The sequence below is a fragment of the Streptomyces sp. NBC_00775 genome, assembly GCF_036347135.1.
In the GTDB taxonomy this organism is placed as follows: Bacteria; Actinomycetota; Actinomycetes; order Streptomycetales; family Streptomycetaceae; genus Streptomyces; species Streptomyces lutosisoli.
The window spans coordinates 2916373-3147058 of the sequence record NZ_CP108938.1 but is presented as its reverse complement, the minus strand read 5'-3'; the positions used below and the strand labels follow the sequence as shown (position 1 = coordinate 3147058).

The following is a 230686-nucleotide window of genomic DNA, read 5'->3' as shown; positions in this document are numbered from 1 at the left end:
GTGGTGGTGATCGGGATGGGCTGGACGCGGGTGTCCACGCGGCCCGGGTCGGTACGCGAGAGCTGGTCGACCAGCATCGGCAGACGCTGCTCGGCGACGTTGAAGGCCGCGTTGCGCAGCTGGCGCATCGAGCGGCTCATCTGGCGGGCCACCATGCCGGCCAGGATGAACGCGGCGAGCAGGGCGACCACGACGGCGGCACCGGTGATGAAGGCGTCGGTCTTGGCGCTGTCGGAGATGGACGCGGCCTCGGCCACGGCCTTGTCGGCGAGATCCGACTCGATCTGGCGGTAGGCGTTGTACTTGGCGGTGTTGACCGCCCACCAGTTCTGCGCGGTGGTGCCCTTCGCGGCGAGAGCGGCGCGCTCGGACGGGAGCGTGGACTGGAGCGTCGCGATGGCCGAGACCATCGCGGTGTCCCCCGTCGGCGGCGGCACATACGTCGGGTCGGCGGCGACGGCCGCCTTGGCCTGCGCCGTCAGATCCGTCTTGATCTTCGTCTTGGCGGCGTCGAGCTTGTCGGAGTCGGCCTGGGTGCCACCACCGAGGTACTCCTCGATGGCGATGGCCTCAAGGTAGGCGTACGAGGAGAGGGCGACCCGCTGGCTGGCGAGGCTGCCGGCGCCCGGACCGGGCTTGACCAGCATGTGCATGCCGATGGACCGCTCCAGCGACAGCGAGCCCTTGGCGAGCGAGATCGCGTAGACGGTACGGCCGTAGCTGGTGATGTTTCCGGTGCCCAGACCGAGCTCGTTGGCGAACTCCATCAGCGGGTGCTGGATCTGGGTGTAGCCCTCTTCGGTCTTCACGCCGGTGAGCTTGGGGGTGTACGCGATCTTGCGCAGGGAGTCCAGACCGGGCTCGACCTTGCGGAAGATGGCGAGGCGGCGCTCCAGGCCCTCCGTCTTCGGCATGTTCTGGGCGGCCTCGTCGAAGGCGTCGGCCGCCGCGTCCGTGTCCTTGCGGGCCGCGGTGACGGTGGCCTTGTCCTTGGCGGTCTGCGCGCTTCCCTTCAGCAGGGGAGCGGCGGTGACGTCTCGCTCGACGTACAGCTTGTCGCCGTACGTGAGCGCGGCCTGCACCAGACGTGCCGTCTTCTCGGCGTCCTGGGCTTCCTGCCAGGTGTCGATCGAGCCCTTCACCTGGAAGCCGCCCATCACAAGGCCGACCACCACGGGTATGAGCAGGATCGCGTTCAGCCTGGTCGGCACGCGCCAGTTGCGCGGGGAGAAACGACCGCCGCTCGGCGCTGGCGCCGCCGTCGGCTCAGGGCCGGACACTTGTGCGGGCGCCGCTCCGCGCGGCGGCGGGGTGAAGTTGCCCCGTGCCGACGGCTCGGGACCGTTCTTGCTTCGCCTCACTCGACCAACAACCTCTCGGCGTCGGCACCTACGTTGTGCCGCGGTGTCTCCAGCGCCCTTGACTACTGGGCAGTTCAGCGCATTCCAGCACGTCAGGTGGCGCCCTTCCAAACACTCGGAACCGATGATTCCGAGTGAGGTAAGCCCCAGATAAAACGGTCATAAAGAGCGAGCCCCGCCAAAAGGCGGGGCTTTTGTGAGCACAGCGGTACCGGGTGACCGCGATGCGTGGCGATGGCAGTGAAATTCTCTGTCGAAACGTTATGAACACTGTGGCCGACCGTGTCAAACGACACAGCCGGCTCCAATGCGTCTACGACAACTGCCTTATGGAACTGTCGACTTGGCTACTACCGCAGCCGTGCCATGAGAGCGTGCTCGACCAGCGTGATCAACGCGCTCTTCGCATCCGCACGGTGTCGGGCGTCCGTCGTGATGATCGGGGCGTCCGGACCGATCTGCAGTGCCTCGCGGACCTCTTCGGGGTTGTACGGCTGGTGCCCGTCGAAGCCGTTGAGGGCGATGACGAACGGCAGACCGCTGTTCTCGAAGTAGTCGACCGCAGGGAAGCAGTCGGCGAGACGGCGGGTGTCCACCAGGACCACGGCGCCGATGGCACCGCGGACCAGGTCGTCCCACATGAACCAGAAACGGTCCTGACCCGGCGTACCGAAGAGGTACAGGATCAGGTCCTGGTCGAGGGTGATGCGGCCGAAGTCCATGGCCACCGTGGTGGTGGTCTTGTCCCCGGTGTGGGTGAGGTCGTCGATGCCCGCGGAAGCGGACGTCATGACGGCCTCGGTGCGCAGCGGGTTGATCTCGGAGACGGCACCCACGAATGTGGTCTTGCCGACGCCGAAACCACCCGCCACGACGATCTTCGCGGAGGTGGTCGCCCGGCCTCCGTCAGAGCTTGCGAAGTCCACTGAGCACCCTTTCGAGCAAAGTCACGTCCGGCGCGCCGCCGTTGTTCTCATCGCCGCCAGGCTGGTGAATGGCGACGAGTCCGGCCTCCGCGAGGTCCGCGACGAGGATCCTGGCCACACCGAGCGGCATGGACAGGAGGGCCGACACCTCAGCCACCGACTTGACCTCACGGCAGAGGTGGCAGATCCGCTGGTGCTCGGGGAGCAGCCCCATCAGCTGCGCCGGGTCGGCCGTGGTGCTGATCAGTGCCTCTATGGCGAGCTGGTAGCGCGGCCGGGTCCGGCCGCCGGTCATCGCGTACGGACGTACCAGCGGCTGGTCGCCCTCATCCTCGTACGTATGTGCGTACGGATCATGAGAGGCGGTAGGCGGGGTCATGAATCCTCCGGGCGGGACAGCAAGTCGGTCATTCGTGCCGTCTGTTGGGGCCGGTGGGGGGATTGTGACGGCCGGACGGTGGTTTCGTGCAGTCGGTGGAACCAGGGCCGTCAGTGGAGCAGACTGCCTTGGAGCTCGGCGCGCAGGTCCGGCGTGAGGACGGCGCCCGCACGGTCGACGAGCAGCGCCATCTCGTAGCCGACAAGGCCGATGTCGCACTCCGGGTGGGAGAGGACCGCCAGGGACGATCCGTCCGAGACGGACATCAGGAAGAGGAAGCCGCGCTCCATCTCGACGACGGTCTGGGCCACCGTGCCGCCCTCGAAGATCCGGGAGGCCCCGGCGGTCAGCGAGGTCAGCCCGGAGGCGACGGCCGCGAGTTGGTCGGCGCGGTCGCGCGGGAATCCTTCGGACATCGCCAGAAGGAGCCCGTCGGCGGACACGACGACGGTGTGGGACACCCCGGGGGTGTTGTCCACGAAGTTGGTGATCAACCAGTTGAGGTTCTGTGCCGCCTGGCTCATCGGGCTCAACTAACGCTCCTGCTGGTGAGTGGGGCTGGGGAAGCTGCCGGTCTGGCCGTTGCCGGCCTGTCGACCCTGCTGAATGCCCCTACGGAGATTGGTCAGCCGGCCGCGTACGTCATCAGGCGCACGCGAGACCTGCGGACCGGTTTGGTGCTGTTGCTGCTGTGCCGTGCCCGCGACGAGGTTGGCTCGCGGGACGCGGCGCGGCAGGCCTGAGGTGGTGACCCCGCCCGCCGACGGTTGACGGACGCGTTCTGCCTGTCGGACGAGATCGTCGTTGGGCGTGCTGCGCCAGGAGGCAGGGGCCGGTGCGGCAGCCGGCCGCTGCTGCGGAGCTGAGGGAGCCTGCGGCTGCTGCTGCGCGGCCTGCGGGGCACCCTGGGAGCCGTTGTTCTGAGCGCCGCCCGCGGCGCCGTTCGCCTGACCGTGGAACCAGTTGGTCTCCAGCGTGTCGTACAGCGGTGTACGTCCGTCGCCGGGGCCCGCGGGCGGCAGCGCCTCGGGCTCCTGCGGACGTACCGGCCGCTGCTGCGGCGGCTGCGGGCGCTGCGGGGCGGGCTGGCGGGGAGCGCCGAAGTCGGCGTTGTCCCGCCCGGCGCCCGGCTGCGGCCGCTCGAACTGGCCGGTGGACGACGGGTCCTGGCGGTTGCCGTACCCGGGCGTCGCGAACTGGCCGGTGGACGAGGGGTCCTGGCCGTAGCCCGGCCGGGCGAACTGGCCCGTGGACGAGGGGTCCTGGGAGGCGCCGTAGCCGGGGGCGGCGAACTGGCCCGTGGTGGACGGGCTCTGGCCGGCCGGGGCCGGGTTCCCGGGACCGAACACGTCCGGGCGGACGTACTGCCCGGTGTTCTGGCCGTTGTTCTGCGGCGCACCCGCACCGGGGCGCGGGGCGTCGAAGTCGGGACGGGCGAACTCGGACGTCGCGCCCGGGCCCTGACGGTCGTCGATCCGCGGCATGCGCGAGGTGGCGTCCGGCTCCTCGTGGCCACGCGGGGTGTCGAGGGACGAGCGCGGCACGGGCGGGAGCGCGTTGTCGTCGCTCCAACTCGGCCTGCTCTGCTGCGGGTTGCCACCGGGCAGCTCGGCACGCGCACCACCACGGCCGGGCAGCTGCGGCCTGCGACGGCTGCCCTTGCCCTTGCCGCCGGACGGCGGCTGGGCGGGCGGGGCCGCGGGGGCGCTGTCACCGAAGCCGCCCTGGCCCTGACGCGCCGCGGGTCCGTCGCCGAACCCGCCCTGGCGTGCGCCGGGTCCGTCACCGAAGCCCTGCGGCGCACCGGTTCCGGCGACCTGGAGGCCCTGCGGGGCACCCGGCGCGCTCTGCCCGAAGGCACCGGCACCGGCACCGGCCGGAGCCGGCCTGCCCTGCGGCGGATTGCCCTGACCCTGCGGCCCACGCGCGCCGCCCGGCGCACCCGGGCGACCGCCCTGGTTGCCGCCCGACAGTCCGGGACCACCCGGGTTGCTCCCGGGCAGCGCTGCCCGCGGACCCTGGCCGGCGCCGACCTGGCCGCGCTGCGGCGGGGCGCTGATACGTCCGGCACCACCGGCGGGGGCACCGGCACCGAGCGAGGGACCGCTCTGCGAGCCGTTGCCACGGCGGGCGGCGGCGGCACCGGCGGAGGCCTGCGAGGCGGCCGGACCGCTGAGGCCCGGGGCACCCTGGCCCGGCTTGCCCGGAACCTTCTTGCCGCCCTGGGCGACATCGACGGGAAGCATGACGAGCGCGGTCGTACCACCGGAGTCGGACGGCCGGAGCTGAATGCGGATGCCGTGGCGCTGCGACAGACGACCGACCACGAAGAGGCCCATGCGGCGGGAGACGGAGACGTCCACGGTGGGCGGCGAGGCGAGCCGCTCGTTGATCGCCGCGAGGTCCTCGGGGGAGAGGCCGATACCCGTGTCGTGGATCTCGATCAGCACACGGCCGTCGGGCAGCGCGTGACCGGTGACCTTGACCTTGGTCTGCGGGGAGGAGAACGAGGTGGCGTTCTCGAGCAGCTCGGCGAGCAGGTGCACGAGGTCGTTGACGACCCGGCCGGCGACCTCGGTGGTCGGGACCGAGGCCAGCTCGATGCGCTCGTACTGCTCCACCTCGGAGGCGGCGGCGCGGAGCACGTCGACGAGCGGGACCGGTCGGGTCCAGCGGCGGCCGGGCTCTTCACCGGCGAGAACCAGAAGGTTTTCACCGTTACGGCGCATGCGGGTCGCGAGGTGGTCGAGCTTGAACAGGGACGACAGCTGGTCCGGGTCGGCCTCGCGGGACTCCAGCTCGGAGATGAGCGAGAGCTGACGCTGGATAAGACCCTGGGAGCGGCGCGAGAGGTTGGTGAACATCGCGTTGACGTTGCCTCGCAGGAGGGCCTGCTCGGCGGCCAGTCGTACGGCCTCGCGGTGCACGTCGTCGAAGGCCGCGGCCACCTGGCCGATCTCGTCCCGGGAGTGCACACCGACCGACTCGACGGAGGTGTCCACGTCCTGCGGGTCCGACTCCGACAGCTGCTTGACCAGCTCGGGCAGCCGGTCCTGGGCGACCTTGGTCGCGGTGTCCTGGAGGCGGCGCAGCGAGCGGATCATGGAGCGGGCCACGACGAAGGCGCCGACGAGCGAGACACCGAGGACGAGCAGGATCAGCGCACCCGAGATGATCGCTTCGCTCTCGGACTCGTTGCGCAGCTGACGGGCCTTCTGCTCCATCTGGCCGAGCAGCGTGGTCTCGATGGTCCCCATCTTCTGGATCTTGGTGCTGTCGTCGTCGACCCAGTCCTTGTACGAGCGCTTGGTCTGCGTCTTGAGACCGTCCGAGTCGGCCAGTACGCGCCTGGCGTACTCGTCGGCCGACTTGATGGTCGGGCTGCTGCCCTTGTCGATGGGCTTCAGCAGCTCGGTGGCGGCGGCGGCGCCGTAAATGCTCTTGAAGCTGCTGATCTCCGACTCCTGGCTGTCCAGGGCGGAGAGCGCGTACTGCCGGTCGTTCTCCGACAGCGAGCCGAAGTCGTCCTTGGTCTCCGGCAGCGCGGCGGCGAGGACGGCCTGCTGGACGGAGGCGTACTCCTTGGCGGAGGAGAAGGCGGACAGCGCGCGGGTGCGCTGGATCATCTCCGGGTTGCTGGTGGCCTCGGCCATGTCCTGCGAGAGCTGGAGCAGGTTGGTGACGAGCCGGTGGTAGGCGTCGACCGTCTGCGTCGAGTTCTTGGGGTCGCTGTACGCGTCGCTGCGGATGGCGCCGAGCTTGTACAGGTCGGACGCGATACCGACCAGGCTCTCGCGGACACCGGAGAGCTGTCCGTTCGCGTTGGCGTCCTCGATCTCCTGGGTGCCCTTGAGGAAGTTCCTCTTGGCGACGTCCGTCTGGTCGCGGACTCCCTTGACCGTGTAGTCGCCGGCCTTGGCGCCGTTCGCGAGCGGACCCGCCGACAGGTCGCGTTCCTTCTGGAGCGCGGCGGCGAGCTCGGTCGCCTGCTTGGTCATGTCGGTCAGCAGCTTCATGTTGTCGAGCTGCTGAATGCTGTCCATGTTGTCGTTGATGCGCAGCGCACCGAGCGAGGTCGCGGCGACCACGGGGAGCGCGAGCAGCGAGACCAGGCGCGTCGAAATGCGCCAGTTGCGCAGCGCTATTCGCGAGCCGGGGCCCGTGGGGCCGGTCGGCTTCGCGGCCGATGTGGCGGGAGCCTTGGCCTTCGCGCCGGAGCGTGCGGAGTGTTCACCGCTGCCGCCGACCTCTGCCGGTCCCGGGTTCTGGGCGTGCTGGGGCGAGGAGCCGGCTGCCATCGGGCCAGTCCCGCCGTGCGGCTCCGGCTCCGCCGAAGCGCTGCCATCCCTCTTGAAACGTCCCTGCACTAGCGTCGCAACCTCTGGACCAGGCGCCCCTCCGCGAAACGGATGGGACGGTGTCGGCGTCGTACAGGGGCGCAGATGCGCCCCCTGGTGGTCGTGAGTGACCGGCGCAGGCCCCCCTTCCCGCCGCCACTCGGCGCTGCGTTGCGCCCTGCGCGCCGGTTTCGATCCCGCGGCGGTCCGTGGAATTCCAGCACAGTGCCGGATCTCCAACAAGGGCCGAGTACCAGGCTGTGACCTCCGTGACAGCTTGTGAGTGGTGCGTTACGAGACGTAGAAAGTGAACTCGTACATAACGGGCGTATGCCTACGAGGTGTTGGGGTGTGCAGGGTGTCCCAGTCGACATGATCAGGAGCGGAATGTTTGCTTCAGTGGAGCAATGTCCGTTTCGCCGGGCGGAGTTGGGGGCCTGAATTGACCGGTTTGCCTGCTAGTAAGTGAGGAAACTCACATGGCGATCATGGCCTCTTCACGTCTTCGCCAGGGAATCGCATGTTTAGCCTGACGCTTTACAGGGATGGCGAATCCGACAACCCGCGCCGACGCGGGGGCCTTTGAGCCCGCCCGGCGCCGACGACGACAAGGTCGAGAACAACAGTGAAGACGACGATGATGTTCCGCAACATAGCCAACCCGCGACGCACCACGCTGGCGCACCTCGAGGACGCCGAAGCCCTGCAGACGCCGGAGCAGCCGGAGCACTCGCTCGACCTCCCCGCCCAGACCGCCAACCCCCGCCGGACCATCCTGATGGAAGCCCCGGTCGCCGCCTTCGTCGCCGAGTAGTACGCGGACCGGCCGCCGCGCACTCACCGTGCCGGTCGATATAACGCGAGGCGCGCCCCCCTTGCCGCGTTAGCCTGGAGCGTCAGACTCCAGCCAGCTCAGTGAGGGGCGCAAGGATCCCGTGCGCATCGCCAGGTTCTCCATCGACGGCAACGTCGCTTTCGGCGCGGTCGAGGGCGACAAGCCGGACGAGCTCGTCCTCGACATCATCAAGGGCATCCCGTTCGCGGACTTCGAGCTCTCCGGCACGAAAGTCCCGCTGAACAAGGTCCGGCTGCTGCCGCCGGTGCTCCCCAACAAGGTCGTGGCCTTCGGCCGCAACTACGCGGAGCACGCCAAGGAGCTCGGCAACGAGGTGCCCGACGCCCCGTTCGCCTTCTTCAAGCCGTCGACCTCCGTGATCGGCCCCGGCGACGAGATCCAGTACCCGTCCTTCTCGAACGAGCTGCACCACGAGGCCGAGCTCGCCGTGGTGATCGGCCGTATGTGCCGTGAGGTCCCGCGCGAGCGCGTCAAGGACGTCATCCTCGGCTACACCTGCGCCAACGACGTCACCGCGCGCGACGTCCAGAAGCGTGAGAAGCAGTGGGCCCGGGCCAAGGGCTTCGACAGCTCCTGCCCGCTCGGCCCCTGGGTGGAGACGGACCTCGACCCGAGCGACCTCACCATCCAGTGCACGGTCAACGGCCAGCAGCGCCAGCTCGGCCGCACCAGCGAGATGATCCACTCCATCGAGGATCTGATCGTCAACATCACCGAGGCCATGACGCTGCTCCCCGGCGACGTGATCCTCACCGGCACCCCGGCTGGGGTCGGCCCCCTGAACGTCGGCGACGAGGTCGCCGTCACCATCGAAGGCATCGGCACTCTCACCAACAAGGTGATCAAGCGTGGCTAACGCGAACGTCCGCGTACGTTTCTGTCCGTCCCCGACCGGCAACCCCCATGTGGGCCTGGTCCGCACGGCCCTGTTCAACTGGGCGTACGCCCGCCACACCGGCGGCACGTTCGTCTTCCGCATCGAGGACACCGACGCGGCCCGCGACTCCGAGGAGTCGTACGAGCAGCTCCTGGACTCGCTGCGCTGGCTGGGCTTCGACTGGGACGAGGGCCCCGAGATCGGCGGCCCGCACGCGCCGTACCGCCAGTCGCAGCGCATGGACCTCTACAAGGACGTCGCGCGGAAGCTCCAGGACGCCGGTCACGCGTACCACTGCTACTGCTCGACGGAGGAGCTGGACGCCCGCCGCGACGCCGCCCGCGCCGCCGGCAAGCCGTCCGGCTACGACGGCCACTGCCGCGAGCTGAGCGCCGAGCAGAAGACCGCGTACGAGGCCGAGGGCCGCACCCCCATCGTCCGCTTCCGGATGCCCGACGAGGCGATCACCTTCACGGACCTGGTCCGCGGCGAGATCACGTACCTCCCGGAGAACGTGCCGGACTACGGCATCGTCCGTGCGAACGGCGCACCGCTCTACACCCTGGTGAACCCGGTCGACGACGCCCTGATGGAGATCACCCACGTCCTGCGCGGCGAGGACCTGCTCTCCTCCACCCCGCGCCAGATCGCCCTCTACAAGGCGCTGACCGAGCTGGGCATCGCCAAGGAGACCCCGGCCTTCGGCCACCTCCCGTACGTCATGGGCGAGGGCAACAAGAAGCTCTCCAAGCGCGACCCGGAGTCCTCGCTCAACCTCTACAGGGAGCGCGGGTTCCTTCCCGAGGGCCTGCTCAACTACCTGTCCCTCCTCGGCTGGTCGCTGTCGGCGGACCGTGACATCTTCGCCGTCGACGAGATGGTCGCCGCCTTCGACGTCGCGGACGTGAACCCCAACCCGGCCCGTTTCGACCTCAAGAAGGCCGAGTCGATCAACGGCGACCACATCCGCCTGCTCGACGTGAAGGACTTCACCGAGCGCTGCGCCCCCTGGCTGCGGGCCCCGTTCGCCCCCTGGGCGCCGGAGGACTTCGACGAGACCAAGTGGCAGGCGATCGCCCCGCACGCGCAGTCCCGTATGAAGGTCCTCTCCGAGATCACGGACAACGTCGACTTCCTGTTCCTGCCGGAGCCGGCCGTCGACGAGGCGTCCTGGACGAAGGCCATGAAGGAGGGCTCGGACGCCCTGCTCCGCACGGCCCGCGAGAAGCTGGACACGGCCGACTGGTCCTCGCCCGAGTCCCTCAAGGAGGCCGTCCTGGCCGCCGGCGAGGAGCACGGCCTCAAGCTCGGCAAGGCCCAGGCCCCGGTCCGCGTCGCCGTCACCGGCCGCACGGTCGGCCTGCCGCTCTTCGAGTCCCTGGAGATCCTGGGCAAGGAGAAGACGCTGGCCCGTATCGACGCGGCGCTGGCGAAGCTGAGCGCATAACGCACACACGCGTGAGGGGCGGCAGCCGCGACGGCTGCCGCCCCTCTGGCATTGTCCCGGCGGTGTCAGTGCCGCGGGCTAGGGTTCTGGACGACTGAAGATCATTCCGGAAAGGCGCCCTCTCATGCCGATGACCGCTCGTGACCACACCTGGCTGTTCACGCCCGGAAGCACGTTCACGTACGAGTCGGGGGAGACCGGCGTGATCCACATCGCGGACGGCGGCGAGCTGTGGCTGCCCACCGGCCGCGTCGTGGCCTGCGACCCGTTCGTCTACCTGGGCCAGGGGGACATCGAGCCCTTCACGGTCGCCGTCGAGCCCGGCCGCTACCGAGTCGAGGCGGCGGTGGCGACCCTCACCCGGCCCGGTGAGGTCCTGGCCGGAGCGGACGGCGATCCCCACCGGCGCGTGGCCGCCGCCCGTCTCGTCGTACGCGACGGGCCCACCGCCACCTGGGAGCTCGCCGTCCGGCCCGGCCAGGACCTCGCCGAGCTCGGCGACGACGAGTTCTACGGCTACGGAGTCGACGCCGGCACCGGCGCCTTCTACGACGCGGCGGCCGACGCCTCCTTCCCCGACTGCGAGGGCGACGAAGGGCCGCTGTGGGACGCCTTCGAGAACAGCACGTGGGCGCCCGGCCCTCATCTCGTCACCGCCCCGGACACCGGGCACAACCTCGTCGCCTTCTCGTCGGGCTGGGGTGACGGGGTCTATCCCACCTGGATCGGCCGCACGGCGACCGGCGAGGTCACCTGCTTCGTCACGGACTTCTTCGTTGCCCTGGACCCGTCCGACGCCCCCGAGTGACAACCGCCAACGGGCAGACGCGCCCCCGGGTCCCGCGTTACCGTCGGATCATGAGCATTCGGGCCGTGGTCTGGGACGTCGACGACACCTTGTTCGACTACACCGGTGCGGACCGTGCGGCCATGTGTGAGCACTTGGCGGCCGAGGGACTGCTCGACGGGTATGCGAGCGTGGCGGAGGCCCTGGAGCGCTGGCGGGTGGCCACCGAGTTCCACTGGGCGCGGTTCTCGGCCGGGGAGGTCTCGTTCGAGGGGCAGCGGCTGGACCGTGTCCGGCTGTTCCTGGGCCGGGAGCTGACCGACGCCGAAGCCGAGGAGTGGTTCCGGCGCTACAAGGCCCACTACGAGACCGCCTGGGCTCTCTTCCCGGACGTCCTGCCCGTCCTCGACGCCCTCGCGGCCACCCACCGGCACGCCGTCCTCTCCAACTCCAGCCTCACCGTCCAGGACCGCAAGCTGCGTGTCCTCGGCGTGCACGACCGCTTCGAGGTCATCCTGTGCGCGGCCGAACTGGGCGTCTCCAAGCCCGAGGCCGCGGCCTTCCTCGCGGCCTGCGACGCCCTGGAATTGTCCCCGCACGAAGTGGCGTACGTCGGCGACCATCCGGAGATCGACGGGCGCGGCGCCGCCGAAGCCGGTCTGCTCTCCGTCTGGATCGACCGTGGCGGCGCCCGTACCGGCACCGACGGCGGACCGGCCGCCCCACGGCGGATCGCCTCGCTGGCCGAACTCCCCGCGATCCTCGGCGCGGATACCCGTTTTGGAGCGCCGTCCACCTTCGGGTAATGTTCTTCCTGCGCCGCCGGAGAGCGGGCCGAAAGGTCCGGAAACCCGGAGGCGCAAGCTAAAACAAGATCCCCGCAAGGGATTGTGTTTCAGTGGCCTATGGTGTAATTGGCAGCACGACGGTTTCTGGTTCCGTTAGTCTAGGTTCGAGTCCTGGTAGGCCAGCTCGCAGAGCTTATCTGCATCGCAGAGAACCAACTCTGCAAGGCCCCCGTTGTGTAGCGGCCTAGCACGCCGCCCTCTCAAGGCGGTAGCGCCGGTTCGAATCCGGTCGGGGGTACAGATCCTTCCCAGGGGGACAGTCCGGGTCGCACCCGCTGACTCTCATGCAGGATCGCTAGGGCCCCCGTTGTGTAGCGGCCTAGCACGCCGCCCTCTCAAGGCGGTAGCGCCGGTTCGAATCCGGTCGGGGGTACTCGGTGGTCTAGACCATCATTGGGCTATGGTGTAATTGGCAACACGACGGTTTCTGGTTCCGTTGTTCTAGGTTCGAGTCCTGGTAGCCCAGCTGGATCAGTGATGATCCTTGCCCCCGTTGTGTAGCGGCCTAGCACGCCGCCCTCTCAAGGCGGTAGCGCCGGTTCGAATCCGGTCGGGGGTACGTACGGTGAAGGCCCTCCACCTCGGTGGGGGGCCTTCGTCATGCCCGGCGCCGGCTACTCGAAGCCGTACCGCCGCGCCGTCTCCTCCTCCTGGGCCAGCCGGTGCAGCGACTGCAGGATCGGCTCGTTGATGATCGCCCCCAGGATCGCGAACTCGATCCGCTCCTCCTCCGACGGGTGCGTCTCCATGTTGTCCAGGTCGAGGACGGCCGTCCGGTGCATCAACTCGGCGTACGGCGCCATCAGTTCGGCACCCCAGCCGTAGCCGATCCGGCGGAACGCGGCCACCGAGACCACCAGTGAGCGGTACGCGGGGGAGACGGTCGAGAGCCGCTTGGCGTTCTCCCAGCCGAGCCGGTCCAGGAGCGTGTTGACCTCCTGGTGTGCGGCCTGGACGTACGCGTCGTCCTCGTCCGGCTCCGGCACCTGCGGCAGCGCCCACATCGCCGCGCCCAGGCGGATCGTGCGGCCCAGGGAGTCGTCGTCCACATGCCCGAGCACTTCGCGGACCGTCGCCACCGGCACCCGGCCGACCTGGATCATCGCGCGCACCAGCCGCAGCCGGCGCAGATGCTCCTCGTCGTACTCGGCCGTGGTCGCGTTCACCTGGTGGCCCGGCGCCAACAGCCCTTCGCGCAGGTAGTACTTGATCGTCGCGATGGACACACCGCTGCGCTCGCTCAACTCGGCCAGCCGCATCTCTCGCGCCTCTCTTCGGGGGTCTTGCGCCCCCACTTGGGAAGTGCCACTATCCAAGCATTGTCCAGAAGGATAGTGCCGCTATCCGATCGGAGATCCGGGGGATCGTCATGTTCGCGAAACCGATACGGGGCCGCACCACCGCCGCAGCCGAAGGTGATGTGGTCGTGCTGCTGATCGGTATGCGGGTCAACCACTTCTGGGCTGTGCACCACTGGTTGCCGGTGTTCGTCGCGATGCCGCGCATGCTGCGCGAACTGCAGAAGGACAAGAGCCGCGGACTGCTCGCCCATGTGCTGATGACGGCGTCCCCGCGGACGTACTACGTCGTCCAGTACTGGGAGTCCAAGGAGAAGCTCTACGCGTACGCGAGTTCGCCCGACATGCTCCACCACAAGGCGTGGGCGATCATCAACCGCAAGGAGCGGGCCGGAAAAGCGCGCGGACACGTCGGGCTGTGGCACGAGAGCTACATCGTGCCGGAGGGGGCGTACGAGTCGATCTACGCCGACATGCCGGCCTTCGGGCTCGCCGCGGCGCACGGTCAGGTGCCGCTGGAGAAGCGGGGCCGACGGGCCAAGGACCGGTTCGCGTACCGGTCGGCGAAGGTGGCCGAAGAGGCGAAGTGACCGGGGGATCGGGGGAACGAAGGGGCCTGCCGCGGCGTTGAGGCAGGCCCCTTCGTGGATGTCCCTGAACGGTCAGCCGGTGCGGCGCAGGGCCTCGGAGAGGCGGGCGGCGGCGTCGATGACCGCCTGGGCGTGCATCCGGCCAGGGTGGCGCGTCAGGCGCTCGATCGGCCCGGAGACGGAGACGGCGGCCACCACGCGGTTCGAGGGGCCGCGTACGGGCGCGGAGACGGACGCGACGCCCGGCTCGCGCTCGCCGATCGACTGGGCCCAGCCCCGGCGCCGTACGCCCGAGAGCGCGGTCGCCGTGAAGCGGGCCCCCTGGAGGCCCCGGTGCAGCCGCTCGGGCTCCTCCCAGGCCATCAGGATCTGGGCCGAGGAGCCGGCCTTCATGGTGAGCGTGGAGCCGACCGGGACCGTGTCCCGCAGGCCCGACAGGCGCTCGGCCGCGGCGACGCAGATGCGCATGTCGCCCTGGCGGCGGTAGAGCTGCGCGCTCTCGCCCGTGATGTCACGCAGGTGTGTGAGCACCGGGCCCGCCGTCGCGAGGAGGCGGTCCTCGCCGGCGGCCGCGGCCAGCTCGGCGAGACGGGGGCCGAGAATGAACCGGCCCTGCATGTCACGCGCCACCATGCGGTGGTGTTCAAGTGCCACGGCGAGGCGATGTGCCGTGGGTCGTGCCAGTCCAGTCGCCGCGACCAGTCCCGCGAGGGTGGCCGGACCGGACTCCAGAGCGCTCAGGACAAGGGCTGCCTTGTCCAGAACGCCGACGCCGCTACTGTTGTCCATGCAACGATACTCGCGTCTCACTCTGTGAAACGCAAGTTCAATTTTCCGTGAAACGCGCAACCCTTGGATGCATAGGGGCCCGCGGACCAACGGGCCCGGCGGACGACGTCCGGTACTAGGGGTAACGAACGTTTGCCGCACCGGAAATCTCTAGTTGGGCCGGCGCCACACAGGCCGGCCGGAGGGAAAGCGATGGGTAGGACACTCGCGGAGAAGGTCTGGGACGACCATGTCGTCCGGCGCGCCGAGGGCGAGCCCGACCTCCTCTTCATCGATCTGCACCTGCTGCACGAGGTGACCAGCCCGCAGGCCTTCGACGGTCTGCGTCAGGCGGGGCGCCCGGTGCGCCGCCTCGACCTCACCATCGCCACCGAGGATCACAACACCCCGACCCTCGACATCGACAAGCCCATCGCGGACCCGGTCTCCCGGGTCCAGCTGGAGACGCTGCGCAAGAACGCCGCCGAGTTCGGTGTGCGCCTGCACTCGCTGGGCGACGTCGAGCAGGGCGTCGTCCACGTGGTGGGACCGCAGCTGGGCCTGACCCAGCCGGGCACCACCGTGGTCTGCGGTGACTCCCACACCTCCACGCACGGTGCCTTCGGCGCGCTGGCGTTCGGCATCGGCACCTCGCAGGTCGAGCATGTGCTGGCCACCCAGACGCTGCCGCTGGCCCGCCCGAAGACCATGGCCATCACGGTCGACGGTGATCTGCCCGACGGCGTCACCGCCAAGGACCTGATCCTGGCGATCATCGCCAAGATCGGTACGGGTGGCGGTCAGGGCTACATCCTGGAATACCGCGGCTCCGCCATCGAGAACCTCTCGATGGAGGCCCGGATGACCATCTGCAACATGTCGATCGAGGCCGGCGCCCGCGCCGGCATGATCGCCCCCGACGAGACCACCTTCGCGTACCTGAAGGGCCGCGCCCACGCCCCCGAGGGCGAGGACTGGGACGCCGCCGTCGCGTACTGGAAGACCCTGAAGTCGGACGACGACGCGGAATTCGACGAGGAGGTCGTCATCGACGCCGCCTCCCTGTCGCCGTTCGTCACCTGGGGCACCAACCCCGGCCAGGGTGCGCCGCTTTCGGCGGCCGTCCCCGATCCGGCTTCGTACGAAGACGCTTCGGAGCGCCTGGCCGCCGAAAAGGCCCTGGAATACATGGGGTTGAGCGCCGGACAGCCGCTGCGCGACATCAAGGTCGACACCGTCTTCGTAGGTTCCTGCACCAACGGCCGTATCGAGGACCTGCGCGCCGCCGCCGCGATCGTCGGGGGCCGCAAAGTCGCCGACGGCGTACGGATGCTGGTGGTCCCCGGCTCCGCGCGGGTCGGTCTGCAGGCCGTCTCCGAGGGCCTGGACGTGGTCTTCAAGGAGGCCGGCGCCGAATGGCGGCACGCGGGCTGCTCGATGTGTCTGGGCATGAACCCCGACCAGCTGGCCCCCGGTGAGCGCTCCGCGTCCACCTCCAACCGCAACTTCGAGGGCAGGCAGGGCAAGGGCGGCCGTACGCACCTGGTCTCGCCGCAGGTCGCCGCCGCCACCGCCGTGCTGGGCCATCTGGCTTCGCCGGCCGACCTGTCCGACGCCGACGTCCGTACGCCCGCTGGAGTCTGATCAGCCATGGAAGCATTCACCACGCACACCGGCCGGGCCGTCCCGCTGCGCCGCAGCAACGTCGACACCGACCAGATCATCCCCGCCCACTGGCTCAAGAAGGTGACCAGGGACGGCTTCGAGGACGGGCTGTTCGAGGCCTGGCGCAAGGACGAGAACTTCATCCTCAACCGGCCCGAGCGCAAGGGCGCCACGGTTCTGGTCGCCGGTCCCGACTTCGGTACGGGCTCCTCGCGCGAGCACGCCGTCTGGGCGCTGCAGAACTACGGCTTCAAGGCCGTCATCTCCTCCCGCTTCGCGGACATCTTCCGGGGCAACTCGCTCAAGAACGGCCTGCTCACGGTGGTTCTGGAGCAGAAGATCGTGGACGCCCTCCAGGAGCTCACGGAGCAGGACCCCGAGGCCGAGATCACGGTCGACCTGGAGGCCCGCGAGGTGCGCGCCGAGGGCATCACCGCGGCCTTCGAGCTCGACGAGAACGCCCGCTGGCGGCTGCTGAACGGCCTGGACGACATCTCCATCACCCTCCAGAACGAGGGCGACATCGCCGCCTACGAGGCCAAGCGGCCGTCGTACAAGCCGAAGACGCTGCACGTCTGACGCAAGGCTGATTTCGGCCACGGCAACACCCCTCTGTACCCCCAATCGTGGACGGTTGGGGGTACAGCTGTGTCTGCCCTCGGACGGCTCTGAAGCACCCCTTTGGAAGGCCCCAACTCCCCTATTTACAAAGGCGATTGTCTGGGTAGGCGCCTCGTGGTCCCGCGTCCTGCCGAGGTGCTCAGAACCCTCTCCAGGGACGGTAGTTAGACCCTGCGCAGGCGACAACTCGCCCCAGATGGCACAATCTGTGCATGGAACACGACGGCCAACTCGAGCTCTACGTGGCAGTCGCGGCCCAACTCAAGGAAGCGCACACAAGAGTGCGCGCACTGCAAGTCCCGGAGGGCGTACGGATGGCGCTGACCCGGAAGCTGCTGGTCATTACGGCCGTGGCCAAGCACGATCTCGCCGATGCGACAAGGCGTCTGGAGCGCTTCACCACTGACCTCGACGAGGGTCGATTCCTCGAAGAGGAACGCTGAGGAACTCCACGACAGTCCGAGTTCGTTGCGGCACAAGGGTGATTAGCCCGTTTCGTGTTTGATTTGCGGTATATATCTGCCTAACGTGCGAAAAAGCTTGAACGCATTCGTTCGGGCAATGTCTCCGAAGGGGAAGACGTGAACAAGGCGCAGCTCGTAGAAGCGATTGCCGACAAGGTCGGCGGGCGTCAGCAGGCCGCCGACGCGGTCGACGCCGTACTGGACGCCATCGTCCGTGCAGTTGTCAGCGGGGATCGGGTCTCGGTCACCGGCTTCGGTTCCTTCGAGAAGGTCGACCGTCCGGCTCGCTACGCCCGCAACCCGCAGACCGGTGAGCGCGTTCGGGTCAAGAAGACCTCTGTGCCGCGCTTCCGTGCGGGCCAGGGCTTCAAGGACCTGGTGAGCGGCTCGAAGAAGCTTCCGCGGGGTGGCGAGGTCGCCGTCAAGAAGGCGCCCAAGGGCAGCCTGACCGGTGGCGCCGCGGCGACGGTCAAGAAGGCCGCGGCCAAGAAGGCCACCACCGCCAAGAAGGCCGTGGCCAAGAAGACGGTCGCGAAGAAGACGGTCGCGAAGAAGACCACCGCCGCAGTGAAGAAGACGACGGCGACCGCCAAGAAGACGACCGCCAAGAAGACCACGGCGACCGCCAAGAAGGCCGCGGCGAAGAAGACCACCGCCAAGAAGGCGACCGCCAAGAAGGCCCCGGCGAAGAAGGCGACGGCCAAGAAGGCCCCCGCCAAGAAGTCGACGGCTCGCAAGACCACCGCCAAGAAGGCCACCGCCCGCAAGTAGCAGGGGCGCAGGGGCAACTCACGCGCCGGGCCGGGCTCCCACTGGGAGCCCGGCCCGCGGCGTGTTCGTGGCCTCCGGAGGGCCTTTCGTAGCCCTTAGAGGGTCTGCAGGGTGATCAAGGTGATCCGGAGCGCCTCGCCCTCACCCTCGGTCTCGATACGCACCCGCTGCCCGGGCCGCAGCAGCCGCAGCCCGCCGGCATCGAACGCCGCCCCGTCGAACGGCACCGGCGTACCGTCGTCGAGCAGCACTTGTCCGCTACGGGTCTCGGGGTCGTACGTGTACGAGGTCGCCTGCATGGGGCCACCCTACTGACCCGGGGCTGTATGGCGCCCCCCGTCAGGGGCGCGAGGAACTGCGCGACCAGCCACAACGGACCCGCAGCCGAAGAACCCACCCACCTACTGCCCGGGAATCAGCAACCGAGCCGCCGCAGCCGCCGTCCGAGGCCCCACGCCCAACGCCAACGCCGCCCGCAGATCATCCCCGGTGTCCACGTCCTGCCGTACGGAATCCACGGCGTCGAGCCGGAGTTCCACGGCACCCGAAGCCCGATGCCGCACCCTGGAATCCGTACCGAAAGACGGCAGCAATTCCCGCCCAGCCCCCGCGGCCAGCAGCGTCGTACCGATTGCGGCGGCATCGGGAAGAAAAGCCCGCGGGAATTCACCGGCGGCATCAAGCACCCGGCCCAATTCCGCGGAGCGCAACGCGGGCAGATCGGCGTTCAGGGCGGCCACGGCGATTTCGGGAGTTCGGGAGCGTACGGCCCCCACTCCGTGCGCCAGCGCCGCGTTCAGGCCCCCTCCCGGCTCGTCCGCGACGATCCGTGCCCCCAGTGCGGCCAGCTCCCGGCCGGCCAGGGCGTCGGCCGTGACGACCGCCACATCCAGGACCGCGGCGCAGGCCAGCGCGGCCGCCACGGTGTCCTGCGCGAAGGCGAGGGCGAGCCCGGGGCGCAGTCCGTCGGCGGCCGTGTCCGCCAGCCTGCTCTTGGCGCGCGCCAGAGGTTTGAGGGGTATGACCAAAGTCCACCGCACCGTCGTTCCGCCCTCCCTTGTCGCGCCCCATTGTGACCCGGCGGCCCTGGCGGTCCGGAAGCCGGGGCGTACGGTGTTCTCGACAGACAGGCGGCCTGGGGCGACACTTGTGCGGCCCCCCAGGCCCTAGAGGAAGGTGTCCGCGTGCCCCGCCGCAGAATCGGCTTCTGGTACCGCTTCGCAGCGGTCCTCTGCAAACCACCACTGGTGGTTCTGATCAAGCGGGACTGGCGCGGAATGGAGAACATTCCGGTCGAGGGCGGATTTATCACCGCGGTGAACCACAATTCGCATGTGGACCCGTTCGCATACGCGCACTATCAGTACAACACCGGGCGTGTTCCGCGATTCCTGGCGAAGGCGGGCCTTTTCCGGAAGGGATTCGTGGGGGCCGCGATGCGCGGCACCGGACAGATCCCCGTCTACCGCGAGAGCACCGACGCGCTGAGCGCCTTCCGGGCCGCGATCGACGCCGTGGAACGCGGCGAGTGCGTCGCGTTCTACCCCGAAGGCACCCTCACCCGCGATCCCGACGGCTGGCCGATGACCGGCAAGACCGGTGCCGCCCGCGTCGCGCTGCAGACCAAGTGCCCGGTGATTCCGGTCGCCCAGTGGGGCGCCAACGAACTGCTGCCGCCGTACGCCAAGAAGCCCAACCTCCTTCCGCGCAAGACCCACCACGTGCTCGCGGGCCCGCCGGTGGACCTCTCGCGCTTCTACGACAAGGAGATGAGCCCGGACCTCCTGAAGGAGGCCACCGAGGTCATCATGGCCGCCATCACCGCGCAGCTGGAGCGGATCCGCGGCGAGCGGGCGCCCGAGAAGCCGTACGACCCGCGTGAGGTGCGCATCGCGCAGCGCCGCAGGGCCGCGGCCAAGGAAAAAGCACAGGCACAGCAGGAAGAGGGGCAGGGCACGTGAGCAAGCCGGTCAAGGCGGCCGTCTTCGGGACCGGATCGTGGGGCACGGCGTTCGGCATGGTGCTCGCCGACGCGGGGTGCGACGTCACGCTGTGGGGGCGTCGCGCCGAACTCGCCGCGGCGGTCAACTCCACCCGGACGAACCCGGACTACCTGCCGGGCGTCGAACTCCCCGAGAACCTGCGGGCCACGACCGACCCCGCCGAGGCCGCCGCGGACGCCGACTTCACCGTCCTCGCGGTGCCGTCGCAGACGCTGCGCGGGAACCTCGCGGAATGGGTACCGCTGCTCGCTCCCGACACCGTCCTGGTCTCCCTGATGAAGGGCGTCGAACTCGGCTCCACCATGCGGATGAGCGAGGTCATCGAGGACGTCGCCAAGGTCGGCGCGGACCGGGTCGCCGTGGTCACCGGGCCCAACCTGGCGCGTGAGATCGCCGCGCGGATGCCGGCCGCCGCCGTGGTCGCCTGCCGCTCCGAAGCGGTCGCCCAGCGCCTCCAGTCCGCCTGCCACACGCCGTACTTCCGCCCGTACACCGTCACCGACGTGGTGGGCGCCGAACTCGGCGGCGCCGTCAAGAACGTGATCGGTCTCGCCGTCGGCATCGCGGACGGCATGGGCCTCGGCGACAACGCCAAGGGCTCGCTCATCACGCGCGGTCTCGCGGAGACCACCCGGCTCGGACTCGCCATGGGCGCCGACCCGATGACCTTCTCCGGACTCGCGGGCCTCGGCGACCTGGTGGCCACCTGCTCCTCGCCGCTGTCGCGCAACCACACCTTCGGCACCAACCTCGGCAAGGGCATGACCCTCCAGGAGACCATCGCGGTCACCAAGCAGACCGCCGAGGGCGTCAAGTCCTGTGAGTCCGTGCTGGATCTGGCCCGCAGGCACGGCGTCGACATGCCCATCACGGAGACGGTCGTCGCCATCGTGCACGACGGCAAGCCTCCGGTGGTCGCCGTCAAGGAACTGATGTCGCGCAGCGCGAAGCCCGAGCGCCGCTGAGCACGGGCGTGGTGCGAAGGCTCGTACGCCGCCCCGCAATCAACGCTGTGCGACCGCTCGTGCGACGCTGAGCAACGGCCGCGGTGGGGCGCTGACTCCCCGCCGTACCACCGGGTACTCTCAACGCGATATGAGCACCGAGAACCTCCCCCAGAGCCCCGAGCAGCCGCCTCGCAAGCCGCGTGTGGCCCTCGTCTTCGGCGGCCGCAGCTCCGAACACGGGATCTCCGTGGTCACGGCCGGCGCCGTGCTGAGCGCCATCGACCGGACCAAGTACGACGTCCTGCCGATCGGTATCACCCAGGACGGCCGTTGGGCGCTCACCGCCGACGCGCCGGAACGGATGGCCATCATCGACCGGCAGCAGCCGAGCGTCGAGCAGCTCGCCGAGTCGAGCGAGGGCGGCGTGGTGCTTCCCGTCGACCCCGCCAACCGCGAAGTCGTCTACAGCGAGCCGGGTTCCGTGCCCAAGGCCCTCGGCGAGGTGGACGTCGTCTTCCCCATGCTGCACGGCCCGTACGGCGAGGACGGCACCCTCCAGGGCCTCCTGGAGCTCTCCGGAGTCCCCTACGTCGGCTCGGGCGTGCTCGCCTCGGCCGTCGGCCAGGACAAGGACTACATGAAGCGGGTGTTCACCTCGTTCGGCCTGAAGGTGGGCCCGTACGTGGTGATCCGGCCGCGCGAGTGGCAGCAGGACGAGTCCGCCGCCCGCAAGAAGATCATCGACTTCGCGGGCGAGCACGGCTGGCCGCTGTTCGTGAAGCCCGCGCGCGCGGGGTCCTCGTTCGGCATCACCAAGGTCGACGACCTCTCGGGCCTCGACGAGGCGATCGCGGAGGCCCAGCGCCACGACCCGAAGATCATCGTGGAGGCGCTGCTGCGCGGCCGCGAGATCGAGTGCGGGGTCCTGGAGTTCGAGGACGGCCCGCGCGCCTCCGTCCCCGCGGAGATCCCGCCCGTGCAGTCCCACGCCTTCTACGACTTCGAGGCCAAGTACATCGACTCGGCCGACGGGATCGTGCCCGCGCCGCTCACGCCGGAGCAGACCGCCGAGGTGCGGCGACTGGCCGTCGAAGCCTTCGAGGCGGCCTCGTGCGAGGGCCTCGTCCGCGCGGACTTCTTCCTCACCGAGGACGGCGAGTTCGTGATCAACGAGATCAACACGATGCCGGGCTTCACGCCGATCTCCATGTACCCGCGGATGTGGCAGGAGACCGGCGTCAGCTACCCGGAGCTGGTGGACCGCCTGGTGCAGGCGGCGCTGCGGCGCTCGACGGGGCTGCGCTGAGCACCTCGTACGACGGTCGTGTCAGTTGGCGATCCCCTTGGGGATCGCCTTCTTGATGGAGGCGGCCAGGTCGACGAGCACGCCGGAGTTGTCAGTGCCCTTCGGTACCGTGACCTGGACATACGCGCTGCGGTTCGCGGTGGTGAGGCGGGTCGACCCGTCGTCCTGCGTCTCCATCAGCCAGTCGACGCCGTTCACGTTGCCGCCGGCCGCCTTGGGGTCGTTGCCGAGGGCCACCTTGGGGTCAATCATCTTCGGGGGTCGTTCGACACCGCAGCGCAGTATGATCGCCGGGCTTCCCCAGCCCGCGGTCAGCGCGGACCGGGGCTCGGGGTCCTCGCGGCTCAGACCGTCGACCTTCCGCGGCAGCACCTTGTCCAGGTTCTGGCACAGCTTGGTGACCTTCGCGTTCGGGCTCGGAACCGAGACCGAGGCGTTGTCGTCTGCTGAGGAGCAGCCCGCAATCGTGATCAGCAGTGCGACGGCGGGCAGCCCGAGCAGAACGGGGTGCCGGTGACGGAAGAAGTTCACCGGCCAAGGGTAGACGGGGGCTAGAGGTGCACGACCGGGCAGGTCAGGGTGCGGGTGATGCCGTCCACTTGCTGGACCTTCGCGACCACCATGCGGCCGAGTTCATCGACCGTATCGGCCTGGGCTCGCACGATCACGTCGTACGGTCCTGTCACGTCCTCGGCCTGGATCACCCCCGGGATCTTGCTGATCGTTTCGGCGACGGTCGACGCCTTGCCGACCTCCGTCTGGATCAGGATGTACGCCTGTACCACGGAACCTCCAGGGCGGCCACGAGGATCATGTGGGGAAAAGGAACGCCACGGTATCGCGTTGCCGCTCGCCGCGGGGAGACCCGCGGTGGCTGGGGCTTGCGCGCCGGGGTGCACGGACTGCACAAGTTGACGGTCAACTCGACCGTACCGAGTACGGAGACGGCTCGCGACCGGGCACGGGTAGCGACAGAGGGAGCACTACGATCATGAAGGGCACCGTGGGCGAGTTGGGGGAGTTCGGGCTCATCCGAGAGCTCACCTCACGTCTCACCACCACGCCGGCCGTCCGGGTCGGCCCCGGCGACGACGCCGCGGTGGTGGCCGCGCCGGACCGAAGGGTCGTGGCGAGCACCGACATCCTCCTGGAGGGACGGCACTTCCGCCGCGACTGGTCCACCGCGTACGACGTCGGACGCAAGGCGGCCGCGCAGAACCTCGCGGACATCGCCGCCATGGGCGCCGTACCGACCGCGCTGCTGCTCGGCCTGGTCGTGCCGGCCGAACTCCCGGCCACCTGGCCGTCCGAGCTGATGGACGGGCTGCGTGACGAATGCCAGGTCGCGGGCGCGGCCGTGGTCGGCGGCGATGTCGTACGCGGCGACACCATCATGGTCTCGATCACCGCGCTCGGCGATCTGCGCAACCACGAGCCGGTCACCCGGGGCGGCGCCCAGCCCGGTGACGTCGTCGCCGTGACGGGCTGGCTGGGCTGGTCGGCGGCCGGGTATGCGGTCCTCTCGCGGGGCTTCCGCTCGCCGCGCGCCTTCGTCGAGGCCCACCGGCGGCCCGAACCGCCGTACCACGCGGGTCCGGCGGCCGCCGGGCTCGGCGCGACCTCGATGACGGACGTCAGCGACGGGCTGATCGCCGACCTCGGGCACATCGCCGAGGCGAGCAAGGTGCGCATCGACGTCCGCTCCGGAGACATCGACATCCCCTCTCAGATGAACGACATCGGACAGGCCGTCGGCGTCGACCCGATCCAGTGGGTGCTCAGCGGCGGCGAGGACCACGCGATCGTGGCGACCTTCCCGCCGGACGTGAAGCTGCCCGCCCGCTGGAAGGTGATCGGCGAGGTGCTCAACCCGTCGGCGCTGCCCCAGGTCACGGTGGACGGGGCGCCCTGGACGAGCAAGGGCGGCTGGGACCACTTCGGGGACATCGAGTCGTGAGTACGCCGCCCACGGTTCTGACGGTCGCGGGCTCCGACTCCGGTGGCGGAGCCGGGATCCAGGCCGACCTGAAGACGATGCTCGCGCTCGGTGTGCACGGCATGAGCGTGATCACCGCCGTCACCGCACAGAACTCCCTGGGCGTCCAAGGCGCTTGGGAACTGCCGGTGGACGCGGTGCGCGCCCAGTACCGCAGCGTCGTCGACGACATCGGCGTCCAGGCCGTGAAGACCGGCATGCTGGCCTCGGCGGAACTCGTCGAGGCGGTCGCCGAGTTGATCGGGGGTACGGACGCCCCGGCCGTCGTCGACCCGGTCGGCATCTCCAAGCACGGGGACGCGCTGCTCGCCGCGTCCGCGCTGGACTCCGTACGGACGAAACTGCTGCCGGTGGCGACCGTGGCGACACCCAACCTCGACGAGGTGGCCCAACTCACAGGTGTACGCGTCGATGCGGAGGACGACCTCAGGCGGGCCGCGGCGGCCGTGCTGTCGTACGGGCCGAGGTGGGTGCTGATCAAGGGCGGTCATCTGCCCGGTGACGCTGTAGACCTGCTCACGGACGGCTCCGAGGAGCACTGGCTGCGGGCCCCGCGCCACGACAACCGGCACACGCACGGCACGGGCTGCACCCTGGCGTCGGCGATCGCTTCCGGGCTGGCGAAGGGGCAGTCCGTGCCGGAGGCGGTGGCGGCGGCCAAGGAGTACGTCACCGGGGCGATCGCGGCCGGGTTCGCGCTGGGGGGCGGGATCGGTCCGGTGGACCATGGCTGGCGGTTCAGGGCGGGCGCGTAAAGCGTTTACGTGAGCGCGTGAGGGCAGCAAAAAACCGGCCCACCGTGAGGTGGACCGGTTCAGTGCAAGCGAACCAGCAGTGGCCGCGCGCTAGCGGTTGTCAGCGCGTGACCTTGCCGGCCTTGATGCACGAGGTGCAAGCGTTCACGCGCTTCGGCGTCCCGCTCACCACGGTACGAACGCGCTGGATGTTGGGGTTCCAGCGACGGGGCGTACGGCGGTGCGAGTGCGAGATGTTGTTGCCGAAGCCCGGCCCCTTGCCGCAGACGTCGCAGTTGGCAGCCACGGGTCACTCCAAAGACTTCAGATGCTCTTACGGTTGATCCCGGCATGCCGGAATCAAGATCTAGGATCTGAGTGGCGGTGCCAGGGGGAAGACCCGATCGAATCGGGCAACTGGAGCAGCATACAACGACTGCGTCCGGAGAACGAAACTACCATGGCTGCCCCGGGCTCCGTCCCTGACCTCCTCAGGGCCCCCTACCGTCAGTAACCCATCCTGGGTCTACGCTGCGTCCCACGTCCAGCAGCTCAAGGAGGCGCAGGTGCCGCAGGTGCCGCAGACATTGGATGCTCTCGCGGTGCGCACCTGGTGCGGACTGGCGCTGGAGGCGCTGGGACGGGCGCGCGAAGAGATCGACGCGATCAATGTCTACCCGGTGGCCGACGGAGACACCGGGACGAATCTGTATCTGACGGTGGAGTCGGCCGCCGCAGCGGTCGAGGCCGTTTTCGCGGGCTACGAGACGACCGCCACGGCGGGCTACGAGACCGCGGCCGCCGCCGGTCAGGTGAACGCGGCGACCGCGGACCACTTCGGTACGGCCATCGCGGCCACTGAGGGGCGGGACAACGCGTCCACGGAGGCAGGCCGGCCCACCCTCGCCGACGCGGTGCGGGCGATGGCGCACGGGGCGCTGATCGGGGCCCGCGGCAACTCCGGGACCATCCTCGCGCAGCTGCTGCGCGGCATGGCGCAGGTGCTGGCCGACGGCAGTGAGGCGGCTCACACCGATGGTCAGGGCCTGCGGCTCGCTCTGAGGCATGCCGCGGACTCCGCGCGCCAGGCCGTGGCCCACCCCGTCGAGGGCACGGTCCTCACGGTCGCCTCGGCCGCCGCCGACGCGGCCACCGGCGCCGAGGGCGACTGCGGCACGGTCGCGCGCGCGGCGTACGAGGGGGCACGAGCGGCCCTCGCGGCGACCCCCGGCCAGCTGGCCGTCCTGGAGCGCGCCGGTGTGGTCGACGCGGGCGGACGGGGACTGGTGGCCGTGCTGGCCGCGCTGGTGGAGACGTTCACGGGGGAGGCGCCCGGGGTGCTCTCGGCCCCCGTGGAGGTCCACGCGCGCGTGGAGAAGACCATGAGCATGAGCGACGTCATCGGCGCGGGCATCGGCGGAGTCCACGCCGACGTGTGCGTGGAAGGGCCGCCGGAGCAGGACGGCCCCGCCTTCGAGGTCATCTACCTCCTGGAAGCGGAGGACGCGGCCGTGGCCCGGTTGCGGCACCGGCTCGACAGCCTGGGGGACTCGCTCGTCGTGGTCGGCGGGGACGGGCTGTGGAACGTCCATGTGCACGCGGACGACGCGGGCGCCGCCGTGGAGGCGGGCGTGGAGGCCGGGCGGCCGTACCGGATCAGGATCACGCACTTCGGGCTCGGGGACGTACACACCGGCGGCGCGGCCGGGCGTCCGCCCCGGGAGCGGGCGCAGCGCGCCGTCGTGGCCGTGGTGCCCGGCGAGGGCCTGGCCGGGCTGTACACGGAGGCCGGGGCGACCACCGTGCTCGCGCGGCCCGGGGAGCCGCCCGCCAGCGGGGAGCTCGTCGAGGCCGTACGGCGGGCCCACGCGCGCGAGGTGGTGCTCCTGCCCAACGACGCCGAACTGCGCCACACCGCCGCCGCCGCTGCCGAGCAGGCCCGTACGGAGGGCGTGCGGGTCGCGCTGATCCCGACCCGGTCCGCCGTGCAGGGCATCGCCGCGCTCGCCGTCCACGAGCCGGAGCGCCGCTTCGACGAGGACGTCGTCGCCATGACGTCCGCGGCCGGCGCCACCCGCTACGCCGAGGTCGCCCTCGCCGAGCGGCAGTCCTGGACCATGGCCGGCATCTGCCAGGCCGGCGACGTCCTCGGCCTCATCGACGGCGATGTCGCCGTGATCGGCTCCGACATCACCCTCACCGCCGAAACCGTCCTCGACCGCATGCTCTCCGCCGGCGGCGAAATGGTCACCCTCGTCCTCGGCGACGAGGCCCCCGACGGCATCGCCGAACGCCTGGAAGCCCGGGTACGGGAGTCCTGGCTCGCCGTCGACACCATGGTCTACCGGGGTGGCCGCCAGGGCGCGCTGCTGCTGATCGGCGTGGAGTAGTCAGCGCCTCAACTGGCCGACCGCAAGGCTCCTTAGAAGAACTCTCCCTGAACAAGCCGGAGTTGCCGCAGTCATATCCCTGCAAATGGCTTGATCGCGACGCACCCCGCGTGAGAGTCTGCGTGAACACGTCATCTGCGGCGAAATGCGCTGATTCGGGTGAGTGGTGTGTAGCCGCCCTTGATTTCCTCCAGATCGGAGAATTTCCGAAATGACAGCAAAGTCCAGGAGTCGTCTCTTGGTTGTCGCTGCTGCTGCTGCGTGCTTGCTCCTGGGGACCGCCACGTCCGCCAGCGCAGGCACGGACTCGCCCGGTTCGGACGCGAGCAACGGTGACGGTTATGCGTACTTCGTGTCCAACGGCGACGATTTCCGCATCCATGACAGCCAGTGCGACAACGGCACTGTCTGGGCTCAGCTGACGTGGTACAAGTCCGGGGACGGATGGCACTTCCGGACGATTCACAATACGTCCGGTTGTGGCACCACGGACACGAAGCACCCTTGGTCGGACATCCCCGAGGGTGCGGACGTGTGGGTGAGAGCCTGCGGCAGTGTGGACAGCGCCTATTCCAACAGCGGCGACGGCTACCTCGGCGCCGGTCACGACTGCGGCTCCACCGAGACGGGCGTCGCCTGAGCCTGGCGTTTCCTGACGTCGCAGGTCGCTTGAGTCGATGTGCCGAATACGGGGTCTGGGGGCGCAGCCCCAGGGACGGGCACGGGAAGGGGCGGCGGGGGCGAAAACCGCACCCTGCCGCCCCACCCGCCTCACTCCTCCCGGAGCCTCAGCAACTGGTTCGCCTCGGCCCGCCGGGCCTGCACCGTCTCGTCCGGCCCGGCGGCCTCCTCGTAGCCCTCGTACGCCGCCAGAACCGCTCGGGCCCGCGCCGCCGCCGAGGCAGGACGCCCCAGGTCGGCCTCCAGCCACCCCGCCGCCAGCTCCGCACCGGTCCTGGAGTGCAGCGCCTCCGGCCCGAGGGAGGCGAACACCGTGACCGCCTCGGTGATCTGGGCCAGCGCCGATTCGAACGCCGCCCGGATCGAGCCGTCCTCCGCGTCCTCGGCGACAGAGCGGGCCACGAGATCCCCGAACTGGCGATAGGTGTGGCCGAGTTCGGCGACGAGGCGATGACGCGCGTCGGAGTCCTCCGGCGAGCCCGAGCCGAGGGACGCCTCCGCGATCGCCGACTCGCACTCCCGCACCGCCGCCCCCATCAACTCCCGCGCCCCGTCGAGCCCCCCGTCCGTACGAGCCGCCGCCCACGCCCGCGCTCGCAGCGCTCGGACCAGCCCATGGACGTTGCCGAGGCCACGCCAGAGATCGCCGGCACGGGCGTACGCCTGGTCGGCCTGGGCGGTCAGTCCGGCGTGCCCGAGGGCCTCGGCGGCGAGATGCGCGAGCATCGCGTGGTCGCGCTGCTCGGGCCAGTGCTGGGCGATGTCGGCGGCCCGCAGCCAGTGTTCGGCGGCCTCGCGGTGCTCACCGAGCTCGGTGAGACAGTCGCCGAGCCACCACCGCGTCTGCACGATCGCACCGTCACCGTGCATGTCGGCGGTCAGATCGGGCAGTGCCGACTCCAGCACCTCGGCGGCCTCCGCCCACCGCCCCTGACGGAGCAGGAAACCGCCGAGCTGGTGCCGGGCCCAGGCGCCGAGCGTGCCGGCCTGGCCCGCCTCGTCGGCCCAGTGCGCGGCCTCCAGGGCGTGCTCCGAAGCGGTCCGCAACTGCCCACTGGTGCCGAGGATTTCGGCGAGCTGCAGGTGCAACTGGGCCTGGCCCATGGGTTCCAGGTACGCCCCTGAGTGGTCCAGCGCCGCGCGCGCCGCCCGTTCCGCCCTGTCCGTGTCGCCGAGGCGCAGGGCGATCCCGGCGAGCCGGGAGTCGTACTCGACGGCGAACCACGGCAGTCCGGCCGCCACGAACGTCTCCACGGCCAGCGAGAGCCGATCCGTGGCCTCCTCGGCGTCCCCGGAACGCGCCGCGAGCTCCCCGAGCATCGCCTGCGCCTCCGCCGCCCGCGAGGCCAACGGGACGTCCGCCACATGCGGCTCGGCAAGCGCCAGCAACTCCCGCGAGGCCTCCTCGGCGGCGGCCACGACATCGCCCCCGGCCTCCGCGGAGCCCGCCGCCGCGGCACCGGCGCCTTCCTCCGCCTCATCCACCCGGTGCATCAAGATCCGCGCCCGCCCCACCAGCACGGACGCCGTCTGGGACACCCCCGTCCCGCCTTCCTCGAAGAGGGCGAGCACCTTCTCGTACAGCTCCGAGGCGGCCGTCAGGGCCTCCTCCGTCGCGCCGCTGAGGGAGTGGATGTACGCGGCGCGGGAGCGGGCCGCCAGTGCCTCGCCGGGGTCGCCCGCCTCGGCGTACAGCTCGGCCGCGCGGTGGAAGAGCTCGATGCCCTCCGGGCCGCGCTCCATCGCCGCGTGGTCGGCGATCTCCGCGCGGTCACGGAGATCCAGCTCATGGCCCTCGGCGGCGCGCGAGACCGCAGCCCACGCCGCTACGGCCTCCGGACTGCGCAGGGCCGAGAGCCGCCGGGCCTCGGTGAGCAGCGCGGACAGGTCGGGCTCGCTGGAGGCCACCGCGGCGGCTTCCGTGACGGAGCGCGGCAGAGGCACGGGCGCCGTAGGGCGCTGCCCGGCGCGCGCCGGGCGTGTGGAGCGCACGCCCAGCGGGAGCCGGTCCACGAGCGCCGGCTGATCCATGCGCGCGCGGGCGCGCTCGCTGACGTACGACGTGCCGTTGCGCGCGTCGAAACGCGCGGCCAGCGAAAGCGCCTCCCCGCGCGCGTGGACGGCGAGCTCCCCCGACGTCCACGCGCGCCCGGCGGGACCGGGCACCGCCTGGTCGCCGAGTCCGAGCCCGGTCAGCCGGTCCATGAGCAGCGCCGTGACGGCCATGAAGTCCAGCTTGCTGCGCGGGTCCCCGGAGTCCGTGAAGTAGGAGGGCCGCTCGGCGAGCAGCTCCAGGGCGCGCGCCTCGTTGCCGGAGAGCGCGCAGAACTCCACGTGGTCCGCGTACGCGCCGCGCATGCTCTCCATGGGGCGCACCAGCCGGAAGCCCCGCAGGTGATGGGCGCGCGCCTCGTCCACGCGCCCCAGGCGCAGCAGGGGCAGCAGGGAGGAGGCGAGGACGGTGTGCGGCTCGTGGGCGCAGGTGTACTCGCCCTCCAGGACCGGTCCCCACAGCTCCAGCGCCTCGGCGTCCGCGCCGCGCACCGCCCGCCACCATCCCTGGCTGTGCAGCTCGCAGGCGTGGCAGTCGGCCATGGTGTCCCGGTCGGCGGCCAGCCAGGCGGTGTACGCCCGCTCGGCGCGCTCCAGGTCGCCCAGGTGGGCGGCGACGCTGAACTCGGCGCCGCGCACGGCCCGTTCGGAGTGCCCGGCCAGCCGGTAGCGGTGCTCCATCTCGCCGAGCCACTTCTCTATGGAGGCGAGCGGAATGTGCGGCTGGTCGAGCATGCCGGCGGACATCCACTTGAAGACCCAGTGCAGCGAATGGATCTCGTACTCGTCGAAGTCCTCGGGGCGCTCGTCCCACATGCGCAGCAGACGCGCGAAGGGGACGAACATCTTGTCCTTCTCGGAGCTGTAGTTGTAGACCTTCAGCTGGTGTCCGAGCGCTTCGATGACGGCGAGCGGGATGTTCAGCTTCTCGGCCTCGACGAGCAGCTGCTCCGCGCGCGCGTTGCGGGCGGGCCCCTCCGGCTGCTCGTAGTTGTCCGCCATCGCCTGGCGCAGCGTGTCGAAGTCCATGGCCTGGCTCATCGGCGGTCGTCCTTCCCGGGGTCGGTGTGGGTGGCCCACTCCAGGAGGCCGATGAACGCGCGGTTGAGGAGCGCGGAGTCGGCCGGCCGCAGGGGGCGCTGCGCCATGAGGAGGGCTTGCCCGTAGAGGGACTCGGTGGCGGTGCCTATCAGCTCCGGGTCATTGAGTGAACTGATCCTTCGGATCAGCGGGTTGAGGTGGTTGAGGACCAGACGCGCGCGTGGAGCGCTGCCCCGCAGCGAGCCGAGAATGCCCGCCCACAGGTCGTCGGCCTGCTCCTCCGCCTCCGCGCGGGCCTGCTCGTGGCGGGCCGCCCGGTCGTCCAGGTGCAGCGCCGGGACCGACAGCGGGTGGAAGGCGCGCAGGACCACATCGCAGCCCAGCGGGTCGAGTTTGGCCCGCGCGGCTGCCAGGAAGGCCGACAGAGCCAGTTCCTCGGCCGGGTCGACCGCGTCCAGGTGCGCCGTCACGGTGTCGGCGTCCAGCTCCGACACGACCGTGCCCGGACGCACCGACGGCAGCGCCTCGATCAGCTCGCTGTCGTACGTGTAGCCGCCGTTGATCACCCCGACGCCCTGCGCGGAGGCGATCGGCGCGACCTGCCGGTACTCCTCCACGGTCCGCGTGAAGTGCACCACCGGGTGCCGCTGCGCGAACTCCTCCAGGGACAGCCGCCCGTCGGTCGTCTCGAAGGGCAGCCACGGCAGCATCGTGCGCAGCATTTCCCTGTCGTGCCGCGCCAGGGACTTCACGCCCAGGTAGTGGACGGAGAGGAAGGCCTCCAGGCGCTCCGGGTCACCCGCCGCGAGCCCGGTCAGCCAGGAGCGAATCCTTTCGCCCAGCGCTTCCCGTACGGCCGCGAGCGTCTCGTCCTCGTACAGCGACTCCCGCGACGCGGTGGGCCGCAGGCTGTCCGTGTCGAGGACGCAGCGCACGAAGAACGCCCAGTCGGGCAGCAGCTGTTCGGCCCGCTCGGTGAGCAGCATGCCCTTCAGGTGCACGCGGTGGCCCGCCCGCTGGGCCGGGCTGACCGCGGACGGCAGGACGTACGCCACGCCCCGGATCCCGGCGAGCGGCACGTCCAGGTCGATCGAGTCCAGCGGCGTGAAACCGAACAGGTCGTGGCAGTGCCGTGCCAGCGCCACCCTTCGGGTGGCAGGGCTCGCATAAGGACGATCCCAGGGCGCCGGAAGGTCCGCGATCACCTCGTCGCCGACGCGCACGTCGTACGGCAGCAGCGACCCGAAGTCCCGCGCCAGCGACCGGACCCGCTCCTCGCTCAGCCACTCGCCGGCCCCGGCGCGCGCCACCAGGTGCACGGTGGTGCCCGGTTCGGTGCGCGCCTCGTGCGGCAGCGTGCGCACGGTGTACGAGCCGTCGTCGGCCGCCGTCCACTCCACGGGCGCTGCGTCGGGCGTCCGCGCGCTGCGGCTGACGACGCGGATGCGTTCGGCGACGACGAAACACGCCAGCAACCCGATGCCGAACTGCCCCAGGAAGTCGGACCGGGCCGACTCCAGACCGTCGTTCCGCTTGGAGCTGCGCCCGATCGTCGCGAGGAGGTTGTGCACGTCGGACTCGGTGAGCCCCACACCGGAGTCCTCCACCCGCAGGGCGCCGCCCTCGGCGTACAGGCGCACGGTGGCCGGGGCATGGGGCTGCTCGGCGCGGCGCGCGGTGATCGCGTCCACGGCGTTCTGCAGCAGTTCGCGCAGATAGACCTTGGGACTGGAGTAGAGATGATGGGAGAGCAGGTCCACCAAACCGCGCAGGTCGACCTGGAACGTATGAGGTGACTGGGGTGCCTGTGATGGCTGTGAAGTCTGGGAGTCCATCGTCGCTGCGCCGGTGGGTGGGGGGACGGGCGACGGCGCGGGGTCGGGCGGTCCCGGCGGACGGTGACCGCGAAGAGGGCCGGAGCGGGTCATCCTAGGCCCGGAACGACCCGCCTGACCAGCGGATTTCCAGGACGTATACGGCATTGTCAGTGCTGTGGTGTGCAATGGATCTCGTGCCCGTGCTCGAAGAACCACTGAAGAAGGCGCTCGGTCCCGCCACCGCGAAGGTGATGGCCGAGCACCTCGGCCTGCACACCGTCGGCGATCTGCTGCACCACTATCCGCGCAGATACGAGGAGCGCGGGCAGCTCACCCACCTCGCCGACCTCCCCATGGACGAGCATGTGACGGTAGTCGCCCAGGTCGCCGACGCGCGCCTGCACACCTTCGCCTCGTCCAGGGCACCCCGCGGCAAGGGCCAGCGCCTCGAAGTCACCATCACGGACGGCAGCGGCCGCCTCCAACTGGTCTTCTTCGGCAACGGCGTGCACAAGCCCCACAAGGACCTCCTGCCCGGCACGCGCGCGATGTTCTCCGGCAAGGTCTCCGTCTTCAACCACCGCCTCCAGCTGGCCCATCCGGCGTACGAGCTGCTGCGCGGCGACAGCGACGAAGCCGCCGAGAGCGTCGACTCCTGGGCGGGCGCCCTCATCCCGATCTACCCGGCCACCGCCAAGCTGGAGTCCTGGAAGATCGCCAAGTCCGTGCAGACGGTGCTGCCGAGCGCCCAGGAAGCCGTCGACCCCCTCCCGGACTCCCTCCGGGACGGCCGCGGCCTGGTCGCCCTCCCCGAAGCCCTCCTCAAGATCCACCGCCCGCACACCAAGGCCGACATCCACGACGCCCGCGCCCGCCTCAAGTGGGACGAGGCCTTCGTCCTCCAAGTCGCCCTGGCCCGCCGCCGCCACGCCGACGCCCAACTCCCGGCCGTGGCCCGCACCCCCAAGCCGGACGGCCTGCTCACCGCCTTCGACGCCAAGCTGCCCTTCACCCTCACCGAGGGCCAGCAGAAGGTCTCCAAGGAGATCTTCGACGACCTCGCCACCGAGCATCCGATGCACCGGCTGCTCCAGGGAGAGGTCGGATCGGGCAAGACGATGGTGGCCCTGCGCGCCATGCTCGCCGTCGTCGACGCGGGCGGGCAGGCCGCGATGCTCGCGCCCACCGAGGTGCTCGCCCAGCAGCACCACCGGTCGATCACCGAGATGATGGGGGAGCTGGCCGAGGGCGGCATGCTCGGCGGGGCCGAGCACTCCACCAAGGTCGTGCTGCTCACCGGGTCCATGGGCGCGGCGGCGCGGCGGCAGGCGCTGCTCGATCTGATCACCGGTGAGTCCGGGATCGTCATCGGCACGCATGCGCTGATCGAGGACAAGGTCCAGTTCCACGACCTGGGCCTGGTCGTGGTCGACGAGCAGCACCGCTTCGGCGTCGAGCAGCGCGACGCCCTGCGCGGCAAGGGCAAGCAGCCCCCGCACCTCCTGGTCATGACCGCCACGCCCATTCCGCGCACCGTCGCCATGACGGTCTTCGGCGACCTGGAGACCTCGGTCCTCGACCAGCTCCCCGCCGGACGTTCGCCCATCGCCAGCCATGTCGTCCCGGCCGCCGACAAACCGCACTTCCTCACGCGCGCGTGGGAGCGCGTACGCGAGGAGGTGGAGAACGGCCATCAGGCGTACGTCGTCTGCCCCCGCATCGGAGACGAGGAGGACGACCCGAAGAAGACCAAGAAGAAGTCCCCCGAGGACGAGGCCGAGAAGCGCCCTCCCCTCGCCGTCCTCGACGTCGCCGACCAGCTCGCCAAGGGCCCCCTCCAAGGCCTCAAGGTCGAGGTCCTGCACGGCCGTATGCAACCCGACGACAAGGACGCCGTGATGCGCCGCTTCGCCGCGGGCGAGACGGACGTCCTGGTCGCGACGACCGTGATCGAGGTCGGGGTGAACGTGCCGAACGCCACGGCGATGGTGATCATGGACGCCGACCGGTTCGGCGTCTCCCAGCTCCACCAGCTGCGCGGCCGCGTCGGCCGAGGCTCCGCCGCCGGACTCTGCCTCCTGGTCAGCGAGATGGCGGAGGCGAGCCCGGCCCGCCAGCGGCTGACCGCGGTGGCGTCCACGCTCGACGGCTTCGAGCTCTCCCGCATCGACCTCGAGCAGCGCCGCGAGGGCGACGTCCTCGGCCAGGCGCAGTCCGGCGTCCGCTCCTCGCTGCGGATGCTCGCCGTCATCGAGGACGAGGAGATCATCGCCGAGGCCCGTGAGGAGGCCGCCGCGGTCGTCGCCGCCGACCCGGAGCTGGAGCGCCTGCCCGGCCTGCGGACGGCGCTGGACGCGTTGCTGGACGAGGAGAGAGAGCAGTACTTGGACAAGGGCTGAGTGCACAGCCCCCCGTAAGAGGCGCGGGGCTGTGTCCATGTCCACAGCGGGGCGGTGTCGATGTGGACAGGGGCGGTGTCGATGTGGATATACGGCTCCGCCGCGTGGACGCGAGCAGCCACGACGAAGCCCGTAGCCGCCCACGACGCAGAACACCCCCCACCTCCGCCTGCCAAACTGGACCCGTAGCCACCCCCACGGACAAGGACTCCAGATGACCCGCGTGATCGCCGGCGCAGCCGGCGGACGCCGCCTAGCCGTCCCGCCGGGCACCGGCACCCGGCCCACCTCCGACCGGGCGCGCGAGGGCCTCTTCTCCACCTGGCAGTCCCTGCTCGGCGGCCCGTTGCACGGGGAGCGCGTGCTCGACCTGTACGCCGGTTCCGGTGCCGTCGGCCTGGAGGCGCTCAGCCGCGGCGCCGGACACACCCTGCTCGTCGAGGCCGACGCCCGCGCGGCCAAGGTCATCCGCGAGAACGTCAAGTCGCTGGGTCTCCCCGGCGCCGAGGTCAGATCGGGCAAAGCGGAACAGATCATCCAGGCGCCGGCGCCGGCAGACCCGTACGACCTGGTCTTCCTCGACCCCCCGTACGCCGTCTCGGACGACGATCTTCGGGAGATTCTGCTCACACTCCGCACGCAGGGCTGGCTCGCGGCCGAAGCCCTCGTCACCGTGGAGCGCAGCACCAGAGGCGGCGAATTCGGCTGGCCCGACGGCTTCGAAGCGATCAGGGCCCGTCGTTACGGCGAGGGGACGTTTTGGTACGGTCGCGCCGCCTCTACGTGCGAAGACGCACGATGACCGGACCGGAGAGCGAGGGACCACAGTTGCGCCGCGCCGTCTGTCCGGGGTCATTCGACCCCATCACCAATGGACACCTCGACATCATCGCCCGCGCTTCCAGGCTGTACGACGTCGTGCACGTCGTGGTGATGATCAATCAGTCGAAGCAGGGCCTGTTCACCGTCGACGAGCGGATCGAGCTGATCCGCGAGGTCACCGCCGAGTACGGCAATATCCAGGTCGAGGCCTACCACGGCCTGCTCGTCGACTTCTGCAAGCAGCGCGACATCCCCGCCATCGTCAAGGGTCTGCGCGCGGTCAGCGACTTCGACTACGAACTCCAGATGGCCCAGATGAACAACGGCCTCTCGGGCGTCGAAACGCTGTTCATCCCGACCAGCCCCACCTACAGCTTCCTCTCCTCCTCGCTGGTCAAGGAGGTCGCCCAGTGGGGCGGCGACATCTCCCACCTGGTGCCACCGGTGGTCCTCGACGCGCTGAAGGAACGACTCGGCAAGGGCTGAACCCCTGACAGTCCGTCACCCGGTGTCGGGCGGGGCAGGAGTGGTCGTACAGTCGACCCGTCCGTCTCCATCACAGCTGTAGAGAGTGGCGAGCACACGGTGGACGTGCAGAAGAAGCTCGATGAGATCGTCGGGGCGGTCGGCAGCGCCCGCTCCATGCCCATGTCGGCCTCGTGCGTGGTCAACCGCGCCGAGCTGCTCTCGATGCTCGAAGAGGTGCGCCAGGCGCTGCCCGGCTCCCTCGCCCAGGCCCAGGAGCTGATCGGCGGCCGCGAGGAAATGGTCGAGCAGGCCCGTCAGGAGGCCGAGCGGATCATCCAGACCGCGCACGCCGAGCGCGGCTCCCTGATCTCCGACACCGAGGTCGCCCGCCGCTCCCAGAACGAGGCCGACCGCATCCTCGCCGAGGCCCGCAAGGAGGCCGAGGAGGTCCGCGCGGAGGCCGACGACTACGTCGACTCCAAGCTCGCCAACTTCGAGGTCGTCCTCACCAAGACCCTCGGCTCCGTCGGCCGCGGCCGCGAGAAGCTCCTCGGCACCGGTCCCGGCATTGATGAGCAGGGGTACGAGGACGAGGACGCCCCCGAGCGCAGCCACGACCCGGAGACCCTGCGCCGCAACGCCGACGAATACGTCGACGTGAAGCTCGGCGCCTTCGAGGCCGTGCTCGCCAAGACCCTGGAGGCCGTCGGCCGCGGCCGGCAGAAGCTGCACGGCCGGATCGCCAGCGACGACCTGGGCGATCTGAGCGCCTTCGGCGAGGACGGGACGCCCGGCCTGCACACCAGCGACTCCGACTACCTGGCCGGCCTCGCGGAGCTCTCGGACGCCCCCGAGCAGCCCGCCCAGACCCCCGAGGTGCCCGCCCAGCCGTCGTACGGGCAGCAGGACGCCTACGCGTACCAGCAGCAGGCCGATCCATACGGGTATCAGCAGCAGTACGCCCAGCAGGACGCGTACGGCTACCAGCAGGCCGACCCGTACGCCGCCTACCCGCAGCAGCAGGGGTACGACCAGCAGCCGGCGTACGACCAGAGCGGGCAGCAGGCCTACGCCCAGCCGCAGGCGCACGCCATGGACCAGCAGGCGCACAGCCTCGACGAGACCAGCCTCTTCGACACCAGCATGATCAGCGCGGAGCAGCTGCGGGCGTACGAGCAAGGGCGCGGCGGCCACTGATTCCGGTGGTCGCGGCCCCCGAGGCGGGGGCGCACGCCGGTGCGCGGGATGGGCAGCGCACACCGGATTGGGCCGAGAGCGAAAGGTCCAGTATCCTGGCTCTTCGGTCGCGCGTACGTCCGCGATCAACGCTGCCCACGGAACACCAAGGGGTGGCAACCCCTTGAGCTTCGAAGATCGAAAGCAGGAATGGCTCTGAACACCCGCCTCGACCACCGCAACCCTCTCGTGTTCGACACACACGAGCTGGGGCGGCGTCCTGGCGCGCTGCAGCGCTTGACCCGCACGATCGACGCACCCAAGGATCTCGGGATCCAGGGAGTCATCGGAGTGCCGGAAGGCGCCCCGGTGGAGCTCGAACTCCGCCTTGAGTCGGTCATGGAAGGGGTGCTCGTCACAGGCACCGCCCGTGCACAGGCCAAGGGGGAGTGCGTAAGGTGTCTGGAGCCGCTTGAGCTGGAGCTCGAAGCGGACTTCCAGGAGATGTTCTCGTACCCTGACGCCGACGACCGGGGCCGCGTGAAAGCGGAGCCGGTCGACGACGCCGAGGAAGACGAGGACAGGCTCTTCATCGAGGACGGTTTGTTCGACCTCGAATCCGTGCTGCGTGATGCGGTGGTGCTCGCACTGCCGATGCAGCCGGTGTGCCAGGACGACTGCCCCGGCTTGTGCTCCGAATGCGGAGTGCGGCTCGCGGACGACCCGGACCACCACCACGACGCCGTCGACATCCGTTGGGCGGCACTGCAGGGACTCGCTGGTTCATCCGGAGACGGCGAGAAGGACGAGTTGAGCGGCGGCGCGCTTCCATCAGCGCACGTCGACGAGAAGCAGGAGAAGTAGCCGTGGCTGTTCCGAAGCGGAAGATGTCGCGCAGCAACACGCGCCACCGCCGGTCGCAGTGGAAGGCTGCGGTCCCCACCCTGGTTGCGTGCGAGCGCTGCCACGAGCCCAAGCTGCAGCACATCGCGTGCCCCGCTTGCGGCACCTACAACAAGCGCCAGGTCCTCGAGGTCTGAGCGGCTGGTGAGAGGTCTGATGTCTGACGCCAAGGCGGACTCAAACGCCAAGAAAAAGGCGGACAACACAGCCTCGTCCCACACGCTTCTGGAAGGGCGGCTCGGGTACAAGCTCGAGTCCGCCCTTCTGGTGCGTGCGCTGACCCACCGTTCCTACGCGTACGAGAACGGCGGTCTGCCGACCAACGAGCGTCTGGAGTTCCTCGGGGACTCCGTGCTCGGCCTCGTGGTCACGGACACGCTGTACCGCACCCACCCCGACCTGCCCGAAGGCCAGCTGGCCAAGTTGCGGGCCGCGGTGGTCAATTCTCGTGCGCTGGCCGAGGTGGGCCGCGGGCTCGAACTCGGCTCCTTCATCCGGCTCGGCCGGGGCGAGGAAGGCACGGGAGGCCGGGACAAGGCATCCATCCTCGCCGACACCCTTGAAGCGGTGATCGGCGCGGTCTATCTCGACCAGGGTCTGGACGCGGCGGGCGAGCTCGTCCACCGGCTCTTCGACCCGCTGATCGAGAAGTCCTCGAATCTGGGAGCGGGCCTGGACTGGAAGACCAGTCTCCAGGAGCTCACCGCGACCGAGGGGCTCGGCGTGCCCGAGTACCTGGTCTCGGAGACCGGCCCGGACCACGAGAAGACCTTTACTGCTGCCGCCCGCGTCGGAGGCGTCTCGTACGGCACCGGCACCGGCCGCAGCAAGAAGGAGGCGGAGCAGCAGGCCGCGGAGTCCGCGTGGCGTGCGATCCGTTCCGCCGCGGACGAACGCGCGAAGTCGGCCAAGGCCGCCGAGCAGGCGGCTCAGGCCGCCGAACAGGCGGCCGAGGCCACCGAGGGGACCGCCGACACCCCCTCGGCCCCGACGAGCGACACGGCCACGGCCTGATTCCTTCACCACCACACGAACCCCGTCGCAGCGCCCGCGCCGCGACGGGGTTCGTGTGTTGAGGGGCTCGTACCGCAGAGCGGACGCGGGCCGGCCGTGAACGACGGTTCGGTCCCCGCTACGCCTGCGGTCGACGCGTGCGGCAACTGGGGGAGCCGTACCGGAGGATGGGCGATGGGGCCACGGCGGTACGCTGCGGGCAAAGCCCTGTACCCCCGCCCCTCCGGAGGAGTCCCGTGCCCGAGTTGCCCGAGGTCGAAGTCGTGCGGCGGGGCCTGGAGCGCTGGGTCAGCGGGCGGGTCGTGAAGACGGTCGAGGTACGGCATCCGCGGGCCGTGCGGCGGCATCTGGCGGGGCCCGAGGGCTTCGCGAAGGCCCTGGCCGGGCAGCGCGTGGGAGAGGCCATGCGACGCGGCAAGTATCTGTGGCTGCCGCTCGACGACTCCCCGTACTCCGTGCTCGCGCACCTCGGCATGAGCGGCCAGCTCCTGGTACAGCCGGAGGACGCCCCGGACGAGAAGCACCTGCGCATCCGCGTCCGCTTCGACGACGCCCTCGGCACCGAACTCCGCTTCGTCGACCAGCGCACCTTCGGCGGGCTCTCCCTGCACGAGAACACCCCCGACGGACTCCCGGACGTCATCGCACACATCGCACGCGACCCGCTCGACCCCCTCTTCGACGACGCCGCGTTCCCCACGGCCCTGCGCGCCCGCCGTACGACGATCAAGCGCGCCCTGCTCGACCAGTCACTGATCAGCGGGGTCGGCAATATCTACGCGGACGAGGCGCTCTGGCGCTCCAAGCTGCACTACGAACGCCCCACGGGCACCATGACCCGGCCGCGCACCACCGAACTCCTCGGCCACATCCGCGACGTCATGAACGACGCCCTCGCCGCCGGCGGCACGAGCTTCGACAGCCTGTACGTCAACGTCAACGGGGAGTCGGGCTACTTCGACCGCTCGCTCGACGCGTACGGGCGCGAGGGCGAGCCCTGCCGGCGGTGCGGGACGCCGATGCGGCGGCGCGCCTGGATGAACCGGTCCAGCTACTTCTGCCCGAAGTGCCAGAGGGCGCCGCGCGTCACGCCGTAGTCCTGAGGAGTCGTCCTGAGGAGTCAGTCCTCGCGCGTCTTGTCGTAGCGCTCGCGGGCCTCCAGGACGTTGTCCATGTGGCCCTCGACGAAGGTGATGAGCGTCAGCAGACGCTCGGAGACCTCGCGGCCCAGCGGCGTGAGCCGGTAGTCGACGCGCGGCGGATTCGTGGGCTGCGCGTCGCGGTGCACCAGACCGTCGCGCTCCAGCGCGTGCAGCGTCTGGGAGAGCATCTTCTCGCTGACGCCGTCGACCCGGCGGCGCAGCTCGTTGAAGCGGAACGTGCCCTCGTGCAGCGCTCCGAGCGTCAGCGCGCCCCAGCGCCCGGTGACGTGCTCCAGCGTGCCCCGGGACGGGCAGCTGCGCGCGAACACGTTGTACGCGAGGTCCTGACACTCACCGCTCTCGGCGGTCTGCACGGTGGTCTCCATACAGGGAGCATACTCGGGCGCAGCGCTAACCAATAGGTTGCACTAACTAGAAGTTAGTGCTTTCCTTTGGTTTGTCGTCCCCACCTTGAGGAGTTCCCAGCGTGAGCACCCCCGTCATCTCCATCGCCTACCACTCCGGCTACGGTCACACCGCCGTCCTCGCCGAAGCCGTCCGCTCCGGTGCCGTCGAGGCCGGCGCCCAGGTCCACCTGGTCAACGTCGACGAGATCACCGACGCGCAGTGGGAGCTGCTCGACGCCTCGGACGCGATCGTCTTCGGCTCCCCGACCTACATGGGCACCGCTTCGGGTGCCTTCCACGTCTTCGCCGAGGCGTCCTCGAAGCGCTGGTTCGGGCAGGACTGGAAGGACAAGCTCGCCGCCGGGTTCACCAACTCCGGCTCCAAGAGCGGCGACAAGCTGCACACCCTGCAGTTCTTCCAGATCCTGGCCGCGCAGCACGGCATGAACTGGATCAACCTCGGTCTGCACCCCGGCTGGAACAGCAGCACCGCCTCCGAGCACGACCTCAACCGCCTCGGCGTCTTCGCCGGCGCCGCCGCCCAGACCAACGTCGACGAGGGCCCCGAGACCGTGCACAAGGCCGACATCGCCACCGCCGAGCACCTCGGCCGCCGGATCGCGGAGACGGCACGGGTGTTCGCGCTGGGGCGGGCGGCTGTGGCCGAGGTGGCCGCGTAAGCGTTTACGTAAACGTTTGCGTAAACGCTTACGCAAGCGTTTACGTGCTTGCGAATGAGCCGCCCACGAAAAGGGCCGCTCACGAAAAGGCCGCGCTCGCCCTTTCCGGGTGGGCGCGGCCTTCGCGTGTTGAGCCGTGTTGAACCCTGTCGAGGCGCTGCGCGGCCCTCGGCCTAGTAGCCGAAGAAGTGAGGGGCCGATTCTCTGACCTGCGCCCCTGCAATCGACCAACGCTGCGACCTGCGACTTAGCTGTCGAAGGTTGTCAGCGTCGGTCGTCGTTGAGCACCCTCGGACGGCCCGGAGACGGCCCCGGCTGTCATGAGTCATGGCGCCGGGTGTCCAGCCCGTATGCCGCTACAGACCGCGTAGTGCCTCGTACAGATCGTCGTAGGCTGTCCAACAGTCGATGCTGCCGTCGTCGTACAGGCTTCCCATGTACCAGTCGTCGTCTTGAACAGGCTTCACGAGGCACAGACTGTGGAACCCGAGAATGATCTCTGGGCGCAGCCTTTCCGGGGCTCCGGCGCCGGCCACCCACTGCACTGCCCGGTTTGGATCCAGCGCGATAGCCTCCCGGTCTCCGGATACGTCGCGGATCCGCTGGAGGGTCCAGCCTGGGGGAAGTTGCGCGTCTGCCATCCTCGGATGATCTCACCCGCCAGGTGCGGACCACCGCTTTAGGAGCGAGGTTGGGCGATCACGGACGTGACCAGCGGATACCTACCTTGGGCGGACGCCAGCCGAATTGGCCCCGGCGAACCCCGAGTCCCCGTGAGTCCCCGTCTGTTCTGGCACGAGAGTGGCACGGCCTGGGGTCGTGCCATAGCTCCTCGATGCGAATAAAGCAGTCCTTCAGCAGCCGGGGCAGTCCGCCACAGGCGGATTTGGGAAGGTGCGGTTGCCCTCCAGCCAGTCCGCCAGCCACTGCGCCAGGGTGAACCGCTCGATGAAGAAGCAATGGCGCTCGCAGCGCGTGTTCGGGTCCCAACCCCACATGCGGCCCTCTGGTGTGCTGAAGTCGACGTGCCACCAGATCGCGCAGCCCAATGTCATCAGGGGCGGCACATGGAGCGGCTGCGGAATCTCTGGCTCGGAGGTCGGAGACCAGTCGCGCGCGAGTTGGAGCAGCGACTCCTCACCGCTGTACCCCTTGCCCGTGTCGGTCAGGGACAGGATGCTCCCGTCGGGGCCGAAGCCGCCGTTGGCGACCTCCAGATACAAGCGTCGCAGCAAAGGCGGTATGGGGTACCCCACGATGGCCTCGAGCTCGGCGGCCGCCTGCGGAGGCGCGGGCGGCGGCAGCTCATGGGCTCGCGCGTAGGCCCGGACCCGTTCCACAATCTCGTCCTCGATCACCGGTCGATGATCGAGGCCAGCGCTGCGGCTGTCCAGCACTGTGTTCCGGACCCCGCACCCCCGAAGAAGCGTCTTGTAAGGACGATGCTCCCGCTGTCCGCAGACCTTGCGGTCTGGCCTCATCCTTATCAGGTCGATCACGGGAGCTCTGGGACCACTCTTAACCCGCTCCGGACCCCTGATGGCTAACCGCTGAGCTTCGGCGTTGACCGTTGCGGTTCGCACTTGTTGGTGTCAGACGCTGATGTCAGGAGAAGCATCCGGCTTGACACCCCGCGGCATGAACGGTCCGGGGATTCGCCGGTCGTGACGCTGGTGTCCACACGTCAACGGTTTGCCAGCCGCATCGATCACCTGGGATTCCGAAACGACCCTGTAGGGGTCGCCGTCCTCATAGAGCCACACGCTGACCAGCTCGGCCGCAAGGGTTACCGCGAACTGGACGTTGATGCCGTCGTCGACCGCCGAGACGGTGACGGCATCACCCGGTTCAAGCCAGAAGTCCTCACCGTACGGCTCAATGAAGAGGCACAGCGGGGCACTCCCCGCATTCTCAACCGGCAGACTTTCGTGCACTCGATCACCCCACTCCGCACCCTAGCGGCCATGCTGAATGGCGAAGCCACACGGTCGGCGGGGTCCACGGCCACCACTCGCGCCCCCTCGATGCGAACTATGGGCACAGCGGTCGCTGAGGTCTGCTGGGCTGTTTAGTCGGTCACCGTGAGCCAGTAATGGTCTCCTGCGGTCGTGCCGGTTGCTGTACTTCACTGCTGTACAGCACACAGGTTGGTCGGTGCGCGATCGGCGGAGTGCCGCTGACGTGCTCCGGCATCATCGCGTGTATGACGCAGAGCGAACACGTACTGAGGATGGCCGATCTCCGGCGAGCCTGTTCCGTACTCCTGGACGAGGCGGAACGCCGGTTCGGTAATGAGGTGAACCTCTCCGAGTTGCCCGTGGACTACTACTGGAGCCTCGACCTTGCAGCCGTGTTCGATATGAGCAAAACGCCGACGCAGCTTGACTGCGGACAGGTCAGCGACGATGTCGCTGAGATCGGGGCGCTTGTGCGGCGCGCCCCAGAGGACGTCATCGCCCTGTGGCACGATCTCGATCACCTCGCCGGTGTGCTGCGCCTGCTCGCGCACCTCGATCTGCCGCGGTGAGACCAGGGGGCAGTCTTGAAGACCGTCGTGGCAGCGATGTCACCGTGGGTTCAAATCCCACGCCCACCGCAGGTGAACGTCCCCTGACCAGGTAAATCAGTCAGGGGTCGTTCTCGTACCCGGTGACCACTGGCGACCGCTGTTCCCTCTGATTCCCCGCCTGATCGGGTGTCCCGTCGCACTCCAGCTGGCAGATTCTCAATGCTCTGCAGACCGACCTTGCGGATTCTCATTCGCTGCGGAGGCGGACCAGACGCCGAGGTCGCCTCCTGGCAGGGACACGAACCGCCATCCTCCAGGTCCTGTGATCTGCCAGGCCTCGAACGCCGCATCGGTTGGACAGGTCAGATGCGTGCCATCCTCGAACACCATCCGAAGCGTGCCGGACTTGAAGGCGACCGCAGAGACGACCTTCGTCCCGAAGAGCGGGAGGGCTGCGGCCACGTCCTGAGTCTCCGGCACCAGAAGCACGCCGGGATTGGTGTGGGCCGGCCCGGATGAGAGCCGAGCAGGCGTTTCGAGTACGACTTCCCAACCTTCGTCGAGGGCCAGCGTGAGGCGGTAGTCGACAGTGATCCCAGCAACGCCCCGCCCTCGGAGATTCAAGATCCACCGGTCATCGTGTTCGACCGGTTCTGCTTCGGTGCTCATCACCCCGCCATGGTGCACGACCCAGCCGAGGGCGACGGACGGTCATCAGGGATTCCGCCGAAGCCACGCCTGTTGAGAATCCGGCGAGGTGTGTTCTCGATCCACTTGGCGAACCAGCAGCTCAGGCCAAGATCCAGAGATGGCTCCGATGCGACGGGACATCGGGCGCGAGTGGGGCACGGCGGAGGGCTCGAGTTCGCTAGAAGAGACATTTCACGTGCGTCAGTTCGACCCCCCGCCCGATACGTTCCCGTCGTAACCGACAAGGTCATGCCAGCTGACGAGGTAGCCGCGGACAGCGTCGTCGTCATCATGGTCAAGCGCGAGCCATTCCCGCGCGGCGGTCACCATGTGCCCTACGGCGAGAGCTTTCTCGTGCGGCTTGACTTCAACCCAGTCGGTCAGGGCGCCCCACAGGCAGTACACGTCGCCTGCGTGCTCGTATGCGGGAAAGAAGTCCAATGTGGCCCCCATGACGTGAAGGGCACTGTCGTAGGGATCGTCTCCGTGTATGACGTTGTGGACGAGGTGACGAGTGTGCTCCAGGTACGCCGACACGATCGGGTCGTCATTCATTGGGTGGGATCCTGAGGCGGGAGATCGGCTGCCACGTGGATGCGATGATCCCGAGCTGGGTTGGTGTCCACGGACGCACGGTACGCGAGGTCGGTCGAGTCACAACGACCCAGTCAAGGCGCTGGCCTGCGGTTGACGACGGCGAGAGGTTGGCTTCGAGACTTTGGGCGGGAGCTGCCATGGGGCGAGTGATCATGGCCCCTTAAGCTTCCGGCGAGTCGGGCAGTCTGTGGACCTGCCCGTTAAAGCACGACGTTGGGGCCATGATCTTCGAGGCTCGCCCCATGGTGGCTGCCTAATCCCTTGTTAAGGGCGTTCCGAAGGAGCGGTAGTTCCTGGGGGCGTTCGAGCGCCGGGAAAGCGACACCTCGTGGCTGCCGGGTGGGCAATGCCTTGCTTTAGACAGCGTGCGCGGTCCTGGTGCTCATGGTGGTGGCGGTCGCGTGGGCGCCGCACGGATGCCCTAAGAGGCCCTGGCGTGTGATGCCTCAAGGCAGAGCGGCAACGTGCGGTGCAGCGGGGGCGGCCACCACCGTCGACGGGTGTTGGTGCCCGTCGGCCTGGGCCTCGATGCCTTCAGCCAGAGCGGCGACGTCCAGGGCCGTCGAGCGTCAACACCCGCCACTTGATCACTCGTTGCTGTTGGTGGTGCGAGCCTGCCGCACGGTGACCACGGCCTGGGACGTTCACGCGGCGGGCTGACTACCAAGTTGCACCTGACGGTCGAGCAGGGACAGAAGCCGCTCTCGCTTATCGTCACCGCCGGTCACCGGCATGACAGCCCACAGTTCGAGCCGGTGCTTGAGGCCATCCGGGTGCCCCGGATTGGTCTGGGCCGGCCGCGCACCCGGCCGAACAAGGTGCGGGCCGATAAGGCATACGGCTCCCGCGCGAACCGCGCCTACCTGCGCAGACGTGGCATCGGCTGCACGATCCCGGAGAAGGCCGACCAGGTCCGCAATCGCAAGAACCTCGGCTCCCGTGGCGGCCGACCGCCGAAGTTCGACAAGGTCGACTACCGCGAGCGACACGCGGTGGAGTGCGGGATCAACCGGCTGAAGAGGCACCGCGCGGTGGCGACGAGATACGACAAACTCGCTGTCCGCTACGAAGCGACCGTACTGGTCGCCGCCATCAACGAGTGGCTGTGACAAGCAGAGCGGGGGCGGGAGGTTACAGGGAAAACCCTTCGAGGACATCACCACTGACCTGCCACCCTGGTGAGATGCTACTCAAACTGACCGGCTCCAGCTGTTCGGGCAAGACCACGCTCGCCTACTCCGTGGGCGAGCGGCTGGGGCGGATCGCCGTGCACGACTTCGACGAGCTCGGCGTACCGCAAGGCGCCGATCGCCAGTGGCGAAACCGCATGACCGAGATGTGGGTGCGTCGCGCGCTGGAATACCAGGACCGCGGAGTCGACCTCCTGCTGACCGGGCAGTCCCCGCTGGGAGAGGTCCTGGCCAGCCCCTCCGCCCCGTTGCTGGATGGCATCGCGGTCTGTCTGGTCGACGTGTCCGACGAGGCCCGGCGCTGCAGGCTCACCAAGCGCGACTCGGACCGATGGGACGCTCCGGCGGTCGACGCCTTCCTCGGCTGGGCCGCCTGGCACCGCAAGCACGCCGAGAATCCCGGATACCGACCCGACGTCATCATCGACGACAGCTGGCCCAGTATGGCCTGGTACCGCTGGACCGGATGGACTGCCAACGATCGGCGATGGTGCACCCACCTGCTCGACACCACGGACCAGCCCGCCGCGGAATCCGTAGATCAGGTTGAGCAATGGGTGGCCGAACAGCGCGACGCGCTCCGATCCGGCCGTCTCACCCTGTCGCGGGGCTGGTCAGACCAGACAGCCGCCCGAACCGACCACGACTCCTGATCCACTTTCGCAACAGACCCTAGGGCCCGCACTCGCTGCGGCCCAGGGCTTGGCCCCGGCGCCGAAGGCGCAGAGGGGCCAAAGCCCAAGGGCCAGCCCGCGCTCGCGCGGGCACTTGGTCTGCGCCAGGGAGAGGTATTCGGGCTGGCCGTGGAAGACGTGGACTTCCTGGGCGGGGTGGTGCACGTCGTGCGACAAGTCAAACTGCTCCAACGCCACCGGGCGGTGTTCGCCCCGCCGAAGGGCGGCAAGGAGCGTGATGTTCCTCTGCCTGAATCCGTCGCCTTCGCACTGGCCGGTCACCTGAAGAACTTCCCGGCAACCGAGATCACCTTGCCGTGGAAGACCCTCGACGGCCCGCCGGCCAAAGCATCGCTGCTCTTCACCGGCTCCATGGGCCTGGCGCTGGATCGCAATCGTTTCAACGACCGCGTCTGGCGGCCAGCCCTTCGAGCCGTGGATGTCGAGACCGGACGCGATGACGGCATGCACGCCTTGAGGCACTTCTACGCCTCGGTCCTCCTTGATGCGGGGGAGAGCATCAAGGCGCTCAGCGAGTACCTGGGACACCATGATCCCGGCTTCACGCTGCGTACGTACACGCACCTGATGCCGTCGAGCGGGACCCGTACCCGAGCTGCCGTCGATCGTGTCTTCAGGGACGGTGAACCTGCGGATGACGGCCCCGAGACGGCCCAGGGCAGCGAATAGGGCGCTGACCTGCGGTTATCTCAGTAGCCGAAGTCCTGCGTCCACCAAGGGCCGCCCGAGCCGAAGTGGGCTCCGACGCCGAGGGTCTTGAAGTCGCAGTTCAGGATGTTGGCGCGGTGGCCGGGGCTGTTCATCCAGGCTTCCATCACCGCCGCGGCGGTGGCCTGGCCGCGGGCTATGTTCTCGCCGCCCAGGCTGGTGATCCCGGCCTTCGCCGCCCGGTCCCAGGGGCTGAGCCCGCTCGGGTCGGTGTGGTCGAAGAAGTCCCGCGCGTCCATGTCCTCGCTGAAGGACTGGGCCAGGTCCGACAGGGCGCTGTTCGCCGACACGGCGCTGCAGCCCACCTTGGCCCGCTCCTCGTTGACGAGCTTGAGCACCTCGGCCTCGGCCGCGGCCTCGGCGGAGACCGTCACCGGGGCGGTGGTCTTCGGCGCCTTCGTGGCGGTCTTGGAGGGCTTCGGAGCCTTCGGGTCCTTCGTCTTGCTGGGTTTGGCGGTGGGCTCCTTGGTGGCCGTCGCCGTCGGCGCGGCGGCCGACGTCGCGGGAGCGGCCGACCCCGAGGGCGAGGCGGAGCGGTCCGCGTCACGGCTCGTCGACGTGTCGTCGCGGGAGTCCGCGCTGCCGGACGTGCCGCCCTGCTGGGTCTCCAGGCTGGAGGGGGAGCTCGCGGCCTGCACGCTGTCGGAGTTGCTGCTGCTGCCGCCGCCGAGCGAGTAGTTGTCGCTGCCGGGCAGCACGCCGGCCGCGACGGCGACCGTGCCCAGCGCCACCGCCGCGGAGACGCCGAGCAGACCCGTGCGTACGGGGGTCGCGCCCTTCCGCTTGCGGTGCGAGCGGGCAGCGGCCGTGGGCGGGAGGTCGGCGACTGCGGCGTAGCCGTACAGATTCTCCGGACCGTAGCTGTCCGTGTCGTCCACGTATGTATCTGTGACCCCGGTGGCGCGGCCTGTGGCGGCGCGGCCGGCGGCCGAGCGTCGGTGGCGTCCCATCTCCTGGGCCTTCCTCGATCTTGCGGTCAGCGATCCTCAGTCGAACCTCACCCGAAAGAGTGAGTTTCATATGAGACTCATTGGGTCGGGACGGTACCCCATGCCGCAAGGGGAGGAAGTGTCCAGAGAGACATTGTCCGGTTAGCGTGCACCCATGAACGAGGTTGCACGGCTGGTCGTCTGGGTCCGCGGAGGGGTACAGGGCGTGGGTTTCCGCTGGTTCACGCGGGCCAAGGCGCTGGAGATCGGCGGGTTGAGTGGTTTTGCTCTCAATTTGGACGACGGACGGGTCCAGGTCGTCGCGGAGGGCTCTCGGACTGAATGTCAGAGCCTGCTCGATTGGCTTCAGGGGGACGACACACCCGGGCGGGTAGACGGAGTCACTGAGATCTGGGACACGCCCCGGGGGATCTACGAAGGCTTCGCCATTCGCTGACGGCGACGGCGGGAATACCCCAGGCGGAAGCGGTATGGCATGCCACCGGCACCTGCCAGAAGCAGAAATGACCTGGTGGTTGCCAAGAACGGCTTGTCGTGGCAGGCTCCGCAGATAACGATGATCTCTACGCCCTGAGGGTCCCGCAGGAGTCGCAGCGCAGCCGTTCCAGAGCCGCGCGACAGCGGGTTGCCCGCCAATACAGGGCGTGATCGTGTTGACCGTCAAACTTTTTGGTGAGACGCTGAAAGCCCCGCGCACCTTAGCTGTTTGGCATGTGGAACGGCAGCAGGACATCAGCAGTGTCAAGCATCGCGGGTGCGATTCCCTCACGACCCACACCGCTTCGGTCGGTCACTCAGTGTGGAGGACCATCCATCATGGCAAAGGCGCTTCTCGGTTACGTCGGCGGTTCCGACCCGCGACTCATTGCCGAGATGCGACGGCTCCAGCAGCGCGTACAGGACCTCGAATCCGAGCTCGTACGGATTCAGGCTGAGAACGACGCGCTCGCGGCTGCCGCTTCTCACGACTCGCTTCTCGAGAGCATCGACGTACCCCAGGCGGAGCCTGCGCTCACCTGATCACTGCACCGCACAACGACAGCAGTGGTTGGGCTGCCCGTATCAACCGCTAAGTTGTCAGATTTGCAAGGGACGCCTGCTAGGCGTCCCTTCTTTCTTTCCCCCGCGCACTGTTCCACTCTCTTTAACGTCTGGTGTGCCCTGCACGTTCATGGGTGAAACCGCGCGTTCATGGAGTGAGACCGGCACGAAAGGTAGAGTCCGGCGGCGTGCACCTCAAGGCCCTGACCCTGCGCGGGTTCAAATCGTTCGCCTCGGCGACCACGCTGCGGTTCGAGCCGGGCATCACCTGTGTTGTGGGCCCCAATGGCTCGGGCAAGTCCAATGTCGTGGACGCCCTGAGCTGGGTCATGGGCGAGCAGGGGGCCAAGTCGCTGCGCGGCGGCAAGATGGAGGACGTCATCTTCGCCGGCACCACCGGGCGGCCGCCGCTCGGCCGGGCCGAGGTGTCGCTGACCATCGACAACTCCGACGGGGCGCTGCCCATCGAGTACGCCGAGGTCACCATCACGCGGATCATGTTCCGCAACGGCGGCAGCGAGTACCAGATCAACGGTGACACCTGCCGCCTCCTCGACATCCAGGAGCTGCTGTCCGACTCGGGCATCGGCCGCGAGATGCACGTCATCGTCGGCCAGGGCCAGCTCGACTCCGTCCTGCACGCCGACCCGATGGGCCGCCGCGCGTTCATCGAGGAGGCCGCGGGCGTCCTCAAGCACCGCAAGCGCAAGGAGAAGGCGCTGCGGAAGCTGGACGCGATGCAGGCGAACCTGGCCCGCGTCCAGGACCTCACCGACGAACTGCGCCGCCAGCTCAAGCCGCTGGGCCGGCAGGCCGCCGTCGCCCGCCGAGCCGCCGTCATCCAGGCCGACCTGCGCGACGCGCGTCTGCGCCTGCTCGCCGACGATCTCGTACGGCTTCGGGGGGCGCTCCAGTCCGAGATCGCCGACGAGGCCGCGCTGAAGGAACGCAAGGAAGCCGCGGAGGCCGAGCTGAAGAAGGCGCTCCAGCGGGAGGCTCTCCTGGAGGACGAGGTGCGGCAGCTCACGCCGCGCCTCCAGCGCGCCCAGCAGACCTGGTACGAGCTCTCGCAGCTCGCCGAGCGGGTGCGCGGCACGATCTCGCTGGCCGACGCGCGCGTGAAGAGCGCCACCTCCGTGCCCGCCGAGGAACGGCGCGGACGTGAGCCCGAGGACATGGAGCGCGAGGCCGCGCGGATCCGGGAGCAGGAGGCCGAGCTCGAAGCGGCCCTGGAGGCGGCCGAGCACGCTCTGGAGGACACCGTCGCGCACCGCGCCGAACTGGAGCGGGAGCTCGCCGTCGAGGAGCGTCGCCTCAAGGACGTGGCCCGCGCCATCGCCGACCGCCGCGAGGGCCTCGCCCGCCTCAACGGCCAGGTCAACGCCGCCCGTTCGCGCGCCGCATCCGCGCAGGCCGAGATCGACCGGCTCGCCTCCGCCCGTGACGAGGCGCAGGAGCGGGCGGTCGCGGCCCAGGAGGAGTACGAGCAGTTGAAGGCCGAGGTCGACGGCCTCGACGCGGGCGATGCGGAGCTGACCGAGCAGCACGAGGCGGCCAAGCGGGCGCTGTCCGACGCCGAGTCCGCCCTGACGGCGGCCCGCGAGGCGGCCACGGCGGCGGAACGCAGACGCGCCGCCACCCAGGCCCGCCACGAGGCTCTCGCCCTCGGGCTGCGCCGCAAGGACGGCACGGGAGCGCTGCTGGGCGCGAAGGACCGGCTGTCGGGGCTGCTGGGTCCCGCGGCCGAACTGCTCTCCGTCACCCCCGGCTTCGAGGTCGCCCTGGCCGCCGCGTTCGGTGCGGCTGCCGACGCCATCGCGGTCACCACCCCCGCCTCGGCGGCCGACGCCATCCGCCTTCTGCGCAAGCAGGACGCGGGACGCGCGGCACTGTTGTTGGCGGGGGCGCCGGAGGAGCGGGACCAGGAAGCGCGCCCTGGCAGGGCGGACGGCGCCGGAAGGGATGCGTACGCCCCCACCAGCGACGTGCGCGCGGGCGCGGGCGTGGAAGCGAACGCCGCCTCGGGGGACGCGCACGCGGGCGCGGGCGCGAACCCGTACGGCGCCCCCAGTGACGTAGGCGCGGATGCATATGCCCCCTCCAACGACACACGCGCAGGCGCCGACGTGGAAGCGCACGCCCCCACCGGCGACGCACGCCAGGGCACACGCGCAGAAGCGCACGCCCCCACTAGCGCCGTACCCCGTCAAGCCCGCCACGACGGCCCCCCGCACGCCGCCGACCTCGTCCGAGGCCCCGCCGAGCTCATGCCCGCCGTACGGCGACTGCTGCGCGGCATCGTCGTCGTGGGCACCCTCGAAGACGCCGAGGATCTCGTCTATGCGCGGCCCGAACTCACCGCAGTCACCGCCGAGGGAGACCTGCTCGGCGCGCACTTCGCGCACGGTGGGTCGGCCGGGGCGCCCAGTCTGCTCGAAGTGCAGGCGTCCGTGGACGAGGCGGCGGCCGAGCTCGAAGAGCTCGCCGTACGGTGTGAGGAGTTGACCGAGGCTCAGCACCTCGCCACCGAACTGCGCGGGGAACGTGCCGCGCTCGTCGAGGAGTTGGGCGAGCGGCGGCGGGCCGCCGAGCGGGAGAAGTCGTCCGTGGCGCAGCAGCTCGGGCGGCTGGCCGGGCAGGCGCGGGGGGCTGCCGGAGAGGCCGAGCGGAGCACGGCCGCCGCCGCGCGGGCGCAGGAGGCGCTCGACCAGGCCGTCGAGGAGGCCGAGGAGCTGGCCGAGCGGCTCGCCGTGGCCGAGGAGATGCCCGTCGAGGAGGAGCCCGACACCTCCGTGCGCGACCGGCTCGCCGCCGACGGCGCCAACGCACGGCAGACCGAGATGGAGGCCCGGCTCCAGGTGCGTACGCACGAGGAGCGGGTCAAGGGACTCGCCGGGCGGGCCGACGGACTCGACCGGGCCGCACGGGCGGAACGTGAGGCACGCGCGCGTGCCGAGCAGCGGCGGGCCCGGCTGCGGCACGAAGCGGCGGTCGCCGAGGCCGTCGCCTCCGGCGCCCGCCAGCTGCTCGCGCATGTCGAGGTCTCGCTGACCCGGGCCGAGGAGGAGCGGGCCGCCGCCGACAGCGCCAAGGCCCGCAGGGAGCAGGACCTCGTCGCCGCCCGCAACGAAGGCCGCGACCTCAAGGCGGAGCTCGACAAGCTCACGGACTCGGTGCACCGCGGCGAGGTACTCGGAGCCGAGAAGCGGATGCGCATCGAGCAGCTGGAGTCGAAGGCGCTGGAGGAGCTCGGTGTCGAACCGGCGGGGCTCGTCGCCGACTACGGCCCCGACCAGCTCGTGCCGCCGTCGCTCCCCGCCGAGGGCGAGGAACTCCCCGAGGACCCGGAGCACCCGCGCAACCAGCCCCGGCCGTTCCACCGCGCCGAGCAGGAGAAGCGGCTCAAGTCAGCCGAACGGGCGTATCAGCAGCTCGGCAAGGTCAACCCGCTCGCGCTGGAGGAGTTCGCCGCGCTGGAGGAGCGCCACAAGTTCCTCAGCGAGCAGCTGGAGGACCTCAAGAAGACGCGCGCCGACCTGCTTCAGGTGGTGAAGGAGGTCGACGAGCGCGTCGAACAGGTCTTCACCGAGGCGTACCGGGACACGGCCCGGCAGTTCGAGGGGGTCTTCAGCCGGCTGTTCCCGGGCGGGGAGGGGCGGCTGATTCTGACCGATCCCGACAACATGCTCACCACGGGTGTGGACGTCGAGGCCCGGCCTCCGGGCAAGAAGGTCAAGCGCCTGTCCCTGCTCTCCGGCGGGGAGAGGTCCCTCACCGCCGTCGCGCTCCTTGTGTCCATCTTCAAGGCGCGGCCCAGCCCGTTCTATGTGATGGACGAGGTCGAGGCCGCGCTCGACGACACCAACCTTCAGCGGCTGATCCGGATCATGCAGGAGCTCCAGGAGGCCTCGCAGCTGATCGTGATCACGCACCAGAAGCGCACGATGGAGGTCGCCGACGCGTTGTACGGCGTCTCCATGCAGGGCGACGGTGTGTCGAAGGTCATCAGTCAGCGGCTCCGCTAGATACGTGTAGCCCACACCGGTCATGACCTGGGCTTCTCGTTGACTTCAAGTAATGAACACAGGGCTAGCGGCACTGTGCCCAAAATTCATAGCAAGCGAACTGTTGACTTCGAAACTTGAAGGCATAGTCTCTGCAACGTTGCTTTTACCTTCAGGTGGTGGGTGGCGCGTTGGTGTGCGCCACTTGAACCAGTCCTGAAGGGCTTGCCCCCCACACCCCCGGCAGCGAGGCCGGTGGCCCGAGGAGTTACACGTGACCAGCACCGCGCAGGCACCCAATTCAGGAGCCAGGACGGCTCACCCCGAACATCTCGGGCATGTCATCTTCATCGCGGCGGCGGCCGCGATGGGCGGCTTCCTCTTCGGTTACGACAGTGCCGTGATCAACGGCGCCGTCGAAGCGATCCGCAGCCGCTACGACATCGGCTCGGCGGCGCTGGCGCAGGTCATCGCCATCGCGCTGATCGGCTGCGCCATCGGCGCGGCGACCGCGGGCCGCATAGCCGACCGCATCGGCCGTATCCGCTGCATGCAGATCTCCTCTGTCCTGTTCACGATCAGCGCCGTCGGTTCCGCGCTGCCCTTCGCGCTGTGGGACCTCGCCTTCTGGCGCATCGTCGGCGGTTTCGCCATCGGCATGGCCTCCGTCATCGGCCCCGCCTACATCGCCGAGGTCTCCCCGGCCGCCTACCGCGGTCGTCTCGGCTCCTTCCAGCAGGCCGCGATCGTCGTCGGCATCGCCATCTCGCAGCTGGTCAACTGGGGCATCCTGAACGCAGCCGGCGGCGACCAGCGCGGCGACGTCATGGGTCTCGAAGCCTGGCAGGTCATGCTCGGTGTCATGGTCGTCCCGGCCGTCCTCTACGGTCTGCTCTCCTTCGCGATCCCCGAGTCGCCGCGCTTCCTGATCTCCGTGGGCAAGGACGAGCGCGCCCGAGAGGTGCTCAAGGAGGTCGAGGGCGAGAAGGTCGACCTGGACGCCCGCGTCGTCGAGATCGAGCACGCCATGAAGAGCGAGCACAAGTCGACCTTCAAGGACCTGCTCGGCGGCAGCTTCTTCTTCAAGCCGATCGTCTGGGTCGGTATCGGCCTCTCGGTCTTCCAGCAGTTCGTCGGCATCAACGTCGCGTTCTACTACTCCTCGACGCTGTGGCAGTCGGTCGGCGTCGACCCGACGGACTCGTTCCTGTACTCGTTCACCACGTCGATCATCAACATCATCGGCACCGTGATCGCCATGATCTTCGTGGACCGGATCGGCCGTAAGCCGCTCGCGCTCATCGGCTCCGTCGGCATGGTCATCGGTCTCGGCCTCGAGGCCTGGGCCTTCTCCTTCGACCTGGTGGACGGCAAGCTGCCGGCGACCCAGGGCTGGGTCGCCCTGATCGCCGCCCACGTGTTCGTCCTCTTCTTCGCCCTCTCCTGGGGCGTCGTGGTCTGGGTCTTCCTCGGCGAGATGTTCCCGAACAAGATCCGCGCCGCCGCGCTGGGCGTCGCCGCCTCCGCGCAGTGGATCGCCAACTGGGCCATCACCGCGAGCTTCCCGTCGCTGGCCGACTGGAACCTCTCCGCGACCTACGTGATCTACACGATCTTCGCCGCGCTCTCCATCCCCTTCGTGCTCAAGTTCGTGAAGGAGACCAAGGGCAAGGCCCTGGAGGAGATGGGCTAGTCCCGCTCCGGAGCCCGCAGACAAGGCTCCCCGAAACGCGGGGAGAAGGGCCAAGTCCCCGCTGCCCCTCTCCTCGTACTCGTAAGAGACGTACCGCCCCGGCTCAGCCTCCGAGATTCTCGGAGTCGTTGAGCCGGGGCAGTACGTTTTCGCAGAACAGGTGCAGGCTGCGCCAGCCCTCGTCGACCGGCATCCCACCGGACAGCGGATGCAGCACGTAGTTGTCCAGGCCCTGCGCCACGCACGCGTCGGGCGTGAGGATCCGGTAGACGCCCTCGGCGCGCAGCTCCTCCACCGTCGTGGCCGCCGACTTCACCGCCGAGCGGATGTCACCGGACTGCCAGGAGGCGTACGTCCGTGCCTCGTGCAGGAAGTGCTTGCCGTACTCGGCCCACGCCCGATCCGGGTCCTCGGCGATGTGCAGCAGCGGGGTCTCGGCGGCGGGCATCATGGTCCAGCCCTCGGTGCCGTACTCGATGAGCCGCTCCTTGTAGTACGCCTCCAGCTCCGGGAGGTGCGCGCTCGGGAAGAACGGCAGCCCGAGCCGGGCGGCGCGCCGGGCCGCGGCCTTGGACGAACCGCCGACCAGCAGCAGAGGGTGCGGGTCCGAGAACGGGCGCGGCGTGACCCGGACCGTACGGCCCCGATAGGTGAACTCCTCGCCGGTCCACGCCTTCAGCACCGTCTCCAGAAGCTCGTCCTGGAGCCTGCCGCGCCGCTTCCAGTCCACGTCGAAGAGGGCGTACTCCTCGGGCCGGTAGCCGATTCCGGCCACCGTCACCAGCCGTCCGCCGCTGAGCAGATCGAGTACGGCGATGTCCTCGGCGAGACGCAGCGGATCGTGCAGCGGGCCGATGACCGCCGAGACGGTGACCGCGATGTGCCGGGTCGCCCCGAAGACCGCGCCCGCGAACGCGAACGGCGAGGGCAGCCAGTTGTTGGCGACGCCGTGGTGCTCCTCGGTCTGCACGGTGGTGAGGGAGCGGTCGTCGGCGTACGCGGCCATCTCAACGGCCGCCTTGTAGCGGGCACTCAGCGACGCGGGGGTGGCGTCGGGGTCAACGAGGTTGAAGCGTACGACCGTTACGGGCATGGGGAGCCCCCCTTCGTGTGTGGAGGGGGACGGTAGCTGACGGTGCGTCAGACAGCCATAGCGGGGGACTCTTTGACGGGCTCGGGCCGCTCGGGTGCGACCACCGCGGGCTTCGGCAGAACGGCGTACAGCAGGAAGGAGACCACGATCGTCGCCACCCAGCCGAGGCCGTACTCGCCGATGGGGTTGCCCGCCGCCAGCGGTCCGGTGAACCAGTCGGAGGTGGTGAACAGCAGCCCCGAGCCGAGCCCGGCCGCCCAGGCGGCGACCGCGGCGGGGCTGAAGCCGCCCCGGTACCAGTAGGCGCTGGTGGGCGTGGTGTCGAGCAGGGCCCCGGCGTCGTACTCCTCACGGCGCAGCATGTCCGCGCCGAAGACGCCGACCCAGGCCGAGAAAGCGACGGCGAGCAGCGACAGGAAGGCGATGAACGAGCCCATGAAGCTGGTCGCGGCCAGCATCAGCACGCCGCCGAAGACCAGCGAGATCACGGCGTTCACCGAAACGGCCCAGTGCCGCGGCACTTTGAAGCCGAGTGTCTGCGCGGTGAAGCCCGCCGAGTACATCGACATGGCGTTGATCAGCAGCATGCCGACCAGGGCGATGAGCAGATACGGCACCGCGATCCACAGCGGCAGGATCTCGCCGAGGAAGGAGACTGGGTCGGCGGCCGAGGCCAGGTCCGGCGTGGAGACCGCCATGACGGCGCCCATCAGAACCATGGGGAGTACGACGATGCCGGCGCCGCCGACGGAGTTGCGTACGATCGCCGCGGACGACGCCGTACGCGGGAGGTAGCGCGTGAAGTCCGGCGACGACGGCACCCAGCTGATGCCGCCGGCCGCGATCAGCCCGGCGCCCGTGATCATCAGGGACACCGGCCCCGCCGGCTGCCCGAAGACCTTGTCCCAGTCCGTGTCCACGATCAGATGGCCGAGGACGAGCACGGTGAAGCCGCCGAAGAGGCACGACGCCCACTTGTTGCACTTTCGGACGGCGTTGATGCCGAGGCCCGAGATCGCGAAGGTCGTGATGACGAAGAGCAGTAGCGTCACGACGATCAGGAACGTGTTGCTCTTGATGCCGAAGAGGATGCTGAGGACGGTGAGCAGCGCGTAGGAGCCGGTCACCGCGTTGATCGTCTCCCAGCCCCAGCGCGCGATCCAGATCAGCGAGCCGGGCAGCAGATTCCCGCGCCGGCCGAAGACGGCCCGTGACAGGGCCATGCCGGGCGCGCCGCCGCGCTTGCCCGCGATGCCGACCAGACCCACCAGGCCGTGCGTCAGGATCGGCGCCGCGAGGCCGACGGCCAAGGCCTGCCAGAAGTTGAGTCCGTAGGAGACGGCCAGGGCTGCGCCCATGGTCAGCGACCGTTGATGTCGGCGGCGAGGGCGTGTCACGGTCCACGGTATGGGCCGTGACACGCCCTGCGCGCACCCCTCTGAAGCGATACTGGGGAGCGTTGTGACTCCGCCTTCAAGGCTTCCCGCCGACGCGTGGCCGGGCGGTGGACCAGCCCGGCCCGCGGGGCAAGCAGCCCCACACGGAACGACGACCGGCCGGGCGCGAGGTCACGCATACTGGACGCGTTATGGAAACCGTCATCCTTGCTGTAGTCATCGCCGTGGTCGTGATCGGCGCGCTCGGCGGGCTCGTCGTCGGCAGTCGCAAGCGGAAGCAGCTGCCCCCGCCGCCCCCCGCCGCCCCCGACATCACCGCCCCTCCGGCCGAGCCGCATGTCGGCGACGAGGCCGAGACGCCTCGCGACGAACCGCGCCGCACGATCGAGGAGGTGGATCTCCCCGAGGGCTCGGCGGCCGCGCCGGTCGCCGTCGAGGAACCCGAGCCTGTTGTCGAGGCTCCCGCGATCGAGATCCCGGAGCCGACCGCCGGGCGCCTCGTACGCCTGCGCGCCCGTCTCTCCCGCTCACAGAACGCGCTCGGCAAGGGGCTGCTCACGCTGCTCTCGCGCGAGCACCTCGACGAGGACACCTGGGAGGAGATCGAGGACACCCTCCTCACCGCCGACGTGGGCGTGCAGCCCACCCAGGAGCTGGTCGAGCGGCTGCGCGAGCGCGTGAAGGTGCTCGGCACGCGGACGCCCGACGAACTGCGCGCGCTGCTGCGCGAGGAGCTGCTCCAGCTCCTCGTCCCCGAGTTCGACCGCGCGGTCAACACCGACTCGCCCCTCGACACTCCCGGCATCGTGATGGTCGTCGGTGTCAACGGCACCGGCAAGACCACCACCACCGGCAAGCTCGCGCGCGTGCTCGTCGCCGACGGCAAGAACGTGGTGCTCGGTGCCGCCGACACCTTCCGCGCCGCCGCCGCCGACCAGCTGCAGACCTGGGGCGAGCGCGTGGGCGCCCGCACCGTGCGCGGCCCCGAGGGCGGTGACCCCGCCTCGATCGCCTTCGACGCGGTCAAGGAGGGCATCGAGGAGGGCGCCGACGTCGTCCTCATCGACACCGCGGGCCGGCTCCACACCAAGACCGGCCTCATGGACGAGCTCGGCAAGGTCAAGCGCGTCGTCGAGAAGCACGCGCCGCTGGACGAGATCCTGCTCGTACTCGACGCGACCACCGGCCAGAACGGCCTGGTCCAGGCGCGCGTCTTCGCCGAGGTCGTCGACATCACCGGCATCGTGCTGACCAAGCTCGACGGCACCGCCAAGGGCGGCATCGTCATCGCCGTGCAGCGCGAGCTGGGCGTACCGGTCAAGCTGGTGGGTCTGGGCGAGGGCGCGGACGATCTGGCGCCGTTCGAGCCGGAGGCGTTCGTTGACGCCCTTATCGGCGAGTGAGCAGCTACTAGAGACAGACAGTAGGTGCTCACCTGCGAACATTCGCAGGTGGTCGAAGAAGCGCCCGCCCCCAAGGTGCAGTTGGGAGCGGGCGCTTCGTCATGCGGGCCCGTCGCGGTGCGGGTTACGCCCGTGACCGATGCGCCACGTACGCCAGCGTGCCCAGCAGCAGCCGTGCCTGCGGCGGCTTCGTCGCCGAGTCCAGTGCGGGGGAGCGCAGCCAGCGGACCGGGCCGAGGCCGCCCCGGTCGGAGGGCGGGGCCGTGACATACGTACCGGGGCCCAGGCCGTGCAGGTCGAGGGAGGCGTCGTCCCAGCCCATGCGGTAGAGCAGCTCGGGGAGCTCGGCCGCGGAGCCGGGGGCGACGAAGAAGTGGGCGCGGCCGTCCGGTGTGGCCGTGACCGGTCCGAGGGGGAGCCCCATCCGTTCGAGGCGGACGAGCGCGCGGCGCCCGGCGGGCTCGGCGACCTCGATCACGTCGAAGGCGCGGCCGACCGGCAGCATCACGGCGGCGCCCGGGAACTCGGACCAGGCCTCGGTCACGTCGTCGAGCGTGGCGCCGGCCGGGATCGCCGGAGCGAACTCCAGCGGATGCGCGCCCGGCGTGGGGCAGCCGGCCTTGCCGCACGAGCACGCCCCGGCGGCGGCTCGGGCGCCCGGGACCACGTCCCAGCCCCACAGCCCGGTGAACTCGGCCACGGTGGTGCACTCCGAGGAGCGGCCGCGGCGCCGCGAGCCGGGCCGGATTTCGCGCATCCCCCGACTGCTGCCGATCGTGAAGCCCATGCCCCCTCCAACGGGTCCGATGCACCAGTGGTTACGTAAGGAAAGCGGAACGTGACCCTCTGTGTTCCCACTTCCCCGAGCCGCGCCGTCCAGACGGCGCTTTGTGGTGCCCCGGGTGGTGCGCTCGGCTGCACGCGCCCCGGCGCACATCGCTCCGCCCACTCCCGGCCGACATGTGTCAAGTGAATCGCGCGCAGGCGACCCGGAGTTCATTCGAAGGGGTGGCGAATGGTGGCGTTTCCGCAATCGCCATGGCTGGACGGGTGATCGTAGGATTACTTTGAGTACACGAGTCCTGGGGGCGTGTGCACTCGTGGGTATGCCAAGGGCAAGTCGGCTTCCCGTTCGAAGGGTGAGAACTGCCGGACGCGCGGCCGTATTTACCGGCATTCTGATAGGGCTTGGGCGCACGCAGCGTGCAAGTGGTCTCAGGGATGGGGGCGTTCCAGTGGGCGGCAACGGCGAAAGCGGGACGACCGCGACTAGCACGGACAAGCGCCCCAATGAGCTGCTCGGCTCGTGGTTCGTGCGCAGCGGCTGGTCGAAGGGCGAGCTCGCACGGCAAGTGAACCGCCGGGCCCGCCAGTTGGGGGCCAACCATATTTCCACGGACACCTCGCGGGTGCGCCGCTGGCTGGACGGGGAGAACCCGCGCGAGCCGATCCCGCGGATCCTGTCCGAGCTGTTCTCCGAGCGGTTCGGCTGTGTCGTCGCCGTCGAGGATCTCGGCCTGCGCGCCGCCCACCAGTCACCGTCCGTGTCCGGGGTCGACCTGCCCTGGACGGGCCCGCAGACCGTGGCGCTGATCAGCGAGTACTCGCGCAGCGACCTGATGCTGGCGCGCCGCGGCTTCCTCGGTACGTCATTGGCCCTCTCCGCGGGCCCGTCCCTCATCGAGCCCATGCAGCGCTGGCTCGTGCCGTCGCCCCCAGCGCCCCACGAGGAGCCCGAGTCCCCGGCCGCCGCGCGCCGGCCCGGCCGGCTCTCCAAGCCCGAGCTGGACCTCCTGGAGTCCACCACGGTGATGTTCCGGCAGTGGGACGCCCAGTGCGGCGGCGGTCTGCGCCGCAAGGCGGTCGTCGGGCAGCTGCACGAAGTGACGGACCTGCTCCAGGAGCCGCAGCCCGCCGCGACCAACAAACGCCTCTTCAAGGTCGCCGCCGAGCTGGCCGAGCTCGCGGGCTGGATGAGCTACGACGTGGGACTCCAGCCCACCGCGCAGAAGTACTTCGTGCTCGCCCTGCACGCCGCCAAGGAAGCGGGCGACAAGCCGCTCGGCTCGTACGTCCTGTCCAGCATGAGCCGCCAGATGATCCACCTCGGGCGCCCCGACGACGCCCTGGAACTCATCCACCTCGCGCAGTACGGAAGCCGCGACTGCGCGAGCCCGCGTACCCAGTCGATGCTGTATGCGATGGAGGCCCGCGCCTACGCCAACATGGGCCAGCCCGGAAAGTGCAAGCGAGCCGTCCGGATGGCCGAGGACACCTTCGCCGACGTACACGAGTGGGACGACCCGGACCCCGACTGGATCCGCTTCTTCTCGAAGGCCGAGCTGTACGGCGAGAACTCGCACTCCTACCGTGACCTGGCCTATGTCGCCGGGCGCAGCCCCACGTACGCCTCCATGGCCGAGCCCCTGATGCAGGAGGCCGTAGACCTCTTCGGCAAGGACACGGAACACCAGCGTTCGTACGCACTCAACCTCATCGGCATGGCCACCGTGCACCTCCTCCAGCGTGAGCCCGAGCGGAGTGCGGTCCTGGCCAAGGAGGCGATGACGATCGCCAAGAAGGTGCGCTCCGAGCGCGTGAACACTCGTATCCGAAAGACGGTCGACACGGCGGCCCGCGACTTCGGTGACCTCGCCGAGGTCATCGACCTCACCGACCAGCTCCTGGTCGACCTGCCCGAGACCGCCGAAGCGGTCTGACCCCGGCCGCGCAAGCGGCCCCCGCCCAGTACCCCGGCCACGGCCGGCCGTCCCGAACTGCCCGACTCGGCTCCCCCATGCCAGGTCATCGGACGACCGACCGTGGCCGGTTTCATTGCCTTCGAAGAAGGTTGCGCCACGATAACGATCGCCCGGCCCGGTATCAGGCAGTTCATGGACGCGTAACACGCAAGGTGCCTTCGTCACTGCGGCGAAACATCGAGGGGCTTCGACGGAAACCGCGCTGCGCCAATCTCATGGCGCATAACCGGCCCACCCCTCACGCCCACTCAAGGCTTCGCCCGCACGGGGCCGTACCAACGACGAGGAGACGCCGATGGCACCAGCCATCACCCTTGCCGCAGAGGCACCCAAGCTGTCTGCCGCCAACACAGGGTTCATGCTCATCTGTTCCGCCCTGGTGCTCATCATGACGCCCGGTCTGGCCTTCTTCTACGGAGGCATGGTCCGCGTCAAGAGCACCCTCAACATGCTGATGATGAGCTTCATCAGCATGGGGATCATCACCATCCTGTGGGTGCTGTACGGCTTCTCCCTCGCCTTCGGCACCGACCATGGCTCGATCATCGGCTGGACGTCGGACTGGGTCGGCCTCAGCAACATCGGTCTGACCGAGCTGTGGCCCGGGTACACCATCCCGGTCTTCGTCTTCATGGTCTTCCAGCTGATGTTCGCGATCATCACGCCGGCCCTGATAAGCGGCGCCCTCGCGGACCGCGTGAAGTTCACGGCGTGGTCGCTGTTCATCGCGCTGTGGGCCACGGTCGTCTACTTCCCGGTCGCCCACTGGGTCTGGGGCACCGGCGGCTGGGCCTTCGACCTCGGCGTGATCGACTTCGCCGGTGGTACGGCGGTCCACATCAACGCGGGTGCCGCGGCGCTCGGTGTGATCCTGGTCATCGGCAAGCGCGTCGGTTTCAAGAAGGACCCGATGCGCCCGCACAGCCTCCCGCTGGTCATGCTCGGCTGCGGTCTGCTGTGGTTCGGCTGGTTCGGCTTCAACGCCGGCTCGTGGCTCGGCAACGACGACGGTGTCGGCGCGCTGATGTTCGTCAACACGCAGATCGCCACCGCCGCTGCGATGCTCGCCTGGCTCGCCTACGAGAAGATCCGCCACGGCGCGTTCACCACTCTGGGTGCCGCCTCCGGCGCGGTCGCCGGTCTGGTCGCCATCACCCCGTCCGGTGGTGCGGTCTCCCCGCTCGGCGCGATCGCCGTCGGCGTCATCGCCGGTGTCGTGTGCGCCATGGCCGTCGGCCTGAAGTACAAGTTCGGCTACGACGACTCCCTCGACGTCGTCGGCGTCCACCTCGTCGGCGGTGTCATCGGCTCCCTGCTCATCGGCTTCTTCGCCAGTGGCAAGGGCCAGTCGACCGCGACGGGCGTCTTCTACGGCGACCACTCGTTCGACCAGCTGTGGAAGCAGTGCGCCGGTGTCTTCGCCGTCCTCGCCTACTCCCTCGTCGCCTCCGCGATCCTCGCCTTCCTGATCGACAAGACGATCGGTATGCGGGTCACCGAGGACGAGGAGATCGCGGGCATCGACCAGGCGGAGCACGCCGAGACCGCATACGACTTCAGCGGCGCCGGCGGCGGCGCGGCCCGCACGGCCGTCCCGGCCCTCGCGGACGCTGAGACGAAGAAGGTGGACGCATGAAGCTCATCACCGCCGTCGTGAAGCCCCACCGGCTCGACGAGATCAAGGAGGCCCTGCAGGCCTTCGGGGTACACGGTCTGACGGTCACCGAGGCCAGCGGCTACGGTCGGCAGCGGGGACACACCGAGGTCTACCGTGGGGCCGAGTACACGGTCGACCTGGTCCCCAAGATCCGCATCGAGGTGCTGGCCGAGGACGACGACGCCGAACAGCTGATCGACGTCGTCGTGAAGGCGGCCCGCACCGGCAAGATCGGTGACGGCAAGGTGTGGTCCATCCCGGTCGAGACGGCCGTCCGGGTCCGGACCGGCGAGCGCGGCCCGGACGCGCTCTAACCGGACCCGCTCAAAAGAAGAAGAAAGACAGGAGTCGCTGGGTGACGAGTACGGACATGCGTACGGAAGCAGAGGACTCGGGACCCAGCGGCTACGCGGCGGCCCGGCTGCGCCTCCTCCAAGAGGGGGCGCGGTCCGGGCCGCCGCGCCGTGCTGCCCTCGCCGAACTGACCGACGACTGGCTGACCGGCCTGTTCACGGCCGGCTCCGAAGGGCTGCGCGGCGTCTCCCTCGTCGCCGTCGGCGGCTACGGCCGCGGTGAACTCTCCCCGCGCAGCGACCTCGACCTGCTGCTCCTGCACGACGGCAGCGACTCCGGCGCGGTCGCCGCCCTCGCCGACCGCATCTGGTACCCCGTCTGGGACCTGGGCCTGGCCCTCGACCACTCCGTCCGTACGCCCGCCGAGGCCCGCAAGACCGCCGGCGAGGACCTCAAGGTGCAGCTCGGCCTGCTGGACGCCCGGCATCTCGCGGGCGACCTCGGCCTCACCGCCGGATTGCGTACGGCCGTCCTCGCCGACTGGCGCAACCAGGCGCCGAAACGTCTCCCCGAACTCCAGGAGCTGTGCGCCGAGCGCGCCGAGCGCCAGGGCGAGCTCCAGTACCTCCTCGAGCCGGACCTGAAGGAGGCGCGCGGCGGGTTGCGCGACGCCACCGCCCTGCGCGCCGTCGCCGCCTCCTGGCTCGCGGACGCGCCCCGCGAGGGCCTCGCCGACGCGCGACGACGTCTTCTGGACGTCCGTGACGCGCTGCATCTCACCACCGGACGCGCCACCGACCGTCTCTCGCTCCAGGAGCAGGACCAGGTCGCCGCGGAACTGGGTCTGCTGGACGCCGACACGCTGCTGCGCCAGGTGTACGAGGCGGCGCGTGTCGTCTCGTACGCCAGTGATGTGACATGGCGCGAGGTGGGGCGCGTGTTGCGTTCGCGCGCCGTGCGTCCGCGCCTGCGCGCCATGCTGGGCGGCGGCGCCAAGCCCGCCGCGGAGCGCTCACCGCTCGCCGAGGGCGTGGTCGAGATGGACGGCGAGGTGGTGCTCGCACGCGCCGCGCGCCCCGAGCGCGATCACGTACTCCCGCTCCGCGCCGCAGCCGCTGCGGCACAGGCGGGGCTCCCGCTGTCCCTGCACGCCGTACGGCGCATGGCCGCGGCCGCGCGCCCCCTGCCCACGCCCTGGCCCGCCGAGGCGCGCGAGCAGCTCGTCACGCTCCTCGGCTCGGGTCGCCCGACCATCGAGGTCTGGGAGGCGCTGGAGGCCGAGGGCCTGATCACCCGGCTGCTTCCCGACTGGGAGCGGGTCCGCTGCCGCCCGCAGCGCAACGCCGTGCACATCTGGACCGTCGACCGCCACCTCATCGAGACGGCCGTCCGCGCCTCCGAACTGGCCCGCCGCGTGGGCCGCCCCGACCTGCTCCTCGTCGCCTCCCTGCTGCACGACATCGGCAAGGGCTGGCCCGGCGACCACTCCGTCGCCGGCGAGATCATCGCGCGGGACGTGGCCGCCCGGATCGGCTTCGACCGCGCGGACGTGGCGGTGCTCGCCACCCTCGTGCGGCACCATCTGCTGCTCATCGACACGGCGACCCGGCGCGACCTGGAGGACCCGGCCACCGTCCGCTCGGTCGCCGAGGCCGTCGGCTCGCAGGGCACCCTCGAACTGCTGCACGCACTGACCGAGGCGGACGCGCTGGCCACCGGGCCCGCCGCGTGGTCCTCCTGGCGCGGCTCCCTCGTCGCCGACCTGGTCAAGCGGGTCTCGGCCGTGCTCGCCGGGGACGCCCCCGAGGAGCCCGAGGACGTGGCGCCCACGGCCGAGCAGGAGCGGCTCGCGATCGAGGCGTTCCGGACCGGCGGTCCCGTACTGGCGCTGCGCGCCCAGACCGAATCGGTCGACGCCGACGCCGGCCCCACGTCGGACGACCCCGAGCCGCTGGGTGTCGAGCTCCTCATCGCCGTGCCCGACCAGCCCGGCGTGCTCCCCGCGGTCGCGGGCGTCCTCGCCATGCACCGGCTGACCGTCCGCACCGCCGAGCTGCGCGCCCTGGACCTGCCCGACGGCGTCGAAGGATCGGTGCTGCTGCTCAACTGGCGGGTCGCCGCCGAGTACGGGTCCCTGCCGCAGGCCGCCCGGCTGCGCGCCGACCTCGTCCGCGCCCTCGACGGCTCGCTCGACATCACGGCCCGTCTCGCCGAACGGGACGCCGCCTACCCGCGCCGCCGCGGGACGATCGCGCCGCCGCCGCGTGTGACGGTCGCCTCGGCCGCCTCCCGCCACGCCACGGTCATCGAGGTCCGCGCCCACGACGCCCCCGGCCTGCTGCACCGCATCGGGCGGGCCCTGGAGGACGCGAACGTCCGGGTGCGCAGCATGCACGTCTCCACGCTCGGCGCGAACGCCGTGGACGCCTTCTACGTGACGGGCACGAAGGGCGCGCCCCTGCCGGGGGAGGAGGCGGCCTCCGTGGCGCGTGCGCTGGAGGAGACGCTGAGGGCGTGAGCCCCCGGCGCGCAAGGGATCGCGGGCGCCCCGCGTACGGGATTCAAAGCGCCCCGTGTACGGGATTCGGCGTGCGCCCCCAGCCTGTTGCCGGGGCTTCTCCCGGTCTCGTACGAACGCGGTGGAGACCCCACCGCACCCGGCCAGATACCCTGGAGGGCGATTCCCTTCGCCCCCGACCCCTGAGGACCGACGAGCGCCGTGTTCGATACTCTCTCCGATCGCCTCTCAGCCACGTTCAAGAACCTGCGGGGCAAGGGCCGGCTGTCCGAAGCTGACATCGACGCCACCGCACGCGAGATCCGTATCGCGCTCCTCGAAGCCGACGTGGCCCTGCCGGTCGTGCGGACCTTCATCAAGAACGTCAAGGAGCGCGCGCTCGGTTCGGACGTCTCCAAGGCGCTGAACCCGGCCCAGCAGGTCCTGAAGATCGTGAACGATGAGCTCGTCACGATCCTCGGCGGCGAGACCCGCCGCCTCAGGTTCGCCAAGAACCCGCCCACCGTGATCATGCTCGCGGGTCTTCAGGGTGCTGGTAAGACCACGCTCGCCGGAAAGCTCGGCAAGTGGCTCAAGGACCAGGGCCACTCGCCGCTGCTGGTCGCCGCGGACCTCCAGCGCCCGAACGCCGTGAACCAGCTCAGCGTCGTCGCCGAGCGCGCCGGCGTGGCCGTCTACGCCCCCGAGCCGGGCAACGGCGTCGGCGACCCGGTCAAGGTCGCCAAGGACTCCATGGAGTTCGCGAAGACCAAGGTCCACGACATCGTGATCGTGGACACCGCCGGCCGCCTGGGCATCGACCAGGAGATGATGCAGCAGGCCGCGGACATCCGCGACGTCATCTCCCCGGACGAGATCCTCTTCGTCGTCGACGCGATGATCGGCCAGGACGCGGTCAACACCGCCGAGGCCTTCCGCGACGGTGTCGGCTTCGACGGCGTGGTGCTCTCCAAGCTCGACGGTGACGCCCGTGGTGGTGCGGCCCTGTCGATCGCCTCGGTCACCGGCAAGCCGATCATGTTCGCGTCGAACGGTGAGAAGCTCGACGACTTCGACGCCTTCCACCCGGACCGGATGGCCTCCCGCATCCTCGACATGGGTGACCTCCTCACCCTGATCGAGCAGGCGGAGAAGACGTTCAGCCAAGAAGAGGCCGAGAAGATGGCCTCCAAGCTGGCGTCCAAGAAGGGCCAGGACTTCACCCTGGACGACTTCCTGGCCCAGATGGAGCAGGTCCGGAAGATGGGCAGCATCAGCAAGCTGCTCGGCATGCTCCCGGGCATGGGCCAGATCAAGGACCAGATCAACAACCTGGACGAGCGGGACGTCGACCGTACGGCCGCCATCATCAAGTCGATGACCCCGGCCGAGCGCCAGGACGCGACGATCATCAACGGCTCGCGCCGCGCCCGTATCGCCAAGGGCTCCGGCGTCGAGGTCAGCGCCGTCAAGGGCCTGGTCGAGCGCTTCTTCGAGGCCCGCAAGATGATGTCCCGCATGGCCCAGGGCGGCGGAATGCCGGGGATGCCCGGGATGCCGGGCATGGGCGGCGGCCCCGGCCGCACCAAGAAGAAGACCAAGCAGGCCAAGGGCAAGCAGCGCTCCGGCAACCCGATGAAGCGCAAGCAGCAGGAGATCGAAGAGGCCCAGCGCCGCGAGGCCGGCGCCCAGGGCGGCAACGCCTTCGGTCTGCCGCAGCAGGGCGGCCAGGACTTCGAGCTGCCGGACGAGTTCAAGAAGTTCATGGGCTGACGGTTCTTCTCGTACAGGACCGCGTTCGCGTACGTCACTGATGTCGTCGTACGACTTTGGGGGCGCCCCTCGCCGGAGGGGCGCCCCCAACGCGTTCTGTGCGGGTGCTGGTGTGCGTTTCATGTCGTAACGTCCGAATATGAGCAACCCTGCGCCGCCACGCAAGGACCCGGACCAGCCGTGGCGTACCGAGGGCACTCCGCCCGAGCCGACATCGCCGCCTTCCGGCAGGCGGAGGATGCCCGGCGGCTGGTGGAGCCTGGCCGTCGCCGCCCTGATCGTGTTCCTCGTCGCGAACCTGGTGCTGTCCTTCTTCAACGAGGGCAACGAGCCGACGATCTCGTACACGGAGTTCAGCAAGCAGGTCGACGACGGCAACGTCACCAAGATCTACTCCAAGGGTGACGCCATCCAGGGCCAGCTCAAGAGCGCCCAGGAGAACCCGGGAGGCGACGGGAAGTACACCAAGTTCAAGACCCAGCGTCCGTCCTTCGCGGACGACAAGCTGTGGGAGAACCTGGACAAGCACAACGTCACGGTGACTGCCTCACCTGTGGTCCAACAGCGCAGCACCCTCTACAACGTGCTGCTCTCGCTCGCCCCGATGCTTCTGCTGGTCGTCCTGTGGGTCTTCATCGCCCGGCGGATGCGTACGGGGCTCGGCGGCGCGGGCGGCATGCTCGGCCGCAAGGCGCCGCCGAAACCGGTCGAACTGGTGCCGGGCGGCAAGCGCACGACCTTCGCGGACGTGGCCGGGATCGACGAGGTCGCGGGCGAACTGAACGACGTCGTGGACTTCCTCAAGAACCCGGACGCCTACCGCAGGATGGGTGCGAAGATGCCGCGCGGCGTGCTCCTGTCGGGCCCGCCCGGCACGGGAAAGACGCTGCTCGCGCGGGCGGTCGCGGGCGAGGCGGGCGTGCCGTTCTTCTCGGCCTCCGCCTCCGAGTTCATCGAGATGATCGTGGGCGTCGGCGCGTCCCGGGTCCGCGAGCTCTTCGCCGAGGCCCGCAAGGTGGCCCCCTCCATCATCTTCATCGACGAGATCGACACGATCGGGCGGGCCAGGGGCGGCGGCGCCGGCATGGGCGGCCACGACGAGCGCGAGCAGACGCTGAACCAGATCCTGACCGAGATGGACGGCTTCTCGGGCTCGGAGGGCGTGATCGTCATCGCGGCGACCAACCGGGCCGACGTCCTGGACCCCGCGCTCACCCGCCCCGGCCGCTTCGACCGCGTCGTCAGCGTCTCGCCGCCCGACCGAGGCGGCCGCGAGGCGATCCTGGAGATCCACACCCGCGAAATCCCGCTGTCCTCCGAAGTGAACCTCGCGCAGGTGGCCCGTACGACTCCCGGCATGACCGGTGCGGAACTCGCCAACCTCGCCAACGAGGCCGCCCTCCTCGCCGTCAAGCGCAAGCAGCACCAGGTGACGCAGACGGACCTCTCCGAGGCGCTGGAAAAGGTGCAGCTGGGAGCCGAACGCTCCCTGGTCATGCCCGAGGACGAACGCCGCCGCACGGCCTACCACGAGAGCGGTCACGCCCTCCTCGGCATGCTGCAGCCGGGCGCCGACCCGGTCCGCAAGATCACCATCGTGCCGCGCGGGCGTGCCCTCGGCGTCACGCTCTCCACTCCGGACGCGGACCGGTACGCGTACACGGAGGAGTACCTTCGCGGGCGCATCATCGGCGCCCTGGGAGGCATGGCCGCCGAGCACGTCGTCTACGCGGTCGTCACGACCGGCTCCGAGAACGACCTCGAACAGGTCACCAACATCGTGCGCGGCATGGTCGCCCGCTGGGGCATGAGCGAACGCGTCGGCCGGCTTTCGGCTCTGCCCAGCGATGCGCAGCAGGCCTACGGGCTTTCCGCCGCCCCGGCGACGCTCGACTCGATCGACCACGAGATGCGGCGCATCGTCGACGAGTGCTACGAGGAGGCCTGCGAGAAGCTCCGCGATCACCGGGGGCAGCTGGACGCGCTGGCGGAGGCGCTCCTGGCGAACGAGACGCTGGACGAAGCGGACGCGTACCGGATCGCGGGCGTCAAACGGTCGGTGTAGAGAGGTTCCTCGCCCCCGCCGCCCCTACCCGTCCCATCCCCAGGGGCGCTGCCCCTTCAACCCCGTTCGGTTGTGTGTCGGCTGCGGGCCGGTGGGGGCCGTTCGCGCAGTTCCCCGCGCCCCTGAAAGGGGCGCGGGGAACTGCGCAATCTTTTAGGGGGGTCTGGGGGCGCAGCCCCCAGGGATGGGACGGGTAGGGGCGGCGGGGGCGAACTACCCGTGGCTCAGCGGGTGCGGGCGATCAGGTACCGGAAGATGTTGGGCATCCACACGGTGCCGTCGCGGCGCAGATGAGGGTGAAGGGCTTCCCGGAGTTCCTTGTCGACCTGGGCCTCGTCCGTGGCGTCGACCGCCGGGTCGAAGAAGCCCGTCGACAACAAGCCTCGCACCGCACTGTCGACATCGGCGTACCCGAACGGACAAGCGACCCGCCCCGACCCGTCAGGGCGCAGCCCTGCCCGGTGGGCGACCTCCTCCAGGTCGTCACGGCGGGCGGCCCGCCAACTCCCCGCCCCCCGCAGCGGATCCGCCAACTTGGTGGCGACCCGCAACACGGCGGACGTGGCGCAACGTTCGGGCGGCCCCCACCCGACCAGCACGACAGACGCGCCCCGCTCGGCCAGCGGCGCAGCCGCGTCAAGGAGTTCCGCCAGCCGGTCCGAGTCCCGGGCCACACAGCCGATCGGCTCGAACGCGGTCATCAGGTTGTACGCCGGCGCCCCCACGACGGCCGCATCTGCGGGGGACCCGTCCACGAGCCGGGTGTCCGCACGCGCACGCCTGCCCCATGCGGCCGGCAGCAACCGTTCCCGCGCGAGGGCCAGCCGCTCGGGCGCGGAGCAGTCGACACCAGTGACCGCCGCGCCACGTGCGGCCGCCATCAGGAGGGCGAGCCCCGACCCGCAGCCGAGGCCGAGCAGCCGCGTCCCGCCGCCCACTTCGAGTCGCTCGTAGACGGCCTCGTAGAGCGGTACCAGCATCCGCTCCTGGATCTCGGCCCAGTCACGCGCGCGTGCAGACTGATCCACCCGGGGCGCCGCCCCCGAGTGAGGTAGCTGCTGCCGCACGAGCGTAGGTGTCATCGAAAGCGCCCCAATCCGCCGAGAGTTGCCGCTGTGCCCCGTTTCCCTGGCCCCCGTGCAGTGCGTGCGCACTCCCCCCGTATGTCAGGTAACTCCGCGCTCGACGTGGCGTCCAGGGGTTGCGGCGCCCTGCTTGTGCGCTCCCTGTGCGCGCCGCGAGAATTCACATTCCGGCAACGTGGGCCCGTACGATCGCCGCATGGCAAAGGCACCTGTTCTCACGCCCCAGGCTGACGATTTCCCGCGCTGGTACCAGGACCTGATCAACAAGGCCGAGCTGGCCGACAACGGGCCGGTGCGCGGCACCATGGTCATCAGGCCGTACGGGTACGGGCTGTGGGAGCGGATGCAGCAGGAGATGGACGCCCGCATCAAGGAGGCAGGCGCCCAGAACGCGTACTTCCCGCTCTTCATCCCGCAGTCGTATCTGGCGAAGGAGGCCGAGCACATCGAGGGCTTCGCCCCCGAGCTCGCGGTCGTCACGCACGGCGGCGGCAAGGAGCTGGAGGAGCCGGTCGTCGTCCGCCCCACCTCCGAGATGATCATCAACGCCTCCTTCTCCAAGTGGGTGCAGAGCTACCGCGATCTGCCGCTGCTGATCAACCAGTGGGCGAACGTGGTCCGTTGGGAGATGCGCCCGCGCGTGTTCCTCCGTACGACTGAATTCCTCTGGCAGGAGGGTCACACCGCCCACGCCACGTACGAGGACGCCCGGGACTACGCCGCGTACATCCACAAGGAGGTGTACGAGGACTTCATGGTGAATGTCCTCGGCATCGACGTGGTGCTCGGCCGCAAGACCCCGAGCGAGCGGTTCGCCGGCGCCATCAACACCCTCACGCTCGAAGGCATGATGGGTGACGGCAAGGCCCTCCAGATGGGCACCAGCCATGAGCTCGGGCAGAACTTCGCCAAGGCCTTCCACACCCAGTACCTGTCCAAGGACGGCAAGCAGGAGCTCGTCTGGCAGACCTCCTGGGGGACGTCGACCCGCATGGTGGGTGGCCTGATCATGTCGCACGGCGATGACAATGGGTTGCGGGTGCCACCCCGGCTCGCCCCCGTACAGGCCGTGGTCCTCGCGATCAAGGGCGACGATGCGGTTCTGGCCAAGGTCCGCGAAATCGGCGATCAACTGAAGGCGGCGGGTGTACGGGTCCAGGTGGACGACCGTACGGACACCCCCTTCGGGCGCCGCGCCGTCGACTGGGAGCTCAAGGGCGTACCCGTACGCATCGAGGTCGGCCCCCGTGACCTGGAGAACGGCACCGCGATGCTCGCCCGCCGCATCCCCGGGGGCAAGGAGCCCGTCGCCATCGACGCTCTGGCCGGACTGCTTCCCACTGTCCTCGAAGAGGACCAGGCGCTGCTTCTGAAGCAGTCGCGCGAGCGCCGCGAGTCCCGTACGTCGGACGTGTCGACGATCGAGGAGGCCGTCGAGGCGGCCACCGCCGGCGGCTGGGCGCGCCTTCCCTGGGCCGACCTCGGCGAAGAGGGCGAGGCCAAGCTGGCCGAGCACTCCGTGACCGTACGGTGTCTGGTCGCCGAGGACGGGTCGGTACCCGACGCCGACGACGCACCCGGTAACGTCGCCGTCGTCGCGCGCGCTTACTGAGTAGCCCTCAGGGCGGCCGAAACGCCTCTTGCGCATCTGATGACCACAGGTGCCCCGGCGCGCGGACATCGTCTACGCGCCGGGGCGTACGTGTCCCTACGTACCGCCTTGGTATGAGCTGTGAGGCTTCTCCGCAGATCAGCGCACCCGCCCTCGTCAGGACGCATCAGCGGCAACTGACGGGTACGTGCAAATTATTTGGGATGCCCCGGAATAGGAACACAGAGGCACCCCGGCTCGTTGTCATTACGTGAGCACGACACCACCTGTTCTCGCCGCAGAGCTGGCAGGGGCGTGGGCCGACATTCAGCGGCACCACCCCGAACTGCCCGATCTTGCCGCGCCAGAGTCCCTGATCGGAGAGTCGTCGTCCGCCTGCGGGCACGAACTCTCTTTCGAGCGACTGCTTCATGAGGCAGTCCACGGCATCGCCGCCGCCCGCGGAGTCCGCGACACCTCGCGCGCCGGCCGCTATCACAACCGCAGATTCCTCGCGATCGCCGAGGAGCTGGGCCTCGACCACCCCGAGGAGCCGCATCCCAGCAGTGGCTTCTCCCTGGTCACGCTCAACCCCGAGGCGAAGCGGCGCTATCGGCCGACCATCGAGCGGCTGCAGCGCGCGTTGAAGGCCCACTCGGCCGCCACCGCCGCCGACACCGCCCGCTCCTTCCGCGGCCCGGCCGCGCGCCACGGCTCCTCCGGAGGAGGCGTCCGCGTCAAGGCCGTCTGCGACTGCGGGCGCAATGTCCGCGTCGTGCCGTCGGTCCTGGCGCAGGCGCCGATCGTGTGCGGGGGGTGCGGAAAGCCGTTCCGGATCCCGGAGGTCGTCGGCGCGGGCGCGAGCTGAGAGTACGGCTGCTCGTGGCAGCCGTACTCAGCGGCACCTTGTGAGCGCCGGGCGGCGCGACGGACGCCCGGGGGCCGGCGCCGGGTGCCCATGAGGCATGGGCAGGCGCACTCTGCCGGGTGAAGGCGACCCGCCAGGATGTGGCACAATGGCTAGCTGTACTCGACAGCCGCATAGGACCCCTCTCTCCTCCGGCTGACGCGTCCATCGGGCACTCGGGTACCGCAACCCCACGCGGCCATCTCGCCGTGCCCAACCACGTCAAGACCAGGAGACACCACTTCCGTGGCAGTCAAGATCAAGCTGAAGCGTCTGGGCAAGATCCGTTCGCCTCACTACCGCATCGTCGTCGCCGACTCCCGTACCCGCCGTGACGGCCGGGCCATCGAGGAGATCGGCCTGTACCACCCGGTACAGAACCCCTCGCGCATCGAGGTCGACTCGGACCGCGCGCAGTACTGGCTGGGTGTCGGCGCGCAGCCGACCGAGCCCGTTCTCGCGATCCTGAAGCTGACCGGCGACTGGCAGAAGTTCAAGGGCCTGCCCGCCCCGGCTCCGCTGCTCGTGGCCGCTCCGAAGGCCGCGCGCCCGCTGTTCGACGCCCTTGGTGGCGACGACGAGGGCAAGGGTGAGGCCATCACCCAGAAGAAGAAGGCTGAGAAGAAGGACGAGGCTGCCGCCGAGTCCGAGTCGACCGAGGCCTGAGCATGCTCGAGGAGGCTCTCGAGCACCTCGTGAAGGGCATCGTCGACAACCCCGACGATGTGCAGGTCGCCTCGCGTGACCTGCGCCGCGGGCGCGTTCTCGAGGTCCGGGTTCACCCCGACGACCTCGGCAAGGTGATCGGCCGCAACGGCCGCACCGCGCGCGCTCTGCGCACCGTCGTGGGCGCCATCGGCGGCCGCGGTGTCCGCGTCGACCTCGTCGACGTGGACCACGTCCGCTGACGTAACAGGCAGCACCGGCTCGGGCCGGGGAGGGCTTACGAGCCGTCCCCGGCCCGTAGTCGTCTACGAAGGCCGTAGTCGTCCACTACAAAGGCCCGTAGTCGTCCACGAAGCAACGTCGTAGGCACACGACAGGAGATCAAGCACAGTGCAGCTGGTAGTCGCTCGCGTCGGCCGCGCCCACGGCATCAAGGGCGAGGTCACCGTCGAGGTACGCACCGACGAGCCGGAACTCAGGCTCGGGCCCGGCGCCGTCCTGGCCACCGACCCCGCCTCCACCGGTCCGCTGACCATCGAGACCGGCCGGGTGCACAGCGGCCGTCTGCTGCTGCGCTTCGAAGGCGTACGCGACCGCAACGCCGCCGAGGCCCTGCGCAACACCCTGCTGATCGCCGAGGTCGACCCGGACGAGAAGCCCGAGGACCCGGACGAGTACTACGACCACCAGCTGATGGACCTGGACGTCGTCACGGTCGACGGCACCGAGGTCGGGCGGATCACCGAGATCTCGCACCTGCCCTCGCAGGACCTCTTCGTGGTCGAGCGGCCGGACGGGACCGAGGTGCTGATCCCCTTCGTGGAGGAGATCGTCACCGAGATCGACCTGGAGGAGCAGCGGGCCGTCATCGACCCGCCGCCGGGTCTGATCGACGACCGGGCCGAGATCGACTCTTCCCGGGACGAGGACGAGGCGTAATGCGGCTCGACGTCGTCACGATCTTCCCCGAGTACCTGGAACCCCTGAACGTCTCGCTGGTCGGCAAGGCACGCGCGCGTGGACAGCTGAATGTGCACGTGCATGATCTTCGGGAGTGGACGTACGACCGCCACAACACGGTCGACGACACCCCGTACGGCGGCGGCCCCGGCATGGTCATGAAGACCGACCCCTGGGGCGACGCCCTGGACTCCCTCCTGGCCGACGGCTACGAGACGGGCTCCCACGGGCCCGTCCTGGTGGTCCCCACACCCAGCGGGCGCCCCTTCACCCAGGAACTCGCCGTCGAGCTCTCCGAGCGCCCCTGGCTGGTCTTCACGCCGGCGCGCTACGAGGGCATCGACCGCCGCGTCATCGACGAGTACGCCACCCGGATGCCGGTCTACGAGGTGTCCATCGGCGACTACGTACTCGCCGGCGGTGAGGCCGCCGTACTCGTCGTCACGGAGGCCGTGGCGCGGCTGCTGCCGGGTGTCCTCGGCAACGCCGAGTCCCACAGGGACGACTCGTTCGCTCCCGGGGCCATGGCCAACCTCCTGGAGGGGCCCGTCTACACCAAGCCCCCGGCGTGGCGCGGCCGCGGGATCCCCGACGTACTGCTCAGCGGCCACCACGGGAAGATCGCCCGCTGGCGCCGCGACGAGGCCCTGCGCCGTACGGCGGCGAACCGGCCCGACCTCATCGAGCGCTGCGAGCCCTCGGCCTTCGACAAGAAGGACCGCGAGATGCTCTCGATCCTGGGCTGGGCCCCGGATCCGGAGGGGGCGCCCCATGGTCGATTTTGGCGCAGGCCAGAGGCCGTGGAAGAATAGACCGCTGTTGTACGTCGTCCGGCGCGCGCCCCTGCCACAGGGGGACACGACGCCCGCCCCGACACGACAGCACCCTCTTGGAAAACTATCTCCCGTTGATGACCTGTGGCATCAGCGAAGAAAGCAGACGAAATGTCTCACCTGCTCGACTCCGTCGACAGCGCGTCGCTGCGCAGCGACATCCCGGCCTTCCGCCCGGGTGACACCGTCAACGTCCACGTCCGCGTCATCGAGGGCAACCGCTCCCGTGTGCAGCAGTTCAAGGGCGTAGTCATCCGTCGCCAGGGCGCCGGTGTCCGCGAGACCTTCACGGTCCGCAAGGTCTCCTTCTCGGTCGGCGTCGAGCGCACCTTCCCGGTGCACACCCCGATCGTCGAGAAGATCGAGCTCGTCACCCGTGGTGACGTGCGTCGCGCGAAGCTGTACTACCTGCGTGACCTGCGCGGCAAGGCCGCGAAGATCAAGGAGAAGCGCGACAACTGAGCTCGCGCGGTCGTTCAAAGCGGGGCCGGATAACATCTGGCCCCGATGGACACCGAAGCACAGCCCGTGGAGCGCGACCGCTCCTCCCGCCCTTCCGAATCCGAGGAGATCTCGGACACAGAGGGGCAGGAGGGTCGGTCGCGTTTTGCGTTGGTCGACAGGGCCGCCGACTGGCTCCCGGGCGGGCGGATCACCCTGACCGTGCTGGTATGCCTGGTTTTTCTGCTCCTCGTCAGCAGGTTCGTGATGCAGCCGTTCCAAATTCCCAGCGGCTCCATGGAGTCGGGATTGAGGATCGGGGACCGCGTTCTCGTAAATAAGTTGGCGTACCGTTTCGATGCTGAGCCGCAGCGGGGCGATGTCGTTGTGTTCGACGGCACCGGCTATTTCGGGAACGCCGACTACATCAAGCGCGTCGTCGGTGTAGGGGGAGATCACGTGGTCTGCTGCGACAAGGAAGGGAGGCTCGAAGTGAACGGCCGGTCGGTCGACGAGTCGACGTTTCTGTATCCGGGGGACAGCCCGTCCGAGGTGCCCTTCGACGTCGTCGTGCCCGACGGCACCCTCTTCGTCCTCGGTGACCACCGCGGCGACTCCAGCGACTCCCGCGACCACCTGGGCTCGCCCGGCGGAGGCATGATCCCCGTCTCCGACGTCATCGGCAGAGCCGACTGGATCGCCTGGCCCGCCGGCCACTGGACCCGGCTGACGCGTCCCGACGTCTACGCGCGCGTGCCCGCCGCGGACGGTGTCCATGGGTAACCGTGGCAAACCGCGCGGGGTCTCCAGCAGCGCGGCCGACAACCTGCTGCCCACCGGCACCCGACGCGCCTCCGGGGGCGCGGCCCGGCCCAGCCGCGTCGAGCGGCGCAAGCTCGCCCGCAAGATCAAGCGGCGCAGGCGACGCTCGACGGTCAAGGAGATACCGCTCCTCGTCGGCGTCGCCGTACTGATAGCCCTGGTCCTCAAGACCTTCCTCGTCCAGGCCTTCGTGATCCCGTCGGGCTCGATGGAGAACACGATCCAGATCGGCGACCGCGTCCTGGTCGACAAGCTCACGCCCTGGTTCGGCTCCAAGCCGCAGCGCGGTGACGTCGTCGTCTTCAAGGACCCCGGGGGCTGGCTCACCGCCGAGGAGACCAAGAAGAAGAGCGACCCCGTCGTCGTCAAGCAGGTCAAGGAAGGGCTGACCTTCATCGGCCTGCTGCCGTCCGACAACGAGAAGGACCTCATCAAGCGGGTCGTCGGCGTCGGCGGGGACACGGTCAAGTGCTGTGACACACAGGGCCGGGTGACCGTCAACGGCACGCCGCTGACCGAGCCCTACATCTACGCCGGTGACAAGCCGTCGGCCTTCGCCTTCGAGGTGAAGGTGCCCGAGGGCCGTCTGTTCGTGCTGGGTGACCACCGGGGCAACTCCGCCGACTCCCGCTACCACCGCACCGACAAGTTCAGCGGCACCGTCTCCGAGAAGTCCGTCGTCGGCCGGGCCATGGTCATCGCCTGGCCCGTCGGTCACTGGATCCGCCTGAAGGAACCGGGCACTTACGCGACCGTCGCCGACGCGCCCGCAGGGTCGACGTCCGCTCTCGGCGCGTCGCATAGGGTGGCCTCAGCGGATCCAGATGGATTGATCCCGCTCCCGACTCCTGCGGAACTCCCGCTCGTTATGGGAGTGGTGGGCCTGCGCCGAATACGGCGCGGGCGGCGGCACGGAGTGAGGAGTGGATGTGGGGGATGTGGCGGTCGGCGCACGGTCCGGACACGATGGTCCCGAAGGGCAGCCGGAGCGGCCCGACGATGCGGCTGCCCCGGCCGTAGAGGGCGCCTCAGGCTCCGGGAGTGAGTCCGCGGACGGCAGCGCTACGACCGAGCGCACCGAGCAGGACCCGAAGAAGAAGCAGCGCTCCTTCTGGAAGGAGCTGCCGATCCTGATCGGCATCGCCCTGGTGCTCGCGCTGCTGATCAAGACCTTCCTGGTGCAGGCGTTCTCGATCCCCTCGGACTCGATGCAGAACACCCTCCAGCAGGGCGACCGTGTCCTGGTCGACAAGCTGACCCCGTGGTTCGGCTCCGAGCCGGAGCGCGGCGAGGTGGTCGTCTTCCACGACCCCGACGGCTGGCTGAGGGGCGAGCCCACGGCCAACCCGAACGCCCTGCAGACGGTGCTCAGCTGGATCGGCCTGATGCCGTCCGCCGAGGAGAAGGACCTCATCAAGCGGGTCATCGGCGTCGGCGGCGACACCATCCAGTGCAAGGGCACCGGCCCGCTGACCGTCAACGGCAAGGCGTTGAACGAGCCGTACGTGTACCCGGGGAACACCCCGTGCAGCGTTGACGAAGACGGCGGCCAGTTCAAGGTCAAGGTGCCCAAGGGCATGATCTGGGTGATGGGCGACCACCGTCAGAACTCACGGGACTCGCGCTACAACCAGACGGACAAGCACCACGGCATGGTCCCCGTGAGCGAGGTCGTCGGGCGCGCCATCGTGAAGGCCTGGCCCATCAACCGCTGGGGCACCCTCCCGGTCCCGGACACCTTCGGCCAGGACGGCCTGAGCGACCAGGCGGCGGCCGCGGTCACCTCGCCGGCGTCCGTGGCGCTCGTGGGCGCGGTACCGCTGGTGCTGGTACGCCGGAAGCGGAAGGCGTCCAAGTAGCGCGCTGAATCGTCCCCTTGGGGCCGGTCGGCTCGGATTCGTCCGGGCGGCCGGCCCCTCGGTCGTACGGGGTGTCCGCTGGTGTCGGCGGGCGCCGGTGGGCCGGGTGCGTTCCGGTGCCGGTGGCCGACGGTGTCCGTGATCCAAACCATGGGCTGACCGCACACCGTACCCCCGGGTAAGGTGCGGACCCATGGGTGGCGAGAGCACTACACGTACGGCCCCGCGCAGCGGTGGCGCGAGCAAGGGCCCGGCGGGCGGCCGGATCGGACAGAGGCTGTCCGGGCTGGCCGTCGCGCTGGGCATTGTGCTGTTCATCGGAGGGTTCGCCTGGGGGGCCGTGATCTACCGGCCCTACACCGTGCCCACCAGTTCGATGACGCCGACGATCGACGCGGGCGACCGGGTGCTGGCGCAGCGTATCGACGGCAGCGAGGTACGGCGCGGCGACGTCGTCGTCTTCCGCGACAAGACCTGGGTCACCAACGCGGCCGTGGTCAAGCGGGTGGTCGCCGTCGGCGGTGACACGGTGTCCTGCTGCACCAACGGCAAGCTGACCGTCAATGGCAAGCAGATCGACGAATCGTATCTGCCCAAGGGCAGCCTGGCCGAGATCACGAACATCCCGACCGTGAAGGTTCCCGAGGGGCGTCTGTTCCTGCTCGGTGACGAACGCCAGGGCTCGCTGGACTCCAGTGCCCACCTCACGGACGCGGCCAGCGGCACGGTGTCGCGCGGTGCGGTGAGCGCCAGGGTCGACGCCGTCGTCTGGCCCATGAACGGCATGCTCAAGCGGCCGTCCGGCTGGGAGACGCTGGGCAGCCTCTCCCAGCCCGGTCCGCTGCGCCTGATGGTCGGCGCGGTGATCGCCGGTGCGGTGCTCGTCCTGGGCGGCGCGGCGTACGGTCCCATCGCGGGCTTCGTGGGCCGGCGCGGCCGGTCCCGGACGGAGCCTGCCGGTGCCCGCTGAGGTGCCTTATGAGCAGGACGAGTACCGGGGAGGGCTGCGGAAGGTCGCCCGAGTGGTGCTGCTCGACCCCGAAGAACGCATTCTGCTGCTGCACGGGCACGAGCCGGACGATCCCGCCGACGACTGGTGGTTCACGCCGGGCGGAGGCCTGGAGGGCGACGAGACCCGGGAGCAGGCCGCGTTGCGGGAGCTCACGGAGGAGACCGGAATCACCGAGGTCGAGCTGGGCCCGGTGCTGTGGCGGCGGGTGTGTTCCTTCCCGTTCGCCGGCCGCCGTTGGGACCAGGACGAGTGGTACTACCTGGCCCGTACGACCCAGACGGCCACGGTGGCCGCGGGGCTGACGGACCTTGAACGGCGCAGTGTCGCCGGAGCGCGTTGGTGGACGTGCCAGGAACTGACCGAGGCACATGAGACGGTGTATCCGACCAGACTCGCCGAGCTGCTGCGCAGGGTGCTCGACGAGGGTCCCCCGGCCACACCCGAGATCCTCGACACGGAAATCGTCTAGGGGCTCGCGGGGCTGGCGCACAATAGGGGGACGCACGGCTGAAGGGGAACATGCCATGAGCGCCGAGGACCTCGAGAAGTACGAGACCGAGATGGAGCTGAAGCTCTATCGGGAGTACCGCGATGTCGTCGGTCTGTTCAAATATGTGATCGAGACCGAACGGCGCTTCTACCTCACCAATGACTACGAGATGCAGGTGCACTCGGTCCAGGGCGAGGTGTTTTTCGAGGTGTCCATGGCGGACGCCTGGGTGTGGGACATGTACCGGCCCGCTCGCTTCGTCAAGCAGGTACGGGTACTCACGTTCAAGGACGTGAATATCGAGGAGCTGAACAAGAGCGATCTGGAGCTGCCGGGCGGCTGATGACGTGCGGCGACCGCTCGTGTGGGTGACGGAGTTTTCCACAATCACTCGCTTGTCCACCAAGATCCAATAGCAGGTCGAAGTGGCCTCAGTGTTGGCGCCGGAGGTGGTGCCGACATGAGTACATCCAAGGCACGCAGTGCACTCGGCAAGTACGGCGAGGATCTGGCCGCGCGGCGGCTGACCGAAACCGGGATGACGGTCCTGGCGCGTAACTGGCGCAGCGGCAGGACCGGCGAGATCGACATCGTGGCCCGCGACGGCGATGCGCTGGTCGTCTGCGAGGTCAAGACCCGCAAAGCGGGCGCCTTCGAGCACCCGATGGCGGCCGTCACACCGGTCAAGGCCCAGCGGCTGCGAGGCCTGGCCGAACGCTGGGTCCAGGAACACGGCGGGGCACCACCCGGCGGCGTCCGCATCGACCTGATCGGCGTCCTCCTCCCCGACCGCGGCGCGCCCGTGGTCGAGCACGCGCGGGGGGTGGCCTGATGGGATTCGCGCGTACGTGTTCGGTGGCCCTGGTCGGCGTCGAGGGCGTGGTGGTCGAGGTCCAGGCCGACCTGGAGCCGGGCGTCGCGGCCTTCACCCTGGTCGGTCTCCCCGACAAGAGCCTGACGGAGAGCAAGGACCGGGTTCGGGCGGCGGTGGTGAACTCCGGCGCGACGTGGCCCCAGAAGAAGCTCACGGTGGGGCTGAGTCCGGCGTCGGTGCCGAAGGGCGGCAGCGGATTCGATCTTGCTGTCGCCTGCGCGGTGCTCGGTGCCTCGGAGCGGATCGATCCCAGGGTGCTCTCCGACATCGTGATGATCGGGGAGCTCGGACTCGACGGACGGGTACGGCCGGTGCGCGGCGTGCTGCCCGCGGTGCTGGCCGCGGCGGACGCGGGATACGAGCAGGTGGTGGTGCCCGAGTGCGCGGCGGCCGAGGCCTCACTGGTGCCGGGGGTCTCTGTGCTGGGGGTCCGCAGTCTGCGCCAGCTGATCGCGGTGCTCACCGACGAGCCCGTGCCCGAGGAGGACCCGGACGAGCAGGGCCGCCCGGATCCGCTGATGGCGGGCCTGCGCATGCCCGGCACGGGCGCGGCCACCGGCATGCACGGCATGGGCGCCGCGCAGCACGACCAGGGTCATGACCTCGCCGACGTCGTCGGTCAGCACTCGGCGCGGACCGCCGTGGAGGTCGCCGCGGCGGGCGGGCACCACTTGTTCCTGGAAGGGCCGCCGGGAGCGGGCAAGACGATGCTCGCCGAGCGGCTGCCGGCCATCCTGCCGCGGCTCAGCAGGGGCGAATCCCTGGAGGTCACCGCCGTCCACTCGGTCGCGGGCCTGCTGCCGCCGGGAAAACCCCTGGTGGACACCGCTCCGTACTGCGCCCCGCACCACTCGGCGACCATGCAGGCGCTCGTCGGAGGCGGCCAGGGCATCGCACGACCGGGCGCGGTGTCGCTCGCCCACCGGGGAGTGCTCTTCCTGGACGAGACACCGGAATTCAGCAGCCAAGCCCTGGACGCGCTGCGCCAGCCCCTGGAAGCAGGGCATGTGGTGATCGCGCGCAGCGCGGGTGTCGTGCGGTTTCCGGCGAGGTTCCTGATGGTCCTCGCCGCGAATCCCTGCCCGTGCGGCCGCTTCTCGCTGAGGGACGATTTCTGCGAGTGCCCGCCTTCTGTGATCCGCCGCTATCAGGCCCGGCTCTCCGGGCCGCTGCTGGACCGGGTCGACCTGAGAGTCGAAGTGGACCGGGTCACACGCTCCCAGCTGACCGAGCGCGGCGCGCGCGGCGAGACCACCGAGACGGTCGCCGCCCGGGTGTGGGCCGCCAGAGAGCGGGCCACCGCCCGTCTGACGGGCACCCCTTGGCGGACGAACAGCGAAGTGCCCGGGCGGGATCTGCGCAGCCGGTGGTACGCGTCGGCGGGCGCGATGGACGAGGCGGAGCGGAATCTGGAGCGAGGCGTCCTGACCGCCCGCGGCCTCGACCGCGTACTGCGTGTCGCCTGGACCGTCGCCGACCTCGTCGGGCACGACAGGCCGGATGCGACGGACGTCGCCCTCGCGCTGCAACTGCGCACCGGGGTCCCGCGCGGGGTGCCGATGGCGATCGGCGCGCTGTCGTGAGCCAGGATGACGAGCGGCTGCACCGGGCCCTTCTCACCCGCGTCGTCGAACCGGGGGACGAGGTCTGCGGGCGCTGGCTCCGCGAGGTCGGGGCCGCGGAGGCGGTCCGGCGGCTGGTCGGGGACGGTGAGCAACCGCGAGGGGTGACGGACAAGCGATGGGCGGGGTTACGGGCCCGGGCCGAGCGGGCCGACCCCGAGCGGGACCTCGCCAGGGCGCGGGACGCAGGGGTGCGCTTCATCTGCCCCGGTGAGCCGGAGTGGCCCGCGCAGCTCGACGATCTGGGGGACGCCCGGCCCACCGGGCTGTGGCTGCGGGGGCACCCCAGTCTGCGGATATGGGCGCTGCGGTCCGTCGCCGTCGTCGGGGCGCGGGCCTGCACCGAATACGGCGCCCACATGGCGGCCACCCTCGGCGCGGGGCTCGCGGAGCGGGGCTGGGTGGTGGTGTCGGGCGGTGCGTACGGCGTGGACGGTGCCGCGCACCGGGGCGCCCTCGGCGCGGGCGGCGCCACCGTCGCCGTGCTGGCCTGCGGCGTCGACCGGCCCTACCCGCGCGGGCACACCCAGCTGATCACCAGGATCGCGAAACAGGGGCTGGTGGTGGGGGAGTTGCCACCCGGTGACCATCCGACGGCGAGCAGATTCATCCTCAGGAACAGAGTCATCGCGGCGCTCACCCGGGGGACCGTGGTCGTCGAGGCGGCGTATCGCAGTGGCGCACTGGTCACGGCTCGGGCGGCGGAGCGGCTCGGGCGGTTCACGATGGGGGTGCCGGGCCCCGCCACGAGCGGGCTGTCGGCGGGGGTGCACGAACTGCTGCGCGGGGAGGCGGTCCTGGTCTCCGACGCGGCGGACGTCGCCGAACTGGTGGGGGACATGGGCGAGCTCGCCCCCGACCGGCGCGGGCCTGTGCTGCCGCGCGACCTGCTGGACCCGGGCGCCGGGCGGGTGCTGGCCGTCCTGCCGGCACGCGGCCTGGCCGTGGCACAGGAGATCGCCCGGGGCGCGGGCACCACCGAGGACGACGCGGTCGGGAGACTGTACGAACTCCGAGCACTTGGTTTCGTCGAACGACACGGCGACGGCTGGAAGTTGACACGCCAGGCGATGATCTCCGTCCGCGATGATCGGGGACGGCGCTGACCGAGCGTGTTCGGCCGTCCGGGCGAACGCCGACACCCTTGGGAATTCCCGCAGTTGGCGTCGCCCGGCGGTCACGCAGCGCGACCGCCATGGCGCGGGGGGACGCCGAGGGGAACGCCTCTGCGCGAGGGTGATCCCCCGTTCTTCGCGCACTGCGACTCTCCAGTCACGCTACGCTCACGAGGATTCCGGCTCAGACCGGCAATCTCGACATCAGACCGACAGGTCACCCAGGTACCCCCAGTTCACGGCAGAACGGCACAAGGCGACGAATGCCCCAGCACACCTCCGGGTCCGACCGGGCGGCGATCCCGCCAGCCGCCCGCGACGGCGGCAGCGTGCGCCCGCCCGCTCCCTCGACGCTCGACGAACTGTGGCGGTCGTACAAGGCGACGGGTGACGAGCGGCTGCGGGAGCAGTTGATCCTGCACTATTCGCCGTTGGTGAAGTACGTCGCGGGGCGGGTGAGTGTGGGTCTGCCGGCCAATGTCGAGCAGGCGGACTTCGTGTCGTCGGGGGTGTTCGGGCTGATCGACGCGATCGAGAAGTTCGACATCGAGCGGGAGATCAAGTTCGAGACGTACGCGATCACCCGGATCCGGGGCGCGATGATCGACGAACTGCGGGCGCTGGACTGGATCCCGCGCTCGGTGCGGCAGAAGGCGCGCAATGTGGAGCGGGCGTACGCGACGCTGGAGGCGCGGTTGCGACGGACCCCGTCGGAGGGCGAGGTGGCCTCCGAGATGGGCATCGGGGTGGAGGAACTCCACGCGGTGTTCAGTCAGTTGTCGCTGGCCAACGTGGTGGCTCTGGAGGAGTTGCTGCATGTCGGCGGCGAGGGCGGCGACCGGCTGAGTCTGATGGACACGCTGGAGGACACCGCGGCCGACAATCCGGTCGAGGTCGCCGAGGACCGGGAGCTGCGGAGGTTCCTGGCGCGGGCGATCAACACGCTGCCCGACCGGGAGAAGACCGTGGTCACGCTCTACTACTACGAGGGGCTCACGCTCGCGGAGATCGGCAATGTGCTGGGGGTGACCGAGAGCCGGGTGAGTCAGATCCACACCAAGTCGGTGCTCCAGCTGCGCGCCAAACTGGCGAGTTTCGGCCGCTGAGCCCGCGGTGGCGCGTCGCTGAATCGTCCCTGCCGAGCGGGTGTTCCGGCGCGGCTTCCCTCGGTCGGGTGGGTGGAGAGGCTGCCGTCCGGGGCCGTCCGTCCGTACAGTGGTTGACGTGCCAAGGATTCGAGCGGCCTCCGTGGCCGAGCACCGGTCTATGCAGCGAGCCGCCCTGCTGGACGCGGCGCGGTCCCTGTTGTCCGAGGGTGGGACGGAGGCGCTGACCTTCCCGGCTCTCGCCGAGCGCACGGGGCTCGCGCGGTCTTCCGTGTACGAGTACTTCCGGTCGCGGGCGGCTGTCGTCCAGGAGCTGTGCGAGGTCGACTTTCCCGTCTGGGCGGCGGAGGTCTCGGCGGCGATGGAGCGGGCCTCCGCTCCGGAGGACAAGGTCGAGGCCTATGTCCGGCAGCAGCTGACGCTGGTCGGGGACCGGCGGCACCGGGCCGTGGTCGCCATCTCGGCGAGCGAGCTGGACGCCGGGGCCCGGGAGAAGATCCGTGCCGCCCACGGCGGGCTCGTGGCGATGATCGTCGAGGCGCTGGGGGAGATGGGGCACGCCGAGCCGCGGCTGGCCGCGATGCTTCTCCAGGGTGTGGTGGATGCGGCTGTGCGGCGCATTGAGCTGGGGGCGGCCGAGGATCCTTCGGCGATCACCGAAGCGGCTGTTGCCATGGCTCTGCGGGGCGTTCGGGGCTGAGCCCGGGTTTGCTGGGCACCCGGCGTCGGGGCTGAGCTCGGCTTTGCGGGGCACCCGGTGTCTGGGCTGAGCTCGGTCCTGTTGGGTACCCGGTGTCCTGGTTGAGGTCGGGGTGGGTCGCGCGGCCCGGCGCTGCACGGGGTGCCGCTGTGCCCACCCGTGCCGCCCCAGCGGCACGATTGCCCACAGTTGTGCGGCACGGCTGCCCAGGGTTGTGCGGGTGCGGCTGCGCACAGTTGTGCGGGTGCGGCTGCCAGCAGTAACGCGGTCGCGCATGCCACAGCTGCGCGGCGCGCATGCCCGCAGTCAGGGCGGTCGCGCCCGCAGCCAGAGCTACGGGCGCGCGGCCGTCCGCCCCTCGGTCACCGGCAGCAAGCGGGACGGGCCCCTGCGGAGCAGCCACGGTGGGAGCAGGGACAGTGGGTCCAGGTAGGTTCTGCCTCTCAGCAGGCCCCAGTGCAGGCAGGACGTCGGGCAGTGCGAAGTGCCCGGTTCCACGGTGCCCAGGACCTCGCCCGTCAGTACCTCGTCGCCCTTCTTCACGGACGCCCGCACCGGTCCGTACGTCGTCCGCAGCGGTGGCGTCCCCGTGCTCGACAGTTCCACCGAGACGACCCCGCGACCCGCGACCCGGCCCGCGAAGGACACGCGTCCCGGCGCGACCGCCCGAACCGCGGTGCCCGGGGCCGCCGCGAGGTCCACACCACGGTGGCCGCGGCCGTATGCCGTCGCCGGAGGCTCCCAGCCTCGTACGACCAAAGGGCGTAGCCCCACCGGCCAGGTGCGGGCGACGGCCGGGACCGTCGGATCGGGACCCGGTGGTTCCGGGGCTCCCGGCGGGGCGGGTACCGCCATCGCGGTCGTGCGGGCCAGAGCAGACGGGGTCAGGGCCCCCAGGACGGTCACCGTCATTCCCAGCAGCAGCCCCAGCCACGTACGCACACATCGTTTCGCTCGCATGCGAGAACCGTCCCGCATCGGGCGGATCATGGCCGGGATCTGTGGAGTACCGGCTGGTTGTGGACAGCGGCGTCACCCTGCACCTCGCGGGTCCCGTACACTTCTCATGGCGATCCGGGTCACCGGGTCGACTTCGCACGCCCCGACATCCGGTCATCAAAAACCGGTGTCAGCGCCCCTCGGTCCCTCGTGGCAAGGCGCATCGCGGGCGTCAGGCGCGAGTGCCGTCCGGCACGCGCGGCACAACCGAGAACACCAAGGAGAACGGCCATGGCCGTCGTCACGATGCGGGAGCTGCTGGAAAGCGGCGTCCACTTCGGTCACCAGACCCGTCGCTGGAACCCGAAGATGAAGCGCTTCATCTTCACCGAGCGCAACGGCATCTACATCATCGACCTGCTCCAGTCGCTGTCGTACATCGACCGCGCCTACGAGTTCGTCAAGGAGACCGTCGCCCACGGCGGCACGGTCATGTTCGTCGGCACGAAGAAGCAGGCGCAGGAAGCCATCGCGGAGCAGGCCACCCGCGTCGGCATGCCCTACGTCAACCAGCGCTGGCTGGGCGGCATGCTCACCAACTTCTCGACCGTCTACAAGCGTCTGCAGCGCCTCAAGGAGCTCGAGCAGATCGACTTCGAGGACGTCGCCGCTTCGGGTCTCACCAAGAAGGAGCTTCTCGTGCTCTCGCGCGAGAAGGCCAAGCTGGAGAAGACCCTCGGTGGTATCCGCGAGATGCAGAAGGTGCCCAGCGCCGTCTGGATCGTGGACACCAAGAAGGAGCACATCGCGGTCGGCGAGGCCCGGAAGCTCAACATCCCGGTCGTCGCCATCCTCGACACCAACTGTGACCCCGACGAGGTCGACTACAAGATCCCGGGCAACGACGACGCGATCCGCTCCGTCACCCTGCTCACCCGCGTGATCGCCGACGCCGTCGCCGAGGGCCTCATCGCCCGCTCCGGCGCCGGCAAGGCCGAGGGTGACAAGGCCGCGGGCGAGCCGCTCGCCGCGTGGGAGCGCGACCTGCTCGAGGGCGAGAAGAAGGCCGACGAGGCCGAGGCCCCCGTCGCCGAGGCCGCCGCTGAGGCTCCGGCCGAGGCCGCTGTCGAGGCTCCGGCCGAGGCCGCTGCTGAGGCTCCGGCCGAGGCTGTCGTCGAGGCCCCCGTCGCCGAGGCTCCGGCCGCGGACGCCGAGCAGGCCTGACCCCTCACCCCTTCGGGTTACGGACGGCGGGGGCCCACAAAGCCCCCGCCGTTCGGCCCGTAGATCTTCAGACTTCGAGAGAGATTCCAGGAATCATGGCGAACTACACCGCCGCCGACGTCAAGAAGCTCCGTGAGCTCACCGGCGCCGGCATGATGGACTGCAAGAAGGCGCTGGACGAGGCTGACGGCAACGTCGACAAGGCCGTCGAGGCGCTGCGCATCAAGGGCCAGAAGGGCGTCGCCAAGCGCGAGGGCCGCTCCGCCGAGAACGGCGCTGTGGTTTCCATCATCGCTGACGACAACACCTCCGGTGTCCTGGTCGAGCTGAAGTGCGAGACGGACTTCGTCGCCAAGGGCGAGAAGTTCCAGGCCGTCGCCAACCAGATCGCGCAGCACGTCGCCGCGACCTCCCCGGCCGACCTGGACGCCCTGCTCGGCTCCGAGATCGAGGCCGGCAAGACGGTTCAGGCGTTCGTCGACGAGGCCAACGCCAACCTGGGCGAGAAGATCGTCCTGGACCGCTTCGCCCAGTTCTCCGGCGCGTACGTCACCTCGTACATGCACCGCACCATGCCCGACCTGCCCCCGCAGATCGGTGTTCTGGTCGAGCTGGACAAGGCCGACGCCGACCTCGCCAAGGGCATCGCGCAGCACATCGCCGCCTTCGCGCCGAAGTACCTCTCCCGTGAGGACGTTCCGGCCGAGGTCGTCGAGACCGAGCGTCGCGTCGCCGAGGAGACCACCCGCGCCGAAGGCAAGCCCGAGGCCGCCCTCCCGAAGATCGTCGAGGGTCGCGTCAACGGCTTCTTCAAGGAGGCCACTCTCCTTGGTCAGCCGTACGCGCTCGACAACAAGAAGTCCGTTCAGAAGGTCCTGGACGAGGCCGGTGTCACCCTGAAGCGCTTCACGCGCATCAAGGTCGGCATCTGAGTCCGTACCGCGATCGACGCGCGACCCCTATAGGGTCGACAGCAGTCGTCCGCGTACGCCGGCAGCACGCACGCGCGTGTGCCGGACGACAGCAGATCTGACGAGGAGGCCATTGCCGAGCATGGGAGCCAACACCCCACCGGCAATGGCCTTCTTCGTATGTGCACCATGAGGAGATCTCCATGACCACCACCCAGGCCGACAAGGGCGAGAAGACCGACGACGGCAAAGGCTCCGGACGCTTTCTGCTGAAGCTTTCCGGGGAGGCGTTCGCCGGCGGCGGCGGACTGGGCGTCGACCCCGATGTGGTGCACAAGATCGCCCGCGAGATCGCGGCCGTCGTGCGCGGCGGAGCCCAGATCGCGGTCGTCATCGGCGGCGGCAACTTCTTCCGCGGCGCCGAGCTCCAGCAGCGCGGCATGGACCGGGCCCGCTCCGACTACATGGGCATGCTCGGCACGGTCATGAACTGCCTCGCCCTCCAGGACTTCCTGGAGAAGGAGGGCATCGACAGCCGTGTCCAGACCGCCATCACCATGGGCCAGGTCGCCGAGCCGTACATCCCGCTGCGCGCCGTGCGCCACCTGGAGAAGGGCCGTGTGGTCATCTTCGGCGCCGGTATGGGCATGCCGTACTTCTCCACCGACACCACCGCCGCCCAGCGCGCCCTGGAGATCGACGCCGAGGCCCTGCTGATGGGCAAGAACGGCGTGGACGGCGTCTACGATTCCGACCCGAAGACCAACCCCGAGGCCGTCAAGTTCGACGGGCTCAGCTACGGCGAGGTCATCACCCGGGACCTCAAGGTCGCCGACATGACCGCCATCACGCTGTGCCGGGACAACAAGCTGCCGATCCTGGTCTTCGAGCTCCTGGCGGAGGGCAATATCGCACGGGCCGTCAAGGGTGAGAAGATCGGCACACTCGTGGGCGACCAGAGCGGCCGGGCCTGACGGGGACCGCCCGGAGCGGGGACGAACCCCCGCCGAGGACGGACCCTGACCGGGGGATGGACAATGTCCTGCCGGTCCGGAACCGTGCAGGAATAAGACGCGACGCAGCCGGCCGCCGACCCCGACGAGGAAACAGCTGCCGGGCCTACTCAAGACACGCAGGAGCAAGTGGTGATCGAAGAGACCCTCCTCGAGGCCGAGGAGAAGATGGAGAAGGCCGTCGTGGTCGCCAAGGAGGACTTCGGCGCGATCCGCACCGGCCGTGCGCACCCGGCGATGTTCAACAAGATCGTGGCCGACTACTACGGCGCGCTGACGCCGATCAACCAGCTGGCCTCGTTCTCGGTGCCGGAGCCGCGCATGGCCGTGGTGACCCCGTTCGACAAGAGCGCGATGCGCAACATCGAGCAGGCGATCCGCGATTCCGACCTGGGCGTCAACCCGAGCAACGACGGCAACATCATCCGGGTGGTGTTCCCCGAGCTGACCCAGGAGCGCCGCAAGGAGTTCATCAAGGTCGCCAAGACCAAGGGTGAGGACGCCAAGATCTCGATCCGCTCCGTCCGCCGCAAGGCGAAGGAGACCATCGACAAGCTGATCAAGGACGGCGAGGTCGGTGAGGACGAGGGCCGCCGTGCGGAGAAGGAACTCGACGACACCACGGCGAAGTACGCCGCCCAGGTGGACGAGCTCCTGAAGCACAAGGAAGCGGAGCTGCTCGAGGTCTGATGAACGATTCTTCCTGGGGGGCGCCGCCACAAGCCGGGTACTGGGGGCCGTCCGAGCAGGGGCCTGTCCAGGGGGCAGCCCCGGCGGGTCCCACGTACGATGCGCATGACGCGCAGCAGACTCGCCCCATGCCCATCGTGCCCGACGTACCCGCACACGGCGGAGACCAGGATGACGACCGGGGGGCCGCTCGGCTGAGCGGCCCCCCGTTCCGCGACAACACAGCACCGGCGGCCCCCTACGGGGATCCGTCGCACCTTCCGCAGAGCCCGCAGGAGCCCATGCCCAGCGCCACCCCCCAGCCCGCCCCCGCACCTCAGAAGAAGAGTGCGGGACGCGACCTGGGCGCGGCCATAGGAGTGGGTGTCGGGCTCGGTGCGGTGATCGTCGCGTCGTTGTTCATCGTCAAGGCCGTCTTCGTCGGAGTGATAGCGGTCGCCGTGGTGGTGGGGCTTTGGGAGCTCACTTCACGGCTGGAGGAACGCAAGGGCATCAAGGCGCCCCTCGTGCCGCTGGCGCTCGGCGGGGCCGCCATGGTCGTCGCCGGATACGTCCGGGGTGCCGAGGGCGCATGGGTCGCGATGGCGCTCACCGCGCTGGCCGTCCTGGTCTGGCGGATGACGGAACCGCCGGAGGGCTACCTCAAGGACGTCACGGCGGGGGTCTTCGCGGCCTTCTACGTGCCGTTCCTGGCCACCTTCGTCGCCATGATGCTCACGGCCGACGACGGTCCGCGCCGCGTCCTGACGTTCCTGCTCCTGACGGTCGTCAGCGACACGGGCGCGTACGCGATCGGCTGGCGCTTCGGCAAGCACAAGCTGGCGCCGCGCATCAGCCCCGGCAAGACCCGCGAGGGTCTGTTCGGAGCGGTCAGCTTCGCGATGGCGGCGGGTGCGCTGTGCATGCAGTTCCTGATCGAGGACGGCACCTGGTGGCAGGGACTGATCCTCGGTCTCGCGGTCGCGGCCAGCGCCACGCTCGGCGATCTCGGCGAGTCCATGATCAAGCGGGACCTGGGCATCAAGGACATGGGCACGCTGCTGCCGGGGCATGGCGGCATCATGGACCGGCTGGACTCGCTGCTGCCCACGGCTCCGGTGGTGTGGCTGCTGCTGGTGATCTTCGTCGGCTCGGGTTGACGGACAGCAGGTACTCTGGAAGGGCTCGCGGCATCAGACTGCGGGCCCTTTCGTACGTCCCCGCCACCGCGGGGATGGTCCAGTGAGGTCTCCTGGTTTGGGTATGGCCCTGCCGTTGTCCCCGCCCGCGCGGGGTGCCAGGCCTCTGTAGTCATGAGGAGATGCCCGATCGTGGCACGTCCAGTCCCCGGCGAGCTCACCTTCGTCGCACCCCGCGGAGCCAAGAAGCCGCCGCGGCACCTCGCCGACCTCACGCCGGCCGAGCGTAAAGAGGCCGTCGCCGCGATCGGTGAGAAGCCGTTTCGCGCCAAGCAGCTGTCCCAGCACTACTTCGCGCGGTTCGCGCACGACCCCGCGGAGTGGACGGACATCCCGGCCGCCTCGCGCGGCAAGCTCCAGGAGGCGCTGCTTCCGGAGCTGATGACGGTCGTACGGCATCTGTCGACCGACCAGGACACCACGCGCAAGACGCTGTGGCGGCTCTTCGACGGCACGCTCGTCGAGTCCGTGCTGATGCGGTACCCGGACCGGGTGACCATGTGCATCAGCTCGCAGGCCGGGTGTGGCATGAACTGCCCGTTCTGCGCGACCGGGCAGGCAGGCCTCGACCGGAACCTCTCCACGGGCGAGATCGTGCACCAGATCGTGGACGGGATGCGGGCCCTGAGGGACGGCGAGATCCCGGGTGGTCCGGCGCGGCTGAGCAACATCGTCTTCATGGGCATGGGCGAGCCGCTCGCCAACTACAAGCGGGTCGTGGGCGCCATTCGCGCGCTCACCGACCCCGAGCCCGACGGACTCGGGCTCTCGCAGCGCGGGATCACGGTGTCGACGGTCGGGCTGGTCCCCGCCATCCACCGGTTCTCCGACGAGGGCTTCAAGTGCCGCCTCGCCATCTCGCTGCACGCGCCGGACGACGAGCTGCGCGACACCCTCGTCCCCGTGAACACACGGTGGAAGGTGCGCGAGGTGCTCGACGCCGGCTGGGAGTACGCCGCGAAGTCGGGGCGCCGGCTCTCCATCGAGTACGCCCTCATCCGGGACATCAACGACCAGGCGTGGCGCGGTGACCGGCTCGGCCGGCTCCTCAAGGGCAAGCCCGTGCACGTCAACCTCATCCCGCTGAACCCGACCCCGGGTTCGAAGTGGACCGCCTCGCGGCCCGAGGACGAGAAGGCGTTCGTCGAGGCGATCGCGGCCCACGGGGTGCCGGTGACCGTCCGGGACACCCGGGGCCAGGAGATCGACGGGGCGTGCGGGCAGCTCGCGGCCACCGAGCGGTAGTCTGACCTCCGTAGGTACATCTTCATATTCCGACAGGGGAGCGCCACAGCGCTGAGAGTGCGGCAGCCGGGTCACCGGTGGGCCGCAGACCCTCAGAACCTTGCCCAGGTCATTCTGGGTAGGAAGTTCGGTCATTACTCGAGCTGTTGCGCCCTGCCCGGGAACTGTCAGAGGTTCCCGGGCAGGGCCGCGTCTCTTCCTGGTCAGCCAGGAGGAATTCAGTGAGCACCACCAAGACGTTCACGGCCGTCGTCGTCGGCCTGGGCCTCGTCACGCTCTCCGCGTGCGGGTCGTCCGACAGCGGCGGTTCGGCGGACTCGACGACCGTCACGCTGGTCAGCCACGACTCGTGGGCCGTCTCCAAGAGCGTCCTCAAGGACTTCGAGAAGCAGTCCGGCTACACGGTCAAGGTCCTCAAGGACGGCGACGCCGGACAGGCCGTCAACAAGGCGATCCTCACCAAGGACAACCCGCAGGGCGATGTCTTCTTCGGCGTCGACAACACCCTGCTGTCGCGGGCGCTCGACAACGGGCTGTTCCAGTCGTACGAGGTCAAGGGCGCCGGCCAGATCCTCCCGGAGTACCGGGTGGACCAGGACAAGCACCGCGTCACGCCCATCGACTCCGGCGACATCTGCGTCAACTACGACAAGGCCTACTTCAGCGAGCACAAGCTGACGCCGCCGCAGTCCTTCGACGACCTGATCAAGCCCGAGTACAAGAACCTGCTCGTCACCGAGAACGCGTCCACGTCCTCGCCCGGCCTCGGCTTCCTGCTCGGCACGGCCGCGAAGTACGGCGACGACGGTTGGCAGGACTACTGGAAGAGGCTCAAGGCCAACGGCGTGAAGGTCGTCGACGGCTGGGAGCAGGCCTACAACGACGAGTTCTCCGGATCCGCCGGCGGCAAGAAGGCCAAGGCCGACCGGCCGCTCGTCGTCTCGTACGCCTCCTCGCCGCCCGCCGAGGTCATCTACGCCGACCCGAAGCCGGCCACCGCGCCCACCGGTGTCGCGACCGGCACCTGCTTCCGCCAGATCGAGTACGCCGGGCTGCTCAGCAACGCCAAGAACACCAAGGGCGGCAAGGCGTTCATCGACTTCCTGGCCACCAAGGAGTTCCAGGAGGACATGCCGCTGAACATGTTCGTGTACCCGGTGGTCAAGGGCGCCACGGTGCCCGCCGAGTTCACGAAGTTCGGCCCGCAGGCCAAGGACCCCGAGATCCTGGCCCCCGCCAAGATCGCCGCCAACCGTGACCAGTGGGTCAAGTCGTGGACCTCGCTCGTACTGAAGTAGCCAAGGCGGCGACGAAGAGGCGCGGGAGCGCGACGCGGCTCGGCCTCATGGCCCTGCCCGTCGCGTTCTTCGCCGTCTTCTTCGCCTACCCCGTCGCCGCGATCGTCGCGCGCGGCCTCAAGGTCGACGGGGCCTGGCAGCTAGGGCGGATCGGTGACGTGCTCGCGCAGTCCGACATCCGGCACGTCCTGTGGTTCACCACCTGGCAGGCGCTCGCCTCGACGGCGCTCACGCTGCTGATCGCGCTCCCCGGCGCGTATGTCTTCGCGCGCTTCGATTTCAGGGGCAAGCACGTCCTGCGGGCCGTGGTGACGGTGCCCTTCGTGCTGCCGACGGTCGTCGTCGGTACGGCGTTCCTGGCGCTGGTCGGCCGGGGCGGGATGCTGGACCAGCTGTGGGGCGTACGCCTTGACACCACCGTGTGGGCGATCCTGATCGCGCATGTCTTCTTCAACTACGCGGTCGTCGTACGGACGGTCGGCGGGCTCTGGTCGCAGCTCGACCCACGCCAGGAGGAGGCCGCGCGGATGCTCGGCCTCTCCCGGTTCGCGGCCTGGCGCAAGGTGACGCTGCCGGCCCTCGGCCCGGCCGTGGCCGCCGCCGCGCTCATGGTCTTCCTCTTCACCTTCACCTCCTTCGGCGTGGTGCAGATCCTCGGCGGCCCCACCTTCTCCACCCTCGAAGTCGAGATCTACCGGCAGACCTCGGAGATCTTCGACCTCGCGACGGCGGCGGTGCTGACGATCATCCAGTTCGTGGCGGTGGGCGCGATCCTCGCCGTGCACGCCCGGACCGTACGCCGCCGGGAGACCGCCCTGCGCCTGGTCGCCCCGGAGACGACCGCCCGCCGGCCGCGCGGGGCCGGGCAGTGGGCGCTGCTCGCCGGAGTCCTGGCGTCCATCGCCGTACTGCTCGTGCTGCCGCTCGGCGTGCTCGTCCAGCGGTCCTTCGACACCCCCGATGGCTATGGGTTCGCGTACTACAAGGCCCTGACCTCCGAAGACGGAGGCATCTTCCTCGTCGCGCCGATCGAGGCGATCGGCAACTCCCTGGAGTACGCGCTCGCCGCCACCGCCATCGCCGTACTGATCGGCGGTCTGGCGGCTGCGGCGCTCACCCGCCGGAACACGGGCCGTCTCGTACGGGGCTTCGACGCGCTGCTGATGCTGCCGCTGGGCGTCTCCGCGGTGACCGTCGGCTTCGGGTTCCTGATCGCGCTCGACAAGCCGCCACTGGATCTGCGGTCCTCCTGGATCCTGGTGCCGCTCGCCCAGGCGCTGGTGGGCGCCCCCTTCGTTGTACGGACGATGCTGCCCGTGCTGCGGGCGGTGGACGGGCGGCTGCGCGAGGCGGCGGCCGTGCTGGGGGCATCGCCGTGGCGGGTGTGGCGCGAGGTCGATCTGCCGATGGTGCGGCGGGCGCTGCTGATCGCGGCGGGGTTCGCCTTCGCGGTGTCGCTCGGCGAGTTCGGGGCGACCGTCTTCATCGCGCGGCCCGACAATCCGACGCTGCCGGTCGCCGTGGCCCGGCTGCTCGGGCGTGCCGGTGACCTCAACTACGGCCAGGCGATGGCCCTTTCGACGATCTTGATGGTGGTGTGCGCGGTCGCGCTGCTGCTGTTGGAGCGCGTACGGACCGACCGGACCGGGGAGTTCTAGATGCTGCTGAGCCTCGAAGGCGCGACCGTACGCTTCGGCGGGCGGCCCGTGCTCGACGCCGTCGACCTCGATGTCGCCGAGCATGAGATCGTCTGTGTGCTCGGGCCCAGCGGCAGTGGCAAGTCCACGCTGCTGCGGGCGGTGGCCGGATTGCAGTCGCTCGACGCGGGCCGCGTGGTACTGGACGGACGTGACCAGACGGGGGTGCCCGCGCACAAGCGGGGCGTCGGTCTGATGTTCCAGGACCACCAGCTCTTCCCGCAGCGGGACGTGGGCGGCAATGTGGCCTTCGGGTTGCGGACGCGCGGGGAGTCGAAGGGCCAACAGGTCGCGCGGGTGCGGGAGTTGCTGGACCTCGTCGGGCTTCCGGGGGCTCAGGGGCGCGCTGTCGCCTCCCTCTCCGGTGGCGAGCAGCAGCGCGTCGCGCTCGCCCGGGCCCTCGCGCCCCGCCCCCGCCTGCTGATGCTCGACGAACCGCTCGGCCAGCTGGACCGCTCGCTGCGTGAACGGCTGGTCGTCGAACTCCGGGAACTCTTCGGCGAGTTGGGCACGACCGTGCTCGCCGTCACGCACGACCAGGGCGAGGCCTTCGCACTCGCCGACCGGGTCGTGGTGATGCGCGACGGACGGATCGCCCAGTCGGGTACGCCACTTGAGGTCTGGCAGCATCCCGTGGACGAGTTCGTGGCCCGCTTCCTCGGCTTCGACAACGTGGTCGACGCGACGGTGAGCGGAGAGGCGGCGGACACCCCGTGGGGGAAGGTCCCGGTGCCGGAGGACGCCACCCAGGGGCCGGTCACCCTCCTCGTGCGGCCCGCCGGCGTACGGCTCGTGGACGCGTCGGACGGGCTGCGCTGCACCGTCGCCGCACGCACGTTCAGGGGCACCCATGTCGCCGTACATCTGCAACCGGAGGGCGCGCCCCGGCTCGAAGCGGCGTGCGCGCTGCGGGACGCGCCGGAGCCCGGTGACGTGGTCGGCGTGGAGTTCGACGCAGCCGAAATTGTCGTACTCGGGGAGCCCCCAGCCGCATAAGGTGCGGATCATGACGCTTCTCGGGCATGACCGCTACTGCGACGAGATCGAGCTTCAGGTACGGCAGTTGAGGGATGTGGTGACCGGAGACGGCGCCGATCTGTCGGCCACCGTGCCGACCTGCCCCGACTGGTCGCTGGAGCAGCTCGTACGGCACACGGGCGGGGCGCTGCGCTGGGTGGAGTACATCGTCCGAACGCGGGCGCAGGAGGTGGTTCCCGACAAGGGGGTTCACCTCGGCGAGGGACCGGAGGCCGAGGGCGACCCCGTGGCCCTGGACGCCTGGCTCGCGGAGACCGGCGAGATGGTCGTCGCCGCGCTGCGGGAGGCGGGGCCCGACACGAAGGTGTGGGCGTGGGCCGGGGAGCTCACCTCCGGGTTCTGGGCGCGTCGGATGACGCACGAGCTGGCGATCCACCGCGCCGACGCGACACTGGCCGCCGGGCTGCCGTACGAGGTCGACCCCGAGGTGGCCGCGGACGCGATCGACGAGTGGCTGGGGATCGTGGAGTACGTGCAGCGGACGCAGCCGCACGACGCGGCGGCGGAGCTGCGCGGACCGGACCGCAGCATCCATCTGCACGCCACCGACACCGGCCCGGAGCTGAACGCCGAGTGGGTTGTCGAGCTCGCCGAGGAGGGCGTCACCTGGCGCCGCGGCCACGAGAAGGCGACTGTCGCGCTGCGCGGTCCGCTCACGGACGTACTGCTGGGCTTCTATCGCCGACTGCCGCTGGACGGCGGGCGGTTGGAGGTGCTGGGGGAGCGGGAGCTGCTGGACTTCTGGCTGGAGCGCGCGACCTTCGGGTAGGCGCGGCCGCACAGGCGTGTGGCCCGCCCCCCACATCTCGGGGGACGGGCCACACGTTTCGTACGGGTGTGCGTCAGCTGGACTTCGACGCGCCACGGCGGCGCATGCCGAAGAACACCGCTCCGCCACCGACCACGACGAGCGCACCGGCGATACCGGCGATCATCGGGGTGTTGGAGTTCGCACCGGTCTCCGCGAGGTTGGAGTCACCAGCAGCCGGGGACGGGGAGTTGTCGCCCGTCGTCGCGGGAGCGGTGGTGCTCTCGGAGGCCGACGGGGTCGCCGAGCCCGAAGGCGTCTCCGACGGGGAAGGCGTCTCCGAAGGCTTCGGGGTCTCCGAAGGCGACGGCGTCTCCGTGGACTTGCAGGCCTCGGACGGCGCGGTCGTGTTCGGCGAGATGTCCTTGTCGACGATGTCGCCGGCCTTGATGTGGACGCGGTACTCGGCCTTGGGGGCCCAGTCCTCGGAGAACGTGACGGTGGCGCCCTCCTTGGTGCCCGTGACCGTCTGGGTGCCGACCAGCCTCGCGTCGGCGCCGTTCGACTCCAGGTAGACCGAGACGGTGGCCTCCTTGCCCGAGGCGTCGGTGTCGGTCACGGTGATGATGCCCTTCCCGCTGTCGTCGCAGGACGCGACGGCGGAGAAGTCACCGATGTTGCAGGCGAGTGCGTTGCCCGCGACGCCGAGCGCGAGCGCGGCCGTGGCGGAGGCAACACCGAGGATTCGCACAGAACGTGCGGTACGGCGAGATATGGACACGATTGCCCTTCACAGGTTGCGCAACTGCGGGGGGTGAGTGGGGGCCCTGCCGTGACAACTGCTGCGTCAACAGTGCCCCCAGGAGTCTCACAGGTTTATAAGCGCCGCCTAAGGGCTGTCAATGCATATGCCCTGCCCGGCCGTTGCCTTTGCCTGCTCATTAACCACCGAGGCGTTTGAGCGCTTCCGGGGCTTCCTCGATCCGGTCGACAAGGGCGATTCGGGACTCCATCGGGCGCTCCCGGGCCAGCGACTGGAGGAGTGGCCAGGTGGGGTGTCTTTCGGTCCAGTGCGCACGGTTCACCAGGACCATGGGGGTGGGTTCGCCCCGGGACTCGTAGTAGTTCGGGGTCGCGTTGTCGAAGATCTCCTGTACGGTCCCGGCGGCGCCCGGCAGGAAGACGACGCCCGCGTTCGAGCGGGCCAGCAGACCGTCCTCGCGGGTCGCGTTGGCGAAGTACTTGGCTATGTGTTCGGCGAAGGCGTTCGGCGGCTCGTGCCCGTAGAACCAGGTGGGGATGCCGACCGAGGGGCCGCCGGCGGGCCAGCGCTCCCGTACGTCGAAGGCGGCGCACGCCCAGTCCGTCACCGAGGGGGCGAACGACGGTGCCTTGGCGAGGAGTTGCAGCGCCTCGGTGAGCATCCCGTCGTCGAAGGGGGCCGCGTACGCGCCGAGGTTCGCCGCCTCCATCGCGCCCGGACCGCCGCCGGTGGCGACCGTGAAACCGGCGCGCGCCAGCTCACGGCCGAGGCGCGCCGCGCCCTTGTACGCCTCGGTGCCGCGCGCCATCGCGTGGCCGCCCATCACGCCCACCACCCGCGCGTCGACGAGGAGTTCGTCGAGCGCGTCCGAGACGGAGTCGTCGTGGATCGCGCGCAGCATCGACGCGAAGACGTCCCCGTCGGCCTTGGTCTGCTGGAACCAGGCGTACGCGCGGGCGTCCGGCGTCGCCGCATAGCCGGTGTCGAGCGAGTCGAAGAGCTCGGCGGGGGAGTAGAGCAGCCCCCGATACGGGTCGAAGGGCAGCCCGGGCACGGGCGGGAAGACCAGCGCGCCCGCGGCCCTGACCTTCGCCGCCGCTTCGGGGTCCATCGAGCAGCCGAGGAAGACGGCGCCCGCGGTGTCCACCGACAGCAGCACCGCCGTACGGTCCGTCAGATCGACTGCCTGAACACGGAATTGGGCGAGCGAGCCGCCCGCCGAGACGACCTCGTCGAACTCGGCGAGGGACTCGATCTCACGGTCACGGGAGGCGTGAAGGGGTGTCGGCTGCACCCGGCCATGCTAGGCGCGCCGCCCCGAGGCCGGCGCGCGGACCCCTGTACCGCGCGCCTGGCTGCCTCGGCCGTCGCCTCGCGGGGGATCAGCCCTGGACCGCCGCCGGGTCCATCCACATGACCTCCCAGGTGTGGCCGTCCGGGTCGTCGAAGGCGCGGCCGTACATGAAGCCGTGGTCCTGCGTCTCGCCGGTGGCCGTGCCGCCCGCCGCGAGCGCGCCGTCGACCAGTTCGTCGACCTTCTCGCGGCTCTCCGCGCTCAGACACAGCAGTACCTCGCTGGTCTTCGTCGCGTCCGCGATCTGCTTCTTGGTGAAGTCCGCGTAGCGCTGCTTGCTCAGCATCATCGCGATGATCGTGTCGCTGATCACCACGCAGGCGCAGTCGTCCGTCGTGAACTGCGGGTTGATCGTGTAGCCGAGCTCCGTGAAGAACTTCTTCGAGGTGTCGACGTCGGCCACGGGCAGGTTCACGAAGATCATCTGCTGGTACATGAAGGGTCTCCCGTCGGTGATGTGCCGTTCGGAGGGATAGACCGGGGGTCGGTGCCGAACTCATCGCTCGGCGCGGAACTTTTCCGTATCTCTTTCGTACGGGGTTCAGCGGCCCAGGGGGAGCGCGGCCAGCTCGGCGACCGCCCAGGTCAGCGGGGCGAACAGGGCGAGCAGCGCGCCGACGCGCAGGGCCGCGGCGCCGCGGAGCAACGTGCTGGGCGCCCCGAGCCGCAGCAGCGCCGCCGTGGTGTCCGCGCGCGCCTGCTTCGCCTCGACGGCGGCCGTCGCCAGGGTCAGCAGCGTGCACCCGGCGACCAGCAGGGCGCCGAGGGTGGTCAACGGGCCGAAGTCGGGCCGGGCGCCCGTGTACAGCGTCGCCATGGCGTACCCGCCCGACGCCACCGCGCACACCACGCCCAGCGGCTGCCCGATGCGCCGCGACTCCGCCTGCAGCACCCGCCCGGCGAGCAGCCGCAGCGCACCGGGCCGTACGGCCTGCAACAGCCGCCCGCACAGATACGTGATCGCCGGCCCCGCCAGCGCCAGGCCGACCGCCGTCAGCACCCAGCCGACCAGCACTCCGGCCGGACCGCCCACGAAACCGCCGGGCAGTTCGAGCCCGGGGGCCGCAGCGGCCGAACGGCTCGCGTACGTCTCCACGGCGAGGCCCGCGGCCAGCGCGGCCGCGCCCCAGGGGAGGCCGCCCGGGGTGGACTCGGGGGGCGGGAGCCGGCTGGGGTCCAGCTCGGGGGTGGGTTCGGGCATGGGTTCGCCGGTGTGAGCGGACCCGTTGAGCGACTCGAATCCGTCGTACGGGGCCGGGAGACCGGAGTGATCGTGATCGACCACGTCCGCGCGGGCGCCGGAGGGCTCGCGCACACCTCGGCGGGCGTCCTCGGAGGCGTACTCCTCCGCCGTCCAGTGGAAGTCGGGGCCGTCGTGGGCCGCCGTGTCCTCCTGGGGCACAGGGAGGTCGTGCCCGGTGGGGGGACCCGCGTCCGCACTCGCCTCAGCCGCGTTCGCTGTGCCGGCAGCGGCAGCCGTGCCGACCACCGTGGACGTTCCACGACCGCCGCCCGCGTGCCGCCCGCCCCGCCGGGTCCCGCGTCCCGCCGCGTTGCCCAGCACGCTCTGCCGCGCCGCGATCCACGTACGGCCGTACGACCGTGTGCCCCCCTGCGGCTTTCCGCCGTGCGGGCGCAGGACGAGCGCCGCCGCCACGGAGGCCGCGACCGGCACCAGGGTCAGCAGGGTGAGGGCCGCGGGCAGCGGGAGGGGCTCGTCCGCGGCGAGGAACTCCGCCGCCGCGCCGTCGAACGGCATACCCGTCAGGTCGCCGCGCAGATGGAGGAAGAAGAGCAGGGCGAGCAGGGAGCCGAGGGTGGTGGACAGGGCCGTGGTGACGGCGGCGACGGCCATCAGGCGGCCCGGGCCGAGGCCGATGGCGGAGAGGCCGGGGCGGGGGCGGGTGCCGGGGTCGGTGCGGGCGACCGCGACCGCGAAGTACACCGTGGCGGCGAGCGGGACGACACACCAGGCAAGGCGCAGGACACTGGCGGCCGAGGCGTCCGGATGCGCGATCGCGTACCCCAGCGTGCACAGCAGCAGGAACCCGGTGCCCGCCGAGGCGGCGGCGACCAGGAGCCGGCGGACCTGGACGAGGGGCTGGGCCCCGCGCGCTAGACGGAGAGCGAGCACGCGGCCCGGCCTTCCGCCTCGGCGACCGGGGGCAGGTGGACGGTGTTCACGCGCCGTCCGTCGAGCAGCGACACCGTGCGGTCGGCGAGCGCCGCGGTGTCCGCGTCGTGCGTGGCGAGGACGACCGTGATGCCGTGCGAGCGGGCCGCCGTGGTGAGCGTACGCAGCACATGGGCGCGGTCGGCGCGGTGCAGCGGGGCGGTGGGCTCGTCGGCGAAGAGCACGGTGGGGGCGGGGACCAGCGCGCGGGCGATGGCGACGCGCTGCCGCTCGGCCTGGAGCAGGGCGTGCGGGCGCTTGCGGGCGCAGCCGCCGATGTCGAGGCGCTCCAGCCACTCCAGGGCGGTGGTCTTGGCGGTCCGGCGTCCGCAGCCGCGCAGCATCAGGGGCAGCGCCGCGTTCTCCCAGGCGTTCAGCTCGGGGAGCAGCACCGGGGCCGGGTCGATCCAGCCGAAGCGGTCACGGCGCAGCCGTTCGCGGGTGAGCGGGCCCATGGTGTGCACGGGCGCGCTGTTGAACCAGACCTCGCCCTGCTGGGGCAGTAGCTGGCCCGACAGGCACCGCAGGAGAGTCGTCTTGCCGCTGCCGCGCGGGCCGCCGACGGCCAGGATCTCGCCCTCGCGGATGCCGAGCGAGACACCGCTGAGCGCGGGCGAGCCGTTGTGCTTGACGTGCAGGGCGCGTGCCCAGAGCACGTCGTTGTCCGGCGGGGCCACCATCGCGTACACCTCGTTCAGATCTGATTCACCGAGCCAAGTCCCCCGGACGGGGGAACGAAGGCAGGGCCGATCGGTCACTGGGCACGCTAGGTATTCGGCGGCGGGAGGCCGGACAGCACGCGGCCCCGGGCCGCCGTTTCTCACTCGAACGGACGGCACCGGGGCCGATGTTGATCAGTTGATCAGTTGCGCGGCGTTTACAGCTTCGTCCACGCCTCCGTCAGCACCTGACGGATGATCCCCTCGATCTCGTCGAAGGTCGACTGGTCGGAGATCAGCGGCGGCGACAGCTGGATGACCGGGTCACCGCGGTCGTCGGCGCGGCAGTAGAGGCCGTACTCGAAGAGCTTCTTGGAGACGAAGCCGTAGAGCACGCGCTCCGACTCCTCGTCCGTGAAGGTCTCCTTGGTGGCCTTGTCCTTCACCAGCTCGATGCCGTAGAAGAAGCCGTTGCCGCGGACGTCGCCGACGATCGGCAGGTCGTGCAGCTTCTGCAGGGTCTGCAGGAAGTTCGCCTCGTTGTCCAGCACGTGCTGGTTGAGGCCCTCGCGCTCGAAGATGTCGAGGTTGGTGAGCGCCACGGCCGCGGAGACCGGGTGCCCGCCGAAGGTGTAGCCGTGCAGGAAGGTGTTGTCGCCCTTGTAGAACGGCTCGGCGATGCGGTCCGAGACGATCGTGGCACCGATCGGGGAGTAGCCCGAGGTCATGCCCTTGGCGCAGGTGATGATGTCCGGGATGTAGTCGAACTTGTCACAGGCGAACATCGTGCCGAGGCGGCCGAAGGCGCAGATGACCTCGTCGGAGACGAGCAGCACGTTGTACTGGTCGCAGATCTCGCGCACGCGCTGGAAGTAGCCGGGCGGCGGCGGGAAGCAGCCACCGGCGTTCTGCACCGGCTCCAGGAAGACGGCCGCGACGGTCTCGGGGCCCTCGAAGAGGATCTCCTGCTCGATCTGGTCGGCGGCCCAGCGGCCGAAGGCCTCGGGGTCGTCGCCGTGGATCGGGGCGCGGTAGATGTTGGTGTTCGGGACCTTGTGCGCGCCCGGGACGAGCGGCTCGAAGGGGGCCTTCAGGGCCGGCAGGCCGGTGATGGACAGGGCGCCCTGCGGGGTGCCGTGGTAGGCGACCGCGCGCGAGATGACCTTGTACTTCGTGTGGTTGCCGGTGAGCTTGTGGTACTGCTTCGCCAGCTTCCACGCGGTCTCGACGGCCTCGCCGCCGCCCGTGGAGTAGAACACCTTGTTCAGGTCGCCCGGCGCGTAGTGCGCGAGGCGCTCGGCGAGCTCGATGGCCTTGGGGTGGGCGTAGGACCAGATCGGGAAGAAGGCCAGCTCCTGCGCCTGCTTGAAGGCGGTCTCGGCCAGCTCCACGCGGCCGTGGCCGGCCTGGACCACGAACAGGCCCGCAAGACCGTCGAGGTAGCGCTTGCCCTTGTCGTCGTAGATGTAGGTGCCCTCACCACGGACGATGGTGGGAACGGGCGCGTTCTCGTACGAGGACATGCGGGTGAAGTGCATCCACAGGTGGTCGTACGCGGTCTTGCTGAGGTCCTTGGTGCTCACGGCTATCGGGTTCCCCACATGTAGGTCTGCTTCTTGAGCTTCAGGTAGACGAAGCTCTCGGTGGAGCGCACGCCGGGCAGGGCCCGGATGCGTTTGTTGATGACGTCCAGCAGGTGGTCGTCGTCCTCGCAGACGACTTCTACGAGGAGGTCGAACGAGCCCGCGGTCATCACCACGTACTCGACTTCCGACATGGCAGTCAGTGCTTCGGCCACCGGGTCGAGGTCGCCCTCGACATTGATGCCCACCATCGCCTGCCTGCGGAATCCCACGGTGAGCGGGTCCGTGACGGCGACGATCTGCATCACGCCCTGATCGAGCAGCTTCTGGACGCGCTGGCGCACGGCCGCCTCGGAAAGGCCGACGGCCTTGCCTATGGCGGCGTACGGGCGGCGTCCGTCCTGTTGGAGCTGCTCGATGATGGCGAGGGAGACGGCGTCCAGCTGGGGACTGCCGTTCCTGGACTCGCGGGAGTCCCTGGGGTCTGCGCTTCGACTGGCCACGAGCTCACTGTGCACGACGTCTCGACAGTTCCGCAAGGCCGTAGCGATGAAATTCGTTGTTTACGGGTACGTGTCTTGCGGATTTCGCAGTTCTGAGGCGACCAGGGGTGTTGAAAACGTGGAGCCACGGATTAGGGTGGGACCCTCAGGCATCTCAGGTAGTGGACACCTGAGTCGTTGGACATCCGACAGGAGGGCCGGGCAGTGAGCACCGAGCTGCGTCGTCTGCGCAATTACATCGACGGAGAGTTCCGCGATGCCGCCGATGGACGGACCACGGAGGTGGTCAACCCCGCGACCGGCGAGGCGTACGCGACCGCGCCGCTCTCCGGCCAGGCGGACGTCGACGCCGCGATGGCGGCCGCCGCCGAGGCCTTCCCGGCCTGGCGCGACCAGACCCCGTCCGAGCGCCAGAAGGCCCTCCTGAAGATCGCGGACGCGTTCGAGGAGCGGGCCGAGGAGCTCATCGCGGCCGAGGTGGAGAACACCGGCAAGCCGATCGGGCTGACCCGGTCCGAGGAAATCCCGCCGATGGTGGACCAGATCCGCTTCTTCGCCGGCGCCGCCCGCATGCTCGAGGGCCGCTCGGCCGGCGAGTACATGGAGGGCATGACCTCGATCATCCGCCGCGAGCCGATCGGCGTCTGCGCCCAGGTCGCGCCGTGGAACTACCCGATGATGATGGCGGTGTGGAAGTTCGCCCCCGCGCTCGCCGCAGGCAACACGGTCGTCCTGAAGCCGTCGGACACCACCCCGGCCTCCACCGTCCTGATCGCCGACATCATCGGAGGCATCCTCCCCAAGGGCGTCTTCAACGTCATCACCGGCGACCGCGACACCGGCCGCCTGATGGTCGAGCACCCGACCCCGGCGATGGCCTCCATCACCGGTTCCGTGCGCGCGGGCATCTCGGTCGCCGAGTCGGCGTCCAAGGACGTCAAGCGCGTCCACCTGGAGCTGGGCGGCAAGGCTCCGGTCGTCGTCTTCGAGGACACCGACATCGCCAAGGCCGTCGAGGACATCTCGGTCGCGGGCTTCTTCAACGCGGGCCAGGACTGTACGGCCGCCACGCGCGTCCTCGTCCAGGAAGGCATCCACGACGAGTTCGTGGCCGCGCTCGCCAAGGCCGCCGCCGAGACGAAGACGGGCCAGCCGGACGACGAGGACGTCCTGTACGGGCCCCTCAACAACCCGAACCAGCTCAAGCAGGTCGCCGGCTTCATCGAGCGGCTGCCCGCCCACGCGAAGGTCGAGTCCGGTGGCCACCAGGTCGGCGAGAAGGGCTACTTCTACGCCCCGACCGTCGTCTCGGGCCTCAAGCAGGACGACGAGATCATCCAGAACGAGGTCTTCGGCCCGGTCATCACCGTCCAGTCCTTCTCGGACGAGGCCCAGGCCATCGAGTGGGCCAACGGCGTCGACTACGCCCTCGCCTCCTCGGTCTGGACGAAGGACCACGGCCGCGCGATGCGCCTGTCGAAGTCCCTCGACTTCGGCTGCGTGTGGATCAACACCCACATCCCGCTGGTCGCCGAGATGCCGCACGGCGGCTTCAAGAAGTCCGGCTACGGCAAGGACCTGTCGGCGTACGGCTTCGAGGACTACACCCGCATCAAGCACGTGATGACGTCGCTGGACAGCTGATCACCGCATGAACCGCGCGGCCCCGGACGGGAGTTGATCCCGTCCGGGGCCGCGGTGTTCCCCCCTCCGGGGTGGTCAGGCGTTGTCGACGCTCATGCCTTCTCGGTGACGCTGCTGAGCGAGGGGAGGTCCGGCTCGTCGGAGCCGCCCTGCTCCGTGTGCAGGCCGGGGGCGCCCTTCTCCTTGTGCAGGTACGGCGGCTTCTTGCCGGGCTCGGGCAGCGGCGGCAGACCGGGTTCCGCCGGGAAGGTGATGCCGGCCTTCTTCAGGATCGGCGCGCAGCTGACCAGGGCGTTCCGGTAGCTCTTGGCCGCCGGATCGAAGCTCTCGTCGCCCTTCAGCCTCACCAGAAGGCGTACGGCGCCGTCCTCGTCCTTCGCGGCGTGGAAGTCGGGGAAGGTCTCCTGGCCCTGCTCGCGCATGCACGCGGCGAAGTCGCCGTTCGCCGTGTTGACGTCGTCGGGGGCGTTCGAGGTCGGCGTGTACGCGACCGCGACCGCGAACCCCGCGCCCTTGGGCGGCTTTGTGCCCTTGGGGGCCTGGGAACCCGCGGACACGGTGGGCGTGGTCGACGTGTCGGACGCCGAGGCCGCGGACGCGCTGACCGTGCCGAGCGTGGCGGCGGTGATCAAGGCACAGGCCAGGGCGAGGCGTCGAGGCCGGGTGGCCAGAGCGGGCATGGGGTTCCTCCTGGTGGTGGGGCAGCCGTGCTGACGTACTCCACCCAAGCCCCGAGGCGGTTACGGCACGGGAACGGCGACGCTTATCGTCGTGTAACCGCCCGGCCGCCACACTGACCGGCATGCGTGTGCTGGTGGTCGAGGACCACGAAGAGCTCGCCGAGACCCTGGCCGCCGGGCTGCGCCGGGAGGGCATGGCGGTCGACCTCGCCCTGGACGGTCCGACCGCCCTGGAGCGCGCCGAGATCAATGGCTACGACGTCGTCGTACTCGACCGCGATCTGCCCGGGATCCACGGCGACCAGGTGTGCCGGACGCTGGCCGGTGGCGGCAGTCGGGCGCGGGTGCTGATGCTGACCGCGTCCGGGACGGTCGCCGACCGGGTCGCGGGGCTCGGGCTCGGCGCCGACGACTATCTCCCAAAGCCGTTCGCGTTCGCCGAACTCGTCGCACGCATACGGGCGTTGGCACGACGCGCGCAGCCCGCGCTGCCTCCTGTCCTGGTCCGGGGAGAGCTACGCCTCGACCCGGCGCGACGACAGGCGACCCGCAGCGGTTCGGGGCTCGCCCTCAGCCCGAAGGAGTTCGCCGTACTGGAACTCCTCCTCGGCGCACAGGGCGCCGTCGTCTCCACCGAGGAACTCCTGGAGCGCGCCTGGGACGAGGCGGCCGATCCCTTCAGCCAGACCGTGAAGGTGACGGTGAGCCGGCTGCGCCGCAAGCTGGGGGAGCCGCCGCTGATCGAGACGGTGGACCGGGCGGGGTATCGGATCCGATGACACGTCAATGGGCCATCGGGCGTGGGCTGTTGACGTCACCGACGGTCAGGCGGTTGCCGGTGCCGCGCGGCCCGCGCAGCATCCGCCGGCGGCTCACACTCCTCTACAGCGCGCTGTTCATGGTGGCCGGGGCGGCGCTGCTCGGCTTCACCTATCTCCTGGCGTCGAAGTCCGAGCCGTCGACGACCATCAGCTCGTTCGAGGGGCCGGGACTGCCGGGCGGTGCGGGCCGGGCGAGCCCCGATCCGCCGACGCTCACGATGTACGCCGAGGCCCTGCGCGCCGACCAGCTGCACCAGCTGCTGATCGAGGAGGGCATCGCGCTGGCCGTGATGACGGTCGCGGCGGTGGCCCTCGGCTGGCTGATGGCCGGACGGGTCCTCGCGCCGCTGCGCACGATGACCGCCGTCGCCCGGCGCATCTCCGCCGAGAATCTCGGGCAGCGCCTCGCGGTGTCCGGACCCGACGACGAGCTCAAGGCCATGGCGGACACCTTCGACGACGTACTGGCCCGGCTGGAGGGCGCGTTCGAGGCGCAGAAGCAGTTCGTCGCCAACGCCTCGCACGAACTGCGCACCCCGCTCACCCTCCAGCAGACGATCGTGGACGTCGCGCTCGCCGACCCCGACGCCTCCGTGGCCACCCTGCGGGCCGCGTGTCTGCGGGTGCGGGCCGCGGGGCAGGAGCAGGAACGGCTCATCGACGCGCTGCTGACGCTGGCGCGCAGCCAACAGGGGCTTCAGCGGCGGGAGTTCATGGACCTGGCAGAGATCGTTCGGGAGCTGTTGCCGGAGCACGACGGCGGACCGCGCGTGGACGCCGAGCTCAACTCCGCGGCCGTGCTCGGGGATCCGCAGCTGATCGAGCGGCTGGTGGTCAACCTCGCGGACAACGCCGTGCGGCACAACCACCCTGAGTGGGAGGGGAGTTGGGTCAGTCTGTGGACCGGGACGGACCGCGGGCAGCCCGTCCTGCGGATCGCCAACAGCGGTCGCGTCATCCCGCCCGACCAGGTGGCCGGGCTCTTCCAGCCGTTCCGCCGCCTGGGCGCCGAACGCGTCCGGGGGCAAGGGCGCGACGGCCTGGGCCTGGGCCTGTCCATCGTCGCCGCGGTCGCCGCCGCGCACGGCGGTTCGGTCGCGGCCCGGCCACGCCCCGAAGGAGGACTGAGCGTGACGGTCACCCTGCCGGCGACAGGGACGCGGGCCGACCGGGACGCACCGGCCGCCATGGCGCCCCATACGAGTTGATCAGCCCTATGTGTGACCTGACCAGCCCGATGACCAACTGATCGACAGGGTGTCGGGTCGTGGGGCCACCGCTCGACGCAGCGTCCATTGTCCGTCCAGGGCCGGGCGCGGGATGCTGCCCGCGTGCCAGTGCATCGGAAGACCTCGTCCCTGTCCCGCCGGTCCCTGCTGCGCGCCCTCGGTGGTGGTGCCGCGCTCGGCGCCCTGGCGGGATGCGGGGTGCCCGCCGCGTATGTGTCACCCGGGGACCGGGCCGGGGCCGACCTCTCCGCCGGCGACAAGCGGCTGACGTGGGCGAACTGGCCGTTGTACATCGACACCGACGACAACGACCCCTCGAAGCGGCCCACGCTGGAGGCCTTCGAGAAGCGCACCGGGATCTCCGTCGACTATGTCGAGGAGATCAACGACAACGACGAGTTCTTCGGCAAGATCAGCCCGTCCCTGATGAACCACCAGCAGACGGGCCGCGATCTGATCGTCATCAGTGACTGGATGTGCGCACGCTTCGTGCGCCTCGGCTGGGTGCAGGAGATGGACCGGGCCAAGCAGCCGAACGTCACCAAGTACCTCGACCCGCTGCTCCGCTCACCCGCCTTCGACCCCGGCCGCAAGTCCAGCGTGCCGTGGCAGTCGGGGATCACCGGCATCGCGTACAACCGCCGCAAGGTCGGCCGCGAGATCAAGCACGTCTCCGACCTGTGGGCCGACGACCTCAAGGGCCGGGTCACCCTGCTCTCCGGCCTGGACGAGGCGTTCGCGCTGCTCATGCAGGGCAACGGCGTCGACGTCACCAAGTGGACCGCGGACGACTTCCACAAGATCTGCGACCAGGTCGAGCAGCACGTGCACAGCGGCCAGATCCGGCGCTTCACGGGCAACGACTACATCAAGGACCTCTCCAGCGGCGACGTCCTGGCCTGTCAGGCGTACTCCGGTGACGTGATCCAGCTCCAGGCCGACAACCCCGACATCCACTTCGTCGTCCCCGAGGAGGGCGCCGAGCTGTGGGCCGAGTCGCTGATGATCCCCAACCTGGCCCGCCACAAGGCCAACGCGGAGAAGCTCATCGACTACTACTACGAGCCCGAGGTCGCCGCCGAGCTCGCCGCCTGGGTCAACTACGTCTGCCCGGTCCCCGCAGCCCAGGACATCCTCGCCTCCTCCAAGGACAAGGACACCGCCGCCCTCGCCGAGGACCCGCTGATCTTCCCCGACGCCGGGATGCGCAAGCGGCTGGCGATCGCCCGCGACATCACGTCCGGCGAGCGTACGGAGTTCGCCAAGCGGTGGAACGCGATCGCGGGGCTTTAGGGGACGCGTGGCCCCGGTCGGCCCCAACGCGGCAGTTCGCCGTGCGCCAGTGTGTCCGGGTGCGGTTCATCAACATCGTGGGTACGCACGGGTGTACGACGATCTCGCGTCAATGCCATGCGACGATCGCGAGCGGCATGAGGCCCGCACGAGCCGCGACACCCGAAGGGCACGGCCAACGGCGAGCCGTCCCGCGAGAAGCCCGCGCGGAGGGGCGAGCCAGGCCGGGCCGAGGGCTGGTGGCAGGGCCATGAGGCGTGGCTGAACCTGTGTGCGGGCGGCACGATGGGCGTCGTCCACGGCGCCTCGGGCATCTGGCAGTGGCGGCTGCACGGGAACGAGGGCGACCACGACGACTTTTTGCTCGCCCCGGGCTGCGGCTGGCGCGAGGCGCTGGAGTTCGACGGCTCCCGGTACGTGGGTCTCGTCGGATCCTGGACGGCCTGCCGAGCACCGACATGGGACCGAACTGGGAACTCGGCCTGGCCCACCGCGGCCTGACGACCGATCCGCCCGTCCGTACATCGCCTACCGCGAACACGGCGGCTCCACGTGGCTCCACCCCCCCATGTCGCCCCCGTCCCGCACGCCTACCGGGTCGTCGATCCGCAGACCGGCGAGACCGTCGCCGAGGGCCGCTGGGAGGACGGCAAGCCCTTGATCCCGGACCCGGGCGGCGCCCCTCGCGTCCACATCTGCTTCGAGGGCTGAGCGCCAGGGATGAGCAAAGGATTTCGCGGCCGACCGCCCCAGCTGCGAAATCCACTCCCTCTCCATCGGCGACCGCGAGGACCCCGTCCGCCTGGTCTTCGACGCCGCCCCGGGCCCCGCCGTGGTCGTCGGCCTCTCGGACCTCGGCGACCGCTTCCGCCTCACCGCCAACGCGGTGGACGTGGTCGCTCCCGGCCGGCGATCGATGCCGGCCGGAACGTTCACCGCCGGTCGGCCGCGTCCGGTTCGCCGGCCTGACCCCAGGCCGGTGAGCCGGACCTCGACCGTCCCGAGGCCCTCATCGAGTGCGACCGGCGCAGGCCACCGGACACCGGCGCAGGCCACCGGACACCGGCTCAGGTCACCGGACACCGGCTCAGGTCACCGGAAACCGGCTCAGGTCGATTCGCGGACGACGAGGCGGCATGGAACGGTGTGCAGGCCCGGCTCCGGCTCGGAGCCGATGGCGTCCAGCAGGCGCAGGGCGGCCTGACGGCCGATCTCGGAGAGATCCGTGTCGATCGTGGTGAGGGGCGGGCGGCAGGCCAGGGCCATGATGTCCCAGTTGTCATAGCCCACGATCGCCACCCTGCCGGGGACGTCCAGCCCCTTCTCGCGCAGCGCGTCGGCCACGCCCCTGGCGATCTGGTCGTTGCCGCAGAAGAAGGCATCCGTGTCGGGCGCGGTCCGCAGGACAGCTTCGGCGGCGCGGCGGCCCCAGGCCTCGCTCCACTCGCCGAAGTGGACCCGGCCGGTGGCGAGCTCCAGCGAGGAGCGTTCGAGCAGCTCGACGGTGTGGCGGGCGCGGTCGCGGGCGGCGGCGTGGTGGGCCGGGCCGGTGACGTGCGCGATCCGGGTGCGGCCGGTCGCCAGCAGGTGCTCGATGGCCAGCTGCGCTCCGCTCCGGTCGTCGGAGACCACGGAGATGTCGTCCGGGTCCGTGGACGGCGAGAGCGCGTAGACCGTCGGGATCGGTTCTATCCCCTTGAGCGGCGGCCGTGGGTCGGTGCGCCGGCCGGTCACGATGATGCCGTCCACCCGTCGGTCCATGAGGTTGCTCAGGTGGTGCTGCTCGCGGATGACGTCACCGCGGGTGTCGCACAGCAGGACAGAGATCTTCCCGGCGCCGAGCGCGTCCTCGGCGCCGAGCAGGACGGGAGTGCTGAAGCGGCCGATGCCGTCGGTCGTCATCAGCCCGACGGTCCAGCTGCGGCCGGTGTGCAGGCTCTGCGCATGCTGGTTGGGGCGGAAGTCGAGCGCCTCCACGGCGGTCAGGACCCGCTGCCGTGTCTCTGGCCGCATCCTGCCGCTGCCGTTCAGCGCTTTCGAGGCCGTCCCGACACTGACGCCGGCCAGCTTGGCAACGTCGGCGAGCTTTGCCCGCCCGGTGGGGGGAGAACCTGGAACGGCGGTCACGCGCAATCCTTTTCCTGGATGACATCGGCGACATACATCCTGACACCGTTCACGACTGCTGGCCAGCCCCGACGGTGGCCCTCGAAATACTCGTGCACACCCCTTGACGCACGCTCTCCGCCTTTCTACGTTTCCAGTTAGAAAAACGTTTGCTCAAGCGGGTCCGAGAGGCGAAGCACCGCCTGTCCGAATCCTGGGACGCCGCGCTCCCTCCATGCGCCGGATCCTCGGTCCGCTTTCCCCTCTAACTCTCCGGAGAGCCATGCCCCGCCCACGTTCCGTCGTGCCCTCCTCCACGTCCTCGGCCTCGTCCGAGCAGGGAAGCACCCCCATGGGCCCGGTCCGTCAGGGCCCGGGTGCCAAGGCCGAGCTCGCCCCGGCCACCGTCGAGGTGCGTGGCGGTTTCTGGGAAACCCGCCGTGAGGTGAACGCGCGTACCTCGATCCCGCAGGGCCCCGGGTTGCTGGAGTCCGCGGGGAACCTGCGGAATCTGCGGGTGGTGGCGGGGACGGCCGAGGGCGAGTTCCAGGGCGCGTACCCGTTCGTGGACTCGGACGTCTACAAGTGGCTGGAGGCCGCGTCCTGGCAACTCGCCCAACAGGCGCCCGAGGATGACAGCCCGCTCGCGGCCGACGTGGAGCGCATCGTCTCCCTCGTCGCCGGGGCACAGCAGCCCGACGGCTACCTGAACACCTGGTTCCAGCTGCTCAAGGGCGGCGAGCGCTACCGGGACCTGCGCTGGGGCCACGAGCTGTACTGCGCGGGCCATCTCATCCAGGCCGCCGTCGCCCACCACCGGGCCACCGGACGCGACGAACTCCTCGACGTGGCCGTGAAGTTCGCCGACCACATCGACTCGGTCTTCGGCCTGCCCGGCAGCGGCAAGCCCATCGACGGCGTCGACGGCCATCCGGAGGTCGAGACCGCCCTGGTCGAGCTGTACCGGGAGACCGGGGAGCGCCGCTACCTGGACCTCGCCGGCTACTTCGTCGACCGCTTCGGCCACGGCCTGCTGGGCGGCGAGGCGTACTGCCAGGACCGCGTACCGCTGCGCGAGGCGACCACCGTCGAGGGCCACGCCGTACGCCAGCTGTACCTGCTGGCCGCCGCGGCCGACCTGGCCACCGAGACCGGCGAGGCCGGACTTCGCACGGCCGCGGAACGCCTGTGGGCGGCGATGACCACCAGCAAGACCCACATCACCGGCGGGCTCGGCGCCCACCACGACGAGGAGGACTTCGGCGATCCGTACGAGCTGCCGAACGAGCGCGCCTACTGCGAGACCTGCGCCGCCATCGCCTCGATCCAGTGGAGCTGGCGCATGGCCCTGCTCACCGGCGAGGCCCGCTACTCCGACCTGATCGAGCGCACCCTGTACAACGGCTTCCTGGCCGGCGTATCGCTCGACGGCGAGCGCTGGCTGTACGTCAACCCGCTCCAGGTCCGTGACGGCCACACCGACACCGGCGGTGACCAGTCCGCTCGCCGCACCCGCTGGTTCCGCTGTGCCTGCTGCCCGCCGAACGTGATGCGGCTGCTGGCCTCGCTGGAGCACTACCTCGCCTCGCACGACGCCGGCGGACTGCAGATCCACCAGTACGTCACCGGGCGCTACACCGGCGACCTCGGCGGGACCCCGGTCGTGGTGAGCGCCGAGACCGACTACCCCTGGCACGGCACGATCGCCCTGACCGTCGAGGAGACCCCGGCCGACCGACCCTGGACCCTCTCGCTGCGCATCCCTCAGTGGTGCGGCGCGTACCGGGTCCGCTCCGGGGACACGGTGTACGACCAGACCGACGCGCCCGTCACCGACGGCTGGCTGCGGCTGGAGCGCACCTGGGCGCCCGGCGACCGGGTCGTCCTCGAACTCGGCCTGGAGCCCCGTCTCACCGCCGCGGATCCGCGCGTGGACGCCGTACGCGGCTGCGTGGCGATCGAGCGCGGACCGCTCGTGTACTGCCTGGAAGAAGCCGATCACCCCGGCGGCGGCCTGGACGACATGGTGCTCGACACCGGCGGCCCGCTCGCCGTGAAGCACCGCCCCGACCTGCTCGGCGGCGTCACCACCGTCGTGGCCGCCGGGCACCGCCGGCACATCGCCGACGCGGGCTGGTGGCCGTACCGGACCGCCGGCACCGCCGACGCCCCACCGGCTGACGCGCCCCTCGAACTGACCGCGATCCCCTACTACGCGTGGGCCAACCGTCAGGACGGCAGCATGCGCGTCTGGCTTCCCACTTCCTGAGCCCCCTCATCCCCCTCATCCCTCTCATCTCCCTCTTCCTTCTCTCCTACCGCTCCCCATGAGCTGCCCAAGACAACGAGGTCACCCGTGAGAAACTCCCGCCGCACCTTGATCGCCGCGATCGCCACCCTCGGCGCGCTCACCTCCGTCGCCGCCTGCGGCGGCGGTTCCGACTCCTCCGCCTCCGGATCCGGCGACGCCGGCGGGACGTACACCTTCTGGGACCCGTACCCGCAGTTCGACGCGTCCTCGCCGTGGGGCAAGCTCGTCACCAAGTGCGGCACCGACGCCGGGGTCAAGATCAAGCGCACCGGCATGGACACCTCGGACCTGGGCAACAAGGCGCTGCTCGCCGCGCAGCAGGGCAACGCGCCCGACGTGATGCTCGTGGACAACCCGGTCGTGTCCACGATGGTGGAAGCGGGGATCCTCAACAAGACGAGCGACCTCGGCCTGGACACGAAGTCGATCCAGCAGAACATCCTCGGCGCGGGCACCATCGACGGCTCCTCCTACGGCGTGCCGATCGGCGCCAACACGCTCGCCCTGTACTACAACAAGAAGGTCCTCTCCGCCGCGGGCGTCGACCCGGCCTCGATCAAGGACTGGAACTCGCTGACTGCGGCCCTGAAGAAGGTGAAGGGCGCCGGCAAGAAGGGCATCACCTTCTCCGCGATCAACACGGAGGAGGGCAGCTTCCAGTTCCTGCCCTGGTTCTGGGGCGCCGGTGGTGACCTGACCAAGCTCAACTCGGCGAAGGGCGTGGCCGCGCTGACCCTGTGGAAGCAGTGGGTCGACGCCGGGTACGCGCCCAAGGACGTCCTGCAGAACACCCAGACCACCAGCTGGCAGGAGTTCGCCACCGGCGACTACGCGTTCAGCGAGAACGGCACCTGGCAGCTCGGCAACGCGGCGAAGGCCGGATTCGAGTACGGCGTCATCAGCATCCCGGGGCAGAGCGGCGGTTCGGCACCGGTGCCGACCGGCGGCGAGTTCGTCACCGTCCCGGTGCAGAAGGACACCTCGCGCTACGACGTGACCAAGAAGATCGTCACCTGTCTGACCAGCTCCGCCAACCTGCTGTCCACGGACACGACGCTGGCGTATGTGGCCCCGACCGCGGCGGTGCAGGCCGAGCAGGTCAAGGCGAACCCCGAGCTCAAGCCGTGGGTCGACGCGGTGGCCGCGGCACGCGGCCGCACCAGCGGCGGCCTGGGCACCAAGTACCCGACCATCTCCCAGCCCATGTGGACCGCCGTCCAGGGCGCCCTGTCCGGCAGCAAGAGCCCGCAGGCCGCCCTGGATACCGCGCAGACGGCCGCGGGCAAGAACTGAGACGCCCGACGCGCTCGCGGCACGCGCCTGGGCCCTGTCTCCGGCACCCGCACGTCACTCGCAACCGCCCGGACACCGCCACCGCCCCGGGCAGGCCACCCCCATCCAGGAGTTCGCATGACCACCGCCCGCGTCGACCGCCGCTCACAGCGGTCCCCGGTCAGGTCCGGGGCGACCGGCACCGTCGACCGGACGGACGCCCCGGCTCTCCGGCGCCGCCAGCGCCGGAAGAGCCGGCTGACCGCCCTGGCGTTCCTCGCGCCGCTGGCCGTCTATCTCGCCGCGTTCTACGTCTATCCCCTCTACCGCAACCTCGACCTGAGCCTGCGCGACTACACCGTCCGCTCGTTCGTGGCGGGTGACGCGCCGTTCTCCGGGCTGGACAACTTCAGGACCGTCTTCGACGATCCCACGTTCGGCCCGGCACTACGCCACACCATGATCTTCACCTTCGTGTCGATCGCGTTCCAGTACGTTGCCGGGCTCGCCCTCGCCGTGTTCTTCAACCGTCACTTCCGGCTGGCCGGCACCCTCAGAGCGCTGTTCCTGATCCCGTGGCTGCTGCCGCTGATCGTGTCGGCGTCGACCTGGTCGTGGATGTTCAACAGTGAGTCCGGTGTCCTCAACTACGCCCTCCACCTGGTGGGCGTGGCTCCGGTCGACTGGCTCACCTCGCCCGACTGGGCGCTGACCTCGGTGATCATCGCGAACGTCTGGATCGGCATCCCGTTCAACCTGGTCATCCTCTACAGCGGGCTGCAGAACATCCCCGGCGAGCTGTACGAGGCCGCGTCGCTGGACGGTGCGAGCGCCTGGCAGCAGTTCCGGCGGATCACCTTCCCGCTGCTGCGCCCGGTCTCGGCGATCACCCTGCTGCTCGGGCTCGTCTACACCCTCAAGGTGTTCGACCTGATCTGGATCATGACCAAGGGCGGCCCCGGCGACTCCTCGTCCACCCTGGCGACCTGGTCCTACCAACTCGGGTTCGGCACGCTGCTGCCCAAGTTCGGCCCCGGGGCCGCCGTCGGCAACATCCTCATCCTCATCGCCCTCGCCTTCGGGCTGCTGTACATCCGCGTCCAGAGGAGGCAGCAAGCATGACCGCCGCCCACAGCCCCGCCCGGCGCTCGCGCCTCTACACCGTCGTAGGCGTCCTGCTCACCGCCGTCATGCTGTTCCCGGTGTACTGGATGCTCAACGTGTCCCTCACCCCGCAGCAGGACATGCGCAAGAGCCCGCCCGACCTGCTGCCCCTGCATCCCACCTTCGAGGGCTACCGCGCCGTTCTGAACGACCAGATGCCCTACCTCGGCACCAGCCTGCTCATCGGCCTCGGCACGGTCGCCCTCACCCTCGTCCTCGCCGCGCCGGCCGGCTTCGCGCTGGCCAAACTGCGGCCCCGCGGCGGCGGCCTCCTCGGTCTCGTCCTGCTGGTCGCCCAGATGATCCCCGGGATCGTCATGGCGATGGGCTTCTACGGCATCTTCCTGGACCTCGGTCTGCTCAACTCCTGGTGGGGCCTGATCATCGCCGACTCCACCATCGCCGTGCCGTTCGGCGTCATGATCTTCACCGCGTTCATGTCGGGCATCCCCGGCGAGCTGATCGCCGCGTCCCGCATCGACGGCGCCGGCACCTTCCGTACCTTCTGGTCGATCGTCCTGCCGGTCAGCCGCAACGCGCTCGTCACCGTCTCCCTCTTCAGCTTCCTGTGGGCCTGGTCCGACTTCGTCTTCGCCAACACCCTTGACGGCGGCGGCGACTGGCGCCCCATCACCCTCGGCATCTACCACTACATCGGCAACAACAACCAGGAATGGAACGCGATCATGGCCACCGCCGTCGTCGCGTCCCTGCCCGCAGCGGTCCTGCTCGTCCTCGCCCAGCGGTACGTGGCCGCGGGCGTCACCGCGGGCGCGGTCAAAGACTGATCCACGATGCCTGCCGCCCCCGGCCCGCCGGCCGGGCGGGGCCGAGCTCCGCCCTGCCCGTCACGAGAGTCCGAGTCCCCACGCAACCGGTCGGCCCGATCCGCGCCGCCCACCCGCACATCGCGCCACCGACAGTCCCCTTCCCACCCTCAGGAGAGCCGCTGATGTCATACCTGAGCCCCCGTCACCGTTACAGAGTCCCTCACGGCCGGGCCACCGCCGCCGCCGTGGCCACGGCCCTGGCCGCCACCGCTGTCGTCCTGACGGGCGCATCCGCCCAGGCCGCCCCGACCTCGTCGACCACGCTGGTCGTCAACGCCGCGCAGAATCTGCGGTCCGTCACCCACGTCGGCACGGGCAGCCTCTACGGTCTGGCCAACGCGAGCACCCCCTCCGACAGCCTCGTACAGCCCCTGAAGCCCAATACCTTCATCCAGATGGCGCCGGGCGGCAGCCAGCTCCCCAACGGCGAGCCCGCTCCGGCGGGCGACTCCCTCGTCGTCGCCTCCAAGGCCGCAAGCGCAGGCGCCAAGGTCGTCGTACGGATGCCGGACTGGTATCCGAACTTCCCCTACAAGTGGGTGAGCTGGAGCGACTGGCTGTCGGCGGTCGACAAGCAGGTCGCCTCGGTGCAGTCCTCCAGCGCCACGAACATCAGCGCGTACGCGCTGTGGAACGAGCCCGACTGGACCTGGGACACCACCAACGCGGGTGCTTTCAACGCGGGTTGGGCGCGCACCTTCAAGGAGGTGCGGACCAAGGACACCACGACGCCGATCCAGGGGCCGAGCTACTCGGCGTGGAACCAGTCCTGGATGAGCTCGTTCCTCACCGACGCCAAGGCGAGCGGCACGGTTCCCGACGTCATCGCCTGGCACGAACTCCAGGGCAGCGCGGACATCGCCGCTCACGTCTCCGCCTATCGCTCCCTGGAGTCCAGTCTCGGCATCAGCCCGCGCCCCATCGATATCGAGGAGTACGGCACCCCCGACGAGATGGGCAACTCCGGAGCCCTCATCGGATATGCCGCCAAGTTCGAACGGACCGGGGTGCGCGACGCCGAACTCGCCTTCTGGAACCACTACGGCACCCTTGGCGACACCCTGACCGACACCGGCGGCTCGCCCAACGGCTCGTACTGGACGTACAAGTGGTACGGCGACATGTCCGGAAACATGGTCGTCACCACACCTCCCGCACAGACCGGCATCGATGGCCTCGCCTCCCGCAACGGCGCGGGCAACCAGATCAGCGTCGTCGCCGGCGGCTGCACCGGATCCTGCGCCATCACGGTCAACGGCCTGAGCTCTCTGTCGGCCTTCGGCAGCACGGTCCACGTCAAGCTGGAGTACTCGCCCAACACCGGCCGCACCACCGCCTCTTCCGGCCCGATCACCATCTCCGACACCGACTACACCGTCAGTGGCGGTTCCATCACCGTGCCCGTCACGATGAACGCCTCCGACGGCTACCACCTGGTCGTCACCCCCAGCGGTACCTCGACGTCGCTGGCCGGGCGCTACCAGATCACCAACAAGAACAGCGGGCTCGCCCTCGACACCGTGAACGCGGGCACTGCTCAGGGCACCTCGGTCGTCCAGGCCACGTCCACCACCGGCACCGACCAGAACTGGACCCTGGTGGCCGCGGGATCAGGCCTGTACAAGATCGTCAACGAGAAGAGCGGATTGCTGCTCGGCATCAACAACATGAGCACCAGCGATGGCGGTACGGCCCTGATCTGGGGTGACAACGGCACCGCCGACCATCTCTGGCAGGCCATACCGGCCCGTGACGGCTACTACAAGATCGCCAACTACAACAGCGGTCTGCTGCTGGGCGTCGACAGCATGAGCACGTCGTCGGGTGCCCAGGTCCTCCAGTGGTCCGACAATGGCACCGCCGACCACCTGTGGAAACTCACCTCTCGCTGAGGCAACCACCAACGGCCCCGCGCCCGCCGCCCATGGAGGGCGCGGGGCCGCTGTCGGGATCCGGGTGACGCCGTGAATACGTAGGGGGCACGGACCACCCAGTCCATGCCCCCTGTCCATGCCCCCTGTGCAGGCCGGTTTACGGCGCGTCGACCACCGTGCCCGTCAGTGCCGGGTGGCCGGGAAGCGGCTCGGCGTCGTCGCCGGTCAGGGCGAGGCGTACCGATTCGGCCGGCTCGGCCAGCTGGTCCTTCACCGTCGGCACGGTGAAGTCGGCGGTGGTGGCCCCGGCCGGGACGCTCGTCCACACCCACAGGTTCGCCTGGGAGAGCGCGCGCTCCGGGTCGGGGCCGTCACCGGCGTAGTTCATCAGCCACTGCGGGTCCACGTCCTTGGTGGACAGCTCGGCGCCCTCGGTGACCGGAAGCACCCCGAGCGGCTGACTGATCTCCACGTCGGCGGGCTCGGAGAGGGAGATCCGCCACGCCAGCGTCCCGCCCTCGGTGACCCGGTCCGTGACCGGCGTCAGGGTGACCGAGGGCTCGGGGTCGTCGTTCACCGCGGTGACCCCGCCCTGGGAGGAGCCGATGACGGCGCCGTGCACGGCCTTCGCGAGGAGGTCGTGCTGCTTGTCGTAGCCGAAGCGCGTGTTGCCCTTCACCACGACCGGTACGTCGATGGCGTTGCCGCCGGGTCGTACGGTGACCAGCTTGTCCTTGGCCTGTCCGGTGTCCGGGTCGAGGACGGAGAAGCGGACCTTGCCGCTGCCGTGCCCGGAGACCTGGACCGGGATGTGGTAGGTGCGGGTGCCCGAGTTGCCCTCCTTGACCGTGAGACGGCCGATGTCGACGCGCGGCAGCGCCGCCGCCCTGACCGCCGGGGTACCGGGGGCCCAGCCCCAGGCGTCCATCAGCCAGGCCTTTCCGGACCCTGAACGCGGGGTCAGTTCAAGGGACTTGACGTGCTTCAGGTCGAGTCCGGCGCTGGTGGCCGCGGTCAGCGGGACGCGCAGTTCACGCGCCCAGTAGGAGGCGGTGCGCTCGGTGCCCGGGAGACCGTCGATCCGGACCTGGCCGAGCTTGGCCCGGCGGCCGGAGGTGTCGGTGACGGCGACGTCCAGCTTGGTGCCGGTCGTGTTCGGCGGCACGAACACACGCAGCGCGAGGTTCTTGGCGCCGGAGAGGGACACCGGAGCGGCGGGGCGGACCTTGGTCGCCGTGCCCGGCGCCGACCACTTCAGCGCGACCGCGCTGCGGCCGGCCTCCTTCTCCGTCTGCCACCACGCGAAGTGCGGCGACGACCCCTTGGTGCCGGGGCGCAGGCAGGCCACGGCCGGGTCGGGGTCGATCGCCGAACAGAGCCTGCCGCCGGTCACCTTCACCGGTCCGTCGTCGGGCACGAACCCGGCCGTACGGCGGGCGCCGACCGCGTGGGTCAGCACACGGGCCGGGTCGGCCGACGGGGCCCGCCTGCCGGAGCCGTCCAGCAGCGGACGTACCCGGTCGTCACCACCGACGAACAACCGTGCCGCGGCGGCGATGTAGGTGGCGCCCGCCTGGTGCTGCTGGTCGGCGGTCAGCCGGGTGCGGGTGCCCGTGGAGCACACCGGGTCGGGCCGCTGTTCCGGGTCGTCCCAGAAGTCGTCGAAGGAGGGCGCCTTGGACTTGCCCGGCGTCCACTCGGTGTTGAAGAAGTTGTGGTTGGCGCCGACCACGTAGACGGCGCTGTGCAGGGCGGTGCCCCGGCTGATCCCGCGCGTCCCGTCGACGTACACCTCGCCCTGGAGGTCGGAGACGTCACCGTCGCAGCCCGGCAGGATCGTCGTGGACGGCACGTCGGCGACCGGATTCTGGCCGAAGATCGTCGGTCCGATGAGGACGGTCCCGCGGATCTTCCAGCGCACCGGGCCGCGGTAACCGTCCTGCGCGGCGGGCGGCGGGTAGAGGCTGTCCATGGCGGCCCGGTTGACGCCCTCGCCGCCACGCGAGTGGCCCACGAGCAGGACGCGGGACAGGTCGGCCTTCGCCGCGTCGGGCACGGCCGCCGGGGCGGTGCCCGGGTGGGCGGCCCAGCCGGCCCACTGGGCGAGGTGCTGCCGCACGAGCGAGGAGCGCGCCTGCGCACCGCCGTCCTCGACGTCCCCGTCCTGGCCGTTGATGCCGTTCGCGGAGATCGACACCGTCACATAGCCCTGGGAGGCCAGCAGTTTCTGGTCCTTCAGGTAGCCCTGGTAGCTCGGGATCGACTTCGTGCCGGCCGGGCAGGGCCACTGCCCGGTCACGTCGTCCTCCGACCCGCCCGGCTTGAAGCAGGTGGTGTGGCGGCCGTGCAGGAACAGCGCGAGCGGCCGCTTGCCCGTGGCGCCGGTGGGCGCGACCACGACGGCCCGCATCTCGACCGGCTGGGCGAAGCCGGGCAGCTTCACCGGGTCGAGGTCGTACTCGCCGGTGGCCGTGCGGTACGAGCCCGGCTTGCCCGGGTCCACGGAGTTCGCCGGGAGTTGGGCCGGCGGCTGTGCGGCCGCCAGGGAGTTCTTCCGTCCCTTGCCGGTGTTGTTGTCGGCGGGCGCGTCCAACCGGCGCCCGCCCGCCAGGACTTGAAGGTCCTTGAGCGGGGTGGCTTCGTCGAGGGCGAGCCGGAACGTACGGCCGTCCTTGGATGCCGTCGGCGCGCCGAGCAGCCGGCCGTCCGCGTGGAACTCGACACGGGCGTCGCCCATGGGCACGGCCCTGTCCGACCGCCAGACCAGCTCACGCGCGACGCCCGCCCCGGTGACGCGCCAGCCCGGCGGCAGCGCGCCGTCCGCGTTCGCCGTCAACGGCTTTGCCTGGGACGGCTGTTGGGCCTGGGCCAGTCCCGGTGAACCCGCCAGGGCCGCGAGTACGGCCACGGCGGTGACACCTATTCGCCGGGTACGGTTCAAGGGTCCCCCTCCTCACACTTCGAGCGCGGGCGCCCCGTCGGTACCGGGAGCCCCTCACGCCTCGAAGGAAGGGAAACGGGACCTGTGGGTTGCCTGTGCCGGGGGAGTGGGCCCGCACAGGACAAGAATCGGGTCACCGGGGACTGGACCCGCCGATGTCACAGCAGGGCCTGGACCTTGCCGGGGTCGGGCGGCGTCATGCGGGGCGCAGTGCGTTCAATTGCTGTTCGAACGGTACGACAGCGGTGTCGTCGGTAGCTCGGGTGACAGCGCCCCTGCGATGGCGCATGAGCCCGGCCAGTTCGGCGGCCGCGCGCGTGATCCGGTGGGCCGTGTGTCGGTGAGGGGGTCGCCACTGCCGCCCCAGTCCTCCGAGGCGGCGTAGACGGCGGAGGGTACGACGACCGCGCGCAGGTAGGCGAGGAGCGGCCGCAGCGCGTGCTCCAGGGCGAGCGAGTGCCGTGCCGCCGGTCGCCGCGGCCAGCACGGCCTTGCCCGTGAGGGCGTCGTTGTCGATGATGTCGAAGAACGACTTGAAGAGCCCGCTGTACGAGGCCGAGAAGACCGGGGTGACGGCGATCAGACCGTCCGCCGAGGTGACCGCCTCCACGGCTTCCGCCAGAGAGGGCGAGGGGAAGCCGGTGACCAGGTTGTTGGTGATGACGAACTCAGCGGCGTTGTTGTTACCTCGCTCGGGGTCGTCACCCGGCTTGACGGCCGCGCCCAACCACCCGCGCACGGCGGCCCACGAGTCGGTGTTGAGCACCGGCCCGCTCTTGCCATTGGCCTTGATGATCTGGTCTGCCTGCGAGTCACGTCGGCGTGTGTCCTCCACCGCCTTACGCTGCCTCGCCAACTCCAGGACCCACCCATCAACGGGCGTGCGCTTGAGCAGGTCGCCGGACTCCACGCGGTACACGTTGACGGTCTTCGACCCGGGCACCATCACGTAGTGACCGGCTCCGCGCTTGAAGTCGACGTGCGTCCCAAGCTCGTCGGCATAGACCGAGGTGTCCTCGATGCCCTCAGGCAGTTCGTAGACGTGCTGAAGGCCGCCGCGCCCGGTTCTGATGACCAGCGTCGGTGACAGCTCGCCGTACTCCGCCTCCAGCCGGGTCATGGTGTCGGCACTGGTCTTGCCGTCGTTGGTGTCGATATCCACTACGCCGAGGCCGTCAAGTCGCCACCCGAAGTTGATCCGGTCGCCGGTCTTGTCGAACCACTCCATCAGCTCGGCCGGGTCTTTGGTCGCGTCCTTCAACCCGTTGGGGGCCAGCTCGAAGTTCGGGTGCTTGCCGCTGCGGCAAGGCTCGCCGGTCTTCCTGTCAGGCCGCCCACAGGTGCACAGGTCGCCACCGTTCACGACGTAGCAAGGCAGGATCGGGTGTCCGGCCATCGTCAGCCTGATGGCGCTCGCCAGCACGCCCCGGGTGTCGTCGTAGGTACCGCTGGACGGTACTTGTGGGGCGTCCAAGTCCTGGGCTTTCCTGGAGGTGAGACGGGAAATCTCGTGACGACCCTCGGCCTGGTCCGCCGGGGGCCGCTCCATGTCGGTGGTCACTCAGCCTCACCGCCGCTGCCCTGGTCCTTGGGCTGACGGGAACCGAACAGCAACCTCAACAGGCGTCGCCGCTCCGGCCTCGGTCATGGGTCGTGCGTCGCGCATGTCCATCAGGCCGACACCGCCTCGGAGTCGGCGCGGGTCATGAAATCGTCCATGGAAGCGCCGAGGGCGTCAGCGATGGCGGCCAACGTGACGAGCGACGGGGCGAAGTGGCGGTTCTCGTAGCCGCTCACGTTGGGTGTTGGTACGGCCGATCTGGCGGGCAAGCCGCCGCTGGCCGATGCCGCGCTCAGTGTGGATTCGCCGCAACGCGGCAGGGCTGAACTCGAAGGCAGACACGGGGGTTCCTCATCGGGAACGTTCGCACCTCGATGGGCGACAGGTAAGGCCCCGCCCTGTCGGCGGTCCGAACCCCGCAAGCTACCGCATGTGCTGCGAACCTTGCCCCGGCTGTCCCCCGCTCCCCGGTGTCAATCACCCGCTGAAGCGGGGGCCGGACGGCTACGAGCCTGCTGTGATACCAGGACACCATGCAGGTTCTGCCGCACACAAGCACTGTCGGGCTTGCGGTTGTAACAAGCCCAATGACCCTGTCGGAGGCCTTCCCGAGCACTCACGAGTCGTGACCGATCTCAACACGGGAGGTCGGCCGGCGCATACCTGGGGCCTCAACATGACTCCGGCCGTCCGGTGGTCCGGCCTGCGGGTGCGGGCATATATCGTCCCGGCCTCCCGTGGGGTCTCCGGCGGCCTGGAGCCCGCGCCCGGGGCGCCGCCGTACCCGCCAGCACGAGGCCCCCGGGAGGTACTCCCGTATCGTTGGGCTCTCTAACCCGCCAACAGGCCCCGGTGCCGGTAGACTTGCACCACTTTCTACTGCACGCAGCGAGCCTGGGCCCGACGCTCCAGGTCAGGGACAAGCATGTCCCGAGTCCGCACGCGTTGCGAGCCCTAAAGGGAGACGCGGGTAACCAGTGGCCCTGACCAGGCCAACCCCAATGAGCCCCAACGTCGGTGGGCCTCGGCAAGACCACACGTGTGTCACGTGGTGGTCGGGCTGAGGTCTGACACCCGGTCCGATCACCGGAAAGGTATTCGGACCGTGAATCTCTCCCTCGGCATCAAGATGCTGGTCGTCGTCATCTGCACCTTGCTATCCATCATCATCGGCATCGTGGCGGGCCTGCTCATGCACCCCCCTGCCGCCCCCAAGGCTCCGGCTGTTCTTTTTGGCGGCGGTGTCTTCGGGGGTTCGCTGACACTGTGTCTGCTCGTGATGAGTTCGCTCGGGGTGCTGTGACCCCGCGCGCCCACAGCGTCCTCAACTCGGTTTCAGGGCACGCCTAGCCGCGTTGATGACGTTGTGGGCGTCGGCCCCGTACACGGCCGACTCGCGCAAGGTGCGCCAGACCTTCGAGTACAAGGCGATGTTGTCGGCGTCGTCCAACCACAGTTCGGCGTGCCAGTCCTCGGCGACCACCAGGCGGTCATCAAGGACCCAGAAGCCGTTTGCGGGCACGATTTTGACGGAGGCCGTGAACGGGATGATGCCAAGGTCGACCGTGTCCATCCCGACCATGCCCGTGAGGCGGTCGAGCTGAGCGGCCAGCACCGAGGGCGGGCAGATCAGCGACCGCAACGCAGCTTCCCACATCAGCACGTGCAGCTTGCGACCCGACCGGTACAGCCACTCCTGCCGCTGCGCCCGGGAACGCACGGCGGCCTCAATGTCGTTGGCTCCGCCCAGCAGCTCCGAATACCGCTGGATGACGTGGCGCGCGTACTCGGGGGTCTGCATCAGTCCGGCGATGACCGACTCTTCCCAGACCCACATTTCCGAGGTGCGGTCGATCTCCGCGCTCAACCCTTCGTGCAGCGGCTTGAAGCCGTTCGCCAGGGCTCGACGCCATGACCTGATGTGGGACTCGAACCCGGCCAGCCGGGCGGCAAGCTCGGGGTACGCGCCCGCCTGCTCGGTCGCGTCGGCCCACGCCCTCAGGTCCTCGGGGGTGGCGGTCTGCCTGCCATTCTCCAGCTTGCTGACCTTGGAACCTGGCCAGCCGAGCCGCTGGGCGAGCTGCTGACCGGTGAGCCGACCACCAGGGCACGTGAACCGCAGTTCGCGCAGCCGTGTCCCCAAGGCCGCCCGTGCCTGTTGATAGTCAGTGCTCACCGGTCACGCGCGCTATTCGGTCGGGGCCACCTGCGCGGCGAACTGGTCGAACGGCACAGCGTGGTGCATCGCCGCGTCACGCACGATGGCGTACCGAACGACCTCGGCCGGTTCGGTGATCAGCTCGATGTTCAGCAGGTTGTCGGCGTCGTCGAAGTGCAGCAGGGCGACCAAGCGCGAGTCGAAGATCCAGAAGTCTTCGGCGGGCAGGGTAGCTGCGTCCTCGCGCCACAGGTAACGGATGTCCTCGCCGACAGCCGCGTTGTGCCGGGCGTAGTCGAGCAGGAACAGTTGCTCGGTGGTCGGCGGGTTGTCGGCGACGCGCACACGGCCGACCGTCTTGCCAGCCTCGGTCTGGGCCTTGATGTTGACGAACCAGGGCTCGTTGGGGTCGCAGGGCGAGGAGCCGGTGGCCAAGAACGCCTGAAAGTCGGGGTCCTGTCGGTCCGACGCGTAACCGCGTCGCGTCTCCAGCCGCCAGGCGGTGTGCTTGAAGGTCTTGAAGAGGAGCCGGAAGGTGTCCCGGTCGACCAGTTCCGGCACCCGCTCCATCTTCTTCGGTCCCCAGTTCACGAGCAGTTCGCGCGGCACGGCCACCGCTGCCTCGTCCGCCCCGAAGTGCTGGAGCTGTGCGAGGTCTCCGGCGTCGGTGACCGGCGTGCCCTGGACGATGATCTCGCCGGTGCCCTCGTCCGTGTGCAGGGCGGGGCAGCCGTCGACCTTGCTGTCTGTGCCGGTGAAGCGCAACTGACGAGCCATGGACGCTCTCCCTTCCAGGGGGTTGATCCAATCAGCATGGACGGGGCTCCACCTCGGCACTACGGGGTGAGGCAGGGCGTAGGAGAAAACACCAGCAATCTGAATCACTCATCGAGCAAATTCGAGAAAACAGTATATCGCCCGCCAACCCCCCACTTCTAGCGTCCCGTTCATGGCTACGAAGAAACCAGACATCGACCCCCACGCGGCGGTGGAGTCCCTGCGAGCAGCTCTGACCGAGAACGGAATCGTCTTCCCCTCCCTGAGTGTCGAACTCGCGTCCCCTGACCTGAAGCTCGTTGAGCTGGGGCGTGTGCGTGCCGACGTGGCCGAACGCCTGGCCCGAGCGCTTCAGCGAGGGGGCCCCGAGTGACGACACACGAGAAACCAGCAACGATGCTCAGCCACGGCGAGCTGCCGTACCCGGCGGGAACACTCGTCGAGGACACGATCTCTGAGCGAACCGGCCACCTGATTGGCGTGATCGAGGAGCGGCTCAAGGAGTCGGGCAGGCTCGTCAGCCAACAGGCGTTCATGCGTCCGGAGGGTGGCGGGATCGAATGGGACGTTCCGCTGGACCGCGTCCGCCCTGTCGACCCAAGCTGATCCGACCGACTCACAGCCCCACCCCAACTCGACAGGGGTGGGGCTCAGTTGTGTTTCCCGACTTCGTTTGCAGCGCCCGTGATATCTTGCTTGACGAGTAGTAGTCGTACGCAATGTGCGGCGAAGCACACTCAGGAAGAAGCTGACTGGTACACCTCACGGCAACCGTGACGTGTAACCCGCACGGCGTGAGTCAGTTACCTAGGGCTTGTTGGCCCAGAAGTCTTGAATGTTTACTCTGGTGGGCAACGGCCTGCCAGCACCGAGAACATTTGCGCACACGTCGGCGCGGGTGTCTCGGTCCGAACCGTAGGGTTCGGATCGAGGCTGCCTGCGCACCCGATCCGACCCATGACAGGGAAGGTCAGGATCGGTGGACGGCGCAGCCATCCTCTTCATTCTCGCCATCGCTGGCGTGGCTTCGATCTGCCTCTTCGCTCTGAAGGGGCTACTCGACCAGGTCCCGGACGTGATCGACTCCGCCGGGAAGGCGCGCGACGCGTGGCACCGCTTCAAGAAGCCCGAGGTCTCACCCCGGACGGACGACGAGGAGCCGCCCGCTGCCGCGTAGGCCCGTCCTGGGGTCTCCGTCGCTCTCCCGGGACACGAGAGACCGCCCCGGGTACTCGGGCCCGGAGCGGTCTTCTGTGCGGCGGGATGGCCGTCCGTGGGCTCAGGCGGCGATAGCCACCCGGAACCGGATCGGAGCCAGGACGGTGCGCCCGGAAAGAGGTGTGGGCGAACCTCTCGTGCTGCTGCAGGGCCGGCCGCAGACGTGGCGGAAATGGCGGTACATGCTGCGGCCCTCGCCGACCTGGGGTACACCGTCGTGCTCCCGACCTGTGCGGTACGGGCGGTTCGGCGGTCACGGAGGCCGGCTACGACAAGGACAACCAGGCACGCGACGTGCACGTGCTGCTCCAGGCCCTGGGGCTGACCGGTCCGTTCGTTGCCCTGGAACAGCAACTCCGGTGCCTCGGGGGTCATGAAGAGCCCGAAGTGGAAGAGGCCGCCCGACGCCGGGTCCATGATCTCTTCGAGACCGTATCCAGGGACGGCCAGGGCGACCAGGGCCAGCTCGTGCACCTGCTCGGGGTACAGACGGGCGTAGGAGAAGGCGACCAAGCCGCCGATGTCGTGCCCGACCATGCGTACCGGATGCCCGTACTGGCCGTCGGTGGCGAACACGGCGTCGGGAGCTACCTGGCCGACAGCCTGACCTCTGTCGCACCCCACGTCATGGGGGCGGTGATCGCCGACAGCGGTCACTACATCCCCGACGAGCGCCCCGAAGCCCTCCTCGCCACGCTCGCCCCGTTCCTGCCCTAGTCGAACGTAAGGATCCGCATCATGACCATGGCATACCTGGCCCAACCCGAGCAGCAGTAGACACTCGAGTGGCTGGACGGCGGTAAGTTCTCCGTCCTCCTCGACAGCCAGGCCACGAACGGGCAGCTCACCGTGGGAAGGTCCGCGGTCGGCAAGGGTGAGGCGCCGCCCTTCCATATGCACACCCGCGAGGACGAGATATTCATGCTGATCAAGGGCGAGGCGTTGCTCTGGCTCGGCGAGGAGCGGATGGAGCTGTCCGAAGGCGGCATCGTCTACCTGCCCAAGAACATTCCGCACGGCTACCGCATCACCTCGGACACCGCCGACCTCCTGATGATCACCACCCCGGGCGGCATCGAGGGGATGTTCCAGCAGGCCGGGCGTGATGTCACCACCCCCCGGCCCAAGGACTTCGTCGTCACGCCCGAGAGGCTGGCCGAAGTCGCCGACGCCTACGGACAGGTCATCCTCGGCCCGCCGTGCCGAGTCACACGCGAGGCGTCAGTATCGGCTTCCGGCGGCTTTGCCATCTCTTTACAACCCGCTCCGCCGCTCCCTCGTCTCTCCGCTCGATCCCTAACCCAGCCCGCCGGGTCACCGGGCGGGCGGACCGACGAAAGAGAGCGATTCATGCGCCGAACTGTCCTCAGCGCCATGGCACTCGCGTGCACCGCCGCGCTGGCGAGCACGGTGCCCGCGTACGCCGACGGGGCGACCCCGAGTCCGGCCGCCACGAGCCGCCCGACCTCCACCACCGCCCCGTCTCCGGTCCCGAGCGCCACCACCGCCCCGTCCGCGGCCCCGTCCGCGGTCCCGAGCGCCGCACCGACCCGGGCCCCGGGCAGCCAGGTCTCCGTCGTGCCGAGCGGAGCGCCCGACACCGGTGTGGCGTCGACGGCTACGCGGTCCGGAGCCGACGGCGGGCTGATCGGCGGGGGTGCCGCCGCGGCGTTCGCCGCCGGCGGTGCGGCGGTGTTTCTCGTACGTCGTCGTCGGGCGACCGGGGAATGACCTCGCCCTCCAGGCGTGCCTTCGCCGTCGCGGCGACGGCCGCGTTGGCCTCGTCGCTGGTGGGTTGCGGCGGCCACGCGGCCGGCGGCCGGGTCGGTACCGCACGTTCCGGGAGCACGCCGGCGCCTTCGCGGTCCTCCGCCAAGGCGGCGCATGCGCTGGGGCGTTCGGTCCCGGTCAGGCTGCGGATCCCGGCGATCGGGGTCGACACCCCGGTCATCCAGCTGGGGCTGGCCCCGGACGGCAGCGTGCAGGTCCCCCCGATCACGGCGCACGACCGTGCGGGCTGGTACCGGCACTCGCCGACGCCGGGGCAGACCGGCCCGTCGGTGATCCTCGCCCATGTCACGGTCGGCGCTTACGGGGACGGGGTCTTCCGTCACCTCGCGCGGCTGCGCAAGGGCGACCGGATCACGACACGCCTGGAGAACGGCACGACGGCGGAGTTCGCCGTCAACGCCGTACGGACGGTCGCCAAGGCGGACTTCCCGGCGGACGAGGTCTACGGGAACGTGGACCGTCCGGAGCTGCGTCTCATCACCTGCGGCGGCCCTCGTACCGGTGACGGCTACCTCGACAACGTGATCGTCTTCGCCGCGCTCAGCTCCGCGAGCCCCTGACCCACCCTCAGGACCCCGGGGATCCCGGGCCGATGGAACGTACGCCGACGGCCCGGGATCTTCCCCCACGAGTGCCCTCACGGCAGTGCCCGCACGGCACTGGCATCACGACGATGGAGAGTGTTGAAACGGTCCCGCGAGACGGCAGCGTCCGAGCTGTTCGCCGCCCTCTACCCGCGCCTCGCCGGCTGGTGCCGCCGGCTGGTCGACGACGACGAGACGGCGCATGAGATCGCCTCGGAGGCGTTCACCCGGCTCTGGGCCCGCTGGACATCCGTGGCGGAGCCCCGGGGGTTCCTCTACGTCACCGCCGCCAACCTCGTCCGGGACCACTGGCGGGGGCTCGAACGCGAACGCAGAGCCGTGCGCCGTGCCACCACCGAAGAAGCGGTCCGCCCGCCGACCGAGCAGGCCGACCCGTCGGTACGGCTGCTCGTGCAGTCGCTGCCGGAACGACTGCGCGTTCCGATCCTGCTGCACTACTACGCTGACATGCCGATCCGGGAGGTGTCCGCGCTGACCGGGCGCAAGGAAGGAACCATCAAGGCCGACCTCCACGCGGCCCGCGAACTGCTCCGCGCCCATCTGGGGAGAAGCCTTGATCACACACTCTGACGACGGTCCGGAGTTCGAACCCGACGACCCTCTCGCCGTCATCCTGCGACCCACCTCCGACTACCTCGGCCCACCCGCCGGCCGATACGAAGCGATCCGCCGCGGCGCGGCCCGCCGCCGGCTGCTCCGCACCGCGGCCGGGGTCGGCCTGACCTGCGCCGTCGCCGCCCTCGTCGCGCTGCCGCTCCGCCTGGCGACACCCGAGGCACCCACGTCTCCCGCGGTCCCCCTCGCCCCGCCGCCCGCGAGCAGTCCTTCGGCCCCGCCCTCCCCGTCGGCGTCGGCGTCCCCCGGGCCCGTCAGCCCCCGCCCCACCAGGGCGACCCCGACCAGGCCTCCGACCAGCACCACCGTGCCCACCCGTGAGCCGTCGGCGACACCGAGCGCGCGATCCGTCGAGCCGTAGGACTCCGGACCGGCCCAGGGTGATGGGCCTCATATACAACAATGCGAATAGGGGAGTAGTTTCCTATCCACCACGTTGGGCAAGTTGAGATGGGGAGGCGGTCGGACCGTGACGGTCAACGCATACCTTCGGTACGTCGCCCTGGGCGACAGCCAGACCGAAGGGCTGGGCGACGGCGACGACCTCCACGGTCTGCGGGGGTGCGCGGACCGGCTCGCCGAGCAGATCGCGCGGGACAGCCCGGACGTCCGGTACGCCAATCTCGCCATACGGGGGCGGCTCGCCGGACAGGTGCGTGCCGAACAGCTCGCCCCGGCTCTCGCGCTGCGGCCGGACCTCGCCACGGTCGTCGCCGGGGTCAACGACCTGCTGCGGCCCCGTGTCGACCTGGACGAGGTGGTCGGCCATCTGGAGGCGATGTACGCCGCGCTCACCGCACAGGGCGCCGTCGTGGTGACGCTCACCTTCCCGGACATGGGCCGGATCACCCCGCTGGCGCGACCGGTCGCCCACCGGGTCTTCGCGCTCAACGACCGCGTCCGGGAAGCGGCCGGGCGCCACGGCGCGGTGGTGGTCGAAGCCTCCCAGCACCCCGTGATGACCGATCCCCGGCTGTGGAGCGCCGACCGGTTGCACGCCAGTCCGCTCGGCCATGCCCGCATCGCGGCCGCGGTCGCCGACGCGCTCGGCCTGCCGGGCAGCGACGACAGCTGGACGCTGCCCCTGCCTCCCGACACGGAGGCGCGCCATGGCCTGCGGGCCGTCGGTGCCGAACTGCGCTGGGCCGGCTCGTTCCTGGGGCCCTGGCTCGCCCGTCGGGTGCGCGGCCGGTCGTCCGGCGACGGCCGAAGGGCCAAGCGGCCCGCTCTGCTCCCGGTGACCACGCTCGCCGACCACGGTGAGAGGCCGCCGAATGGTCGTCTCCTTGACTAATCAACCTGGTGTTAGGTTGGGAAAATGGCTCTGCGCAACGCGGTGATGGCCGCGCTTCTGGAGGGTGAGGCGTCCGGGTACGACCTCGCGAAGGGGTTCGAGGCCTCCGTCGCCAACTTCTGGATGGCCACGCCCCAGCAGATCTACCGGGAGCTGGAGCGCATGGAGAGCGACGGGCTCGTCTCCGCTCGCGTCGTGCAGCAGGAGCGCCGGCCCAACAAACGGCTGTTCTCGCTCACCGACGCCGGGCTCGACGCGATGCGTGCCTACACCGCCGAAGTCCCCAGCAGGCCGACGGCGATCCGGGACGAGCTGATGGTCAAGGTGCAGTGCGTCGACATCGGCGACGTCGAGGCCGTCCGGGCCGGGGTCGCCGAGCGAGTGGAGCGGTCCACCGCCAAACTGGCCCGCTACCGGCGCGCGCAGGAGCGCATGCTCGCCGGACGCACCGAGGAGGAGTACCTCTCCACCGTCGAGCGCATCGGCCCCTACCTCACCCTGCTCGGCGGCATGGCCCTGGAGCAGGCGAATCTCAAGTGGGGCGAGACGGCCCTGAAGCGGCTCGCACAGCGTGCCGAGACCCTGGGCGCCTCGGCACGCGGCTGAGCTCCACCGACCCCTGGCGTTCCTGTCGTTCTTGGCGTTCCTGCCCGAGGGGCGGTTCGCCCAGGCGGTGTTCCAGCACACCTTGCCCGCGGCCGTCGCATGCAGCGGCAGCCGCTCGCCGCTCACCAGGCCGTAACCCCGTGCGGTGGGCTGGCCGGATACAGTTTTGAACATGTTCAAGTCTGGGCGTACGCTCCGGTCATGAGCGAGAGAGCCGCCCTGCTGAAGGGCATTCGCGCGTGGCTGGTCCTGTTCGTCGTCTGCCTGGTGCTCAGCGGCGCCACGGCCTTCCCCCTGGTGCACGAACTGCGCTGGACCGAGGACCTGTTGCGGTCCCTGTCCGTGCCCGAGCACCTGCCCGCCCTGATGGACTGGATCGAGCACGTACGCCACGGGCTCGACGCCGCCGACGCCGACTATCCCTTCGTGCTGTACGGCACGGACTGGCTGGCGTTCGCACATCTCGTGATCGCGGTCGCCTTCTACGGGCCGTACCGCGATCCGGTCCGCAACATCTGGGTCGTCGAGTTCGCCATGATCGCCTGCGCCGGCATCATCCCGCTCGCGCTCGTCTGCGGGCCGATCCGCGGGATTCCCTTCTGGTGGACCGTCGTCGACATGTCCTTCGGGATCTTCGGGGTGATCCCCCTGTACGTCGTACGGAAGAGGATCAAGCGTCTGGAGGCGCTCACCCCGTATCCCGGCGCCGCTCCGGTTCCCGCTACTTGAGCGCCGCCATCGCGATCCGCTGGGCGACCGGGTTCATCGACTCGCCCTTCGCGTCGGTGGTGTTGATCGAGTAGACGAGGGTGCGGGACAGGTCACGGGTGGCCGCGACGACCGAGCTGTAGCCGTACCGGGCACCGGACTTGAGCCAGTAGACCTTCCCTCCGTACTCGAAGCGCTGGAGCCCGGCGCTCATGTCGGCGCCGTCGATGCCCGAGGGCACGGTGAACATCTCCTCCAGCTGCGGTCCGGGAACCAGATCGCCCCGGAAGAGATGGGTGATCAGCCGTTCCAAGTCCGCCGTCGTGGAGATCATGTCGCCCGCCGCCCAGCGGTCCGCCTGGTTCCAGTCGGTGACGTCGACGAACTTCGTCGTCCCGTCGGCCTGCTTCACCGCCTGGTAGCCGTGGTTGTGCGGTCCGTGGATGCGCGGGTCGGTACCGGGGAAGTACGAGTCGCGCATCCCGGCGGGCCGGAAGATCCGGTGCTCCGCCTCCTGCGCGTACGAGTGCCCGGTCACCTTCTCGATCAGCATGCCGAGGATCGTGTAGTTGATGTTCAGGTAGTCCTGCTGCTTGCCCGGGCAGAACTCCGGGCCCTTCGCCACCGCCGAGGCGACGACCTCCTTCGGCGTGAGAGTGTCGAAGCGGTGGGCGTACGCGTCCTCGAAGGCGTCGCCGAAGCCGTCGCCCGCCTGGATCCCGCTGGTGTGGTTCAGCAACTGCCGTACGGTGATGGGCTTGAAGGCGGTCGACAGCAGTCCGGGCAGGTAGTGCTGCACGGGCGTGCTCAGACCGACCTTGCCCTCCGCCGCGAGCTGGAGCACGACCGCCGCGGTGACCACCTTGGTGGTGGAACCGGCACGGAAACGGGCGTTCGGGTCGGCCTTCGCGCCGCTCATCAGATCGTGCACGCCCGCGCTGCCGCGCCAGCTGCCGTCAGTGCCCCCGACCCGTACCAGCGCGGCGGTCGCGTCCGCGTCCGGGAGCCCGGCGAGCGCGGCGCGCAGGGCCTCGGCGTCGGGTCCGGTCGTCCGCGCGGCCACCGCGGCCTTCTGGGCGGACGGCGAGGCGAACGCCGGTGCGCTCAGCACCGGCCCGGCGGCGAGACCGAGGGCGAGGGTGGCGACGAGGGCAACTGCGGGGCGGCGTACGGCCATTGAGCACTCCTGGGATCAGTTGATCGCTTGAATCGAATGAATCGAAAGACCGGTGTGCCGGTCGAAGTCGATGTTCATCCTCCGGCCGTACGAGATCGCCGGGATCGTCACTGGGGAGGGCGCCGTCCCCGGCATCGGCGCAAGGGTCGCCCCTAGGGGGCCGCGAAAAACTGTTATCGCCGAGGGGCCCCCGCCGTCTCCGAAGGTGAACCGTCCTGCGATACGGCCCCGTGCGCCACGGAGATGGCGGAGAAGGTACGTTCCGAGGGCGAAGCGACCATGGAGAGGACGTACGTGGACGGGCGGGAGTGGCGCTCCACCATCGCGGCCGCACAGGCCGGCGACCGGCGCGCGCTCGACGAACTGGTCGCGGGCTGGCTGCCCCTCGTCTACAACATCGTCGGCCGCGCCCTGAACGGCCACGCGGACGTCGACGACGTCGTGCAGGAGACCATGCTGCGCGCCGTCGACAACCTCGGCTCGCTGCGCGATCCGGACAGTTTCCGGTCCTGGCTGGTCGCCATCGCGATGCGGCAGATACGCGACCGGGCGCGCCGCCGGACCTCCGAGACGCTCGACGACGGCGCGGGCGAACAGGCGGCCGACTTCGCCGAACTGACGGTGCTGCGGCTCCAGTTGGAGGGGCAGCGGCGCGAGGTCGCGGAGGCGGTGCGCTGGCTCGACGACGAGGACCGCCAACTGCTGTCGCTGTGGTGGCTGGAGGTCGCCGGCGAGCTCACCCGGCGCGAACTGGCGGCGGCCGTCGGCATCAGCCGGCAGCACACCGCCGTCCGCGTCCAGCGCATGAAGGAACGCCTGGAGACCGCGCGCGGCATCGTCCGGGCGCTCGACTCGTCCTGCCCGGACCTGCCCGAGGTGACCGCCCGCTGGTCCGGGCGCCCCGACTCGGTGTGGCGCAAACGCCTGGCCCGCCACATCAGGGGCTGCGCCTCCTGCTCAGGGGCGCGCGAGGCGGTCGTACCCGCCGAACGGCTCCTCGTCGGGATCGCGCTCGTCCCGGTGCCGGTCGGCTTCACGCTCTCGCTGGCCCTGGGGGGCAAGACGGCGGCGGCCGCGACCGGCGTCGGATGGTCCGCCAAGGTGATCAGCGCCCTCACCAAGCCCGCCGTGGCGATGACGGCCGGCGCGACGATCGTGGCCGGCGGCGCCTACGTCGTGACGCGGACCCCGGACAAGCCGCCCGCGCGGGCAGCCGTCGCGCCCACGGCGGCGAGTACGGCCCGTCCCCCTTCGCGCACCCCGGCAGCCTCACCGTCCGCCTCGCCCTCGCCCTCACCGTCGCCGACGAGGACCGACGTGTACGGCACGGTCGTCGATGCCGTCGACCGGGCTCCGGATCCGGACGCGCGGCCCGGTGCCCTGCCGCACCGGACCGAGTCCGGGATCACCAGCACCGGCGGCGCGAAGGCCGTGATGCAGCACCGCGGAGACGGTGTGACCCTCAGCGGCAAGGGATACGTCCTGGTGCGCTGGCAGATCTCGCCGAAGTCCCGGCCCGGGGCGCTGGTCATGCCGGCCTGGACCCGCCTTGAGGGGAAGCTCTTCCACGTGGCGTCGGGTGGTGGCCGCCGCATGGACGACGCCCTCGCGGGGAGCCCCGACGGCTACGCCACCGGCATGGGCGGGCCGGACATCGGATACGCCGTACTGCCGTCCGGCACCCAGCAGATGTGGCAGAACGAGTACTTCTACCTCGACGGCACCGTCACCCTCACCGTGAACGAACGGGGCGCCGACTACGGCCTGATCGTCTTTCCGTCGAGCTGGGACGAGGCGGACAAGGACGTCGCGACCGGCCCGGCCCAGGGCGCCATCCGCTACGGCCTGGTCCGCGACAACGGCAAGGACACGGCCCCGGTACCGCAGTACCTGACGCGCGCCACGCCCACCGACCCGGCGACGGTCGCTCAACGCTCCCGCGTGTAGCGCTCCTGCGCGGCCATGACCTCGTCGCCGTGCTCGAAGGCCCAGGCACCGAAGGCGCCGATGGGGTCGAGCAACGACCGCCCGAGCCCGGTGAGTTCGTACTCGACCCGAGGCGGCGAACCGCCGTACGCCCGCCGCAGAACGAGCCCGTTGAACTCCAGCCGCCGCAGCGTCTCGGTCAGCACCTTCTGGCTGATGCCGCCGATGAGCTCGCGCAGCTCACCGTGGCGCACCGGGCCGTGCCGCAAGGCCCACAGCACAACGGAGTTCCAGGTGTTGGCCAGCAGATCGAAGGCGAGCCGGGCCCGGCAGTCCGCGAGGAAGTCTTCGGTCGTCACGTACCGAATGGTGCCCGAGCGGATTCCTACTGTCGTCCTGGATCCGGCGACAGAAGGGATACGAGGCTGATGAGGATCGGGATTCTCGGTACGGGGAGCATGGCGGACGCGCTCGGCACACGGTGGGCGCGCGCGGGTCACGAAGTCCGCGTGGGCGGGCGGGACGTGGAACGCGCGGCCCGGCTCGCCGGGCGGTTCGGCGGACGCGGTGGCGATCTGCGGGCGGCGGCCGAGTTCGGCGTGGACGCGGTGCTGCTCGCGCTGCCGTACGCGGCCGTTGCCGAGGTCGTCGCGAGGCTCCGGGGCGCCCTGCACGACCGGGTGCTGATCGACTGCGTCAATCCGGTGGGCCCGGGATTCGTCCTGGAGACGGCGGGAGGCAGGTCCGCGGCCGAACGGCTCGCGGCCGCCGCCCCCGACGCGCAGGTGGTCAAGGCCTTCAACCTCTGCCACGAGGACGTCTGGCGGCTGACCCCACCGGTCTTCGACGGCCGCCCGCTCGCGGTCCCGCTGTGCGGCGACGACGAGGACGCGCTCGACGTCGTACGGCGACTCGTGCGCGACCTGGGCTGCGAGCCCCTCAACGCGGGGGAGCTGGCCCGGGCGGGACTGCTGGAGGCGACGGCGGCGCTGCTGATCGGCCTGTGGGTGGGGGAGGGGGCGGATGCCCAGGCGATCGCCCCGCCGAGGGAGTTCGCGGGCGAGCGCTGATGCCCGCAGTCGCTGGGCCACTCCTCGGAGCGCTGCTCGGGCCGGCACAGGGTCCTGCCGTCAGGGTCCTGCCGTCCAGGTGACGCGAGAACGCCGTACCGTCGCCCGAGTCAGCCCTTGCGCAGGGCGCACAGCGCGTCGATGCGATTCGTGGTGATCGAGTCGACGCCCATGTCCAGGAGGCGCCGCATGGAGCGGCGGGTGTCCGGGGTCCACACGGACAGCAGGTAGCCATCGCGGTGGACGCGGGCGGCGAGCTCGCGGTCGACCAGCCCGAAGCGGTAGTTGAGCCACCGCGGCCGCACGGCTTCGAGCAGCGCCGGCCGCGGTGGCGCGACGCTCGTCCAGGTCAGCGCGATCTCCGCGGCGGGGTCGGCGGCTCGCACCGCCAGCATGGCCGGGGCGCCCGCGCAGTAGTACACGCGCTCTTCCGCCCCGCACTCGCGGATGACGTCGACGATCCGGCGTACGGCCCTGCCGTCGGGTTCGCCCGGCAGGTCGACCATGATCCGGCTGTCCTCGGTCTCCTTGAGGGCCTCGACCAGCGTGGGTACCCCGCCGGCCGTGAGCCCGCGCACCTCGTCCGAGGAGAGCGAGCGCAGCGGCCGGTCCCGCTCCCAGAGCCGCTTCAGCGTCTCGTCGTGCAGCAGCACGGGCACGCCGTCACGGGTCAGTCGTACGTCGATCTCGACCGCGTCCGCGCCCAGTTGGAGCGCGGAACGCAGCGAGTCGATCGTGTTCTCGCGGACACGATAGGGGGCGCCGCGATGGGCGACGGCGGTCACGATGCGCATGCCGCCCATTGTGGTGGTGCGACGTGTCAGGGCGCGAGCCAGGTCGAGGCGTACGTGTCGATCTCTCCGGCGAGCTTCGCCTTGCCGGCCTCGTCGAGGAACGACGCCTCGACCGCGTTCTTGGCGAGCGCGGCGAGGCCCTGCTCGTCGAGGTCGAGGAGCCGGGCGGCGACCGCGTACTCGTTGTTGAGGTCGGTGCCGAACATCGGCGGGTCGTCGGAGTTGATGGTGACGGGCACCCCGGCCCGCACGAACTCCTTGATGGGGTGCTCGTCGAGGGTGCGGACCGCGCGGGTGGCGATGTTGGAGGTCGGGCAGACCTCAAGGGCGATCCGGTGCTCGGCGAGGTGGGCGAGCAGCTTCGGGTCCTGCGCGGAGCTCGTGCCGTGCCCGATGCGCTCCGCGCGCAGGTCGTTCAGCGCGTCCCAGACCGTCTCCGGACCGGTCGTCTCACCGGCGTGCGGCACCGACCGCAGTCCGGCCGCGATCGCGCGGTCGAAGTACGGCTTGAACTGCGGCCGCGGTACGCCGATCTCGGGCCCGCCCAGCCCGAAGGAGACCAGCCCCTCCGGCCGCAGCCGGTCCTCGGTCGCGAGCCGCACGGTCTCCTCGGCGGCTTCGAGCCCGGCCTCGCCGGGAATGTCGAAGCACCACCGCAGTACGACACCGAGCTCGGCCTCGGCCGCCTTGCGGGCGTCCTCGATCGCGTCCATGAAGGCGCGCTCGTCGATGCCGCGACGGGTGGAGGACCACGGGGTGATGGTCAGCTCGGCGTAACGGACCTGCTGCCGGGCCATGTCCCGCGCGACCTCGTACGTCAGCAGCCGTACGTCCTCCGGCGTGCGGATGAGGTCGACGACGGACAGATACACCTGGATGAAGTGGGCGAAGTCCGTGAACGTGAAGTAGTCCGCGAGGGCCTCGGGGTCGGTCGGCACGGCGGAGTCGGGGTGCCGGGCGGCCAGGGCGGACACGATGCGCGGGGAGGCGGAGCCGACGTGGTGCACGTGCAGTTCGGCCTTGGGCAGTCCGGCGATGAAGGCGTGCAGATCGCGGGCGTCTTCGCGGGCGGTGTGCTGGTCGGTCAAGGTTCCTCCCCGGAACGGCGTCACGGGACCGTGGTCGGCGGGACGCGGGTGATCGGCTGATCGGTGACTCAGGGATCATCGTAGGCGGCGGCCCGCGCGGCGCGGGAAGGGCGTCTCCGACGGCCGCCCTCGACGCCGCGGAGATCGCTCCGGCACGCACCTAGGGCCGTAGCATGACGGAACGTACGACAGAGGGGACCCCGCGCATGTCCGACGACGCCCGCACGCCGGAAGCGCCACGCGACGACGCCGCGTGGGCTCCGCCGGACCAGGGGATTCCGGCTGCGCCGACGGACGCGGTGCCCACGGGGAGCGCTGCGCCGGGCGTCGACTCGGGGGACGCGGTGTCCAAGGTCCCCCTGGACAAGCCCGCCACCGACCGGAGCCCCGCGCCGAACCCCTGGGCTCCCCCCGCGGAAACGGCTCCCTCCGGCTGGGGCACCGCGCCCACGCCTCCCTACGCGCACGACCGGCCCACGGCCACCGCCGTCCCCGGCGCGGGCACCCCCGGCCCTCAGCCCTGGGACAACCCCTTCGCACCCCCCTCGTCCGACGCCCCCTTCGCACCGCCCTCGCCCGGCGCCCCCGCCCCGCAGCCGCAGCCGCAGCCCTGGGGCAACCCCTTCGCGCCGCCCGAGGCCCGCGCCCCCTACCCCCAGCCCGCCCCCGGCGAACCCGTCCCCCCGCCGCCCATCGCCCCCGATGGCCCCGGAGCGCTCCCGTACGGCTACGGCTACCCGCAGTACGCCACCGCCCCGGCGCAGGCGGCCTACCAAGGCGTCCCCGGCTACGGCTGGCCCGTGCTGCCGCCCGCGGCGAGCAATGGCATGGGCACCGCCGGCCTCGTGCTCGGCATCCTCGCGGCGGTCGTGTTCTGTTTGTGGCCGCTCGCGATCGTGCTGGGCATCCTCGGTGTGATCTTCGGCGTGATCGGCCGCCGCAAGGCACGCCGGGGCGAGGCGACGAACCCGGGGCAGGCGCTGGCCGGGATCATCTGCGGAGCGGTCGGTATCGCCCTGGGGGTCGGGATGCTCGTCTTCCTCATCGTGGTCCCGGACGACAGTGGGAACGGCGGTTCGAGCGACGGCGACGGCTTCTCCACGTCCCTCGTAGGGGAGCAGCGGTGACCGCTGGTCCCCTGGTGGAGCAGCAGTGAGGACGAGCGCCAGTAAGAAGGGCCAGTAAGAAGGGCCAATAAGAGAGGAGCGCGGCCACAGGGCACCGCCCCTCCACTGAACGCCTGGCGGAGCCTGAACGCCTAGCGGAGCCGCCCCCGCGCCTCCATCAGCGCGAACCCCAGCAGATTCGGCCCCCGCCACCGCTCGGGATCCGCCGCCCGCTCGTCGTCCGCCGCGAGCCCGATGCCCCAGACACGGTCCAGGGGACTGGCCTCGACCAGCACCCTCTCGCCCGTGCCCAGCAGGAACTCCCGCAGATCGGCGTGCGCGGCGAACTTGTGGACGCTGCCCTCGACCACGATCCCGAACCGCTCGCGCTCCCATATGGCGTCGTTGAACCCGCGGACCAGCCGCCCGGCCTTCTTCGCGAGCGCGGGGCTGGACGCGTCGACGGCGTGCCGCTCCGCTTCCTTGTCGCCGAAGAGCCGTGCTTTCGACGCCATCATCCAGTGCTCAGCCGTCGCGTACTCGACTTCGTCGACTACGAACGGTGACGGCCACCACTGGCTGAGGCAGCTCGCGCTCACCTGACCGTCCGGTCGCGGGCGGTGCCCCCAGAAGTGCAGGTACTTGACCCTCGCCCCCGAGTCGACCGCGCTGACCAGCGCTTCCCAAGAATCGATCTTCCCCATACACGCCACTGTGGCACGCACCACTGACATTCCGTCCTTCCTTTTCCAGAAGGACTCGACACCTGGTCGACAGATTCCGTCGCGTAACCAAAAGGCAACAACGGAATCACTTGTTGGAGTCCCTTTGCTCTGTCAGGATCGGCACTCAAATCGAGCTGGAGCTACGCCGACCCCTGCAGTCACGGGGAGGGCGGCGGAGGAGAGCGACATGCACAATCCGGGCCATCGCTTCCAGGCGCAGGACCGCCTCGCGGACGGCGCGCAGTACATCGCGGGCCGGCTGACCAAGGGCACCTCGGGCCGCACACACGCGGTCGTGAACCCCGCCACCGGCGACGAGGTCTACACATACGAGCTCGCGAGCACCGCGGACGTCGACCTCGCCGTCGCGGCGGCACGCGCGGCCTTCCCCGGCTGGGCCGGCGCCACCCCCGGCGAGCGCTCCGACGCGCTGCACCGCTTCGCCGCGGTGCTCGCCGACCGCGCCGAGGAGTTCGCCCAGGCGGAGTCGCTCCAGTGCGGCAAGCCCCTCAAGCTGACGCGCGAGTTCGATGTGCCGGGCACCATCGACAACACCGCTTTCTTCGCGGGCGCGGCCAGGCATCTGCAGGGCCAGTCCGCGGGCGAGTACTCCGGCGACCACACCTCGTACGTACGCCGTGAGCCCATCGGCGTCGTCGGCTCCATCGCGCCCTGGAACTACCCCCTCCAGATGGCTGCCTGGAAGATCCTCCCGGCCATCGCCGCCGGCAACACGATCGTCCTGAAGCCCGCCGAGCTGACCCCGCTCACCTCCCTCCTGTTCGCCGAGGCGGCGACGGAGGCCGGGATCCCCGACGGGGTCATCAACATCGTCACGGGGCTGGGCAAGGAGGCCGGAGAGCACCTCGTCGGCCACCCCGACGTCGCCATGACCTCCTTCACCGGGTCCACCGCCGTCGGCAAGCGCGTCGCCGAGATCGCCACCTCGACCGTCAAGCGGCTCCACCTGGAGCTGGGCGGCAAGGCGCCTTTCCTCGTCTTCGACGACGCGGACCTGGACGCCGCCGTGAACGGCGCGGTCGCCGGTTCACTCATCAACACCGGGCAGGACTGCACGGCCGCCACGCGCGCGTACGTGCAGAGGCCTCTCTACGAAGCGTTCGTGTCGAAGACCGCCGCCCTGATGGCGAGCGTCCGCGTGGGCGATCCCTTCGCGCCTGACACCGATCTCGGCCCGCTGATCTCGCACGCCCAGCGCGACCGCGTCGCCGGATTCGTCGACCGGGCCCGCGGCTACGCGCGCGTGGTGACCGGCGGAGAAGCCCCACAGGGCGATCTCAAGAGCGGCGCGTACTATGCGCCCACGCTCGTCGCCGACGCCGGGCAGGACAGTGAAATCGTGCAGGCCGAGATCTTCGGCCCGGTGCTCGTCGTGCTCCCCTTCGACACCGACGACGAGGGCATCGCGCTCGCCAACGACACCCCGTACGGACTGGCCGCCTCCGCCTGGAGCCGTGACGTCTTCCGTGCGAACCGCGCGACCCGCGAGATCAAGGCGGGCTGTGTCTGGGTCAACGATCACATCCCGATCATCAGCGAGATGCCGCACGGCGGCTACAAGGCGTCCGGCTTCGGCAAGGACATGTCCGCCTACTCCTTCGAGGAGTACACGCAGGTCAAGCACGTCATGTTCGACAACACCGCGGTGGCCCGGAAGGACTGGCACCGCACGATCTTCGGGGACCGGACCTAGCCGACGTTCGGCTACGGCCAAAGGCAGACCAGGCCGCGACCACGGCCGCGATCCTTCCGAAAGGGCACCAGAGCATGGAGCAGTACGAGCCCGAACGCCTGTCCCCGGCCACGCTGGCCGCCATGCAGCGCAGTTTCAGGAATGGCAGGGCCTCCCTCACGCGGCGTTCGCTGCTGCGGGCCTCCGCGGGCGGCGCGCTCGCCGTCGGCGGTCTCGGGGCGCTCAGCGGCTGCGGGATCCCCGCGGCCGGCAAGACCCAGGGCGGCGTCTCCGCCGAGGACCACTCGGCGAAGGAGAAGACGATCAACTTCTCCAACTGGACCGAGTACATGGACGTCGACGACAGCGGGAAGCACCACCCCACGCTCGACGCGTTCACCAAGCGGACCGGCATCTCGGTCAAGTACACCGAGGACATCAACGACAACAACGAGTTCTTCGGCAAGATAAAGCCGCAGCTCGCCGCGGGCCAGGACACCGGCCGCGACATCATCGTCCTCACCGACTGGCTGGCGGCCCGGCTGATCCGCCTGGGGTGGGCCCAGAAACTGGACCCGTCCAACCTGCCGCACGCCTTCGCCAACCTGTCGGACCAGTTCCGCAGCCCCGACTGGGACCCGGGCCGCGCCTACTCGTACCCGTGGCAGGGCATCTCGACCGTCATCGCGTACAACAAGAAGGCGCTCGACGGCATCGAGGTGAAGTCGGTCTCCGACCTGCTCGACAACCCCAAGCTCAAGGGCCGTGTCGGCTTCCTGTCGGAGATGCGCGACAGCATCGGCATGACGCTCCTCGACATGGGCAAGGACCCGTCGAAGTTCACCGACGACGACTTCGACGCGGCGATCGCCCGGCTCCAGAAGGGCGTCGACAACGGCCAGATCCGCCGCTTCTCCGGCAACGACTACACGGCCGACATCACCAAGGGCGACTTCGCGGCCTGTCTCGCCTGGGCCGGTGACGTCGTCCAGCTCAAGGCGGACAGCCCGGACGTCGACTTCATCATCCCGGACAGCGGCTACCTGACCTCGTCCGACAACATGCTGGTCCCCAACAAGGCGCGTCACAAGACGAACGCCGAGCGGCTCATGGACTACTACTACGAGCCCGGGCCGGCCGCGGAGCTCGCCGCCTACATCAACTACGTCTGTCCCGTCGACGGGGTGAAGGAAGAGCTGGCGAAGATCGACAAGTCGGCGGCGGACAACCCGCTGATCATTCCCGACAAGGCCATGCAGGCCAAGTCCCATGCCTTCCGCTCGCTGAGCGAGAAGGAAGAGACGGCCTACGAATCGAAGTTCGCGAAGCTCACAGGGGCGTGACGAAGATGACCACAGACAACAGCGGCGACGTCCGCCTCTCCGGAATCAGCAAGACGTATGGCTCGTTCACCGCCGTGCACCCGCTCGACCTGACCGTCCCGCAGGGCTCCTTCTTCGCCCTGCTCGGCGCCTCCGGCTGCGGCAAGACCACCACCCTGCGCATGATCGCGGGCCTGGAGGAACCCTCCGGCGGCACCGTCTTCCTGGGCGACCAGGAAGTCACCAACCTCCCGCCGTACAAGCGGCCGGTGAACACGGTCTTCCAGTCGTACGCCCTCTTCCCGCACCTCGACATCTTCGAGAACGTCGCCTTCGGTCTGCGCCGGCGCGGCATCAAGTCGGTGAAGAAGCAGGTCGAGGAGATGCTCGACCTCGTACAGCTCGGTGAGCAGGCCCGCAAGAAGCCGCACCAGCTCTCCGGTGGCCAGCAGCAGCGCGTCGCGGTCGCCCGTGCGCTGATCAACCACCCCAAGGTGCTGCTCCTCGACGAGCCGCTCGGCGCCCTCGACCTCAAGCTGCGCCGCCAGATGCAGCTGGAGCTCAAGCGCATCCAGACCGAGGTCGGTATCACGTTCATCCATGTCACGCACGACCAGGAGGAGGCCATGACCATGGCCGACACGGTCGCCGTGATGAACGCGGGCCGCGTCGAACAGCTCGGCTCGCCCGCCGACCTCTACGAGAACCCGAACACCACGTTCGTCGCCAACTTCCTCGGCACCTCCAACCTCATCGAGGCCGAGGTCGATGCGAAGAGCGGCGACGAGATCGTCCTCAAGGCGGGCGGCGGCAAGCTCCTGCTGCCCCAGGCGCGATGTTCCGCGCCGACGACCACCGGCGGCAAGGTGCTGGTCGGCGTCCGCCCGGAGAAGATCTCCCTCACGCACGCGGACGACGCGGGCGAGATCCCGGCCGGCCGCAACCGCATCACCGGCAAGATCGCCGACTCCAGCTTCATAGGCGTCTCCACGCAGTACGTCATCGACAGCCCCGTCTGCCCCGAGTTCGAGGTCTACGCCCAGAACATCGACCGCGACTCGCGGCTGGTGCCCGGCGCCGACGTCGTCCTGCACTGGAACCCGGCCCACACCTTCGGCCTGGACGCCGCGCAGGACATCGACGCCGGGGTCGAGACGGTCGAGGAAGAGGCCGCCTGATGTCGACCCTCACCGAGGCGCCCCCGCCTCTCGCCCCCGACGTGCCGGAGACGAAGCCGCCGCGCAAGCGGGGCCGCTGGACGCCGTACTGGCTGCTCCTGCCCGGCCTCCTGTGGCTGGTCGTCTTCTTCGCGCTGCCGATGATCTACCAGGGCTCCACGTCGATCCAGACGGGCTCCCTGGAGAACGGCTACAAGGTCACCTGGCACTTCGCGACCTACTGGGACGCGCTGTCCGAGTACTGGCCGCAGTTCGTGCGCTCGGTGTTCTACGCGGCGGCCGCGACGATCCTGTGCCTGCTGCTGGGCTATCCGCTGGCGTATCTCATCGCCTTCCGCGCGGGCCGCTGGCGCAACCTGATCATGATCCTGGTGATCGCTCCGTTCTTCACCAGCTTCCTGATCCGCACCCTCGCCTGGAAGACGATCCTCGCGGACGGCGGCCCGGTCGTCGGCGCCCTCAACTCGCTGCACGTCCTGGACGTCACCAGCTGGCTCGGCTGGACCTCCGGCGACCGTGTCCTGGCCACACCGCTCGCGGTGGTCTGCGGTCTGACGTACAACTTCCTGCCGTTCATGATCCTGCCGCTCTACACCTCCCTTGAGCGCATCGACGGGCGGCTCCACGAGGCGGCGGGCGACCTGTACGCCAAGCCGTTCACGACCTTCCGGAAGGTCACCTTCCCGCTGTCGATGCCGGGTGTCGTCTCCGGCACGCTGCTGACCTTCATCCCGGCCGCCGGTGACTACGTGAACGCCGAACTGCTCGGCTCCACGGACACCCGCATGATCGGAAACGTCATCCAGACGCAGTTCCTGCGGGTGCTGGACTATCCGACGGCCGCGGCTCTCTCGTTCATCCTCATGGCCGCGATCCTCTTCATGGTCACCTTCTACATCCGCAAGTCCGGGACGGAGGATCTGGTTTAAATGGCCTTCGTCAACTGGTTCAAGCGTCATTTCGTCGTCATCGCGGGACTGCTGACCCTCGGATATCTGCTGCTGCCGAACGTCGTCGTCACGGTGTTCTCCTTCAACAAACCGAAGGGGCGCTTCAACTACGAATGGCAGCAGTTCTCCATAGACGCGTGGAAGGACCCGTGCGGCGTCGCCGACATGTGCGGCTCGCTGTCCATCAGCCTCCAGATCGCCTTCTGGGCGACGGTCGGCGCCACGGTGCTCGGCACGATGATCGCCTTCGCGCTGGTCCGCTACCGCTTCCGCGCGCGCGGTGCGGTCAACTCGCTGATCTTCCTGCCGATGGCGATGCCCGAGGTCGTCATGGCGGCCTCGCTGCTCACCCTGTTCCTCAACATGGGCGCCCAGCTGGGCTTCTGGACGATCCTGATCGCCCACATCATGTTCTGCCTCAGCTTCGTCGTCACCGCGGTCAAGGCGCGTGTGATGTCGATGGACCCGCGCCTGGAGCAGGCGGCCCAGGACCTGTACGCCGGTCCCGCGCAGACCTTCCTCAGGGTCACCCTGCCCATCGCGGCTCCCGGAATCGCCGCGGGCGCGCTGCTTTCCTTCGCGCTCTCCTTCGACGATTTCATCATCACCAATTTCAACGCGGGCTCGACCGTCACCTTCCCCATGTTCGTCTGGGGTTCGGCGCAGCGCGGAACACCCGTTCAGATCAACGTCATCGGCACGGCCATGTTCCTCATCGCCGTACTGTTCGTCCTGACCTCCATGGTCATCAACAATCGCCGCAACAAGCAAAAGGCGTAACCGCAAGAACCCTGTAGGGAGTTGAAATCATGGCCCCGAGCGCCATGAGCAGTTGGACAAAGTCTCTTTCCGACGCCCAGCCGGTGTCCTACTGGCTGGACGACCCCGGCAAACCCCGTCCCGAGCCCGCGCTCACCGGTGCCGAGACCTGCGACCTGCTGGTCGTCGGCGGCGGCTACAGCGGACTGTGGACCGCGCTGATCGCCAAGGAGCGCGACCCGGGGCGTGACGTGGTTCTCGTCGAAGGCCGTGAGGTGGGCTGGGCCGCCTCCGGCCGCAACGGCGGCTTCTGCGCCGCCTCCCTCACGCACGGTCTGGCCAACGGTCTGACCCGCTGGCCGGACGAGATCAAGAAGCTGGAGGAGCTGGGCGCCCGCAACCTCGACGAGATCGAGGCGGCGGTCGCCCGCTACTCCCTCGACTGCGACTTCGAGCGCAGTGGCGAGATCGACGTGGCGACCGAGCCGCACCAGGCGGCCGAACTGCGCGAGTGGCACCAGGAGCTGGAGCGCGAGGGCCTCGCGGACGGCGTCGAGTTCCTGGACACCGACGCGGTACGGGAACAAGTCGACTCACCGACCTTCCTCGCCGGGCTGCACGACCGCCGTGGCGTCGCCATGCTGCACCCCGCCAAGCTCGCCTGGGGCCTGAAGCGGGCGTGCGTCGAGCTCGGGGTACGGGTGTACGAGCACACGCCCGCGCTCCAGTTGAAGCCGTACGGCGCCGGCATGGCCGTACGCACTCCGTACGGCTCGATCCGGGCCCGCCGGGTCGCCCTCGGCACCAACATCTTCCCGAACCTGGTCAAGCGCGTGCGCTCGTACACCGTTCCGGTCTACGACTACGCGCTGATGACCGAGCCGCTCAGCGCCGACCAACTGGCGTCCATCGGCTGGAAGAACCGCCAGGGCCTCGGGGACTCGGCGAATCAGTTCCACTACTTCCGGCTGTCCGCCGACAACCGGATCCTGTGGGGCGGCTACGACGCGATCTACCCGTACGGCGGCCGGATGCGCGCCGAGTACGACGACCGCCCGGAGACGTACGCCAAGCTCGCGGGGCACTTCTTCACCTGCTTCCCGCAGCTGGAGGGGCTTCGCTTCAGCCACGCCTGGGGCGGCGCGATCGACACCTGCTCGCGCTTCTCGGCGTTCTTCGGCACGGCCCACCAGGGCAAGGTCGCGTACGCGGCGGGCTACACGGGCCTGGGCGTGGGCGCGACGCGCTTCGGTGCCGACGTGATGCTGGACCTGCTGGCCGGGGAGACCACGGAGCGCACGTCGCTCGAAATGGTCCGCAAGAAGCCGCTTCCGTTCCCGCCCGAGCCCTTCGCCTGGACCGGCATCGCCCTCACCAAGTGGTCGCTGGCACGGGCGGACTCGCACGGCGGCCGGCGCAATCTGTGGCTGAAGACGATGGACAAGCTGGGGCTCGGTTTCGACAGCTGAGCCGGCCCCACCGGGGCGTGCGTGCCGTTCCGTGATCCACATCATCCAGAGGCGCGCGCCCTGCTCATCCAGTGTGACCTGGCTCACTGTCAACAAGTAGCCGAACCCGCGTAATGCCCGGCCCGAACCTCCCTCTCCCCTGTGGCGCGACCAGCGTCGACATGAGAAAGGGAGGTTCCGCCATGACAGGGGCTAAGACGGCGGTCGAGTGGCTGGCATCAGTAGCTCCGGATCCCGAGGCCTGCCGGCGGGAGTGGGAGCGCGATCCCCTCGGGATGGCGCTGCTGCCGGCGGGCAAGGCCTGGGACGTACTCATCCTGCCGGGCGAGCTCGGCTATCCGACGCTCGACGTGCTGACCCGGGTGATCGACCAACCCGGGCCCGTGCTCGTCGACTTCGGGGACGCCCGGATGGGGTTCTTCGTGCCCGCGGGCACCGCGGCCCGGTGGCTCGGTACGGGGGTGCGCACAGCGGGGCGCGGTACGTGGATCGTGGTGCCGTACCCGGGAAGGTCGACCAACGGGGTCCGCTGGCTGATCCCGCCGGACGGCTCGGGCACGCTCACCGATCCGGCACTGCTCGAACTGGCCATGCATGAGGCGGCGGCGGGTCTCGCCGGGAACGAGGACCGATAGCCGTGACGGGGCAGGACCCCGGCATCTGCCATCGGTGTCGTGCGTTCCAGAGGCCTCGTCACTGTCACAGGTCTTGACAACGGAATTGGTCTGGACCAAGTTGGGCGCGCTCCACCCTCCTGATTCCCCCATGCCCGGAGGCAGTTGTGGATCGCGTCAGACACAACAGACCAGTCGTCCGTCGAAGGCTTCTCGCCGTGTGCACGGCCACCGCACTGGCCGTACCCGGCCTCGCCGCGCTCTCGTCGGCCGCCCGTGCGGCCGACGCGGACCTCGCCAGGAACGGCGGGTTCGAGTCGGGCCTGGACAGCTGGACCTGTACGGCGGCCAGTACCGTCAATTCACCTGTACGGAGCGGCAGTTCCGCGCTGAAGGCGACCCCGGCCGGTAGCGACTACGCGCAGTGCTCCCAGACGGTGACCGTCAAACCCGACTCCCAGTACACCCTCTCCGGCTACGTCCGGGGCAGCTATGTCTACCTCGGCGCGAGCGGCACCGGCACCACCGACGTCTCCAACTGGACCCAGTCCGCGACCGACTGGCAGCAGCTCACCACCACCTTCCGCACCGGCGCGTCCACTACCAAGGTCACGATCTACACGCACGGCTGGTACGGCACCGGCACCTACTACGCCGACGACGTCTCCCTGACCGGCCCCGGCGTCGACGCGGGCCAGCCCCCGGCCGCGCCCACCGGCCTGACGGCCGGCACGGTGACCTCCTCCAGCGTCGCCCTCACCTGGTCCGCGGTGACCGGCGCGACGGGTTACGCCATCTACCGCGACGGCGTCAAAGTCCAGACAGTCACCGGGACTTCGGCAACGGTGAGCGGACTCTCGCCCTCGACGGCGTACTCCTTCCAGGTCGCCGCGACGAACGACGCGGGCGAGTCCGCCAAGTCGGCGACGGTGACCGCGACGACGGCAGCGGGCTCGGGCGGTTCGACCGACCTCCCCACGCACGCCCTGGTCGGCTACCTCCACGCGAGCTTCGCGAACGGCGCCGGCTACACCCGCATGGCCGACGTGCCCGACAGCTGGGACGTCATCGACCTGGCCTTCGGCGAACCGACCTCCACCACCTCGGGCGACATCCGCTTCACCCGCTGCCCGGTCACCGAGTGCCCGACCGTCGAGAGCGACGCCGACTTCAAGGCGGCGATCAAGGCGAAGCAGGCGGCCGGCAAGAAGGTCCTGATCTCCATCGGCGGCCAGAACGGCCAGGTGCAGCTCACCACGACGGCCGCCCGCGACACCTTCGTCTCCTCGGTCTCGAACATCATCGACACCTACGGCCTGGACGGCCTGGACATCGACTTCGAGGGCCACTCGCTCTCCCTGGACGCGAGCGACACCAACTTCAAGAGCCCGACCACACCGGTGATCGTCAACCTCATCTCGGCACTGAAGACCCTGAAGGCCAAGTACGGCTCGAAGTTCGTCCTGAGCATGGCCCCGGAGACCTTCTTCGTCCAGCTCGGCTACCAGTACTACGGCACAGGCAAGTGGGGCGGCCAGGACCCGCGCGCGGGCGCGTACCTCCCGGTCATCTACGCCCTGCGCGACGACCTGACCCTCCTGCACGTCCAGGACTACAACTCCGGCTCGATCATGGGCCTCGACAACCAGTACCACTCCATGGGAGGCGCCGACTTCCACATCGCCATGACCGACATGCTCCTGACCGGCTTCCCGGTGGCGGGCGACGCCGGCAACGTCTTCCCGCCGCTGCGCCCCGACCAGATCGCCATCGGCATGCCGGCCTCGACGAACGCGGGCAACGGCTACGTATCACCGTCCGAGGTCGACAAGGCCCTGGACTGCCTGACCAAGAAGACCAACTGCGGCTCGTACGCCACCCACGGCACCTGGCCGGGACTGCGCGGCCTGATGACGTGGTCGGTCAACTGGGACCGGTACTCGAACTGGGAGTTCCAGAAGAACTTCGACGGGTACTTCGGCTGAGGAAGAGCCACAGCGAGGACAGCAGCACCGCGCAGAGGCACCAACTGGCCACCACGTCCAGTGGCCAGTGGTAGCCGCGCCGGATCAGGCCGAAGGCGACGAGGGCGTTGAGGAGGAGGCAGGTGATGGCCAGCCCGCGGCGGGCGTACGCCGTACGCAGCCAGGGGAGGAGGAGCAGGGTCGCGGCGCCGTACGCGATGGCGGCGGTCGCGGTGTGGCCCGAAGGGTAGAAGCCCGTACCCGGGCCCATGACCGGGGGGCCGGGGCGGGCGACGAGTTCCTTGAGGGGCACGATCAGTGCCGGGACGGCGGCCATCAGGACCGCCGCGGCCGTGGACGGCAGCCACCAGCGGTCCGTGCCCGCCCGGTGGGCGCGGACGGCGACATACGCGAGGACGAGGGCGAGGACCGGGACGGCGACCGCGATGTTGCCGAGGTCGGCGAGGAGTTCGTAGAACCGGCTCGGGCGGACGATCGAGCCGCTGAGGCGTTCGTCCGCGCGGGCGAGGGGGCCGTGGGCCGCGACCTGCCAGGTGATCAGCGCGAAGAGGAGGGCCGGAAGGCCGAGGAGGAGGAAGGTCGGCCGCCCCGGAACAGGGGGGGTAGTTCCGAGGCGGCCGTCCAGATCGGAATGCCGCGCGCCCCGGGGGGTTTGGGGCGGGCGACTGTCCGATCGGTGAGGAGATCCGGAGCCGGAAGCTCCGGGTGTGTGCGCGAGGGCACGACCAGGGCGAAGCTGGGGAGGCCTCGACCCGGTGTCACCCACAGTCCCCTGTGGGCGGGGTGTATCTCTCATCTGGGTAGAACCTACGGCAGGGTGTGGGGCTCCGACAGGCGGAATCGCGTCCCGTCATGCACCTCGCACACCTTCTTCACACGCTCTGACGACGGCCGCCCCACCACCGGAACCAAGCGGAATCCGCGTGAGCGGCGGGCCCGGTTCCGGTGCTGGGGCGGGTGGGACGTCAGATGCGGGCGAAGGCCTGCTCGATGATGTCGAGGCCCTCGTTCAGGAGGTCCTCGCCGATGACCAGCGGGGGCAGGAAGCGGAGGACGTTGCCGTAGGTGCCACAGGTCAGGACCAGCAGACCCTCCTGGTGGCAGGCCTTGGCGAGCGCGCCGGCGGCCTCGGCGTTCGGCTCCTTGGTGTCGCGGTCCTTGACCAGCTCGATCGCGATCATCGCGCCACGGCCGCGGACGTCGCCGATGATGTCGAACTTCTCGGCCATGGCACCGAGGCGGGCCTTCATGACCGTCTCGATGTTCTTCGCCTTGGCGTTGAGGTCGAGCTCCTTCATCGTCTCGATGGCGCCGAGCGCACCCGCGCAGGCCACCGGGTTGCCGCCGTAGGTGCCGCCCAGGCCGCCCGCGTGCGCGGCGTCCATGATCTCGGCGCGGCCGGTGACGGCGGCGAGCGGCAGACCGCCCGCGATGCCCTTGGCGGTGGTGATCAGGTCCGGGACGATGCCCTCGTCCTCGCAGGCGAACCACTGGCCGGTGCGGCAGAAGCCGGACTGGATCTCGTCGGCGACGAAGACGATGCCGTTGTCCTTGGCGAACTTGCTGATGGCCGGAAGGAAGCCCTTCGCGGGCTCGATGAAGCCGCCCTCGCCGAGCAGCGGCTCGATGATGATCGCGGCGACGTTGTCCGCGCCGATCTGCTTGTTGATCATGTCGATGGCCTGGGCGGACGCCTCGGCACCGGCGTTCTCCGGACCGGTCAGCCAGCGGTAGCCGTACGCCACCGGCACCCGGTAGACCTCGGGCGCGAACGGGCCGAAGCCGTTCTTGTACGGCATGTTCTTGGAGGTCAGCGCCATCGTCAGGTTCGTACGGCCGTGGTAGCCGTGGTCGAAGACGACGACGGCCTGGCGCTTGGTGTACGCGCGGGCGATCTTGACGGCGTTCTCGACGGCCTCGGCGCCCGAGTTGAACAGGGCCGACTTCTTGGCGTGGTCACCCGGCGTGAGCTCGGCCAGCGCCTCGGCGACGGCGACGTAACCCTCGTACGGCGTGACCATGAAACAGGTGTGGGTGAAGTCCTGGAGCTGGGCGCTCGCCCGGCGTACGACGGCCTCGGCGGAGGCGCCGACGGACGTCACCGCGATGCCGGAGCCGAAGTCGATCAGGCGGTTGCCGTCGACGTCCTCGATGATGCCGCCGCCGGCGCGCGTGGTGAAGACGGGGAGCACCGAGCCCACACCGGCCGCCACCACGGCGGTACGGCGGGCCTGCAGCTCCTGCGACTTCGGGCCGGGGATGGCGGTGACGACGCGGCGCTCCTGCGGAAGTGCGGTCATGAGGGGCTCCCTGATGATCTGATCCTGCGCCCCGGACGGCCCCGGCGGACGGGGTGCTCCGGGCGGGGGTGTTTTCGGACGCTTGCCTTCTTTCTTCGCAGGCTAGGGCCGGAGGCGGGGGGTCGGCATGCTCCATGTGGGAGTCGTCGCGGAATTCGCTTGTCCGTGGTGGACATAGAGCGGCGGGAGCCCGGCGGTCGCGTATCGCCGCAGGCCCGGCCCGGTGAACGGTGAACTCGCCCTGCGGGGGCACTAGATTGGCCACGGACGACGCACGGAGCGGCTGGTCAGGGGGCAAGGGCGATGGACAGCGACGGGACGCAGGACGCGCGGGGTACGCATGCCAATCCTGTGCCGCGTCCGGCGGGGCCGCCGGACGTGCCGGGGCCGTCGGACAGGGCGGTGCCGCCGGACGTGCCCACGGTGCCGGGCGCGCCGCCCCGGCCCGCGCGGGCACCTGGAGTGCCGCCGTTGCCGGACGGGTCCGCCTTTCTGGCCTGGGTGCGGGCTTCGCGGCCCGAGGCGGCGCTCGGGGTGTGGCGGTTCGGGCACCGGCCGCGGCCGGAGGAGGAGCCCGAGCAGATTCCGGCCCGGCAGCTGCTCAGCGGGGCGGTCATCGCCTTCCTGGTGGGGTGGCTGATCTGGTCGCTGCTCTGGAACGGGTATCTGGGCGGCTGGTGGGTGCTGCCGCTGGAACTGTTCACGCCCGATTCCTGGCGGCACAGCGGCGACCAGGTCGGGAACGCGTTCCTTTGGTACGGCTACTACACGCTGATCGCCCTCGTCATCATGATCGGGGTCGGGCGGTTGGGCCGTTGGGGGGAAGTGTGGCGGCGTTATGGGCTGCCGGCCTGGCAGCGCGCCGCGCCCGTGAGCGAGCGTCCGCCCGCCCCCGAGGACGACCCCGCGCAGTGGAACGAGCTCCGCGCCGCCGGTGCGGGTGACGCCGCCGAACGGCTCGCCGTCGAGGCGCGCGCCGGGCTGATGCGCGATGTCGACCACGCCCGGATCGCGCGGGCCTGGCAGGGCGTACGGAGCGGGCGGCACAGTCTCGCCACCTTCACCGGAGCCGTGCTGAAGGACGGGGCCGCCGCCTGTGTGCATCCCTCGGGGGACCGGGACCTGCCCGGTCGGCTCGCCCGGCACGACCTCGTGACCGGGCAGGTGCGGCTCGGGACGACCGCCGACGATCCGCGCAATCCGTACGCCTATCGCGGCACCGGGCTCGCCCTCGGCCCCGATCTGCTGGGCACCTCGCTGCTCGCTGTAGGGCCTCCCGGCTCCGGCAAGACCGGTGGCGTCGTCTGGCCGCTCGCCGAGTCGCTGTGCCTGCACGCGCTCGCCGGGCGGGCCGCCGTCGTCGTGGTGGGTGCCGCGGGCGCCGGGCTCGGACCCGTCGACGCGTACGACGTCGTCGTACGGATCGGGAATCCCGAATCCGTGTACGACCTCGACCTGTACGGCGGCACCACCGACCCCGACGAAGCCGCGGCCGTGCTCGCCGAGGCGCTCGTCGGTGACCTCGCCGATCCGCACCCCGGAGGCGACAGCCGCCGGTCGACCACCGTGCTCGCCCAGCTGCTGGGCCCCTTCAAGGCCGTCCACGGCCGCTTCCCGTCCGTACCCGAGCTGCGGCAGCTCCTCGACGGCACACCCGGACCGCTCGGCGCGCTGCGCAAGGCCCTGGAGGACACCGGGCAGGAGTCGCTGCTACGGGAACTCGACGCACGGGAGCGGCAGTTGGGGCACCCCGGGGATGTCGGCAGCGTGCTGGCCGACCGGGTCGCCCTGCTCGACCGGCCCGCGTTCACCGGATTCTTCGACACCTCCGGGCAGTCGCGGCCCTTCTCGCTGCGTGCCCTCGACCATCCGGTGCGGGTACGGATCGACCTGCCCGCGCGCGGGCACGCCGACGCCTCACGGATCCTCGCCCGGCTGGTGCTCGCGCAGTTCACGGCGAGTGTCGCCGTGCGGGAGGACCGGTCGCTGTTCGCCTGTCTGGTCCTCGACGACGCGACCGGGGTCGTCACACCCGAGGCCGTACGGGGGATTCAGCGGCTGCGCTCCGGGAACGCGGGGGCCGTGCTGACGCTCCGTACGCTCGACGACGCGCCCCGGCCGCTGCGCAGCCCGCTGCTCGGCTCCATCGGGTGCCGTATGGCGCTGTCCGGGCTCACCCCCTGGGACGGGCAGGACTTCGCCGAGGTCTGGGGCAAGGAGTGGACCGAGGCGCGGGACGTCACCGACCGGCAGATCATCGCGGAGACCCCGGCGGGCAAGGCGCTGCATGTGCTGCGACGGGTGATCACCGGCCGGGCTCCGACCGCCCGTGCCGTCACCGTGCGGCAGGTCGAGCGGGAGCGGTGGTCGGCGTCCGAGCTGGCGCACGGGGTGCCGCCGGGGCACGCGGTGCTGTCGCTGACCAATGTGAAGGGGGAGCACGCGCCGCCGTTGCTGGTGGATCTGCGGGGCTGAGCGGGACGTGACGTACGGGCCGGATGTACGGGCCGGATGTACGGGGCTGAGCAGGACGTATGGGCATGAGGTCACCCGGTGACCGTACGGTGAGGCAGAATTGACACAGGTCGTTCATACGTCGCGGCCAAAAGATCACAAAGATCACACAGACATGAAGGCCTCATGCCCCCCACGCTCGCCTCGCTCGTCCACCACTCCGCGCTCAAGCTGACCGTGCGTGCGGGCGAGGACCGTCTGGACGTGCCCGTCCGCTGGGCGCACGTCAGCGAGCTCGCCGACCCCGTGCCATACATGGAGGGCGGGGAGCTGCTGCTGATCACCGCGCTCAAGCTGGACGCGGAGGATCCCGAGGTCATGCGCCGCTATGTGAAGCGGCTGCTGGGAGCGGGGGTGGTCGGGCTCGGCTTCGCTGTCGGGGTCAACTACGACGAGATCCCGAAGGCGCTCCTCGACGCGGCGGAGGAGGAAGGGCTGCCGCTGCTGGAAGTGCCGCGGCGCACCCCCTTCCTCGCCATCAGCAAGGCCGTCTCGGCCGCCATCGCCGCGGATCAGTACCGGGCCGTCACCGCGGGGTTCGCCGCGCAGCGCGAGCTCACCAAGCAGGCGCTGAACGACGGGCCCGAGGGGCTGCTCGCCTCGCTCGCCGGGCAGGTCGACGGGTGGGCGGCGCTGTACGACGCGTCCGGCGCCGTCGTCGCCACCGCGCCCGAGTGGGCGGGGCGGCGGGCCGCACGGCTCACGCCGGACGTGGAACGGCTGCGGGAGCGGCCCGCGCCGGCCAGCTCCGTCGTGGGCGGCGAAGACCGGGAAGACCGGGTGGAACTGCACTCCCTCGGCACCGGGCGCCGGCCGCGCGCCGCGCTCGCCGTGGGGACGGCGGCCGCGCTGGGGACCGCCGAGCGGTACGCCGTGCACTCGGCGATCGCCCTGCTGACGCTCACCACGGAGCGGTCGCGGTCGTTGCAGGCGGCCGAGCAGCGGATCGGCGCGGCTGTGCTGCGCATGCTGCTCGCCGGGGAGCCCGATCATGCCCGGACCGTCGCCGGGGAGCTGTACGGGGAGCTGCTGGACGCTCCGTTCCGGCTGATCCTCGCCGAGTCGGCGTCCGCGTCGGCCGCGCGGGCGCATGCCGACGGGCACGCGCGCGTGGCCGCGAAGGCACCCTCCGGTCCCGCCGTCGCCGTGCCCGACGTCAACGGTGACCCGCTCGGCGGGCTCGCCGAGGTCGTCGAGTCCGCCGCCGCGCGCGCCGGTGAGTCCGTGCTGGTCGTGCCCGACGGGGAGCGGCTTGTCGTGCTCGCGGTGGACGGGGGTGCGGCGGTTTCCGCGTGCGGGGAGTACGCGGTGGCTCTGGAGGCCGCGCGGGCGGCCGTGCGGGAGCAGCCCGCCGGGGACGAGGACGAGCTGGTGGTGGGGCTGTCGGCGCCGGCCGGGCCGATCGCCGCGGCGGCCGCCTACAAGCAGGCCGAGCAGGCGTTGTCCGTGGCTCGGCGGCGGGGGCGGTTCCTTGTCGAGCATGAGGAGCTGGCCGCGGGGTCCGTGTTGCCGTTGCTGGCGGATGACGCTGTGCGGGCGTTTGCGGACGGGTTGCTGCGGGCGTTGCATGAGCATGATGCGACGGGGCGGGGGGATCTGGTGGCCTCGTTGCGGGCGTGGCTGTCCCGGCACGGGCAGTGGGATGCAGCCGCCGCCGATCTTGGTGTGCATCGGCACACGCTTCGCTATCGGATGCGGAGGGTCGAGGAGATCCTTGGGCGGTCGCTGGATGACCCGGACGTACGGATGGAACTCTGGCTGGCGCTGAAGGCTACGTCCGCGGCGGGGGAGTAGGGGGCAGGGGCTCTGTCCCTTGGACCCCGGGTGCGGGTGGGTGGGGGCTGGTCTAAAAGATTGCGCAGTTCCCCGCGCCCCTTTTAGGGGCGCGGGGAACTGCGCAATCTTTTAGACGGGGGACTGGGGCTACCGTGCCAAAGCGGCGTACCCCCCGTACCGACTGCTACGACTCGGACAAACGCCCCGCGGGCGCCCCGGGCCTACCGTTGAACAGGAAAACCACGAACAACGACACCCCCAACGCGGAAGGGCCGGACTCGCACATGACCTCCACCCACGCTTTCTGGCTCGCCGGCCGCCAGGCCACCGGTGAGACCACGTTCGACGTCACCTCGCCGTGGGACGGTCGCCTCGTCGGCCAGGTCAGCGTGCCGACCGACGCGCAGGTCGAGGAGGCCGTGGCCGCCGCGTACGCCGTACGGGACGAGTTCGCCGCCACCCCGGCCCACGTCCGCGCCGCCGCCCTCGACCACGTGAGCAAGCGCCTGGCCGAGCGCACCGAGGAGATCGCGCAGCTCATCTCCGCCGAGAACGGCAAGCCGATCAAGTGGGCCCGCGGCGAGGTCGGCCGTGCGGTGTCCGTGTTCCGGTTCGCCGCGGAGGAAGCCCGCCGGTTCAACGGCGGCGAGGCGCAGCGCCTCGACACCGACCTCGGCGGCCAGGGGCGGCTCGCCCTCACCCGGCGGTTCCCGAAGGGTGTCGTCCTCGGCATCGCGCCGTTCAACTTCCCGCTGAACCTCTGCGCCCACAAGATCGCCCCGGCCATCGCCGCCGGTGCGCCGATCATCCTGAAGCCCGCGCCCGCGACCCCGCTGTCCGGCCTCATCATCGGCGACCTGCTCGCCGAGACCGAGCTGCCCGCCGGGTCGTGGAGCATCCTGCCCGTCGCCAACGAGCGGATGCCCGCCCTCGTGCAGGACGAGCGGCTGCCCGTCATCTCCTTCACCGGGTCCGAGAAGGTCGGTTACGCGATCATGGACTCGGTGCCGCGCAAGCACTGCACCCTGGAGCTGGGCGGCAACGGCGCGGCCGTCGTGCTGGCCGACTTCGCGAGTGACGAGGACCTGGACTGGGCCGCGACGCGCATCGCGACCTTCTCCAACTACCAGGGCGGCCAGTCCTGCATCTCCGTGCAGCGCGTGATCGCCGACGCCTCCGTCTACGAGCGCCTGCTGCCCCGTATCGTCGCCGCCGTCGAGGCCCAGGTCACCGGTGACCCGTCCGACGCCACGACGGACGTCGGCCCGCTGGTCAGCGAGGACGCCGCCAAGCGCGTCGAGTCGTGGGTCGACGAGGCCGTCCAGGCCGGTGCCGCGCTGCTCGCCGGTGGCAAGCGGGACGGCGCCTCCTACGCGCCGACCGTCCTCGCCGACGTACCGGCCGATGTCACCGTCTCCTGCGAGGAGGTCTTCGGGCCCGTCCTCACCGTGCAGAAGGTGGACGGCGAGGCCGAGGCCTTCGCGGCCGTCAACTCCTCCAAGTACGGCCTCCAGGCGGGCGTGTTCACTCACGACCTCCAGGTCGCCTTCCGCGCCCACCGCGCGCTCGAGGTCGGCGGCGTTGTGGTCGGCGACGTGCCCTCCTACCGCGCGGACCAGATGCCGTACGGCGGTGTGAAGCAGTCCGGCGTCGGCCGCGAGGGCGTGAAGTTCGCGATGGACGACTACACCTACGAGCGGGTGCTGGTGCTCACGGGCCTCGCCCTCTGACCCAGCTCCAACTCCCTCGGACCGACGGCCGGAGCCCACTGTGCGGGGGTTCCGGCCGTCGGCGTATGCGAGTCTTCGAGTCTGTCCGAAAAGGCACTATAGCTTGTGACAATCGTTTTCAGCTAAGGTCTCCCCAAAGGGGCCCGGCACCGATGCCTTCCGGTGCCGGGCCCCTGTGCCGGCCTCTCCGGACCCTCAGCCGGAGAAGCCGACGTGCGCGAGCCGCAATGGGCCGCGCAGCCTGAGGTGTACGTCGTGCACGGCGGCCACGGAGGTGATCTCCGCGTCGAGCGTGGTGTAGTCGTACGGTCCCTTCGTCCCGTTCAGCGTCAGCTCCGTGATCAACGGGCCGCCGTCCAGGGAAAGTTCCACGACTCCCTCGCCGGCCGCCTCGATGCTGATCCCCGTGACGCCGTCGCCGAACTCGCAGTCCCGGAAGACGAGTTCACCCGTCTCGCCGTTCACCGGTGTCACCGCGTCGCCCGACACCTTCGTACGGTCGACGATGACGATGTTCCGCTGCTCGTCGAAGTCGGCCGCGTTCAGGCCGCGTTCGCGGACGGGGCGGGGCGCGCCGGGCTCGCCGTCGAGTTCGACCGTCGTACGGAGTCGGATGTCCTCGCTGGACGCGCCGGCCAGGACCTCGTACGCGCCCGGCTCCAGGCGTGGGCGGTCGAGTGCCACGTCCCAGAACTCGAAGGCGGAGAGCGGGAGCTCGAAGGTGAGTTCCGTCGAGGCGCCGGGGGCGAGGTGGACCCGGCGGTACGCCGCCAGTTCGCGGCGGGGGCGGGGCACGGACGGGTCGACGGCGCGGGTGTACAGCTGGGCCACCTCGTCGGCGGCCGTCCCGCCGGTGTTCGTGACGGTGAAGGAGACCGCCAACGCGCCCGCGTGCTGCTGGATGTGAAGATGTGCGTATGCGAACGACGTGTACGACAAGCCGTGTCCGAACGGGAACAGCGGCGTGCCCTCGAAGTACAGATACGTCTGGCGGGCCCCGATGACGTCGTAGTCGAGGAGGTCGGGCAGGTCGTCGTCGGTGGCGTACCAGGTCTGCGGGAGGCGGCCCGCGGGGGAGGCGTCGCCGGCGAGGGCGCGGGCCAGGGCGGTGCCCGCCGCCTGGCCGCCGTGTGCGGTCCAGAGCACGGCCGGGAGGTCACCGGGATCCACCGCGTACGGGTACGCGGAGACCAGGACCAGTGCCGTGTTCGGGTTCGCGGCGCGGGCGGCGCGCAGCAGGCGCTCCTGGTGTGCGGGGAGCCGGAGCGTGGTGCGGTCCTCCGTCTCGCGGCCGTTGATGTGCGGGTCGTTGCCCGCGACGACGAGGACGACATCGGCGGAGGCGGCCGCGCGGGCGACCGCGTCCTCCCCGCGCTCGGCGAACTCCAGCTCGAAGATTTCCGCGTTCTCGGCGGCAACCTTTACGCCGTCCGCGGCGACAGAAACGTACCTGCCCGTCCCTGCGTGCTTCAGGAGGTGACCGTTCTCGTGGGATTCGGAGGGTTCCAGGCGGAATGTCTCCTGGACGACCCAGCCGCCGGGCTGATCGGCGGAGGCGCGGACATAGCCGTCATCGGCGACCGAGAGATAGCGGCCGTCGGGCGCGCGCAGCGTCAGTACCCCCTCGCCCCAGTCGATCAGCGCCAATTCGGTGCCGGCCGCGTCGGCGGTCAGCGGGGGCAGGTCCGTGCGGCCCGCGAGGAGCGCCGGGTCCAGCGCGCCCTCGGCGCCGCGCACCTCGTCGGCCGCCTCGCCGACGGCGGGCACCGACAGATAGGTGCCGTACGAGGTCCTCAGGCGTACCCGGTCCACACCCTCCGCGAAGTCCACGCGCTCGGCGCCGAAGCGCTCGTACAGGCCCTCCAGGGGGGTCGAGCGGTGGATGAGCGTGCCGCTGTACCAGTCGAGCTTGCACTCGTCGGCGAGGAGTCCGACGACGGCGATACGGGCGCCCTCGGAGAGCGGCAGCAGGCCGTCGTTCTTGAGGAGCACGATCGCCTGTTCCGCCGCCTCCTGGGCGAGGGCGCGGTGGGCCGGGGTGTCGAAGTCCTTGGCGGCCGTGATGTCCGCGTAGGGGTCCAGCCGCGGGTCGAACTCGCCCAGCTGGAAGCGGATCGCCAGCTGGCGGCGGACCGCCTCGTCGATGTCGGCCTCGCTCAGCAGTCCCTGGACCAGGGCGCCCTGGACGCGTTCGACGATCTTCGAGCTGTCCGTGCCGTGGTCGGTGAAGCTGTCGACGCCGGCGAGGATCGCGGCCGCGGTGGCCTCCTCGTGGGTGTCGAAGTAGTGCTCGGAGTCGACCAGGTTGGAGGGCGCGCCCGCGTCCGAGCAGACAAGGAGGTCCTGGTCGGTCCAGGCGCGCAGGTGCTCGCGCAGGTACGGCGAGACGTGGTTGGGGCGGCCGTTGACCAGGTTGTACGCGGGCATCACACCGGCCACCGCGCCCGCCTCGACCGTCTCGCGGAAGGCGCGCAGGTCGTACTCGTGCAGCACGCGCGGGCGGACCGAGGAGGACGAAGTGTCCCTGTCGGTCTCGTTGTTGTGCGCGAGCCAGTGCTTGAGGACCGGCGCGGTGCGCCAGTACGCCGGGTGGTCGCCGCGCAGACCGCGCGTGTACGCGGTGGCGATGGCGGAGGTGAGCTTCGGGTCCTCCGAGTAGCCCTCCTCGTTGCGGCCCCAGAGCGGGTGGCGCAGCAGATTGACCGTGGGGGACCAGACGTTGAGGCCCACGCGGTCGTCGCGGGCGCGCATCGCGCGGGTCTCGGCCGAGACGGCTTCGCCGACACGGCGTACGAGGTCGTCGTTCCAGGTCGCGCCCAGGCCCACGGCCTGCGGGAAGACCGTTGCCGGGCCCATCCAGGCCACGCCGTGCAGCGCCTCCTGGCCGGTGCGGAAGGCGGCGACGCCGAGCCGCTCGACGGCGGGCGCGAACTGGTGCAGGAACGCGATGCGCTCGTCGAGCGTGAGCCGCGCCAGCAGGTCGTCGATGCGCTTCGCGAACGGCAGCCGCGCATCACGGAAAGGCGGCGTAGGCGGCGTTTGTGCGGTCACGTGGTGATCCCTTTGCGGTGGAGCGACGGGGCGCTTTCGAAGCGCTTCGATGCTCATTCGACCGAGGGGTGGGTGTCAAGACACCCCGGCGCAACAACTCCGTTTCCTCACCGTGATTTCAAGTGCCAGGCGGAGCCGCTCTGTTACGCGATACCTCCGAGGAATCTTGGAATCGACTCTTGTGCACCCCCGAGCGTTCACTTAACCTCGCAGCAACATCGAAGCGCTTCGACAGACGGACGGTCCTCCTCGGAGGGCGTAATCCTCCGACGACCGCTTCAGCTCAGCCAGTTCCACTCAAGACACCGCAGCCGACGGCTCCCCCGCCGGGTGTCCTGCTGTGCGCCATGAAGGGTTGACGCAATGACGCCGAACTCCGCCACCTCCGCTCCCAGCCGGAGAAGCTTCCTCGCCTCCACGGCGGTCGCCGCGGCCGCCGTGGCCGGCGGAATGCCGCTGCTCGCCGCCTGTGGCGGTGGGAACGACGGCAACAAGGAGGGCACCACCTCCGGGAAGGCTGCCCAGAAGATCCTTCCGACGTTCGTGGCGTCGAGCGTCGTGACGCCCGACCTTCCGTCGAAGAACGGGTCGGCGGCGGGGTTCACCCAGGCGATCGACCTGAACGCGCTGAAGACGTCCGTGCCGAAGAAGCTGGGCGGCGGCGGCGACCTCAAGATCATGTCGCCGTTCTGGGGCAGCCCGCCGGCCAACGACAACGCGTACTACACCGCCATGAACGAGGCCATCGGCATCAAGACGACCTGGCAGAACCAGGACGGCAACACCTATGACGAGAAGCTGGGCGCGATCCTCGCCTCCAGCGACATCCCGGACGTGGTGGTCGTCCCGGGCTGGAACCTGAACGGCAAGATACCCAGCGCCATCAACGCCAAGTTCGCGGACCTCGGCCCCTACCTGTCCGGCGACAAGGTCAAGGACTACCCGAACCTCGCGGCCGTACCGACCGACGCCTGGCAGCGCTCCATCTTCGGCGGCCAGCTGCGCGCGATCCCGATGCCGGCCTCGTACGTCCCGAACATCGCGCCCTTCTACCGCAAGGACATCTTCGCCAAGAAGGGCTACACCCTCCCCAAGACGCCCGACGAGTTCATCGCCTGGGCGAAGGAGGCCACCGACGCCAAGGCGAAGGTGTGGGCCTGCGACGACCTCAAGTGGACGGCCTTCAACATCTACGGAGTCCTCAACGGCAGCGACAAGGCGCTGTGGTGGGACCTCCGGGACGGCAAGCTGGTCAACCGCATCGAGACCGACGAGTACCTCGAAGCCCTGGAGTGGATGCGCAAGCTCTACGACGCCGACGTCGTCCACCCCGACGCCAAGGCCGTCAAGGGCGACGCGTCCAACCGCTTCACCGCCGGCCAGTCGCTCGTCTTCAACGGCGACCTGTCCTACTGGTACGGCTCGACGGCCGAACAGCGCACCCAGAAGGCCGACTTCGAGATGGCCGCCTTCGACATCTTCGGCCCCGACGGCGGCGACCCCACGCTCTGGGCGACCCAGCCCGCCGGCATCTTCACCTTCGTCAGCAAGAAGGCGTCGAAGCAGCAGATCAAGGACTTCCTGGCACTCGCCAACTACTGCGCCTCGCCGTACGGCACCAAGGAATACATGCTCACGGTCTACGGCGTCGAGGGCACCGACTACACGCTGAAGAACGGCATGCCCACCAAGACCACCAAGGGCACCAACGAGGTCAACGGCGCCTTCGACTACACCGGCGACCCGGCCGCCTACCTCGCGCACCCCGACCTGCCCGAGATCGCCAAGCTCCAGGTCGAGTGGCAGCAGCGCATGGGTGCCTTCACCAAGAAGTCCTCCTTCTACGGGCTCACCATCACCGAGCCCAACCGCTGGACCAACCTCGCCAACGACTTCGAGCAGCTGGAGGACGACATCGTCCGCGGCCGCAAGAAGATCAGCGACATGCAGCAGGCGGTGTCCGACTGGAAGAAGAAGGGCGGCGACGACCTGCGGGCCTGGTACAAGAAGCTGCTCGACGACAACGGCTCCACGGCGAAGTGACCCAGGGCTGAGGCAAGGAGAAGGCCGTGTCCCACAGCACGGTGCCTCGGAGCAGGGCCGAGGCGAAGACGAGCAAGAAGAGGTCGGGCGATTCGCCCGACGGGGCCGCCGCGAAGGCCGCCGGCAAGCGGGCCGGGAAGCGGGCCGGAAAGCTGAGCTTCCGGCTCCGGTTCAGACGCGACCGCACGCTGATCCTGATGACGCTGCCTGCTGTCGCGCTAGTCCTCGTCTTCACCTACATACCGGTCCTAGGCAATGTTGTCGCCTTCCAGGACTACGACCCGTACCTGAGCGACAACGGTTTCGTCGCCATGTTCGAGAGTCCCTGGGTCGGCTTCGAGAACTTCCAGCGCATCTTCGAGGACTCGGCCTTCTGGCACGCGGTGCAGAACACCTTCGTGCTGTTCTTCCTCCAGCTGGTGCTCTACTTCCCGATCCCGATCCTGCTCGCGCTGCTCATCAACAGCGTCGTCAGGCCCCGGGTCCGGGCGGTCGCCCAGGCGATCATGTACCTCCCGCACTTCTTCTCGTGGGTCCTCGTCGTCACGGTCTTCCAGCAGATCTTCGGCGGCGCGGGCATCATCGCGCAGACCCTGCGCCAACACGGGCACAAGGGCATCGACCTGATGACCGATCCAGGGATCTTCAAGTTCCTGGTGACGGCCGAGGGCGTCTGGAAGGACGCGGGCTGGGGCATCATCGTCTTCCTCGCGGCCCTGTCCTCCGTATCGAATGATCTGTACGAGGCCGCCGCCATGGACGGTGCCGGGCGCTGGCGGCGGATGTGGCACATCACGCTGCCCGCCCTGCGCCCGGTGATCGCCCTGCTGCTCGTCCTGCGTGTCGGCGACGCGCTGACGGTCGGCTTCGAGCAACTGCTGCTCCAACGCGACTCGGTGGGCCCCGGCGCCTCCGACGTCCTGGACACCTACGTCTGGTGGAACGGCATCCGTAACCAGGACTTCGGCTACGCCGCTGCCGCCGGACTCATCAAGGGCATCGTCGGCCTGGGGCTCGTGCTGACCGCCAACAAGGTCGCCCACCTCATGGGTGAGCAGGGGGTGTACAAGAAATGACCGCCGTCATCGACAAAGCCGCGAACAAGCCCGCCAACAGGCCCGACGACAGGCCGGGCCGCTGGGCGGCACCGCCCCGCCCGCCCTGGGAGGAGGAGCCGTCGAAGCCGGGCCTCGCGGGCAAGGGCCTCGCCCTCACCCTCGCCGCCTTCGCGATCCTCTTCCCCCTGTGGATCGTCATCGTCACCAGCCTCCAGTCGAGGAAGACCATCGACGCGGCCGGCGGCCTGGTGGTGATCCCCAAGGGCATCACCTTCGTCGCCTACAAGGAACTGCTCAGCGGCGGCCAGGTCCAGCGCGCCGCCATGGTCAGCCTGGGGGTCACCCTGGTCGGCACGCTGTTCAGCATGGCGGTCTCCGTGCTGTGCGCGTACGGCCTCTCGCGGGTCGGGTCGACCGGCCACCGCTGGTTCCTGATGCTGCTGCTCGCCACGATGTTCTTCGGCGCCGGTCTCATCCCGACCTATCTGCTGGTGCAGGCCCTGGGGCTGACCGACACCTACCTCGCGCTGATCCTTCCCAGCGCGGTGAGCGTCTTCAACATCCTCGTGCTGCGGTCGTTCTTCATGGGCATCTCGCCCGAACTCATCGACAGCGCCCGCATCGACGGCGCCGGCGACTGGCGCATCCTGTGGAAGATCGTGATGCCGCTCTCCCGCGCCGTGCTCGCGGTGATCTCCCTCTTCTACGCGGTCGGCTACTGGAGCGCCTGGTTCAACGCCTCCATCTACCTCACCGACCAGGACATGATGCCGCTGCAGAACGTCATGATCCAGCTGGTGCAGAAGCAGGAACGGCCGGTCGGTCTCGCCACGCAGATCAACACCGGGCAGCTGTCTCCGCTCGCCATCCAGATGGCCGTCATGGTGATGGCGCTGCTGCCGGTCGCGATCCTGTCGCCGTTCGTCCAGCGGCACTTCAAGAAGGGCATGCTCACCGGAGCCGTGAAGGGCTGACTGACGTCAGCCGTCTATCTCCGGCCCGCTGCGGCCCCCTCTGTTCCACCGCGGCCGACTTGCTCCTGATCAGCGGTCGGTCGCGGTGGGCTCAACGGTTCGCTCCGCGGGGGTGTGCCTCAAAACGCCGGTCGTCTGTGAGCTGCGGGTCCGTTGTGGCTGGTCGCGCAGTTCCCCGCGCCCCTAAAAGGGGCGCTGTCCCCCGCCGCTCGTTATGGGGCGCCGCTCCCCTCCTCCCCCCTCTCCTAGAACGAGGTATGTCATGCGCACGCCCCGCCTGAGCAGACGAGCCGTCCTTGCCGGGAGTGCGGCCGTCGCCGCGGTCGCCGGTCTCCCCGCGCTGGGGTCCCAGGCGCAGGCCGCCGAAGCCGCCGATGCCCCTTCGTACCGCTGGCGCAACGCCGTCATCGGCGGAACCGGCTTCGTCACCGGTGTGCTGTTCCACCCGGCCGTACGTGGGCTCGCCTACGCCCGCACCGACATCGGCGGCGCCTTCCGCTGGGACAACGCCACCGCCCAGTGGACCCCGCTCATCGACCACCTGGGCTGGGACGACTGGAACCTCCTCGGCGTCGAGGCGCTCGCCGTCGACCCCGTGCACCCCGACCGGCTGTACCTCGCCGTCGGCACCTATGCCCAGTCGTGGGCGAGCAACGGCGCGGTCCTGCGCTCCGACGACCGCGGGGCCACCTGGACGCGTACCGACCTGTCGGTGAAGCTCGGCGCCAACGAGGACGGGCGTGGGGCCGGGGAGCGGCTCCTCGTCGACCCGCGCGACAGCGACACCCTGTGGCTGGGCACCCGCCACGACGGGCTGCTCAAGTCAACCGACCGCGGTGCCACGTGGGCGGCCGTCAGCGGTTTCCCGGCGACCGCGAGCTCCTCCGGGCAGGGCGTCACCTTCCTGGTCGCGACCGGGCGCGCCGTCTACGCCGGCTGGGGCGACGGCGACGGCACCTCGGGCACGGCGAACCTGTACCGCACGGCCGACGGCACGACCTGGGAGGCCGTACCCGGGCAGCCGTCCGGCACCTCCGCCAAGGTCCCGCTCCGCGCCGCGTACGACACGCACACCCGCGAGCTGTACGTGACGTACGGCAACGCGCCCGGGCCCAACGGCCAGTCCGACGGAAGCGTGCACAAGCTGCGCACCGCCACCGGCACGTGGACCGATGTGAGCCCCGTGAAGCCGGGCGGCACCACGTCCGACGGGTCGGCGGACACCTTCGCCTACGGGGGCGTGGCGACCGACGCCTGCCGTGCGGGCACCGTCGTCGTCTCGACCAACAACCGATGGGCCGACGGTGACACCGTCTTCCGGTCCACCGACGGCGGCCGTACCTGGGCGTCCCTCAAGGACGCGGCCGTGTTCGACGTATCCGAGACTCCTTTCCTCAACTGGGGTGGCGACAAGCCCAAGTTCGGCTGGTGGATCCAGGCGGTCGCCGCCGACCCGTACGACTCGAAGCACATCGTGTACGGGACCGGCGCGACCCTCTACGGCACCCGTGACCTCAAGAACTGGGCACCGCAGATCCGCGGCCTGGAGGAGACGGCCGTGCGCCAGCTGATCTCGCCCCCGGCCGGGGAGGCGCATCTGCTCAGCGGGCTCGGGGACATCGGCGTGATGTACCACGAGCGGCTCACGGCGTCTCCGTCGCGCGGCATGGCGGCGAACCCCGTGTTCGGGTCGGCGACGGGACTCGCGCAGGCCGCGGCCAAGCCGTCGTACGTCGTCCGGGCGGGCTGGGGCGACAACGGCAACGGCGCGTACTCCCACGACGGCGGGCAGACCTGGGCGCCCTTCGCGGGACAGCCCGACATCGCCAAGAGCGCACCGGGGCCGATCGCCACCAGTGCCGACGGCGGTACGCTGCTGTGGTCCTTCGTGCACTGGGACGGCACGAAGTACGCGGCTCACCGCTCGACGGACAACGGCGCGACCTGGTCCGAGGTCTCCTCCTTCCCGAAGGGCGCCACGCCGGTCGCCGACCCGGCCGACCCGACGCTCTTCTACGCATACGACACCGACACAGGAACGCTATACGCCAGCACTGACAGTGGCCTCTCCTTCACCGAGCGTGCGGAGGGACTGCCGTCCGGCGACAGCCAGTTCAAGCTGGTCGCGGCGCCAGGGCGCTCCGGTGACCTGTGGCTTTCCGTCAAGTGGAACGGGCTCTACCGGTCCACCGACGGTGGCGCGAGCTTCGGCAAGGTCGCCAGCTGCTGGGCCTCGTACACCCTCGGCTTCGGCAAGGCGGCCGACGGCGCGGACTACCCGGCGATCTACCAGGTCGGCGCGACGGAGACCCTCACCGCCGTCTACCGCTCCGACGACGCGGCCAAGACCTGGGTCCGCATCAACGACGATGCCCACCAGTGGGGCTGGATCGGCGAGGTCATCACCGGCGACCCGCGCGTGTACGGCCGGGTGTACCTCGGCACGAACGGGCGCGGCATTCAGTACGGGGAGCCTGTCTGATGCCCACGGACAAGGAACTGGCCTCCACGGACGAGGAATCGTCGCCCCCGCACAAGGGGCCGAGCATGAGCGACGCCACCCGCGGCCGCATCCTCTTCGGCGGCGACTACAACCCCGAGCAGTGGCCCGAGGAGACCTGGCACGAGGACGTACGCCTCATGAAGGAGGCGGGCGTCAACTCCGTCACCGTCGGCGTCTTCTCCTGGGCCAAGCTCGAACCCACCCCAGGGGCAAGGGAGTTCGGCTGGCTCGACCGGCTGATGGACCTGCTGCACGACAACGGCATCGGCGTCGTCCTGGCCACCCCCACCTCCTCGCCCCCGCCGTGGATGGGCCGGCTCCATCCGGAGACGCTGCCCCGCGACGAGGACGGCCGGATCGAGTGGTGGGGCGGCCGCCAGCACTTCGCCCACTCCAGCGCCGTCTACCGGCGATACGCCGCCGCCATCACCGAGGACCTCGCCGCCCGCTACGGCAGCCACCCCGCCCTCACGATGTGGCACATCAACAACGAGTACTGCACCTTCGACTGGAGCGACACGGCGGCCGCCGCCTTCCGCCGCTGGCTCCAGGACAGGTACGAGACGCTCGACGCCCTCAACACCGCCTGGGGCACGGCCTTCTGGAGCCAGGGCTACGACATCTGGGAGGGCGTCCTCCCGCCGCGCCACGCCCACTACATGAACAACCCCACCCAGGTGCTCGACTTCAAGCGCTTCACCTCCGACGCGCTCATGGAGTGCTTCGTCGCCGAGCGGGACATCGTCGCCCGGCACACCCCGCACATACCGGTGACCAGCAACTTCATGCCGTTCTGGCAGGGCCAGGACGCCTGGGAGTGGGCCGAGCGGGAGGATGTCGTCTCGGTCGACATCTATCCGGACCCGCGCGATCCGTTCGGCGGCCAGCACTCCGCGCTGATCCACGACATGACCCGCTCCCAGGCCCGCGGCGGCCCCTGGATGATCATGGAACAGGCGGCGGGGCCGGTCAACTGGCGCGGCGTCAACCACCCCAAGCCGCAGGGCCTCAACCGTCTCTGGTCCCTCCAGGCCGTGGCCCGCGGCGCCGACGCCGTCTGCTACTTCCAGTGGCGCCAGTCCCGGCAGGGCGCGGAGAAGTTCCACTCCGGCATGGTCAGTCATGCGGGGGAGCGGGGCCGGACCTTCCAGGAGGTCAAGCGGATCGGCGCCGAACTCGCCCTGCTGAGCCCCCGAGTGGCGGACAGTCAGGTGCGCCGGGACGATGTCGCCGTACTGCTCGACTGGAACGCCTGGTGGGCGAGCCAGCAGGCCGGCCGGCTCTCCTCCGAGATCGACTACCCGGCCGTCGTACGCGCCTGGCACCGCGCCCTGTGGGAGGCGAACACCACCGCGTCCTTCGCCCACCCCGAGCACGACCTGTCCGCGTACAAGCTCGTCGTCGTACCGCAGTCGTATCTCCTGACCGACGCGGCGATCGACAACCTCGTGGCGTACGTACGAGGTGGCGGCACCCTCGTCTCCGGCTTCCTCACCGGTGTCGCCGACGAGGACGACCGGGTGCGGCCCGGCGGCATGGACGAGCGGCTCCGTGAACTCTTCGGCATCCGTACCCTCCACGAGTGGTGGCCGCTCGACGCCGACGAGAAAGCCGACGTCGAGGGCTTCCGCGGCACGCTGTGGTCCGAGGAGATCGAGGCGGCGGACGACGTCGACTCCGTCGTCCCGTACAAGGGCGGCGAGCTCGACGGTCTGCCCGCGGTGCTGCGCAAGGGACGGGCCTGGTACCTCTCCACGCTGCCCGAGCCCGAAGCGCTCCGGACGCTGATCGCCTCGATCGCCGAGGGCGCGGGCGTCCGGCCGCCGCTCGACGGCCTTCCGGCGGGCGTGGAGGCCGTAAGCCGCGGTGATCTGCTGTTCCTGCTCCATCATGGGCGGGACACGGTCACCGTGCCCGTGCCCGGCCGCCATCGCGACCTGCTGACCGGCGAGGACGTCACCGGAGGCGTGGAGCTCGGGCGGTACGGGGTGGCTGTGCTGGAGGCGGCTCCATGAGCGAGCCCGCCCACGAGCCTGTTCACGAGCCCACGCACGAGCCCACGCACGAGCCCATCCGTGAGCCCGTCCGCGAGTCCATCCCTGAGCCTGTTCACGGCACCTGGGAGTCGATGCCCGCCGCCCGCTGGGAGGACGCCTTCCTGAGCGGGAACGGCACGCACGGCGCCATGGTGTTCGGTGATCCGAACGACGACCGGGTTGTCGTCAACCATCACAGCCTGGTCCGCCCGAACGGCAGCGCGAACGCCCGTCCGCCCGCGCTCGCCCACCGGCTGCCGGAGATACAGGACCGGTTGCTGGCCGGGGACGTCACGGCGGGGGAGGAGTTCACCGACGGGCGGCCGCTGCTGTGGGTGCAGCCCTTCCACCCGGCGTTCCAGGTGCGGCTGTGCCGCGCGGCCACGGAGTGGCGCGCGTACCGGCGGGAGGTCGACTTCTCCACCGGAGTCGTCGGCGCCGAGCACGGTGGGTGGCGCAGCGAGGTCTTCGTCTCACGCGCCGACGACGTCGTGGTCCAGTACGTCACCGAACCAGGCCTCACCGTCGACGTGACGCTCGACCACCGACTGCCGGGCGCGCCCGGCGACTTGGCGGTGGGACACAGTGCCGTGCTCACCGCCGAGGGCGCCGTGCTGACCCTGCGCGCCCGCTACCCGGACAGCGACCTGGCGTACACCGGAGTCACCCTCGCCGTGGTCACCGGCGGCCGGACCCGGACCGCGCTCTCCGGAGTACAGGTCGAAGGCGCTCGCTCGCTGCTCCTGCTCACCCGCGTACGGCGGCACCCGGGCGAACTGGACACCCTCGCCGAGGCCCGTGAGCTGAGGGCCCTGCTGCCCGACGCCCCTACCGAGGCCGGCGCCCCCTTCGAGGCGGACGCCTCCGCCGAGGCCGACGCCGCCGAGGCCGCGTACGCCCACCTCCTCGCCCGCCACACCGCCCTTCACCGCCCCGCCTACCTCCGAACCGCCCTCGATCTGCACGCCGACGGCACCGAACGAGCGCTCCCCGGCTCGGAGTTGGTCCAGCTGCCCAAGAGCCCGGCGCTCCTGGAGCGGCTCTTCGCGGCCGGCCGCTACCACCTGCTGTCCGCCGCCGGGACGCTGCCACCGCGGCTCACCGGACTGTGGACCGGCGACTGGGACACCGCCTGGTCCGGGGCGTTCACCACCGACGCCAACCTCAACCTCCAGACCGCGTCGGCCGCCGCGGCGGCGCTCCCCGAGGTCACCGAGGCCCATGCCGCCCTGATCCACGGCCAGTTGCCCCACTGGCGCGACAACGCCCGCGCGATCTTCGGCACACGGGGAGTCGTCGCCCCCGCGCACACCGACGGCGAGTCCGGCCACATCTACCACCTCAGCCGCGAATACCCCCTGCACGCGTGGACCGCCGGCGCCGACTGGCTCCTGAAACCGCTCGTGGACCACGACGAGACCCGCGGCGCACGCGACCCGCGGCTGGCCGCCGCGCTCGCCGAAGTGGCCTACTTCTACAAGGACTTCCTCACCCGGACCGACGACGCCGGACACCTCGTGATCGTGCCGTCGTACTCCCCGGAGAACCGTCCCGCCCACGCGAGCTGGATCACCCTCAACGCCGCCATGGACCTCTCCGCGGCCCGCCACGCCCTGCGCACGGCAGCCGACTACCACCCCGGACCCGACGCCGAGCGCTGGCGCGCGCTCGCCGACCGGCTGCCGCCGCACCGCGTCAACGCCGAGGGCGCGCTGGCCGAGTGGGCCTGGCCAGGCCTCGACGACACCTACGACCACCGCCACCTCAGCCACCTCTACGGCGTCTGGCCGCTCGACGAGATCAATCCGTACGACACCCCGGAACTGGCCTCGGCCGCCCATCGCGCGCTCGAACTGCGCGGCGCCGAGAACGACTCCGCGCACGGTCACCTCCACCACGCACTGGTGGCGGCCCGGCTGAGGGACGGAGAGCGGGTCGCGGGAGCCCTGGACAACGTCCTGGCCGGGGACTTCTTCCACGTCTCCCTGATGAGCGGGCACTACCCGAACCGGCACGTCTACAACGCGGACGCCGCCCACACGCTCCCGGCCGTGCTCATCGAGATGCTGATCCAGTCCACCCCGGACCGGCTCGTACTCCTGCCCGCGCTTCCCGCCGCGTACCCGAGCGGCGAACTCCGCGGTATCCGCACGAGGTTCGGTGCCGAGGTCGACCTCACGTGGAGCCCGGACGGTGCCACGGCCGTGGTCCGGCCGGGCCGCACCCACCGCATCGAACTCAGGACTTCCACCGGCGCGCGACCGCTCTCCCTGAGCGCCGGCGAAGACCGCGTCCTCACCCTGGGGCCGCGGTAACACTCCCCGACCCCCCATCCATGGAAGGGACACCATGGCACGTCGCACTCTGAACAGGATCACCAAGGCCCTCATCGCCCCCGCGCTCGCGCTCGGTGCGACCGTCGGCCTCGCCTCCGCCCCCGCCCAGGCAGCCGTCTGGAGCTCCTGCGACCAGTGGGGCAACACCACCCTCAACGGGTACACGCTCTACAACAACATCTGGGGCTCCGGCGCCGGCAGCCAGTGCATCTGGGCCAACTCCGGTACCAACTGGGGAGTTTGGGCCAACCACCCGGTCACGAGCGGCATCAAGTCGTACCCCAACTCCAAGAAGGTCGTCGGCAAGACGATCGCGTCGCTGTCGTCCCTCACCAGCACGTACAACGTGACCGTTCCGTCGACCGGCGACTACAACACGTCGTACGACATCTGGGACACCGACTACGACTACGAGACCATGCTCTGGGTCAACTACAACGGGAACGTCGGCGCGCTCGGCACCTCCCAGGGCACCCTCACGCTCAACGGCAACACGTGGACCGTCTACAAGGGCAACAACGGCTCGAACGACGTCTTCTCGTTCCTGCGCTCCTCGGACTCCACGTCCGGCACCATCAACATCCTGCCGATCCTGAAGTGGATCGCGAACACCAAGGGCTGGATGTCGAGCAGCGAGACCATCGGCGACGTGCAGTTCGGCTTCGAGATCACCTCGTCCTCGGGCGGTCTCGACTTCACCACCAACAACCTGACGGTCAGCAGCAGTTGACCGAACGGTAGCCGCGCATGAGAGTGCGGCCGGTCCCTCCCCCGGGACCGGCCGCACTTCCCTTTCCGCGCGGCTACTCCGCTACGGGCAGCCGCGCCCCGTCCCGCAGGAACAGCGGGATGCGGTCCAGCGGGGCGTCGACGGTCACGGACGCGCCCCCTTCGTACGTCTCACCGGTCCACGCGTCCGTCCAGTACGCGCCGGCCGGGAGGTACGCCGTACGGGCCGTCGCGCCCGCCGTCAGCACCGGCGCGACCAGCAGGTCCGGGCCGAAGAGGTACGCGTCGTCCACCGACCAGGTGGCCTGGTCGTCCGGGAACTCCAGGAACAGCGGGCGCATCACCGGCAGCCCCTCCTCGTGGGCCTCCCGCATGACGTCCAGTACGTAGGGCTTCAGGCGCTCGCGCAGCCGCAGGTACTTCTCCAGGATCGCGCCGGCCTTCTCGCCGTAGGACCAGACCTCGTTCGGGCCGCCGGTCATGTCGGGGCCGAGCGGCATGCCCGGGTCGCGGAAGCCGTGCAGACGCATCAGCGGGGACAGCGCGCCGAACTGGAACCAGCGGACCATGACCTCCTGGTACGCGGGGTCGGTCGGGTCGCCGCCGTGGAAGCCGCCGATGTCGGTGTTCCACCAGGGGATGCCGGACAGCGCGGTGTTGAGGCCGGCGGCGATCTGGCGGCGCAGGCTCGCGAAGTCCGTGCCGATGTCGCCGGACCACAGGGCGGCGCCGTAGCGCTGACTGCCCGCCCACGCCGAGCGGTTGAGGGTGACGACCTCGGTCTCACCGGCGGCCAGCATGCCCTCGTAGAAGGTGCGGGCGTTCTCGCGCGGGTACATGTTGCCGACTTCGAGTCCGGGGCCCGCGTGATAGCGCAGGTTCTCCTGGAAGCCGGGCTTCAGTTCCGGCTCGCAGGCGTCCAGCCAGAAGGCCGTGATGCCGTACGCGTCGAGGTAGTTGTCCTTCACCCGTGACCACAGGAAGTCGCGTGCCTCGGGGTTCGTCGCGTCGTAGAAGGCCACCTGGACGGTGGACGCGACCCCCTTGTCGGGCCAGTCGGCGTGCGCCATCGGACCGTACTCGGTGCCGATGAAGTAGCCGCGCTGCTCCATGAGCTGGTGGTTCTCGGAGAGCGGCGAGACCGACGGCCACACGGACACGACCAGCTTGACGCCGAGTTCCGTGAGCTCCCGCTGCATGGCCGCCGGGTCGGGCCACTCCGCCGGGTCGAACTTCCACTCGCCCAGGTGGGTCCAGTGGAAGAAGTCGCAGACGATGACGGACAGCGGGAGGTCGCGGCGCTTGTACTCCCTTGCCACTTCGAGGAGTTCGTCCTGGGTGCGGTAGCGCAGCTTGCACTGCCAGAAGCCGGCCGCCCACTCGGGCAGCATCGGCGTACGGCCGGTGGCGGCGCTGTAGCGGCGCTGGGCGTCGGCCGGGGTGCCGGCCGTGATCCAGTAGTCGAGCTGGCGGGCCGAGTCGGCCACCCAGCGGGTGCCGTTGCCCGCGAGCTCGACGCGGCCGATGGCCGGGCTGTTCCACAGGAAGGTGTAGCCGCGGCTGGAGGTGAGCACCGGGACGGTGACCTCGGCGTTGCGCTGGACCAGGTCCAGGACCGCGCCCTTCTGGTCGAGGAGCCCGTGCTGGTGCTGCCCGAGGCCGTACAGCTTCTCGCCCTCGTACGCGGCGAATCGCTGCTCCAGGCGGTGGTGGCCGTTGCCGGCCGGGGTGTAGAGGCGCGAGCCGGGCCACCAGAAGTGGGCGCGCTCCTCGGCGAGCAGTTCACTCCCGTCGCTCGTCCTCAGGAAGCGGATGAGTCCCTCGGCGCTGACTTCGACGGTCAGCGCGCCGACCGTCAACTGGCCTTCGCCGTCCTGGAGTTTGACGGTGCTCTCGGTGGCCTGGGGCTCGTCGAGAAGCGCGCCGGGGAGGTCCTCGACGACCGGGCCCCCGAGCCGCGCGCGCACGCGGACCGCGTCCGGGCCCCACGGCTCGATACGGACGGTCTCCTGGCGGCCGCTCCACTCCAGCGCGCCGTCCCGCTCGCGGAACGTGCCGACGGTCGGGGAGGACTGCGCGAGGCTGACCGTGCTGTGACTGGTCTGGTTTTCGGCAGGCTGATTCACGTGGGGTGCTCCTGAAGGAAGGAGTGGCGACAGACCCGGCGCGGCTCTGACAGTGCCGGGGCAGGTTGGGGTGCCGGGCGCCCTGATGGCGTACGGCGTGAGGAAGAGGAAGAGGGAGGGGAAGGAGGGGAAGGGGAAGTGACGGGCGAGCGGGTGGGGAGTCAGGAAGCGGTCGGCGCCGGGCCCGTGCTCGCCCGTACCGTCAACTCGGGTGCGATGAGCACGACTTCGTCCTTGCCGTGCCCTTCGAGCTTGGCGATCAGGTGTTCCACGGCGTGCCGGCCCATCTCCTGCGCGGGGATGGCGACCGAGGTCAGCCGCACCGAGGCCTGCGTGGCGACCTGGTCCGGGCAGATCGCGATCACCGACACGTCCTCGGGGACGGCGCGGCCCTGCTGGCGCAGGAGTGCGAGCAGCGGTTCGACCGCGGACTCGTTCTGCACGACGAAGCCCGTGGTGCTCGGGCGCTCGTCGAACACCCGGGCCAGGGTCAGGGACATCGCGTCGAAGCCGCCCTCGCAGGGGCGGTGCAGCACGCGCAGGCCCAACTCCCTTGAGCGGGACCGCAGTCCGTCGAGGGTGCGCTCGGCGAAACCGGTGTGCCGTTCGTAGACCGCGGGCGCCTCGCCGATGACAGCGATGTCACGGTGGCCGAGGAGCGCGAGATGCTCGGCACACAGCGCCCCCGTCGCGCCGAAGTCGAGGTCGACGCAGGTCAGTCCGGAGGTGTCGGCGGGCAGGCCGATGAGTACGGACGGCTGGTCCGTTCCGCGCAGCAACGGCAGCCGCTCGTCGTCGAGTTCGACGTCCATCAGGATCATCGCGTCGGCGAGCCCGCTGCCGGTGACCCGGCGTACCGCGTCGGGACCCTCCTCGCCGGTGAGCAGCAGCACGTCGTACCCATGGGTGCGGGCGTTGGTCGCCACCGCGATGGCGATCTCCATCATCACGGGGACGTACATGTCGGTGCGGAGCGGAATCATCAGCGCGATGATGTTGGACCGGCTGCTCGCCAGGGCCCGGGCGCCCGCGTTCGGGTGGTAGCCGAGCTCCTGGATGCTCCGCTCGACCCGCTGCCGGGTGCCCGCGGAGATGGACCGCTTGCCGCTGAGGACATAGCTCACCGTGCTCGCCGAGACTCCGGCGTGCTGGGCGACCTCGGCGAGGGTGACCATCCAGCTCTCCAAGCTTTGTGAAGCGCTTCGACAGTGCGCGTATTGCGGATAGGGCGAGTGAGGGTGGCTTGACACTAGCCCGGTGGAGAATCCGTGTCCATAGGTTGTCGAAGCGCTTCGACAACTAAATTCTTGAGTGCGTCACGGCAACCTCTCGGGTCTGCGGTGACCACTGAGGGGCGTACCCAGACCGTCCCCCGGAAGGACCCCCGATGCAACACCGTCGACCGCGCCTGTCCAAGAAGGCGAAGACGCTCCTCGCGAGCTCGGTGGCGCTCGCGGCCGCCGCGTCCGTCACGATCGCTCAGGCGGGCGAGGACAGCAAGAAGTGCGGCGCCTTCGACACCGTCACGATGGGCAAGTACTACGTCAACAACAACCTCTGGGGGCAGGACGACGGCACGGGTACCCAGTGCGTCTGGGACACCTCGCAGTCCGGTGACACCATCGGCTGGGGTACGAGCTACACCTGGTCCAGCAAGGCCGGCAAGGAGAACAACGTCAAGTCGTACGCCAGTACGGTCCTCGGCTGGCACTGGGGCTGGAAGGCGGACAAGGCGGCCACCGAGCTGCCCATCCGGGTCGGCGACCGCAAGCCGGTCAAGACCAGCTGGGACTTCTCGGTCAGCTCCGGCCCGGGCACCATGAACGTCGCGTACGACCTGTGGCTGCACGCCAAGAACAACGCGGACTGGCAGGACCAGCCCACCGACGAAATCATGGTCTGGCTGAACCGGCAGGGCGGCGCGGGTCCGCTCGGCACCAAGTACGGCAGCGTCAGCCTCGACGGCGCCATGTGGGACATCTACCAGGGCGACATCGGCTGGAAGGTGTACTCCTTCGTCCGCCGCACGAACACCACGAAGACCTCCCTCGACCTGAACGACTTCACCCAGGCGCTGGTCCGCCGCAAGCTGCTGAGCAACGACAAGTACCTCTCCGGCATCGAGTCGGGCAGCGAGGTCTTCCGGGGCTCCGGCCGGCTCGACACGAAGTCGTACTCGGTGGACATCGGCTGACCCCAGGGGGGGCGCATTGGGCCGAACGCTGCGCGAGGACTGGTGGGGTCTTCCGGAATCAGGTAAATACGATCGAGTAGCACCGGTCAGTAACGATCGCTCCGAAGAACGGTGTACGAGCCCAAGATCCCTATTCGCGGCGAGGTGAGCCTCATGTCCGCAACACCCCACCAGCCCACAGTCACAGAACGTGAGGCCCGACAGGTCGCCGAGGCCGCGCGCGAACAGGACTGGCGCAAGCCCAGCTTCGCCAAGGAACTGTTCCTCGGCCGCTTCCGGCTCGACCTGATCCACCCGCACCCGCTCCCGCCCGACGAGGACGCGCAGCGCGGCGAGGAGTTCCTCGCCAAGCTGCGCGACTTCTGCGAGACGAAGATCGACTCCGCCCGTATCGAGCGCGAGGCCCTGATCCCCGACGAGGTCATCACCGGGCTCAAGGAGCTCGGCGCCTTCGGCATGAAGATCGACACCAAGTACGGCGGCCTCGGTCTGACGCAGGTGTACTACAACAAGGCGCTCGCCCTCGTCGGCTCCGCGAGCCCCGCGATCGGCGCGCTCCTGTCCGCGCATCAGTCGATCGGCGTACCGCAGCCGCTGAAGCTCTTCGGCACCCAGGAGCAGAAGGACACCTTCCTGCCCCGCTGCGCCCGCACCGACATCTCCGCCTTCCTGCTGACCGAGCCGGACGTCGGCTCCGACCCGGCGCGGCTGGCCACGGCCGCCGTACCGGACGGCGACGACTACGTCCTCGATGGAGTGAAACTCTGGACGACCAACGGCGTCGTCGCGGACCTCCTCGTCGTCATGGCGCGCGTCCCGAAGTCCGAGGGCCACAAGGGCGGCATCACGGCGTTCGTGGTGGAGGCCGGCTCCGAGGGCGTCACCGTCGAGAACCGCAACGCCTTCATGGGCCTGCGCGGGCTGGAGAACGGCGTCACCCGCTTCCATCAGGTGCGCGTACCGGCCGCGAACCGTATCGGCCCCGAGGGCGCGGGCCTCAAGATCGCCCTGACCACCCTCAACACCGGCCGTCTCTCGCTGCCCGCCATGTGCGTGGGCGCGGGCAAGTGGTGTCTGAAGATCGCCCGCGAATGGTCGGCGGCGCGCGAGCAGTGGGGCAAGCCGGTCGCCTTCCACGAGGCGGTCGGCGCGAAGATCTCCTTCATCGCGGCCACGACGTTCGCCCTGGAGGCCGTCCTCGACCTGTCCTCCCAGATGGCCGACGAGAACCGCAACGACATCCGCATCGAGGCCGCCCTCGCCAAGCTGTACGGCTCCGAGATGGCCTGGCTGATGGCCGACGAGCTGGTCCAGATCCGCGGCGGCCGAGGCTTCGAGACCGCCGAGTCGCTCGCGGCCCGCGGGGAGCGGGCGGTCCCCGCCGAGCAGATCCTGCGCGACCTGCGCATCAACCGCATCTTCGAGGGCTCCACGGAGATCATGCACCTGCTGATCGCCCGTGAGGCCGTCGACGCCCACCTGTCGGTGGCGGGCGACCTGATCGACCCGGACAAGTCCCTCTCGGACAAGGCGAAGGCGGGCGCGAACGCCGGTGTCTTCTACGCCAAGTGGCTGCCCAAGCTGGTGACGGGCCCCGGCCAGCTCCCGCGCTCGTACGGCGAGTTCAACCAGCAGGTGGACCTGTCCCCGCATCTGCGGTACGTCGAACGCAGCGCCCGCAAGCTCGCCCGCTCCACCTTCTACGCCATGTCCCGGTGGCAGGGCCGCATGGAGACCAAGCAGGGCTTCCTCGGCCGGATCGTCGACATCGGCGCCGAACTCTTCGCGATGAGCGCGGCCTGCGTCCGCGCCGAACACCTGCGCACCACCGAGGAGTACGGCCGCGAGGCCTACCAGCTCGCCGACGCCTTCTGCCGTCAGTCCCGCATCCGCGTCGACGAGCTCTTCAATCGCCTGTGGACCAACACCGACGGCGTCGACCGCAACGTGGTCAAGGGCGTCCTGTCGGGCACCTACGAATGGCTGGAGCAGGGCGTCATCGACCCCTCCGGCGAGGGACCCTGGATCGCCGACGCGACGCCGGGGCCGGCCACGAAGGAGAACGTCCACCGACCCATTCGCTGACCCTTTCCCCAGGAATTCACCGCAGTCCCGTTCGCCATTCTGCCGCTTGCCGCACGGAAGTTGTGCGTCAACAATGAACGGAATGGCGAACGGGGACAGCGGATGCGCCAAGGAGTCGGGGAAGAAAACAGTCACGGTATTTCCGTACAGTTGACGCGCGCCCGCGGGGAGGCGTGGCGGCAGCTGAACGACTGCGCGTTGTCCCTTGTCGACGAGGTGCCCAGGCCGCCCGTGGCCTCCTTCGACGCCGCACGGATCCGGCGGATCAACAGAGCGTCCGGATTCTCCAGCGGGCCAATCGATGGATATCGGTTCTGGGGGAATTCCCATGGCAGGTAAAGGTCTGGACGCCCTCACCGGCAGGATCATGCGGGCCGGCGAGGGCAGGATGCTGCGCCGCCTGGAGCGCATCGCCGAACAGGTGGGCTCCCTGGGGGAGGAGTTCACGTCGCTGACCGACGAGGAACTCCAGGCGCTCACCCCGGAGTTCAAGGAGCGGTACGCGGGCGGCGAGAGCCTGGACGACCTGCTGCCGGAGGCCTTCGCCGCGATGCGCGAGGCGGCCCGGCGCGTCCTCGGCATGCGCCACTTCGACGTACAGATCATGGGCGGCGCGGCGCTCCACTCCGGCAACATCGCCGAGATGCAGACGGGGGAGGGCAAGACCCTGGTCGGCACGCTGCCCGTGTATCTGAACGCCTTGACCGGCAAGGGAGTTCACCTCGTCACGGTCAACGACTATCTGGCCGAGCGGGACGCCGAGTGGATGGGGCGCGCGTACCGGTTCATGGGGCTGACCGTCGGCGTGATCAAGACGCAGTCGACCCCGGCCGAGCGGCGCGCGCAGTACGCCTGCGACATCACCTACGGCACCAACACCGAGTTCGGCTTCGACTATCTGCGCGACAACATGGCGTGGTCGCAGGACGAACTGGTCCAGCGGGGGCACCACTTCGCGATCGTCGACGAGGCCGACTCGATCCTCATCGACGAGGCCCGCACCCCACTGATCATCTCCGGTCCGGCCGATCAGCCCACGCACTGGTACGAGGCCTTCGCCGCGTTCGCACTGCGGATGAAGGGCGTGCGCGTACTGGAGGAGCAGTTCACCACCCAGGCGGACAAGGACCGCCTCGCCCAGCTGCGCGCCCAGTACGACTACGAGTACGACCCGAAGAAGCGCACGGTCGCGGTCCTGGACCCGGGAGTGGAGTACGTCCAGGACCAGCTCGGCATCGACAGCCTCTACGAGTCCGACCACACCCCGCTCATCGGCCACCTCAACAACGCCCTCAAGGCCAAGGAGCACTTCAAGAAGGACAAGGACTACGTCGTCGTGGACGGCGAGGTGCTGATCGTCGACGAGCACACCGGCCGCATCCTCGCGGGCCGCCGCTACAACGAGGGTCTGCACCAGGCGATCGAGGCCAAGGAAGGCGTGACGATCAAGGACGAGAACCAGACGCTCGCCACGATCACCCTGCAGAACTTCTTCCGCCTCTACGAGAAGCTCGCCGGGATGACCGGCACCGCCATGACCGAGGCGGCCGAGTTCCACCAGATCTACAAGCTGCACGTGGTCCCGATCCCCACGAACCGGCCGATGGTCCGCCGCGACGACCCCGACCAGATCTACCGCACCGAGGAGGCGAAGTACGCGGCGATCCTCGCGGACATAGCCGAGAAGCACGAGCTGGGCCAGCCGGTCCTGGTGGGCACCACCTCCGTCGAGAAGTCCGAGGTGCTCTCCGCGCGTCTGCGCAAGCAGGGCATCCGGCACGAGGTGCTCAACGCCAAGAACCACCAGCGCGAGGCCCAGATCGTCGCTCAGGCCGGGCGCAGGGGCGCGGTCACCGTCGCCACCAACATGGCGGGCCGCGGCACCGACATCATGCTCGGCGGCAATCCGGACGCGATGGCACGGGCGGAGACCGGCGAGGACGCGGAGCCCGAGGAGCGCCAGAAGGTGCTCGAACGGGTCACCTCCGCGGTCGCCACCGAGCACGACGAGGTCAAGGAACTCGGCGGCCTCTACGTCCTCGGCACCGAGCGCCACGAGTCACGGCGCATCGACAACCAACTGCGCGGCCGCTCCGGCCGCCAGGGCGACCCCGGTGCCTCCCGCTTCTACCTCTCGCTCCAGGACGACCTGATGCGGCTGTTCCGCGCCAATGTGGTCGACCGGGTGATGGCCATGGCGAACGTCCCCGACGACGTACCCATCGAGAACAAGATGGTGACCCGCGCCATCGCCTCCGCCCAGGCCCAGCTGGAGCAGCAGCACTTCGAGTCCCGCAAGGACGTCCTGAAGTTCGACGAGGTCCTCAACCGCCAGCGCACCCTCATCTACGCCGAACGCCGCCGCGTCCTCGCGGGCGAGGACCTGAGCGAACAGATCGTCCACTTCATGGACGACACCGTCCGGGCGTACATCGAGCAGGAGACCGGCGAGGGCTTCCCCGAGGAATGGGATCTGGAACGGCTGTGGGGCGCGCTCAAGCAGCTGTACCCGATGGGGATCACCGTCGAGGACCTGGAGGAGGAGGCCGGAGATCGCGCGAACCTCACCGCCGACGGCCTGACCGAGGCGGTGACGGACGACATCCACGCCCGGTACGAGCAGCGCGAGGCCGAGCTCGGCGCCGAGGCACTGCGCGACCTGGAACGCCTGGTCGTCCTCTCCGTCCTCGACCGCAAATGGCGCGAGCACCTCTACGAGATGGACTACCTCCGCGACGGCATCGGGCTGCGCTGGACCCTCGGCCGGGAGCCGATCGTCGAGTACGAGCGCGAGGGCTTCGACATGTACGGCGCGATGACCGACGCCATCAAGGAGGAGTCCGTCGGCTACGTCTTCAACCTCGACGCCACGGCCCCGGGCGCCGAGACCCTCGAACGCCCGGGCCGTACCGACGGCCTCCACTTCACCGCACCGACGCTGGACACCGCCGAGGGTGTGGTCGAGGGTGACTTCACCCTGGCCGACGCGCCGCCGGACCAGCCCGAACTCCTGCCGCCGCGGGACGCCCCCGTTCCGCCCCGCGCGCGCACCAAGGCCCGTAGGCAGCGTCGGCGCAGGCGTTAGCAGTACTTGTCGCTGGGATCGTGCGTCGTCCACGAGCACGAGTCGACCTTGGAGCCGCTCGACTTGGTGAGGGTGGCGGTGTCGCTGGTGTTGTTCCAGACGTAGGCGCCGCGGTCCTGGTACTTGTTCGACGTGGTGTCGGTGCCCTTGCCGGTGTGCACCTTCATCGTCTTGCCCGCCCCGATCTTCACATTGGGGAAGGTGTACTTGTGGTTCGAGGCGTCCTTCAGGATCCAGCCCTTGACCGAGATCGCCGACGAACTGGTGTTCTTGATCTGCACCCACTCGCCGTTCAGGCTCGTGTTGGAGCGGTTGTCCGAGCCCGGGCTGTCGAACCAGACATGGTAGATCGTCACACCGCCGGCGGCCTGAGCCGGAGTGCTGAGAAACGTGCCCGTGAGAACCACGGCGCCCGCGAGCGCGGGCAGGGCAGCGCGTATCCGCATGAAGAAACCCCCCAGGGTGTCGTTCCCCGGCCGGTCGTCCACCGGCCAGTGGTGAAGTGCTATCACGTGATCTTCACGGAAGGTTCACGAAGGGGGGTTCTGGCCCACCGAGGATGCCGAAGTGGTATTGCGGCAGGAAGTGGGGGCGCGCTGTCCTGCCGGGGACGCGTTGCGGCCACAATGGAGGGATGAGCGACAGTCCAGCCCCCCTCGCTGATCCGCATCTTGTCTTCGACCCCGTGGACGGAGTCCGGGATGTCGTGATCCTCGGCTCCACCGGCTCGATCGGCACCCAGGCCATCGACCTCGTGCTGCGCAACCCCGACCGGTTCCGGGTCACCGCGCTCTCCGCCGCCGGCGGCAGGGTCGGACTCCTCGCCGAGCAGGCCCACCGGCTGCGCGTGCGGACCGTCGCCGTCGCCCGCGAGGACGTCGTACCGGCGCTGCGCGAGGCCCTCGCGGCGCAGTACGCTCCCGGCGAGACGCTTCCCGAGATACTGGCCGGAGCGGACGCCGCCACCCAGCTCGCCGCCTCCGACTGCCACACCGTGCTCAACGGCATCACCGGCTCGATCGGTCTCGCCCCGACCCTCGCCGCCCTGGAGGCGGGCCGCACCCTCGCGCTCGCCAACAAGGAGTCGCTCATCGTCGGCGGCCCGCTGGTGAAGGCGCTGGCCAAGCCCGGCCAGATCATCCCCGTGGACTCCGAGCACGCCGCCCTGTTCCAGGCGCTGGCCTCCGGCACCCGCGCCGATGTGCGCAAGCTGGTCGTGACCGCCTCCGGCGGCCCCTTCCGCGGTCGTACGAAGGCGGAGCTGGCGGACGTCACCCCCACCGACGCCCTCGCGCACCCCACCTGGGCCATGGGCCCGGTCATCACGATCAACTCCGCGACCCTGGTCAACAAGGGACTGGAAGTCATCGAGGCGCACCTCCTCTACGACATTCCCTTCGACCGCATTGAGGTGGTCGTGCATCCCCAGTCGTATGTCCACTCGATGGTGGAATTCACGGACGGATCGACGATCGCCCAGGCGACGCCCCCCGACATGGGCGGGCCGATCGCCATCGGGCTCGGCTGGCCCGAGCGCGTCCCGGACGCGGCCCCCGCGTTCGACTGGACCACGGCGTCGAGCTGGGAGTTCTTCCCGCTCGACAACGACGCGTTCCCGTCGGTCGGGCTCGCCCGGCATGTCGGGCAGCTCGCGGGTACGGCCCCGGCGGTGTTCAATGCCGCAAACGAGGAGTGCGTGGACGCGTTCCTGAACGGCACACTGCCGTTCAACGGGATCATGGAGACCGTCACACGGGTGGTCGAGGAACACGGCACACCGGATACGGGAACTTCCCTGACCGTCGCGAACGTCCTCGAAGCGGAGACCTGGGCGCGCGCCCGGGCCCGTGAACTGACGGTACGGACGACAACCGCGGAGGCTCGTGCATGACGACCCTGATGATGATCCTCGGCATAGTCGTCTTCGTGATCGGCCTGCTCGTGTCGATCGCGTGGCACGAGCTGGGACATCTGTCGACGGCCAAGCTCTTCGGCATCCGTGTGCCGCAGTACATGGTCGGCTTCGGCCCGACCATCTGGTCACGCAAGAAGGGTGAGACCGAGTACGGGGTGAAGGCGGTCCCGCTCGGCGGCTACATCCGCATGATCGGAATGTTCCCGCCCGGTCCGGACGGCCGTATCGAGGCCCGCTCGACCTCCCCCTTCCGGGGCATGATCGAGGACGCCAGATCGGCCGCGTTCGAGGAGCTCAAGCCCGGCGACGAGTCCCGCCTCTTCTACACGCGCAAGCCGTGGAAGCGCGTGATCGTGATGTTCGCGGGCCCCTTCATGAACCTCATCCTGGCCGTCGCGATCTTCCTCGGCGTGATGATGACGTTCGGCGTCCAGACGCAGACCACCACGGTCGGCGCGGTGTCGCCCTGCGTCATCCAGGCCAGCGAGAACCGCGACAAGTGCAAGAAGAGCGACCCGGTCGCACCCGCCGAGGCCGCCGGCCTCAAGAACGGCGACAAGATCATCGCGTTCAACGGCGAGAAGGTCACCGACTGGTCGACCCTCCAGTCCGACATCCGCGCCAACCCCGGCAAGGCCGTCACCGTCACCGTGATGCGCAAGGGCGAGCAGGTCGACCTGACCGCCCACCTGGTCAAGAACCAGGTCAGCAAGACCGACGGCAACGGCGGCTATGTCGAAGGTGACTACGTCTTCGCCGGCTGGTTCGGCTTCACGCCCGCCACCGGCATCGTCGAGCAGTCCTTCTCGCAGTCCGTGAACCGCATGGGCGACATGATGCAGAACGGCGTCGAGTCGTTGGTCGCGCTGCCCGGCAAGGTCCCCGACCTGTGGAACGCGACCTTCGGGGACGCCCCGCGCAAGGCCGACTCCCCGATGGGCGTGGTCGGCGCGGCCCGCATAGGCGGTGACGTCTTCACGCTGGACATCCCCGCTTCCCAGCAGGTCGCGATGATGCTGCTCCTGGTGGCCGGCTTCAACCTGTCCCTCTTCCTCTTCAACATGCTCCCGCTGCTCCCGCTCGACGGCGGGCACATCGCGGGCGCTCTGTGGGAGTCGCTGCGGCGCAACATGGCGAAGGTCCTGAAGCGGCCGGACCCGGGCCCCTTCGACGTGGCGAAGCTGATGCCCGTCGCGTACGTGGTGGCCGGAATCTTCGTCTGCTTCACGGTTCTGGTGCTCATCGCGGACGTGGTTAACCCGGTGAAAATCTCCTAGCAAGGCACTGTTCGCGGCGGCCGGGCACCCTGGGTGTCCGGCCGCCATCCATTGGGTGGGTTTAGAGGCGTGATGTGCTCGGGCGTTCGCCCGTGCCGTAATCTCGAAGCCTGGAGCCCACGATTCCGGGACCTTGATCCACAACTTGGGGTTGCACAGCAGATGACTGCGATTTCTCTCGGCATGCCGTCCGTTCCGACCAAGCTGGCCGAGCGCCGGAAGAGCCGGCAGATCCAGGTCGGAACCGTGGCCGTGGGTGGAGACGCACCGGTGTCGGTGCAGTCGATGACGACGACGCGTACGTCGGACATCGGCGCCACGCTCCAGCAGATCGCCGAGCTGACCGCGTCCGGCTGCCAGATCGTGCGGGTGGCGTGCCCCACGCAGGACGACGCGGACGCGCTCGAGACGATCGCCCGCAAGTCCCAGATCCCCGTCATCGCGGACATCCACTTCCAGCCGAAGTACGTCTTCGCGGCGATCAAGGCCGGCTGTGCCGCCGTCCGGGTCAACCCCGGCAACATCAAGCAGTTCGACGACCAGGTCAAGGAGATCGCGCGGGCCGCGAAGGACACCGGCACCCCGATCCGGATCGGCGTGAACGCCGGCTCGCTCGACCGGCGGCTGCTCCAGAAGTACGGCAAGGCGACCCCCGAGGCGCTCGTCGAGTCCGCCCTCTGGGAAGCCTCCCTCTTCGAGGAGCACGACTTCCGGGACATCAAGATCTCGGTCAAGCACAACGACCCGGTGGTCATGGTCAACGCGTACCGTCAGCTGGCGGCCGCGTGCGACTACCCGCTGCACCTCGGTGTGACGGAGGCGGGCCCCGCCTTCCAGGGCACGATCAAGTCGGCCGTCGCCTTCGGCGCGCTGCTCTCCGAGGGCATCGGCGACACGATCCGCGTCTCCCTGTCGGCACCTCCGGCCGAGGAGGTCAAGGTCGGCATGCAGATCCTGGAGTCGCTGAACCTCAAGCAGCGGCGTCTGGAGATCGTCTCCTGCCCGTCGTGCGGCCGTGCCCAGGTCGATGTGTACAAGCTGGCCGAAGAGGTCACCGCCGGGCTCGACGGCATGGAGGTCCCGCTCCGTGTCGCCGTCATGGGCTGTGTGGTGAACGGTCCCGGCGAGGCGCGTGAGGCCGACCTCGGCGTCGCCTCCGGCAACGGCAAGGGGCAGATCTTCGTCAAGGGCGAGGTCATCAAGACCGTGCCCGAGTCGAAGATCGTCGAGACGCTGATCGAGGAAGCGATGAAGCTCGCCGAGCAGATGGAAGCCGCGGGGGTGGCCTCCGGCGAGCCGTCGGTGTCGGTGGCCGGCTGAGAGTTTTTCGCCCTCGCCGCGACTGGCTCCGCCCCAGAGCCCGTGGGGTTGTGTGTCGGCTGCGGGCCGGTGGGGGCTGGTCGCGCAGTTCCCCGCGCCCCTAAAAGCGGGGCTGCGCCCCGCGATCCCCCGTCCGCCCCCCGTATTTCAGGGGCGCGGGGAACTGCGCAATCTTTTAGGGGGGTCTGGGGGCGCAGCCCCCAGGAACGGGAGGGGACGGGTAGGGGCGGCGGGGGCGAATACCGCCCCGGACAACGGGCGGCGCGGCTCAATCTCGCCAGGTACAGTGCGGAGATCAGCAGACCGTATGGTGAGGCCCCCGCACGTGTTGACCCAGACCACCACCAGGGTCCTCGAACCGAGTGACCTGGACGCCGCGCTCGCCGTCCTCGACCGCGAGCCGGTCGCGAACGCGTTCGTCGCGTCCCGGGTGCAGATCGCGGGCCTCGACCCATGGCGGCTCGGCGGCGAGATGTGGGGCTGGTACGAGGACGGCATGCTCCAGTCCCTGTGCTACGCCGGCGCCAACCTGGTGCCGATCTGCGCCACCCCGCGGGCCGTGCGCGGCTTCGCCGACCGGGCCAGAAGGGCCGGCCGCCGCTGCTCCTCGATCGTCGGCCCCGCCGAGCCCACCGCCCAGCTCTGGCGGCTGCTCGAACCGAGCTGGGGCCCCGCCCGCGAGGTCCGCGGCCACCAGCCACTGATGATCACCGACCGGCTGCCCGCCGACATCGCCCCGGATCCGTACGTCCGCCGCATCCGCAAGGACGAGATGGAGACGATCATGCCGGCCTGCGTGGCCATGTTCACCGAGGAGGTCGGCGTCTCGCCGCTCGCCGGTGACGGCGGGCTGCTCTACCAGGCACGCGTGGCCGAACTCGTCGGCTCCGGACGCTCGTTCGCCCGCCTCGACCAGAACGGCAAGGTCGCCTTCAAGGCGGAGATCGGCGCCGCGACCACCCGGGCCTGCCAGATCCAGGGCGTCTGGGTCGCGCCCGAATACCGGGGACAAGGCCTGGCCGCCCCCGGCATGGCCGCCGTACTGCGCTACGCCCTCGCCGACGTGGCCCCGGTCGTCAGCCTCTACGTCAACGACTTCAACACGGCGGCCAGGTCGACGTATCGCAGGGTCGGCTTCCAGGAGATCGGCGCCTTCATGAGCGTCCTGTTCTGAACCGCGCCCCTGTAATGGGCGCGAGGCTGTGACCTGTGCGGCTCCGCCGCGTGGGCGCGATCAGCCACAACGGACCCGCACCAGAACGACAACCCCCACCCTCCCTGTAGAGTCCCCGCATGCCGCGCTTCCCCGGTCAGGGCCACCGCAACCCCGGCGACGTGTTCATCGGCCCCCTGGATCTCACCGCCCGCGTCGACGAGGCGCTCGCCGTGCAGGCCATCGCCTTCGGGCTGGGGGCGGAAGAGATCGCCGTACGCCGGCAGATCGTGCTGCGTCACCTCACCTACCCGGGCGCCCGCTCGCTCGGCGCGACGACGGCCGACGGACGGCTCGTCGGGTTCGTCTACGGCATGCCCAACGACCGTACGCACTGGTGGTCCACCGTCGTCGAGCCGTATCTGCGCGGCCGGGGCCACGACGGCTGGCTCGACAACTCCTTCGTGATCACCGAACTGCATGTCCACCCGCGCTACCAGAACCGTGGCATCGGCCGCTCCCTGATCACCGGCATCACGGACGGCGCCGCCGAACCCCGCTCGATCCTCTCCGCGATCGACACGGACAGCCCGGCCCGCGGCCTCTACCACTCCCTCGGCTACGAGGACCTGGCCCGACAGGTCCTGTTCCCCAGCGCCCCCAAGCCGTACGCCGTGATGGGCGCCCCTTTGCCCCTGCGCCACCGTTAACCGATTTCCACCGTCCCGTACCGCCCGGCTAACCTCCTGCCATCACCCTTCAGCAGCAGGAGTAAAGAATCATGGCCCAGGTCCAGCGCATGTCCCGGTTGATGGTCAAGACACTGCGCGACGACCCGGCGGACGCCGAGGTACTCAGCCACAAGCTGCTGGTGCGCGCCGGCTATGTGCGCCGCACCGCCGCCGGCGTGTGGTCCTGGCTGCCGCTCGGCAAGAAGGTCCTGGCCAATGTCGAGCGGATCGTCCGCGAGGAGATGGACGCCATGGGCGCCCAGGAGGTCTCGCTCCCCGCGCTGCTGCCGAAGGAGCCCTACGAGGCGACCGGCCGCTGGGAGGAGTACGGCCCCGAGCTGTTCCGCCTCAACGACCGCAAGGGTGGCGACTACCTTCTCGGCCCGACCCACGAGGAGATCTTCACCCTCCTGGTCAAGGACCAGTGCACGTCCTACAAGGACCTGCCCGTGATCCTCTACCAGATCCAGAACAAGTACCGCGACGAGGCCCGCCCCCGCGCCGGCATCCTGCGCGGCCGCGAGTTCCTGATGAAGGACTCGTACTCCTTCGACCTGGAGGACGAGGGCCTGGCGAAGTCGTACGCCCTGCACCGCGAGGCGTACCAGAAGATCTTCGCGCGCCTCGGCCTGGACTACCGCATCTGCGCCGCCACGGCCGGCGCCATGGGCGGCTCCAAGTCCGAGGAGTTCCTCGCCCCGGCCGCGGCCGGCGAGGACACCTTCGCCGACTGCCCGAACTGCGACTACGCCGCCAACACCGAGGCGATCACGTATCCGCTGCAGCCCGTGGACGCGGCCGGTGTGCCCGCCCTCGAAGAGATCCCGACCCCCGACACCCCCACCATCGAGACGCTCGCCGCGCACCTGGGCGTGCAGGCCTCCGAGACCCTCAAGAACCTCCTCATCAAGGTGGACGGCGAGATCGTCGCGATCGGCGTCCCCGGCGACCGCGAGGTCGACATGGGCAAGGTCGAGGCGCACTTCGCCCCGGCCACCGTCGAACTCGTCACCGCCACGGACTTCGTGGGCCGCGACGACCTGGTCCGCGGCTACGTCGGCCCCCAGGGGCTGGAGAAGGTCCGCTACCTCGCCGACCCGCGCATCGCCCCCGGCACCGCCTGGATCACCGGCGCCAACAAGGAGGGCCTGCACGCGAAGAACGTCGTCGCGGGCCGTGACTTCGAGGTCGACGAGTACGTCGACGCCGTGGTCGTCCAGGAAGGCGACCCCTGCCCCTCCTGCGGCACCGGCCTCAAGCTGGACCGCGCCATCGAGATCGGCCACATCTTCCAGCTCGGCCGCAAGTACGCCGACGCCCTGAACCTCGACGTCCTCGGCCAGCAGGGCAAGCCGGTCCGCGTGACCATGGGCTCCTACGGCATCGGCGTCTCCCGCGCCGTCGCCGCCCTCGCCGAGCAACACGCCGACGAGCAGGGCCTGGTCTGGACCAAGGAGGTCGCCCCCGCCGACGTCCACGTGGTCGCCGCGGGCAAGGCCCTCCAGACCGAACTGGCCCTCGACGTCTCCGACAAGCTGGCCGCGGCCGGCGTCCGGGTCCTGGTCGACGACCGTGCCGGCGTCTCCCCGGGCGTGAAGTTCACCGACGCCGAGCTCATCGGCGTACCGCAGATCCTGGTGGCCGGCCGCCGTTCGGTGGAGGGCGTCCTGGAGCTCAAGGACCGCCGCACCGGTGAGCGCGAGGAGCTGACCGTCGACGAGGCGGTCGCCCGCCTGACGGCCCAGTAGTCGTAGGTTCCGGTAACCGAAGTGCTTGAAGTCTGCAATTAAAGACGTCTCTCAGAGACTTCTTCCGAGGCGTATGGGTGCCTCACAGACTTCTCTCAGGCTGCTCCCCGACCGTAGGACGTGACAGAGCGTCACTCGGGAGGGGAGCAGCCATGACAGGCAGCGAGCGGGGGGCCGCCGCGGCGGTCCGCAGAGGAGCACGGCGTACGGCGGCCGCGGCAGCGGCGGTGACACTGGCGGCGGCGGCCGGGGTGTTCGCGCTGGTGGGTTCGATGCAGGCGGCCTCGGACGCCGACACGACGGCGTCCGGCAGCACGGGTTCGTCGACTTCGAGTTCGAGCACGAGTACGGGCTCTGGTTCGAGCGGCGACACGGACTCGTCGTCGTCTTCGTCCTCCTCGGGGAGCTCGGGGAGCTCGGGGAGCTCGGGGAGCCCAGAGGGCTCTTCCTCGTCGAACTCCTCCTCGGGGCTCCAGGCGTCGTCCGACGGACTGACCTCCTCCGGCAGCAGCGGCTCGGCCGACTCCACTTCGGGGGCGTCGTGATGAGCGCGGCTTTCCGTCCCACGGCCGCCGCCGACTGGCGTGCCCTCGGCACGAGCGTCCGGCTGGTCGTCACCGACCCGGCGCTGCTGGACTCCTGCAACCTGCTGCTCGCCCGGCAGCTGGCCGAGGTCGACGCCACGTGCAGCCGTTTCCGCCCGGACTCCGAACTGGCGGCCCTCGACAGCTCCGAAGGGCGACCGGTCACGGTCAGCCCGCTGCTGGCCGAGGCACTGGCCGTCGCGCTGCGCGCCGCCGAGGCGACGGACGGCGCCGTCGACCCGACCGTCGGCTCGGCGATGAACGCCCTCGGCTACGACCGTGACTTCCAGCTGCTCCAGGAGGACGGCCGCCCCGTACGGCTCACCGTGCGCCCGGTGCCCGGCTGGCGCCAGGTACGGCTGGACCGCGCGACCGGCACGGTCACCGTCCCGGCCGGGGTCCGCCTCGACCTGGGCGCCACGGCCAAGGCGTGGGCCGCCGACAAGGCCGCCGCGATGCTCGCCCGGGCGGCGGGGTGCGGAGTCCTGGTGAGCCTCGGCGGCGACACGGCCGTCGCGGGCGAACCACCGGCGGGCGGCTGGCGCATCCGCGTCCAGGACGCCACGGGCCCGGTCGACGAGACCCCGGCACCGGGCCCGTACGCCACGATCGGCGTCCGCAGCGGCGGCCTCGCGACCTCCGGCACCACGGCCCGCCGCTGGCGCTGCGGCACCCACGACCTCCACCACATCATCGACCCGTACACGGGCCTGCCCGCCGAGACGCCGTGGCGTACGGTCTCGGTCGCGGCGGCCACCTGCGCCGACGCCAACGCGGCGAGCACAGCGGCCCTGGTCAAGGGCAAGAACGCGACACGCTGGCTGACCAGGCTGGGCCTGCCGGCAAGGCTGGTGGCGCGAGACGGAACGGTCCTCACGACCCCGGGCTGGCCCCAGCCCGAGCCCAGCTGGCCCACTTCCCGGCCGACGCGGGCATTTTCGGCCCGTCCGGCGTTCGAGGACGAGTCGGCGGGCCGCATCCCACCCGCCCTCCGTGTTCCCGCCCACCCTGCCTCCACCCTCAGCCCCGCCCCGTACGCGTCGGCCCGTCCGGCGTTCGAGGACGAGGCCGTTCAGGCCGAAGGGGGGTCTGGGGGCGCAGCCCCCAGGGATGGGACGGGTAGGGGCGGCGGGGGCGAACAAGCGCCGAAGGCGCCGACCGCGACAACCGCACGGGCCGCGGCATGACGGACTCCTCCATCCTCTGGTACGCCAACAGAGCCACCGGCGCGGTCTCGCTCGTCCTGTTCACGGTCGTCGTCCTGCTCGGCACAGCGGTAAGACTTCGCGGCCGTCTCCCCGGCCTCCCCCGCTTCGGCACAGTGACCCTCCACCGCACCCTCTCCCTCTCCGCCACCACCTTCCTCGCCCTCCACATCACCGCGGCGATCGCCGACGGCTACGTCAACATCACCACCCGCGACGCCGTCGTCCCCTTCGTCTCCGACTACCAGCCCCTCTGGCTGGGCCTCGGCACCGTCGCCCTGGACCTGCTGCTCGCGGTCCTGATCACCAGCCTGCTCCGCGCCCGCCTGGGCCACCGCACCTGGCGAGCGGTGCACTGGCTGGCGTACGCCTCCTGGCCGATCGCGCTGATCCACGGCATCGGTATCGGCACGGACGCCGGCACCACCTGGATGCTCTGGCTGACGGTCTCCTGCGTGGCCGCCGTCCTCACGGCGTCCGGCATCCGCGTCACCCAGGCGGCCCGCGCCTCCCGGCGAACCCCGTCCGCACTGCTTCGTACCGCCGAGGGAGCCCGCTCATGACCATGACCTTCACGGACATCTACATGCCGCCGAGGCTGCTCGCCCCCGGCGGCACCCCGGCCGGCTTCACCACCCACCAGCAGCGCTACGGCCCCCTGTCCCACGGCAACCCGGCCCACCTGCTGCGCACGCTCGCCGAATCCGGGCTCACCGGCCGCGGCGGCGCCGCGTTCCCCACGTACCGCAAGCTGGTCGCGGTCGCGGAGACCGGTCGCCGCACGGGCCGCGCCCCGGTCGTCGTGGCGAACGGCGCGGAGGGCGAGCCCGCCAGCGCGAAGGACAGGACGCTGCTGCGGCTGTCTCCCCATCTCGTCCTGGACGGGCTCCAGCTGGCGGCCGAGGCGGTCGGCGCGGGGGAGGCGTACCTCGCGGTCGAGGACGGCGCGACGCCGCTCGAAACGGCCCTCACCGAGCGCCGGGACCCCCTGCCGGTGCGCACGGTACGCGTCCCGAAGCGCTTCCTCTCCGGCCAGTCCTCGGCCCTCACCCAGTACATCTCCGGGCACGCCGCGCTGCCCCGGCACCAGCGCCCCCCGGTGCGCGAACAGGGCGTGCACCGGGCGCCGACCCTCGTCCAGAACGTGGAGACGCTCGCCCACTTCGCTCTCATAGCCCGCTACGGCGCCGACTGGTTCCGCTCCGCGGGCACGCCGGCCGAACCGGGCAGCGCACTGTGCACGGTGCATGTGCCGGGCCGCGAGGTACGGGTCGTGGAGGCGCCCTTCGGAATGCCCCTGCACCGGCTGCTGCCGCTGGACGGCATCGGCGCGGTCCTGATCGGCGGCTACCACGGCACGTGGATCCCGGCCGCCGAGGCCGCGACCCGCCCGCTCAGCATGGCCGATCTCGGCGCGGGCGTCCTGGCGGCCCTGCCCGCCGACCGCTGCGGCCTCGCCGAAACCGCCCGCGTCCTGCGCTATCTGGCCCTCGAATCGGCGGGCCAGTGCGGCCCCTGCCTCAACGGCCTGCCCCGGATCGCCGCCGCCTTCCAGACCCTGGCGTCCCCGGGACCGCACGGCACCGCCCGCGAGGACGTCTCCCGCTGGGCCGGACTCGTGGAGGGCCGCGGCGCCTGCCACCACCCCGACGGCACGGTCCGCCTGGTCCGCAGCGCACTCACGACGTTCGCCGCCGAACTGGACGCCCATGCCTGCGGTCACTGCACGGCGACCGACCGCACCCCGCTGCTGCCCGTCCCCGGAAGCCGGAGCTGACATGAAAGCCGCCACCGTCACCGCCACCGCCGCCGATCCGCGGCTCGACATCGACTGGACCGCCTGCCAGGGCCACGGCCTGTGCGCCGAACTCCTCCCCGAGCACATCGCGCTCGACGAGTGGGGCTACCCCGTGTTCGACCGCGGCCCTGTCCCTCGTACGGCCCTGAAGCGCGCCCGCAGAGCAGCGGCCGACTGCCCGGTGCTGGCCCTCAAGCTCACGACGACGCAGGGGAGTTGAGCCAGTTAGGGGGCGTCAGAGCCAGCCCGCGAACTCCAGCAGCAGCTCCGCGTCCTGCGGACGTCCGACCCGGCGCGCCCGGACCCCGGACTCGACCGCCCGGAACAGGGTCCAGCCCCGCAGCCGCTCCTGGTCCACCTCCAGGGACTCGGCGAGCCGCTTCACCCGCCGCCGGGTGATCGACGAACCCGAGGGCGAGGCGATCAGATCCTCCACCCGGTCGCGGACCAGCCGGGCCAGGTCGAAGGCACACTCACCGACCACCGGATCGGGGCCCACGGCCAGCCAGGGCATCCGCTCGGCGGCGAGCACCTTGCTCTGCCGGAAGGTGCCGTGCAGCAGCCGCTCCTCGGGCGGATCGGCGAGCAGCGCGTCGCGGGCCGCGAGCGCCGCCTCCACCAGGGAGCCGACCTCGGCGTCGGCACCGGCGCTCGCCCGCATCGCCTCGGCCTGCCGGCCGGTCCGCTCGGCGACGGTCTCGAACACATGGGCGGCGGGTGGCTCGACCCACAGCCGCCGCAGCGTGCCCGCCGCCTCCAGCAGCGCCTTCGCCTCGGGCAGCGACCGCACGGACATGTCCGGGTGCAGCCGCTCCAGCAGCAGTACGCCGTGGGTGTCGCCGGGATTGAGGAGCCGGACCGCGCCCCGTCCGTCCCAGTGGGCGAGCGCGGCCCGCTCGCTCTCCGGACGGGCCCGCTCGGGCGCCAGCTTCAGCACGGCGGGCGTCCCGTCGATCAGCCGTACCAGCACGACCAGGCTGCTGCGCCCGCCGGGCGCCTGCACCCGCTCCACGGTCAACTCGCGTAGATCCACGGCCTTTTGGGCCAGCTCGGGCAGCTTGTCCAGCCAGTCACCGGCTCCGCCGCCTCCGTTGTGCTGCGTCTCGCCGAGCGCCCGCACGAGGCGCTGCGGCGGTTCGAAAGCCATGCGCGAGTTGTTTCCTTCCAGGTCGCGTTACGTCTGCGAGGGTGCCGACGCGGAGGGGGTGGCCGCCCGTTCGGCGAGCCCAGGGAAGGCTACGCTCTCGCCGCGCCAGCGCACCGCCCGCACCGCCGCCTCCCGCAGCGCCTCGGCGGCCGTGCGCCGCTGGTCGCCCGTGGAGGCGCGTACGAGGTCGGAGTACACATCGGCCACACGTTCCTCCAGCTCTGCCGCGAACCGTACGGCCGTGCCGGAGTCCTTCACGGCGAACGGCAACGCGTACGCCGCCGCCGCGGCCTCGGGCTTGCCGTCCAGGTCCCGCACGGCGCGCACCAGCTCGTCCCGGCGCGCCCGGTGGGCGTCGTACGCCGCCCGCGCCTCGTCCCGCCTGCCCGCGCCGATCTTGCCGCCGACGACGCCGTACCCGTAGACGACGGCGTGCTCGGCACCCAGCGCGGCCTGCAGGGCCTTGAGCTCGGCTTCCCTGGCCGCGGCGGCCTTCTGGGCCTGCTCGGTGCTCCGGGTGCCCCCGGCGCCCTTGGTTTCCCTGGTACCGCTCACTTGGCCCCCTCCGTCAGCAAAAACGCGTGTGCGGCCCCGGCCGCCGCAACGCTGGCCAGCAGCCTGGCCAGCTCTCCCGGGACCTCCAGCAAGGCCTTGGTGCGCTCGTCCGAAAGGGTGCGCTCGGCGGAGGCGAGGTCGCTGAGGGCGTCCTTCTCACGAACCGGTACGGAGGGGGAGGCGCTCGGGTGCGCCGACGCGGCCGACGCGGACGCCGAATCCGAAGGGGAGGGAGATGCGGAGGGCGACGCGGGGGGCGAGGCGGTCACCGAAGGGGACGCCGACGGGCTGCTCCCCGTACCCCCGAACGCCTGTGCGTGCCGTACGACCTCCGCGTGCAGGGGGCCCAGCCGCTCCGCCAGTGCCGGGTGCACGGCGATCACGGCGGTGTAGCGCCCGGCCAGGGTCTCGCTGTCGCGTGCCGCGCGGGCCCGTGCCCGGTCCGCGGCCGAGGGGCTGCCGGCCGTGGTGTCGGTGGACTGCTCGGGAGTGGAGCAGCCCGCGAGGACGAGGGTGCCCGCGGCCGATGCGAGCAGGCTCCTTCGGCGCGGGCCCGGGGGGGTGCGCGACGGCAGGGTGAACGGCACGGCAGACGTCCTCGGAGGGCTCGTACGAAAGGGAGGGCGATACGCCCGTGATCACGGTACCCGCGCCCCACCCGATCACTCGCCAGCGCCTCTCCCGGGACATGGGTTTCGCCCCCGCCGCCCCTACCCGTCCCATCCTTCTGGGGCTCCGCCCCAGACCCCGTTGGGTGGTGTGTCGGGTGCGGGTGGGGGAGGGCTGGTGCAAAAGATCGCGCAGTTCCCCGCGCCCCTTTTGGGGGCGCGGGGAACTGCGCAATCTTTTGGGGTCTGGGGGCGGAGCCCCCAGGGACCCGCCGCACCCGCACCCCGTCACGGTGGACGGCAACACCCCCCGCGACCGGATACCCTTTGACCTGACACACGACCTACCCACAACAGCACACGCGGCCGAGGAGTCACCCGGATGAGCACCACCCAGAGCGAGAGGCTGCGAGAACTGCTGGAACCGCTCGTCAGCTCTCAGGGACTCGATCTCGAGGAGATCGAGGTGGACTCGGTCGGGCGCAAGCGCGTGCTGCGCGTCGTCGTCGACTCGGACGAGGGTGCCGACCTGGACGCGATCGCCGATGTGAGCCGCGCGCTCTCGGCGAAGCTCGACGAGACGGACGCGATGGGCGCGGGTGAGTACACCCTCGAGGTCGGAACCCCCGGTGCCGAGCGCGAGCTCAAGGAGCACCGTCACTACGTACGCGCCACGGACCGGCTGGTGAAGTTCCAGCTGGAGGACGACGGCGAACTGGTCGCACGCATCCTGACGGTCGAGGACGACGGCATCGACGTCGAGGTGCCGGGCGTGAAGGGGCGCAAGCCCACCGCCAAGCGACTCGCCTTCGCGGACATCGCCAAGGCGCGCGTCCAGGTCGAGTTCAGCCGCAAGAACAAGAACGAAGAGAACGCAGAGGAGGCGTAGCCGTGGACATCGACATGAGTGCCCTGCGGGGCTTGGTGCGGGAGAAGGAGATCTCCTTCGACCTGCTGGTCGAGGCGATCGAGTCGGCCCTCCTCATCGCCTACCACCGCACCGAGGGAAGCCGCCGCCACGCGCGCGTGAAGCTCGACCGGGAGACCGGTCATGTGACCGTGTGGGCGAAGGAGGACCCCCAGGAGCTGGAGGAGGGGCAGGAGGCACGCGAGTTCGACGACACCCCGTCGGACTTCGGCCGGATCGCCGCCACCACCGCCAAGCAGGTCATCCTGCAGCGTCTGCGCGACGCTGAGGACGACGCGACGCTCGGTGAGTACGCCGGACGTGAGGGCGACATCGTCACCGGTGTGGTCCAGCAGGGGCGCGACCCCAAGAACGTGCTGGTCGACATCGGCAAGCTGGAGGCCATCCTGCCGGTGCAGGAGCAGGTCCCGGGTGAGAACTACGAGCACGGTCTCCGGCTGCGCTCGTACGTCGTTCGGGTGGCCAAGGGTGTCCGCGGTCCGTCCGTGACCCTCTCCCGTACACACCCCAATCTGGTGAAGAAGCTCTTCGCGCTCGAGGTGCCGGAGATCGCCGACGGTTCCGTCGAGATCGCCGCCATCGCGCGCGAGGCCGGCCACCGTACGAAGATCGCCGTCCGGTCGACCCGCAGCGGCCTGAACGCCAAGGGCGCCTGCATCGGTCCCATGGGCGGGCGCGTGCGCCAGGTCATGGCCGAGCTGAACGGCGAGAAGATCGACATCGTCGACTGGTCGGACGACCCGGCCGAGATGGTCGCGAACGCGCTCTCCCCGGCACGTGTCTCCAAGGTCGAGGTCGTCGACCTCGCGGCCCGCTCCGCGCGGGTGACGGTCCCCGACTACCAGCTGTCGCTGGCGATCGGCAAGGAAGGGCAGAACGCCCGCCTCGCCGCCCGCCTCACGGGCTGGCGGATCGACATCCGTCCGGACACCGAACAGCCGTCCGAGGAGACCTCGCGGCGGTCCGGGGAATAGCAGCGGGAATAGATCTGAGCCGCAGGTGGCTTAGATCACGACAACAACCGTTCGATTCTTGCCCCAAAGGGGTGAGGTCGGTACGGGGAGGTAGACTAAAGAGTGTCTGGCCGGACGCGAGCCCGCGCATGCCCTGAGCGCACCTGTGTGGGGTGCCGGGAGCGAGCGGCCAAGAAGGATCTGCTGCGCATCGTGGCGGTCGAGGGTGAATGTGTCCCCGATCATCGCGGTACGCTGCCCGGCCGGGGTGCCTACGTGCACCCCGCCCTGGTCTGTCTCGACCTGGCGGTCCGCCGCCGGGCGATCCCAAGGGCGCTGCGTGCCCCGGGAGCGCTCGACACAGCGGCGTTGCGCCTCTACGTCGAGCAGGCAACACCGTAAGAAGCGTCGTACGGAACCTCCGTGCGGCCCTGGTACCCCCGCGAGTTGGAAGTAGGTCGAGATTGCGATGAGCACTCGATGAGCACGCGATGAGTACGCCCATGAAGTAGCGACGGTCCGGACGCATCCCGGACCTAAAAGGAGCGAAGTGGCTAAGGTCCGGGTATACGAACTCGCCAAGGAGTTCGGGGTTGAGAGCAAGGTCGTCATGGCCAAGCTCCAAGAACTCGGTGAATTCGTCCGTTCGGCGTCCTCGACGATCGAGGCGCCCGTTGTACGCAAGCTGACTGACGCCCTCCAGCAGGGCAGCGGCGGCAAGCCCGCCCCCGCGCGCAAGGCCGCCCCGGCCAAGCCGGGCGCCCCCTCTCCGGCGCAGGCGGCCCGTCCGGCTGCCCCGCGCCCGCCGGCCCCGAAGCCGGCCGTGGCCGAGGCGCCCGCCGCGGCGGCTCCGGTCACCCCGGTGACTCCGGCCGCTCCGGGCCCGCGTCCGGGTCCCAAGCCCGCCCCGAAGCCCGCTCCGGCGGCTCCGGCTCCGGTCGCGGCCGAGTTCACGGCGCCCCCGTCGGCTCCTGCGGCTCCGGCCGCGGGTCCCCGTCCGGGCTCCGCTCCGCGTCCCGGCGGCCAGGCTCCGCGTCCCGGTGCCCGTCCGGCCGGTCCCGGCCAGGGTGGCCAGGGCCGTGGTGACCGTCCCGAGCGCGGCGGCGACCGTCAGGGCGCTCCGCGTCCCGGCGGCCAGGCTCCGCGTCCCGGCGCTCGTCCGGCCGGCCCGCGTCCGGGCAACAACCCGTTCACCTCTGGTGGCTCCACCGGCATGGCGCGCCCGCAGGCGCCCCGTCCGGGCGGTGCCCCGCGTCCCGGTGGCGCCGGTGCCCCCGGCGGTCCGCGTCCGCAGGGCGCGGGTCAGGACCGTGGTGACCGTGCTCCCCGTCCCCAGGGCGGTCCCGGCGGCGCTCCGCGTCCGCAGGGCGGTCCGGGCGGTGCCCGTCCGACCCCCGGCGGCATGCCTCGTCCGCAGGCTCCGCGTCCCGGTGGGGCCCCCGGCCCCGGCGGTAACCGTCCGAACCCCGGCATGATGCCGCAGCGTCCCGCTGCGGGCAGCCCGCGTCCCGGCGGTGGCCCTGGTGGCCGCGGTCCCGGTGGCGGCGGCGGTCGTCCCGGTGGTCCCGGTGGTGGCGGCGGCGGTCGTCCCGGTGGCGGCGGCTTCGCCGGTCGTCCCGGTGGCGGCGGTGGCGGCTTCGCCGGTCGTCCGGCCGGTCCCGGTGGCGGCGGTGGCGGTTTCGCCGGTCGTCCCGGTGGTCCGGGCGGTGGCGGCGGTGGCCGTCCCGGCTTCGGTGGTCGTCCCGGTGGTCCGGGTGGCCGCGGTGGCACGCAGGGCGCCTTCGGCCGTCCCGGCGGTCCCGCGCGTCGTGGTCGCAAGTCGAAGCGGCAGAGGCGCCAGGAGTACGAGGCCATGCAGGCCCCGTCGGTCGGCGGCGTGATGCTGCCTCGCGGCAACGGACAGTCCGTCCGCCTGTCGCGCGGTGCGTCCCTCACCGACTTCGCGGAGAAGATCGGCGCCAACCCGGCGTCGCTCGTCGGCGTGATGATGAACCTCGGCGAGATGGTCACTGCCACGCAGTCCGTCTCCGACGAGACGCTGAAGCTCCTCGCGGACGAGATGAACTTCGTCCTCGAGATCGTCAGCCCCGAGGAGGAGGACCGCGAGCTGCTCGAGTCCTTCGACATCGAGTTCGGCGAGGACGAGGGTGGCGAGGAGTTCCTCGTCGCGCGTCCGCCGGTCGTGACCGTCATGGGTCACGTCGACCACGGTAAGACCCGCCTCCTCGACACCATCCGCAAGACGAACGTCGTCGCGGGCGAGGCCGGCGGTATCACGCAGCACATCGGTGCGTACCAGGTCGCGACTCAGGTCAACGACGAAGAGCGCAAGATCACCTTCATCGACACCCCGGGTCACGAGGCGTTCACCGCCATGCGTGCCCGTGGTGCGAAGTCGACCGACATCGCGATCCTCGTGGTGGCGGCCAACGACGGTGTGATGCCCCAGACGATCGAGGCGCTGAACCACGCCAAGGCGGCCGGTGTGCCGATCGTGGTCGCGGTCAACAAGATCGACGTCGAGGGCGCGGACCCGGTCAAGGTGCGCGGTCAGCTGACCGAGTTCGGTCTGGTGGCCGAGGAGTACGGCGGCGACACGATGTTCGTCGACATCTCCGCCAAGCAGGGTCTGCACATCGACTCCCTGCTGGAGGCCGTGGTCCTCACCGCGGATGCCTCGCTCGACCTGCGGGCCAACCCGGAGCAGGACGCGCAGGGTATTGCGATCGAGTCCCACCTCGACCGTGGCCGCGGTGCCGTCTCGACGGTCCTGGTCCAGCGCGGCACGCTGCGCATCGGCGACACGATGGTTGTCGGCGACGCGTACGGCCGTGTCCGGGCGATGCTCGACGACAACGGCAACAACGTCGAGGAAGCGGGTCCGTCGACCCCCGTCCTGGTCCTGGGTCTCACCAACGTCCCGGGCGCCGGCGACAACTTCCTGGTTGTCGACGAGGACCGCACGGCGCGTCAGATCGCCGAGAAGCGCGCGGCGCGTGAGCGCAACGCCAACTTCGCCCGCCGGGGTGTCCGGTTCTCCCTGGAGAACCTGGACGAGGCCCTCAAGGCCGGTCTGGTGCAGGAACTCAACCTCATCATCAAGGGCGACGCGTCCGGTTCGGTGGAGGCTCTCGAGTCCTCGCTGCTCCAGCTCGACGTCGGCGAAGAGGTCGACATCCGCGTCCTGCACCGCGGCGTGGGTGCGGTCACCGAGTCGGACATCGACCTGGCGACCGGCTCCGACGCGATCGTCATCGGCTTCAACGTCCGCGCTGCGGGCCGCGCGGCCCAGATGGCGGAGCGCGAAGGCGTCGATGTCCGGTACTACTCGGTGATCTACCAGGCCATCGAGGAGATCGAGGCGGCCCTCAAGGGCATGCTCAAGCCGGAGTACGAGGAGGTCGAGCTCGGCACGGCGGAGATCCGCGAGGTCTTCAAGTCGTCCAAGCTGGGCAACATCGCCGGTGTCCTGGTCCGCTCGGGCGAGGTCAAGCGCAACACGAAGGCTCGACTCGTCCGCGACGGCAAGGTCATCGCGGAGAGCCTCACCATCTCCGGTCTGCGTCGCTTCAAGGACGACGTCACCGAGATCCGCGAAGGCTTCGAGGGTGGTATCAACCTCGGAAACTTCAACGACATCAAGGTCGACGACGTCATCGCGACGTACGAGATGCGCGAGAAGCCGCGGTCGTAAGGCGGTTGTTTGAGCTGGCCGGCGGTGGAGTTCTCACCGCCGGCCAGCTTGCCGTCTCTGGGGGCTGCGCCCCCAGACCCCCAAAAGATTGCGCAGTTCCCCGCGCCCCTAAAAGGGGCGCGGGGAACTGCGCGAACGGCCCCCACCGGCCCGCAGCCGAAAAACAACCGAACGGGGTCGAAGGGGCGGAGCCCCTGGGGATGGGACGGGTAGGGCGGCGGGGGCGAAAACCCCGTCGAGCGAGCCGGAGGTTCGTTGTACGGTTCTGATGTCCCTGCCAAGTGCATTGGCAGGCCATCTATCCCGTACCGGCGGGACATCCGGTTACACATGTATGTGGGGACACTGTCCTTCGATCTGCTCCTCGGCGACGTTCACTCGCTCAAGGAGAAGCGCTCTCTCGTCCGGCCGATCGTCGCTGAACTCCAGCGGAAGTACCCGGTGAGCGTGGCGGAGACGGGCAACCAGGACCTTCACCGCAGGGCCGAGATCGGCCTCGCGGTGGTCTCCGGAGACACCGAGCACCTCACCGACGTACTGGACCGGTGCGAACGGTTCGTAGCGGCGCGACCGGAGGTGGAGCTGCTGTCGGTACGGCGCAGGCTCCACAAAGACGAAGACTGACGAAACAAGCAAGGCGAAGAAGGAGACGGACCAGTGGCCGACAACGCGCGGGCGAAGAGGCTGGCGGACCTCATCCGAGAGGTGGTGGCCCAGAAGCTGCAGCGCGGGATCAAGGACCCGCGGCTCGGCACACACGTCACCATCACGGACACCCGGGTCACCGGGGACCTCCGGGAGGCGACCGTCTTCTACACGGTGTACGGGGACGACGAGGAGCGCGCGGCGGCCGCCGCGGGCCTGGAGAGCGCCAAGGGCGTGCTCCGCTCGGCGGTCGGCGCGGCGGCGGGCGTGAAGTTCACGCCGACGCTGACCTTCGTCGCGGACGCCCTGCCGGACACCGCCAAGACCATCGAGGACCTGCTCGACAAGGCGCGGGCCTCGGACGCGAAGGTGCGCGAGGTCTCGGCCGGCGCTTCCTTCGCGGGTGACGCGGACCCGTACAAGAAGCCGGAAGACGACGACGAGACGGACGGCGACGCCGCAGAATGACCCAGAAGCACCAGACGCCCGACGGGCTTGTCATTGTCGACAAGCCGTCGGGCTTCACTTCGCACGACGTGGTCGCCAAGATGCGCGGGATCGCCAGGACCCGCCGCGTCGGACACGCCGGCACCCTCGACCCCATGGCGACGGGCGTGCTCGTCCTCGGCGTCGAGAAGGCGACCAAGCTCCTCGGGCACCTCGCGCTCACCGAGAAGGAGTACCTGGGGACCATCCGGCTGGGGCAGAACACCCTGACGGACGACGCCGAGGGTGACATCACCTCGTCCACCGACGCCTCGGGCGTCAAGCGGGACGCCGTCGACGCCGGGATCGCCAAGCTGACCGGCCGCATCATGCAGGTGCCGTCCAAGGTCAGCGCCATCAAGATCGACGGCGTGCGCTCGTACAAGCGGGCGCGCGAGGGCGAGGAGTTCGAGATCCCGGCCCGCCCGGTGACCGTCTCGTCGTTCGCGGTGTACGACATCCGTGACGCCGTCGCCGAGGACGGCACGCCGGTGCTCGACCTGGTCGTCTCCGTCGTCTGTTCCTCCGGCACCTACATCCGGGCGCTCGCCCGGGACCTGGGCGCGGACCTGGGCGTCGGCGGTCATCTCACCGCCCTGCGCCGCACCCGCGTCGGCCCCTACAAGCTCGACTCCGCGCGCACCCTCGACCAGCTCCAGGAGGAGCTGACCGTGATGCCGATCGCGGAGGCCGCCGCGGCCGCGTTCCCGCGCTGGGACGTGGACGCCAAGCGGGCGCGGCTGCTGCTCAACGGCGTACGCCTGGAGATGCCCGACGTGTACGCGGGCAAGGGCGCCGTGGCCGTGTTCGACCCCGAGGGATTGTTCCTGGCGCTGGTGGAGGAGCAGAAGGGGAAAGCGAAGAGCCTGGCCGTGTTCGGCTGACGTTCTTCGGCGTTCTCCGTCCTCCCGCCGCGTCTCTCGCGTACGGCGGTGCGGTGGTCCTGCGGGGCCCCGCCCGTGGAGCGGCGATCACGGGGTTTCGTGCCCGCCGCTCCACGGTCCCCCCTCGGTTCCCCCACACAAGGGTGTATCCATCCGCCGTCGGCTATTCACCCCTTCGGGCAGGCGCTCGGAGTGAACCGAGGGAGCGGAAGGGGGCGCGTTCGCCGCGCGATCTTTCCCGCTGATCACCCCGCGCCTACCGTCGAAGCAGGAGCACGGCGGGGAGGTTCGAGCATGGCGGGACGGGGCCCGCGGACCGGGGGCCGACAGACACCGGACGATACCCGGGACACACGGGACGAGGCCCTGGTACGCGTCTGCGACCTGGCGGGGCGCCCGCGCGGCACGGGCTTCGTCGCCGACCACCACGGCACGGTGATCACCAGCCACGAGGCGGTCGACGGCCTGGCCTGTCTCGTCCTGCACGCCCCCGGCGACCGCACCTGCGTGGTGAGCGCCGATGCCGTCACGCCGCTGCCCGACGCCGACCTGGCTCTCGTACGCACCGAAGGTCTCGGCCTCGACCCGCTCCCCGTCACCGTGCGGGACCGAGTCGCGACCGGCACGTATGTACGGATCGCCGCGGGCGGCTGGCGCGAGGCGCGGGTGCTCGGCTCGTCCGCCGTGACGTACACGGCGACCGACCGCTTCCATCTCCTGGACGACGCCCTGGAGCTGGCGATCGGCACAGCGGGCGTGGACGCGCTCCGGCTGGGCGGCGGGGCGGCCGGGGGACCGGTCCTCGACGCCTCGACCGGAGCGGTGGTGGGGGTGCTCGGCACCGCGCTGCACACCGGGTACCGGGCGGCGGGGTTCGCCGTCCCCCTGCGGGGTGTCGAGGGGCCGCTCGCCGAGCTGCTGGACCGTAACGCGGCGACGGTGCCCGCCTACGGAGCCGATCTCAATCTGGCGGGGGTACTGGAGCTCACCGCGACCTCGGTCGGCTCGGACGGGCCGGGCGCGGCCACGTCGGTGGGGTCCGGCGGCGCGCCCTGCGGACCGGTCGAACGGGCCGACGTGGTCAGGGAGTTCACCGCTTTCGAGACCGGCCCGGCCGCCGTCCTCGGGCTCGTCGGCCCACCCGGCAGCGGCCGTACGACGGAACTGGCGGCCCTCGCCGCCCGCCGCACCCGGGGCGCGGAACCGGCCCCCGTGCTGTGGCTGCGCGGCGCCGACCTCCTCGCCGACGACACCTCCGTCGCGGACGCGGCGACACGGGCGTTGGAGCGGGCGGGGCGCATCGTGGCGGCCTCGGGGAAGGCTTCGGGCGAGGCTTCCGGGGTGTCCGCGGAGGCGGATGTGCTGCCTCCCGGCAGGTACGACGGTGAACTGGGCGACATCGGTCCTGAGCGGTTGGCCCGGCTGGCGCGGAACGCGGGGCGGCCGCTGCTGCTCCTCCTCGACGGTCCCGAGGAGATGCCGCCCGCCCTCGCCCACCGGTTGCCCGAGTGGACCGAGGGGACGGCCGCCTGGCTGCGCGAGACCGGGGCGCGGCTCGTCGTCGGATGCCGGGCCGAGCACTGGGAGCAGGCGGGGGCGGAGTTCCCGGGGGAGTCGCTGCACCGGGCCGAGACCGGATCGGACCCGTTGATCCCGTCCTGCGTGTGGCTGGGAGATCTGACCGAGGGGGAGGCCCGGCGGGCCCGGCTCCGCGCCGGGATCCCCGAGGACGCGCTCGCGGAAGCCGACGCACGGCATCCGCTGACGCTGCGGCTGTTCTCCGAGGTGCGGGCCGCGCTGCCGGACGCCCCGGCCGAGCGGCTCGGCCGCGACGAGGTCTTCGCCGCGTACCTGGACCTGATGTGCCTGCGCATCGCGGTCCGGCTCGCCGCCGCCGGAGGGCTGCGCGGCACGGTCGTACGGCGGCTCGCGGCCCAGGTCTCCGGTCAGGTGCACGAGGCCGCGCGACGCTGTCTGGGCCCCGGGCAGGGTGAGCTCGACCGCGCGTCCTTCGAAGCCGTCTTCCCGTGGGGCCCCGCGCCGGGTCACTGCCTCGCCGGTACCACCGGCTGGGCCTCCGCCGTCCTCACCGAGGGCCTCCTCGCGCCCGCCGGCAACGGCTACCGCTTCGCCCACGAGGAACTCGCCGACTGGATCCAGGGCTCCCATCTGGACCTGGACCCGGCCCTGCACGCCCTGGTCCACCGGGGGCGGCCGGCTCCGGCGCCGCGGGGAAGGGCCCGGCGCTCCCGGTCCGCCGCCACATCCTCCCCGGCGCACCTCCTCCCCGTCCCCCGGCACCGCATCGGACCCGTCGTCGAGACCCTGCTCGTCCTGGCCCGTCAACAGGGCACCGCCGAGCTGGCTCTCCGTCTGGAGGACCTGGTCCATGCCCTCGACGACCTGCTGCCCAAGGCACCGGGCCCGCTCGGTGACCCCGCCTGGTGGGCCACCCACCTCTGCGCGGACGTCCTGCTGCGCGTGCCCGACGCGACGCCGTACATCGGTGTGCTGCGGCTGCTCGCCGAGCGGATCGTGAGGTGGCGGGAGCGGGGCAGGGCCGTACCGGGGGAGTTCGGGCCGCCCTTCTGGGAGGCGCTGCCGCTGCCGGAGACGGAGCGGTTCGACCTGCTGAGGCGTCTGGTGGTCGCGGACGGGGCACGGCACGCGGCGGACGCGGCAAGCGAGGCCGCCGACGCCGTCCCCCGCTACCTGGACGCCGTGGCCCGGCTCCTCGCCGCCCGCCCCGCCGCCGTACAACCCCATCTCACGCGGTGGTTCGACGACGAGCGGCCCCTTCCCGCGACCCCGCACGCGACCGTGGCGACCGCCGCGCAGGCCTTGCTGTACGCGCATCGGCGGCGGGCGCTGGACGACCTCGCGGAGGCGCTGGTGGCCAGTGCGCACCGGCGCGGCGACGAGTTGCTCGCCGTGCTCGCCGAGGAGGAGCCGTCGGCCGTGTGCCGGGCGGTGGACCGGTGGGCGCACGACGAGCGGCCGGCGCGGCGGGTGGCCGCGGTGGCCTACGGGTTGCGGGCCGCGCCGTTCGTGCGGACCGAGGCCGACCGGGAGCTGCTGCGTTACGCGGCGCTCGCGCTGCTGGCCCGCCCCGCCGACTGCACGCTGCACGGCGGAGCACTCGGTCTCCTCGTACGGGATCCGCGCACCCGCGCCCGGTATCTGCCGGGGGCGCTGGAGCGCTTCACGGCCGGTGACCCCCAGCTGCCCGCGAGCGCCCTGGTCGCCGCGCTCACCACCCACCCGGACCCGGTGCTCGCCGCCTTCCGCACCCGGCTGCGGCAGTCGGGCCCCGACATGGGCCAGCTGTTGCGCACCCTCGCCGACGTCACCACGCCCGCCCTGGCCCGCAGCGTCGCCGCGATGGTGAGGGAGGCCGTCGAACTGCGCCCCGAGGCCGCCGCGCACGTGGCCGCCTATGTGGATCGGCGCCTGGAATACGGGACCACCACACGCGCGGTGCTCTTTCCGCTGGTCAGCGGCCTGCTTGAGGGCTGCCCCGCGTCCGTGCGGGCGGCGCTCGTGACGGTCCTCGCGGCGCCGGGCAGCCACGCGTCACGGCAGTTGCGGCGCGAGCTGCTGGATCTGCTGCTCGCGCACGAGCGGGACCCGGTCGTCCTCGACACCCTCCTCAAGGCCGCCGCGGCCGGCGTGGACCGCAGGGGTGAGGAGGCCACGCGCGAGCTGGTGCACCGAGCGGGCCTCCTCCTCGTCCGCACCCCGGCCGGAGCCACCGGATTCGACCGCGGTCTCGTCGACCTGGCCCGTCAAGTCCCGGGTTTCGCCGCCCTAGTGGCCCGCTGGCTGACCGGCGCGCCCGAGGAGTGGGCCGCGGTGGTCGGCCCGAGCACCCGCCGCATGATCGAGAACCTGGCCGGGGTGCGGGTGCCCGCCTGACCTGCTCCTCGCCCCCGCGCGACGCGTCATCGCCCGACGAGGCACTGCGCGATACGTCACACCACGATGCCGATGCAGGCCGAGCGCACGCGGCATGGCACCCTTAGAGCTGCGAATGAGGCAATCACGGACACGGGTTCGAGTTCGGATTCGGACAAGGAGCGGTCACAGTGCAGCGCTGGCGTGGCTTGGAGGACATCCCCGAGGACTGGGGGCGCAGCGTCGTCACCATCGGTTCCTACGACGGGGTGCACCGCGGACACCAGCTGATCATCAAGCATGCCGTGGACCGCGCCCGTGAACTGGGCGTGCCCTCCGTGGTCGTCACCTTCGACCCGCACCCGAGCGAGGTCGTGCGCCCCGGCAGCCACCCTCCGCTGCTCGCCCCGCACCACCGCCGCGCCGAGCTCTGTGCCGACCTGGGTGTGGACGCGCTGCTCATCCTCCCCTTCACCACCGAGTTCTCGAAGCTGTCGCCCGCCGACTTCGTCGTGAAGGTCCTGGTCGACAAGCTGCACGCCAAGGCCGTCGTCGAGGGCCCCAACTTCCGCTTCGGCCACAAGGCCGCGGGCAATGTCGCCTTCCTGCGTGAGCAGGGCGAGACCTACGACTTCGACGTCGAGGTCGTGGACCTGTACGTGTCGGGCGAGGCCGGCGGTGGCGAGCCCTTCTCCTCGACCCTCACCCGGCGGCTCGTCGCCGAGGGCGATGTCGAGGGCGCGCGCGAGATCCTCGGGCGTCCGCACCGTGTCGAGGGCATCGTCGTACGCGGCGCCCAGCGCGGCCGCGAACTCGGCTTCCCGACGGCCAACGTCGAAACCCTCCCGCACACCGCCATCCCCGCGGACGGCGTCTACGCCGGCTGGCTGCACGTCGAGGGCGAGGCGATGCCCGCGGCGATCTCCGTCGGCACGAACCCGCAGTTCGACGGCACCGAGCGCACCGTCGAGGCGTACGCCATCGACCGCGTCGGCCTCGACCTGTACGGCCTGCACGTCGCCGTCGACTTCCTCGCCTACGTCCGCGGCATGGCCAAGTTCGACTCCATCGAGGCGCTGCTGGAAGCCATCGCCGACGACGTGAAGCGGTCGCGGGAACTGATCGAGGCGTACGACGGGGAGTAGTTCTCCCGGCTATGTGAAGGGGGGCGGCCGGTGCTGAAAGGCACCGGCCGCCCCCATCGCCGTCATGACTGAGCGGCCGTCGCCCGCGCCCAATGGCACGCCACCTGCGTCCCGCCGCCCCCGCCGAGCACCTCCAGGTCCTGGCCCCGGCACGCGTCCGCCACGCCCGCCCGCTCCGCCTCCCCGCTCGCGAGGATCTGACAGCGCGCGTGGAAGCGGCAGCCGGACGGGATGCGGGAGGGGTCCGGGGGTTCGCCGGTGAGCACGACAGGATCGCCCGGTGCCTCCGGGAGGACGGACAACAGGGCCTGGGTGTACGGGTGTTGAGGGGCTGTCAGGACCTGTTCGACCTCGCCGGTCTCCACGATCCGGCCGAGGTACATCACCGCGACCCGGTCCGCAATGTTCCAGGCCAGGCCCAGATCGTGGGTCACCACCAGGGCGGACAGGCCGAGTTCGGTGCGCAGCCGCAGGAGCAGCGCGAGGATCTCGCCGCGCACCGAGGCGTCGAGGGAGGCCACCGGCTCGTCGGCGACGATGAGTTCGGGCTCCAGGACGAGCGCGCCCGCGATGACGACACGCTGGCGCTGGCCGCCGGACAGTTCGTGCGGGTAGCGCAGGAAGAACCGCTCCGGAGGGCGCAGCCCGGCCCGGGAGAGGGCTTCGGCGACCGCCGCCCGCTCGTCGCCGCCGTACCGGTGGATGCGCAGTCCCTCGGCCACCGCGTCGTACACCGTGTGCCGGGGGTTGAGCGAGCCGCTGGGGTCCTGGAGGACGAGCTGGACGCGCTTGCGGTAGGCCTTGAGGGCACGCGTGGAGTAGTCGAGCGGCTTGCCGTCGAAGGTGACGTGGCCGCCGGTCGGTGGGACGAGACCGAGGAGGGAGCGGGCCAGCGTCGTCTTGCCGCAGCCCGACTCGCCGACCAGCGCGACGATCTCGCCGGGCCGGATGTCGAGGTCGACGCCGTCGACGGCCCGGGCCCTGGCGGCGCCGTGGCGTCCGGGAAAGGCGATGTGCAGGCCCTGCGCGCTGAGGAGGGGGGCGGTCGTCAGGGGGGTGGTCGTCGTCATGGGGTGCTGCTCCTGGCTTCTTCCGCCGGGGTGCTCGGATCGGGGACCGCGGCGCCGGCGTGCACACAGGCCGCCCACCGCCCCGCGCCCGCCTCTCGCAGTGCCTGGTCCTGCGTCGCGCAGGCGTCCAGCGACACGGGACACCGGGGATGGAACGTACAGCCCGCCGGGAGCGCCGACGGATCCGGCGGATCGCCCGGCAGCCCGCGCGGCGCGAACCGCGACGCCGTGTCGCCGATGCGCGGGAAGGCGGCCGACAGGGCCTTGCCGTACGGGTGCCGGGCGTTCTCGTACACCTGCTGGGCGGGCCCTTCCTCGACCACGCGCCCCGCGTACATCACCGCGAGCCGGTCGCAGGTGTCGGCCAGGACCGCCAGGTCGTGGCTGATCATGACGAGGCCCAACTCCTTTTCGCTGACGAGCTGTTCGATCAGGCGGAGGATCTGTGCCTGGATCATCACGTCGAGCGCGGTGGTCGGTTCGTCGGCGATGACGAGCTGGGGGTCGCACGCCAGCGCCATGGCGATCATGACGCGTTGGCGCTGGCCGCCGGAGAGTTCGTGCGGGTAGGCGTCCGCGCGGGCGGCGGGCAGGCCGACGTGTTCGAGCAGCTCGCCCGTCTTCTTCCGCGCGCCCGCCGGGGTCGCCTTCTTGTGCAGCAGGATCGGCTCGGCGATCTGGTCACCGATGCGGTGCACGGGGTTCAGGGAGTGCATCGCGCCCTGGAAGACGATCGAGGCGCCCGCCCAGCGGACCGCGCGTACCCGGCCCCACTTCATCTTCAGCACGTCCTCGCCGTCGAGCAGGATCTCCCCGCTCGTGCGCGTGCCCGCGGGCAGCAGTCGCAGCAGCGCGAGTGCCAGCGTGGACTTGCCGCAGCCGGACTCGCCCGCGATACCGAGCTTCTGGCCCGCGTCGAGCGAGAGGTCCACGCCGCGCACGGCGGCGGCCCCTCCGGCGTACGTCACTTCGAGGTTCCTGACTTCCAGGAGCCGCTGCCTGGCCGGAGTGCTCAACGGGCCACCCCCAGCTTGGGGTTGAGCACCGATTCGACCGCGCGCCCGCACAGCGTGAACGCCAGCGCCACCACCGCGATCGCGACACCCGGCGGCACCAGGTACCACCACTTGCCCGCGCTGACCGCGCCCGCCTCCCGCGCGTCCTGGAGCAACCCGCCCCACGACACGACCGTCGGATCACCGAGCCCGAGGAACGCGAGCGTCGCCTCGGCGAGGATCGCGGAGGAGATGATCAGGGTCGTCTGCGCCAGCACCAGCGGCATCACATTGGGCAGGACATGCCGGGACATGATGTGCCAGTGCCCGCCGCCGAGCGCCTTCGCGCGTTCGATGTACGGCCGTGACTCCACGGCGAGGGTCTGCGCGCGCACCAGCCGGGCCGTCGTCGGCCAGGTCGTGACGCCGATCGCCAGGATGATCGTGCCGAGCGAACGGGTCATCACGGTCGCCAGCGCGATGGCGAGGACCAGTGTCGGCATGACCAGGAACCAGTCCGTGATCCGCATCATCACGGTCGCGTACCAGCCGCGGAAGTGTCCCGCGGTGATCCCGATGAGCGCCCCGATGGCGACCGACAGCACGGCCGCCAGCAGCCCGACGAGCAGGGAGACCCGCGCGCCCCACACGACCAGGCCGAGCAGATCGCGCCCGAACTGATCCGTCCCCAGCGGGAACTCGGCACTCGGGCTCTCCATCGGATCGCCCGGCGCGTTCGTCACGCTCTGCACGTCGGAGCCGACGGTCAGCGGCGCGGTCAGCGCGATGAGCGCGAAGAGGCCGAGGGCGGCGAGCCCCAAGACGCCCGCGCGGTGGGTGCGGTACTGCTTCCAGAAGCGGGCGGCGGAGTGGCGGCGACGCTGCCAGGCGAGAGCACGGGGGCCCTTCGCGGTCGCCGGTGCGGCTGTCTCGGCCGCCGTGGATTCGGTTGTCATCGGCCCGTCCGACTCGGTCGTGGTCATCGGCCCACCCGTGGATCCAGCAGCGGATAGATCAGATCGGCCAGCGTGTTCATCACGATCACCGCCGCCGCGAAGACGAAGAACAGCCCCTGCACCAGCGGCAGATCGGGCACGCTCAGCGCCTGGTAGAAGAGCCCGCCGAGACCCGGCCAGGAGAAGACGGTCTCGACGAGGATCACGCCGGCCACCGTCCGGCCGAGGTTGATGAAGATCAGCGTGACGGTCGGCAGCAGCGCGTTGGGGACGGCATGTCGCCGCCGCACGAGATCGTCCCGCAGGCCCTTCGCCCGCGCGGTCGTCAGATAGTCGCTGCCCATCTCGTCGAGCAGCGCCGAGCGTGTGACGAGCAGGGTCTGCCCGTACTCGACGGCGACCAGCGTCACCACCGGAAGGATCAGATGGTGGGCGACATCGAGGACGTACGCGAAGCCCTCCTTGCCCCCCGACTCCATTCCGCCGGTCGGGAAGAGGCCCGGGATCGGGCCCATACCCACCGAGAAGACGATGATGAGCAGCAGTCCCAGCCAGAAGGACGGGATGGAGTAAAGGGTCAGGGCCAGACCGGTGTTGAGCCGGTCGCTCAGCCCGCCATTGCGCCACGCGGAGCGCGTGCCGATGAAGATGCCGAGCACGGTGTAGAGCACGAACGCCGTGCCGGTGAGCAGCAGGGTGTTCGGCAGCGCCTCGGTGATCTTGTCGATGACGGGGGCGCGGAACTGGTACGACGTGCCGAGATCGCCGGTGAGCGCCTTGCCGCAGTAGTCGGTGAACTGCTCCCACATCGGCAGGTCGAGCCCGAACTCCTTGCGGTAGTTGGCGAGTTGCTCGGCGGACACCTGGCGGCCGCCCGTCATGTACTTGACCGGGTCGCCGGGGATCAGACGGAAGAGGAAGAAGCTGGTGACGAGGACGGCGAGCAGTGAGACGGCCGCGCCGCCCAACTTGCCCGCCACATAGCGCGGATACGCGGCCCGGCCGCGCGCCCGCGGCCCGCGGACCGACGGCCCGGCCTCGGCCGGACCGTCGGTCGCCTCGACCAGCGAGGGTGTTGCCTCAGCGGTCATGAACTACTCATTCGCTCGTACGTTCATGGGGTTCCCCTTGGCGGGAGCGTGGGCGTGCGCTACTCGCGGTCCTCGGCCGTCGAGCGGCGGCGCATCGTGAAGAACACCCCGGCGCCCGCGAGGACGACGACGCCCGCGACGATGCCGATGATGACGCCCGTCGAGCCCGAACCGTCGGAGGACGCACCGGAGGACCCCGCCGGAACCGCTGACCACCAGCTCCAGTAACCGTCCTGGCCGTAGATGTTGCCCGCGGCCTTCGGCATCGTCTCGATCGACTTGATCTGGTCGGTGCGGTAGGCCTCGACCGCGTTCGGGTACGCCATGACGTTCATGTACCCGGTGTCGTACAGCCGCGACTCCATCTGTTTGACGATGTCCGTCCGCTTGGCGGTGTCGTACTCGGCGAGCTGCTGGTCGTACAGCTCGTCGTACTTCTTGTCGCAGACGAAGTTGTCGGTCGCGCCGGTGTCCTTGGGGGTCGCCGGCAGGGCCGCGCAGGTGTGGATGGACAGGACGAAGTCGGGGTCCGGGTTGACGGACCAGCCGTCGAACGCCAGGTCGTACGTGCCCGCCAGCCAGGGGTCGGTCACGTTGTCCAGACAGTTGAGGGTGACACCGATGCCGAGCTTGCCGAACCACTCCTTCAGGTACTGTCCGACCGCCTTGTCGTTCGGGTCGGTGGCGTGGCAGAGGATCCGGTAGTTGATCGGCTTGCCGTTCTTCTCGACGCGCTTGCCGTCACCGTTCTTCTTGTAGCCCGCCTGGTCGAGGAGTTGGGCCGCCTTCGCCGGGTCGTACGACAGCGTCTGGCTCGCCGACGGCTTCCAGAAGTACGTGGAGAACCGTGGCGGGATGTACCCCTCGCCCTCGACGGCGTGGCCCTGGAAGACCTTGTTGATCAGCGTCTCCCGGTCGATCGCCATGAACAGCGCCTGGCGCACCTTCTGGTTCAGCAGCGACTCGGCTCCGTCACCGAAGTGCTTGCCGTTCTTGGCCTGGGCGCCGGGGTTGGTGGCCAGGGCGTAGAAGCGGCGGCCGGGGGCGTCGTTGACCTTGATGTTCTTCTCGGTCTTGAGAGCGGCCGACTGAGCCGGCGTCAGACCGGAGACGAAGGACACCTCGCCCTTCTGCAGCGCCGCGACGGCCGCGTCACCGTCCTTGTAGTACTTGAAGAGCAGCTCGTCGAACTTGGGGGCGCCGCGCCAGAAGCTCTTGTTGGGCTTGAGGCGGACATAGCTGTCGGCCTTGTAGCCCGTCAGGATGAACGGCCCGTTGCCGACGACCGGGAAGCTCTTGTCGTTGTTGAACTTCGTGAAGTCCCCGACCTTCTCCCAGACATGCTTGGGCACGATCGGCACATCGAGCGCGGCCATCGTGGCCTGCGGCTTCTTCAGCTCGATGACGAGCTGCGTGGCGCTGGGAGCCGAGACCTTCTTGAAGTTGGCGACGAAGCTGCCGTTGGCCGTCGCCGCGCCCTCGTCGGTCATCATCTTGTTGAACGTCCACGCCGCGTCCTCGGCGGTGGCCTGCTGACCGTCCGACCACTTGGAGTTGGAGCGGATCGTGTAGGTCCAGGTCAGCTTGTCGGCGGAGGGCTCCCACTTGGTGGCGAGGCCCGGGATCGCGTGGTTGTCCGCCGGGTCGTAATTGGTCAGGTACTCGTACATGAGCCGGTGAATGCTCGTACTGACCAGCCGCGACGCCAGGAACGGACTCAGCGAGTCGACGCTCTGCGCGACAGCGACGGTGAGGACCTTCTTGCCCTCCTTGGCCTGGGCCTGCTGCGGCGCCGGGTTGAGCGGGGTCGCGAGACCGGCGGTGAGCGTGAGCGCGGCAGCGCCCGCGGCGGCGATGAGCCGGGGAAGACGGGGGCGCGGGCGCCCTCTGTGGTGGTGATCTTGTGTGTTCATGGGTCAGTGACCTCGCGTCATCGCTTGCACAGAGATGGCTGGTTGAACGACTTGATCGGGTGACGCCGGCGGGGTTGATGTGTGTGTCTATCAGCGGCGGTCTCCGCACGTCAACGGCGCATGCACCCCATGTGGCCTGCGGAAATAACGAGTTGACGGCCATTTTTCGCTCATTGGTCCATACCGGTGAAGCGCCCCAGGTGAAGGCCTGACGGCTCGAAACGCACCTGGACGCGCGAAGGCCCGCACCGTCTCGGGACGGTGCGGGCCTCGGCGGGAATCAGCCTCTCGGATTGGGCCGATCGGGTTACTGCTGAGGGGGTGCCGGCGGGGGAGGAGTCTGGCCCGGGTGGGGCTGATAGGGCTGCCCCGGCTGGAACGGCTGCCCGGGCTGCGCCTGCGGAGGCTGCGGCTGCTGGGGGTAGGGCTGTCCCGGCTGGGGGTAGGGCTGTCCCGGCTGGGCGTACGGCTGTCCGGGCTGAGGCTGCTGCGGCTGCTGCGGGACCTGGTCAGGAACGGGCTGCCCTGCAACCGGCTGACCCGGCATGTACTGCTGACCAGGCATCGGCGGGGCGGCCACCGGCGGCGGGTTGCCGTCGTTCGTCCACAGCCCGTGCGACTGCTGGTGCCGTGCGATGTCCTCGGCCACCATCGCGGAGAGGTTGAAGTACGCCTCCCGCACCTTGGGCCGCATCATGTCGAGGTCGACCTCGGCGCCCGCGGCCAGGTGCTCGTCGAACGGCACGACCACGACACCGCGGCAACGGGTCTCGAAGTGGCTGACGATGTCCTCCACCTTGATCATCTTGCCGGTCTCGCGCACTCCGGAGATGACGGTGATGGACCGCGAGACCAGATCCGCGTACCCGTGCGCCGACAGCCAGTCCAGCGTCGTACTGGCGCTGCTCGCACCGTCGACGGACGGCGTCGAGATGACGATCAGCTGGTCGGCGAGGTCGAGCACACCGCGCATGGCGCTGTACAGCAGACCCGTACCGGAGTCGGTCAGGACGATCGGGTACTGCTTGCCCAGTACGTCGATCGCGCGCCGGTAGTCCTCGTCGTTGAAGGTCGTGGACACGGCCGGGTCGACGTCGTTGGCGATGATCTCCAGACCCGAGGGGGCCTGGGAGGTGAATCGCCGGATGTCCATGTACGAGTTGAGGTACGGGATCGCCTGGACGAGGTCACGGATGGTGGCGCCGGTCTCGCGGCGCACACGGCGGCCGAGCGTACCGGCGTCCGGGTTGGCGTCGATCGCGAGGATCTTGTCCTGCCGCTCGGTGGCGAGCGTCGCGCCGAGCGCGGTGGTGGTGGTCGTCTTGCCCACGCCGCCCTTGAGGCTGATCACGGCGATCCGGTAGCACGACAGCACCGGCGTCCGGATCAGGTCCAGCTTCCGCTGCCGCTCGGCCTCCTCCTTCTTCCCGCCGAGCTTGAACCGGCCACCGCCCGCCGCGGGCCGACCGCTCTTCGCCTTCTGCTTCTTGTTGTTGAGCAGCCGGTCGGAGGACAGCTCCACGGCGGCGGTGTACCCGAGCGGGGCGGCACCGGGGTTGATGGGCTGGCGCTGGTCGTGCTGCACGGGCTGCGGCCAGGCGGACCCGGTGCGGGGGTCGACGGGAGCCGCGGGCTGCTGCTGCACGGGCTGGGGGCCCGGCTGCGGCTGCGCTTGCGGCTGTGGCTGAGCCTGCTGCGGGTACGGCGGGGGTACCTGCGCGGGGGCCGGGGGCTGCTGGGGGAACGCGTAACCCGGCTGCGGTGCCGGGGCGTTGGGCGCCTGCGGCGGGAATCCGTATCCCTGCTGCGGGGCGGGGGGCTGCGGCGCCGCGGGGTTCGCCGGCGGCGTCGCTTGCTGGGGGAAGCCGTAACCGGGCCCTGGAGCAGAGGGGTTGGGTGAAGGCTGCGCCTGGGCGGGGGCCGGAGCCGGGGCGCTCTGCTGCTGGGGGAAGCCGTAACCGGAGTCCTGCGCGGGTGGGGTGACCGGGGCAGGGGCAGGGGTCGGAGTCGGTGCAGGAGTGTTGGCCTGCGGGAATCCGTAGCTGCTCTGCGGGGTGGGGCTCGGAGCCGGGGTGCTGGGGTGCGGGAACCCATAGCTGCCCTGCGGTGCCGGTGCCGGTGCGTCGGTGCGCGGGGCGGGAGCGGGGGCCTGCGTCGGGGCCGGCGTGCTGGGCTGCGGGAATCCGTAGCCGCCCTGCGCGGTGGGGCTCGGCGTCGGCGTGCCGGGCTGCGGGAACCCATAGCCGTCCTGCGCGGTGGGGCCTGAAGCCGGAGCACCAGGCTGCGGGAAGCCGTAACTCCCCTGCGGTGCCGGTGCCGGAGCGTCGGTGCGCGGGGCGGGAACCGGAGCCCCGGCCGTCGGGGCCGAAGGTGCCGGGTGCGGCGCCTGGGGCGGAGCCGGAACCGGGTTCTCGAAGGCGGCCGGGGGCGATGCCACGGGCCCCTGAGCCGGATCCGTCGAGACAGGCGCGCTGGGGGAGGAGGGCCATGCCGGAGGCGCGGGGGGCTGGAAGGGCTGGCCGGGCTGCGGCGCGGGCGGCTGGAAAGGCTGGCCGGGCTGCGGAGCGGACAGTTGGAAGGGCTGGCCCGGTTGCGGCGCGGGCGGCTGGAAGGGCTGGCCCGGCGCCACCACCGGCGGCTGAGCCTGTGCCGGAATCTGCGCCTGGACGGGCTCGGCCGCCGCGGGCTCCGTGGAGACGGGCCACTGGGCCGCGGGAGCGGGCGCCGCGGGCTGATACGCGGGCGGCAACGGCGGCAGCCCACCCTGAGGCAGCGGCGGCGGAGCCCAGGCGGGGGGTGCGTCCTGGACGGCCTCGGGTTCGTCCGAGCCGGCCTCGGGCACCGCGTCCTGAGGCTCGTCGCCCTGGGGCTCGGCATCCTCCGGCTCCGTGTCGTGTACCTCGGCCTGCGGCGGCACCGCATCGCTGACGTCGTCCTGCGGCTCGGCATCGCCGACCTCGGCGGCCGCGTCGACGTCGTCCGCGCGGCGCAGCTCCACGACGTCGGCGACGTGCTCCTCCTCGGAGGCATCGCTCAACTCATCGGCGGAATCCGTGGCGGGGGAGGTCACTTCAGCCCCGGTCTCTTCCTGTTCCGCGGCTACGACGTCATCACCGTCGGAGGAGGCCTCCACCGACTGCGCCCCGGCCTCGACCACAGACTCGACCTCGACCTCGACCGCAGACTCGGCCTCGGACTCGACCATGGCTTCGTCCTCAGGCTCAGCCGACGCCTCCGTAACCTCCGTAACCTCCGTAACCTCCGAAACCCCCGAGGTCGCAGCCGCCCGCTCCGCGACCTCACGCTTCAGGGCGACAGCGGAGATCCGCATGGTCGCGCCACTCTCCAGGTCCCCGTTCCCGGACTCCGCCTCTCCGGAAGCGGCGACCGGCGCGACCGGCGCCGCCGGAGGGGTCCACTGAGCCTGAAACCCGCTCACGGGAAAGTTCGGCAGAGCCGTAGGACTGCCCGCATCGGCGACCGGCGCCACGACCGGCGCCACGACCGGCGCCACGACCGGCGCCACGACCGGCGCCACGGCCGGAGTCTCCGGCTCCGTCACGTCCGGCGTAGCCGCCACCGGTTCGAACCCGCTGCCCACCGGCAACTTGGGCACCGCGACGGGACTGCCGGCCGCAGATACGGGAGGCGCCACGGGGCTGACCGGAACCGAAGCCTCCGGAGCGGCTGGCGTCTCCGAAGCCGAGGGAGTCGAGGCAGCCGGGGTCTCCGAAGGAGCAGCCGCTTCCGAAGTCCCCGACGCCGCCCCGGATTCCGGGGACCCGACTTCCGAATCCGCCGAGTTCCCCGAATCCCCTGAACTCCCCGACGCGTTCTGCGTGTACCAGGCGGGCGGCGCGTAGTCGATGGTGAACTCGCCCGTCGTCTCGACGGCGGACTCCGCGTCGGACTGGTCATCGCCGGGTGTGGCCCAGCCCCCGCGGATCCCGTCCGGATCGCTGTTCACAATTCCTCCTGATGTGGTCGAGCACCCTCAAGCCGTGCCGGGGCGACCGTTCTTCTGTCGTCCGTAGACGCCCGTAGTCGTCCGAAGTCGTTCGAGGTCGTCCGAATTGACCCGGATCCCCCTGGAACGCGGCCGACCCGTCCACGGGTTCTGGCGTCGCGCCCGGTCCCAGCCTAATCACCATGACTGTCACTGCGGCAGGCCTGTCCACCCCACCGCGACTGCCCGCTACGTCACACCCTGCCCAGAAGTGGCGTACGCACGCCCGCTATTGACCACCAAAGCGGACAAACGAAGCTATCGAGACAGCGACGTTGCCCCCCGCATGTACACGATCAACGAGCGGGCATAGTAGGGGGCTCCCCCAAGACCGAACTGCCTTCACCGAGAGGACTTCCGCGCGTGAGCTTCGGCCCGCCTCCTTCTCCGTACACCCAATCCGCGTTGGCGGCGGACACCGACCGAAGACAGCGCCGCATGAGACTGTTCGGCGCCGTGGCCGCCGTACTCGTCGTGGTGCTGTGCGCGGGCGGGTGGCTTCTGATGTACGGGACCGGTGACAACACTCCGGCGAACAGCAAGCCGACGGCTGCTCCGCAAGCCCCCGACGAGATCAGGGACACGGTCGAGAAGCTCCCGAGCTCGCCCGAGGGCGAACTCCTCGTCGAGTACAGCGAGGACAAGCTGCCGGAGGACGAGACCCGGTACGCCCCCGGCACCTGGGCGACCGACAAGATCTTCGCCAAGGGCATCAGGAACCGCCTCACGGGCTTCAAGCTGGCCGACGGCGAGACGGCGTGGACCCTCAAGCTGGACGGCCACATCTGCGCGACCACCAAGCACGTCACCGCGGACGGCCGCACCGCCGTCGTCGTCCAGCCCGCCAAGCGCAAGGGCACCAAGGACGAGAGCATGTGTGACGAGGTGGTCTTCGTCGACCTCGACACCGGCAAGAAACTGTGGACGGCGACGATGCCGGACGCGAAGACCGCGTACGTGACGAACACGAACCTGACGATGGCGCGCGGCACGGTCGCGGTGGCGTGGGGCAACGGTTCCGTGGCCTACGGCATGAGCGACGGCAAGCAGCTGTGGAAGAGCACCACCGTATCCACCTGCGAGGACACGGGCTTCGCGGGCGGCCGCAGCCTTCTCGTCCTGCTCCGCTGCGGAGAGGAGTCCACGCACGCGTACCGGGTGCAGAAGCTCGATCCCGCCACCGGCAAGCCGCAATGGACGTACAAGCTCAAGGACGGGCTCACCGGCGTCTACATGCCCTCCTCGGACCCGCCGGTGCTCGCCGTCGGGGCCGGTGACTACGGCGTGACCGACCTGATCACCCTCGACGGCCAGGGCCGGTACGCCACCACGATCTCCATGCAGGGCGGACGCTTCGACCCGATGTGCGGCAGCTCGTTCGACGGCACGGAGTACTTCGGGGTGATGGAGAACTGCTACGCGATGGTCGTCGGGGACGGCAAGATCTTCGTCGCGAGCAAGGCGGACGGCGACATCGGCCAGCCGGAGAACTGGATCGCCGGGTTCGACGCGAAGACGGGCAAGACCCTGCGGAAGTACGACGGACGGTCCCTGCAGCCGCTCTGGCCCGTGAAGGTGAGCGGGGGCAAGCTCCTGGCCTACCGGCCGAGCTCCGACAACGTCGGACCGGCCGCCATCGTGAGCATCGATCCCGCCACGGGCAAGCAGAAGCCGTTCCTCTTCTTCAACCTGCCGGACGACGCCACCCGCATGGAAACCCCCGAATGGTCCGACATCCTCGTCGAACACGGCACGGCGTTCTTCTCGCCCCGCCAGCTCTCGGCGCCCTCCGGGCACCCGGACGACCCGGTACTGGCCGCGGTGGCCATCGGAAGTTTCCACTGACACGACACATGTCACGACACATGTAATGAGGGCCGACGCGGAGAACTCTCCGCGTCGGCCCTTCACCGTTCCCGCTCTGCTGCCGTCTTTGCTGCCGTCTCTGCCGCCGTCGTGCCTACTCCGCCACGAGCCCGCCATTGTGCGGCGCCGGCTCCAGATCGAACTCCCCGTCCCGGGCCCCCAGCACGAAGGCCCGCCACTCGGCCTCCGTGTACCGCAGGACCGTGTCCGGGTCGAGGGACGAACGCATGGCCACCGCGCCCTCGGGCAGATACGCGATCTCGACCCGCTCCTCGTGCTCCTCCGTGCCCGGCGCGCTGTGCCATTCGACGCCCGAGATGTCGAGGGCGTAGAGCTCGTCCTTCTCCCGCTCCTTGCGCGCCTTGACGTCCTTGTCCGTTTCCTCGGCCATGTTCCGGCGGCCCCTTCCCCACGTACGAATGACCTGTGCGGTCACACTAGTGGCCAGGTCGGTGGCCTTCGGCAGGTTCGGAGACCCGGGCGGACGCGTCCGTCCAGGCTGGTACGCTGTGTGACGGCCGTTTGTGTACGCACCCCTGGAGCTCACCGCTCTGGAGGCCGCGCCCAGCGGATCCCCGCCTCCCGAGTAACGGAAGCTCCCCTGAGATGTGGACCAGGGGCACTCGGTGGCTACTCAGAGACTACGAGGAGTACGCGTGTCGCTCGACGCCGCTACGAAGAAGCAGATCATCGGCGAGTTCGGTCAGAAGGAGGGCGACACCGGCTCCCCCGAGGTCCAGGTCGCCATGCTCTCGCGCCGCATCTCGGACCTGACCGAGCACCTCAAGACCCACAAGCACGACCACCACTCCCGTCGTGGTCTGCTGATCCTGGTCGGTCAGCGCCGCCGGCTGCTGCAGTACCTGGCCAAGAAGGACATCCAGCGCTTCCGTGCGCTGGTCGACCGCCTGGGCATCCGCCGCGGTGCGGCGGGCGCCAAGTAAGACGCCGTGAAGGGAGCGGTTCCCACTTCTTGGGAGCCGCTCCTTTTGCTGTACGTGCTGCTGTCGGTGCTCTGTACGTGCGGAGTGTCACTGACGCTTTGTACTGTGGTAGCACAACGCAATACGCAGGACACAGCACGTACGACACAGCGTGACGACGCCGTACCCGCCGGGTAGGGCACCGTCACGACAACGAACGAGGAGACGCGCACCTCGCCGCCGCCGGTCCTCGGTAGTGGCCCCCGGGGGATTGCGAACCCGGGTGCTTCGATCGAAGACCGGCCCGCACCAGAAGGAGCGCCTCTCCGCCACCGTCCCCCTGCCACACGGGCAGGACGGGACGAAGACGAGGAGAAAACGCTAGTGGAGAACGAGACCCACTACGCCGAGGCCGTTATCGACAACGGTTCCTTCGGCACCCGCACCATCCGCTTCGAGACGGGCCGCCTGGCCAAGCAGGCCGCCGGTTCCGCCGTGGCGTACCTGGACGACGACACCATGGTGCTGTCGGCCACCACCGCCTCCAAGAAGCCCAAGGACCAGCTCGACTTCTTCCCCCTCACGGTGGACGTCGAGGAGCGGATGTACGCCGCCGGCAAGATCCCCGGCAGCTTCTTCCGCCGCGAGGGCCGTCCCTCCGAGGACGCCATCCTCACCTGTCGCCTCATCGACCGCCCGCTGCGCCCGTCCTTCAAGAAGGGCCTGCGCAACGAGATCCAGGTCGTCGCGACGATCATGGCGCTCAACCCCGACCACCTGTACGACGTCGTGGCGATCAACGCCGCGTCCGCGTCCACGCAGCTGGCCGGTCTGCCCTTCTCCGGCCCGGTCGGCGGCGTCCGCGTCGCGCTGATCAACGGCCAGTGGGTCGCGTTCCCGACGCACACCGAGCTCGAGGACGCCGTCTTCGACATGGTCGTCGCGGGCCGCGCCCTGGAGGACGGCGACGTCGCGATCATGATGGTCGAGGCCGAGGCCACCGACAAGACCATCCAGCTGGTCGCGGGCGGCGCCGAGGCGCCGACCGAGGAGGTCGTCGCCGCCGGTCTGGACGCCGCGAAGCCCTTCATCAAGGTGCTCTGCAAGGCCCAGGCCGACCTCGCCGCCAAGGCCGCCAAGCCGACCGGCGAGTTCCCGGTCTTCCTCGACTACCAGGACGACGTCCTGGAGGCCCTGACCGCCGCGGTCAAGAGCGAGCTGTCCCAGGCGCTCACCATCGCCGGCAAGCAGGACCGCGAGGCCGAGCTGGACCGCGTCAAGGAGATCGCCGCCGAGAAGCTCCTCCCGGCCTTCGAGGGCCGCGAGAAGGAGATCTCCGCCGCCTACCGCGCGCTGACCAAGAAGCTGGTCCGCGAGCGCGTCATCAAGGACAAGGTCCGCATCGACGGCCGCGGCGTCACGGACATCCGTACGCTGGCCGCCGAGGTCGAGGCCATCCCGCGCGTGCACGGCTCGGCGCTGTTCGAGCGTGGCGAGACCCAGATCCTGGGCGTCACCACCCTCAACATGCTCCGCATGGAGCAGCAGCTGGACACCCTTTCCCCGGTGACCCGCAAGCGCTACATGCACAACTACAACTTCCCGCCGTACTCCGTCGGTGAGACCGGCCGCGTCGGCTCCCCGAAGCGCCGCGAGATCGGCCACGGCGCGCTCGCCGAGCGCGCGATCGTGCCGGTCCTGCCGACCCGCGAGGAGTTCCCCTACGCGATCCGTCAGGTGTCCGAGGCCCTCGGCTCCAACGGCTCGACGTCCATGGGCTCGGTCTGCGCCTCCACCATGTCGCTGCTGAACGCCGGTGTGCCGCTGAAGGCCCCCGTCGCCGGTATCGCCATGGGTCTGATCTCCCAGGAGATCGACGGCCAGACGCACTACGTCGCCCTCACCGACATCCTCGGTGCGGAGGACGCGTTCGGTGACATGGACTTCAAGGTCGCCGGAACCAAGGAGTTCGTGACCGCGCTCCAGCTCGACACCAAGCTGGACGGCATCCCGGCCTCCGTCCTGGCCGCGGCCCTCAAGCAGGCCCGCGACGCCCGCCTCCACATCCTCGACGTGATGATGGAAGCGATCGACACGCCGGACGAGATGTCCCCCAACGCCCCGCGGATCATCACCGTCAAGATCCCCGTGGACAAGATCGGTGAGGTCATCGGCCCCAAGGGCAAGATGATCAACCAGATCCAGGAGGACACCGGCGCCGACATCACGATCGAGGACGACGGCACCATCTACATCGGTGCCGCCCAGGGTTCGCAGGCCGAGGCCGCGCGCGCCACGATCAACTCGATCGCCAACCCGACCATGCCGGAGGTCGGCGAGCGCTACCTGGGCACCGTCGTGAAGACGACGACCTTCGGTGCGTTCGTGTCGCTGCTCCCGGGCAAGGACGGTCTGCTGCACATCTCGCAGATCCGCAAGCTCGCCGGCGGCAAGCGCGTGGAGAACGTCGAGGACGTACTCGGTGTGGGCTCCAAGGTCCAGGTCGAGATCGCCGAGATCGACTCCCGCGGCAAGCTCTCCCTGATCCCCGTGATCGAGGGCGAAGAGGGCGATGACAAGAAGGACGACACCGACAAGTGACGTCTCGTAGCTCCACGGCGACGGCCCGCACCTCTTCGGAGGCGCGGGCCGTCGCCCGTACCCAAACCCTCGTCAAGGGCCAGAACGGCATCGGTACGGTCCGTAAGACCACCCTCCCGGGCGGCCTGCGCATCGTCACCGAGACCCTGCCCTCGGTCCGCTCCGCCACCTTCGGCATCTGGGCGCACGTGGGCTCCCGCGACGAGACGCCGACGCTGAACGGCGCGACGCACTACCTGGAGCACCTGCTCTTCAAGGGCACGCAGCGCAGGTCCGCCCTGGACATCTCCTCCGCCATCGACGCGGTCGGCGGCGAGATGAACGCGTTCACGGCGAAGGAGTACACGTGCTACTACGCGCGCGTGCTCGACAACGACCTGCCGCTCGCCATCGACGTCGTCTGCGACATGCTGACCGGCTCACTCATCGTCGAGGAAGACGTCAACGTCGAGCGCGGAGCGATCCTCGAAGAGATCGCGATGACCGAGGACGACCCGGGCGACTGTGTGCACGACCTGTTCGCGCACACCATGCTCGGCGACACCCCCCTCGGCCGCCCGGTCCTCGGCACGGTCGACACGGTCAACGGCCTCACCGCCGACCGCATCCGCCGCTTCTACAAGAAGCACTACGACCCGACGCACCTGGTCGTGGCCTGCGCGGGCAACGTCGACCACAACAAGGTCGTACGACAGGTCCGCGCCGCCTTCGAGAAGGCGGGCGCCTTCAAGGAGGCCGTCGCCGAGCCGATCGCCCCGCGCGACGGCAGCCGCGCCATCCGCACCGCGGGCCGCGTCGAACTGCTCGGCCGCAAGACCGAGCAGGCCCACATCGTCCTCGGGATGCCGGGCCTGGCCCGCACCGACGAGCGCCGCTGGGCCCTGGGCGTCCTGAACACCGCCCTCGGCGGCGGTATGTCCTCCCGCCTCTTCCAGGAGGTCCGCGAGAAGCGCGGCCTGGCCTACAGCGTGTACTCGTACACCTCGGGCTTCGCCGACTGCGGCCTCTTCGGCGTGTACGCCGGCTGCCGTCCCAGCCAGGTCCACGACGTGCTCAAGCTCTGCCGTGACGAGCTCGACCAGGTCGCCGAGCATGGTCTGTCGGACGACGAGATCGGCCGCGCCATCGGCCAGCTCCAGGGCTCCACGGTCCTCGGCCTGGAGGACACCGGTGCGCTGATGAACCGTATCGGCAAGAGCGAGTTGTGCTGGGGCGAGCAGATGTCCGTCGACGACATGCTGACCCGGATAGCGTCGGTCACCCCGGACGAGGTCCGCGAGGTCGCACGCGACATCCTGGGACAGCGGCCCTCGCTGTCGGTGATCGGCCCGCTCAAGGACAAGCAGGCGGCGCGTCTGCACGACGCGGTCGCGTAATTCCTGTCTCGCAAGGTCTCTGCAAGGTCTCTGTAAGGAACGAAGCAATGAGCAAGCTGCGCGTGGCGGTCCTCGGTGCCAAGGGCCGCATCGGAGCCGAGGCGGTACGAGCCGTCGAGGCCGCCGAGGACATGGAGCTGGTGGCCGCGCTCGGCCGGGGCGACAAACTGGAGACGCTGGTCGACGCGGGCGCCCAGGTCGTCGTCGAACTGACCACGCCGGCCTCCGTCATGGGCAACCTCGACTTCTGCGTGCGCCACGGCATCCACGCGGTGGTCGGTACGACGGGCTGGACCGACGAGCGCCTGGCGCAGCTCAACACCTCGCTGGCCGCGTCCCCGGAGACGGGCGTGCTCATCGCGCCCAACTTCTCCATCGGGGCCGTGCTGACCATGAAGTTCGCCGAGGTCGCCGCGCCGTACTTCGAGTCCGTCGAGGTCGTCGAACTGCACCACCCGAACAAGGTGGACGCCCCCAGCGGCACCGCCACGCGCACCGCTCAGCTCATCGCGGCGGCCCGGGAGCGAGCGGGCAGCGCCCCGCAGCCCGACGCCACGGTGACGGGCCTGGACGGCGCCCGTGGCGCGAACGTCGACGGGGTGCCGGTGCACGCGGTCCGCCTGCGCGGTCTGCTGGCCCACCAGGAGGTCCTGCTCGGTGGCGAGGGCGAGACCCTCACCATCCGCCACGACTCCCTCCACCACAGCAGCTTCATGCCGGGCATCCTGCTCGGCGTACGCCGCGTGGTGACCACGCCGGGCCTCACCTTCGGCCTGGAACACTTCCTGGACCTCGGCTGAGCCGAGGCACGGACACAGATAGCTGGCAGACATGCGCGCGAAGATCACCTATGCCGTCACGGCAGCCGTCCTGGTCGTCTACTTCGTCCTGGTCGGCAGCCGAGGCGTGATGCTCATCCAAAACGGCACCCTGATCACTGTCACCTTCGGTGTCGCGGTGCTGATCCTGCCGGTCATCGGCATCTGGTTTCTCTGGAAGAACACCCAGTTCGTCCGGAAGGCCAACCGGCTCGCCTCCGAGCTGGATGCCGAAGGCGGCCTGCCCGTCGACGAGTTGAGGCGCACCACCGGTGGCCGCATCGACCGTGACTCCGCCGACGAGGTCTTCGCCAAGCGCAAGGCCGAGACCGAGGACGCCCCGGACGACTGGCGCAGCTGGTTCCGCCTCGCGATCGCCTATCACGACGCCCGCGACACCCCGCGCGCCCGCAAGGC

197 protein-coding genes, 5 tRNA genes and 8 pseudogenes (2 of these 210 running past the window's edge) are annotated in these 230686 nt (G+C 70.1%); 148 read left to right on the top strand and 62 right to left on the bottom strand.

Going from position 1 to position 230686, the window contains the following annotated elements:
* The 5 genes from OIC96_RS13995 to OIC96_RS13975 form a co-directional block, all read right to left on the bottom strand.
* Positions 1 to 1361, bottom strand: partial view of a sensor histidine kinase gene (locus tag OIC96_RS13995; RefSeq protein ID WP_330307525.1) — the 5' portion only. 1891 nt of this gene lie to the left of the window's left edge; only the first 1361 of its 3252 coding nucleotides appear in the window; its start codon is at positions 1359 to 1361; its stop codon lies beyond the left edge, outside the window.
* Positions 1362 to 1711: 350 nt separating this feature from the next.
* Complete coding sequence (locus OIC96_RS13990) at positions 1712 to 2287, bottom strand: GTP-binding protein (protein WP_028802395.1); 576 nt, start codon at positions 2285 to 2287, stop codon at positions 1712 to 1714.
* A complete protein-coding gene (locus tag OIC96_RS13985) occupies positions 2268 to 2666 on the bottom strand; it encodes a DUF742 domain-containing protein (protein ID WP_327431980.1) in 399 nt (132 codons plus the stop codon). The genes OIC96_RS13990 and OIC96_RS13985 overlap by 20 nt, the downstream gene beginning before the upstream one ends.
* Positions 2667 to 2776: 110 nt before the next feature.
* Positions 2777 to 3190 (bottom strand): roadblock/LC7 domain-containing protein, encoded by a 414-nt coding sequence (locus tag OIC96_RS13980; RefSeq protein ID WP_010984127.1) that lies wholly within the window; start codon positions 3188 to 3190, stop codon positions 2777 to 2779.
* A 9-nt stretch (positions 3191 to 3199) separates the two neighbouring features.
* Entirely contained in the window at positions 3200 to 7033 is a 3834-nt protein-coding gene (locus OIC96_RS13975) for a sensor histidine kinase (RefSeq protein WP_330307526.1), read from the bottom strand.
* Between the two features lie 595 nt (positions 7034 to 7628).
* Between OIC96_RS13975 and OIC96_RS13970 the strand changes: the two genes are divergently transcribed.
* From OIC96_RS13970 to OIC96_RS13925, 10 genes are all read left to right on the top strand, one after another.
* Entirely contained in the window at positions 7629 to 7817 is a 189-nt protein-coding gene (locus OIC96_RS13970) for a hypothetical protein (protein ID WP_327431982.1), read from the top strand.
* Between the two features lie 121 nt (positions 7818 to 7938).
* The gene (locus tag OIC96_RS13965; RefSeq protein ID WP_327431983.1) at positions 7939 to 8715 is read left to right on the top strand and encodes a fumarylacetoacetate hydrolase family protein; all 777 of its coding nucleotides are present in this window, start codon (positions 7939 to 7941) and stop codon (positions 8713 to 8715) included.
* The gene (gene gltX / locus OIC96_RS13960; RefSeq protein WP_330307527.1) at positions 8708 to 10183 is read left to right on the top strand and encodes a glutamate--tRNA ligase; all 1476 of its coding nucleotides are present in this window, start codon (positions 8708 to 8710) and stop codon (positions 10181 to 10183) included. The genes OIC96_RS13965 and gltX overlap by 8 nt, the downstream gene beginning before the upstream one ends.
* Positions 10184 to 10307: 124 nt before the next feature.
* Positions 10308 to 10991 carry a DUF4241 domain-containing protein gene (locus OIC96_RS13955; RefSeq protein WP_330307528.1) on the top strand — a complete coding sequence of 228 codons (684 nt, stop codon included), beginning with the start codon at positions 10308 to 10310 and terminating at the stop codon, positions 10989 to 10991.
* A 50-nt stretch (positions 10992 to 11041) separates the two neighbouring features.
* Positions 11042 to 11776: an HAD family hydrolase gene (locus tag OIC96_RS13950; protein ID WP_330307529.1), complete on the top strand. Its 735-nt coding sequence runs from the start codon at positions 11042 to 11044 to the stop codon at positions 11774 to 11776.
* A 93-nt stretch (positions 11777 to 11869) separates the two neighbouring features.
* Positions 11870 to 11941: transfer RNA gene (locus OIC96_RS13945), tRNA-Gln, on the top strand.
* A gap of 42 nt (positions 11942 to 11983) precedes the next feature.
* Positions 11984 to 12056 (top strand) — tRNA-Glu (locus tag OIC96_RS13940).
* Between the two features lie 62 nt (positions 12057 to 12118).
* Positions 12119 to 12191, top strand: a tRNA-Glu gene (locus OIC96_RS13935).
* A 21-nt stretch (positions 12192 to 12212) separates the two neighbouring features.
* A tRNA-Gln gene (locus OIC96_RS13930) sits at positions 12213 to 12284 on the top strand.
* Positions 12285 to 12304: 20 nt separating this feature from the next.
* Positions 12305 to 12377: transfer RNA gene (locus OIC96_RS13925), tRNA-Glu, on the top strand.
* A 55-nt stretch (positions 12378 to 12432) separates the two neighbouring features.
* Here OIC96_RS13925 and OIC96_RS13920 read toward each other — a convergent pair.
* On the bottom strand, positions 12433 to 13077 hold the full coding sequence (locus OIC96_RS13920) for a MerR family transcriptional regulator (RefSeq protein WP_330307530.1): 645 nt from the start codon (positions 13075 to 13077) through the stop codon (positions 12433 to 12435).
* 110 nt (positions 13078 to 13187) lie between these two features.
* On the opposite strand from OIC96_RS13920, the gene OIC96_RS13915 reads away from it, so the two are divergent.
* The gene (locus OIC96_RS13915) at positions 13188 to 13706 is read left to right on the top strand and encodes a DUF4188 domain-containing protein (protein ID WP_330307531.1); all 519 of its coding nucleotides are present in this window, start codon (positions 13188 to 13190) and stop codon (positions 13704 to 13706) included.
* Between the two features lie 72 nt (positions 13707 to 13778).
* On the opposite strand, the gene ndgR is transcribed toward OIC96_RS13915, so the two are convergent.
* On the bottom strand, positions 13779 to 14495 hold the full coding sequence (gene ndgR / locus OIC96_RS13910; RefSeq protein WP_007384919.1) for an IclR family transcriptional regulator NdgR: 717 nt from the start codon (positions 14493 to 14495) through the stop codon (positions 13779 to 13781).
* A 192-nt stretch (positions 14496 to 14687) separates the two neighbouring features.
* Here ndgR and leuC point away from each other — a divergent pair, with 192 nt between their 5' ends.
* From leuC to OIC96_RS13890, 4 genes are all read left to right on the top strand, one after another.
* Positions 14688 to 16118 (top strand): 3-isopropylmalate dehydratase large subunit, encoded by a 1431-nt coding sequence (gene leuC, locus OIC96_RS13905; protein ID WP_330307532.1) that lies wholly within the window; start codon positions 14688 to 14690, stop codon positions 16116 to 16118.
* A 6-nt stretch (positions 16119 to 16124) separates the two neighbouring features.
* Complete coding sequence (gene leuD, locus OIC96_RS13900) at positions 16125 to 16718, top strand: 3-isopropylmalate dehydratase small subunit (RefSeq protein WP_327431990.1); 594 nt, start codon at positions 16125 to 16127, stop codon at positions 16716 to 16718.
* Between the two features lie 254 nt (positions 16719 to 16972).
* Positions 16973 to 17203 carry a hypothetical protein gene (locus tag OIC96_RS13895; protein ID WP_327431991.1) on the top strand — a complete coding sequence of 77 codons (231 nt, stop codon included), beginning with the start codon at positions 16973 to 16975 and terminating at the stop codon, positions 17201 to 17203.
* Positions 17204 to 17341: 138 nt separating this feature from the next.
* Positions 17342 to 17995, top strand: a complete 654-nt coding sequence (locus OIC96_RS13890; RefSeq protein ID WP_330307533.1) for an HU family DNA-binding protein — start codon at positions 17342 to 17344, stop codon at positions 17993 to 17995.
* 95 nt (positions 17996 to 18090) lie between these two features.
* Here OIC96_RS13890 and OIC96_RS13885 read toward each other — a convergent pair whose 3' ends face one another.
* Together OIC96_RS13885 and cofC are read right to left on the bottom strand one after the other, a co-directional pair.
* Positions 18091 to 18294 carry a hypothetical protein gene (locus OIC96_RS13885; RefSeq protein WP_330307534.1) on the bottom strand — a complete coding sequence of 68 codons (204 nt, stop codon included), beginning with the start codon at positions 18292 to 18294 and terminating at the stop codon, positions 18091 to 18093.
* A gap of 102 nt (positions 18295 to 18396) precedes the next feature.
* Complete coding sequence (cofC, locus tag OIC96_RS13880) at positions 18397 to 19035, bottom strand: 2-phospho-L-lactate guanylyltransferase (RefSeq protein WP_330307535.1); 639 nt, start codon at positions 19033 to 19035, stop codon at positions 18397 to 18399.
* Between the two features lie 144 nt (positions 19036 to 19179).
* Here cofC and OIC96_RS13875 point away from each other — a divergent pair, with 144 nt between their 5' ends.
* From OIC96_RS13875 to OIC96_RS13865, 3 genes are all read left to right on the top strand, one after another.
* Positions 19180 to 19956, top strand: a complete 777-nt coding sequence (locus OIC96_RS13875) for a lysophospholipid acyltransferase family protein (RefSeq protein WP_330307536.1) — start codon at positions 19180 to 19182, stop codon at positions 19954 to 19956.
* The gene (locus OIC96_RS13870; RefSeq protein ID WP_330307537.1) at positions 19953 to 20963 is read left to right on the top strand and encodes an NAD(P)H-dependent glycerol-3-phosphate dehydrogenase; all 1011 of its coding nucleotides are present in this window, start codon (positions 19953 to 19955) and stop codon (positions 20961 to 20963) included. The genes OIC96_RS13875 and OIC96_RS13870 overlap by 4 nt, the downstream gene beginning before the upstream one ends.
* 130 nt (positions 20964 to 21093) lie before the next feature.
* Positions 21094 to 22251 (top strand): D-alanine--D-alanine ligase family protein, encoded by a 1158-nt coding sequence (locus OIC96_RS13865; RefSeq protein ID WP_330307538.1) that lies wholly within the window; start codon positions 21094 to 21096, stop codon positions 22249 to 22251.
* Positions 22252 to 22272: 21 nt separating this feature from the next.
* Here OIC96_RS13865 and OIC96_RS13860 read toward each other — a convergent pair whose 3' ends face one another.
* A complete protein-coding gene (locus OIC96_RS13860) occupies positions 22273 to 22782 on the bottom strand; it encodes a DUF3515 domain-containing protein (RefSeq protein ID WP_330307539.1) in 510 nt (169 codons plus the stop codon).
* 20 nt (positions 22783 to 22802) lie between these two features.
* Entirely contained in the window at positions 22803 to 23036 is a 234-nt protein-coding gene (locus tag OIC96_RS13855; RefSeq protein ID WP_028802415.1) for an Lrp/AsnC family transcriptional regulator, read from the bottom strand.
* Between the two features lie 206 nt (positions 23037 to 23242).
* On the opposite strand from OIC96_RS13855, the gene OIC96_RS13850 reads away from it, so the two are divergent.
* Together OIC96_RS13850 and thiD are read left to right on the top strand one after the other, a co-directional pair.
* The gene (locus tag OIC96_RS13850; protein WP_327431999.1) at positions 23243 to 24208 is read left to right on the top strand and encodes a thiamine-phosphate kinase; all 966 of its coding nucleotides are present in this window, start codon (positions 23243 to 23245) and stop codon (positions 24206 to 24208) included.
* Positions 24205 to 25002, top strand: coding sequence for a bifunctional hydroxymethylpyrimidine kinase/phosphomethylpyrimidine kinase (thiD, locus tag OIC96_RS13845; RefSeq protein WP_330307540.1), 798 nt, complete (start codon positions 24205 to 24207; stop codon positions 25000 to 25002). The genes OIC96_RS13850 and thiD overlap by 4 nt, the downstream gene beginning before the upstream one ends.
* Before the next feature lie 100 nt (positions 25003 to 25102).
* Here the strand turns inward: thiD and rpmB are convergent, their stop codons facing one another.
* On the bottom strand, positions 25103 to 25288 hold the full coding sequence (rpmB, locus tag OIC96_RS13840) for a 50S ribosomal protein L28 (protein ID WP_330307541.1): 186 nt from the start codon (positions 25286 to 25288) through the stop codon (positions 25103 to 25105).
* Positions 25289 to 25547: 259 nt separating this feature from the next.
* Between rpmB and OIC96_RS13835 the strand changes: the two genes are divergently transcribed.
* On the top strand, positions 25548 to 27371 hold the full coding sequence (locus OIC96_RS13835; RefSeq protein ID WP_330307542.1) for a DAK2 domain-containing protein: 1824 nt from the start codon (positions 25548 to 25550) through the stop codon (positions 27369 to 27371).
* A 265-nt stretch (positions 27372 to 27636) separates the two neighbouring features.
* Entirely contained in the window at positions 27637 to 28011 is a 375-nt protein-coding gene (locus OIC96_RS13830) for a hypothetical protein (protein ID WP_330307543.1), read from the top strand.
* Between the two features lie 131 nt (positions 28012 to 28142).
* Here OIC96_RS13830 and OIC96_RS13825 read toward each other — a convergent pair whose 3' ends face one another.
* Both OIC96_RS13825 and OIC96_RS13820 read right to left on the bottom strand, forming a co-directional pair.
* Positions 28143 to 31145 carry a tetratricopeptide repeat protein gene (locus OIC96_RS13825; protein WP_330307544.1) on the bottom strand — a complete coding sequence of 1001 codons (3003 nt, stop codon included), beginning with the start codon at positions 31143 to 31145 and terminating at the stop codon, positions 28143 to 28145.
* On the bottom strand, positions 31142 to 32980 hold the full coding sequence (locus tag OIC96_RS13820) for an HSP90 family protein (protein ID WP_330307545.1): 1839 nt from the start codon (positions 32978 to 32980) through the stop codon (positions 31142 to 31144). Before OIC96_RS13820 ends, OIC96_RS13825 begins: the two co-directional genes overlap by 4 nt.
* Positions 32981 to 33147: 167 nt before the next feature.
* Between OIC96_RS13820 and recG the strand changes: the two genes are divergently transcribed.
* From recG to mutM, 8 genes are all read left to right on the top strand, one after another.
* The gene (gene recG / locus OIC96_RS13815; protein WP_330307546.1) at positions 33148 to 35361 is read left to right on the top strand and encodes an ATP-dependent DNA helicase RecG; all 2214 of its coding nucleotides are present in this window, start codon (positions 33148 to 33150) and stop codon (positions 35359 to 35361) included.
* A 169-nt stretch (positions 35362 to 35530) separates the two neighbouring features.
* Positions 35531 to 36163 carry a 16S rRNA (guanine(966)-N(2))-methyltransferase RsmD gene (rsmD, locus tag OIC96_RS13810; protein WP_330310300.1) on the top strand — a complete coding sequence of 211 codons (633 nt, stop codon included), beginning with the start codon at positions 35531 to 35533 and terminating at the stop codon, positions 36161 to 36163.
* Positions 36160 to 36669, top strand: a complete 510-nt coding sequence (coaD, locus tag OIC96_RS13805) for a pantetheine-phosphate adenylyltransferase (RefSeq protein ID WP_330307547.1) — start codon at positions 36160 to 36162, stop codon at positions 36667 to 36669. The genes rsmD and coaD overlap by 4 nt, the downstream gene beginning before the upstream one ends.
* Positions 36670 to 36768: 99 nt before the next feature.
* On the top strand, positions 36769 to 37848 hold the full coding sequence (locus OIC96_RS13800; RefSeq protein WP_330307548.1) for an ATP synthase F0 subunit B: 1080 nt from the start codon (positions 36769 to 36771) through the stop codon (positions 37846 to 37848).
* A gap of 189 nt (positions 37849 to 38037) precedes the next feature.
* Complete coding sequence (locus OIC96_RS13795; protein ID WP_330307549.1) at positions 38038 to 38691, top strand: YceD family protein; 654 nt, start codon at positions 38038 to 38040, stop codon at positions 38689 to 38691.
* 2 nt (positions 38692 to 38693) lie between these two features.
* Positions 38694 to 38867: a 50S ribosomal protein L32 gene (gene rpmF, locus OIC96_RS13790; RefSeq protein WP_006139588.1), complete on the top strand. Its 174-nt coding sequence runs from the start codon at positions 38694 to 38696 to the stop codon at positions 38865 to 38867.
* A 19-nt stretch (positions 38868 to 38886) separates the two neighbouring features.
* Positions 38887 to 39744: a ribonuclease III gene (rnc, locus tag OIC96_RS13785; protein WP_330307550.1), complete on the top strand. Its 858-nt coding sequence runs from the start codon at positions 38887 to 38889 to the stop codon at positions 39742 to 39744.
* Positions 39745 to 39980: 236 nt separating this feature from the next.
* A complete protein-coding gene (gene mutM, locus OIC96_RS13780; protein WP_330307551.1) occupies positions 39981 to 40841 on the top strand; it encodes a bifunctional DNA-formamidopyrimidine glycosylase/DNA-(apurinic or apyrimidinic site) lyase in 861 nt (286 codons plus the stop codon).
* A gap of 23 nt (positions 40842 to 40864) precedes the next feature.
* Here the strand turns inward: mutM and OIC96_RS13775 are convergent, their stop codons facing one another.
* Positions 40865 to 41272: a winged helix-turn-helix transcriptional regulator gene (locus OIC96_RS13775; protein WP_330307552.1), complete on the bottom strand. Its 408-nt coding sequence runs from the start codon at positions 41270 to 41272 to the stop codon at positions 40865 to 40867.
* Positions 41273 to 41373: 101 nt separating this feature from the next.
* On the opposite strand from OIC96_RS13775, the gene OIC96_RS13770 reads away from it, so the two are divergent.
* A complete protein-coding gene (locus OIC96_RS13770) occupies positions 41374 to 41973 on the top strand; it encodes a flavodoxin family protein (protein WP_327432012.1) in 600 nt (199 codons plus the stop codon).
* Between the two features lie 854 nt (positions 41974 to 42827).
* On the opposite strand, the gene OIC96_RS13765 is transcribed toward OIC96_RS13770, so the two are convergent.
* Both OIC96_RS13765 and OIC96_RS13760 read right to left on the bottom strand, forming a co-directional pair.
* Positions 42828 to 43331 (bottom strand): SMI1/KNR4 family protein, encoded by a 504-nt coding sequence (locus OIC96_RS13765; RefSeq protein WP_330307553.1) that lies wholly within the window; start codon positions 43329 to 43331, stop codon positions 42828 to 42830.
* A gap of 234 nt (positions 43332 to 43565) precedes the next feature.
* Positions 43566 to 43907 carry a hypothetical protein gene (locus OIC96_RS13760; protein WP_330307554.1) on the bottom strand — a complete coding sequence of 114 codons (342 nt, stop codon included), beginning with the start codon at positions 43905 to 43907 and terminating at the stop codon, positions 43566 to 43568.
* Positions 43908 to 44176: 269 nt separating this feature from the next.
* Between OIC96_RS13760 and OIC96_RS13755 the strand changes: the two genes are divergently transcribed.
* The gene (locus OIC96_RS13755) at positions 44177 to 44500 is read left to right on the top strand and encodes a hypothetical protein (protein ID WP_330307555.1); all 324 of its coding nucleotides are present in this window, start codon (positions 44177 to 44179) and stop codon (positions 44498 to 44500) included.
* Between the two features lie 198 nt (positions 44501 to 44698).
* Here the strand turns inward: OIC96_RS13755 and OIC96_RS13750 are convergent, their stop codons facing one another.
* Complete coding sequence (locus OIC96_RS13750; RefSeq protein WP_330307556.1) at positions 44699 to 45151, bottom strand: DUF6188 family protein; 453 nt, start codon at positions 45149 to 45151, stop codon at positions 44699 to 44701.
* Positions 45152 to 45373: 222 nt separating this feature from the next.
* On the bottom strand, positions 45374 to 45727 hold the full coding sequence (locus OIC96_RS13745) for a hypothetical protein (RefSeq protein WP_330307557.1): 354 nt from the start codon (positions 45725 to 45727) through the stop codon (positions 45374 to 45376).
* Between the two features lie 665 nt (positions 45728 to 46392).
* Between OIC96_RS13745 and OIC96_RS13740 the strand changes: the two are divergent.
* From OIC96_RS13740 to OIC96_RS13730, 3 genes and pseudogenes are all read left to right on the top strand, one after another.
* Positions 46393 to 46878: pseudogene (locus OIC96_RS13740) on the top strand (IS5 family transposase); the annotation flags it as partial.
* 74 nt (positions 46879 to 46952) lie between these two features.
* Complete coding sequence (locus OIC96_RS13735; protein ID WP_330307558.1) at positions 46953 to 47612, top strand: hypothetical protein; 660 nt, start codon at positions 46953 to 46955, stop codon at positions 47610 to 47612.
* A 105-nt stretch (positions 47613 to 47717) separates the two neighbouring features.
* Positions 47718 to 48323: pseudogene (locus OIC96_RS13730) on the top strand (tyrosine-type recombinase/integrase); the annotation flags it as partial.
* Positions 48324 to 48343: 20 nt separating this feature from the next.
* On the opposite strand, the gene OIC96_RS13725 reads toward OIC96_RS13730, so the two are convergent.
* The gene (locus tag OIC96_RS13725) at positions 48344 to 49312 is read right to left on the bottom strand and encodes a CAP domain-containing protein (RefSeq protein WP_330307559.1); all 969 of its coding nucleotides are present in this window, start codon (positions 49310 to 49312) and stop codon (positions 48344 to 48346) included.
* A 154-nt stretch (positions 49313 to 49466) separates the two neighbouring features.
* On the opposite strand from OIC96_RS13725, the gene OIC96_RS13720 reads away from it, so the two are divergent.
* From OIC96_RS13720 to OIC96_RS13705, 4 genes are all read left to right on the top strand, one after another.
* A complete protein-coding gene (locus OIC96_RS13720; RefSeq protein ID WP_330307560.1) occupies positions 49467 to 49748 on the top strand; it encodes an acylphosphatase in 282 nt (93 codons plus the stop codon).
* 380 nt (positions 49749 to 50128) lie between these two features.
* Positions 50129 to 50332, top strand: coding sequence for a hypothetical protein (locus tag OIC96_RS13715; protein WP_028802434.1), 204 nt, complete (start codon positions 50129 to 50131; stop codon positions 50330 to 50332).
* A 209-nt stretch (positions 50333 to 50541) separates the two neighbouring features.
* The gene (locus OIC96_RS13710) at positions 50542 to 54378 is read left to right on the top strand and encodes an AAA family ATPase (RefSeq protein ID WP_330307561.1); all 3837 of its coding nucleotides are present in this window, start codon (positions 50542 to 50544) and stop codon (positions 54376 to 54378) included.
* Between the two features lie 253 nt (positions 54379 to 54631).
* Positions 54632 to 56050 (top strand): sugar porter family MFS transporter, encoded by a 1419-nt coding sequence (locus OIC96_RS13705; protein WP_330307562.1) that lies wholly within the window; start codon positions 54632 to 54634, stop codon positions 56048 to 56050.
* A 103-nt stretch (positions 56051 to 56153) separates the two neighbouring features.
* Here OIC96_RS13705 and OIC96_RS13700 read toward each other — a convergent pair whose 3' ends face one another.
* Positions 56154 to 57143 (bottom strand): LLM class flavin-dependent oxidoreductase, encoded by a 990-nt coding sequence (locus tag OIC96_RS13700; RefSeq protein WP_330307563.1) that lies wholly within the window; start codon positions 57141 to 57143, stop codon positions 56154 to 56156.
* A 47-nt stretch (positions 57144 to 57190) separates the two neighbouring features.
* Complete coding sequence (locus OIC96_RS13695) at positions 57191 to 58564, bottom strand: cytosine permease (protein WP_406502124.1); 1374 nt, start codon at positions 58562 to 58564, stop codon at positions 57191 to 57193.
* 167 nt (positions 58565 to 58731) lie between these two features.
* Between OIC96_RS13695 and ftsY the strand changes: the two genes are divergently transcribed.
* On the top strand, positions 58732 to 59943 hold the full coding sequence (gene ftsY, locus OIC96_RS13690; RefSeq protein ID WP_330307564.1) for a signal recognition particle-docking protein FtsY: 1212 nt from the start codon (positions 58732 to 58734) through the stop codon (positions 59941 to 59943).
* Positions 59944 to 60067: 124 nt separating this feature from the next.
* Here ftsY and OIC96_RS13685 read toward each other — a convergent pair whose 3' ends face one another.
* Complete coding sequence (locus tag OIC96_RS13685) at positions 60068 to 60730, bottom strand: bifunctional DNA primase/polymerase (protein ID WP_330307565.1); 663 nt, start codon at positions 60728 to 60730, stop codon at positions 60068 to 60070.
* Between the two features lie 448 nt (positions 60731 to 61178).
* On the opposite strand from OIC96_RS13685, the gene nsdA reads away from it, so the two are divergent.
* The 6 genes from nsdA (at position 61179) to ftsH (ending at position 70991) form a co-directional block, all read left to right on the top strand.
* Positions 61179 to 62663, top strand: a complete 1485-nt coding sequence (gene nsdA, locus OIC96_RS13680) for a transcriptional repressor NsdA (protein ID WP_330307566.1) — start codon at positions 61179 to 61181, stop codon at positions 62661 to 62663.
* A 337-nt stretch (positions 62664 to 63000) separates the two neighbouring features.
* Positions 63001 to 64341, top strand: coding sequence for an ammonium transporter (locus OIC96_RS13675; protein WP_330307567.1), 1341 nt, complete (start codon positions 63001 to 63003; stop codon positions 64339 to 64341).
* Positions 64338 to 64676, top strand: a complete 339-nt coding sequence (locus tag OIC96_RS13670) for a P-II family nitrogen regulator (RefSeq protein ID WP_054235369.1) — start codon at positions 64338 to 64340, stop codon at positions 64674 to 64676. The genes OIC96_RS13675 and OIC96_RS13670 overlap by 4 nt, the downstream gene beginning before the upstream one ends.
* Positions 64677 to 64717: 41 nt before the next feature.
* On the top strand, positions 64718 to 67174 hold the full coding sequence (locus OIC96_RS13665; protein ID WP_330307568.1) for a [protein-PII] uridylyltransferase: 2457 nt from the start codon (positions 64718 to 64720) through the stop codon (positions 67172 to 67174).
* A 201-nt stretch (positions 67175 to 67375) separates the two neighbouring features.
* Positions 67376 to 68926, top strand: coding sequence for a signal recognition particle protein (ffh, locus tag OIC96_RS13660; protein ID WP_330307569.1), 1551 nt, complete (start codon positions 67376 to 67378; stop codon positions 68924 to 68926).
* Positions 68927 to 69065: 139 nt separating this feature from the next.
* Positions 69066 to 70991 (top strand): ATP-dependent zinc metalloprotease FtsH, encoded by a 1926-nt coding sequence (ftsH, locus tag OIC96_RS13655; RefSeq protein WP_330307570.1) that lies wholly within the window; start codon positions 69066 to 69068, stop codon positions 70989 to 70991.
* 224 nt (positions 70992 to 71215) lie between these two features.
* Here the strand turns inward: ftsH and OIC96_RS13650 are convergent, their stop codons facing one another.
* Complete coding sequence (locus OIC96_RS13650; RefSeq protein ID WP_330307571.1) at positions 71216 to 72073, bottom strand: SAM-dependent methyltransferase; 858 nt, start codon at positions 72071 to 72073, stop codon at positions 71216 to 71218.
* Positions 72074 to 72272: 199 nt separating this feature from the next.
* Between OIC96_RS13650 and proS the strand changes: the two genes are divergently transcribed.
* The 18 genes from proS to OIC96_RS13560 all read left to right on the top strand — a co-directional run bounded on the left by proS (position 72273) and on the right by OIC96_RS13560 (position 87074).
* The gene (gene proS, locus OIC96_RS13645; protein WP_330307572.1) at positions 72273 to 73688 is read left to right on the top strand and encodes a proline--tRNA ligase; all 1416 of its coding nucleotides are present in this window, start codon (positions 72273 to 72275) and stop codon (positions 73686 to 73688) included.
* A 250-nt stretch (positions 73689 to 73938) separates the two neighbouring features.
* Complete coding sequence (locus tag OIC96_RS13640; protein ID WP_327432027.1) at positions 73939 to 74535, top strand: hypothetical protein; 597 nt, start codon at positions 73939 to 73941, stop codon at positions 74533 to 74535.
* A gap of 285 nt (positions 74536 to 74820) precedes the next feature.
* Positions 74821 to 75240 (top strand): 30S ribosomal protein S16, encoded by a 420-nt coding sequence (gene rpsP, locus OIC96_RS13635; RefSeq protein ID WP_330307573.1) that lies wholly within the window; start codon positions 74821 to 74823, stop codon positions 75238 to 75240.
* A 2-nt stretch (positions 75241 to 75242) separates the two neighbouring features.
* A complete protein-coding gene (locus OIC96_RS13630) occupies positions 75243 to 75482 on the top strand; it encodes an RNA-binding protein (RefSeq protein ID WP_005479813.1) in 240 nt (79 codons plus the stop codon).
* A 148-nt stretch (positions 75483 to 75630) separates the two neighbouring features.
* Entirely contained in the window at positions 75631 to 76179 is a 549-nt protein-coding gene (gene rimM, locus OIC96_RS13625; protein WP_330307574.1) for a ribosome maturation factor RimM, read from the top strand.
* Positions 76179 to 77012, top strand: coding sequence for a tRNA (guanosine(37)-N1)-methyltransferase TrmD (gene trmD, locus OIC96_RS13620; RefSeq protein WP_330307575.1), 834 nt, complete (start codon positions 76179 to 76181; stop codon positions 77010 to 77012). Before rimM ends, trmD begins: the two co-directional genes overlap by 1 nt.
* Before the next feature lie 132 nt (positions 77013 to 77144).
* A complete protein-coding gene (gene rplS, locus OIC96_RS13615) occupies positions 77145 to 77495 on the top strand; it encodes a 50S ribosomal protein L19 (RefSeq protein ID WP_054235359.1) in 351 nt (116 codons plus the stop codon).
* Between the two features lie 45 nt (positions 77496 to 77540).
* Positions 77541 to 78257, top strand: coding sequence for a signal peptidase I (gene lepB / locus OIC96_RS13610; RefSeq protein ID WP_330307576.1), 717 nt, complete (start codon positions 77541 to 77543; stop codon positions 78255 to 78257).
* On the top strand, positions 78250 to 79341 hold the full coding sequence (gene lepB, locus OIC96_RS13605) for a signal peptidase I (RefSeq protein WP_330307577.1): 1092 nt from the start codon (positions 78250 to 78252) through the stop codon (positions 79339 to 79341). The genes lepB (OIC96_RS13610) and lepB (OIC96_RS13605) overlap by 8 nt, the downstream gene beginning before the upstream one ends.
* Positions 79226 to 80155, top strand: coding sequence for a signal peptidase I (gene lepB / locus OIC96_RS13600; protein ID WP_330307578.1), 930 nt, complete (start codon positions 79226 to 79228; stop codon positions 80153 to 80155). Before lepB (OIC96_RS13605) ends, lepB (OIC96_RS13600) begins: the two co-directional genes overlap by 116 nt.
* Positions 80156 to 80348: 193 nt before the next feature.
* Positions 80349 to 81125, top strand: a complete 777-nt coding sequence (gene lepB, locus OIC96_RS13595; RefSeq protein ID WP_330307579.1) for a signal peptidase I — start codon at positions 80349 to 80351, stop codon at positions 81123 to 81125.
* Entirely contained in the window at positions 81115 to 81636 is a 522-nt protein-coding gene (locus OIC96_RS13590) for an NUDIX hydrolase (RefSeq protein ID WP_330307580.1), read from the top strand. The genes lepB (OIC96_RS13595) and OIC96_RS13590 overlap by 11 nt, the downstream gene beginning before the upstream one ends.
* 55 nt (positions 81637 to 81691) lie before the next feature.
* On the top strand, positions 81692 to 82000 hold the full coding sequence (locus OIC96_RS13585) for a DUF2469 domain-containing protein (RefSeq protein WP_003965949.1): 309 nt from the start codon (positions 81692 to 81694) through the stop codon (positions 81998 to 82000).
* A 117-nt stretch (positions 82001 to 82117) separates the two neighbouring features.
* The gene (locus OIC96_RS13580; RefSeq protein ID WP_327432036.1) at positions 82118 to 82489 is read left to right on the top strand and encodes a YraN family protein; all 372 of its coding nucleotides are present in this window, start codon (positions 82118 to 82120) and stop codon (positions 82487 to 82489) included.
* Complete coding sequence (locus OIC96_RS13575) at positions 82489 to 84114, top strand: YifB family Mg chelatase-like AAA ATPase (protein ID WP_330307581.1); 1626 nt, start codon at positions 82489 to 82491, stop codon at positions 84112 to 84114. Before OIC96_RS13580 ends, OIC96_RS13575 begins: the two co-directional genes overlap by 1 nt.
* Positions 84111 to 85259, top strand: a complete 1149-nt coding sequence (gene dprA / locus OIC96_RS13570) for a DNA-processing protein DprA (protein ID WP_330307582.1) — start codon at positions 84111 to 84113, stop codon at positions 85257 to 85259. Before OIC96_RS13575 ends, dprA begins: the two co-directional genes overlap by 4 nt.
* A 272-nt stretch (positions 85260 to 85531) precedes the next feature.
* Entirely contained in the window at positions 85532 to 86374 is an 843-nt protein-coding gene (gene whiG, locus OIC96_RS13565; RefSeq protein WP_330307583.1) for an RNA polymerase sigma factor WhiG, read from the top strand.
* 142 nt (positions 86375 to 86516) lie between these two features.
* Positions 86517 to 87074, top strand: a complete 558-nt coding sequence (locus OIC96_RS13560) for a TetR/AcrR family transcriptional regulator (RefSeq protein ID WP_330310301.1) — start codon at positions 86517 to 86519, stop codon at positions 87072 to 87074.
* 333 nt (positions 87075 to 87407) lie between these two features.
* On the opposite strand, the gene OIC96_RS13555 is transcribed toward OIC96_RS13560, so the two are convergent.
* Entirely contained in the window at positions 87408 to 88034 is a 627-nt protein-coding gene (locus OIC96_RS13555; RefSeq protein WP_330307584.1) for a murein hydrolase activator EnvC family protein, read from the bottom strand.
* A gap of 270 nt (positions 88035 to 88304) precedes the next feature.
* Here OIC96_RS13555 and rpsB point away from each other — a divergent pair, with 270 nt between their 5' ends.
* From rpsB to OIC96_RS13505, 10 genes are all read left to right on the top strand, one after another.
* Positions 88305 to 89237: a 30S ribosomal protein S2 gene (gene rpsB / locus OIC96_RS13550; RefSeq protein ID WP_330307585.1), complete on the top strand. Its 933-nt coding sequence runs from the start codon at positions 88305 to 88307 to the stop codon at positions 89235 to 89237.
* Between the two features lie 95 nt (positions 89238 to 89332).
* The gene (tsf, locus tag OIC96_RS13545) at positions 89333 to 90169 is read left to right on the top strand and encodes a translation elongation factor Ts (RefSeq protein ID WP_330307586.1); all 837 of its coding nucleotides are present in this window, start codon (positions 89333 to 89335) and stop codon (positions 90167 to 90169) included.
* Positions 90170 to 90351: 182 nt separating this feature from the next.
* Complete coding sequence (gene pyrH / locus OIC96_RS13540; RefSeq protein WP_327432043.1) at positions 90352 to 91122, top strand: UMP kinase; 771 nt, start codon at positions 90352 to 90354, stop codon at positions 91120 to 91122.
* Between the two features lie 171 nt (positions 91123 to 91293).
* Positions 91294 to 91851 carry a ribosome recycling factor gene (frr, locus tag OIC96_RS13535; protein ID WP_330307587.1) on the top strand — a complete coding sequence of 186 codons (558 nt, stop codon included), beginning with the start codon at positions 91294 to 91296 and terminating at the stop codon, positions 91849 to 91851.
* On the top strand, positions 91851 to 92990 hold the full coding sequence (locus OIC96_RS13530; RefSeq protein ID WP_330307588.1) for a phosphatidate cytidylyltransferase: 1140 nt from the start codon (positions 91851 to 91853) through the stop codon (positions 92988 to 92990). Before frr ends, OIC96_RS13530 begins: the two co-directional genes overlap by 1 nt.
* Before the next feature lie 153 nt (positions 92991 to 93143).
* Positions 93144 to 94274 (top strand): 23S rRNA (adenine(2503)-C(2))-methyltransferase RlmN, encoded by a 1131-nt coding sequence (rlmN, locus tag OIC96_RS13525; protein WP_330307589.1) that lies wholly within the window; start codon positions 93144 to 93146, stop codon positions 94272 to 94274.
* A 221-nt stretch (positions 94275 to 94495) separates the two neighbouring features.
* Entirely contained in the window at positions 94496 to 95572 is a 1077-nt protein-coding gene (locus OIC96_RS13520) for a thiamine ABC transporter substrate-binding protein (protein WP_330307590.1), read from the top strand.
* Entirely contained in the window at positions 95548 to 97230 is a 1683-nt protein-coding gene (locus OIC96_RS13515; protein WP_330307591.1) for an ABC transporter permease, read from the top strand. Before OIC96_RS13520 ends, OIC96_RS13515 begins: the two co-directional genes overlap by 25 nt.
* Complete coding sequence (locus OIC96_RS13510; protein WP_330307592.1) at positions 97231 to 98265, top strand: ABC transporter ATP-binding protein; 1035 nt, start codon at positions 97231 to 97233, stop codon at positions 98263 to 98265.
* A gap of 10 nt (positions 98266 to 98275) precedes the next feature.
* Complete coding sequence (locus OIC96_RS13505; RefSeq protein WP_330307593.1) at positions 98276 to 99076, top strand: maleylpyruvate isomerase family mycothiol-dependent enzyme; 801 nt, start codon at positions 98276 to 98278, stop codon at positions 99074 to 99076.
* 73 nt (positions 99077 to 99149) lie between these two features.
* Here the strand turns inward: OIC96_RS13505 and OIC96_RS13500 are convergent, their stop codons facing one another.
* From OIC96_RS13500 to OIC96_RS13470, 7 genes are all read right to left on the bottom strand, one after another.
* Positions 99150 to 99806 (bottom strand): LAETG motif-containing sortase-dependent surface protein, encoded by a 657-nt coding sequence (locus tag OIC96_RS13500; RefSeq protein ID WP_330307594.1) that lies wholly within the window; start codon positions 99804 to 99806, stop codon positions 99150 to 99152.
* 190 nt (positions 99807 to 99996) lie between these two features.
* On the bottom strand, positions 99997 to 101112 hold the full coding sequence (locus OIC96_RS13495) for an LOG family protein (RefSeq protein ID WP_330307595.1): 1116 nt from the start codon (positions 101110 to 101112) through the stop codon (positions 99997 to 99999).
* A gap of 88 nt (positions 101113 to 101200) precedes the next feature.
* Entirely contained in the window at positions 101201 to 101608 is a 408-nt protein-coding gene (locus OIC96_RS13490; RefSeq protein ID WP_327432053.1) for a VOC family protein, read from the bottom strand.
* 105 nt (positions 101609 to 101713) lie between these two features.
* On the bottom strand, positions 101714 to 103306 hold the full coding sequence (locus tag OIC96_RS13485) for a hypothetical protein (RefSeq protein ID WP_330307596.1): 1593 nt from the start codon (positions 103304 to 103306) through the stop codon (positions 101714 to 101716).
* Positions 103288 to 104025 (bottom strand): ABC transporter ATP-binding protein, encoded by a 738-nt coding sequence (locus OIC96_RS13480; RefSeq protein WP_327432055.1) that lies wholly within the window; start codon positions 104023 to 104025, stop codon positions 103288 to 103290. Before OIC96_RS13480 ends, OIC96_RS13485 begins: the two co-directional genes overlap by 19 nt.
* A 197-nt stretch (positions 104026 to 104222) precedes the next feature.
* Positions 104223 to 105605, bottom strand: coding sequence for an aspartate aminotransferase family protein (locus tag OIC96_RS13475; protein ID WP_330307597.1), 1383 nt, complete (start codon positions 105603 to 105605; stop codon positions 104223 to 104225).
* The gene (locus OIC96_RS13470; protein ID WP_327432057.1) at positions 105590 to 106105 is read right to left on the bottom strand and encodes an Lrp/AsnC family transcriptional regulator; all 516 of its coding nucleotides are present in this window, start codon (positions 106103 to 106105) and stop codon (positions 105590 to 105592) included. Before OIC96_RS13470 ends, OIC96_RS13475 begins: the two co-directional genes overlap by 16 nt.
* Before the next feature lie 189 nt (positions 106106 to 106294).
* On the opposite strand from OIC96_RS13470, the gene OIC96_RS13465 reads away from it, so the two are divergent.
* The gene (locus tag OIC96_RS13465) at positions 106295 to 107734 is read left to right on the top strand and encodes a gamma-aminobutyraldehyde dehydrogenase (RefSeq protein ID WP_330307598.1); all 1440 of its coding nucleotides are present in this window, start codon (positions 106295 to 106297) and stop codon (positions 107732 to 107734) included.
* 92 nt (positions 107735 to 107826) lie between these two features.
* Here the strand turns inward: OIC96_RS13465 and OIC96_RS13460 are convergent, their stop codons facing one another.
* The gene (locus tag OIC96_RS13460) at positions 107827 to 108414 is read right to left on the bottom strand and encodes a hypothetical protein (RefSeq protein ID WP_330307599.1); all 588 of its coding nucleotides are present in this window, start codon (positions 108412 to 108414) and stop codon (positions 107827 to 107829) included.
* A gap of 122 nt (positions 108415 to 108536) precedes the next feature.
* Here OIC96_RS13460 and OIC96_RS13455 point away from each other — a divergent pair, with 122 nt between their 5' ends.
* From OIC96_RS13455 to OIC96_RS49880, 6 genes and pseudogenes are all read left to right on the top strand, one after another.
* The gene (locus tag OIC96_RS13455; RefSeq protein WP_330307600.1) at positions 108537 to 109193 is read left to right on the top strand and encodes a response regulator transcription factor; all 657 of its coding nucleotides are present in this window, start codon (positions 108537 to 108539) and stop codon (positions 109191 to 109193) included.
* Positions 109194 to 109252: 59 nt separating this feature from the next.
* Positions 109253 to 110443 carry a sensor histidine kinase gene (locus OIC96_RS13450; protein ID WP_330310302.1) on the top strand — a complete coding sequence of 397 codons (1191 nt, stop codon included), beginning with the start codon at positions 109253 to 109255 and terminating at the stop codon, positions 110441 to 110443.
* 123 nt (positions 110444 to 110566) lie between these two features.
* Positions 110567 to 111757, top strand: a complete 1191-nt coding sequence (locus OIC96_RS13445) for an ABC transporter substrate-binding protein (RefSeq protein ID WP_330307601.1) — start codon at positions 110567 to 110569, stop codon at positions 111755 to 111757.
* A 174-nt stretch (positions 111758 to 111931) separates the two neighbouring features.
* Positions 111932 to 112258: pseudogene (locus OIC96_RS13440) on the top strand (apiosidase-like domain-containing protein); the annotation flags it as partial.
* A 51-nt stretch (positions 112259 to 112309) separates the two neighbouring features.
* Positions 112310 to 112468: a hypothetical protein gene (locus OIC96_RS13435; RefSeq protein ID WP_330307602.1), complete on the top strand. Its 159-nt coding sequence runs from the start codon at positions 112310 to 112312 to the stop codon at positions 112466 to 112468.
* Positions 112469 to 112496: 28 nt separating this feature from the next.
* Positions 112497 to 112799 (top strand): annotated as a pseudogene (locus OIC96_RS49880) (L-arabinose isomerase); the annotation flags it as partial.
* 65 nt (positions 112800 to 112864) lie between these two features.
* Here the strand turns inward: OIC96_RS49880 and OIC96_RS13425 are convergent.
* Positions 112865 to 113884 (bottom strand): LacI family DNA-binding transcriptional regulator, encoded by a 1020-nt coding sequence (locus OIC96_RS13425; protein WP_330307603.1) that lies wholly within the window; start codon positions 113882 to 113884, stop codon positions 112865 to 112867.
* A 262-nt stretch (positions 113885 to 114146) separates the two neighbouring features.
* On the opposite strand from OIC96_RS13425, the gene OIC96_RS13420 reads away from it, so the two are divergent.
* From OIC96_RS13420 to OIC96_RS13400, 5 genes are all read left to right on the top strand, one after another.
* On the top strand, positions 114147 to 116132 hold the full coding sequence (locus OIC96_RS13420) for a glycoside hydrolase family 127 protein (protein ID WP_330307604.1): 1986 nt from the start codon (positions 114147 to 114149) through the stop codon (positions 116130 to 116132).
* An 87-nt stretch (positions 116133 to 116219) separates the two neighbouring features.
* Complete coding sequence (locus tag OIC96_RS13415; RefSeq protein WP_330307605.1) at positions 116220 to 117467, top strand: sugar ABC transporter substrate-binding protein; 1248 nt, start codon at positions 116220 to 116222, stop codon at positions 117465 to 117467.
* Positions 117468 to 117584: 117 nt separating this feature from the next.
* Positions 117585 to 118568 carry a carbohydrate ABC transporter permease gene (locus tag OIC96_RS13410; RefSeq protein ID WP_330307606.1) on the top strand — a complete coding sequence of 328 codons (984 nt, stop codon included), beginning with the start codon at positions 117585 to 117587 and terminating at the stop codon, positions 118566 to 118568.
* The gene (locus OIC96_RS13405; protein WP_330307607.1) at positions 118565 to 119398 is read left to right on the top strand and encodes a carbohydrate ABC transporter permease; all 834 of its coding nucleotides are present in this window, start codon (positions 118565 to 118567) and stop codon (positions 119396 to 119398) included. The genes OIC96_RS13410 and OIC96_RS13405 overlap by 4 nt, the downstream gene beginning before the upstream one ends.
* Positions 119399 to 119625: 227 nt before the next feature.
* A complete protein-coding gene (locus OIC96_RS13400) occupies positions 119626 to 121332 on the top strand; it encodes an RICIN domain-containing protein (RefSeq protein ID WP_330307608.1) in 1707 nt (568 codons plus the stop codon).
* Between the two features lie 139 nt (positions 121333 to 121471).
* On the opposite strand, the gene OIC96_RS13395 is transcribed toward OIC96_RS13400, so the two are convergent.
* The 4 genes and pseudogenes from OIC96_RS13395 to OIC96_RS13380 all read right to left on the bottom strand — a co-directional run bounded on the left by OIC96_RS13395 (position 121472) and on the right by OIC96_RS13380 (position 126052).
* A complete protein-coding gene (locus OIC96_RS13395) occupies positions 121472 to 124255 on the bottom strand; it encodes a hypothetical protein (RefSeq protein ID WP_330307609.1) in 2784 nt (927 codons plus the stop codon).
* A gap of 196 nt (positions 124256 to 124451) precedes the next feature.
* A pseudogene (locus OIC96_RS13390) lies at positions 124452 to 124916 on the bottom strand (CE1759 family FMN reductase); the annotation flags it as partial.
* 249 nt (positions 124917 to 125165) lie between these two features.
* Positions 125166 to 125651 (bottom strand): annotated as a pseudogene (locus OIC96_RS13385) (bifunctional DNA primase/polymerase); the annotation flags it as partial.
* Positions 125652 to 125926: 275 nt separating this feature from the next.
* Positions 125927 to 126052, bottom strand: coding sequence for a helix-turn-helix domain-containing protein (locus tag OIC96_RS13380; protein WP_330307610.1), 126 nt, complete (start codon positions 126050 to 126052; stop codon positions 125927 to 125929).
* A gap of 869 nt (positions 126053 to 126921) precedes the next feature.
* On the opposite strand from OIC96_RS13380, the gene OIC96_RS13375 reads away from it, so the two are divergent.
* The gene (locus OIC96_RS13375) at positions 126922 to 127119 is read left to right on the top strand and encodes a hypothetical protein (RefSeq protein ID WP_330307611.1); all 198 of its coding nucleotides are present in this window, start codon (positions 126922 to 126924) and stop codon (positions 127117 to 127119) included.
* Between the two features lie 21 nt (positions 127120 to 127140).
* Here the strand turns inward: OIC96_RS13375 and OIC96_RS13370 are convergent, their stop codons facing one another.
* Both OIC96_RS13370 and OIC96_RS13365 read right to left on the bottom strand, forming a co-directional pair.
* On the bottom strand, positions 127141 to 127992 hold the full coding sequence (locus tag OIC96_RS13370) for a helix-turn-helix domain-containing protein (protein WP_330307612.1): 852 nt from the start codon (positions 127990 to 127992) through the stop codon (positions 127141 to 127143).
* Positions 127993 to 128004: 12 nt separating this feature from the next.
* The gene (locus OIC96_RS13365) at positions 128005 to 128751 is read right to left on the bottom strand and encodes a DUF6879 family protein (RefSeq protein ID WP_330307613.1); all 747 of its coding nucleotides are present in this window, start codon (positions 128749 to 128751) and stop codon (positions 128005 to 128007) included.
* A 172-nt stretch (positions 128752 to 128923) separates the two neighbouring features.
* Here OIC96_RS13365 and OIC96_RS13360 point away from each other — a divergent pair, with 172 nt between their 5' ends.
* The 12 genes and pseudogenes from OIC96_RS13360 (at position 128924) to OIC96_RS13305 (ending at position 135609) form a co-directional block, all read left to right on the top strand.
* Positions 128924 to 129124 (top strand): hypothetical protein, encoded by a 201-nt coding sequence (locus OIC96_RS13360; RefSeq protein WP_330307614.1) that lies wholly within the window; start codon positions 128924 to 128926, stop codon positions 129122 to 129124.
* Positions 129121 to 129357, top strand: coding sequence for a hypothetical protein (locus tag OIC96_RS13355; protein ID WP_330307615.1), 237 nt, complete (start codon positions 129121 to 129123; stop codon positions 129355 to 129357). Before OIC96_RS13360 ends, OIC96_RS13355 begins: the two co-directional genes overlap by 4 nt.
* Before the next feature lie 373 nt (positions 129358 to 129730).
* Positions 129731 to 129928, top strand: a complete 198-nt coding sequence (locus tag OIC96_RS13350; protein ID WP_330307616.1) for a hypothetical protein — start codon at positions 129731 to 129733, stop codon at positions 129926 to 129928.
* A gap of 335 nt (positions 129929 to 130263) precedes the next feature.
* A complete protein-coding gene (locus OIC96_RS13345; RefSeq protein WP_330307617.1) occupies positions 130264 to 130686 on the top strand; it encodes an alpha/beta fold hydrolase in 423 nt (140 codons plus the stop codon).
* A gap of 132 nt (positions 130687 to 130818) precedes the next feature.
* Positions 130819 to 131082, top strand: a pseudogene (locus tag OIC96_RS13340) (cupin domain-containing protein); the annotation flags it as partial.
* A 237-nt stretch (positions 131083 to 131319) separates the two neighbouring features.
* Positions 131320 to 131700, top strand: a complete 381-nt coding sequence (locus OIC96_RS13335; protein ID WP_330310303.1) for a sortase-dependent protein — start codon at positions 131320 to 131322, stop codon at positions 131698 to 131700.
* Positions 131697 to 132320 (top strand): class F sortase, encoded by a 624-nt coding sequence (locus OIC96_RS13330; RefSeq protein WP_330307618.1) that lies wholly within the window; start codon positions 131697 to 131699, stop codon positions 132318 to 132320. The genes OIC96_RS13335 and OIC96_RS13330 overlap by 4 nt, the downstream gene beginning before the upstream one ends.
* 123 nt (positions 132321 to 132443) lie before the next feature.
* The gene (locus OIC96_RS13325) at positions 132444 to 132935 is read left to right on the top strand and encodes an RNA polymerase sigma factor (RefSeq protein ID WP_330307619.1); all 492 of its coding nucleotides are present in this window, start codon (positions 132444 to 132446) and stop codon (positions 132933 to 132935) included.
* Positions 132919 to 133341 carry a hypothetical protein gene (locus tag OIC96_RS13320; RefSeq protein ID WP_330307620.1) on the top strand — a complete coding sequence of 141 codons (423 nt, stop codon included), beginning with the start codon at positions 132919 to 132921 and terminating at the stop codon, positions 133339 to 133341. Before OIC96_RS13325 ends, OIC96_RS13320 begins: the two co-directional genes overlap by 17 nt.
* 108 nt (positions 133342 to 133449) lie before the next feature.
* Positions 133450 to 134274: an SGNH/GDSL hydrolase family protein gene (locus OIC96_RS13315; RefSeq protein ID WP_330307621.1), complete on the top strand. Its 825-nt coding sequence runs from the start codon at positions 133450 to 133452 to the stop codon at positions 134272 to 134274.
* Between the two features lie 24 nt (positions 134275 to 134298).
* Positions 134299 to 134880: a PadR family transcriptional regulator gene (locus tag OIC96_RS13310; RefSeq protein ID WP_330307622.1), complete on the top strand. Its 582-nt coding sequence runs from the start codon at positions 134299 to 134301 to the stop codon at positions 134878 to 134880.
* Between the two features lie 201 nt (positions 134881 to 135081).
* Complete coding sequence (locus OIC96_RS13305; protein WP_330307623.1) at positions 135082 to 135609, top strand: hypothetical protein; 528 nt, start codon at positions 135082 to 135084, stop codon at positions 135607 to 135609.
* Here OIC96_RS13305 and OIC96_RS13300 read toward each other — a convergent pair.
* Positions 135602 to 136765 carry a serine hydrolase domain-containing protein gene (locus tag OIC96_RS13300; RefSeq protein WP_330307624.1) on the bottom strand — a complete coding sequence of 388 codons (1164 nt, stop codon included), beginning with the start codon at positions 136763 to 136765 and terminating at the stop codon, positions 135602 to 135604. The two genes, OIC96_RS13305 and OIC96_RS13300, sit on opposite strands and share 8 nt — an antisense overlap.
* A gap of 243 nt (positions 136766 to 137008) precedes the next feature.
* Between OIC96_RS13300 and OIC96_RS13295 the strand changes: the two genes are divergently transcribed.
* Positions 137009 to 138712, top strand: a complete 1704-nt coding sequence (locus tag OIC96_RS13295) for a sigma-70 family RNA polymerase sigma factor (protein ID WP_330307625.1) — start codon at positions 137009 to 137011, stop codon at positions 138710 to 138712.
* Here the strand turns inward: OIC96_RS13295 and OIC96_RS13290 are convergent.
* Complete coding sequence (locus tag OIC96_RS13290; protein WP_330307626.1) at positions 138694 to 139050, bottom strand: winged helix-turn-helix transcriptional regulator; 357 nt, start codon at positions 139048 to 139050, stop codon at positions 138694 to 138696. The genes OIC96_RS13295 and OIC96_RS13290 overlap by 19 nt on opposite strands.
* 69 nt (positions 139051 to 139119) lie before the next feature.
* Here OIC96_RS13290 and OIC96_RS13285 point away from each other — a divergent pair, with 69 nt between their 5' ends.
* On the top strand, positions 139120 to 139761 hold the full coding sequence (locus OIC96_RS13285; RefSeq protein WP_330307627.1) for an NADPH-dependent F420 reductase: 642 nt from the start codon (positions 139120 to 139122) through the stop codon (positions 139759 to 139761).
* Positions 139762 to 139871: 110 nt separating this feature from the next.
* Here OIC96_RS13285 and OIC96_RS13280 read toward each other — a convergent pair whose 3' ends face one another.
* Positions 139872 to 140555: a glycerophosphodiester phosphodiesterase gene (locus OIC96_RS13280; protein ID WP_330307628.1), complete on the bottom strand. Its 684-nt coding sequence runs from the start codon at positions 140553 to 140555 to the stop codon at positions 139872 to 139874.
* Positions 140556 to 140581: 26 nt separating this feature from the next.
* Positions 140582 to 141696 (bottom strand): annotated as a pseudogene (locus OIC96_RS13275) (adenosine deaminase).
* 153 nt (positions 141697 to 141849) lie between these two features.
* Here OIC96_RS13275 and OIC96_RS13270 point away from each other — a divergent pair.
* Complete coding sequence (locus tag OIC96_RS13270) at positions 141850 to 142770, top strand: DUF4190 domain-containing protein (protein ID WP_330307629.1); 921 nt, start codon at positions 141850 to 141852, stop codon at positions 142768 to 142770.
* Between the two features lie 131 nt (positions 142771 to 142901).
* Here the strand turns inward: OIC96_RS13270 and OIC96_RS13265 are convergent, their stop codons facing one another.
* Complete coding sequence (locus OIC96_RS13265; protein ID WP_330307630.1) at positions 142902 to 143483, bottom strand: NADAR family protein; 582 nt, start codon at positions 143481 to 143483, stop codon at positions 142902 to 142904.
* Positions 143484 to 143661: 178 nt separating this feature from the next.
* On the opposite strand from OIC96_RS13265, the gene OIC96_RS13260 reads away from it, so the two are divergent.
* From OIC96_RS13260 to OIC96_RS13225, 8 genes are all read left to right on the top strand, one after another.
* Positions 143662 to 145188, top strand: a complete 1527-nt coding sequence (locus tag OIC96_RS13260) for a gamma-aminobutyraldehyde dehydrogenase (protein ID WP_330307631.1) — start codon at positions 143662 to 143664, stop codon at positions 145186 to 145188.
* A gap of 74 nt (positions 145189 to 145262) precedes the next feature.
* Positions 145263 to 146510 carry a polyamine ABC transporter substrate-binding protein gene (locus OIC96_RS13255; protein WP_330307632.1) on the top strand — a complete coding sequence of 416 codons (1248 nt, stop codon included), beginning with the start codon at positions 145263 to 145265 and terminating at the stop codon, positions 146508 to 146510.
* A gap of 5 nt (positions 146511 to 146515) precedes the next feature.
* The gene (locus tag OIC96_RS13250; protein WP_330307633.1) at positions 146516 to 147667 is read left to right on the top strand and encodes an ABC transporter ATP-binding protein; all 1152 of its coding nucleotides are present in this window, start codon (positions 146516 to 146518) and stop codon (positions 147665 to 147667) included.
* Positions 147667 to 148596, top strand: a complete 930-nt coding sequence (locus OIC96_RS13245; protein WP_330307634.1) for an ABC transporter permease — start codon at positions 147667 to 147669, stop codon at positions 148594 to 148596. The genes OIC96_RS13250 and OIC96_RS13245 overlap by 1 nt, the downstream gene beginning before the upstream one ends.
* Entirely contained in the window at positions 148597 to 149397 is an 801-nt protein-coding gene (locus OIC96_RS13240) for an ABC transporter permease (RefSeq protein ID WP_330307635.1), read from the top strand.
* A 29-nt stretch (positions 149398 to 149426) separates the two neighbouring features.
* Entirely contained in the window at positions 149427 to 150845 is a 1419-nt protein-coding gene (locus tag OIC96_RS13235) for an NAD(P)/FAD-dependent oxidoreductase (RefSeq protein ID WP_330307636.1), read from the top strand.
* Between the two features lie 182 nt (positions 150846 to 151027).
* Complete coding sequence (locus tag OIC96_RS13230; protein ID WP_330307637.1) at positions 151028 to 151480, top strand: hypothetical protein; 453 nt, start codon at positions 151028 to 151030, stop codon at positions 151478 to 151480.
* Between the two features lie 146 nt (positions 151481 to 151626).
* Entirely contained in the window at positions 151627 to 153444 is a 1818-nt protein-coding gene (locus OIC96_RS13225; RefSeq protein WP_330307638.1) for a chitinase, read from the top strand.
* On the opposite strand, the gene OIC96_RS13220 is transcribed toward OIC96_RS13225, so the two are convergent.
* Together OIC96_RS13220 and gabT are read right to left on the bottom strand one after the other, a co-directional pair.
* Positions 153383 to 154210: a phosphatase PAP2 family protein gene (locus tag OIC96_RS13220; RefSeq protein WP_330307639.1), complete on the bottom strand. Its 828-nt coding sequence runs from the start codon at positions 154208 to 154210 to the stop codon at positions 153383 to 153385. The genes OIC96_RS13225 and OIC96_RS13220 overlap by 62 nt on opposite strands.
* Positions 154211 to 154409: 199 nt before the next feature.
* Positions 154410 to 155744: a 4-aminobutyrate--2-oxoglutarate transaminase gene (gene gabT, locus OIC96_RS13215; RefSeq protein WP_330307640.1), complete on the bottom strand. Its 1335-nt coding sequence runs from the start codon at positions 155742 to 155744 to the stop codon at positions 154410 to 154412.
* 303 nt (positions 155745 to 156047) lie between these two features.
* Between gabT and OIC96_RS13210 the strand changes: the two genes are divergently transcribed.
* From OIC96_RS13210 to OIC96_RS13200, 3 genes are all read left to right on the top strand, one after another.
* Positions 156048 to 158219 (top strand): ATP-binding protein, encoded by a 2172-nt coding sequence (locus OIC96_RS13210; protein ID WP_330307641.1) that lies wholly within the window; start codon positions 156048 to 156050, stop codon positions 158217 to 158219.
* 165 nt (positions 158220 to 158384) lie between these two features.
* Positions 158385 to 160052, top strand: a complete 1668-nt coding sequence (locus tag OIC96_RS13205; protein WP_330307642.1) for a PucR family transcriptional regulator — start codon at positions 158385 to 158387, stop codon at positions 160050 to 160052.
* A gap of 266 nt (positions 160053 to 160318) precedes the next feature.
* Positions 160319 to 161764 (top strand): aldehyde dehydrogenase family protein, encoded by a 1446-nt coding sequence (locus OIC96_RS13200; protein WP_327432102.1) that lies wholly within the window; start codon positions 160319 to 160321, stop codon positions 161762 to 161764.
* 195 nt (positions 161765 to 161959) lie between these two features.
* Here the strand turns inward: OIC96_RS13200 and OIC96_RS13195 are convergent, their stop codons facing one another.
* Positions 161960 to 164815, bottom strand: a complete 2856-nt coding sequence (locus OIC96_RS13195) for a glycoside hydrolase family 3 C-terminal domain-containing protein (protein WP_330307643.1) — start codon at positions 164813 to 164815, stop codon at positions 161960 to 161962.
* A gap of 363 nt (positions 164816 to 165178) precedes the next feature.
* On the opposite strand from OIC96_RS13195, the gene OIC96_RS13190 reads away from it, so the two are divergent.
* The 7 genes from OIC96_RS13190 (at position 165179) to OIC96_RS13160 (ending at position 176495) form a co-directional block, all read left to right on the top strand.
* Positions 165179 to 166858, top strand: coding sequence for a Tat pathway signal sequence domain protein (locus OIC96_RS13190; protein WP_330307644.1), 1680 nt, complete (start codon positions 165179 to 165181; stop codon positions 166856 to 166858).
* 26 nt (positions 166859 to 166884) lie between these two features.
* Entirely contained in the window at positions 166885 to 167934 is a 1050-nt protein-coding gene (locus OIC96_RS13185) for an ABC transporter permease (protein WP_330307645.1), read from the top strand.
* The gene (locus OIC96_RS13180) at positions 167931 to 168890 is read left to right on the top strand and encodes a carbohydrate ABC transporter permease (protein ID WP_330307646.1); all 960 of its coding nucleotides are present in this window, start codon (positions 167931 to 167933) and stop codon (positions 168888 to 168890) included. The genes OIC96_RS13185 and OIC96_RS13180 overlap by 4 nt, the downstream gene beginning before the upstream one ends.
* Positions 168891 to 169152: 262 nt before the next feature.
* The gene (locus OIC96_RS13175; protein ID WP_330307647.1) at positions 169153 to 171372 is read left to right on the top strand and encodes a 1,4-beta-glucanase; all 2220 of its coding nucleotides are present in this window, start codon (positions 169153 to 169155) and stop codon (positions 171370 to 171372) included.
* On the top strand, positions 171372 to 173408 hold the full coding sequence (locus OIC96_RS13170; protein ID WP_406502128.1) for a beta-galactosidase: 2037 nt from the start codon (positions 171372 to 171374) through the stop codon (positions 173406 to 173408). The genes OIC96_RS13175 and OIC96_RS13170 overlap by 1 nt, the downstream gene beginning before the upstream one ends.
* 113 nt (positions 173409 to 173521) lie before the next feature.
* Entirely contained in the window at positions 173522 to 175744 is a 2223-nt protein-coding gene (locus OIC96_RS13165; RefSeq protein ID WP_330310305.1) for a glycosyl hydrolase family 95 catalytic domain-containing protein, read from the top strand.
* Between the two features lie 34 nt (positions 175745 to 175778).
* Positions 175779 to 176495 carry a glycoside hydrolase family 12 protein gene (locus tag OIC96_RS13160; RefSeq protein WP_330307648.1) on the top strand — a complete coding sequence of 239 codons (717 nt, stop codon included), beginning with the start codon at positions 175779 to 175781 and terminating at the stop codon, positions 176493 to 176495.
* 73 nt (positions 176496 to 176568) lie between these two features.
* Here OIC96_RS13160 and OIC96_RS13155 read toward each other — a convergent pair whose 3' ends face one another.
* Positions 176569 to 178620, bottom strand: coding sequence for a glycoside hydrolase family 31 protein (locus OIC96_RS13155; RefSeq protein WP_330307649.1), 2052 nt, complete (start codon positions 178618 to 178620; stop codon positions 176569 to 176571).
* Between the two features lie 161 nt (positions 178621 to 178781).
* The gene (locus tag OIC96_RS13150; protein ID WP_330307650.1) at positions 178782 to 179795 is read right to left on the bottom strand and encodes a LacI family DNA-binding transcriptional regulator; all 1014 of its coding nucleotides are present in this window, start codon (positions 179793 to 179795) and stop codon (positions 178782 to 178784) included.
* Positions 179796 to 180007: 212 nt separating this feature from the next.
* Here OIC96_RS13150 and OIC96_RS13145 point away from each other — a divergent pair, with 212 nt between their 5' ends.
* From OIC96_RS13145 to secA, 3 genes are all read left to right on the top strand, one after another.
* Complete coding sequence (locus OIC96_RS13145) at positions 180008 to 180814, top strand: GH12 family glycosyl hydrolase domain-containing protein (protein WP_330307651.1); 807 nt, start codon at positions 180008 to 180010, stop codon at positions 180812 to 180814.
* Positions 180815 to 180967: 153 nt separating this feature from the next.
* A complete protein-coding gene (locus OIC96_RS13140) occupies positions 180968 to 182899 on the top strand; it encodes an acyl-CoA dehydrogenase family protein (protein WP_330307652.1) in 1932 nt (643 codons plus the stop codon).
* 328 nt (positions 182900 to 183227) lie between these two features.
* Positions 183228 to 185984, top strand: a complete 2757-nt coding sequence (gene secA / locus OIC96_RS13135) for a preprotein translocase subunit SecA (protein ID WP_330307653.1) — start codon at positions 183228 to 183230, stop codon at positions 185982 to 185984.
* Here secA and OIC96_RS13130 read toward each other — a convergent pair.
* Positions 185981 to 186430 carry a lamin tail domain-containing protein gene (locus OIC96_RS13130; protein WP_330310306.1) on the bottom strand — a complete coding sequence of 150 codons (450 nt, stop codon included), beginning with the start codon at positions 186428 to 186430 and terminating at the stop codon, positions 185981 to 185983. The two genes, secA and OIC96_RS13130, sit on opposite strands and share 4 nt — an antisense overlap.
* A gap of 188 nt (positions 186431 to 186618) precedes the next feature.
* On the opposite strand from OIC96_RS13130, the gene dxr reads away from it, so the two are divergent.
* The 6 genes from dxr (at position 186619) to OIC96_RS13100 (ending at position 194128) form a co-directional block, all read left to right on the top strand.
* Positions 186619 to 187875: a 1-deoxy-D-xylulose-5-phosphate reductoisomerase gene (gene dxr / locus OIC96_RS13125; RefSeq protein ID WP_330307654.1), complete on the top strand. Its 1257-nt coding sequence runs from the start codon at positions 186619 to 186621 to the stop codon at positions 187873 to 187875.
* Entirely contained in the window at positions 187872 to 189176 is a 1305-nt protein-coding gene (locus OIC96_RS13120) for a M50 family metallopeptidase (protein WP_330307655.1), read from the top strand. The genes dxr and OIC96_RS13120 overlap by 4 nt, the downstream gene beginning before the upstream one ends.
* A gap of 162 nt (positions 189177 to 189338) precedes the next feature.
* Complete coding sequence (gene ispG / locus OIC96_RS13115; protein WP_330307656.1) at positions 189339 to 190496, top strand: flavodoxin-dependent (E)-4-hydroxy-3-methylbut-2-enyl-diphosphate synthase; 1158 nt, start codon at positions 189339 to 189341, stop codon at positions 190494 to 190496.
* A gap of 325 nt (positions 190497 to 190821) precedes the next feature.
* Positions 190822 to 191670, top strand: coding sequence for a GNAT family N-acetyltransferase (locus tag OIC96_RS13110; protein WP_330307657.1), 849 nt, complete (start codon positions 190822 to 190824; stop codon positions 191668 to 191670).
* 119 nt (positions 191671 to 191789) lie between these two features.
* Positions 191790 to 192359, top strand: a complete 570-nt coding sequence (locus OIC96_RS13105; protein ID WP_330307658.1) for a GNAT family N-acetyltransferase — start codon at positions 191790 to 191792, stop codon at positions 192357 to 192359.
* Between the two features lie 71 nt (positions 192360 to 192430).
* Positions 192431 to 194128, top strand: coding sequence for a proline--tRNA ligase (locus OIC96_RS13100; RefSeq protein WP_330307659.1), 1698 nt, complete (start codon positions 192431 to 192433; stop codon positions 194126 to 194128).
* 82 nt (positions 194129 to 194210) lie between these two features.
* Here the strand turns inward: OIC96_RS13100 and OIC96_RS13095 are convergent, their stop codons facing one another.
* On the bottom strand, positions 194211 to 194657 hold the full coding sequence (locus tag OIC96_RS13095) for a hypothetical protein (RefSeq protein ID WP_330307660.1): 447 nt from the start codon (positions 194655 to 194657) through the stop codon (positions 194211 to 194213).
* A gap of 15 nt (positions 194658 to 194672) precedes the next feature.
* Between OIC96_RS13095 and OIC96_RS13090 the strand changes: the two genes are divergently transcribed.
* From OIC96_RS13090 to OIC96_RS13075, 4 genes are read left to right on the top strand one after another with little or no spacing between them, the layout of a single operon-like run.
* Positions 194673 to 195899, top strand: coding sequence for an FAD:protein FMN transferase (locus OIC96_RS13090; RefSeq protein WP_330307661.1), 1227 nt, complete (start codon positions 194673 to 194675; stop codon positions 195897 to 195899).
* Entirely contained in the window at positions 195896 to 196480 is a 585-nt protein-coding gene (locus OIC96_RS13085; protein ID WP_330307662.1) for a ferric reductase-like transmembrane domain-containing protein, read from the top strand. The genes OIC96_RS13090 and OIC96_RS13085 overlap by 4 nt, the downstream gene beginning before the upstream one ends.
* Complete coding sequence (locus tag OIC96_RS13080; protein ID WP_330307663.1) at positions 196477 to 197694, top strand: NADH-ubiquinone oxidoreductase-F iron-sulfur binding region domain-containing protein; 1218 nt, start codon at positions 196477 to 196479, stop codon at positions 197692 to 197694. The genes OIC96_RS13085 and OIC96_RS13080 overlap by 4 nt, the downstream gene beginning before the upstream one ends.
* A gap of 1 nt (position 197695) precedes the next feature.
* The gene (locus tag OIC96_RS13075; protein ID WP_330307664.1) at positions 197696 to 197935 is read left to right on the top strand and encodes a ferredoxin; all 240 of its coding nucleotides are present in this window, start codon (positions 197696 to 197698) and stop codon (positions 197933 to 197935) included.
* Positions 197936 to 197950: 15 nt separating this feature from the next.
* On the opposite strand, the gene OIC96_RS13070 is transcribed toward OIC96_RS13075, so the two are convergent.
* From OIC96_RS13070 to OIC96_RS13060, 3 genes are all read right to left on the bottom strand, one after another.
* Complete coding sequence (locus OIC96_RS13070; RefSeq protein WP_330307665.1) at positions 197951 to 198862, bottom strand: aminoglycoside phosphotransferase family protein; 912 nt, start codon at positions 198860 to 198862, stop codon at positions 197951 to 197953.
* Positions 198863 to 198889: 27 nt separating this feature from the next.
* Positions 198890 to 199321, bottom strand: a complete 432-nt coding sequence (locus OIC96_RS13065) for a ferritin-like domain-containing protein (protein WP_330310307.1) — start codon at positions 199319 to 199321, stop codon at positions 198890 to 198892.
* 92 nt (positions 199322 to 199413) lie between these two features.
* Positions 199414 to 200004: a hypothetical protein gene (locus OIC96_RS13060; RefSeq protein WP_330307666.1), complete on the bottom strand. Its 591-nt coding sequence runs from the start codon at positions 200002 to 200004 to the stop codon at positions 199414 to 199416.
* A gap of 403 nt (positions 200005 to 200407) precedes the next feature.
* Between OIC96_RS13060 and rimP the strand changes: the two genes are divergently transcribed.
* The 9 genes from rimP to OIC96_RS13015 all read left to right on the top strand — a co-directional run bounded on the left by rimP (position 200408) and on the right by OIC96_RS13015 (position 212654).
* Positions 200408 to 200914 (top strand): ribosome maturation factor RimP, encoded by a 507-nt coding sequence (gene rimP, locus OIC96_RS13055; protein WP_330307667.1) that lies wholly within the window; start codon positions 200408 to 200410, stop codon positions 200912 to 200914.
* Between the two features lie 2 nt (positions 200915 to 200916).
* Positions 200917 to 201927, top strand: a complete 1011-nt coding sequence (gene nusA, locus OIC96_RS13050; protein WP_327432132.1) for a transcription termination factor NusA — start codon at positions 200917 to 200919, stop codon at positions 201925 to 201927.
* Between the two features lie 102 nt (positions 201928 to 202029).
* Positions 202030 to 202308: a YlxR family protein gene (locus OIC96_RS13045; RefSeq protein ID WP_327432133.1), complete on the top strand. Its 279-nt coding sequence runs from the start codon at positions 202030 to 202032 to the stop codon at positions 202306 to 202308.
* Between the two features lie 148 nt (positions 202309 to 202456).
* Positions 202457 to 205600: a translation initiation factor IF-2 gene (infB, locus tag OIC96_RS13040; protein ID WP_330307668.1), complete on the top strand. Its 3144-nt coding sequence runs from the start codon at positions 202457 to 202459 to the stop codon at positions 205598 to 205600.
* Positions 205601 to 205930: 330 nt separating this feature from the next.
* Complete coding sequence (locus OIC96_RS13035) at positions 205931 to 206224, top strand: DUF503 domain-containing protein (protein ID WP_330307669.1); 294 nt, start codon at positions 205931 to 205933, stop codon at positions 206222 to 206224.
* A 33-nt stretch (positions 206225 to 206257) separates the two neighbouring features.
* A complete protein-coding gene (rbfA, locus tag OIC96_RS13030; protein ID WP_330307670.1) occupies positions 206258 to 206713 on the top strand; it encodes a 30S ribosome-binding factor RbfA in 456 nt (151 codons plus the stop codon).
* Entirely contained in the window at positions 206710 to 207615 is a 906-nt protein-coding gene (gene truB / locus OIC96_RS13025) for a tRNA pseudouridine(55) synthase TruB (RefSeq protein ID WP_330307671.1), read from the top strand. Before rbfA ends, truB begins: the two co-directional genes overlap by 4 nt.
* 294 nt (positions 207616 to 207909) lie before the next feature.
* A complete protein-coding gene (locus OIC96_RS13020; protein WP_330307672.1) occupies positions 207910 to 211530 on the top strand; it encodes a trypsin-like peptidase domain-containing protein in 3621 nt (1206 codons plus the stop codon).
* 170 nt (positions 211531 to 211700) lie between these two features.
* Complete coding sequence (locus tag OIC96_RS13015; RefSeq protein WP_330307673.1) at positions 211701 to 212654, top strand: bifunctional riboflavin kinase/FAD synthetase; 954 nt, start codon at positions 211701 to 211703, stop codon at positions 212652 to 212654.
* Positions 212655 to 212716: 62 nt separating this feature from the next.
* Here the strand turns inward: OIC96_RS13015 and OIC96_RS13010 are convergent, their stop codons facing one another.
* The 6 genes from OIC96_RS13010 to OIC96_RS12985 all read right to left on the bottom strand — a co-directional run bounded on the left by OIC96_RS13010 (position 212717) and on the right by OIC96_RS12985 (position 222646).
* The gene (locus OIC96_RS13010) at positions 212717 to 213724 is read right to left on the bottom strand and encodes an ABC transporter ATP-binding protein (protein WP_330307674.1); all 1008 of its coding nucleotides are present in this window, start codon (positions 213722 to 213724) and stop codon (positions 212717 to 212719) included.
* On the bottom strand, positions 213721 to 214740 hold the full coding sequence (locus tag OIC96_RS13005) for an ABC transporter ATP-binding protein (protein WP_330307675.1): 1020 nt from the start codon (positions 214738 to 214740) through the stop codon (positions 213721 to 213723). The genes OIC96_RS13010 and OIC96_RS13005 overlap by 4 nt, the downstream gene beginning before the upstream one ends.
* Positions 214737 to 215675 (bottom strand): ABC transporter permease, encoded by a 939-nt coding sequence (locus OIC96_RS13000; RefSeq protein ID WP_330310308.1) that lies wholly within the window; start codon positions 215673 to 215675, stop codon positions 214737 to 214739. The genes OIC96_RS13005 and OIC96_RS13000 overlap by 4 nt, the downstream gene beginning before the upstream one ends.
* A gap of 23 nt (positions 215676 to 215698) precedes the next feature.
* Positions 215699 to 216766 (bottom strand): ABC transporter permease, encoded by a 1068-nt coding sequence (locus OIC96_RS12995; protein WP_330307676.1) that lies wholly within the window; start codon positions 216764 to 216766, stop codon positions 215699 to 215701.
* Between the two features lie 59 nt (positions 216767 to 216825).
* On the bottom strand, positions 216826 to 218679 hold the full coding sequence (locus OIC96_RS12990; RefSeq protein ID WP_330307677.1) for an ABC transporter substrate-binding protein: 1854 nt from the start codon (positions 218677 to 218679) through the stop codon (positions 216826 to 216828).
* Between the two features lie 307 nt (positions 218680 to 218986).
* Positions 218987 to 222646: an SCO5717 family growth-regulating ATPase gene (locus OIC96_RS12985; protein ID WP_330307678.1), complete on the bottom strand. Its 3660-nt coding sequence runs from the start codon at positions 222644 to 222646 to the stop codon at positions 218987 to 218989.
* 477 nt (positions 222647 to 223123) lie between these two features.
* On the opposite strand from OIC96_RS12985, the gene OIC96_RS12980 reads away from it, so the two are divergent.
* Positions 223124 to 224530, top strand: coding sequence for an outer membrane protein assembly factor BamB family protein (locus OIC96_RS12980; protein WP_330307679.1), 1407 nt, complete (start codon positions 223124 to 223126; stop codon positions 224528 to 224530).
* Between the two features lie 115 nt (positions 224531 to 224645).
* Here the strand turns inward: OIC96_RS12980 and OIC96_RS12975 are convergent, their stop codons facing one another.
* Entirely contained in the window at positions 224646 to 224942 is a 297-nt protein-coding gene (locus OIC96_RS12975) for a DUF397 domain-containing protein (RefSeq protein WP_330307680.1), read from the bottom strand.
* A gap of 265 nt (positions 224943 to 225207) precedes the next feature.
* On the opposite strand from OIC96_RS12975, the gene rpsO reads away from it, so the two are divergent.
* The 5 genes from rpsO to OIC96_RS12950 form a co-directional block, all read left to right on the top strand.
* Positions 225208 to 225495 carry a 30S ribosomal protein S15 gene (rpsO, locus tag OIC96_RS12970; protein WP_073494901.1) on the top strand — a complete coding sequence of 96 codons (288 nt, stop codon included), beginning with the start codon at positions 225208 to 225210 and terminating at the stop codon, positions 225493 to 225495.
* 363 nt (positions 225496 to 225858) lie between these two features.
* Entirely contained in the window at positions 225859 to 228075 is a 2217-nt protein-coding gene (locus tag OIC96_RS12965; RefSeq protein WP_330307681.1) for a polyribonucleotide nucleotidyltransferase, read from the top strand.
* Entirely contained in the window at positions 228072 to 229451 is a 1380-nt protein-coding gene (locus OIC96_RS12960; RefSeq protein ID WP_330307682.1) for a M16 family metallopeptidase, read from the top strand. Before OIC96_RS12965 ends, OIC96_RS12960 begins: the two co-directional genes overlap by 4 nt.
* A gap of 47 nt (positions 229452 to 229498) precedes the next feature.
* On the top strand, positions 229499 to 230251 hold the full coding sequence (gene dapB / locus OIC96_RS12955) for a 4-hydroxy-tetrahydrodipicolinate reductase (RefSeq protein WP_330307683.1): 753 nt from the start codon (positions 229499 to 229501) through the stop codon (positions 230249 to 230251).
* A gap of 31 nt (positions 230252 to 230282) precedes the next feature.
* Positions 230283 to 230686: the 5' portion of a tetratricopeptide repeat protein gene (locus tag OIC96_RS12950; RefSeq protein WP_330307684.1), read on the top strand. Its footprint extends 49 nt past the window's final position; 404 of the gene's 453 nt are visible here — the first part of the coding sequence; it begins with the start codon at positions 230283 to 230285; the stop codon falls past the right edge of the window.

What these genes read in the sequence shown, in the direction of transcription:
- OIC96_RS13985 (WP_327431980.1), bottom strand. Translation starts at nt 2,666, where the DNA reads ATGACCCCGCCTACCGCCTCTCATGATCCGTACGCACATACGTACGAG.
- OIC96_RS13980 (WP_010984127.1), bottom strand. Translation starts at nt 3,190, where the DNA reads ATGAGCCAGGCGGCACAGAACCTCAACTGGTTGATCACCAACTTCGTG.
- OIC96_RS13955 (WP_330307528.1), top strand. Translation starts at nt 10,308, where the DNA reads ATGCCGATGACCGCTCGTGACCACACCTGGCTGTTCACGCCCGGAAGC.
- OIC96_RS13950 (WP_330307529.1), top strand. Translation starts at nt 11,042, where the DNA reads ATGAGCATTCGGGCCGTGGTCTGGGACGTCGACGACACCTTGTTCGAC.
- OIC96_RS13920 (WP_330307530.1), bottom strand. Translation starts at nt 13,077, where the DNA reads ATGCGGCTGGCCGAGTTGAGCGAGCGCAGCGGTGTGTCCATCGCGACG.
- OIC96_RS13915 (WP_330307531.1), top strand. Translation starts at nt 13,188, where the DNA reads ATGTTCGCGAAACCGATACGGGGCCGCACCACCGCCGCAGCCGAAGGT.
- ndgR (WP_007384919.1), bottom strand. Translation starts at nt 14,495, where the DNA reads ATGGACAACAGTAGCGGCGTCGGCGTTCTGGACAAGGCAGCCCTTGTC.
- leuC (WP_330307532.1), top strand. Translation starts at nt 14,688, where the DNA reads ATGGGTAGGACACTCGCGGAGAAGGTCTGGGACGACCATGTCGTCCGG.
- leuD (WP_327431990.1), top strand. Translation starts at nt 16,125, where the DNA reads ATGGAAGCATTCACCACGCACACCGGCCGGGCCGTCCCGCTGCGCCGC.
- OIC96_RS13895 (WP_327431991.1), top strand. Translation starts at nt 16,973, where the DNA reads ATGGAACACGACGGCCAACTCGAGCTCTACGTGGCAGTCGCGGCCCAA.
- OIC96_RS13885 (WP_330307534.1), bottom strand. Translation starts at nt 18,294, where the DNA reads ATGCAGGCGACCTCGTACACGTACGACCCCGAGACCCGTAGCGGACAA.
- OIC96_RS13865 (WP_330307538.1), top strand. Translation starts at nt 21,094, where the DNA reads ATGAGCACCGAGAACCTCCCCCAGAGCCCCGAGCAGCCGCCTCGCAAG.
- OIC96_RS13850 (WP_327431999.1), top strand. Translation starts at nt 23,243, where the DNA reads ATGAAGGGCACCGTGGGCGAGTTGGGGGAGTTCGGGCTCATCCGAGAG.
- OIC96_RS13825 (WP_330307544.1), bottom strand. Translation starts at nt 31,145, where the DNA reads ATGAGCCAGGCCATGGACTTCGACACGCTGCGCCAGGCGATGGCGGAC.
- OIC96_RS13820 (WP_330307545.1), bottom strand. Translation starts at nt 32,980, where the DNA reads ATGGACTCCCAGACTTCACAGCCATCACAGGCACCCCAGTCACCTCAT.
- recG (WP_330307546.1), top strand. Translation starts at nt 33,148, where the DNA reads ATGGATCTCGTGCCCGTGCTCGAAGAACCACTGAAGAAGGCGCTCGGT.
- coaD (WP_330307547.1), top strand. Translation starts at nt 36,160, where the DNA reads ATGACCGGACCGGAGAGCGAGGGACCACAGTTGCGCCGCGCCGTCTGT.
- OIC96_RS13795 (WP_330307549.1), top strand. Translation starts at nt 38,038, where the DNA reads ATGGCTCTGAACACCCGCCTCGACCACCGCAACCCTCTCGTGTTCGAC.
- rnc (WP_330307550.1), top strand. Translation starts at nt 38,887, where the DNA reads ATGTCTGACGCCAAGGCGGACTCAAACGCCAAGAAAAAGGCGGACAAC.
- OIC96_RS13775 (WP_330307552.1), bottom strand. Translation starts at nt 41,272, where the DNA reads ATGGAGACCACCGTGCAGACCGCCGAGAGCGGTGAGTGTCAGGACCTC.
- OIC96_RS13755 (WP_330307555.1), top strand. Translation starts at nt 44,177, where the DNA reads ATGACGCAGAGCGAACACGTACTGAGGATGGCCGATCTCCGGCGAGCC.
- OIC96_RS13750 (WP_330307556.1), bottom strand. Translation starts at nt 45,151, where the DNA reads ATGAGCACCGAAGCAGAACCGGTCGAACACGATGACCGGTGGATCTTG.
- OIC96_RS13745 (WP_330307557.1), bottom strand. Translation starts at nt 45,727, where the DNA reads ATGAATGACGACCCGATCGTGTCGGCGTACCTGGAGCACACTCGTCAC.
- OIC96_RS13735 (WP_330307558.1), top strand. Translation starts at nt 46,953, where the DNA reads ATGCTACTCAAACTGACCGGCTCCAGCTGTTCGGGCAAGACCACGCTC.
- OIC96_RS13725 (WP_330307559.1), bottom strand. Translation starts at nt 49,312, where the DNA reads ATGGGACGCCACCGACGCTCGGCCGCCGGCCGCGCCGCCACAGGCCGC.
- OIC96_RS13720 (WP_330307560.1), top strand. Translation starts at nt 49,467, where the DNA reads ATGAACGAGGTTGCACGGCTGGTCGTCTGGGTCCGCGGAGGGGTACAG.
- OIC96_RS13715 (WP_028802434.1), top strand. Translation starts at nt 50,129, where the DNA reads ATGGCAAAGGCGCTTCTCGGTTACGTCGGCGGTTCCGACCCGCGACTC.
- OIC96_RS13700 (WP_330307563.1), bottom strand. Translation starts at nt 57,143, where the DNA reads ATGCCCGTAACGGTCGTACGCTTCAACCTCGTTGACCCCGACGCCACC.
- ftsY (WP_330307564.1), top strand. Translation starts at nt 58,732, where the DNA reads ATGGAAACCGTCATCCTTGCTGTAGTCATCGCCGTGGTCGTGATCGGC.
- OIC96_RS13685 (WP_330307565.1), bottom strand. Translation starts at nt 60,730, where the DNA reads ATGGGCTTCACGATCGGCAGCAGTCGGGGGATGCGCGAAATCCGGCCC.
- OIC96_RS13675 (WP_330307567.1), top strand. Translation starts at nt 63,001, where the DNA reads ATGGCACCAGCCATCACCCTTGCCGCAGAGGCACCCAAGCTGTCTGCC.
- OIC96_RS13670 (WP_054235369.1), top strand. Translation starts at nt 64,338, where the DNA reads ATGAAGCTCATCACCGCCGTCGTGAAGCCCCACCGGCTCGACGAGATC.
- ftsH (WP_330307570.1), top strand. Translation starts at nt 69,066, where the DNA reads ATGAGCAACCCTGCGCCGCCACGCAAGGACCCGGACCAGCCGTGGCGT.
- OIC96_RS13650 (WP_330307571.1), bottom strand. Translation starts at nt 72,073, where the DNA reads ATGACACCTACGCTCGTGCGGCAGCAGCTACCTCACTCGGGGGCGGCG.
- proS (WP_330307572.1), top strand. Translation starts at nt 72,273, where the DNA reads ATGGCAAAGGCACCTGTTCTCACGCCCCAGGCTGACGATTTCCCGCGC.
- OIC96_RS13630 (WP_005479813.1), top strand. Translation starts at nt 75,243, where the DNA reads ATGCTCGAGGAGGCTCTCGAGCACCTCGTGAAGGGCATCGTCGACAAC.
- trmD (WP_330307575.1), top strand. Translation starts at nt 76,179, where the DNA reads ATGCGGCTCGACGTCGTCACGATCTTCCCCGAGTACCTGGAACCCCTG.
- rplS (WP_054235359.1), top strand. Translation starts at nt 77,145, where the DNA reads ATGTCTCACCTGCTCGACTCCGTCGACAGCGCGTCGCTGCGCAGCGAC.
- lepB (WP_330307576.1), top strand. Translation starts at nt 77,541, where the DNA reads ATGGACACCGAAGCACAGCCCGTGGAGCGCGACCGCTCCTCCCGCCCT.
- lepB (WP_330307577.1), top strand. Translation starts at nt 78,250, where the DNA reads ATGGGTAACCGTGGCAAACCGCGCGGGGTCTCCAGCAGCGCGGCCGAC.
- lepB (WP_330307579.1), top strand. Translation starts at nt 80,349, where the DNA reads ATGGGTGGCGAGAGCACTACACGTACGGCCCCGCGCAGCGGTGGCGCG.
- OIC96_RS13585 (WP_003965949.1), top strand. Translation starts at nt 81,692, where the DNA reads ATGAGCGCCGAGGACCTCGAGAAGTACGAGACCGAGATGGAGCTGAAG.
- OIC96_RS13580 (WP_327432036.1), top strand. Translation starts at nt 82,118, where the DNA reads ATGAGTACATCCAAGGCACGCAGTGCACTCGGCAAGTACGGCGAGGAT.
- OIC96_RS13575 (WP_330307581.1), top strand. Translation starts at nt 82,489, where the DNA reads ATGGGATTCGCGCGTACGTGTTCGGTGGCCCTGGTCGGCGTCGAGGGC.
- whiG (WP_330307583.1), top strand. Translation starts at nt 85,532, where the DNA reads ATGCCCCAGCACACCTCCGGGTCCGACCGGGCGGCGATCCCGCCAGCC.
- OIC96_RS13555 (WP_330307584.1), bottom strand. Translation starts at nt 88,034, where the DNA reads ATGCGAGCGAAACGATGTGTGCGTACGTGGCTGGGGCTGCTGCTGGGA.
- rpsB (WP_330307585.1), top strand. Translation starts at nt 88,305, where the DNA reads ATGGCCGTCGTCACGATGCGGGAGCTGCTGGAAAGCGGCGTCCACTTC.
- tsf (WP_330307586.1), top strand. Translation starts at nt 89,333, where the DNA reads ATGGCGAACTACACCGCCGCCGACGTCAAGAAGCTCCGTGAGCTCACC.
- pyrH (WP_327432043.1), top strand. Translation starts at nt 90,352, where the DNA reads ATGACCACCACCCAGGCCGACAAGGGCGAGAAGACCGACGACGGCAAA.
- OIC96_RS13530 (WP_330307588.1), top strand. Translation starts at nt 91,851, where the DNA reads ATGAACGATTCTTCCTGGGGGGCGCCGCCACAAGCCGGGTACTGGGGG.
- rlmN (WP_330307589.1), top strand. Translation starts at nt 93,144, where the DNA reads ATGAGGAGATGCCCGATCGTGGCACGTCCAGTCCCCGGCGAGCTCACC.
- OIC96_RS13510 (WP_330307592.1), top strand. Translation starts at nt 97,231, where the DNA reads ATGCTGCTGAGCCTCGAAGGCGCGACCGTACGCTTCGGCGGGCGGCCC.
- OIC96_RS13505 (WP_330307593.1), top strand. Translation starts at nt 98,276, where the DNA reads ATGACGCTTCTCGGGCATGACCGCTACTGCGACGAGATCGAGCTTCAG.
- OIC96_RS13490 (WP_327432053.1), bottom strand. Translation starts at nt 101,608, where the DNA reads ATGTACCAGCAGATGATCTTCGTGAACCTGCCCGTGGCCGACGTCGAC.
- OIC96_RS13480 (WP_327432055.1), bottom strand. Translation starts at nt 104,025, where the DNA reads ATGGTGGCCCCGCCGGACAACGACGTGCTCTGGGCACGCGCCCTGCAC.
- OIC96_RS13460 (WP_330307599.1), bottom strand. Translation starts at nt 108,414, where the DNA reads ATGCCCGCTCTGGCCACCCGGCCTCGACGCCTCGCCCTGGCCTGTGCC.
- OIC96_RS13455 (WP_330307600.1), top strand. Translation starts at nt 108,537, where the DNA reads ATGCGTGTGCTGGTGGTCGAGGACCACGAAGAGCTCGCCGAGACCCTG.
- OIC96_RS13420 (WP_330307604.1), top strand. Translation starts at nt 114,147, where the DNA reads ATGCCCCGCCCACGTTCCGTCGTGCCCTCCTCCACGTCCTCGGCCTCG.
- OIC96_RS13410 (WP_330307606.1), top strand. Translation starts at nt 117,585, where the DNA reads ATGACCACCGCCCGCGTCGACCGCCGCTCACAGCGGTCCCCGGTCAGG.
- OIC96_RS13405 (WP_330307607.1), top strand. Translation starts at nt 118,565, where the DNA reads ATGACCGCCGCCCACAGCCCCGCCCGGCGCTCGCGCCTCTACACCGTC.
- OIC96_RS13365 (WP_330307613.1), bottom strand. Translation starts at nt 128,751, where the DNA reads ATGGCTCGTCAGTTGCGCTTCACCGGCACAGACAGCAAGGTCGACGGC.
- OIC96_RS13360 (WP_330307614.1), top strand. Translation starts at nt 128,924, where the DNA reads ATGGCTACGAAGAAACCAGACATCGACCCCCACGCGGCGGTGGAGTCC.
- OIC96_RS13335 (WP_330310303.1), top strand. Translation starts at nt 131,320, where the DNA reads ATGCGCCGAACTGTCCTCAGCGCCATGGCACTCGCGTGCACCGCCGCG.
- OIC96_RS13330 (WP_330307618.1), top strand. Translation starts at nt 131,697, where the DNA reads ATGACCTCGCCCTCCAGGCGTGCCTTCGCCGTCGCGGCGACGGCCGCG.
- OIC96_RS13310 (WP_330307622.1), top strand. Translation starts at nt 134,299, where the DNA reads ATGGCTCTGCGCAACGCGGTGATGGCCGCGCTTCTGGAGGGTGAGGCG.
- OIC96_RS13305 (WP_330307623.1), top strand. Translation starts at nt 135,082, where the DNA reads ATGAGCGAGAGAGCCGCCCTGCTGAAGGGCATTCGCGCGTGGCTGGTC.
- OIC96_RS13300 (WP_330307624.1), bottom strand. Translation starts at nt 136,765, where the DNA reads ATGGCCGTACGCCGCCCCGCAGTTGCCCTCGTCGCCACCCTCGCCCTC.
- OIC96_RS13295 (WP_330307625.1), top strand. Translation starts at nt 137,009, where the DNA reads ATGGCGGAGAAGGTACGTTCCGAGGGCGAAGCGACCATGGAGAGGACG.
- OIC96_RS13285 (WP_330307627.1), top strand. Translation starts at nt 139,120, where the DNA reads ATGAGGATCGGGATTCTCGGTACGGGGAGCATGGCGGACGCGCTCGGC.
- OIC96_RS13280 (WP_330307628.1), bottom strand. Translation starts at nt 140,555, where the DNA reads ATGCGCATCGTGACCGCCGTCGCCCATCGCGGCGCCCCCTATCGTGTC.
- OIC96_RS13270 (WP_330307629.1), top strand. Translation starts at nt 141,850, where the DNA reads ATGTCCGACGACGCCCGCACGCCGGAAGCGCCACGCGACGACGCCGCG.
- OIC96_RS13265 (WP_330307630.1), bottom strand. Translation starts at nt 143,483, where the DNA reads ATGTCAGTGGTGCGTGCCACAGTGGCGTGTATGGGGAAGATCGATTCT.
- OIC96_RS13260 (WP_330307631.1), top strand. Translation starts at nt 143,662, where the DNA reads ATGCACAATCCGGGCCATCGCTTCCAGGCGCAGGACCGCCTCGCGGAC.
- OIC96_RS13255 (WP_330307632.1), top strand. Translation starts at nt 145,263, where the DNA reads ATGGAGCAGTACGAGCCCGAACGCCTGTCCCCGGCCACGCTGGCCGCC.
- OIC96_RS13250 (WP_330307633.1), top strand. Translation starts at nt 146,516, where the DNA reads ATGACCACAGACAACAGCGGCGACGTCCGCCTCTCCGGAATCAGCAAG.
- OIC96_RS13245 (WP_330307634.1), top strand. Translation starts at nt 147,667, where the DNA reads ATGTCGACCCTCACCGAGGCGCCCCCGCCTCTCGCCCCCGACGTGCCG.
- OIC96_RS13240 (WP_330307635.1), top strand. Translation starts at nt 148,597, where the DNA reads ATGGCCTTCGTCAACTGGTTCAAGCGTCATTTCGTCGTCATCGCGGGA.
- OIC96_RS13235 (WP_330307636.1), top strand. Translation starts at nt 149,427, where the DNA reads ATGGCCCCGAGCGCCATGAGCAGTTGGACAAAGTCTCTTTCCGACGCC.
- OIC96_RS13230 (WP_330307637.1), top strand. Translation starts at nt 151,028, where the DNA reads ATGACAGGGGCTAAGACGGCGGTCGAGTGGCTGGCATCAGTAGCTCCG.
- gabT (WP_330307640.1), bottom strand. Translation starts at nt 155,744, where the DNA reads ATGACCGCACTTCCGCAGGAGCGCCGCGTCGTCACCGCCATCCCCGGC.
- OIC96_RS13210 (WP_330307641.1), top strand. Translation starts at nt 156,048, where the DNA reads ATGGACAGCGACGGGACGCAGGACGCGCGGGGTACGCATGCCAATCCT.
- OIC96_RS13205 (WP_330307642.1), top strand. Translation starts at nt 158,385, where the DNA reads ATGCCCCCCACGCTCGCCTCGCTCGTCCACCACTCCGCGCTCAAGCTG.
- OIC96_RS13200 (WP_327432102.1), top strand. Translation starts at nt 160,319, where the DNA reads ATGACCTCCACCCACGCTTTCTGGCTCGCCGGCCGCCAGGCCACCGGT.
- OIC96_RS13190 (WP_330307644.1), top strand. Translation starts at nt 165,179, where the DNA reads ATGACGCCGAACTCCGCCACCTCCGCTCCCAGCCGGAGAAGCTTCCTC.
- OIC96_RS13180 (WP_330307646.1), top strand. Translation starts at nt 167,931, where the DNA reads ATGACCGCCGTCATCGACAAAGCCGCGAACAAGCCCGCCAACAGGCCC.
- OIC96_RS13175 (WP_330307647.1), top strand. Translation starts at nt 169,153, where the DNA reads ATGCGCACGCCCCGCCTGAGCAGACGAGCCGTCCTTGCCGGGAGTGCG.
- OIC96_RS13170 (WP_406502128.1), top strand. Translation starts at nt 171,372, where the DNA reads ATGCCCACGGACAAGGAACTGGCCTCCACGGACGAGGAATCGTCGCCC.
- OIC96_RS13165 (WP_330310305.1), top strand. Translation starts at nt 173,522, where the DNA reads ATGCCCGCCGCCCGCTGGGAGGACGCCTTCCTGAGCGGGAACGGCACG.
- OIC96_RS13160 (WP_330307648.1), top strand. Translation starts at nt 175,779, where the DNA reads ATGGCACGTCGCACTCTGAACAGGATCACCAAGGCCCTCATCGCCCCC.
- OIC96_RS13150 (WP_330307650.1), bottom strand. Translation starts at nt 179,795, where the DNA reads ATGGTCACCCTCGCCGAGGTCGCCCAGCACGCCGGAGTCTCGGCGAGC.
- OIC96_RS13145 (WP_330307651.1), top strand. Translation starts at nt 180,008, where the DNA reads ATGCAACACCGTCGACCGCGCCTGTCCAAGAAGGCGAAGACGCTCCTC.
- OIC96_RS13140 (WP_330307652.1), top strand. Translation starts at nt 180,968, where the DNA reads ATGTCCGCAACACCCCACCAGCCCACAGTCACAGAACGTGAGGCCCGA.
- secA (WP_330307653.1), top strand. Translation starts at nt 183,228, where the DNA reads ATGGCAGGTAAAGGTCTGGACGCCCTCACCGGCAGGATCATGCGGGCC.
- OIC96_RS13130 (WP_330310306.1), bottom strand. Translation starts at nt 186,430, where the DNA reads ATGCGGATACGCGCTGCCCTGCCCGCGCTCGCGGGCGCCGTGGTTCTC.
- dxr (WP_330307654.1), top strand. Translation starts at nt 186,619, where the DNA reads ATGAGCGACAGTCCAGCCCCCCTCGCTGATCCGCATCTTGTCTTCGAC.
- OIC96_RS13120 (WP_330307655.1), top strand. Translation starts at nt 187,872, where the DNA reads ATGACGACCCTGATGATGATCCTCGGCATAGTCGTCTTCGTGATCGGC.
- ispG (WP_330307656.1), top strand. Translation starts at nt 189,339, where the DNA reads ATGACTGCGATTTCTCTCGGCATGCCGTCCGTTCCGACCAAGCTGGCC.
- OIC96_RS13105 (WP_330307658.1), top strand. Translation starts at nt 191,790, where the DNA reads ATGCCGCGCTTCCCCGGTCAGGGCCACCGCAACCCCGGCGACGTGTTC.
- OIC96_RS13100 (WP_330307659.1), top strand. Translation starts at nt 192,431, where the DNA reads ATGGCCCAGGTCCAGCGCATGTCCCGGTTGATGGTCAAGACACTGCGC.
- OIC96_RS13090 (WP_330307661.1), top strand. Translation starts at nt 194,673, where the DNA reads ATGAGCGCGGCTTTCCGTCCCACGGCCGCCGCCGACTGGCGTGCCCTC.
- OIC96_RS13085 (WP_330307662.1), top strand. Translation starts at nt 195,896, where the DNA reads ATGACGGACTCCTCCATCCTCTGGTACGCCAACAGAGCCACCGGCGCG.
- OIC96_RS13080 (WP_330307663.1), top strand. Translation starts at nt 196,477, where the DNA reads ATGACCATGACCTTCACGGACATCTACATGCCGCCGAGGCTGCTCGCC.
- OIC96_RS13075 (WP_330307664.1), top strand. Translation starts at nt 197,696, where the DNA reads ATGAAAGCCGCCACCGTCACCGCCACCGCCGCCGATCCGCGGCTCGAC.
- OIC96_RS13070 (WP_330307665.1), bottom strand. Translation starts at nt 198,862, where the DNA reads ATGGCTTTCGAACCGCCGCAGCGCCTCGTGCGGGCGCTCGGCGAGACG.
- rimP (WP_330307667.1), top strand. Translation starts at nt 200,408, where the DNA reads ATGAGCACCACCCAGAGCGAGAGGCTGCGAGAACTGCTGGAACCGCTC.
- OIC96_RS13035 (WP_330307669.1), top strand. Translation starts at nt 205,931, where the DNA reads ATGTATGTGGGGACACTGTCCTTCGATCTGCTCCTCGGCGACGTTCAC.
- truB (WP_330307671.1), top strand. Translation starts at nt 206,710, where the DNA reads ATGACCCAGAAGCACCAGACGCCCGACGGGCTTGTCATTGTCGACAAG.
- OIC96_RS13020 (WP_330307672.1), top strand. Translation starts at nt 207,910, where the DNA reads ATGGCGGGACGGGGCCCGCGGACCGGGGGCCGACAGACACCGGACGAT.
- OIC96_RS13010 (WP_330307674.1), bottom strand. Translation starts at nt 213,724, where the DNA reads ATGACGACGACCACCCCCCTGACGACCGCCCCCCTCCTCAGCGCGCAG.
- OIC96_RS13000 (WP_330310308.1), bottom strand. Translation starts at nt 215,675, where the DNA reads ATGACAACCGAATCCACGGCGGCCGAGACAGCCGCACCGGCGACCGCG.
- OIC96_RS12995 (WP_330307676.1), bottom strand. Translation starts at nt 216,766, where the DNA reads ATGACCGCTGAGGCAACACCCTCGCTGGTCGAGGCGACCGACGGTCCG.
- OIC96_RS12990 (WP_330307677.1), bottom strand. Translation starts at nt 218,679, where the DNA reads ATGAACACACAAGATCACCACCACAGAGGGCGCCCGCGCCCCCGTCTT.
- OIC96_RS12980 (WP_330307679.1), top strand. Translation starts at nt 223,124, where the DNA reads ATGAGACTGTTCGGCGCCGTGGCCGCCGTACTCGTCGTGGTGCTGTGC.
- OIC96_RS12975 (WP_330307680.1), bottom strand. Translation starts at nt 224,942, where the DNA reads ATGGCCGAGGAAACGGACAAGGACGTCAAGGCGCGCAAGGAGCGGGAG.
- dapB (WP_330307683.1), top strand. Translation starts at nt 229,499, where the DNA reads ATGAGCAAGCTGCGCGTGGCGGTCCTCGGTGCCAAGGGCCGCATCGGA.